Source organism: Tellurirhabdus bombi (assembly GCF_021484805.1).
Taxonomy (GTDB): domain Bacteria; phylum Bacteroidota; class Bacteroidia; order Cytophagales; family Spirosomataceae; genus Tellurirhabdus; species Tellurirhabdus bombi.
The window spans coordinates 883,874-1,114,559 of the sequence record NZ_CP090557.1 but is presented as its reverse complement, the minus strand read 5'-3'; the positions used below and the strand labels follow the sequence as shown (position 1 = coordinate 1,114,559).

192 protein-coding genes, 1 tRNA gene, 1 pseudogene and 1 riboswitch (1 of these 195 only partly in view) are annotated in these 230,686 nt (G+C 49.8%); of the genes and pseudogenes, 99 read left to right on the top strand and 95 right to left on the bottom strand.

The annotated features are described in order from the left end of the window. The first annotated feature begins 197 nt into the window (after positions 1-197). Positions 198-3,560, top strand: coding sequence for a putative type IX secretion system sortase PorU2 (gene porU2, locus L0Y31_RS04750; RefSeq protein ID WP_234735988.1), 3,363 nt, complete (start codon positions 198-200; stop codon positions 3,558-3,560). On the opposite strand, the gene L0Y31_RS04745 is transcribed toward porU2, so the two are convergent. From L0Y31_RS04745 to L0Y31_RS04735, 3 genes are all read right to left on the bottom strand, one after another. Continuing rightward, complete coding sequence (locus tag L0Y31_RS04745) at positions 3,557-4,777, bottom strand: hypothetical protein (RefSeq protein ID WP_234735987.1); 1,221 nt, start codon at positions 4,775-4,777, stop codon at positions 3,557-3,559. The two genes, porU2 and L0Y31_RS04745, sit on opposite strands and share 4 nt — an antisense overlap. Positions 4,778-4,792: 15 nt before the next feature. After that, complete coding sequence (locus L0Y31_RS04740) at positions 4,793-5,455, bottom strand: thiamine diphosphokinase (protein ID WP_234735986.1); 663 nt, start codon at positions 5,453-5,455, stop codon at positions 4,793-4,795. A 96-nt stretch (positions 5,456-5,551) separates the two neighbouring features. Continuing rightward, positions 5,552-6,025, bottom strand: a complete 474-nt coding sequence (locus L0Y31_RS04735) for a nucleoside deaminase (RefSeq protein WP_305067604.1) — start codon at positions 6,023-6,025, stop codon at positions 5,552-5,554. 272 nt (positions 6,026-6,297) lie between these two features. On the opposite strand from L0Y31_RS04735, the gene proB reads away from it, so the two are divergent. The 5 genes from proB (at position 6,298) to L0Y31_RS04710 (ending at position 11,728) form a co-directional block, all read left to right on the top strand. After that, positions 6,298-7,326: a glutamate 5-kinase gene (proB, locus tag L0Y31_RS04730; protein ID WP_234735985.1), complete on the top strand. Its 1,029-nt coding sequence runs from the start codon at positions 6,298-6,300 to the stop codon at positions 7,324-7,326. Further along, a complete protein-coding gene (locus tag L0Y31_RS04725) occupies positions 7,323-8,573 on the top strand; it encodes a glutamate-5-semialdehyde dehydrogenase (RefSeq protein WP_234735984.1) in 1,251 nt (416 codons plus the stop codon). Before proB ends, L0Y31_RS04725 begins: the two co-directional genes overlap by 4 nt. Positions 8,574-8,630: 57 nt before the next feature. Beyond that, positions 8,631-9,512, top strand: a complete 882-nt coding sequence (locus L0Y31_RS04720) for a sterol desaturase family protein (RefSeq protein WP_234735983.1) — start codon at positions 8,631-8,633, stop codon at positions 9,510-9,512. A gap of 89 nt (positions 9,513-9,601) precedes the next feature. Continuing rightward, positions 9,602-10,948, top strand: coding sequence for an argininosuccinate lyase (gene argH / locus L0Y31_RS04715; protein ID WP_234735982.1), 1,347 nt, complete (start codon positions 9,602-9,604; stop codon positions 10,946-10,948). A gap of 156 nt (positions 10,949-11,104) precedes the next feature. After that, a complete protein-coding gene (locus L0Y31_RS04710) occupies positions 11,105-11,728 on the top strand; it encodes an outer membrane beta-barrel protein (protein ID WP_234735981.1) in 624 nt (207 codons plus the stop codon). A 72-nt stretch (positions 11,729-11,800) separates the two neighbouring features. Here the strand turns inward: L0Y31_RS04710 and L0Y31_RS04705 are convergent, their stop codons facing one another. The 6 genes from L0Y31_RS04705 to L0Y31_RS04680 all read right to left on the bottom strand — a co-directional run bounded on the left by L0Y31_RS04705 (position 11,801) and on the right by L0Y31_RS04680 (position 18,402). Next, a complete protein-coding gene (locus L0Y31_RS04705) occupies positions 11,801-13,033 on the bottom strand; it encodes a pyridoxal phosphate-dependent aminotransferase (protein ID WP_234735980.1) in 1,233 nt (410 codons plus the stop codon). 143 nt (positions 13,034-13,176) lie between these two features. Next, positions 13,177-13,986, bottom strand: coding sequence for an amidohydrolase (locus L0Y31_RS04700; protein WP_234735979.1), 810 nt, complete (start codon positions 13,984-13,986; stop codon positions 13,177-13,179). Positions 13,987-14,047: 61 nt separating this feature from the next. Further along, the gene (gene def, locus L0Y31_RS04695; RefSeq protein WP_234735978.1) at positions 14,048-14,623 is read right to left on the bottom strand and encodes a peptide deformylase; all 576 of its coding nucleotides are present in this window, start codon (positions 14,621-14,623) and stop codon (positions 14,048-14,050) included. Between the two features lie 111 nt (positions 14,624-14,734). After that, a complete protein-coding gene (gene uvrB / locus L0Y31_RS04690) occupies positions 14,735-16,765 on the bottom strand; it encodes an excinuclease ABC subunit UvrB (protein WP_234735977.1) in 2,031 nt (676 codons plus the stop codon). 81 nt (positions 16,766-16,846) lie between these two features. Next, positions 16,847-17,884, bottom strand: coding sequence for a thiamine-phosphate kinase (gene thiL, locus L0Y31_RS04685; protein WP_234735976.1), 1,038 nt, complete (start codon positions 17,882-17,884; stop codon positions 16,847-16,849). A 68-nt stretch (positions 17,885-17,952) separates the two neighbouring features. Next, the gene (locus L0Y31_RS04680; protein ID WP_407084063.1) at positions 17,953-18,402 is read right to left on the bottom strand and encodes a hypothetical protein; all 450 of its coding nucleotides are present in this window, start codon (positions 18,400-18,402) and stop codon (positions 17,953-17,955) included. Between the two features lie 144 nt (positions 18,403-18,546). Here L0Y31_RS04680 and L0Y31_RS04675 point away from each other — a divergent pair, with 144 nt between their 5' ends. Together L0Y31_RS04675 and L0Y31_RS04670 are read left to right on the top strand one after the other, a co-directional pair. Continuing rightward, positions 18,547-18,789, top strand: coding sequence for a cytochrome b5 domain-containing protein (locus L0Y31_RS04675; protein WP_234735975.1), 243 nt, complete (start codon positions 18,547-18,549; stop codon positions 18,787-18,789). A 10-nt stretch (positions 18,790-18,799) separates the two neighbouring features. Then, complete coding sequence (locus tag L0Y31_RS04670; protein WP_234735974.1) at positions 18,800-19,639, top strand: N-acetylglucosamine kinase; 840 nt, start codon at positions 18,800-18,802, stop codon at positions 19,637-19,639. Positions 19,640-19,690: 51 nt separating this feature from the next. Here L0Y31_RS04670 and L0Y31_RS04665 read toward each other — a convergent pair whose 3' ends face one another. Continuing rightward, positions 19,691-25,495, bottom strand: coding sequence for a putative Ig domain-containing protein (locus L0Y31_RS04665; RefSeq protein WP_234735973.1), 5,805 nt, complete (start codon positions 25,493-25,495; stop codon positions 19,691-19,693). A 673-nt stretch (positions 25,496-26,168) separates the two neighbouring features. On the opposite strand from L0Y31_RS04665, the gene L0Y31_RS04660 reads away from it, so the two are divergent. After that, the gene (locus L0Y31_RS04660) at positions 26,169-27,239 is read left to right on the top strand and encodes a ferredoxin--NADP reductase (RefSeq protein ID WP_234735972.1); all 1,071 of its coding nucleotides are present in this window, start codon (positions 26,169-26,171) and stop codon (positions 27,237-27,239) included. 1 nt (position 27,240) lies between these two features. Continuing rightward, the gene (locus tag L0Y31_RS04655) at positions 27,241-28,989 is read left to right on the top strand and encodes a M3 family oligoendopeptidase (protein ID WP_234735971.1); all 1,749 of its coding nucleotides are present in this window, start codon (positions 27,241-27,243) and stop codon (positions 28,987-28,989) included. 52 nt (positions 28,990-29,041) lie between these two features. Here the strand turns inward: L0Y31_RS04655 and L0Y31_RS04650 are convergent, their stop codons facing one another. The 5 genes and pseudogenes from L0Y31_RS04650 to L0Y31_RS04635 form a co-directional block, all read right to left on the bottom strand. Beyond that, positions 29,042-30,580: a T9SS type A sorting domain-containing protein gene (locus L0Y31_RS04650; protein WP_234735970.1), complete on the bottom strand. Its 1,539-nt coding sequence runs from the start codon at positions 30,578-30,580 to the stop codon at positions 29,042-29,044. A gap of 18 nt (positions 30,581-30,598) precedes the next feature. Then, positions 30,599-33,250 (bottom strand): annotated as a pseudogene (locus L0Y31_RS21050) (immunoglobulin domain-containing protein); the annotation flags it as partial. Positions 33,251-33,344: 94 nt separating this feature from the next. After that, positions 33,345-36,392, bottom strand: coding sequence for a glycoside hydrolase family 3 N-terminal domain-containing protein (locus L0Y31_RS04645; RefSeq protein WP_234735969.1), 3,048 nt, complete (start codon positions 36,390-36,392; stop codon positions 33,345-33,347). Positions 36,393-36,799: 407 nt separating this feature from the next. Next, the gene (locus tag L0Y31_RS04640) at positions 36,800-37,039 is read right to left on the bottom strand and encodes a hypothetical protein (RefSeq protein ID WP_234735968.1); all 240 of its coding nucleotides are present in this window, start codon (positions 37,037-37,039) and stop codon (positions 36,800-36,802) included. A 321-nt stretch (positions 37,040-37,360) separates the two neighbouring features. After that, a complete protein-coding gene (locus L0Y31_RS04635) occupies positions 37,361-38,200 on the bottom strand; it encodes a T9SS type A sorting domain-containing protein (RefSeq protein ID WP_234735967.1) in 840 nt (279 codons plus the stop codon). Positions 38,201-38,393: 193 nt separating this feature from the next. Here L0Y31_RS04635 and L0Y31_RS04630 point away from each other — a divergent pair, with 193 nt between their 5' ends. Beyond that, positions 38,394-39,347: a beta-1,6-N-acetylglucosaminyltransferase gene (locus tag L0Y31_RS04630; protein ID WP_234735966.1), complete on the top strand. Its 954-nt coding sequence runs from the start codon at positions 38,394-38,396 to the stop codon at positions 39,345-39,347. 108 nt (positions 39,348-39,455) lie between these two features. Here L0Y31_RS04630 and L0Y31_RS04625 read toward each other — a convergent pair whose 3' ends face one another. Then, positions 39,456-40,082, bottom strand: coding sequence for an outer membrane lipoprotein periplasmic chaperone LolA1 (locus L0Y31_RS04625; protein WP_234735965.1), 627 nt, complete (start codon positions 40,080-40,082; stop codon positions 39,456-39,458). 130 nt (positions 40,083-40,212) lie between these two features. Between L0Y31_RS04625 and L0Y31_RS04620 the strand changes: the two genes are divergently transcribed. Further along, positions 40,213-40,830, top strand: coding sequence for a DUF4230 domain-containing protein (locus tag L0Y31_RS04620; RefSeq protein ID WP_234735964.1), 618 nt, complete (start codon positions 40,213-40,215; stop codon positions 40,828-40,830). On the opposite strand, the gene L0Y31_RS04615 is transcribed toward L0Y31_RS04620, so the two are convergent. The 4 genes from L0Y31_RS04615 to L0Y31_RS04600 form a co-directional block, all read right to left on the bottom strand. Further along, complete coding sequence (locus tag L0Y31_RS04615) at positions 40,815-41,336, bottom strand: GNAT family N-acetyltransferase (protein ID WP_234735963.1); 522 nt, start codon at positions 41,334-41,336, stop codon at positions 40,815-40,817. The genes L0Y31_RS04620 and L0Y31_RS04615 overlap by 16 nt on opposite strands. Before the next feature lie 82 nt (positions 41,337-41,418). After that, positions 41,419-41,492 (bottom strand) — tRNA-Pro (locus tag L0Y31_RS04610). A gap of 78 nt (positions 41,493-41,570) precedes the next feature. Then, positions 41,571-43,958 (bottom strand): M1 family metallopeptidase, encoded by a 2,388-nt coding sequence (locus L0Y31_RS04605; protein ID WP_407084062.1) that lies wholly within the window; start codon positions 43,956-43,958, stop codon positions 41,571-41,573. Between the two features lie 97 nt (positions 43,959-44,055). Next, positions 44,056-44,667, bottom strand: coding sequence for a HupE/UreJ family protein (locus L0Y31_RS04600; protein ID WP_234735962.1), 612 nt, complete (start codon positions 44,665-44,667; stop codon positions 44,056-44,058). Positions 44,668-44,969: 302 nt separating this feature from the next. Here L0Y31_RS04600 and L0Y31_RS04595 point away from each other — a divergent pair, with 302 nt between their 5' ends. Next, the gene (locus L0Y31_RS04595; RefSeq protein WP_234735961.1) at positions 44,970-45,665 is read left to right on the top strand and encodes a MotA/TolQ/ExbB proton channel family protein; all 696 of its coding nucleotides are present in this window, start codon (positions 44,970-44,972) and stop codon (positions 45,663-45,665) included. Positions 45,666-45,737: 72 nt separating this feature from the next. Then, a complete protein-coding gene (locus L0Y31_RS04590) occupies positions 45,738-46,130 on the top strand; it encodes an ExbD/TolR family protein (protein ID WP_234735960.1) in 393 nt (130 codons plus the stop codon). Between the two features lie 45 nt (positions 46,131-46,175). On the opposite strand, the gene L0Y31_RS04585 is transcribed toward L0Y31_RS04590, so the two are convergent. The 3 genes from L0Y31_RS04585 to L0Y31_RS04575 are packed head-to-tail and all read right to left on the bottom strand — an operon-like array spanning position 46,176 to position 49,643. Further along, positions 46,176-47,174, bottom strand: coding sequence for an FAD:protein FMN transferase (locus tag L0Y31_RS04585; protein ID WP_234735959.1), 999 nt, complete (start codon positions 47,172-47,174; stop codon positions 46,176-46,178). A 26-nt stretch (positions 47,175-47,200) separates the two neighbouring features. Continuing rightward, on the bottom strand, positions 47,201-48,280 hold the full coding sequence (aroC, locus tag L0Y31_RS04580) for a chorismate synthase (protein WP_234735958.1): 1,080 nt from the start codon (positions 48,278-48,280) through the stop codon (positions 47,201-47,203). A gap of 7 nt (positions 48,281-48,287) precedes the next feature. Beyond that, positions 48,288-49,643: a BatD family protein gene (locus L0Y31_RS04575; RefSeq protein ID WP_234735957.1), complete on the bottom strand. Its 1,356-nt coding sequence runs from the start codon at positions 49,641-49,643 to the stop codon at positions 48,288-48,290. Positions 49,644-49,860: 217 nt separating this feature from the next. Here L0Y31_RS04575 and L0Y31_RS04570 point away from each other — a divergent pair, with 217 nt between their 5' ends. Beyond that, positions 49,861-50,067 carry a hypothetical protein gene (locus L0Y31_RS04570; protein ID WP_234735956.1) on the top strand — a complete coding sequence of 69 codons (207 nt, stop codon included), beginning with the start codon at positions 49,861-49,863 and terminating at the stop codon, positions 50,065-50,067. 49 nt (positions 50,068-50,116) lie between these two features. Here the strand turns inward: L0Y31_RS04570 and L0Y31_RS04565 are convergent, their stop codons facing one another. The 16 genes from L0Y31_RS04565 to crcB all read right to left on the bottom strand — a co-directional run bounded on the left by L0Y31_RS04565 (position 50,117) and on the right by crcB (position 71,758). Further along, the gene (locus L0Y31_RS04565) at positions 50,117-51,454 is read right to left on the bottom strand and encodes a dihydroorotase (protein WP_234735955.1); all 1,338 of its coding nucleotides are present in this window, start codon (positions 51,452-51,454) and stop codon (positions 50,117-50,119) included. Position 51,455: 1 nt separating this feature from the next. After that, positions 51,456-52,424, bottom strand: a complete 969-nt coding sequence (gene hemB, locus L0Y31_RS04560; protein ID WP_234735954.1) for a porphobilinogen synthase — start codon at positions 52,422-52,424, stop codon at positions 51,456-51,458. Between the two features lie 9 nt (positions 52,425-52,433). Continuing rightward, positions 52,434-53,120 carry a response regulator transcription factor gene (locus L0Y31_RS04555; protein ID WP_234735953.1) on the bottom strand — a complete coding sequence of 229 codons (687 nt, stop codon included), beginning with the start codon at positions 53,118-53,120 and terminating at the stop codon, positions 52,434-52,436. Positions 53,121-53,187: 67 nt separating this feature from the next. Continuing rightward, positions 53,188-55,122 carry a sensor histidine kinase gene (locus L0Y31_RS04550; RefSeq protein ID WP_234735952.1) on the bottom strand — a complete coding sequence of 645 codons (1,935 nt, stop codon included), beginning with the start codon at positions 55,120-55,122 and terminating at the stop codon, positions 53,188-53,190. A 151-nt stretch (positions 55,123-55,273) separates the two neighbouring features. Beyond that, positions 55,274-56,191 carry a metallophosphatase gene (locus L0Y31_RS04545; protein ID WP_234735951.1) on the bottom strand — a complete coding sequence of 306 codons (918 nt, stop codon included), beginning with the start codon at positions 56,189-56,191 and terminating at the stop codon, positions 55,274-55,276. Beyond that, the gene (locus L0Y31_RS04540) at positions 56,169-56,939 is read right to left on the bottom strand and encodes a 5'-nucleotidase C-terminal domain-containing protein (protein WP_234735950.1); all 771 of its coding nucleotides are present in this window, start codon (positions 56,937-56,939) and stop codon (positions 56,169-56,171) included. The genes L0Y31_RS04545 and L0Y31_RS04540 overlap by 23 nt, the downstream gene beginning before the upstream one ends. Before the next feature lie 25 nt (positions 56,940-56,964). Then, positions 56,965-58,611 (bottom strand): M1 family metallopeptidase, encoded by a 1,647-nt coding sequence (locus L0Y31_RS04535; protein ID WP_234735949.1) that lies wholly within the window; start codon positions 58,609-58,611, stop codon positions 56,965-56,967. An 84-nt stretch (positions 58,612-58,695) separates the two neighbouring features. Beyond that, complete coding sequence (locus L0Y31_RS04530) at positions 58,696-59,358, bottom strand: hypothetical protein (RefSeq protein ID WP_234735948.1); 663 nt, start codon at positions 59,356-59,358, stop codon at positions 58,696-58,698. 295 nt (positions 59,359-59,653) lie between these two features. Beyond that, positions 59,654-60,970 carry an adenosylhomocysteinase gene (ahcY, locus tag L0Y31_RS04525; RefSeq protein WP_234735947.1) on the bottom strand — a complete coding sequence of 439 codons (1,317 nt, stop codon included), beginning with the start codon at positions 60,968-60,970 and terminating at the stop codon, positions 59,654-59,656. A 148-nt stretch (positions 60,971-61,118) separates the two neighbouring features. Next, on the bottom strand, positions 61,119-61,778 hold the full coding sequence (locus L0Y31_RS04520) for a GDSL-type esterase/lipase family protein (RefSeq protein ID WP_234735946.1): 660 nt from the start codon (positions 61,776-61,778) through the stop codon (positions 61,119-61,121). A 157-nt stretch (positions 61,779-61,935) separates the two neighbouring features. Continuing rightward, positions 61,936-62,517, bottom strand: coding sequence for a hypothetical protein (locus L0Y31_RS04515; protein ID WP_234735945.1), 582 nt, complete (start codon positions 62,515-62,517; stop codon positions 61,936-61,938). Positions 62,518-62,532: 15 nt separating this feature from the next. Further along, entirely contained in the window at positions 62,533-64,173 is a 1,641-nt protein-coding gene (locus tag L0Y31_RS04510) for a SusD/RagB family nutrient-binding outer membrane lipoprotein (protein WP_234735944.1), read from the bottom strand. A 25-nt stretch (positions 64,174-64,198) separates the two neighbouring features. Beyond that, positions 64,199-67,354: a SusC/RagA family TonB-linked outer membrane protein gene (locus L0Y31_RS04505; RefSeq protein ID WP_234735943.1), complete on the bottom strand. Its 3,156-nt coding sequence runs from the start codon at positions 67,352-67,354 to the stop codon at positions 64,199-64,201. Between the two features lie 408 nt (positions 67,355-67,762). Further along, entirely contained in the window at positions 67,763-69,745 is a 1,983-nt protein-coding gene (locus L0Y31_RS04500) for a CHU_0125 family OmpA-like outer membrane integrity protein (protein ID WP_234735942.1), read from the bottom strand. A gap of 127 nt (positions 69,746-69,872) precedes the next feature. Next, complete coding sequence (locus L0Y31_RS04495) at positions 69,873-71,369, bottom strand: M14 family metallopeptidase (protein WP_234735941.1); 1,497 nt, start codon at positions 71,367-71,369, stop codon at positions 69,873-69,875. Then, a complete protein-coding gene (gene crcB / locus L0Y31_RS04490) occupies positions 71,366-71,758 on the bottom strand; it encodes a fluoride efflux transporter CrcB (protein WP_234735940.1) in 393 nt (130 codons plus the stop codon). The genes L0Y31_RS04495 and crcB overlap by 4 nt, the downstream gene beginning before the upstream one ends. A gap of 64 nt (positions 71,759-71,822) precedes the next feature. On the opposite strand from crcB, the gene L0Y31_RS04485 reads away from it, so the two are divergent. From L0Y31_RS04485 to L0Y31_RS04475, 3 genes are all read left to right on the top strand, one after another. Next, on the top strand, positions 71,823-73,148 hold the full coding sequence (locus L0Y31_RS04485; protein WP_234735939.1) for an APC family permease: 1,326 nt from the start codon (positions 71,823-71,825) through the stop codon (positions 73,146-73,148). 92 nt (positions 73,149-73,240) lie between these two features. Next, entirely contained in the window at positions 73,241-74,386 is a 1,146-nt protein-coding gene (locus tag L0Y31_RS04480; protein WP_234735938.1) for a hypothetical protein, read from the top strand. Between the two features lie 76 nt (positions 74,387-74,462). Further along, complete coding sequence (locus L0Y31_RS04475) at positions 74,463-74,981, top strand: acyl-CoA thioesterase (RefSeq protein WP_234735937.1); 519 nt, start codon at positions 74,463-74,465, stop codon at positions 74,979-74,981. Positions 74,982-75,039: 58 nt separating this feature from the next. On the opposite strand, the gene hemA is transcribed toward L0Y31_RS04475, so the two are convergent. Then, positions 75,040-76,362 (bottom strand): glutamyl-tRNA reductase, encoded by a 1,323-nt coding sequence (hemA, locus tag L0Y31_RS04470; protein ID WP_234735936.1) that lies wholly within the window; start codon positions 76,360-76,362, stop codon positions 75,040-75,042. A gap of 320 nt (positions 76,363-76,682) precedes the next feature. Here hemA and L0Y31_RS04465 point away from each other — a divergent pair, with 320 nt between their 5' ends. Further along, on the top strand, positions 76,683-77,954 hold the full coding sequence (locus L0Y31_RS04465; protein ID WP_234735935.1) for a sensor histidine kinase: 1,272 nt from the start codon (positions 76,683-76,685) through the stop codon (positions 77,952-77,954). 22 nt (positions 77,955-77,976) lie between these two features. On the opposite strand, the gene L0Y31_RS04460 is transcribed toward L0Y31_RS04465, so the two are convergent. Beyond that, a complete protein-coding gene (locus L0Y31_RS04460; protein WP_234735934.1) occupies positions 77,977-78,513 on the bottom strand; it encodes a hypothetical protein in 537 nt (178 codons plus the stop codon). Between the two features lie 46 nt (positions 78,514-78,559). On the opposite strand from L0Y31_RS04460, the gene L0Y31_RS04455 reads away from it, so the two are divergent. Continuing rightward, positions 78,560-79,678, top strand: coding sequence for an acyl transferase (locus L0Y31_RS04455; RefSeq protein ID WP_234735933.1), 1,119 nt, complete (start codon positions 78,560-78,562; stop codon positions 79,676-79,678). 16 nt (positions 79,679-79,694) lie between these two features. On the opposite strand, the gene L0Y31_RS04450 is transcribed toward L0Y31_RS04455, so the two are convergent. Then, on the bottom strand, positions 79,695-80,846 hold the full coding sequence (locus tag L0Y31_RS04450; RefSeq protein ID WP_234735932.1) for a sigma-54-dependent transcriptional regulator: 1,152 nt from the start codon (positions 80,844-80,846) through the stop codon (positions 79,695-79,697). Positions 80,847-81,200: 354 nt separating this feature from the next. Here L0Y31_RS04450 and L0Y31_RS04445 point away from each other — a divergent pair, with 354 nt between their 5' ends. The 7 genes from L0Y31_RS04445 to L0Y31_RS04415 all read left to right on the top strand — a co-directional run bounded on the left by L0Y31_RS04445 (position 81,201) and on the right by L0Y31_RS04415 (position 87,178). Further along, positions 81,201-81,791 carry a gluconate 2-dehydrogenase subunit 3 family protein gene (locus L0Y31_RS04445; protein ID WP_234735931.1) on the top strand — a complete coding sequence of 197 codons (591 nt, stop codon included), beginning with the start codon at positions 81,201-81,203 and terminating at the stop codon, positions 81,789-81,791. 91 nt (positions 81,792-81,882) lie between these two features. After that, the gene (locus L0Y31_RS04440; protein ID WP_234735930.1) at positions 81,883-83,601 is read left to right on the top strand and encodes a GMC oxidoreductase; all 1,719 of its coding nucleotides are present in this window, start codon (positions 81,883-81,885) and stop codon (positions 83,599-83,601) included. A gap of 248 nt (positions 83,602-83,849) precedes the next feature. Continuing rightward, positions 83,850-84,431 (top strand): hypothetical protein, encoded by a 582-nt coding sequence (locus L0Y31_RS04435; RefSeq protein WP_234735929.1) that lies wholly within the window; start codon positions 83,850-83,852, stop codon positions 84,429-84,431. A 140-nt stretch (positions 84,432-84,571) separates the two neighbouring features. Continuing rightward, on the top strand, positions 84,572-84,898 hold the full coding sequence (locus L0Y31_RS04430; RefSeq protein WP_234735928.1) for a hypothetical protein: 327 nt from the start codon (positions 84,572-84,574) through the stop codon (positions 84,896-84,898). Between the two features lie 35 nt (positions 84,899-84,933). After that, positions 84,934-85,278 carry a hypothetical protein gene (locus L0Y31_RS04425; RefSeq protein WP_234735927.1) on the top strand — a complete coding sequence of 115 codons (345 nt, stop codon included), beginning with the start codon at positions 84,934-84,936 and terminating at the stop codon, positions 85,276-85,278. 484 nt (positions 85,279-85,762) lie between these two features. Further along, positions 85,763-86,596, top strand: coding sequence for a helix-turn-helix domain-containing protein (locus tag L0Y31_RS04420; RefSeq protein WP_234735926.1), 834 nt, complete (start codon positions 85,763-85,765; stop codon positions 86,594-86,596). Positions 86,597-86,662: 66 nt separating this feature from the next. Next, the gene (locus L0Y31_RS04415) at positions 86,663-87,178 is read left to right on the top strand and encodes a dihydrofolate reductase family protein (RefSeq protein WP_234735925.1); all 516 of its coding nucleotides are present in this window, start codon (positions 86,663-86,665) and stop codon (positions 87,176-87,178) included. Positions 87,179-87,256: 78 nt separating this feature from the next. Here the strand turns inward: L0Y31_RS04415 and L0Y31_RS04410 are convergent, their stop codons facing one another. Then, entirely contained in the window at positions 87,257-88,408 is a 1,152-nt protein-coding gene (locus tag L0Y31_RS04410) for a hypothetical protein (protein ID WP_234735924.1), read from the bottom strand. Between the two features lie 172 nt (positions 88,409-88,580). Here L0Y31_RS04410 and L0Y31_RS04405 point away from each other — a divergent pair, with 172 nt between their 5' ends. After that, positions 88,581-89,822 carry a DUF2264 domain-containing protein gene (locus tag L0Y31_RS04405; RefSeq protein WP_234735923.1) on the top strand — a complete coding sequence of 414 codons (1,242 nt, stop codon included), beginning with the start codon at positions 88,581-88,583 and terminating at the stop codon, positions 89,820-89,822. A 41-nt stretch (positions 89,823-89,863) separates the two neighbouring features. On the opposite strand, the gene L0Y31_RS04400 is transcribed toward L0Y31_RS04405, so the two are convergent. The 3 genes from L0Y31_RS04400 to L0Y31_RS04390 form a co-directional block, all read right to left on the bottom strand. Then, entirely contained in the window at positions 89,864-91,045 is a 1,182-nt protein-coding gene (locus L0Y31_RS04400) for a DUF748 domain-containing protein (RefSeq protein WP_234735922.1), read from the bottom strand. 81 nt (positions 91,046-91,126) lie between these two features. Continuing rightward, a complete protein-coding gene (locus tag L0Y31_RS04395; protein WP_234735921.1) occupies positions 91,127-91,912 on the bottom strand; it encodes a lipoprotein signal peptidase in 786 nt (261 codons plus the stop codon). A 113-nt stretch (positions 91,913-92,025) separates the two neighbouring features. Continuing rightward, on the bottom strand, positions 92,026-93,252 hold the full coding sequence (locus L0Y31_RS04390) for a proline dehydrogenase family protein (protein WP_234735920.1): 1,227 nt from the start codon (positions 93,250-93,252) through the stop codon (positions 92,026-92,028). 307 nt (positions 93,253-93,559) lie between these two features. Here L0Y31_RS04390 and L0Y31_RS04385 point away from each other — a divergent pair, with 307 nt between their 5' ends. Next, positions 93,560-94,663 (top strand): chorismate mutase, encoded by a 1,104-nt coding sequence (locus tag L0Y31_RS04385; RefSeq protein ID WP_234735919.1) that lies wholly within the window; start codon positions 93,560-93,562, stop codon positions 94,661-94,663. A gap of 102 nt (positions 94,664-94,765) precedes the next feature. Here L0Y31_RS04385 and L0Y31_RS04380 read toward each other — a convergent pair whose 3' ends face one another. The 4 genes from L0Y31_RS04380 to L0Y31_RS04365 form a co-directional block, all read right to left on the bottom strand. Further along, positions 94,766-95,656 (bottom strand): DUF4249 domain-containing protein, encoded by an 891-nt coding sequence (locus L0Y31_RS04380; RefSeq protein ID WP_234735918.1) that lies wholly within the window; start codon positions 95,654-95,656, stop codon positions 94,766-94,768. A 2-nt stretch (positions 95,657-95,658) separates the two neighbouring features. Beyond that, a complete protein-coding gene (locus L0Y31_RS04375; protein WP_234735917.1) occupies positions 95,659-98,100 on the bottom strand; it encodes a TonB-dependent receptor in 2,442 nt (813 codons plus the stop codon). Between the two features lie 115 nt (positions 98,101-98,215). After that, positions 98,216-99,133, bottom strand: a complete 918-nt coding sequence (locus L0Y31_RS04370) for a DUF4249 domain-containing protein (RefSeq protein WP_234735916.1) — start codon at positions 99,131-99,133, stop codon at positions 98,216-98,218. A 5-nt stretch (positions 99,134-99,138) separates the two neighbouring features. Continuing rightward, positions 99,139-101,517 (bottom strand): TonB-dependent receptor, encoded by a 2,379-nt coding sequence (locus L0Y31_RS04365; protein WP_234737116.1) that lies wholly within the window; start codon positions 101,515-101,517, stop codon positions 99,139-99,141. 272 nt (positions 101,518-101,789) lie between these two features. Here L0Y31_RS04365 and L0Y31_RS04360 point away from each other — a divergent pair, with 272 nt between their 5' ends. The 10 genes from L0Y31_RS04360 to L0Y31_RS04315 all read left to right on the top strand — a co-directional run bounded on the left by L0Y31_RS04360 (position 101,790) and on the right by L0Y31_RS04315 (position 116,133). Then, complete coding sequence (locus L0Y31_RS04360; protein ID WP_234735915.1) at positions 101,790-103,136, top strand: NAD(P)/FAD-dependent oxidoreductase; 1,347 nt, start codon at positions 101,790-101,792, stop codon at positions 103,134-103,136. Positions 103,137-103,142: 6 nt separating this feature from the next. After that, complete coding sequence (locus L0Y31_RS04355) at positions 103,143-105,245, top strand: S46 family peptidase (RefSeq protein WP_234735914.1); 2,103 nt, start codon at positions 103,143-103,145, stop codon at positions 105,243-105,245. A 6-nt stretch (positions 105,246-105,251) separates the two neighbouring features. Then, positions 105,252-105,923 carry a cytochrome b/b6 domain-containing protein gene (locus L0Y31_RS04350; RefSeq protein ID WP_234735913.1) on the top strand — a complete coding sequence of 224 codons (672 nt, stop codon included), beginning with the start codon at positions 105,252-105,254 and terminating at the stop codon, positions 105,921-105,923. 12 nt (positions 105,924-105,935) lie between these two features. Next, on the top strand, positions 105,936-106,763 hold the full coding sequence (locus L0Y31_RS04345; RefSeq protein WP_234735912.1) for a molybdopterin-dependent oxidoreductase: 828 nt from the start codon (positions 105,936-105,938) through the stop codon (positions 106,761-106,763). A gap of 112 nt (positions 106,764-106,875) precedes the next feature. Then, a complete protein-coding gene (locus L0Y31_RS04340; protein WP_234735911.1) occupies positions 106,876-109,089 on the top strand; it encodes a S9 family peptidase in 2,214 nt (737 codons plus the stop codon). Positions 109,090-109,221: 132 nt separating this feature from the next. Then, positions 109,222-109,998, top strand: a complete 777-nt coding sequence (locus tag L0Y31_RS04335; RefSeq protein ID WP_234735910.1) for a DUF3108 domain-containing protein — start codon at positions 109,222-109,224, stop codon at positions 109,996-109,998. 141 nt (positions 109,999-110,139) lie between these two features. After that, positions 110,140-113,583 (top strand): response regulator, encoded by a 3,444-nt coding sequence (locus tag L0Y31_RS04330; protein ID WP_234735909.1) that lies wholly within the window; start codon positions 110,140-110,142, stop codon positions 113,581-113,583. 3 nt (positions 113,584-113,586) lie between these two features. Continuing rightward, complete coding sequence (locus L0Y31_RS04325; RefSeq protein WP_234735908.1) at positions 113,587-114,414, top strand: CheR family methyltransferase; 828 nt, start codon at positions 113,587-113,589, stop codon at positions 114,412-114,414. A gap of 7 nt (positions 114,415-114,421) precedes the next feature. Beyond that, on the top strand, positions 114,422-114,991 hold the full coding sequence (locus tag L0Y31_RS04320) for a chemotaxis protein CheB (RefSeq protein WP_234735907.1): 570 nt from the start codon (positions 114,422-114,424) through the stop codon (positions 114,989-114,991). Between the two features lie 29 nt (positions 114,992-115,020). Then, on the top strand, positions 115,021-116,133 hold the full coding sequence (locus L0Y31_RS04315; RefSeq protein WP_234735906.1) for a sensor histidine kinase: 1,113 nt from the start codon (positions 115,021-115,023) through the stop codon (positions 116,131-116,133). A 63-nt stretch (positions 116,134-116,196) separates the two neighbouring features. Here the strand turns inward: L0Y31_RS04315 and L0Y31_RS04310 are convergent, their stop codons facing one another. Genes L0Y31_RS04310 through L0Y31_RS04300 form a run of 3 tightly spaced genes read right to left on the bottom strand, consistent with a single transcriptional unit; the run spans position 116,197 to position 121,680 of the window. After that, on the bottom strand, positions 116,197-116,970 hold the full coding sequence (locus L0Y31_RS04310) for a DUF4397 domain-containing protein (RefSeq protein WP_234735905.1): 774 nt from the start codon (positions 116,968-116,970) through the stop codon (positions 116,197-116,199). Between the two features lie 37 nt (positions 116,971-117,007). Continuing rightward, positions 117,008-118,564: a SusD/RagB family nutrient-binding outer membrane lipoprotein gene (locus tag L0Y31_RS04305; protein ID WP_234735904.1), complete on the bottom strand. Its 1,557-nt coding sequence runs from the start codon at positions 118,562-118,564 to the stop codon at positions 117,008-117,010. A 20-nt stretch (positions 118,565-118,584) separates the two neighbouring features. Beyond that, entirely contained in the window at positions 118,585-121,680 is a 3,096-nt protein-coding gene (locus tag L0Y31_RS04300) for a SusC/RagA family TonB-linked outer membrane protein (RefSeq protein WP_234735903.1), read from the bottom strand. 220 nt (positions 121,681-121,900) lie between these two features. Between L0Y31_RS04300 and aroB the strand changes: the two genes are divergently transcribed. Both aroB and L0Y31_RS04290 read left to right on the top strand, forming a co-directional pair. Beyond that, positions 121,901-122,926, top strand: coding sequence for a 3-dehydroquinate synthase (gene aroB / locus L0Y31_RS04295; protein WP_234735902.1), 1,026 nt, complete (start codon positions 121,901-121,903; stop codon positions 122,924-122,926). A gap of 208 nt (positions 122,927-123,134) precedes the next feature. Then, positions 123,135-123,671, top strand: a complete 537-nt coding sequence (locus tag L0Y31_RS04290; protein ID WP_234735901.1) for a DUF4136 domain-containing protein — start codon at positions 123,135-123,137, stop codon at positions 123,669-123,671. A 46-nt stretch (positions 123,672-123,717) separates the two neighbouring features. On the opposite strand, the gene gldA is transcribed toward L0Y31_RS04290, so the two are convergent. Further along, the gene (gene gldA / locus L0Y31_RS04285; protein ID WP_234735900.1) at positions 123,718-124,659 is read right to left on the bottom strand and encodes a gliding motility-associated ABC transporter ATP-binding subunit GldA; all 942 of its coding nucleotides are present in this window, start codon (positions 124,657-124,659) and stop codon (positions 123,718-123,720) included. A 188-nt stretch (positions 124,660-124,847) separates the two neighbouring features. On the opposite strand from gldA, the gene L0Y31_RS04280 reads away from it, so the two are divergent. Then, positions 124,848-126,533 (top strand): amino acid permease, encoded by a 1,686-nt coding sequence (locus L0Y31_RS04280; RefSeq protein ID WP_234735899.1) that lies wholly within the window; start codon positions 124,848-124,850, stop codon positions 126,531-126,533. On the opposite strand, the gene L0Y31_RS04275 is transcribed toward L0Y31_RS04280, so the two are convergent. Beyond that, positions 126,530-127,279, bottom strand: a complete 750-nt coding sequence (locus L0Y31_RS04275; protein WP_234735898.1) for a class I SAM-dependent methyltransferase — start codon at positions 127,277-127,279, stop codon at positions 126,530-126,532. The genes L0Y31_RS04280 and L0Y31_RS04275 overlap by 4 nt on opposite strands. Before the next feature lie 83 nt (positions 127,280-127,362). Between L0Y31_RS04275 and L0Y31_RS04270 the strand changes: the two genes are divergently transcribed. Further along, complete coding sequence (locus L0Y31_RS04270; protein WP_234735897.1) at positions 127,363-127,746, top strand: phage holin family protein; 384 nt, start codon at positions 127,363-127,365, stop codon at positions 127,744-127,746. Positions 127,747-127,808: 62 nt separating this feature from the next. Here L0Y31_RS04270 and L0Y31_RS04265 read toward each other — a convergent pair whose 3' ends face one another. The 5 genes from L0Y31_RS04265 to panC all read right to left on the bottom strand — a co-directional run bounded on the left by L0Y31_RS04265 (position 127,809) and on the right by panC (position 131,574). Further along, positions 127,809-128,495, bottom strand: coding sequence for a zinc metallopeptidase (locus tag L0Y31_RS04265; protein ID WP_234735896.1), 687 nt, complete (start codon positions 128,493-128,495; stop codon positions 127,809-127,811). A gap of 139 nt (positions 128,496-128,634) precedes the next feature. Next, on the bottom strand, positions 128,635-129,120 hold the full coding sequence (gene rfaE2 / locus L0Y31_RS04260) for a D-glycero-beta-D-manno-heptose 1-phosphate adenylyltransferase (RefSeq protein ID WP_234735895.1): 486 nt from the start codon (positions 129,118-129,120) through the stop codon (positions 128,635-128,637). Positions 129,121-129,136: 16 nt separating this feature from the next. Then, a complete protein-coding gene (locus L0Y31_RS04255) occupies positions 129,137-130,177 on the bottom strand; it encodes a lysylphosphatidylglycerol synthase transmembrane domain-containing protein (protein WP_234735894.1) in 1,041 nt (346 codons plus the stop codon). 90 nt (positions 130,178-130,267) lie between these two features. Further along, the gene (panD, locus tag L0Y31_RS04250; RefSeq protein ID WP_234735893.1) at positions 130,268-130,618 is read right to left on the bottom strand and encodes an aspartate 1-decarboxylase; all 351 of its coding nucleotides are present in this window, start codon (positions 130,616-130,618) and stop codon (positions 130,268-130,270) included. A gap of 113 nt (positions 130,619-130,731) precedes the next feature. After that, the gene (gene panC / locus L0Y31_RS04245) at positions 130,732-131,574 is read right to left on the bottom strand and encodes a pantoate--beta-alanine ligase (RefSeq protein ID WP_234735892.1); all 843 of its coding nucleotides are present in this window, start codon (positions 131,572-131,574) and stop codon (positions 130,732-130,734) included. A gap of 226 nt (positions 131,575-131,800) precedes the next feature. Here panC and L0Y31_RS04240 point away from each other — a divergent pair, with 226 nt between their 5' ends. From L0Y31_RS04240 to L0Y31_RS04180, 13 genes are all read left to right on the top strand, one after another. Beyond that, positions 131,801-132,610: a glycogen/starch synthase gene (locus tag L0Y31_RS04240; RefSeq protein WP_234735891.1), complete on the top strand. Its 810-nt coding sequence runs from the start codon at positions 131,801-131,803 to the stop codon at positions 132,608-132,610. After that, on the top strand, positions 132,564-133,997 hold the full coding sequence (locus L0Y31_RS04235) for a DUF4270 family protein (RefSeq protein WP_234735890.1): 1,434 nt from the start codon (positions 132,564-132,566) through the stop codon (positions 133,995-133,997). The genes L0Y31_RS04240 and L0Y31_RS04235 overlap by 47 nt, the downstream gene beginning before the upstream one ends. 101 nt (positions 133,998-134,098) lie before the next feature. After that, positions 134,099-135,937 (top strand): glutamine--fructose-6-phosphate transaminase (isomerizing), encoded by a 1,839-nt coding sequence (gene glmS / locus L0Y31_RS04230; RefSeq protein WP_234735889.1) that lies wholly within the window; start codon positions 134,099-134,101, stop codon positions 135,935-135,937. Between the two features lie 165 nt (positions 135,938-136,102). Continuing rightward, entirely contained in the window at positions 136,103-136,660 is a 558-nt protein-coding gene (locus tag L0Y31_RS04225; protein ID WP_234735888.1) for an RNA polymerase sigma factor, read from the top strand. After that, positions 136,632-137,342, top strand: a complete 711-nt coding sequence (locus L0Y31_RS04220) for a hypothetical protein (protein WP_234735887.1) — start codon at positions 136,632-136,634, stop codon at positions 137,340-137,342. The genes L0Y31_RS04225 and L0Y31_RS04220 overlap by 29 nt, the downstream gene beginning before the upstream one ends. A 3-nt stretch (positions 137,343-137,345) precedes the next feature. Then, entirely contained in the window at positions 137,346-138,404 is a 1,059-nt protein-coding gene (locus L0Y31_RS04215; protein ID WP_234735886.1) for a hypothetical protein, read from the top strand. A gap of 156 nt (positions 138,405-138,560) precedes the next feature. Next, positions 138,561-138,929: a Rid family detoxifying hydrolase gene (locus L0Y31_RS04210; RefSeq protein WP_234735885.1), complete on the top strand. Its 369-nt coding sequence runs from the start codon at positions 138,561-138,563 to the stop codon at positions 138,927-138,929. A 76-nt stretch (positions 138,930-139,005) separates the two neighbouring features. Continuing rightward, positions 139,006-140,553: a glutamate--tRNA ligase gene (gene gltX / locus L0Y31_RS04205; RefSeq protein WP_234735884.1), complete on the top strand. Its 1,548-nt coding sequence runs from the start codon at positions 139,006-139,008 to the stop codon at positions 140,551-140,553. A gap of 116 nt (positions 140,554-140,669) precedes the next feature. Beyond that, positions 140,670-140,897, top strand: a complete 228-nt coding sequence (locus tag L0Y31_RS04200) for a hypothetical protein (protein WP_234735883.1) — start codon at positions 140,670-140,672, stop codon at positions 140,895-140,897. A gap of 20 nt (positions 140,898-140,917) precedes the next feature. After that, on the top strand, positions 140,918-141,697 hold the full coding sequence (locus tag L0Y31_RS04195) for a TIGR00266 family protein (protein ID WP_234735882.1): 780 nt from the start codon (positions 140,918-140,920) through the stop codon (positions 141,695-141,697). 59 nt (positions 141,698-141,756) lie between these two features. Further along, positions 141,757-142,047, top strand: coding sequence for a hypothetical protein (locus tag L0Y31_RS04190; protein WP_234737115.1), 291 nt, complete (start codon positions 141,757-141,759; stop codon positions 142,045-142,047). Between the two features lie 82 nt (positions 142,048-142,129). Continuing rightward, positions 142,130-142,723, top strand: a complete 594-nt coding sequence (gene gldD / locus L0Y31_RS04185) for a gliding motility lipoprotein GldD (RefSeq protein ID WP_234735881.1) — start codon at positions 142,130-142,132, stop codon at positions 142,721-142,723. Positions 142,724-142,882: 159 nt separating this feature from the next. Next, a complete protein-coding gene (locus L0Y31_RS04180; RefSeq protein ID WP_234735880.1) occupies positions 142,883-143,557 on the top strand; it encodes a hypothetical protein in 675 nt (224 codons plus the stop codon). A 74-nt stretch (positions 143,558-143,631) separates the two neighbouring features. On the opposite strand, the gene L0Y31_RS04175 is transcribed toward L0Y31_RS04180, so the two are convergent. Genes L0Y31_RS04175 through L0Y31_RS04160 form a run of 4 tightly spaced genes read right to left on the bottom strand, consistent with a single transcriptional unit; the run spans position 143,632 to position 146,542 of the window. Then, positions 143,632-144,603 (bottom strand): aldo/keto reductase, encoded by a 972-nt coding sequence (locus L0Y31_RS04175; RefSeq protein WP_234735879.1) that lies wholly within the window; start codon positions 144,601-144,603, stop codon positions 143,632-143,634. Between the two features lie 18 nt (positions 144,604-144,621). Beyond that, positions 144,622-145,521, bottom strand: coding sequence for a carbon-nitrogen hydrolase family protein (locus L0Y31_RS04170; RefSeq protein ID WP_234735878.1), 900 nt, complete (start codon positions 145,519-145,521; stop codon positions 144,622-144,624). Positions 145,522-145,533: 12 nt separating this feature from the next. After that, positions 145,534-146,133 (bottom strand): GNAT family N-acetyltransferase, encoded by a 600-nt coding sequence (locus L0Y31_RS04165; protein ID WP_234735877.1) that lies wholly within the window; start codon positions 146,131-146,133, stop codon positions 145,534-145,536. A gap of 7 nt (positions 146,134-146,140) precedes the next feature. Further along, positions 146,141-146,542, bottom strand: coding sequence for a nuclear transport factor 2 family protein (locus L0Y31_RS04160; RefSeq protein ID WP_234735876.1), 402 nt, complete (start codon positions 146,540-146,542; stop codon positions 146,141-146,143). 84 nt (positions 146,543-146,626) lie between these two features. Here L0Y31_RS04160 and L0Y31_RS04155 point away from each other — a divergent pair, with 84 nt between their 5' ends. After that, positions 146,627-146,932 (top strand): putative quinol monooxygenase, encoded by a 306-nt coding sequence (locus tag L0Y31_RS04155; RefSeq protein ID WP_234735875.1) that lies wholly within the window; start codon positions 146,627-146,629, stop codon positions 146,930-146,932. Between the two features lie 206 nt (positions 146,933-147,138). Next, positions 147,139-148,464 (top strand): DEAD/DEAH box helicase, encoded by a 1,326-nt coding sequence (locus tag L0Y31_RS04150; RefSeq protein WP_234735874.1) that lies wholly within the window; start codon positions 147,139-147,141, stop codon positions 148,462-148,464. Between the two features lie 31 nt (positions 148,465-148,495). Here the strand turns inward: L0Y31_RS04150 and L0Y31_RS04145 are convergent, their stop codons facing one another. The 9 genes from L0Y31_RS04145 to L0Y31_RS04105 form a co-directional block, all read right to left on the bottom strand. Further along, positions 148,496-149,071 (bottom strand): DinB family protein, encoded by a 576-nt coding sequence (locus L0Y31_RS04145; protein WP_234735873.1) that lies wholly within the window; start codon positions 149,069-149,071, stop codon positions 148,496-148,498. A gap of 84 nt (positions 149,072-149,155) precedes the next feature. After that, positions 149,156-149,749 carry a Crp/Fnr family transcriptional regulator gene (locus L0Y31_RS04140; RefSeq protein ID WP_234735872.1) on the bottom strand — a complete coding sequence of 198 codons (594 nt, stop codon included), beginning with the start codon at positions 149,747-149,749 and terminating at the stop codon, positions 149,156-149,158. Positions 149,750-149,806: 57 nt separating this feature from the next. Then, on the bottom strand, positions 149,807-150,400 hold the full coding sequence (locus tag L0Y31_RS04135) for a Crp/Fnr family transcriptional regulator (RefSeq protein ID WP_234735871.1): 594 nt from the start codon (positions 150,398-150,400) through the stop codon (positions 149,807-149,809). A gap of 119 nt (positions 150,401-150,519) precedes the next feature. Next, positions 150,520-151,602, bottom strand: coding sequence for an exosortase N (gene xrtN, locus L0Y31_RS04130; RefSeq protein ID WP_234735870.1), 1,083 nt, complete (start codon positions 151,600-151,602; stop codon positions 150,520-150,522). Next, entirely contained in the window at positions 151,589-154,246 is a 2,658-nt protein-coding gene (locus tag L0Y31_RS04125) for an XrtN system VIT domain-containing protein (RefSeq protein ID WP_234735869.1), read from the bottom strand. Before L0Y31_RS04125 ends, xrtN begins: the two co-directional genes overlap by 14 nt. 114 nt (positions 154,247-154,360) lie before the next feature. Further along, entirely contained in the window at positions 154,361-154,660 is a 300-nt protein-coding gene (locus L0Y31_RS04120) for a winged helix-turn-helix domain-containing protein (protein ID WP_234735868.1), read from the bottom strand. Positions 154,661-154,732: 72 nt separating this feature from the next. After that, the gene (locus tag L0Y31_RS04115; RefSeq protein ID WP_234735867.1) at positions 154,733-155,410 is read right to left on the bottom strand and encodes a hypothetical protein; all 678 of its coding nucleotides are present in this window, start codon (positions 155,408-155,410) and stop codon (positions 154,733-154,735) included. A gap of 7 nt (positions 155,411-155,417) precedes the next feature. Continuing rightward, the gene (locus L0Y31_RS04110) at positions 155,418-155,810 is read right to left on the bottom strand and encodes a diacylglycerol kinase family protein (protein WP_234735866.1); all 393 of its coding nucleotides are present in this window, start codon (positions 155,808-155,810) and stop codon (positions 155,418-155,420) included. Next, entirely contained in the window at positions 155,794-156,465 is a 672-nt protein-coding gene (locus tag L0Y31_RS04105) for a DUF1361 domain-containing protein (protein ID WP_234735865.1), read from the bottom strand. The genes L0Y31_RS04110 and L0Y31_RS04105 overlap by 17 nt, the downstream gene beginning before the upstream one ends. A gap of 165 nt (positions 156,466-156,630) precedes the next feature. Here L0Y31_RS04105 and mazG point away from each other — a divergent pair, with 165 nt between their 5' ends. The 5 genes from mazG (at position 156,631) to L0Y31_RS04080 (ending at position 161,669) form a co-directional block, all read left to right on the top strand. Continuing rightward, a complete protein-coding gene (gene mazG, locus L0Y31_RS04100; protein WP_234735864.1) occupies positions 156,631-157,473 on the top strand; it encodes a nucleoside triphosphate pyrophosphohydrolase in 843 nt (280 codons plus the stop codon). Between the two features lie 111 nt (positions 157,474-157,584). Then, positions 157,585-158,700: a hypothetical protein gene (locus tag L0Y31_RS04095; RefSeq protein WP_234735863.1), complete on the top strand. Its 1,116-nt coding sequence runs from the start codon at positions 157,585-157,587 to the stop codon at positions 158,698-158,700. Positions 158,701-158,753: 53 nt separating this feature from the next. Further along, positions 158,754-160,529, top strand: coding sequence for a single-stranded-DNA-specific exonuclease RecJ (gene recJ / locus L0Y31_RS04090; protein WP_234735862.1), 1,776 nt, complete (start codon positions 158,754-158,756; stop codon positions 160,527-160,529). Positions 160,530-160,540: 11 nt separating this feature from the next. Continuing rightward, complete coding sequence (gene lptB, locus L0Y31_RS04085) at positions 160,541-161,272, top strand: LPS export ABC transporter ATP-binding protein (RefSeq protein WP_234735861.1); 732 nt, start codon at positions 160,541-160,543, stop codon at positions 161,270-161,272. A gap of 34 nt (positions 161,273-161,306) precedes the next feature. Continuing rightward, positions 161,307-161,669: a cupin domain-containing protein gene (locus tag L0Y31_RS04080; protein ID WP_234735860.1), complete on the top strand. Its 363-nt coding sequence runs from the start codon at positions 161,307-161,309 to the stop codon at positions 161,667-161,669. Positions 161,670-161,680: 11 nt separating this feature from the next. On the opposite strand, the gene recO is transcribed toward L0Y31_RS04080, so the two are convergent. Continuing rightward, the gene (recO, locus tag L0Y31_RS04075; RefSeq protein ID WP_234735859.1) at positions 161,681-162,373 is read right to left on the bottom strand and encodes a DNA repair protein RecO; all 693 of its coding nucleotides are present in this window, start codon (positions 162,371-162,373) and stop codon (positions 161,681-161,683) included. 104 nt (positions 162,374-162,477) lie between these two features. Here recO and L0Y31_RS04070 point away from each other — a divergent pair, with 104 nt between their 5' ends. From L0Y31_RS04070 to L0Y31_RS04060, 3 genes are all read left to right on the top strand, one after another. Next, positions 162,478-163,338, top strand: coding sequence for a fumarylacetoacetate hydrolase family protein (locus tag L0Y31_RS04070; protein WP_234735858.1), 861 nt, complete (start codon positions 162,478-162,480; stop codon positions 163,336-163,338). Between the two features lie 76 nt (positions 163,339-163,414). Then, a complete protein-coding gene (locus tag L0Y31_RS04065) occupies positions 163,415-164,947 on the top strand; it encodes an aldehyde dehydrogenase (NADP(+)) (RefSeq protein WP_234735857.1) in 1,533 nt (510 codons plus the stop codon). A gap of 351 nt (positions 164,948-165,298) precedes the next feature. After that, positions 165,299-166,132, top strand: coding sequence for an SdiA-regulated domain-containing protein (locus tag L0Y31_RS04060; protein ID WP_234735856.1), 834 nt, complete (start codon positions 165,299-165,301; stop codon positions 166,130-166,132). Between the two features lie 49 nt (positions 166,133-166,181). On the opposite strand, the gene L0Y31_RS04055 is transcribed toward L0Y31_RS04060, so the two are convergent. Both L0Y31_RS04055 and L0Y31_RS04050 read right to left on the bottom strand, forming a co-directional pair. After that, the gene (locus L0Y31_RS04055; RefSeq protein WP_234735855.1) at positions 166,182-166,511 is read right to left on the bottom strand and encodes a hypothetical protein; all 330 of its coding nucleotides are present in this window, start codon (positions 166,509-166,511) and stop codon (positions 166,182-166,184) included. A gap of 69 nt (positions 166,512-166,580) precedes the next feature. Next, the gene (locus L0Y31_RS04050; protein ID WP_234735854.1) at positions 166,581-167,627 is read right to left on the bottom strand and encodes an App1 family protein; all 1,047 of its coding nucleotides are present in this window, start codon (positions 167,625-167,627) and stop codon (positions 166,581-166,583) included. A 76-nt stretch (positions 167,628-167,703) separates the two neighbouring features. On the opposite strand from L0Y31_RS04050, the gene L0Y31_RS04045 reads away from it, so the two are divergent. The 4 genes from L0Y31_RS04045 (at position 167,704) to L0Y31_RS04030 (ending at position 172,789) form a co-directional block, all read left to right on the top strand. Next, entirely contained in the window at positions 167,704-168,591 is an 888-nt protein-coding gene (locus L0Y31_RS04045) for a diacylglycerol/lipid kinase family protein (protein ID WP_234735853.1), read from the top strand. 105 nt (positions 168,592-168,696) lie between these two features. Beyond that, complete coding sequence (locus L0Y31_RS04040) at positions 168,697-169,068, top strand: hypothetical protein (protein WP_234735852.1); 372 nt, start codon at positions 168,697-168,699, stop codon at positions 169,066-169,068. Between the two features lie 135 nt (positions 169,069-169,203). Beyond that, positions 169,204-171,576 (top strand): TonB-dependent receptor, encoded by a 2,373-nt coding sequence (locus tag L0Y31_RS04035; RefSeq protein ID WP_234735851.1) that lies wholly within the window; start codon positions 169,204-169,206, stop codon positions 171,574-171,576. A 37-nt stretch (positions 171,577-171,613) separates the two neighbouring features. Further along, complete coding sequence (locus L0Y31_RS04030) at positions 171,614-172,789, top strand: sialidase family protein (protein WP_234735850.1); 1,176 nt, start codon at positions 171,614-171,616, stop codon at positions 172,787-172,789. A 52-nt stretch (positions 172,790-172,841) separates the two neighbouring features. Here the strand turns inward: L0Y31_RS04030 and L0Y31_RS04025 are convergent, their stop codons facing one another. The 3 genes from L0Y31_RS04025 to L0Y31_RS04015 form a co-directional block, all read right to left on the bottom strand. Continuing rightward, positions 172,842-173,693 carry an SMP-30/gluconolactonase/LRE family protein gene (locus L0Y31_RS04025; protein WP_234735849.1) on the bottom strand — a complete coding sequence of 284 codons (852 nt, stop codon included), beginning with the start codon at positions 173,691-173,693 and terminating at the stop codon, positions 172,842-172,844. Between the two features lie 87 nt (positions 173,694-173,780). Then, positions 173,781-175,028 carry an MFS transporter gene (locus L0Y31_RS04020; RefSeq protein ID WP_234735848.1) on the bottom strand — a complete coding sequence of 416 codons (1,248 nt, stop codon included), beginning with the start codon at positions 175,026-175,028 and terminating at the stop codon, positions 173,781-173,783. Positions 175,029-175,225: 197 nt separating this feature from the next. Beyond that, entirely contained in the window at positions 175,226-175,642 is a 417-nt protein-coding gene (locus L0Y31_RS04015; RefSeq protein WP_234735847.1) for an Hsp20/alpha crystallin family protein, read from the bottom strand. 385 nt (positions 175,643-176,027) lie between these two features. Here L0Y31_RS04015 and L0Y31_RS04010 point away from each other — a divergent pair, with 385 nt between their 5' ends. Next, entirely contained in the window at positions 176,028-177,365 is a 1,338-nt protein-coding gene (locus L0Y31_RS04010; RefSeq protein ID WP_234735846.1) for a tetratricopeptide repeat protein, read from the top strand. A 68-nt stretch (positions 177,366-177,433) separates the two neighbouring features. Here L0Y31_RS04010 and L0Y31_RS04005 read toward each other — a convergent pair whose 3' ends face one another. Next, positions 177,434-178,204: an AMP nucleosidase gene (locus L0Y31_RS04005; RefSeq protein ID WP_234735845.1), complete on the bottom strand. Its 771-nt coding sequence runs from the start codon at positions 178,202-178,204 to the stop codon at positions 177,434-177,436. 128 nt (positions 178,205-178,332) lie between these two features. Here L0Y31_RS04005 and L0Y31_RS04000 point away from each other — a divergent pair, with 128 nt between their 5' ends. After that, on the top strand, positions 178,333-178,776 hold the full coding sequence (locus L0Y31_RS04000; protein ID WP_234735844.1) for a type I restriction enzyme HsdR N-terminal domain-containing protein: 444 nt from the start codon (positions 178,333-178,335) through the stop codon (positions 178,774-178,776). 53 nt (positions 178,777-178,829) lie between these two features. Here L0Y31_RS04000 and L0Y31_RS03995 read toward each other — a convergent pair whose 3' ends face one another. The 4 genes from L0Y31_RS03995 to L0Y31_RS03980 form a co-directional block, all read right to left on the bottom strand. Beyond that, a complete protein-coding gene (locus L0Y31_RS03995; RefSeq protein WP_234735843.1) occupies positions 178,830-179,465 on the bottom strand; it encodes a YceI family protein in 636 nt (211 codons plus the stop codon). 66 nt (positions 179,466-179,531) lie between these two features. Continuing rightward, a complete protein-coding gene (locus L0Y31_RS03990) occupies positions 179,532-179,990 on the bottom strand; it encodes a MarR family winged helix-turn-helix transcriptional regulator (RefSeq protein ID WP_234737113.1) in 459 nt (152 codons plus the stop codon). 129 nt (positions 179,991-180,119) lie between these two features. Then, positions 180,120-182,054, bottom strand: a complete 1,935-nt coding sequence (locus L0Y31_RS03985) for a BamA/TamA family outer membrane protein (RefSeq protein WP_234735842.1) — start codon at positions 182,052-182,054, stop codon at positions 180,120-180,122. Positions 182,055-182,067: 13 nt separating this feature from the next. Next, on the bottom strand, positions 182,068-182,613 hold the full coding sequence (locus tag L0Y31_RS03980) for a GNAT family N-acetyltransferase (protein WP_234735841.1): 546 nt from the start codon (positions 182,611-182,613) through the stop codon (positions 182,068-182,070). A gap of 79 nt (positions 182,614-182,692) precedes the next feature. Here L0Y31_RS03980 and L0Y31_RS03975 point away from each other — a divergent pair, with 79 nt between their 5' ends. The 4 genes from L0Y31_RS03975 (at position 182,693) to L0Y31_RS03960 (ending at position 185,865) form a co-directional block, all read left to right on the top strand. Further along, a complete protein-coding gene (locus L0Y31_RS03975; protein WP_234735840.1) occupies positions 182,693-183,265 on the top strand; it encodes a Maf family nucleotide pyrophosphatase in 573 nt (190 codons plus the stop codon). 56 nt (positions 183,266-183,321) lie between these two features. Further along, positions 183,322-184,128 carry an SDR family oxidoreductase gene (locus L0Y31_RS03970; RefSeq protein ID WP_234735839.1) on the top strand — a complete coding sequence of 269 codons (807 nt, stop codon included), beginning with the start codon at positions 183,322-183,324 and terminating at the stop codon, positions 184,126-184,128. A 139-nt stretch (positions 184,129-184,267) separates the two neighbouring features. Further along, positions 184,268-184,738 (top strand): cyclic pyranopterin monophosphate synthase MoaC, encoded by a 471-nt coding sequence (gene moaC, locus L0Y31_RS03965; protein WP_234735838.1) that lies wholly within the window; start codon positions 184,268-184,270, stop codon positions 184,736-184,738. Next, positions 184,735-185,865 carry an NTP transferase domain-containing protein gene (locus L0Y31_RS03960; RefSeq protein WP_234735837.1) on the top strand — a complete coding sequence of 377 codons (1,131 nt, stop codon included), beginning with the start codon at positions 184,735-184,737 and terminating at the stop codon, positions 185,863-185,865. Before moaC ends, L0Y31_RS03960 begins: the two co-directional genes overlap by 4 nt. 6 nt (positions 185,866-185,871) lie before the next feature. On the opposite strand, the gene aat is transcribed toward L0Y31_RS03960, so the two are convergent. Further along, entirely contained in the window at positions 185,872-186,498 is a 627-nt protein-coding gene (aat, locus tag L0Y31_RS03955; protein ID WP_234735836.1) for a leucyl/phenylalanyl-tRNA--protein transferase, read from the bottom strand. A 357-nt stretch (positions 186,499-186,855) separates the two neighbouring features. Between aat and L0Y31_RS03950 the strand changes: the two genes are divergently transcribed. The 4 genes from L0Y31_RS03950 (at position 186,856) to L0Y31_RS03935 (ending at position 191,848) form a co-directional block, all read left to right on the top strand. Continuing rightward, positions 186,856-187,572: a GNAT family N-acetyltransferase gene (locus tag L0Y31_RS03950; protein WP_234735835.1), complete on the top strand. Its 717-nt coding sequence runs from the start codon at positions 186,856-186,858 to the stop codon at positions 187,570-187,572. 193 nt (positions 187,573-187,765) lie between these two features. Further along, the gene (locus tag L0Y31_RS03945; protein ID WP_234735834.1) at positions 187,766-188,974 is read left to right on the top strand and encodes an argininosuccinate synthase; all 1,209 of its coding nucleotides are present in this window, start codon (positions 187,766-187,768) and stop codon (positions 188,972-188,974) included. Next, positions 188,971-189,957, top strand: a complete 987-nt coding sequence (argC, locus tag L0Y31_RS03940; RefSeq protein WP_234735833.1) for an N-acetyl-gamma-glutamyl-phosphate reductase — start codon at positions 188,971-188,973, stop codon at positions 189,955-189,957. The genes L0Y31_RS03945 and argC overlap by 4 nt, the downstream gene beginning before the upstream one ends. A 184-nt stretch (positions 189,958-190,141) precedes the next feature. Beyond that, entirely contained in the window at positions 190,142-191,848 is a 1,707-nt protein-coding gene (locus tag L0Y31_RS03935) for an AMP-binding protein (RefSeq protein ID WP_234735832.1), read from the top strand. A gap of 76 nt (positions 191,849-191,924) precedes the next feature. Here the strand turns inward: L0Y31_RS03935 and L0Y31_RS03930 are convergent, their stop codons facing one another. After that, complete coding sequence (locus tag L0Y31_RS03930) at positions 191,925-192,344, bottom strand: LytR/AlgR family response regulator transcription factor (RefSeq protein WP_234735831.1); 420 nt, start codon at positions 192,342-192,344, stop codon at positions 191,925-191,927. Between the two features lie 295 nt (positions 192,345-192,639). Here L0Y31_RS03930 and cysM point away from each other — a divergent pair, with 295 nt between their 5' ends. The 6 genes from cysM (at position 192,640) to L0Y31_RS03900 (ending at position 203,717) form a co-directional block, all read left to right on the top strand. After that, on the top strand, positions 192,640-193,512 hold the full coding sequence (gene cysM / locus L0Y31_RS03925) for a cysteine synthase CysM (RefSeq protein WP_234735830.1): 873 nt from the start codon (positions 192,640-192,642) through the stop codon (positions 193,510-193,512). Positions 193,513-193,631: 119 nt separating this feature from the next. Then, a complete protein-coding gene (locus L0Y31_RS03920) occupies positions 193,632-194,678 on the top strand; it encodes a quinone-dependent dihydroorotate dehydrogenase (protein ID WP_234735829.1) in 1,047 nt (348 codons plus the stop codon). A 118-nt stretch (positions 194,679-194,796) separates the two neighbouring features. Beyond that, complete coding sequence (locus L0Y31_RS03915) at positions 194,797-197,331, top strand: FtsK/SpoIIIE family DNA translocase (protein ID WP_234735828.1); 2,535 nt, start codon at positions 194,797-194,799, stop codon at positions 197,329-197,331. A 476-nt stretch (positions 197,332-197,807) separates the two neighbouring features. Beyond that, the gene (locus L0Y31_RS03910) at positions 197,808-200,894 is read left to right on the top strand and encodes a SusC/RagA family TonB-linked outer membrane protein (RefSeq protein ID WP_234735827.1); all 3,087 of its coding nucleotides are present in this window, start codon (positions 197,808-197,810) and stop codon (positions 200,892-200,894) included. 14 nt (positions 200,895-200,908) lie between these two features. Further along, positions 200,909-202,369 (top strand): SusD/RagB family nutrient-binding outer membrane lipoprotein, encoded by a 1,461-nt coding sequence (locus L0Y31_RS03905; protein ID WP_234735826.1) that lies wholly within the window; start codon positions 200,909-200,911, stop codon positions 202,367-202,369. Between the two features lie 79 nt (positions 202,370-202,448). Next, positions 202,449-203,717 (top strand): dipeptidase, encoded by a 1,269-nt coding sequence (locus L0Y31_RS03900; protein ID WP_234735825.1) that lies wholly within the window; start codon positions 202,449-202,451, stop codon positions 203,715-203,717. Positions 203,718-204,215: 498 nt separating this feature from the next. Here the strand turns inward: L0Y31_RS03900 and recG are convergent, their stop codons facing one another. Next, a complete protein-coding gene (gene recG / locus L0Y31_RS03895) occupies positions 204,216-206,324 on the bottom strand; it encodes an ATP-dependent DNA helicase RecG (RefSeq protein WP_234735824.1) in 2,109 nt (702 codons plus the stop codon). A gap of 183 nt (positions 206,325-206,507) precedes the next feature. On the opposite strand from recG, the gene L0Y31_RS03890 reads away from it, so the two are divergent. The 3 genes from L0Y31_RS03890 (at position 206,508) to L0Y31_RS03880 (ending at position 210,075) form a co-directional block, all read left to right on the top strand. Beyond that, entirely contained in the window at positions 206,508-208,439 is a 1,932-nt protein-coding gene (locus L0Y31_RS03890) for a gliding motility-associated C-terminal domain-containing protein (protein WP_234735823.1), read from the top strand. 51 nt (positions 208,440-208,490) lie between these two features. Next, positions 208,491-209,453, top strand: a complete 963-nt coding sequence (locus tag L0Y31_RS03885) for a N(4)-(beta-N-acetylglucosaminyl)-L-asparaginase (RefSeq protein ID WP_234735822.1) — start codon at positions 208,491-208,493, stop codon at positions 209,451-209,453. Positions 209,454-209,601: 148 nt separating this feature from the next. Next, positions 209,602-210,075: a response regulator gene (locus L0Y31_RS03880; RefSeq protein ID WP_234735821.1), complete on the top strand. Its 474-nt coding sequence runs from the start codon at positions 209,602-209,604 to the stop codon at positions 210,073-210,075. On the opposite strand, the gene L0Y31_RS03875 is transcribed toward L0Y31_RS03880, so the two are convergent. The 6 genes from L0Y31_RS03875 to rplU all read right to left on the bottom strand — a co-directional run bounded on the left by L0Y31_RS03875 (position 210,062) and on the right by rplU (position 215,707). Beyond that, positions 210,062-211,447, bottom strand: a complete 1,386-nt coding sequence (locus L0Y31_RS03875; protein WP_234735820.1) for an OmpA family protein — start codon at positions 211,445-211,447, stop codon at positions 210,062-210,064. The two genes, L0Y31_RS03880 and L0Y31_RS03875, sit on opposite strands and share 14 nt — an antisense overlap. Positions 211,448-211,561: 114 nt before the next feature. Continuing rightward, entirely contained in the window at positions 211,562-212,662 is a 1,101-nt protein-coding gene (locus tag L0Y31_RS03870; protein ID WP_234735819.1) for an OmpA family protein, read from the bottom strand. A gap of 46 nt (positions 212,663-212,708) precedes the next feature. After that, on the bottom strand, positions 212,709-214,148 hold the full coding sequence (locus L0Y31_RS03865) for a DUF5723 family protein (protein ID WP_234735818.1): 1,440 nt from the start codon (positions 214,146-214,148) through the stop codon (positions 212,709-212,711). 175 nt (positions 214,149-214,323) lie between these two features. Next, positions 214,324-214,926, bottom strand: a complete 603-nt coding sequence (locus tag L0Y31_RS03860) for a NifU family protein (protein ID WP_234735817.1) — start codon at positions 214,924-214,926, stop codon at positions 214,324-214,326. A gap of 121 nt (positions 214,927-215,047) precedes the next feature. Next, a complete protein-coding gene (gene rpmA / locus L0Y31_RS03855) occupies positions 215,048-215,329 on the bottom strand; it encodes a 50S ribosomal protein L27 (RefSeq protein WP_234735816.1) in 282 nt (93 codons plus the stop codon). Between the two features lie 66 nt (positions 215,330-215,395). After that, positions 215,396-215,707, bottom strand: coding sequence for a 50S ribosomal protein L21 (gene rplU, locus L0Y31_RS03850; protein ID WP_234735815.1), 312 nt, complete (start codon positions 215,705-215,707; stop codon positions 215,396-215,398). A 260-nt stretch (positions 215,708-215,967) separates the two neighbouring features. Here rplU and L0Y31_RS03845 point away from each other — a divergent pair, with 260 nt between their 5' ends. The 4 genes from L0Y31_RS03845 to L0Y31_RS03830 all read left to right on the top strand — a co-directional run bounded on the left by L0Y31_RS03845 (position 215,968) and on the right by L0Y31_RS03830 (position 220,614). Beyond that, positions 215,968-216,597: a thioredoxin family protein gene (locus tag L0Y31_RS03845; RefSeq protein ID WP_234735814.1), complete on the top strand. Its 630-nt coding sequence runs from the start codon at positions 215,968-215,970 to the stop codon at positions 216,595-216,597. A gap of 81 nt (positions 216,598-216,678) precedes the next feature. Continuing rightward, positions 216,679-217,233: a sll1863 family stress response protein gene (locus L0Y31_RS03840; RefSeq protein ID WP_234735813.1), complete on the top strand. Its 555-nt coding sequence runs from the start codon at positions 216,679-216,681 to the stop codon at positions 217,231-217,233. Positions 217,234-217,426: 193 nt separating this feature from the next. After that, positions 217,427-218,524: a formylglycine-generating enzyme family protein gene (locus tag L0Y31_RS03835; RefSeq protein ID WP_234735812.1), complete on the top strand. Its 1,098-nt coding sequence runs from the start codon at positions 217,427-217,429 to the stop codon at positions 218,522-218,524. Positions 218,525-218,625: 101 nt separating this feature from the next. Continuing rightward, positions 218,626-218,728, top strand: a riboswitch (SAM riboswitch). Positions 218,729-218,916: 188 nt separating this feature from the next. Then, entirely contained in the window at positions 218,917-220,614 is a 1,698-nt protein-coding gene (locus L0Y31_RS03830) for a M28 family metallopeptidase (RefSeq protein ID WP_407084061.1), read from the top strand. Between the two features lie 23 nt (positions 220,615-220,637). Here L0Y31_RS03830 and L0Y31_RS03825 read toward each other — a convergent pair whose 3' ends face one another. Then, complete coding sequence (locus L0Y31_RS03825) at positions 220,638-222,206, bottom strand: alpha-amylase family glycosyl hydrolase (RefSeq protein ID WP_234735811.1); 1,569 nt, start codon at positions 222,204-222,206, stop codon at positions 220,638-220,640. Positions 222,207-222,418: 212 nt separating this feature from the next. On the opposite strand from L0Y31_RS03825, the gene L0Y31_RS03820 reads away from it, so the two are divergent. The 6 genes from L0Y31_RS03820 to L0Y31_RS03795 all read left to right on the top strand — a co-directional run bounded on the left by L0Y31_RS03820 (position 222,419) and on the right by L0Y31_RS03795 (position 228,634). Continuing rightward, positions 222,419-223,627, top strand: a complete 1,209-nt coding sequence (locus L0Y31_RS03820; protein WP_234735810.1) for a molybdopterin molybdotransferase MoeA — start codon at positions 222,419-222,421, stop codon at positions 223,625-223,627. A 49-nt stretch (positions 223,628-223,676) separates the two neighbouring features. Continuing rightward, positions 223,677-224,783, top strand: a complete 1,107-nt coding sequence (locus L0Y31_RS03815) for a DUF922 domain-containing protein (RefSeq protein ID WP_234735809.1) — start codon at positions 223,677-223,679, stop codon at positions 224,781-224,783. A 43-nt stretch (positions 224,784-224,826) separates the two neighbouring features. Next, positions 224,827-225,126 carry a thioredoxin gene (trxA, locus tag L0Y31_RS03810; protein WP_234735808.1) on the top strand — a complete coding sequence of 100 codons (300 nt, stop codon included), beginning with the start codon at positions 224,827-224,829 and terminating at the stop codon, positions 225,124-225,126. A gap of 32 nt (positions 225,127-225,158) precedes the next feature. Further along, on the top strand, positions 225,159-226,166 hold the full coding sequence (locus tag L0Y31_RS03805) for a dipeptide epimerase (RefSeq protein WP_234737111.1): 1,008 nt from the start codon (positions 225,159-225,161) through the stop codon (positions 226,164-226,166). Next, entirely contained in the window at positions 226,163-227,227 is a 1,065-nt protein-coding gene (locus L0Y31_RS03800; protein WP_234735807.1) for an aminotransferase class I/II-fold pyridoxal phosphate-dependent enzyme, read from the top strand. The genes L0Y31_RS03805 and L0Y31_RS03800 overlap by 4 nt, the downstream gene beginning before the upstream one ends. 252 nt (positions 227,228-227,479) lie before the next feature. Continuing rightward, positions 227,480-228,634 (top strand): C40 family peptidase, encoded by a 1,155-nt coding sequence (locus L0Y31_RS03795; protein WP_234735806.1) that lies wholly within the window; start codon positions 227,480-227,482, stop codon positions 228,632-228,634. 104 nt (positions 228,635-228,738) lie between these two features. On the opposite strand, the gene L0Y31_RS03790 is transcribed toward L0Y31_RS03795, so the two are convergent. Continuing rightward, positions 228,739-230,686, bottom strand: partial view of a xanthine dehydrogenase family protein molybdopterin-binding subunit gene (locus L0Y31_RS03790; protein ID WP_234735805.1) — the 3' portion only. It continues 290 nt past the right edge of the window; only the last 1,948 of its 2,238 coding nucleotides appear in the window; its start codon lies beyond the right edge, outside the window; it ends in the stop codon at positions 228,739-228,741.

Below are 230,686 nucleotides of genomic sequence, written 5' to 3'. Positions count from 1 at the left end.
CGCTCAGGCATTTCTACCGATTAATGATTCAAAGGTACAAAAAGGTACTATGCAATGCAAGGTACTTTATAATTTTATTTGCCTTGTCGGGATGAGTGGGTTAAGAGCGGAATAAAAGGTATAAAACTTTGATAAATGGAATTAACTTATTTTGTACTTTTATAGACTTTAGCGAGCTACTCTATTACTTTTTAAGGATGAGATATTGTTTACTGTTTCTTTTTCAGTTTGTTATAATTTTTTCCTACGCTCAGGCTTTACGCTACGGCAATGAATGGATCGACTATAATCAGACATACTATCGCATCCCAGTTACCCAACAAGGGCTCTATCGTTTAACGACTGATGATCTGCGCCGGGCGGGCTTGCCTGTTAGTACCATTGACCCAACCACCCTACAGCTTTTTCGACGCGGTATTGAACAAGCCATTCTGGTCAGTGGGGAGTCGGACCGAAAACTAGACGAAGCGGATTACCTACAATTCATCGGCACGGGAAATGACGGTCGGCAGGATTCAATTCTTTACCGGCCAAGCAGTGCCCAGCCTCATGCCCGCTATAGCCTATTTTCCGATACGGCGGCTTATTTTCTGACCTGGCGTACGGATGGAAAGGCGGGTAAGCGCATGGCGGTAATTAATGAAACAAACCAGACCAACCTAACGCCGGAAAGTTACCACCTCGCGGAAAAATTGCTGTTACTGACCGACGAATACAGTTTCAAGGATTCGGAAAGCCTCGTCAGTAGCAAGCAGGTTTATTTTGAGGAAGGCGAGGGCTGGTCAGGAATTTTGCGGCAGAAAGGCGTAGCGGCTGACCATACCCTTCGGCTGGACAATTGGCTGCGAACGGCCCCTGTAAAGCCTGAAATGGAGGTTTTACTAAATGGACGCGATAATTTCCCCCACCTGGTTGATGTATCCGTTGGGGCCAGCGGGGCTTCCAGGCGACTACTCGGCACAGCGACTTTCCAGGCCTTTCAAACACCAAAAATTAAAGGCCAGCTAGAGCCCACCGACCTGTCAGCCGCTAACGACATTACGGTTTCTACCCTTTCGCGCGGAAGCGCTGAATTCGACCGGTATTCAGTTAGTTATATTCAAATACGTTACCCGCAACATTTTAATCTGGCTGGTATAAGCCAGCAAACGTTCAATCTGCTGAAAAACCCGCAGGCGCGTTCGTATCTTGAATTGACCAATGCCCCGGAAAATCTGGCTTTGTTTGACGTTACAGATCCAACAGCGCCCCGGCGTCTGACTTCCGTTCGGACAGGAACAACCGAGAAAGTGGTCGTACCCGGCACAGATGCGGCTCGGCAACTTTGGGGAACGGCCACCGTGCTAAAACCCGTAAAACTGGAGCGTATCGTTTTTCGGAAGCTGGACCCGGCAAAGCCAAATTACCTGATTATTTCGCACGAACAACTCATGAAACCGGCAGGCTCAACTCCCGATGCCGTTCGTGCGTATGCAGGCTACCGTGCTTCGTCGGCGGGTGGTCGCTACGATACACTGGTGGTTACCTTTCGGGAGCTGGTCAACCAGTTTAGCTTTGGCGAACGTACCTCGCTGGCGATCCGCCGTTTTGCCGATTACATGCTGAGCAGCGGCTCAGCGACGGGTGGGCGAGACAAGTTTCTGCTCCTGATGGGCCGGGGAAATATGCATTATCCAACCCGAAAAAATGCGCTTCAGGATCAACTTGATTTGGTTCCGACGGTGAGTTATCCCGGCTCGGATGTATCGCTGACGGAAGGGCTGGGCGGCTCGCCGAATTACATCCCGGCCATGCCCACCGGACGGATTAATACGCTCCGGCCGCAAGAGGTCATTCAGTATCTGAATAAAGTAAAGGAGTTTGAAAGTACACCCGCCAACGCGGCCTGGCGGAAATCGGTTCTGCACCTGAGCGGAGGTCGGTCGGCCTACGAGCTAACCGCTTTTCGAACCATTATGGATGGGGTCAAAAATACCGCGACGGCGCAGTTCCTGGGGGCAGCCGTCACCACGCGGTCTAAAAAAACCGACGAGCCAGTCGAGCGGATCGAGGTGAGTGATGTGGTTAATCGGGGTGTTGGGTTGATCACGGCTTTCGGCCACTCGTCACCCATTGTCATGGATACCGACATTGGTTATGCGTCCAATCCAACGTATGGGTACCAGAATAAAGGCCGTTATCCCATGATGTTTTTTAACGGTTGTGGCATTGCCAACATCTTCTACGGAGCAACCAACAGCCTGAGCACCGACTGGCTGCTAACCCCCGACAAAGGAGCCATTGCCGCGCTGGGGCACGGGTATTCGGGCTACGTGGGCCAGCTGGATAATTTCACGCGTGTCTTTTACGAAACTTTATTGGCCGATAGTGTCTACCTGAGCCAGCCAATTGGGGTGGTGCACCGGGAGGCTTCCCGCCGGACCTTGCAGCGTTTTCCGAGCGATATGGATATTGCCAATATTCAGCAAATGTTGTTGCAGGGCGATCCGGCGTTGCGCATTTTTCCCATGCCGAAAGCGGACTTTCAGCTTACACCGGAGGGAGTTAGTCGAGCGGGCGATCCAGCGGCTAAAGATTCGGTGCGGTTAAAAGTTGAAATTGGCAATGTCGGGCGCTTTAACAGCCGGGAACTGGCCAGCCTGACGGTCCGGCGGCTGTTGCCGGGTGGAAGCTACCAAACGCTTACGCAATTGGCGGGTCGGCCGGTGGCTAATCGGGACACGGTGATTATTGCTTTCCGACCGGCTGCCGAAGCGGGAAAAATCAGCTATGAGCTGGTAGTTGATGCCGAAAAACGCGTTGATGAAATGGACGAGACCAATAATTTGCTCGTTTTCAGTGCCGAATCAACCACCAACGGGTTTGCAGTAACCTTACCGAGTGCAGGTGATCGCTTTCCGCCCGACCGCCTGAACCCACTGCTGGAAGTTACTTTTGACGGCATGCGCATTGCCGATGGAGCCATTGTTTCGGCCAATCCGTTAATCCAGGTAAATTTGCTGGACGAGGATCGGTACCGCATTCGACAGGATACGGTTGGAATCGATGTACTACTCAAACGGCCTTGTCCATCCTGCAATTTTGAGCGTATTTATCTGGGTGGTGATGAGGTTGAGTGGAGGCCAGCCGGGAGCGACAATCGATTTACGCTGAATTACCGCCCCCGTAACCTCAGTGAAGGCGTTTACACCTTGCAAGTCCAGGCTGCCGACGTGGCAGGCAACAAAGCGGGTGCATTGCCTTATCAGATTCGGTTTCGGGTAAAAAATGAAGACAGTCTATCGGTTGCGCAGGCCGCGCCAAATCCGTTTTCAACCAGCACACGCATTCGGTTTGTTTTGTCGGGGAAAGAATCGCCCGGTGACGGCCAAGTCGTGATTCACAGCTTAACTGGGAAAATGGTCTGGAGGTCGGTCCAGCCCGTACGCATTGGTGAAAACCTGTTCGAGTGGAACGGAACCGACCAGGATGGGGCGGCCTTGCCGGCAGGGCTTTACCTGTATCAGCTCCTTTTACCCGACGGCCGGAAGCAGGGCGGTCGCGTTGTGCTTATCCGTTAAAAATTGAACAGACCCGACTTCGGTAGGCTGTGAAAAAGCGAGAGGGCGAATAACCAGATTAGCCAGCCTTTTATCCGGGCAAAGGCGATCTGGTTATTTGTTTGGGATAACCAACCCAGCAATCCGGTGACGAATAACGTTGTAGCCGGGAAATAATACCGGTAATACAAGTGATACATACCGCTCTGCATCAGGTCAAACTGAATCAGGTATAGACTGATAATCAATACATAATAAACAAGTCCAATCATCCAGATGAGCTGAATAAAAGGCGTAGGGCGTTTCAACGGCGGGGATTGGTAAAGAAGCTGAACGATTCGGGCCAGAATCGCGAACTGCAAAACCGTAGTGATGGCAATCGTCCAGAAGCCAGCCGAAAAAAACGCTACTCGTTTACTATCCCAATCCCGAATAAAGAACAAAAGCTCCTGAGCCGTGGTCAAAAGCACTTCCTGTAGGCGTTGCCCAAAACCCGCCCACCGAATGAGCAGAAAAGGTTGGGACGCCGTTACCTGGGGTGCTTCATGCAGGTGTTCATACCACATATAGCCTACACCCGACAGAAAAATGCCACCCGCCGTGACCGTGAGCCAAAGACGCTGCCTGAGCGAAATGGGAAACGTTTTAAAGAAAGGCACCGGACGACCGGCTAACAGCGCAAATAGAGCCAAAATCCCTACTGAAAACAAGCCAATATACCGGAAAAGAAAGAGCCCGTAACCAGTTAGGAATAAGCCCAAAAGCACCCAGCCTGTCGGTTGGGTTAGGTAACGAAACAGAAAGTAGCTAAAGGCAACGCAGGTCGTCAGAAATGCCGTTTCCGACCAGGTGCAACTGGCCATGTGCACAAACGTGCTGCTCAAAATAACCAGTCCCACCCAGGGAGCCGCCCGGCGAAAAATCCGGCTAAAAAGGACCAGTAAGCTAGCTATCGCCAGTAAATTAACCGCCTTAGCTGACAAATCAACAGGGATGGTGGTAAGCCACGAAAAGGCCACAATTAGGGCTGAGTAGGCAATCGGAAAAAAGGTATTGAAAAGCGTTTGCCCTTTATAATCAATGTAATAGCCTTGACCGTTTTTTAAATGCTCCGCCGCATCTACGTAAATCCGGGAGTCAGGCGTGGAAAAAAAGGCCGGATTGTCGGCCACCTTCAGCGCGACTACTCCGACAAGTAGGAAAAATAAAAGAAGTAAGTAAAGACGAGGCGAGATCATGCGGCAAGTAGCTTACTAATCCCAGCATTCCATGAGCAGCAAATCGCCTTTCGCATACCGGATGCGGACAAAACCATCTTCGGCGGCTTCGTTGCTGGAGCCGGTTCGGTAGCCCAGCGTCAGCGATTCATCGTGAAGGTTGTATTTCAGTCCCTCAGTCTGAAGGCCATCAACTTGCCCCACCGGAATCAGCGAAATCGGTGTGCCTTTGGCGTACCATTTTTTAAAAGAGCCATTCAAGGGCGTAATTTTCGAGTAATCATCCAGCATCACAATCTTAATCTGCTCTTTGTAGCGGATGATGTTGGTCATGTTCGTGATGGTATGGTCGGCGCGGCGACCCGTTGCCCAAACGATATTTACTGCCGGGAAGCCCCGTTCAATCAAGAATTCGATGCCCTTGTCCAGGTCGGTTTTGTTTTGGTCGGGTGTATGGACAATCTCAAGGGGATATTGCTGCGCGCGAACCAGCTCAAAATCGGGATTATCATCGAAATCACCCAGCCAGGCGTCTACCTTAAAGCCCAGATCCAGCACCCGCCAGATGGCATTGTCCAGCACGGCCACAAACGGACTCCATTCGAGGAGTTGGCCCAGCAATTCTGGATCGCAGCTTTCGCCGTTGGCAATCAATAAGGCGGGTTCCTGCTTTTCACGAACGATATGGTGGGATGACATAAGTCAATGAGCGAATTAGTGATTGAGTGAATGAGCGAATAAAGCGCAGCCAGCGATTTATGCCCAAAACGATCTAGCTTACTGTTGCTTAACTACTTAATAATGCGTTTTATTTTCTTTTTCGATCCACTCGGCAAACACGTCCCAGGCTTCATCGCGAAGAAGTTGCTGCTGGGGAATCGTGCGCTGCTCGCGGTCTTTTTCCAGTTCCTGGTAGATAAAATGATCGTCGAAACCCGCTTTGGCCGCATCGGAATGAAAACAACCAAAAAAAATCTTTTCTGGACGCGCCCAGTAGATGGCCCCGAGGCACATGGGGCAGGGTTCGCAGGAGGTATAGAGCGTGCAGCCTTCCAACTGAACACTGCCCAGGTTGCGACAGGCATCCCGAATGGCGACCATTTCGGCGTGGGCGGTGGGGTCGTTGGTAGCGATAACCTGATTAAAACCGCGCCCCACAATCTGGCCATCTTTAACGATTACAGCACCAAAAGGCCCCCCTTGCCCGGCCTCCATGCCTTCCCGCGCCAGTTGGATGGCTTCGCGAATGGCCTCTTCGTGTCCTATCATGTCTTTCAAGGTTGGATTTACGTTAAATAAATACGCTGCAAATTAAGAGCTACCCAGCGGCTTACCTAGAATATTTAGTGGATTGCGCCGAGAAACTTAGTACTTTTGCGAACTCTTCAGCCTTCATCAATACGTTTAGAGGGTTTTCTTAAAGACAGGACTGACAAAGTGTAATGCCGAAAAAAGGCGTTCTCTGCATGCTTTGTTGTTAGAAAAAAATCTAAGCAGCTTCTTTATTGATAGTCAATTAATTAGTGTAATCAAGCAGTAAATTGTCGGTTTTAATTATCAAATTCGGTACGGCTTCCATAACGAGCGCCGATGGTTCGTTGAATGAAGCGGCCATTGCTACCATTGCCGGACAGGTGGCCCAATTGCACAAGCGTTACCGCATCGTCCTGGTTTCGTCGGGGGCGGTGGGCGCCGGGCGTGGACTTATTCACGGGTATCGCGGCGAAATCGCGCAACGAAAAGCGGCGGCGGCAGTCGGTAACCTGTTGTTACTGAATACGTATAACCGTTATTTCTCGGAATACAACATTCCCATTGCCCAGACCCTTTGCGAGCGGCACCACTTTGCCAACCGGGAGCAGTTTCTACAGCTGAAAGAAACGGTTCAGGAGCTTTGGAAAAATGGCATTATTCCCATCGCCAATGAAAACGACGTGGTGAGCGACCGGGAGTTGAAGTTTTCGGATAATGACGAGCTGGCCACCCTGATTGCGGTCGGGTTTGGCGCTTCCGATCTGATGCTCTGTACGTCGGTAGGTGGCTTGCTGGATGCAGACGGAAAAATCATTCCAACCATCGAGCAGGTGGATGAGTCTATCTTCAGTCTGGTGCGTAACGAAAAGTCAGCCCTGGGGCTGGGTGGAATGGCCTCCAAGCTGACGTTTGCCAAGCTGGCCACGCGCATGGGCATTCGGACAACCATTTTCGGGCTCAATCAGCCGGATGGCATCCTTCGGGCGCTGGCTGGCGAGACCGGAACGCATTTTCTGCGGCAGGAAGGAACGCAACCGGCCAAACGACGTTGGCTGGGGAGCGGTAGCCTGACGGCGGGTCGGATTCGCATTGATGCGGGCGCTGTTTCGGCCCTGCAACGGCGAAATAGCTTACTGGCCGTAGGGGTACAGGCGGTTGAAGGTGACTTTACGAGGGGTGAGGTTGTGGAAGTATGCGACGAAAAGGGAAATGCCGTGGCGGTTGCCCGCGCCCGTTTATCGTCCGAAATCATTGAAAAAGAACGCGGTATGCCCAACATCGAAGTGGCCAATGCCAATGATATTGTGATTCTATGAGTATACATTCTTTACTTCAGCAAACCCAGCAGGCTTCGGCGGCGGTACGGGCGCTAAGTGATGCCACAAAAACCCACCTGCTGAATCGGCTGGCTGATCTGGTGCAGGACAATGAAGCAGTTATTCTGGCAGAAAATGCGAAAGATCTCGACGCTTTGCCCGATACCGATCCGAAGAAAGACCGGTTATTATTGACCGACAAGCGAATTGCCGATCTGGCCAACAGCCTGCGCGAAGTGGCCCAACTGCCCGATCCGGCGGGGCAGGTGCTGCTTGAGCGAGAAATTGAGCAAGGATTGGTGCTTCGGAAAGTGGCGGTGCCGCTGGGCGTAGTGGGCGTTATTTACGAATCGCGGCCCAACGTGACGCTTGATGTAGCCTCGCTTTGCCTGCGGTCGGGGAATGCCTGCGTCCTGAAAGGCGGGAAAGAAGCCCATCACTCCAATTTGGCGCTGGTGGCCTTGATTCACCGGGCTTTACAGGAGTTTCAGGTGCCCGAAGCTGCCGTTCTGCTGTTGCCGCCGGATCGGGCCGTGGTCAATGACTTACTGACTGCAACGCGTTACGTGGACATCATTATCCCGCGTGGTTCCGAAAGTCTGATTCAATACGTTCGGAAAAACTCGCTGGTACCGACCATTGAAACAGGGGCGGGCGTTTGCCATACCTACGTAGAGGCTAGCGCCGATGTGGAAAAGGCGCGGGATATTGTGGTAAATGCCAAAGTATCAAGGCCCTCCGTTTGTAATTCGCTGGATTGTATTGTGGTTGATGAAGCCATTGCGGCTACGTTTCTGCCTTTGTTGGTGACCGATTTTACCAAATGGAACGTGGAGGTTTTCGCCGATGATGCGGCTTACCGAATCCTGTGCGATGGCGCTCATTACCCAAATCTGAAACACGCCCAGCCGGATGATTTTGGTCGGGAATTTCTGGATTATAAATGCGCGGTTCGGGTGGTGTCGGGGCTGGACGAGGCATTGACGCACATTCAACTGTTTTCGTCGCGTCACTCGGAAGCCATTGTGTCAAAGAACCAGGCGGCCATTGATCGCTTCCTGAATGAAGTGGATGCGGCGGCGGTATACGCCAATGCGTCGACCCGTTTCACCGACGGCGGGGTTTTTGGGCTAGGTGCTGAAATCGGTATCTCGACCCAGAAATTACACGCCCGGGGGCCATTTGCCCTGGAAAAGCTGGTTACCGAAAAATGGATTGTTCGGGGCGATGGCCAGGTGCGCTGGTAACTAGAAATTACCCAGGCTCGTGCAAAAATGCCTATAGATTAATACCGTAACTGTAAAATGATTAGTTTTCGTGAAACCTTGCTGCTGCTTATCTCAACGCCGCTGTACGTTGTGATCATTGGCCTGGAAATGCTGCTGAGTCATTGGCAAAGCAAGCATTTTTACTCCCTGAAGGGGACGTTGCAGAACGTTTACCTGACGGTTTTGAACATGAGCGTCGATGTGTTGTTCCGAAGCATTTACGTCGCTGTTTTGCTCTGGTTTTTCCAGTACCGCCTTGTTGATTTTAAGGAATCCTGGATGTATTGGATTGGGTTGCTGTTGCTGGAAGATTTTGCGTTTTACTGGCTTCATCGCTTCGATCATTACTGCCGACTGTTTTGGGCGGTGCACGTAACGCACCATTCCTCGGAAGAATTTAACCTGACCATCGGCTTTCGGTCGTCTGTTTTTCAGCCGCTCTACCGGTTTTTGTATTTTATTCCGATTGCCTGGTTAGGGTTTCAGGTCGAAGATATTCTGTTCATGTATTCGGCGACGCAGATTTACGGCATCATTATTCACACGCAATACGTGGGCAAACTAGGCCCTCTCGAATGGATTTTTGTAACGCCTTCGCACCACCGCGTTCACCACGCCTCCAATACGCGCTATCTGGACCGGAATATGGGCATGACGCTCATTATCTGGGATCGCTTATTCGGTACTTTCGCCGAGGAAGTGCCCCAGGACCCGGTGCGTTATGGCCTGACAACCAATGTGGCTGACCAGTCGCCGACCAACTTGGTTTTTCACGAATGGAAGAAGCTAAGCAAGGATTTACGGAAACCCGGTCCATTGAAACAAAAACTAAAATACCTGTTTCTGCCGCCGGGCTGGAGCCACGATGGCAGCAGCGTAACCGCCGAAGAAATGCGGCGACAGGAGGGCTTGCTTTAATTTTAATCGATTATTCGGTTCGGGATTAGGGCTAGATAAAAAACAATTAGCTTTATTTTTGCCGTTCACACTCTGATTTCGATAAACTTTTGAAACTCTGGCAAAAAGAAGGCTCCGCCGGTGAATCGATGGATGCCGCAACGATAGAACGCTTTACGGTTGGCCGTGATCGCGAAATGGATCTTTACCTGGCTCCGTTCGACGTAGCCGGAAACCTCGCCCACGCAACCATGCTCGAAACCATCGGCCTTTTGGAAAAAGATGAGTTAAGCGCAATTCGCCAGGAACTGAAAGCCATTTACGAGCAAATCGGTGCCGGTAATTTCACGATTGAGGACGGGGTGGAGGATGTTCACTCGCAGGTAGAACTGATGCTGACGCGCAAGCTCGGCGACGTTGGGAAGAAAATTCATAGCGGACGTTCGCGCAACGACCAGGTGCTGGTTGACCTCAAACTGTTCACCCGCGACCGGCTCTGGAAAGTGGCTGAAGCGACAAATCAGGTATTTGACCGCCTGATTCAGCGTTCGGAGCAGCACAAAAATGACTTACTGCCGGGATATACGCATTTGCAAATTGCCATGCCGTCGTCGTTTGGCCTTTGGTTTGGCGCTTATGCTGAAGCCCTGGCCGACGATATGCTGACGCTACAAACAGCTTTTCGGCTGGCAAACCGGAATCCGCTGGGATCGGGTGCGGGGTATGGCTCGTCGTTTCCACTCAATCGCACCATGACAACGGAGCTACTCGGCTTTGAGGGAATGCACGTTAACGTGGTGTATGCCCAGATGAGTCGGGGCAAGACGGAGCAAACGGCGTTGAATGCCCTGGCGGCGGTGGCGGCTACGCTCTCGCGCATGGCGATGGACATTTGTCTGTATAACAGCCAGAACTTTGGTTTTCTGACTTTGCCCGATGCGTTGACAACCGGCTCAAGCATCATGCCGCATAAAAAAAATCCCGACGTAGCGGAATTACTTCGTGCCAAAACCAACCGCCTGAAAGCGCTGCCCATGGAGGTGACGCTGGTGATGAGCAACCTGCCTTCGGGATATCACCGCGACATGCAAATTCTGAAAGAAGTGCTGATGCCGGCCTTCGACGAAATCCTGGATTGTCTGGAAATTACGGCGTTCATGCTGGAACGTTTACAGGTAAAATCCAATTTGCTGGATGATGCCAAGTACGATCTGCTGTTTAGCGTCGAACGAGTCAATGAGCTGGTCTTGCAGGGCGTGCCTTTCCGAGAGGCGTACCGGATTGTTGGTAAAGAAATCAACGAAGGGGGCTACCAGGCGTCGCGCCAGCTAACGCATACGCACGAAGGCAGTATCGGCAATCTAGGCAATGAGCACATAAAGGCGTACATGGAAGAAACCGTGCAAGGCTTCGGCTACGAGCGGGTAAAGACGGCCTTTCAGCATTTGCTGGATTAAGATTGACTTCTCCCATTCATAAAGCCTCTGCCTTGTCGGGCGGGGGCTTTTGCTTTTAGGCTTGATTGACCTTACAATAAAAGGCAGGTGTTCTTTTTGTCGTTTATCTGGAAATCTTGTAACTATAGTTTTACTCAGATAAATCCCTTTAACCCAATGAAACGCTGTTTGCTAAGTTTACTGATAATGACTTTAGGTTATGTAACGGCAGTAGCCCAAACCAAGCAGGGAAAATGGAGTGCTGGCCTTCAGGTGGATCCTTTTAGCCTTTCTCGAAAGTCATTCCCAAAGGAATTATTTACCCGCACAACACCGACGATCAGCTATTTCCTAGGACGTCATTTTGAGGCAGGCTTAGGTATGCCAATAACGTACGCGAAAGATGAAGTGATGCTGAATAAACAACTAGCTTACCGACGAACACTTTCCAGTATTGGTTTCAGTCCCTTCATGCGCATTTATTTTGGCCCTGGAAAGTTTCAGCCTTATGTGGGTTTTAGCTATGCATATGCCGCATCGAGACATAGGAGCCAATATGGAGAAGTAGATACTCTTCCTCCTGCCAGGAAAGGCCACGCGAATGTGTGGAGAGGCTCGTTGGGATTTAATTACTTTATTAAACCCAACATTGGTATCAATGTCGGAGTAAATCGCAACTGGTCTAAATTTAAAACAGATATGGATCAGTGGCCATTCTATTTTTGGTACCAGGAAAATAAAACAACCTTCACCTTAGGAGTCCAACTGTTGTTTGGCGGGAAGGCGAAGGTAGAAAACTAAGCAGCCCGCAATTTTATTGCAAAAAAAAGCCTAGAGATTGCTCCCTAGGCTTTTTTGTATAATTAGGTCTTATTATTTCAAAGTAGCTACCGCGTCTTTAATGCGCTGAACTGCTTCCGTCAGGGCTTCGTCGGAGGCTGCCGTTGAAATCCGAATGCAGTTTGGTGCTCCAAAACCGGAACCGGCTACTGTCGCTACGTAAGCCGTGTTTAATAACCACAGCGAGAAATCATCAGAATCCTTGATGCTGGTTGTGCCGTCCGATTTGCCGTAATGGGCGCTTACGTCCGGGAACGCGTAGAAAGCGCCTTCCGGTACGTTTACCTTGAAGCCCGGAACTTCTCTCAAGAGTTTCACCACCAGATCGCGGCGGCGTTCGTACGCTTTGGCCATCTCCTGCGTAGTGTCCATCGGTCCGTTTAAGGCGGCCACGGTGGCTTTCTGCGCAATGGAGTTTGTCCCTGATGTTACCTGGCCTTGCAGTTTCTCCACGCCATCGGCAATCCACTTGGCTGCACCGATGTAACCAATCCGCCAGCCCGTCATCGCAAAACCTTTCGCTACGCCGTTAACGGTAATAACGCGGTCTTTGATTTCTGGGATTGAGCCAATGCTGAAATGGCCACTCGACGTAAAATTGATGTGCTCGTAAATTTCGTCAGCCAGCACAAACACGTTTTCGTGCCGCGCAACTACTTCACCAATGGCGCGCAGTTCGGCCTCACTGTATACAGAACCGGTCGGATTGTTCGGCGAAGCATACATCACGATTTTCGTCTTATCCGTGATCGCCGCTTCAACCTGCTCGGCGGTTACTTTAAAATTATTCTCGAATGTCCCATCCAGAACAACGGATTTTCCTTCGGCCAGCTTCACCATTTCGGAATAGCTCACCCAGTAAGGCGCCAGGATAATCACATCATCGCCCGGATTTACCAGCACCTGAATGACATTCGCCAACGAATGCTTGGCGCCCGTCGAAACAACAATATTTTCTGGTTTCCAGTCGATATTGTTTTCCCGTTTAAACTTGTCTGCAATGGCTTTACGGAGATCCGGATAACCGGCTACGGGCGAATAACCATGAAAACCATCGTCGATTGCTTTCTTGGCAGCTTCGCAAATGTGTTGCGGGGTTTTGAAATCAGGCTCACCTACACTGAGGCTGATTACCTTGTGGCCTTGCGCGGCCAGTTCCCGCGCTTTTTTGGTCATAGCCAGGGTCGACGACTCTTCTAAGGCGTTAATGCGGTCGGCCAACAGGCTGGGCGTATCCACTCCGGGAGTCTCCACTAATGCGGACATAATACGATGGAATTGATCGAAAGGTTAAAAACGAATCCTGCATTCTGACCAGAACAGCCAGTGAATCCAGGTTGCGGCTACAAAATTACTATCTATCAAACGAATAGCCTATTATTATTTATCTTTTCGCAAGAAAGATTGTATTATATTGAAGATTCGTCAATTGAAAAAGCGTCGGCATCGTTATAGGCCGGAAACTGGTTGCGGAAATCGCGTAGCTCATCCAGCGATAATGTAGTCTGGTAGACAGTTTCCTGATCCGTCTGGCGAAATAAAACCTCGCCTTTAAAATCAATCACGGCTGAATCGCCTGAATAAAGATGGCCGTTTCCGTCCTGACCAACCCGATTAACACCCACCACATAACTCAGATTTTCGATGGCGCGGGCCTGTAGCAGGGTGTTCCAGGCGTTGCGGCGGGGCGTGGGCCAATTGGCAACATAGAGCAGTAAATCGTAATCCAGCGGAGCGGCTTCGTCAGCCCGTGACTTGGCGGGCCTGTTTCGGCTCCAGACCGGGAAGCGTAGATCGTAGCAGATAAGCGGGCAAATGTTCCAGCCGCGCCAGTGCTTCACCAGCCGCTTCGTGCCGGCGGTAAACACTTTTTCTTCGCCCGCCATGCGGAACAGGTGCCGTTTGTCGTAGGTATCGAACTGGCCGTCCGGTTGCATCCAGATCAGCCGGTTGTAATAATTTCCTCCTTCCTGAACCACATAACTTCCCGTGACGACGGCATTGGTCTGAGCCGCCATCTGACGCAGCCATTTCAGCGTGGTCAGGTTCATGGGCTCGGCCACCCCGGCAGCGTTCATGGTGAAGCCCGTCGTAAACATCTCGGGCAGCACAATCAGGTCCGTCGGTTCGGGCAGCGTAAAAAGCTGTTCCTCCATCATGGCCCGGTTGGCCGTCGGGTTTTCCCAGTAAAGATTCGATTGGAGGAACGTGAGATGCATAGAAAAAGATAAGGTAGTAAACGAGAAGCTTAATGAGTTGCTCAAGTTACTACCTTACCAGTTAGTTTTTTGGAAATTTCATTTTATAATCGGCCTTAACGTTCCCTTTGGTAATATCGGCGAGCCGCTTTTTGATCAGTTGCCGTTTCAGGGGCGAAAGGTAATCCGTGAAGAGTTTGCCTTCGATGTGGTCGTATTCGTGCTGGATGATGCGGGCCGCCATGCCGTCAAATTCCTCCACGTGCTCGTTCCAGTCCGTATCGAAATACCGAATTTTGATTTGTTCAGGACGGTATATTTCGGCGCGGATTTGCGGAATACTCAAACAGCCTTCTTCAAAACCCCACTCTTCGCCTTCTTCTTCCAGGATTTCGGCGTTAATAAACACCTTCTTAAACCCTTCCAGACTTGGATCTTTGTCTTCTTCGGGTTCACCCTCATTAAGCGGCGTACCGTCTACCACAAACATGCGAACGCTTTTGCCAATCTGAGGTGCTGCCAGCCCAATTCCCGATGCTTTATACATCGTGTCAAACATATCTTCGCTTAACTTTTTTACGTCAAGCGCTCCTTTTTCAATATCCTGCGCCCGCTTCCGCAAGACGGGATCGCCATAAGCAACAATAGGGTAAATCATACAACAAAGATAAGCGATTTTACACGGACAACTGCAATAGACGATCGCGTCCAGCGTAGGACTGGGGCCGATAAGCGCCTGATTTTGTCCGCGTAAAACCTCCTGGGCGCACTATTCGCCTTTTTTTGTTTTCAACCGATCTCGCAACTGAAATAGTTCGTCGCGCAGGCGGGCCGCTTCCAAAAAGTTAAGTTCTTTGGCGGCTTTTTCCATTTTGGACTGCGTTTCGGTAATCAATTGCTCCAGATCGCTCTTGCCCATGTACTGCACAACCGGGTCGGCGGCAATCCGAATTTCGTCGGGCTCCACGTAATACTGTTTCGTTGCTGGTTTGGAGTCGGCCACTTTGGTTTGTTCCATAATGGATTCCCGCGATTTCAGTACGGTGGTTGGCGTAATGCCATGCTCTTCGTTGTAAGCCTTCTGAATGGCGCGGCGGCGGTTTGTTTCGTCGATGGCTTTCTGCATCGAACCCGTAATGCGGTCGGCATACATGAGTACTTTGCCGTTGGCGTTTCGGGCTGCCCGTCCAATGGTTTGGATCAGCGAGCGAATATCACGCAGGAAGCCTTCTTTGTCGGCATCCATAATGGCCACGAGCGAGACCTCCGGTAAGTCAAGTCCTTCCCGCAAGAGGTTCACTCCAACCAGTACGTCGAAAACGCCCAGGCGCAGTTCGCGCAGAATCTCCACCCGGTCGAGTGTTTTCACCTCGGAGTGAATATAGCGCGTTTTGATGCCAACCCGATCCAGGTACTTGCTCAACTCCTCGGCCATCCGTTTGGTCAGTGTGGTCACCAGAACGCGTTCGCCCTGTTTAACGCGGGCGTCAATCGCTTCGAGTAAGTCGTCAATCTGGTTCAAGCTGGGCCGGATTTCAATCTCGGGGTCAAGCAAACCCGTTGGCCGAATCAGCTGTTCGACCACAACGCCTTCGCTCTTGCGGAGTTCATAGTCGGCTGGAGTAGCCGACACGAAAATGGCTTGTCCGGCCATGGCCTCAAACTCCATGAACGTCAGCGGGCGGTTGTCCAGCGCCGACGGAAGTCGGAACCCATAATCTACCAGGGCTTCTTTCCGCGAACGGTCGCCGCCCCACATGGCCCGAATCTGCGGCATGGTTACGTGGCTTTCGTCCACCACCAACAGGTAGTCGTCGGGGAAATAATCCAGGAGGCAGAACGGTCGCTGACCGGGCAGGCGGCGGTCGAGGTAGCGCGAGTAGTTTTCGATACCCGAACAATACCCTAATTCCCGCATCATTTCGATGTCAAACTCGGTCCGCTCCCGAATGCGTTCTGCTTCTGAAAACCGAAGATCCTGCTCGAAGTACTTGACCTGGGCCACCAGATCGTTCTGAATTTCGTGAATGGCGCCGTTGAGCGTATCCCGGCCCGTAACAAAAAGGTTAGCCGGGAAAATCGAAATCATCCGTTCCGTCGACAGCTTTTTGCCCGTGTTGGGGTCAATGCGTTGGATGGCTTCGATTTCGTCCCCAAAGAAGATAATGCGGTAGGCAAAATCAGCGTAGGAAACGTAAATATCCACCGTGTCGCCTTTGACGCGAAACGTACCCCGCGAAAACTCAGCTTCTGTCCGGCTGTATAGAATCTCGACTAGCTTGTAGAGAAACTGGTTGCGCGGAATCATTTCTCCAACGCCCAGCCGTACGACACTGCGTCTAAATTCGTCGGGATTCCCCATGCCGTAAATACAGGAGACCGAAGCCACCACGATCACGTCGCGCCGTCCGCTCATCAGGGCTGAGGTCGCCGCCAGCCGCAGCTTGTCGATTTCCTCATTGATGGCCAGATCTTTCTCAATGTACGTATTGGTAGTGGCGATATACGCTTCCGGCTGGTAGTAGTCGTAATACGAGATGAAGTATTCGACGGCATTTTCCGGGAAAAACTGCTTGAATTCGCCGTAGAGCTGGGCCGCCAGCGTTTTGTTGTGGCTCAGGATGAGCGCCGGGCGGTTTAATTCGGCGATAACGTTGGCAACGGTATAGGTTTTTCCGCTTCCCGTAACCCCCAGCAAAACCTGCGCTGGTTCGCCTTCTTTTAGTCCATTTACGAGTTGTGCAATTGCCTTGGGCTGATCGCCCGTGGGTTTAAACTCTGATGTCAGCTTAAATTCCATAACCCACTAATTTACGAAATAAAGGGCGGATAAACAAGCCTCCTGTCAAGATCGAAGAGGCTTGTTAATAGCAACAAGGGATTACTGGAAATGTTGCCAGCCCTGCGCGCGAATGGGCGTATACTGACCGGCTTTCGTGGCCAGAACAACGCTTTTCGGGTCGTCGGTCAGGTAGCCAATGGCCGTAATGCGCGCGTGGTTTTTCAGCTTTTCAAATTCCTGCGGACGCACGGTAAACAAAAGCTCATAATCTTCGCCACCGTTCAGGGCCGACGTAATCGGGCTTAAATTTAATTCGCTGGCAGTCAGATACGATACGTCGTCGATGGGCAGGTTTTCATCGAAAATAACCGCGCCCGTTTTGGATTGCGAACAGATGTACAGCAAGCCATCCGCCAGACCGTCCGACAAGTCAATCATGGCCGTGGGCTGAACGTCCAGGTCACGGAGTTCGTACACCATGTCGGTGCGGGCGTTGGGACGAAGCTGGCGTTCCAGTAGATACGATTTTTCTTCCGGGATTTCGGGCTGCATGTCCGGATTGGCCATAAATACCTGCTTCTCGCGTTCAAGCAATTGCAAGCCCAGGAAAGCGGCACCCAGATCGCCCGTAACGCAGAGAACGTCGTTGGCTTGCCCACCGGAGCGATACGTAACCTTGTCTTTGGCCACCCGGCCCAGCGCCGTCACCGAAATCACCAAACCCGCCCGCGAAGACGTTGTATCGCCGCCGATCAGGTCAACTTTATAATCGTCGCACGCAACGCGAATACCGGCGTATAATTCTTCAATGGCTTCGACCGGAAAACGGTTGCTCAGGCCGAGACTAACGGTGATCTGCGTGGGCGTGCCGTTCATGGCGGCGATGTCGGAAACATTGACAGCCACGGCCTTGTACCCTAGATGCTTCAGCGGGGTATACGAGAGATCAAAATGAATGCCTTCCAGCAGCATATCGGTTGAAACAAGCCCGTAATCCGGCCCATCCATATCAATCACGGCGGCATCGTCGCCAATCCCACGGACCGTTTCCGGGCGGGTTGTGCTCAGAAAAGGTTCGCTCAATCGTTGGATCAGGTTAATCTCGCCCAGCGATCCTAGTTCAGTTCGTGTGTTCATACGGCAAAAATAAGAAAGCCGCTTTCGCGGGGAAAGCGGCTCGGTATAAAGTTCGTTTCGGGTGTCCCTTACGGATTGGACAGTGTGTACGTATTGATTGTACCACCCGTTTTCTGACTGGCTGTCAGGCGGGTTAGTTTTAATTCGCTATCCGTAACCGAGTTGATGGTAAATTCAAGGGTACCATTAGAGCCGGTAGGCTGCGGACTCAGGTTTTTCAAAATCAGTTTGTTATCTCCCTGAAGCTCGTATTGGCCGGAGAATGTGTTGCCATCAAATTCTTTGTACGTAACGGAAGGTGCTGCGGATAAATTCAGCGAGAATTGAGCGTAACCTTGAACCGTATTGGACGTACCGCCTTTTGTATAAACCGTTGTCGTATTGTGATCAACTCGTTGGGCCGTCCAGGCTTTTGCGATCAATTCAGAGACAGGGGTTTTGTCTTTGGGTTTGCAGCCGGTCACCAGCAGGAACATTGTCAGTACAGCCAGTAGGCCAGTGGATACATTTCTTTTCATGGGCTTGATTGGATCGAGGCGTTATAACCAATGCTATAACGACTTAAGATACAAAATTAGTAAAAGTTGTTTGTTTAATTGAGACAATAAAATTACAGTGTTTTCCCGAATCTTGGCATTTTTGCTTTTTGGTTTATTCAGAGGATGGAAACTAATTTACTAAAAGGTTACACCAGGTCGCAATTGGCGCTGCGAAACGGCAACGACCGGGAAGAAATCTGGTGTGCTTATCAGGGGCTTATCTACGATGTGTCGGCGAGTCGGCTCTGGCGAAATGGCAAGCATTATGAACATTGGGCTGGTCAGGACCTAACGGACGAACTGGTTGATGCGCCCCATAATGCGCTTGTTTTTGACCGATTTAAGGTAATCGGAAAGCTACTTTAACAGAAACTATATGATACTTATTGCCGATAGCGGTTCAACAAAAACCGAGTGGCGTACGATAGCTCCGGGTGGCCAGATCGGGCAGGCGAGAACAATTGGATTTAATCCGTTCTATCAGGACAGCGAAACCATTGCGGCTGAACTGCAAAAAAGCCTGCTTCCCACCATCGATGGCGTTGTGAGCAGCATTCATTATTACGGTTCGGGTTGCGCGGGACCGGAATCCTGCGGGGTCGTGGAAAAAGCCTTGCGGACGATTTTCCCGGAAGCGGAGACGGTGCAGGTCGGCAGCGATTTGCTGGGAGCGGCCCGGGCGTTGTGCCACCACGAAGAAGGCATTGCCTGTATTCTGGGCACCGGTTCAAACGCCTGTCTGTACGATGGGCAGGACATTGTGCAGACGAGTGGTTCGCTGGGTTTCTGGTTGGGTGATGAAGGCAGCGGCGGTTATCTTGGAAAAACACTGGTGACCCGCTACCTGCACAATGAACTGCCGGAAGAGCTGAGGGAAAAATTTCAGCGACGCTACAAGGCGGTTGATCGGTTGACGGTTCTGGATCACGCCTACAAGCAGCCTTTTCCGAATCGCTATTTTGCGTCGTTTTCCAAATTTTTGTTTGACAACCGCGCGCATCCGGTGGCCTACCAAATGGTCTACGAAGCGTTTGAGTTATTCATTGACAAGTACATCCGCAAGTTTGATCGGCGGGCCGAATTGCCCATTCACTTTGTAGGCTCCGTCGCTTTTTATTACAGCGACATCCTGCGTCGGGTTGTTAGCGACCGGGGCTTGACGGTCCAGCGCATTCTGGAGACCCCCATTGCAGGATTAACGCTTTATCACAATTAAAAAAAAAGCCCGATCAAGAGGTCGGGCTTTTTTCTGTAAACTAATTCAACGTCACTCTTTCAATACCTTAACGGTCTTCAACATGGTTGCTCCGTCATTTACTTTTAGGTAGTACATGCCCCGCGTGAGTTGCAGCGACCGAATGTCAATGGACGCTTTGCCCTCCTCCACACGCACTGAACTGTGCGGAATCGCCGTTTGCTGACTGCTTTGCGAAATAATCTCGAAAGTTAGATTTTGCGTCGAGGTTTCAATCGGAAGGCTCACATTGATGATATCCTGCACTGGATTCGGCGCGACCACCCAAGGCTGAGCCGTTGCTTGCGGCGCTGTATCGGCGCTCAGGCGTCCCCCAGCATTGGTAAAGCCTACAATCATTGATTGAGTAGCTAGTGATCTGCCCGTTGCGTTCGGTCCGGCAAAAGCCGTTGCTCGTACGAAATAATAACCCGGCTGCGGGCGGAGCCCTGCTTCTGAAAACAGCGTGTAAGGTGCCTGATTATCGATTTGGCTGGCACTTTGCTCACCCAGAACTTCAAGGTAAATACTGCCCACCGGCACCGTAGACGTACAGGCAAAATTAACAAACGTAGGCAGGTTATTGGAACGAAGCATAATACCCGGCTGAAGGGTTTGAATCAGTTGCCCATTCGCACCCGCGCCAATCAGCGACAGGGTCAGCTCCGGAGTAGCAGCCTGGGGGGATACCGTCAGCTGAAAGGAAGTGCTAGCCGTAGCTTGATTGCCATCTACACCCGTTAAAGTCACCGTACTAACACCGACGTTGGTAGGGGTACCGCTGATCGTACGCGTACTGGCGTTGTAACTTAAACCCGCCGGTAATCCGGAAACGGTAACCTGAACCGGTTGCGGATTCGATGAGATAAAGATATTGCTAGGAAGCTGGTGTGAATAAGCAGTCCCCTGATAAATAGTCTGGTTAGGGATTGGATTGACCGTAATTGGCTGCCCTGTTCCGCCCGAATTATTGACCGTGAACGTAAAGGTGGTGGATACAGAAGCACCTTTGTCATCGATAGCTCTTACGGTTACCTGCGACTGTCCAGCGAGGATAGGTGTACCACTAATGGTGCGGTTGCTGGCGTTATAGCCCAAACCGGCTGGTAAGCCACCGAGCACCTGGATACTGGCAATCGAGCCGTCCGGGTCGGAGAACGTGTTTGCCGGAAGTACATAACTGTAAGCTTGTCCAACGGTTGCAGTTTGGGCCGGAATAGCCTGACTAACCACGGGCGATTGATTCGCTGGTGGATTGGTCGTTGGTGAACCCGTGACCGTGAGCTGGAACTGCGTAGTCACCGTTGCACCTTGGTTATCGGTGGCCTGCACGTTGACCGTGGATTGTCCGGCGGTGGTAGGCGTGCCGCTGATGGTGCGATTGCTGACGTTGTAGCTCAAACCCACGGGTAGTCCGCCCGTTACCTGCACGCTAGCAATGGAGCCGTCAGGGTCGGAGAAGGTGTTTTGCGGAATTACATAGCTGTATGCTTGACCCACGGTCGCATTTTGAGCTGGAATGGTCTGGCTAACAATAGGCGACTGGTTGGTTGGCGGAGTTGACGTAACCGGACAGGTATACTGGCTGGATTGGTGGTTGAAAAGCTCCTGATTGGTTCCCGCAAAATTAATACGTATGGTATGCGTACCTCCCGTGCGATAAGCTTGGGGCGGCACGATTTCGAAGCCGTGGCGTCCGTTATCTCCCAGATAAACTCCTAAATCCTGACGCAATACATCGGCTGTTGTGGTTAGGGCCAGAGTACCGTCGATGTACACATCAATACCGATGGCCTGATTCGGACGATTGCGATCAGCAGCCCAACCGCGCACAGAAGTACATTCAATATTATCGACGTGTCCTTCGTAGCGAGGCGTAACAGCCTGACTTGATACGACAAAAGAAAAAGTGGTTGCGACCGTTGCACCCCGGTTGTCGGTGGCCTGTACATTGACCGTAGATTGTCCGGCGGTGGTGGGCGTACCACTGATGGTGCGGTTGCTGGCGTTGTAGCTCAAACCCGCGGGCAGCCCGCCCGTTACCTGAATGCTGGCAATGCTGCCGTCAGGGTCGGAGAAGGTATTTTGCGGAATGGCGTAGCTGTAGGCTTGGCCAACCGTGCCGCTTTGAGCCGGGATGGTTTGGCTAACCACAGGCGATTGATTCGCTGGTGGATTGGTCGTTGGTGAACCCGTGACCGTGAACTGGAACTGCGTAGTCACCGTTGCGCCCCGGTTGTCGGTGGCCTGTACGTTGACCGTAGATTGTCCAGCGGTGGTGGGCGTGCCGCTGATGGTGCGGTTGCTGGCGTTGTAGCTCAAACCCGCGGGTAGGCCCCCCGTTACCTGCACGCTAGCAATGCTGCCATCAGAGTCGGAGAACGTGTTCTGCGGAATGGCGTAGCTGTACGCTTGGCCAACTGTGCCGCTTTGAGCCGGGATGGTTTGGCTAACCACAGGCGATTGATTCGCTGGTGGATTAGTCGTCGGTGAACCCGTGACCGTAAACTGGAACTGCGTAGTCACCGTTGCACCCCGGTTATCGGTGGCCTGCACGTTGACCGTGGATTGTCCGGCGGTGGTGGGCGTACCGCTGATGGTGCGGTTGCTGGCGTTGTAGCTCAAACCCGCGGGTAGCCCCCCCGTTACCTGAATGCTGGCAATGCTGCCGTCAGGATCCGAGAAGGTGTTCTGCGGAATGGCGTAGCTGTAGGCCTGACCCACGGTCGCATTCTGAGCTGGAATAGCCTGGCTAACAATGGGCGACTGGTTGGTGGACGACCCCTGGCAGCTGGTGGTGAAATTATAAGAGACGATCTGACCGCCTTGTCGGGCATTAAGCACCAGCGGCGTGTTCTGCCGCAAGGACTCATCCACCGACTGGATCGGGTTAGGGCTCCAGTCAGTGACACCGATGGCCTGGTATTGAATGGGTAAACCGTTACCCCCTGTGGTGCGAAACTCCAACCGGCCCGTCACGCAGTCGTAGATGGGGGCAATCAGGGTTAACTGGCCCGATCCCGAAGACGCATTGACCGTAAAGGGAAAGCTGGTCGATACGGTGGCGCCTTGGTTGTCGGTAGCCTGCACGTTGACTATGGATTGTCCGGCAGTGGTGGGTGTACCACTAATGGTGCGGTTGCTGGCGTTGTAGCTCAAACCCGCGGGTAGCCCCCCCGTTACCTGAATGCTGGCAATGCTGCCGTCCGGGTCGGAGAAGGTGTTCTGCGGAATGGCGTAGCTGTACACCTGTCCCACGGTCGCATTCTGAGCTGGAATAGCCTGGCTAACAATGGGCGACTGGTTGGTCGGTGTACTGGTATTAACTGCAAACTGGAACTGCGTAGTCACCGTTGCACCCCGGTTATCGGTGGCCTGCACGTTGACTGTGGATTGCCCGGCAGTGGTGGGCGTGCCGCTGATGGTGCGGTTGCTGACGTTGTAGCTCAAGCCCGCGGGCAGCCCACCCGTTACCTGCACGCTAGTAATGCTGCCGTCAGGATCCGAGAAGGTGTTCTGCGGAATGGCGTAGCTGTAGGCCTGACCCACGGTCGCATTTTGAGCTGGAATAGCCTGGCTAACAATGGGCGACTGGTTGGTAGACGACCCCTGGCAACTGGTAGTAAAATTGTAAGAGACGATCTGACCACCTTGTCGGGCATTAAGCACCAGCGGCGTGTTCTGCCGCAAGGACTCATCCACCGACTGGATCGGGTTAGGGCTCCAGTCGGTAACGCCAACGGCTTGATATTGAATGGGTAAACCGTTACCCCCTGTGGTGCGAAACTCCAGCCGACCCGTTACGCAGTCATAGATGGGGGCAATCAGGGTTAACTGGCCCGATCCCGAAGACGCATTGACCGTAAAGGGAAAGCTGGTCGATACGGTAGCTCCCTGGTTGTCGGTGGCCTGCACATTAACCGTAGATTGTCCGGCAGTGGTGGGCGTACCGCTGATGGTGCGGTTGCTGGCGTTGTAGCTCAAACCCGCGGGCAGGCCCCCCGTTACCTGAATGCTGGCAATGGAGCCGTCGGGGTCGGAGAAGGTGTTTTGGGGAATGGCGTAGCTGTAGGCTTGGCCAACCGTGCCGCTTTGGGCCGGAATAGCCTGACTAACCACGGGCGATTGGTTACCGGAAGAGCCACCGGTGATGGTAATCTTAAACTGAGTCGAGGTGAAAGCCCCCAGGTTGTCGGTCGCCTGTACGGTGATTTGAAGCGTTCCAGCGGATGTCGGTGTACCCGAAATGGTCGTTCCATTGGCAGAGAGACCGTTCGCGGGCAAACCCGCCGAGATAAGTACCTGCGTGATAGAACCGTCTGGGTCCGTGAACGTTCCGCTCGGAATGGTGTAATTAAAAGGCTGTCCAACAGAGGCCGTCTGATCGGGAATGGTCTGAGCTACCCGTGGATCCTGGTTGGTATCGTTCAGCAAATCCTCGTCGAGTAAAACTCTTACGGGCTGATTGGTCTGGGTGTAAAGCTGGTTCCAGCGGGGATAAATTGGGTCGTAGGTGAAATCTGAACGCAATACATCGGACAATTTATAACCCATTGTCGCCTGTGGTTGAATGACCGGAACCGGCTGACTGAGCCAACCCTGACCTTTGACAATTTCCAGGATGCGGTTTAGTTTGCCGATCTGCTGCGGGCTGTTAAAATTGGCGTAAATAATGAGTTTTGCACCGTGCGTGAAACTGGTTTGGACCTGTTCAACGTGTTCTTCCGCCGAGGCCCAGTCAATCATTCCATCAACTTCATTGCTGGCATAACCGCCCTCGCGGATGTTGCTGCGAACAACATCCATCGACCAGCGGTGGTTGTATTCCGGACCGTCGTTTAGTTTTACGCCGTCGGCATTTTGAGCCAGGTTTTTGAAGCCTAACGTGCCCCGGCGACCAGACAACTGATCCCAGGCCGAGCCGTGCTGGTTAATGATTTTGATGGCTCCGTTTACGTTCTTAATGGCTTGTATGGTTTGGTCGATGTAGCGTTTTAGCATCCGGTGACGAAATACGTACCAGTCTTCGCCGCGTTTGCCGGCAAAAGCGCCCCAGGGCGTTGCCGAACCGAAGCCGGAAGGCTGAACGGCTTCCCAGGAAACGTAATCGCTGCCCCAGCGCTGGTTGAGTGTAGCCAGGGAAAAGCGACTTTGCAACCATTGCCGGAAGCCCGTCCGCATGTAATCGCTGTAGTCAAATGTGGTTCCGTACAGCACCCCCGACGGGCGGCTAGTATTGCTGGGCGCGTATTCGCACTCAAGGGCGCCCGAGCCCGCCACCGACATAAAAAGCAGGTGATTTTGCTGCTGAAGGTATTGAAAATGCTCTGTTACCTGACGCACAAAATCTTTGGCTAGATCCAGGGAAGGCTGGTGGGCAAAGCTGAAGTGGACCCCAGTAACGCTATTAAGCCGTTGTAAATCAGAGCCCATCATGGTTTCCTGCTCCGACCAGAACCCATTTAGCAGATTGACATCGCGGGCGGTTGTAATCCGGATTCCTACTTTCAGATTGAGTTGGAGCGCTTTCTGAACCTGTAAGTCCAGGTTAGTCCAGTTCGCTGGGCCATTGCGAGTAGGAAATACCTTATCCCAGTGAACGCAAATTTCGACCATGTTACAACCATTCCGGGCCGAGTTTTCTATCCGATCCAGGCCAAAACCAGGGGTGTCTTCAAAATTGTAAAGGACAATACCCATGTAGCGCTGTCGATCGGGAGGGACGTCTGTTTGAAGGTGATTTGGTTTGGCCGACGTAGAAGGTAAATCATAGGCTAGACCGATGGGGCGTGCCAAACTCAATAGGCAGAATAAACTAACCAGTAAATTTTTCAACATACTATTAAAGAGAGACTATGATAAATGGTGTATATGAAAAAAGTATAATATAAAAGAGGCATACGCTGTTAGAGCGATCACGGTGAATCGCGTGGCATTAGACACGTGTTACTGGTTACTAAAATGTAGTTGCAATCGGCTAATCATTAAAGGAGGCTAATGATTAATGACAAGTGCCGAGAAGAATGGCTTTATAAATTACTAAGTGCGTATTCTTACAGTCCGAAGACCGAAGAAGTAAATCTAGTTTGGGATGAGACAAAAATCATTCCAAGCGTATTTTGGTGTCTGATAAAAATTATTGCGAATTTTTCGATCAGATTTTAACTAACTGTTCACAAAGCGAAAATTGACGAATAAATGATATTATTTATACAATTAAGTGCTTGAGTACCGGTTAGTGGAGTAAATTTCTGCACAAAATCTCGGCTAAGCAAAAGGAAGACGCCATATTTTATGGACATTAAAGAAAATTAATGGGAGCGTATTTGTCTAATAAAGTCGCTGGGTCAGGTGGCTTTAAACTCCCTGACCCGACAAATTGTTGTTAAGCTGTTAAACAATTCGGCCTTATATTGCGTCCGGGCTTAGTACCAGCTCAGTGAGTGGGTGCAGGGTGAATTGTAAGATTACTAGCGCGTAATGGGCTGAACCATTGCGACACAGCAAGAATATGGCTAATCGTTATTTTTTGAAAGTAAAGGAGGTTACCCAGCAAACAGCGGAGGCCGTAACCATCCATTTTTGGCATCCACTAAATGAAGTGGTTCGTTATCAACCAGGCCAATTTTTAACCTTCATACTCAATGTGAATGGGCAGAAGGTTCGCCGGTCCTATTCCATGTCTAGTTCGCCGCATACGGATGCTTCCCCCGCCGTAACCATCAAGCGAATTCCGGGCGGCGTCGTTTCTAACTACCTGTGTGAGAATGTAAAAGCCGGCGATGTAATCGAAACGCTGGAGCCGATGGGTAAATTCGTGGCATCAACCGATCCGCAGAACGGCCGTCAACTGATTATGATTGGCGCAGGCAGTGGCATCACGCCGCTGATGTCGATGATGAAATCAGTTTTGCATGTCGAGTCGAAAAGCCAGATCTGGCTTTTATACGGTAACCGAACGACCTCATCGATTCTGTTTCGTGATGAAATCAGCCGCCTGGAAAGTCAATACCGCGATCGGTTTCGCGTGTCATACGTGCTGAGCCAGCCCGAAACCAGTTGGGATGGCATGCAGGGTCGGCTAAACCAGTCGAATGTGCTAAAGCTGCTGGAAGTGATGCCGGTAAATGAGCTTCGGCAGGCGGATTATTTTCTGTGCGGGCCGGATGGCATGATGGAAGAGACGCGTAAAGCCCTGCAATTATTGAACGTTCCAGAAAGACAGATATATACCGAAAGTTTCAATACAACGCCCCCCGAAGCACACGGCGAGGTAATCGAAGAGGAAAATATGGAGGATAATTCAGCCGGACAGGAGGTAACCATACTTTATGAAGGCAGCGAGTACAAAGTGGCCGTTGAACCGCACCAGACCATTCTGGAAGCGGCGCTCGAACTGGACATTGACCTACCTTACTCGTGCCAGGCGGGAATGTGTACGGCTTGCATGGGCCGTTGTACCTCGGGCAAAGTAATGCTGGATGAGGAAGACGGTTTGTCAGAAGCGGAGATTGCGGCGGGTTACGTACTAACCTGTGTGGCTCACCCCTTAACTAAGGATGTAGTGATCGAAATTGACTAACATGGATACGAATACGCTACTAATTCCCACTCGTCCGGCGCGACGTTTTATTGGTGATGAGCTTGAGGTAAGTGCCTGGGCCATCATCCAACCTCTGTACGAAAGTTTATTGAACCGGCCCATCAACAGCGCCGAAGAGCTGCGGCAATGGTTTCAGGATCGGAGCGAGCTGGAGTCTTACTTATCGGAAGATTTTGCCTGGCGCTACATCCGCATGACCTGCGATACGAGCAACGAAGAACTGATCAACCGCCTGAATTTTTTTATTGCTGAAATACAGCCGCAGCTTTCCGCCTACGGCAATGAGCTGGACAAAAAAGCAGTGGAAAGTCCGTACCTGGGCCAATTGATGGAGCCTGGTTTTGAGGTAACCGTGCGCGGGATTCGGAAGGCAATCGAAATTTTCCGGGAAGAAAACATTCCGCTGCAAACCGAGATGCAGACCGAAGAACGGAAATACGGAGCCATTGCCGGAGCCATGACCGTGACAATTCCGAATCAGGATGGTGTTCTGGAAGAAGTGACTTTACAACGTGCCGCTGACTTGCTGCAATCGACAGATCGCGCGGTGCGGGAGGAAGCCTGGAAAAAAATTCAGGAACGGCGGTATCAGGATAAAGATACCCTGGACAACCTCTACAATCGGTTGCGTGGCCTTCGGCACCAGATTGCCGTTAATGCCGGTTTTGCCAATTTTCGGGATTACATGTTCGCTGCGTTGGGACGGTTTGATTACCTGCCCGAAGATTGTTTCCATTTTCACGAATCGGTAGCAAAGGCAGTTGTTCCGATGCTGAACGAGCTGGCCGAAAGTCGGAAAAACAAGCTGGCGGTTGATGTCCTGCGCCCCTGGGATAGCAAAGTAGATGTCGATGGACAGCCGCCGCTCGTACCGTTTAAAACGGGGGAAGATTTGCTGGATAAGACCATTACGTGTTTTACGCGCCTGGACCCTTATTTAGGCGACTGCCTGCGGATCATGAAAGCCATGGGCCATCTGGACCTGGAATCGCGGAAAGGCAAAGCACCGGGCGGCTACAACTATCCGTTGGAAGAGATTGGCGTGCCGTTTATTTTCATGAATGCGACGTCTAGCCTGCGCGATCTGGTAACGATGGTGCACGAAGGCGGCCACGCGGTGCATTCGTTTCTGACGCGTGACCTGCCGCTAAAGCCCTTCCGGAACCCACCGATGGAAGTGGCCGAACTGGCTTCGATGTCGATGGAGCTGCTGTCGATGGATTACTGGGATGTCTTTTTCGAGAATCCGGCTGAGCTAAAGCGTGCCAAGCTGCAACACCTGGAATCCATTGTTGAAACCTTACCCTGGGTGGCTACAATCGATAAGTTCCAGCATTGGGTGTACGAGAACCCGACGCATACGGTGGAGGAGCGCCGAGAAAACTGGGTGCGAATTTTTGATCAGTTTTCGGAATCCATCACCGATTGGAGTGGGTTAGAGCAATACAAAGCGTATTTCTGGCAAAAACAGTTGCACTTGTACGAAGTACCTTTTTATTACATTGAATACGGAATTGCGCAGTTGGGTGCGATTGGCGTCTGGATGAATTTCCGCCAGGACCGTCAGAAGGGACTGGAAGGGTATAAAAACGCCCTGAAGCTCGGCTATACGGCCACCATCGGCGAGATTTATCAGGCGGCGGGCATTCCCTTCGATTTTTCGGAAGAGCATATTGGGCGGCTCCTGCGTTTTGTGTGGGACGAAATCGAGCGTCTTAAAGCAGAATAAAAAAAGAGGCCAGTAACAACTGGCCTCTTTTTTGCTATTATTCGCGCTTCTGTTAGCGCTTCAAAATCTTCCGCACGGTTTTATGATTTCCTACCTGAACGTGCAGCAAATACAATCCGGCTTCTTGCTGGGTTAAGTCCAGAAGCGTTTTCTGTTGGTGCGTAGTGGTTTGTAATCTCGCTTTTCCATTGGCGTCCATAAGCTGAATTTTAGCTGCTTCTTGCTGCAAAGGCATAGCGATGTCCACCGTCAGCGTTGTTTCTACGGGAACAGGGTACGCATTTAGGGCTTGTACCAGCGGATTCGGTTCTACGCCAAGTACAGGCAGCACGTTGATGATCGCGGTGCCACTTACCGTGCCTGTACCACAATTGTTGGATACCGAAGTAATTGTGTACGTTGTTCGTCGGGCTGGCGTCACTGTCACCTCATACGGATTGGCCGTCGTTTGGATGGGGTAGCTCCGCACGCTGTCTGCATAGACAAAATCCCAGGGGCCGTCGCCCGTAAACCGGATATTCAGCTTGGCACTTTCTCCTTCGTAGATGTCGCGTGTACCGGTTAGCGTGGCCGTTGGCAGCGCGCGTATGTTCAGCACCGTAGTGCTCACCTTGCCGGGAACCGGTATCGACGGGTTAGATGCTGTTACCCGGACAAAATAAAGCCCCTGCGGCGTATTGGCCGGAACCGTTACCACAATGGGACTCTGTTGCCCCCCCTGCGCCAGTTTGATGTAGTTTTTAGAAGTCGTGTCGGCCAATTCTACCTGAAAGACGTTTCCAGCGTTGAAGTCGCCCGTAGTTGTGAACGGCACGGAGATGGATGTTCCGGCGCAGACGGTGCTTGCCGTCAGGTTGCCCGTTGTAATGGTCGGGATGCGCACCACAATGTTTGCAATTCCTGCCGGTAGCCCAACGCCACACACGTTTGACACGTTGGTGACCTGATAGGTGGTCGATTCTTTCGGCAGCACGTCGATTGTTTTGGTCATGGCGTCGGAAGTGCCACTTGTGCCGTCTGACAGTGTAAAGCTGAATGGCGGAACGCTGGTGAACGTAAGGGTTAGCTTGGCGCTCTGCCCCAGGTTTACGGATGAGCTACCGCTTAGGGCTGCCGTTGGTGTTGCGTTAACAATGAATTTGATTTCGGCTTTTGGACTTTTACAGCCATTCGCTCCGGTTTGCGTTACAAAATACGAAACGCCGTCCGTTACATTGAGCGTTGGCGGGACGGGAGCGGTAGGAGTTACGTTGCCGTATGGGTCGGTCCACTCGAAGGAAACGCCAGTGCCGGTTGCCGACAACGGTTTCGATTCCTGGCCACGGCAATACACCACCGAACTGGCGACCGTTGGAACGGGTGTCGTCTGAACCGTTACGTTAATGGTTGCTTTGGTACTTTCGCAACCTTCTACCGTTTGAGTTACCTGAAAGGCATAGTTGCCTCCCCGATCAGTAGAAGGGGTGGGCGCGGAGCCAAACGCGTTACCGTCCGTATTGAACCAACGCAGGTTTTGTCCATTGGCCGTAATGGGTTGAGCCGCATCGAATTGGCATAGTTTTAAATCCGTAACGCTGGGAGCGCTAGGCAACTGTTTAACGCGAACAGGTATGCTTGCTCGTGGACCTTCGCAGCCGTTTACAGTCTGAGCAACGTAGTAAGTGGTAGTGCCAGGATTGTTTGTTTGTGGAGTTGGCGCATTACCAGAAGGTGACCCTCCGTTTGCATCAGTACCATACCAGTTAATTGTACCATTACCATTAGCTGTTAAAGCTACCGCAGATTGATTCTGACAATATTCGACTGGACTAACTGCTGGCGCTAAAGGTTTTGGTTTTACAGTAACAATTATTGTAGCACGTTCGCTCTGGCAGCCATTTGCACCCGTTTGGCTAACATAATAGGTTGTATTACCAGCTGTTTCCGTAGATGGTATTGGAGCCTCACCTAATACGGTGCCACCTGTATTATACCATTTCAGTGTGGCATTATTGCTGGCTGTTGCCGTTAAAGGTGTAGCAGTAGATTCTCGACAGTATTCTACTGGTGTACTAACTCCAGGCCGTGCTGGTTGCGGTTTAATAGTAACCTGAATAGGTGTTCTTGGGCTCTCGCATCCTAAAGCTGTTCTTTGAGAGACATAATATGTAAATGTTCCTTCCGCCGTTGCTACTGGTGTAGGCGCATTACCATCTCCTGTGCCGCCTGTTGCGTTAGTGCCATACCATCTCAATGCATTGTCAGAACCTGCTACTGCTGAAAGTGAAGCAATACCCTGTTCATTTTGACAATAGGATAAAGCCGATGGAGCAGTAGGCGCTGTTGGACGAGGATTTACGGTTGCAGAGATTGTTGCTCTGGGGCTCTCACAGCCATTCACTGTCTGACTAACCAGATATGTAAAAGAACCAGGCGTAGTTGCTGAAATTAAAGGAGCCGATGATAAAGCGCTACCATTGGCATTGAACCATTTCAAATTCTGTCCGTTTGCACTAAGTTGGCGGCTGCTATCGCCTTGACATAAAGAAAGGTTTGCAACGCCAGGAGCAGCGGGGGTTGCTGTTACCACTACCTGAATGCTAGCTCGTGGACTTTCACAACCTCCTTGGTTGCTACGCTGGGCGACGTAATACGTAAAAGTACCAGGCGTGTTTACGGGAGGTACAGGGGCGACGGTAGAAGCTGAACCTCCGGTGGCGCTGGTACCATACCAGAAAAGCGTGTTTCCAGAGCTAGCCGTGGCTGATAGAGACGTCACACCGGTTACATTTTGGCAGTAGCTGGCCCCTACCTGAACGGCTGGAGCAGCTGGGCGTGCTGATACGGTTACTGTGATAGCGGTCCGTGGGCTTTCGCAACTGCCAACAGCTTGGCTTACATAGAAAGTAGTCGTTCCAGCGGATGCAGTAGAAGGTGTTGGTGCATTGCCTAGAGCAGTTACTCCGTTTGCACTATCATACCATTTTAAGGTAGCCCCTGTACTAGCGGTAGCCGTAAGTGCGCTAGCTGGTACTCCTTCACAATAACTTACGGCTGTTTGAGCGGTTGGCGCCGAAGGGATAGATATTACTTCAATTGTTAATTGAGTATCTGTTTGTAAAGGATTTCTACATCCTTCATTAGAATCAATTGGTTCTAACCCAATTCGATATGTTGTAACAGAGGGAGTTTTTGTATCAGGAATTGGAGTAGGTATATAAGTACCTGTTCCTTCTAAATAATAGACTGCTTTAAAGCCAGTAGGAGCAGCAACATGATGCTCGCTAATTGGAACAGAAGTTGCTCCTTGGCAATAAGTAACTCTACTATTATTAACCAATCTAGGCCCACCAGCTGGCCTAGGCTTGATGATTACATCTACTTTAACACGTTCACTTTGGCATCCATTAACTTCTTGGAGAATAAAATAAGTTTGTGTACCAACTGCACTGTTAGCGTACATTGGCGACTGAAAAAGAGCAGATGTTGCTCCGGCTTGTGTAGGGGATTTGGTAAAAGGAATTTCTGTCCCCGAGCTATTATAAAATTTTACATTGCTATTAAAAATTAACCCGGAAACATTTATTGAGAAAGTAGCGCTAGATGTCGATGTTGGCTGTTGAAACTGACATCCATACTGCGGAGATTGAACTACAGGCGCACTCGGTTTTGCTGTCACCGTCACAGCAAGTGCTGCTCTTGAACTTTCACAAGTGCCGATAGCTTGACTAACGTAATAGGTAGTGGTTCCGATTGTAGAAGTAGAGGGCGTTGGCGCACCTGCCAAGGCGGTGCCACCCGTTGCTCTGTCGTACCACTTTAGGGTAGCACCCGTGCTAGCGGTGGCTGTTAACGGAGTAGGTGTAGCATTTTGGCAATAAGTAACGGGTTGAACCGTAGGAGCCGTTGGCGTATCGATAATAGTTAAAGAAGTAGTACTAGCACTACCATTAATAACTGCCGTTGAACTGGTTGGAACGCTAACAACGCGAATGCGATAACCCGAACCTGGATTAGCCGTAACAACAGCCGAAATGGGACTGGCTGTAGCAGTTGCTCCCGTAATATCAGCAAACGAGCCAGTAGCAGAAGCAATTTGAGCTTTAAACGTAGTGCCCGTGGCGAGAGTACCTGAAGTAGTGAATGGAACTGCTATTGTCCCACCTTCGCAAATGCTAGATGGCGTAACAGCACCCGTTGTAATCGTCTGGGCCTGCACACCTTTACCCAAACTGATACACAGAATTAGTAAAGTCCAAAACAGACGTAAAATTGCTTTCATAGAAAGTTGTCGGATAATAAACACAAAAAAGTACTCAAAATAACAAAGTTATTCTGAGAAATAATACGAATGATTTGTGAGCGGTTCCCGGTGGCTACAGCGACTGATAAATAGCCTCGTGAATTTGACGTCGAATCTTGTGGGTAGTGATCAGCGTATTGGCTGCACTAGGGTGAATGCGGTTCGAGAGAAATATAAAAACTAAATCGTAATCGGGGTCAACCCAGACCACATTTCCCGAAAAACCAGTGTGGCCAAACGAGCGAATCGATGCGTGGGGAGACACGTAGGAGCTATTTCCGTCAGGATCAGGTTTGTCCCAGCCCAGACCCCGGTGGCTGCGGTCGGTGGCATTGCGGCTATACAGCGGAGCCGTTCCCGGAAGTAGAAAACGCCGACCGCCATACTGGCCCTTTTGAAGGTTCATTTGTAGGATTTTGACAATATCCTGCGACGTTGCAAATAAACCAGCGTGACCCGAGATACCGCCTTGCAGAGCTGCCAGTTGATCGTGCACCGTTCCCTGCAACATTGAATTACGGAACCAGGTATCATTCTCGGTTGGGGCTACCCGAAACGTGGAGCGCTTCTGCAAAGGATTGAAAACCATTGTTCCGATACCCAGGGGCTTGTACAGGTTCTCATCCAGAAATACCTCAATTGGCTGGCTGGTGACCCGTTCAACAATTTTTTGCAGCGTAACGAAGCTTAGATCGCTGTACAGGTAATTAAAACGGCCACTTTCGTCTACTTTAGCCGTTAGCGGAGTGCCTACAATCCAGCTCCAAACCGAATCTCTAATGGAAGGAGGAGCAAAGAGAGTCGGGCCAATTTGCAAAGAACGCAGGCTATCGCGAACTGTCGAATAGAAACCTGAACGCAAGCCACTTTGCACCTTAGCTCGTTCAACAGCCCGGGGAAGACCCGCCGGGAAGCCCGCCTGATGAAGCAGTAAATCACTCACCGTCATGTTCCGTTTGGCACTGTTCTGGAACTCGGGGAGGTAATGCGCCACTTTCTGATTCAAATCAATAGCGCCCCGCTCATTCAGAAGCATGACAGCCTGTAAAGTGCCAAGAACTTTTGTCAGCGATGCTAGGTCGTATAACGTCTCACCCGTTACGCGGTCATAGGCGTTGTTATACGTCAATGTGCCGTAGCTCTTATCAAAAACAACTTTGCCTTTGCGCGCCACTAAAACCTGACAGCCTGGGAAAGCACGGTCGCGCAGGGCTTTCTGAACGATATCGTCAATACGTTGCAACTGTCCGGAGCGCATTCCCACGCTTTCGGGCAAGCTATAGGCCAGTCGCCCGCTGGGTGCCGTAAACAAGCCGTAGCCAATGCGCCAATCGCCTACCGTGACGGGCATGGCACCTTTGGCCGGAATGGCACCGAAAAGTACCTGAGGCACCACGCGCTGCATTTCCTCGCCATCTTCGTACGTACAGATTAGCGCGTCCGCCTGGGTACCAATGAATGGCCGCAGGGCGTAAGCCGGGCCAAAGGCGCACACCACCACCCGAAGACCGCGCTGTTTGAGGCGGGTGATCAGATCAAGGGAAGGCTTTGTAACCCCGTAGTTCCATTTTGCCGTAGGACTCAGGCGGTGGAAACTTAAGATTACGGTATTGGCATCACCAAGTTGACGGATAATTTCGTCTAAATCGGCTTCCGTAGTCGGTTTTTCACCAACCGTTATGTGCTTGACGGGCGCGTAACCGCTTAAAGTTTTCTGAAAAGGATTTCCGTAATCGGCAGCAATGGATATCGCCGCAACCCGCACCGTGTCCAGCGCACCAAATGGAAGTAAGTTGTTGTTATTTTTAACGATGGTTACAGCCTGTTCACAAAGTTCCTGCTTAAGTAGCTTCGCTTCAGGCGAATTCAGGTCGCGATCAAGATTTTCGAGGGCAATGGGAGCTGTTTTATTCAAACCGGCCCAGTATTTGGCCCGCAGTATTTTTTTGACTTTTTCGTCGATCAGTTCCTGCGAGATTTCCCCCTTCTGAATCGCCAGCGCAATGCGATGAACCGCGTCAGGAACATTTTCGGGATACAAAAGAATGTCGTTACCGGCAACCAGCGCTTTTAGATTGATTTCTTCGGACGGCAGCCGACCTACGCCACCCATATTCAGCGCGTCGGTGAACACCAGTCCCCGGAAGCCAAGCTCTTTTTTCAGCAGTTCCGTAACTACTTTTTCCGATAAGGTCGCGGCCAGTCTAGGCGTATTATCAACCACGGGCACGTGCAGGTGGCCCGTTACAACGCCCATCAGGCTGTCGGCGATAAGCTTCCGAAAAGGAAAAAGATCCACGTCGCGGAGCTGTTCAACGGAGCGGTGCACGATTGGCAAGGAAACGTGCGAGTCAACGTTAACATCACCGTGACCGGGGAAGTGCTTTGCTGTGGCGATGATGCGGGTATGTTGCAGCCCTTTCATGTAAGCAGACGCCTTGATTGCTACGTTCTCTTTCGATTCGCCGAAGGAGCGATTGCCGATGACCGGGTTTGAAGGGTTGCTATTGATGTCTGAAACCGGCGCAAAATTGATATGGATACCCAGGCGGCGGCATTGGCGACCAATCTCGCTGCCCATTCGGTAAACAATGGCTTCATCGCGAATGGCACCCAGGGACATTTGCTTGGGAAAAGCCATCGTACTATCTAGCCGCATGCCTAAACCCCACTCGCCATCAATGCCAACTAGCAAAGGTACTTTAGCGGCGGACTGGTAGCGGTTTGTCAGCACGGCCTGGCGGTAAGGCCCGCCCTGGAAGAAGATAAGCCCGCCAATGTGGTAATGGCGAACGAGCGTTTCGATGTATTGGTAGTGAGCTTCGTCCTGATTGGAGAACGTGGCGACCATGAAGAATTGCCCGATTTTCTGCTCCTGCGTTAACGTCGAAAAAACGCTATCGACCCAACCCAGCTCTTTCGGAGCAAGGGCCAGCACTTCTACGGGACGCATCCGGATGGGGTTCGCCTTTTTTTTGCCTTTTTCTGGTAATTTCGCCTTAATGCTAGTCGTAAGCTTGGTCAGAAGGTTTGTTCGCAAAACGCCACTCGACCAACCAAAAGCCGTCACCAAGCCGGAAAACAGCAGTGCCGACACCAGGAAGACAACTTTATTACGCATCTCTTTCAATTAAGCCGTTACGATTCAGGTTGAATGTATTTACACCAATTAGGGGATAAAGCTATCCAAAATTGGCTTAAAACCCTAATTAAAGTTGGGTTAATGGCCAATGAGACAGGCGGAAAACGGTTAATTCAGGAATTTATCAGACAGCTAAAGTAAGTCGTAATTAAGTAGCTTATTTGGCGGATTTGAGAAGAGAAATGATGGCAATCTGGGAGGGAAAAGCGGCTAAAAACAAGGCCCGAAAGGGGCAGCGTGGTAGATGGTAAAGCACAACATAGCTAGTCAACAAAGGGCGAAAATCCTTTTTGACTGGTAATAACTAAACGGTTTTTGCGGGGTAGAAGTATTCCATAGAGAGCACAGTAATGCAGTGTAAGCAGCGATTAACGGAGCCAACTGAATTAAAGTACTCCTTTCTTAATAATCTCCCAGCCAAACGTAAAGACACTTGGCGCTGCTGCCTTGGCATAAGACGTAAAGACACGCTTTAGTGGTGTCGAAGACGTTGCACGACCAATTGTTGCTTTTGCTACGCCATGTTTAGCTTTTTGGTGCGCTGCGAAAAGATTATGTGGGTGGCCAATGGCCGAAGCGGAAAAGCTAATTCCGATTGTCAAGATGAAGGCCAGAACAGTTTTCATAGTGTGTCGCGGATAGTCCGTCTTTAAGTTGATACAAAGATATATGTTTTAGAGTGTACCTTGCAATACATAGTACTATAATTTTTGTTAAATAGTGTTAAACGGTACTATTTATTGACGAATGGTATTGCCAAAAGTAACACTCTACTAAATAATCTTAGACCAGAAAAAATTAGAGTGTAAGAACAGTGTAAAAGTAATCGATTAAAAGAGGTTAGGGCAACAGAATTCAGGTGAATGGTCTAAATACCTGTATAAACTGGCTAAAATAAGCGATAAAACCTACCCTAACATTTAGGGTAGGTTTTATCGCTATCAGGGTTATTCGTTGATAACAACGCGTTTAACCGCGCCGTCCTCTTTTTGGGTAACACTGACGAAATAAGTGCCTTTAGCCTTTTTGCCCAGATCGATCTGGCCCGAATAACTGCCGGAAAAATCTTTAACCTCTTTGTGGGCTACTTCTTTCCCGTCGGGAGTTGTCACCCGAATCTTGATATCTCCTTTGGCCGGAGCAGTAAAGCGAACATTCAGTTCCTGCTTTTCGGGGTTGTTGGGGTAAACCTGTAAGCTACGGATGGTTGATGAAGACTCGCCGCTCATGGATAAGTTGTTCCAGTTGCGGAAAGAGTCGTCCATGCGTTGGGTCCAGTTGTTCGGGAAGTTGAACTCGAAGCGTTTCAGGCGATCGGCCAGGGAATCTGGGTTCAGGCGATACTGGCGTTGCAGTTTTCCGTCTTTGTAATAGCGAAACTGAAGCGGATCGTTGGGGCGTTTGGCGTACAGGTCTTTGTTGCGCTGTCTGTTGCCTTGGCGCATTTCGACGCGGTTACCGTTGCCATCGCGTTGGATGATGTGGCTACCGTGATCGCCGTCCTCAACGATAATGGTGATCTGGCCTTTCTCGCCGTGCTTGGCCCGCAAAGAGTCCACAAGTTTGGTGACCATGGCGTCCCGTTCATCGTCCTTTAGGCCGTTAAGCCGGTAGGAGCGACTTTCTTCGCGTAACTCGCCTTTTTCATCGCGCTCGATGATTTTGACATTCACCTGACCATCAGACTTGGATTCTTTTTCTTTCTGAGCCAAAGCCGGAAGTGCAAACCCACTTACGAGCAAGGCTGCTACCATAATCCGGACGCGGAGAGTTGATGATTTTTTCATGCTATGATGTTTTAAAAGATTAAGCAACGCTGGTCTATCTCATTTTTCAAAAGATGTAAGAAAAGAAGCCAGAGTTGCACCTGTCTGGAGATTTTTTGGAAACAAGACCAAAATCTTTCTCGCTTGCGAAGCAGAAAGTTTATCGAGACAAAGCCACTTTGCGTTTCTTTACAAGAATTACTGCCTGATGATCATGCCATCAAAAACCGTTGCCTACCTGATTTTGGCTCACAACCAGCCCGGCCTTTTGTTCCAGTTGGTTACGTTACTCGACCACCCGGAAGTGCGTATTTACATTCATCTGGACCGCTCGGCGGATCTGGATTTATTTACGGATCATTATCCCTGGCCTGAGTCCGTGAATTTTATCGAAGAGCGGGTAAAAGTCTGGTATGGCGGCTACAGCATGGTTGAGGCAGAGTTGGCTTTGATACGAGCAGCATTGACCGATTCCTATTCGTTTCGGTATTTGCGGCTGCTGTCGGGCGTTGATTTTCCGCTGAAACCGGCGCATGAGCTGGTTCATTTCTACCAAAACAGTACTGTCGAGTACCTCAGTTATTTCAAAGTGGCAGATCGTCCAGACTGGCACCACAAAGTTCGTTATCCTTACTTCCACGAATGGCCGCTGCTGAACAAGCGGAACGGGCGCTGGGGAATGCGGCGTTTTCAGCTCTACAACCGCATTTTGAAATACGTATTGCCGCGTCGTCGCTTTTGTTCCAGCCTTGACTTGTATGGGGGTGCACAGTGGTGGGCGCTAACGGCGGCCTGTGCGCAATATGTGTTGACGTATCTGAACCAACATCCTGAAATTAAGCAATTTTTCCGGTTGGGCGACCATCCCGATGAGCAAGTTTTTCAAACGGTTATTCTGAATTCGCCTTTTGCCTCACAGGTAATTCATTACGGGAAGCGTTGGCCAAAGGGCATGGAGTGGCAAAATTATCCTGTTGGCTATCTCCTGGAAAGCAATTACGTGCACACATACGTGGACTGGAATCCAGCGCGGGAACAACCGGCGTTATTGAGAGAGGGAGATCTAAATGAACTGATCTCATCCGGCTGTTATTTTTGTAGAAAACTAGACGCCCGTCAGTCGGCTGGTCTGATTGAAAAACTGCTGGCGCACATCCGCAAGAATTAAGGACTTTAATTGTCTAATTTCGTGCTTTTATCAGGTAGCAAAACTATAGGGCTATACAAAAGAGAAAGCCACGAGTATTAGTCGTGGCTTTCTCTTTTTATGGATGAATTACCGCAAATCAACCACTTCGACACCCGGATATTTCGACTTATCGAAGTTAAAATAGTTGTCGGCCAATTTTGGATTAGGCGTGAATTGCGTAATGGTATAGCTAGTTACCTTGCCCGCTTTGTCCGTAATTTTCCAGCTCTTGACGGATTTATCTTTCTTGTTAACCGCTATTTGAACTTTGGCTACCTGCGTATTTTTTTTCTCGGGCGTCAATTCAACGACCTCAACTGCCTGACCCGCTTGTTTTTGCTCGCCAACATATTTGTAGTTGTAGCCGTTCTTATAAATGGTGTAAATCTTGGCCGGATTGATGTCGCCAGTAGTGCCTTCAAAATCCTGAACGTTTACTTCGTTAGTTTCCTTGACGTAAGTGGATACCGTTTTACCGTCATTAAAAACCTCCTGGCCCGCTAGTTTCAGGCGGAATTTAGTGCCTTTTACGGTTACATCTCCTTTGTAAGAATCGCCCGCCGCAGCGTAGGTGAAAGCAGCATTGTAAGCATCCAAAGCCTGAAATTTCTTGCCCATTGCGTCAAGAAGATCGCCTGCTTTTTTGTCTTTTTGTGCGAACGAAGGAAATGCCAGCCCTGCCACCAAGCTAACCAGCAACGCAAATTTTCTCATGTTTATCGTTTAATTGATTTCTTTTAGTCTTTTCAGAAACAGCCCGCAAAATTCGGGTTAGTTTGTTAGTAAGACAATATTGTTTGTGTAAAAGTTTAAGTGAGCCCAAATATCATTGCTCTGATTTTTTATGACTCGATTCATTAATGCATTCTTGCGCTTGTTTCTTGTGGTTCTGCTAATCGTTGGGTTGATTTCTCTCTGGGAGCAGGTTCGGTCGGGAGGTCTGTTTCAGCGGTTTACGAAGAGTGAAGAAGTCAATCATACGGTGGTTTTGCAGGAAATCACGGAATTGGGAAAGCTGGAACTGGTTCGTTATCGCTTCAAAGACGTGATTGAACACGAGCAAATCCGGCAGTGGTTCCCCAACCCAAAAGCGGTGTTGATTGTTGAGGGCGAGGCCGTTGGCTGCATTGACTTGACTAAAATTACCGAGCAAGATCTGGCCTCCGATGGCGACAGCCTGATTGTGTATCTTCCTGAGCCGGAAATCTGCTCCTATAAAATCAATCACGAAAATTCGAAAGTTTACAATACCGAAAACGCATTCTTTGAAGAGGCAGGTCTTGTCAACGAGGCTTATCGCCAGGCCGAAGCCCAGATCAGAAAGTCTGCCCTGCAAAGCGGAATTCTAGAAGAAACGCGTCAGAATGCCGATAAAATCCTGCGGCCCGTGCTGGAGAAAGTCTCGGGCAAAAAGGTCTTTTTAACGACGCGAATGAAAGCTACGTTTCAGCCGTTACGGTGAGCGGTACCGGCGGTCCCGAATAACTTTAGACTTTCTCCGTTCGTTTCAACCCATTTTTCAAAGTGCAGGCCAAGTCGTTCGAGCAGTCGGACAGAACGCTGGTTATCGGGTAGCGTAATGGCAACAATGCGTTGTAAGTTCAGGGTATTACGGGCGTGGTTCATCACGGCCGAAGCCGCCTCGTAGCCATAGCCCTGGCCTTCGTAGGCCGGAAGAAAAGCAAAGCCCAGGTCAACATCCTCCAACGAATCACGCTTGATCAAACCACAAAGGCCAATCGGCGTTTTCGTGTCTTTTAGGGCTACCAGATAAAGCCCAAAGCCCAGACGTTCGTAACTGGCTAGAGGTCCGTTTTGTAGGTAATTACGCGCATCGTCGAGGTTCTTAACGCCCCGGTCGCCAATGAACTGGAGCCAGGAAGGCGTGTTCAGCAATTCAAGAATAAAGGCATCTTCTTGCAAACTTATTTGGGAGAGTGTCAAACGGTCTGTTTCGGCAATCAGCATGGCTTTCAATGAGAAACGGAAGAATAATACAAAAGCGCAAAAATAGAAAAGCCACTTGTAATTACTACAAGTGGCTTTGAAGTCGGGATGGCGAGATTCGAACTCACGACCCCTTGCACCCCATGCAAGTACACTACCTGGCTGTGCTACATCCCGAATCGGGTACAAAAGTAATAAATAAAGTAAAATGAACAAGGACGTAATAACGACAATCCTTGTTCATTCTGCATTTGCTTAGCGGTTTCGGCTTCCTCCCTGCGTACCCGGCGCTTGCTGCGGCTGGCGGTCCTGCTGCATTGGATTGCGTGGACGCGTCACTTGCTGCTGCTTAAATAGCTGGAACCGATTCGGTTGTGACCGACGGGGGAATGCGTTGTTATCCGTATCAATGTCGGCAATCTCCTGGAAAGGGTCCAGCGTCCACTGCACAACTTTTTTATCCGTGGCAATCACTTTACGAATATCAGCATCGTTGAACCGCCAGATTTCGGCCGGGAAACGGGCTACCGAGTCTGTGCCGTCTTCAAACTCCATCCGAACGATGACGGGCATTGGCAAGCCACCCTTATTTTTTAGGCTCAGCGTGTAGAAATTGGTATTCGACTCCGCTAGCTTCCGTTCTTCCGGGCTTAAGGTTGCCAGATAATCCTGATACCTTTTCTTATCAGCTTCCGTTACTTTATACGGGTCGTAGCTGTTGTAGAAGTCCCGCATACTGGTATCTTGTGATACCACCGTTTCTTTCTGCGTAGCTGCATCGCGTTGCTTGCTGATTGTATTGTTGCGGCGTTGGGCTTCGGCGCGGGCTTCGGCTTTGACGATTTCCGGATTTTGCGAATTAACCTGGAACCAGTCAACCTCTACCAAATCCTGATCCACGGGGTCGGTACCGTAGAACCAGCCTTTCCAAAACCAGTCCAGATCGACGCCGGAAGCATCTTCCATCGTGCGGAAAAAGTCGGCTGGCGTTGGGCTTTTGAAGCGCCAGCGGTTGGCGTACTCTTTAAAGGCGTAGTCGAACAGCTCACGTCCCATTACTGTTTCGCGCAGGATGTTCAGCGCCGTGGCCGGCTTCGCGTAGGCGTTTGGTCCGAGAAGAATCACATTTTCACCCGAAGTCATGACAGGCGATAACATGGACTTATCCGACTTCATATAGTCCACAATGTCTCTGGGTTCACCGCGACGGGCCGGGAAGTTATAATCCCATTCTTTTTCCGCTAAGTATTGGCAGAACGTGTTCAAGCCTTCGTCCATCCAGGTCCACTGGCGTTCGTCGGAGTTGACAATCATGGGGAAGAAGTTATGCCCTACCTCGTGAATAATTACCCCAATCATACCGGCTTTTACTTGCTCGGAGTACGTTCCATCCTCTTCGGGACGGCCACCGTTGAAGCTGATCATGGGATATTCCATACCGCCGCCCGCTACGCCGTGGCAGGAAATCGCTACCGGATACGGGTATTTGAAGGTACGTTTACCGTAGGATTTCAGCGTATGCTCAACCGCGCGCGTTGAATACTGCTCCCACAGTGGATTGCCTTCTTTCGGGTAGTAAGACATGCTCCAGATTTTCTTACCATCGCCATATACGTCGGTTTGCATGGCATCCCAGATGAATTTGCGGGAAGACGCAAAAGCGAAGTCGCGAACGTTATCCGCTTTGTAAATCCAGGTTTTCTTACCCGTTGGCTTGGCTTTCTCGGCAGCTACTGCTTCATTTTGATTAACAATGATAACGGGTGTTTTAGACGTAGAGGCCTTTTGCAACCGCTGGAACTGCGTTCCGGTAAGCACTTGCTTGTAGTTCTGGCATTCGCCGGAAGCCGCTACAATGTGGTCGTTGGGCACCGTAATGGCCACTTTATAATTCCCAAAAATGAGCGTAAACTCCGAACCACCCAGGAATTGCTTGTTCTGCCAGCCGTTCACATCGTCGTATTTTGCCAGTCGGGGGAACCAGTGCGCAATGAAGTAATTGTAGTTACCGTCTTTCGGGAAATACTCGTACCCGCTGCGTCCGTAATATTCCGTTACATTAAAATTCCAGTCAAGACCAAACGTGAAGTTCTGACCCGGTTTGAGCGGCGTCGGCAGTTCAATCCGCATCATGGTCTGGTTAATGGTGTATTTCAGCGCTTTACCAGCTTTATCCCGGACATTACTGATTTTATACCCATATTCTTTTTCCGCATCTTTGCCAATGCCACGCGGCGTTCCCATTGTTTGGATGGCCCGCGTGCTCATGCCCTTCGCGTCAATGGAACCTGTTTGCGAAAGGCTGCTGATTGAGCCTTCCTGAAACAAGTTCTGGTCTAGTTGCAGCCAGAGGTATTTCAGCTCGTCGGGGGAGTTGTTAAAATAAGTAACGGTTTCGGAGCCCGTGATTTTTTGCTTGGCATCATCCAGCTCAACCTTGATGTCATAATCAGCGCGGTTTTCGAAATAATCCCGGCCTGGACTTCCAGAGGCCGTCCGAAAGGTGTTGGGTGTGGGCAAGGCTGGTCCGAGTTGTTCAAAACGGTCGTTCGCTTTGAACTGCGGATTACTTGGCATTTGCGCCCGAACACCCAGCGTTAGCGTAGTCAACCCGGCCAGAAGAACAAACGTTCTTAAATTCATAGGGTAGTTGATGATTTAAGTAAGGTGTAATTAGATGAATTGTGTCGGTAAAGTTAACGAAAATTGGCTTTGGGTAGAAACAAATAACCGATAGCACTTACTTCATTAATTCGGCCAAATACTCATTGTTCAGAATTAATGAAAAGGCCATTCCTACCACAATGCCCGAGATAATGAGATTCCAGTCGTGTTTGCGCACCCGAAGTATTTCTATCGCCGCAAAAGCAATGCTAAGGAAAATGGCCACAATCAGAAGCTGGCCTAACTCAAGACCCAGGTTAAACGCCAGCAGGGGCTTGACAATGCTGGTTTCTGTTCCCAACAAACTCCGTAGATAATTGGAAAACCCCATTCCGTGAATGAGTCCAAAGGCCAACGCCAGCCCATAACGTACGCTGGATTTTTTTTCATCGACGGCAAAACGGTTGACCGGAAATTTATGGGAGAAATTCGTAAAAGCAGTGATCAGAATGGTAATGGGGATTAGCAATTCAATCAAATCGGTGCTGTAGTTGATCAGGCGCAACGTAGCCAGAGCCAGCGTGATCGAATGGCCAATGGTAAAGGCGGTTACTAAAATTAATACCTGTTTCCATTGGTTAAGCGTATAGATGGTGCACAAAGCGATGACAAACAGAATATGATCGTATCCGCCGGGATCGGTGATGTGGGAGAAGCCAAGTTGAAGATAAACCCAGAATTCACTCATGCGTAAAATTAAAGTTAGGTTGGGAGATAGCGCTAAATTAACAAAGATTGTACCGCTTCTTGTCCGAAAAGTGATCTTAACCGGAATTTAAAGCAGGAAGCAAAGAAGACAATTAGCAAAAAAAATCGTTTTACGGTAGATGATTAGCAAATAGTGCTTTTCTGTCGTCGGGTTTCTTTATTATTGCAACCGAATTAATTGCAATAATTTGCAAATTGGTAGCGTTTCAAACCCAAACGCTCTAAATCAGTAAATTGCAGTTATCTGGTATATCCATAAATCTGTTTAATCCCCATTTATAAATGATTCTGCTACAAGCATCGCCAGCGATTGATACAACAGCAACTGCGGCACAGGCTCAAACCCAAAGCATTCAACTGTTCGATTTGGTGGCAAAAGGGGGATGGGTTATGATTCCCATTAGTATTTTGTTTTTCCTTACGCTGTACCTGATTATTGAACGCTGGCTGTTCATCCGGAGCAACACGAAGGTAGACGACAACTTCATCGACAATGTAAAGGACATGGTCATGCAGGGGAATATCAAGTCGGCCGAGTCGTTTTGCAAAAACCAGCGGAATTCCATTGGCCGTATTTTTGAAAAAGCCGTGGGTCGCCTGGGTTCACCCATCAAGGACATTGAAGGAACGCTGGAAACCGTCGGCCAGATCGAAATTTCCCGGCTGGAGCGCAATCTGGGTTATCTGGGAATTATTGCCGGTATCGCGCCGATGCTCGGTTTTATCGGTACGATCTCGGGGATCATCCGGATTTTCTATGACATTTCGCTATCCGATAACATCAGCGTGGGGATTATTGCCGGTGGTCTTTACGAAAAAATGATCACGTCGGGTGCGGGTCTGGTGGTCGGTGTAATTGCCTACACGGGCTATCACCTTCTGAACATGCTGATCGAAAAATTCACGCTAAAGCTGGAAATCAACGCCTTCGAGTTTATGGAAGTGTTGCAGAAACCAACCGAAGCACGGGTACGATAAGCCATTTTAAAGTGTACGGTTTAACGGCTGCTGGTTCAGCATTGACCAATAACCATCAAACGTTTTCTAACCTTGAAATTCCGTCGGAAAAATAAATTTGCTGCTGAGGTAGCTACCTCCTCGCTGAACGACATCATGTTCTTTCTGCTGTTGTTCTTTTTGATTATTTCGACCGTTGCCAATCCGAACGTCATCAAGCTTTTATTGCCAAAAGCGTCGTCGGCGCAGCAGGTTGCGAAAAAACAGGTTACGTTGTCGGTCGATGGCGAAAAAAACTACTTCATCGACAAACGCCCCATCGACAAAGCGAACCTGGAAACAGAAATGCAAACCATTATGACGGGTATTGCCGAGCCAACCATTGTGGTTCGGTTTGACAAGTCGCTAACGGTACAGGATCTGGTCGATGTGCTGCAAACAGGGGCCAAATTGAACATCAAAATGGTCATGGCTACCGCCAAATAGACTATAGAATGCCTAAGACAAAAAAGCCGACGTGAGTCGGCTTTTTTATTGGTAGGTGTCGAAACCAGTGGATTTCCAGCTAGTTGGTTTGTTCTTGCGCTGCTCGACCTGCCAGACGGAAACGCCCGGAAAACGCTTCAGCAGTTTCTTGCTTTTCCGAATACGAGCCACGCTGAAAACTTTAGTCAGCGCATCGGCCCGCACGCCGTCGGGGGCAATAACTGTTGTCCAGGCATGTTGGCGCAGCCCAATGCCCGTTCGCGGGTCAAGCAGGTGGGAGTAGCGTTTCCCCTCGTGTTCCAGGTAACGATGATCGGCGCCGGAGGTGGTAATGGCAATATTTTTCAAATAGAGCTTCAGCGTATCGGCACCTATTCCGGTCTGAATGCGCCAGCCGCGCTCACCGGGCGGCGGATCACTCACCAGAATATCACCGCCAATATCCAGCAAAGCAGATCGAATGCCGTGGGTCCGTAAAACGGCCATGCCTTCGTCAATGGCGTATCCTTGCCCAATACCACCAACATCCAGCCGCATGCCAGCCCGCTTTAGCTTGACTGCTTGCTTAAGGGAATCCAGTTCGATAAGCCGGTAATCAACCAAACGATGCGCTTTGCGAATATCGGCCTTACTGGGAAAAACTTTCCGGCGAACCGCTCGCCGCCATAATTGCGCCAGTGGGCCAACCGTAGGATCAAACAGGCCATCCGAAGCCTTGGCGATACTAACAGCTTTTTGCAAAACCGCAAACAGGGACGGCGAGACCGGAACCCACTGGTTGGTGCCCGCCGTCGCCGACAAGCGATTGATTTCGCTCCCGTCCAGGTAATCGCTCATGACGCCGTTTAGGGAATCCATGCGGGCGTAAACGGCGTTTTTGGCCGTAGTAGCCAGACTGTCGTTGGGCGCGTACAGAATCAGGCCGAAATGCGTCCCAAACAGTCCCCGGTTGTACGCATACCGATTGAGCGGCTGACTTTGCGCCGTTAGACTAATCCACCAGCTCAGCCAGCCAACAATCCAAAAAAGGCGATGGTAACGCAAATTCCTAGTCTTTTCAGATGCGAAAATCAGCGTTGCGTTGCTTTGTTGCGCAGGTAAAAATCAGCCAGTACCAGGGCGGCCATGGCTTCCACGATAGGCACGGCGCGGGGAACTACGCAGGGATCGTGACGGCCTTTGCCCGAGACCGTAACCGAATTACCATCGGCATCGACGCTCTCCTGGTCCTGCATAATGGTGGCTACGGGCTTGAAGGCAACACGGAAATAAATATCTTCTCCGTTCGAAATGCCGCCCTGAATACCCCCCGAATGGTTTGATTTTGTGTGAACTTTGCCGGTTTCGTCTTTATAAAACTCGTCGTTGTGTTCTGAACCAAAAAGCTCCACGCCAGCAAATCCGCTGCCGTATTCGAAGCCTTTCACGGCGTTGATGCTGAGCATGGCTTTACCCAGTTCTGCGTGTAACTTATCGAATACTGGCTCGCCCCAGCCCACGGGTGCCCCCTGAATAACGCAGGAAACGACCCCGCCAATTGAATCACCTTTTTTGCGCGTTTCGTCGATGTAGTCAAACATCTCTTGTGCCATTACCGGATCAGGGCAACGCACGGCGTTTTCTTCGGCCCGGGCAAGGTCTAGCTGCTGGTAAGGCGTTTCCAGCTTTAATTTACCTACTTGCGACACATACGCCTGAATCGAGACGCCCTGCTGTTGCAGCAGCAACTTGGCAATGGCACCCGCCGCTACCCGAGCCGCCGTTTCGCGTGCGGAGCTGCGTCCGCCGCCCCGGTAATCGCGAATGCCGTATTTTTGCTGGTAGGTATAATCCGCGTGCGAAGGGCGGAACTGCTGGGCAATGTGCGAATAATCTTTACTGCGCTGGTCTTCGTTCCAGATCACCAGGCTGATGGGAGTACCGGTTGTTTTGCCTTCGAATAAACCGGATAAAACCTGAAATTCGTCTTTCTCGCGCCGCTGCGTCGTGATGCGCGATTGGCCGGGCTTGCGACGATCCAGCTCGGACTGAATAAAATTGGTATCAAAATCAATACCGGCAGGACAGCCATCGATGACTACACCGATTGCCGCGCCGTGCGATTCGCCGTAAGTAGAAATTTTGAAAAGGGTTCCGTAGGTACTGCTCATGAAATCGTTATTTCTTCCAAAGTAAATAGATCGTTCCCAGAATCATGACCATAATCAGCACATTGGCTACAATTCGTATCAATTCCTGGGGGTTCAGGGGCTGATTGGTGCTGCTTATTTTCTCGATACCAGTATAGATGGAGCCGGGTAAACTAACCTGAACGGTGTCTTCCGCCGTTGTGCTGATGCCGCCGACCTGTATTCGCTGCGTGGCATACAGTGTATCGTATCGATTCCGCTGAGGATCGAAATAGATGAACTGGAACAGCTTTTTCAGGGGGAAAACGCCGTTTTGCCGGGGTACTAGCAGGTACCGAAATCGCTTATATCCCCTGACCGTCCCACCACTCCGGTTGATAGACGTGCTCTCTTCGGGTGGAAAAATGTCAAGTCCGGCGTGTTGTGGCAGGTTTGGAGCGGGTAGCGAAGCGATATTGCCTTCGCCGTCAATGCGCAAATCGTACTGTACACTTTGCCCAACCGCCGGATTGCGGCGGGAAACGTAATCAAAAAGCCGGTACTGGCCCACCGGAACGCGGTCGTTGAGTGGGTGCGGCGGCAAGGCTCTTACGGCAATACTTAAAGGTTTTGAGGCAAACGGGACAATCTCTTTTATGCGCTTGCCTCCGGGCGTGGCCGCTGGTTTGAAGCGCACCATTTGCAAGGCCGCCGTCGGAAATTGAATGGGCTGTTTGTTGAGTGGAAAAAACGTAGCCTGGTAGATGCGATACTCTGTAAATCGCTTGCCGTTGAGCGTAACCGGCTGGCTTTGGACTTCGGCAATTCCGGCATTTTCCTCCCAACAATTCGTGGGGCGAAGCTTTTTTAACAGTTGTTGTAGCTGCTGTTCGAGTTCATAGAAACTTAACTCAAACGGATAGGTTTCGGCCACAAATAGTGCCAATTTTACCGTGAATCCTTCGCCCACGTAAACTGCATTTTTTGACGTAGAAAGCGAAAGGAAAGCAGGGCCGGGAACACTGATTGACTGCGACTGCGGAGCGGTAGAGCTGCTTTGGGCGGTAGCTGAGCCGGGAGGAGTGGTAGCCGCTCTAACGGTGATGGTTGCCCCTTCGGAGCGGATGCTGGTTTCGTCGATTGTAAGCGTGAAAGCAGGTAATTCGTACTGGCCTGTCTTATTAGCCAGGTAATTTTGCGTAATTATTTGAGAAACGATAGACTTTCCGTTCAGTAAATTGGTTGTAACGCTGGTTTCTCGTCCGCGTTTAGTAAAGCCTTTAATATCTGGAAATGTTATGGTGGGGCGGGTTTCGCTGTTTTTTAAAATGACAGAAATGGTGAAAGGCCGTTCAATCGAAATATTCGTCTCACCCAACTCAATGGATATAGGGTTTTCTTGCATTAAGCCACTATGACTGAATGCAACATTGGGCAGGTAATAAATAAATAATACAAAAAAATAATAGAATTTTAAAAGTTTCATTGCTAAATTTGGGGCAACAAAATTCCAAACAAGGCGTTACAGAGATTGGAGTTAAACGCAATTGGATAATTCTGATTGAAACAGTAACGCTCCTAAACCTTCCTACATTCACAAACATAAAAACGTAGCATGCAGTATGGCAACAATGTTAGAGTATATCAAAACTATTCTGCAAAAAGTTAGCTTTGATAAGACTTTGTTTGAAAAAGAACTCAAAAAAGCCATTCGGGACTTAGTGCCTGATGAAGTGAAAGAGTTAAAATCTTGGTGTTATGAAAAATTTAGTAACCTTTACTTGTCTATCTTGAACCGCTGTTTTAGGCGGGTCCGACTATTAAGTTAGTATATAGAAAAACACGACTGAAGCCCGTTTTGCGACGGGCTTCTTTATTTTATCGGTTAAATACTAAACGCTTTCCTGTTATCAAATTGTTAAACTGCCCATTCGCGTAGGCCACATGCCCGGAAACAATCGTGTGTGTAACGGACGAGCTAAAGGTACTTCCCTCCAGCGGCGACCAGCCACATTGGTATTGTATGTTCTCTTTCGAAATAGTGGTCGGCTTCTTCGAATCAACCAGAACTAAATCGGCCCAGTAACCTTCCCGCACATACCCACGCCGGTCGATCTGAAAGCACTCCGCCGGGGCGTGGCTCATCTTCTCTACCACGCGTTCAAGCGTAATTTTACCTTCCTGAACCGCTTGCAGCATCATGGTCAGTGCGTGCTGAACCAGCGGCAGACCAGATGGGGCTTTCCAGTACGTTTGCTGTTTTTCGGGCCAGGTGTGCGGAGCATGGTCGGTGGCAATGATGTCGAGCCGGTCGTCTAGCAAGCCTTCCCAGAGTGCGGTCCGGTTGTGGGGCGCTTTAATGGCCGGGTTACACTTGATTTGGTTACCCAATTGCTCGTAATCATCCGCCGAAAACCAGAGATGATGCACACAGACCTCCGCCGTAATGCGCTTTTGGCTGAGCGGAATGTCGTTGGTAAACAAGCTCAGCTCATCCGCCGTTGAGATGTGCAAAATGTGCAGTCGGGTATTGTATTTCTTCGCCAGACTCACCGCCAGCGACGAAGATTTCAAACAAGCCTGCTCATCGCGAACCAACGGGTGAATGCGGGCGGGGGCGTCTTCACCGTATTGCTGCCGATAGTGTTCGGTGGCCGCCCGGATGGTTGCTTCGTCTTCGCAGTGGGTGGCAATGAGCATCGGACTTTGGCTAAACACCGTTTCCAGCACCTGTACATTATCCACCAGCATGTTGCCCGTCGACGAACCCATGAAGAGTTTAATGCCGCAAACGTTGCGCGCGTCTGTCCGTAATACCTCGTCGATGTTATCGTTTGAGCCACCCATAAAAAACGAGTAGTTCGCCAGCGAAGTCCGTTCGGCGATGGCGTATTTGTCGGCCAGTAAGGTCTGCGTCAGCGCATTTGGAACCGTATTGGGCATTTCCATGAAGGAAGTGGTCCCACCGGCTACGGCGGCCCGCGCTTCCGAAGCAATGGTTGCCTTGTGGGTGAGGCCCGGCTCCCGGAAATGCACCTGGTCGTCGATAACGCCCGGGAGCAGGTATTGCCCCTGCGCGTCAATCACCGTGTCGGCGGTGCGTCCGCTCAGGCCCGTTCCAATCTGTTCGATGAAACCATCTTTTATGTATACGTCAGCATCCCGAATCTGGCCTTCGTTTACCAGCCGGGCGTTGAGAATCAGCAGCGTGGGCATTTTATTGATTTAAGAGGGCGAATTCCTTGGCAAAGTACGTCAGGATGATTTTGGCTCCGGCGCGTTTCATGGCCATCAGCGACTCAAGCATGGCGCGTTCGCCGTCCAGCCAGCCGTTGCGGGCCGCCGCCTTAATCATGGCGTATTCGCCGCTAACGTTGTATGCCGCAATCGGAATGTTGAAGTTATCGTTCAGCAGTTTAATGATGTCCAGATAAGCCAGCGCGGGTTTAACCATCAGAATATCTGCTCCTTCCGCAAAATCCAGTTCGGCTTCGATCAGCGCCTCCCGACTATTGGCCGGATTCATCTGGTAGGTTTTTTTATCGCCAAACTTGGGAGCCGAATTCAGGGCATCCCGGAATGGACCGTAGAACGCACTAGCGTATTTTGCCGTGTAAGACATAATGGAAACATGCTGAAAACCAGCTTCGTCCAGCGCCTTCCGCAGGTAGCCCACCCGGCCATCCATCATGTCGGAAGGTCCGATGATGTCGGCTCCGGCTTCGGCCTGAGCAAGCGTCATTTTACCCAGTACTTCCAGCGTCGGATCGTTCAGGATTTTGCCATTCTCCACAATGCCATCGTGGCCGTCGGAGCTGTAAGGGTCCATCGCCACGTCGGTCATCACCACTAGATCGGGGAAACGGTCTTTGATCGCCCGGACTGACCGGATAAACAAACCGTCGGGATTGTAGCTTTCAGTAGCGTATTTATCTTTCTTAGAATCAGACAGGTTAGGAAATAAGTCGATGGCTGAAATGCCTAAATCGACACATTCCTGTATTTCGTCCAGCAGCAAGTCCAGTGAATACCGGTAAATGCCGGGCATGGAGGCCACTTCGGTCCGAACGCGTTCGCCTTCCGTGATAAACATCGGAAAAATGAAGTCGTTGACGGATAAATTGGTTTCCTGCACCAGATCGCGCATGGCGGCCGATTGGCGGTTTCTACGAGGTCTTCGAATCATGGTGTAAAGTTAAGCCATTAGTTTAAACCCTTCGCCATGCAGGTTGACAATCTGCACCGATTCGTCTTCTTTCAAATACTTCCGAAGTTTGGTGATATAAACGTCCATGCTCCGGGCGTTGAAATACGAATCGTCACCCCAGATGAGTTTCAGGGCAAAGCTGCGACTAAGTGGCTGATTTTTATTTTGAGCAAATAATTTAAGTAACTCTGATTCCTTACTGGTTAGTTTCTGGGTCTGTTCGTTACCGTTCCGCGACAATAGCTGGTGATCATAATCGAAGGAATACGTACCAATCTGGTAGATAGACGATTGTGCTGGTGTGTCTTCTTTCCGGTAGCGGCGCAAAATAGCCTGAATCCGCAGCAAAAGCTCTTCCATGCTGAACGGTTTGGTCATATAGTCGTCGGCTCCCACGCGGAATCCATGAATCGTGTCTTCTTTCATGGACTTGGCTGTCAGGAAAATAATGGGAATGTCCCGGCCCGACATTCGAACCTCCTTAGCCAGCGAAAAACCGTCTTTCTTGGGCAGCATCACATCGAAAATGCACAGATCGTAGGTGTTGGCGATGAACTCCTGCCAGCCCTTGTTTCCGTCCGTTGCCAGGTCCGTATCGTAGCCTTTAGCAGATAAATACTCCTGCAACAATTGACCCAGGTTCGGATCATCTTCTACCAGTAAGAGTTTCGGCATGATCTTGTTCTACATGACGCAGGAGCAGACTGGAAAAGCCACTGCCCACTCCTGCGTCATCAGTTAGTTAACTCGTTTGTTTGTATGGAATAACTACTTCAAATTCGCTTCCTTTGCCGGGCTGGCTTCTGACCCGGATGCTGCCGTGGTGTTCGTCAATCATCTTTTTGACGTAACTAAGGCCTAAGCCAAATCCTTTGACATCGTGCAGGTTACCCGTTGGCACCCGGTAAAATTTCTCGAAAATTCGGTTGATTTGCTCTTTCGACATGCCAATGCCGTTATCAGCAATGGTAACGCTCACGCCGTTTTCCAGGCTACGCGTCCGCAGCGTGATGTTCGGACTTTCGGGTGAATATTTGATGGCGTTGTCCAAAAGGTTGTAAATAATATTACTAAGGTGCACTTCGTCGGCTTCAATCAGTTCGTTTTCCGCCTCAAAATCCATCGTTACCTGCCCTTGTTTCTGCTCAATCTGAAGGCCAATCGTATTCAAAACCCGGACTAGGGTATCGTGAATATTAACTTCTGACAGCTTTAGCTTGACTTCGCCACGATCAAGCAGTGCCATTTGCAACACTTTCTCAACGTGCGTGCCGAGTCTTTTCGTCTCTTCCTTGATAATTCCCATGTAGCGCGTCAGCCGGGACGGTTCTGTGGGGCCGCCTGTCAACTGGTCCTGCGCCATTTCTACCGCCAGTGAGATTGTGGAAATAGGCGTTTTAAACTCATGGGTCATGTTGTTGATGAAGTCATTCTTAATATCCGCCAGTTTTTTCTGCCGGACAATGGTGCTAATGGCAATGTAAAAGCAAGCCATAATGACCAGAACAATTACCGCCGAACTCGCCAGCGTGGCCATCATCTGCCGGAGAATAAACTCTTCCTGATTCGGAAAATAAACGTACAGCATGTTGCCACTTTCGTAGAGATTATTCGGAAAAAGTACTGCCTTGTAGATTTTTCGATCCTCTAAACTGGCTTCAGCTTGATCTTGAGTCCTTTTGTGCGAAGCGAAAAGTAACGCTGGTTTGGCCGATGCAGTGCCCTGCCGCGTCCGAACGCCGTATTCAAACGGAATGGTAATACCCCGCTCCTGAACCGCCCGCTTCAGCAACGTATCAACAATGTAGCGATTCACGCGGCTTTCGATGGGCCGATTCGCAAACAGTAAATCCTGAATAACCTCTTTTACCATTTCCGATTGGCGGGTTGCTTTCGTCAACCGGTCGCTAATCACGGACGAAACGGGCGAGGAGACCGACCCAACGGGAGCGGCATTCCTTTTGCGCGACAATACCTTCCGAACGATCTCTTTCTTAGCCACGGTCACGGGCTTCACCAGCGAAACAGTATCAGGTTGCTCCTGACCAACCATCAGTTTCAATTGACGCTGAAAAACCCGATCGACCAACTGGTTTAAATGCTGTTGCTGGCGCAGTTGCAGGTTCCACAATTCTTCCGGCCCCAGAGCATCCTGCTGACGAATGATGTCTTCCAGAAAGCGTTGTTGTACTTCGGATAGTTTCTGAAAATCAGCGTGCAGCACATCCGAGGGGGAAACCTGGGGGTGGGGCCGTAGCCGCACTGCCCGGTCGCCGGTCAGGCGAAGCGAAGCGTTGGAATTCGACAGCGCGTTCGGGTAGGTAGACTCCCCGACCAGTAGGGATTCACTCGACGGAGCTGAAGAAGGCTCCGTTGTAGGCTGCTGGCGCTGTATTTTTTTGGCAACTGGTTTCCGTTCTTCTACCTTGGCGGGGCGTGCAATGGCCATTAGGCGTTGCTGCTTCTCTTGCTGGCTCAGGCGCTGGCGGGTCAGGTACTGAATTTCCTGCCGTTCGAGCGTCCGAATCACCTCTTGCAGGGCATCCGTTACTTTATAATCGAATTGTTCTTTTTGAAGCGATAGCGCGTTGTTGATCCAGAAAAGTTGCAGAGAAATCAACCCCAACAACCCTACCGTCATCAACACGGCAATCCATCGTATTCGCTGCTTTGTCATTCTTTTATCCCTTGTTCAAGCTCTCAATCAGTTGGATATAAAAATACAACGTCATGGGCCGATGAACAGATACACCGGTATTATTTTAACAAAGTTTATGAATTTGATGGTTCGGATTTAGGAATAATTAACGGTTTATTGAGCTCGAAAACTACCGAACAGGTACCGCCTGTCCGTCCTGAACGGTTGCCTTGCCTGCTTCAAAAACCAAATCAAATCGGCCCAGATAAATACCGGCCCAACCCACCTGATTGATCAAAACCGGCTTTCCGTCGGCGTTCATCACGCTAGCGGGCGTTTCCAGAAACGTGTGCGTATGGCCACCGATAATCAGATCCAGATTACGGCTTTGGGCCGCCAGCCTGCGGTCGGAAATGGTGTTTTCTTTGTAATCGTAACCCAGGTGCGACAGGCAAATGACGTAATTGCATTTCTTGTCGTTGCGCAGCATAGCTGCCGTATTATTCGCCGTTTCGACCGGATCGAGGTACCGGGTTTCTTTGTACAGGTTGGCGGGAATGAGTCCTTTGGGTTCAATGCCCAAGCCAAAAACGCCAATCCGGATGCCCCCCTTGTTGAAGATTTTGTAAGGCTCCGTCCGGCCTTCCATGACGGTATTTCGGAAGTCGTAGTTGGCAATCAGAAACGGAAATTTAGCCTTTGCGAATTGATCCCGCATGTTCTCGATCCCGCCGTCGAAATCGTGGTTTCCGATGGTGGCGGCGTCGTACTGCATCCGGTTCATGGCCAGAATTTCCGGCTCGCCATTGTAGAAGTTAAAGTAAGGCGTTCCCTGAAACAAATCACCGGCATCAAACACCAACACGGCTTCCTGCTCCCGACGAATCTGGTCGATCAGAGCCGCCCGGCGGGCAACGCCACCTTTACCCGCGTTGCGGCTGCCATCCATCGGGAAGGGGTCGAGGCGACTGTGCACGTCGTTGGTATGCAGAATGGTTATTTTCGTGGTTTTGGCTCCTGCCAAGGCTTCGGGCGCCACGCTACCGATAACGGCGGCCGTGCCGAGTAACTTTAGAAAATCGCGTCTAGTTGCGTGTAATGCGTCCATCAATGGTCGGGTTAATGGGTTGGCCGGACTTTCCAAGTTGCCGGAAATAATCAATAAAAGCTTCGCGGATCAGAAAACCGGTATCTTCCCGTTTCTGGGCATTTTTCAGGAAAAAAGCATCGTCGCCTCCTTCGGCAATGTAATCGCTAAGAGCCACCTTGAAAGTTTGGGCGGGTTGCAGGGCGCTGGCCTGGAAGGTGCGGCCATCCGAAAAAGCAATCGATTCAATTCCCGAAGCGTTGGCAACCACGCGGGCACCACCGATGATCAATACGCGTTCGCCCGCTTCCCGACTTATAAAGTGATTCAGGAATTGCAGCAACCCCGGTCCATTTAGGGTGAGGATGGTAATTTTGTTGTCGAAAGGCATCACCTCAAAAATATGACTGACACGAATCGGCCCCTGGGGAAGCGAATTGCGAATACCGCCATAATTCAAGTGCGAAAGATCAATAGCCTGGCCCGTGCGCTGGCGAGCCTGAATCAGTAATGCATCGGCCAGCAGGTTGTTCAGTGCAGATTCCGGCTTGGCTTTATCCAATCGTACCGCCGACTGAACCAGCACTTCATTCATCGTCTGATCAAGTCTCTGACGGTAAGGCTGTAGCATCTGGGAGAGGCTGCTATCGGTAGCAACCGTCTGGTTCACCTCAAGGCGCTGGGCAGTTTGTCCCGTCAGGTGATAGTTTGTCCGGCATCCCGACAGTAGGAGGCAGGCAAGAATTAGTTTACCAAATAGATTTCGCATAGGTCAGGTGAAGACACCTAATAAATCATAAAGAAAGTGGTCGGATGCCGATCAGATATAAATTTGATGCTACGTGAAACCAGCCATTTTGCTTTTTCAAAACGGTAGTCTGCCATTCGCGGGTCGGATAGATGGTGTGTTTGGGATTAAATCCAAAACCAACTTTGGTCGGCATCGTAAAACCTTCACCCTCCGCATCCCAGCGATGCTGAATTTCCAGCGTTTCGCCTTTATCGGTTACTTTGTATTCGAACACGGGCAATTTTGCGTAGTTAAGATACTGATTAAAAATAGGTTTTACATCTCTTTTTAGTTCCCGACTCATCAACTCAATTACTCTTGGGGTCGAAACAACCGAGTGCTTCATGTCCGTGTACACTTGCCGCAGTGCCCGGAACCAAAGATCATCGTCATCCACAACGTGACGCAGGGTGTTCAGCAGCCAGGCGCCCTTGTAATAAATGTCGTTGTCCTGGGCTTCGTAATTAACGCCCAGCGGTCCCAGCATTGGAAACTGATTTTTAACCAGCTTCTTCTGGGTAGCAATGTATTTCTGCGATTGTTCATAGCCCTGGGTACACTCCACATAAATCGACTCCATGTAGGTGGTAAAGGCCTCGTGAATCCACATTTCGGCGTGATCGGCGCAGCTAACGCTATTGCCAAAATATTCGTGGCCGCTTTCGTGAATAATGATAAAATCAAAACCAAACGGATTGTTTTGGTAATTGTTGCCGTAAGCAATGGCGCTTTGGTGTTCCATGCCCCAGTAAGGCGTTTCAACCAGCGCGAAACCATCCCGCCAGAACGGATAATGCCCAAAATGCCACTCGTAGCAATCCAGCATTCCTTTCACCTGCTCGAAGTGGGGCTTCGCTTTTTTAGTGTTGTATTTGAGAACGTAGTAATTCAGTTTGAGGTATTTATGGTCGCGACTCCGGTAGGTATCGGAAAAGTGAACGTAATCGCCCAGATTAAAGGTCACGTTATAACTGTTGATGGGGTAACTAACTGCCCAGACAAACTCCGTCTGGGCTGCACCGACCTCGCGGCGACTCCGAAGCACCCCGTTGGAGACAGCGGTGAGGCCACGTGGCACCCGGAATGTCATCCGCATCGAGTCTGGCTCGTCGGAAAGATGGTCTTTGCAGGGCCACCAGGAACTAGCGCCCAACCCTTCGCAGGAAACACCAACCCAGTCTTTTCCCGTGCTGTCTTTTTTCCACGAGAATCCGCCATCCCAGGGGGCCTTGATGGCTTCGCGGGGCTTGCCGCTGTAGGTTACTTTAATCTCCTGAATTTTTCCAGCGGTTTGCGGCGTGTCCATGGTAATCCAGATAGCGGCGCCTTCCCGCTCGAACTTCAATGCTTGGCCCGCCTGCGTGATGCTCTCAACGGCCAGGTTTTCGAACAAGTCAACCTGCATGCGCGAGAACGGCGTTTTAACCCGGTAGCGTATGATGTTGTGACCAGCAATGGCTTTGGTAGACGGGTTAACAGTCAGATTAAGGTCATAAAAGGTAACGTCGTAGCAAGTGCGTTCGGGGCGTAGCGAGCCACGAAGCGTATCTTGGCGGGTGAATTTCTTAGGTTCAGGAGGTAAGTCAGACGTTTGTGCCTGAAGAATAATCGGACAAAAAAGAAAGACAATGAGTCGTAAATAATGTTTCATGAACCGGCGTACAAGTTGTAGTCAAAGATACAAAATAATCGGGTACGGATCGGGAGCGGCAGGAGAAAGAGGCATTTTTCAGCCTTATTTGACACGCCGTGGATGAAGGGGCTTAAGGGGCTCTTTTTTAGTGATAAAGCGCCAGGCATCAATCCAGAAAGTCGGGTAAATGGTAGCACCAAAACTATAATAGGTTCCGTTATAATGTTGGTTGATAGACGTTTGAAAGACCGAATAGCGGTAGCCAATCTGCGCACTCAGCCCGACCCAGCGTGTGGCTTTCCACTGCGTATAAAGGCCGATCTGAGCTGGTACAAAGAAAGCGCGCTTCGTGCGGTCAAGCTGCACATCCGTCCGGAGGTCGTGGGGCATGGTGGTGGCCACTCCACCGCCGAGTTCAATGGGAATGGTCAGCATCCACCGGTCGTTGTTGATCACATTGCACCAGTATAAGGTGCTGACAAACCACATGTCTGATTCGGTGTAATAATCCAGGTTGATGCGTCGGGCCGCATCTTTGCGCCAATTGATGAGCCTTAGATAGGTGTTATACGAAACCCAATAATAGCCAAGAGTAAGCTGGTGGCGCTTTTTGCCAAAGACAATGCCCGAGTTGATTCCCCAGATATTGACGCGCCGCCGGAGCAGAAAGGAGGTTCGGAAATCGAGGTTAAAGGCAAACGTAATGCGGGGTTTGATACGCCCGGCAGAATCCGGCGCAGGCGTAAGCAGGGTATCCGTAAGCAAGGTGTCCGATCGCCAACCAGGCCTGGTAAAGCGACTATCGGATGCGGAAAACCCGTGTGCCAATCCACTAACGAAAAGAAATCCCAGACAGCCAAAAAAGCCTGACCAACTTTTGATTCGATACATATTTGCTAAACCAAGAGCCATTTGGTTTTGCGGTTAACTTTTCCGGATTGACCGGTTTTAATCAAACGAACCAGAAACCGACTACGTACATAATTTTATAGAAAGAACTAAAAAAGCGCAACTCCGTTTCTGAAGTCGCGCTTTTTTATGAAAAATAGCTGTTTATGGCTTAGTAGCGGTACATCTCCGACTTGAATGGACCTTCCACCTGAACGCCAATATAGTCGGCCTGCTCCTTATCGAGCGTATCCAGCTTGGCACCAACGTGAGCCAGGTGCAAGGCGGCTACTTTCTCATCCAGGTGCTTCGGCAGCACGTATACTTTTTTCTCGTATTTATCCGCGTTGTTCCACAATTCCAGCTGCGCCAGCGTCTGGTTGGAGAACGAGCACGACATCACGAAAGACGGGTGACCCATCGCGCAACCCAGGTTTACCAGGCGGCCTTCGGCCAGCACGATGATTTCTTTGCCATCGATTTCGTACATGTCCACCTGCGGCTTAATGGCCGACTTGGTGTTGCCGTAGGTTTGGTTCAACCAGGCCATGTCGATTTCGTTGTCGAAGTGACCGATGTTACACACAACGGCTTTGTCACGCATCTTTCTGAAATGACGTTCGCGAATGATGTTCACGTTACCGGTTGCCGTCACGAAGATGTTGGCGCGCTCGGCTGCTTCGTCCATCGTGATTACTTCGTAACCATCCATCGCCGCTTGCAGGGCGCAGATTGGGTCGATTTCGGTAACCAATACGCGGCAGCCTACGCCCCGCAGGGATTCGGCGGAGCCTTTACCCACGTCACCATAACCGGCAACAACGGCTACTTTTCCAGCCATCATCAAATCCGTAGCGCGGCGAATGGCGTCTACCAGTGACTCCCGGCAGCCGTATTTGTTATCGAATTTAGACTTCGTTACCGAGTCGTTCACGTTGATGGAAGGCAGGTGCAGCGTTCCATTTTTCATGCGCTCATACAGGCGGTGTACACCCGTAGTGGTTTCTTCCGACAAGCCTTTGATGCCTGCAATCAGTTCTGGATACTGATCGAATACCATGTTGGTTAAGTCACCACCATCATCCAGAATCATGTTCAACGGCTGGCGTTCTTCGCCGAAAAACAACGTCTGTTCGATACACCAGTTAAACTCTTCTTCGGTCAGGCCTTTCCAGGCATACACCGAAATACCCGCTGCGGCAATGGCGGCGGCGGCGTGATCTTGCGTTGAGAAAATATTGCAGGAAGACCAGGTTACTTCGGCACCCAGTTCAACCAGAGTTTCAATCAGAACGGCGGTCTGGATTGTCATGTGCAGACAGCCAGCAACGCGGGCTCCCGCCAGCGGCTTCGACGGTCCGAATTCCTGACGCAGGGCCATCAGACCCGGCATTTCAGCTTCAGCCAGCCGAATTTCCTTGCGGCCCCACTCGGCCAGTGCAATGTCCTTAACCTTATAGGGGACGTAAGTGGACGTTTGTGTTGACATAATACAGTCTACTAAATTTGATGTATAATTGGAGATGCAGATTTTCTCTGGTTGTTAATCACTTACGAAGCTGCTTCCAAATAAAGTACAAAATTAAAAAGCCGTCGGGAGAAAGACTAATTTTGGTCGCAGGGATTTATTATCTGCGCTACCGCAGGACGGGCCGCAGTTTCTCCGCCCAGATTTGGTAGCCTTTTTCGTTCATGTGCAGGCTGTCCGATTTAAATAATTCACCCCGAATCGGTGCATCCGGGCCAGTTCCGTTCAGCATGGGGGTGTACACATCGACAAAAGTAGTTTTCTTGTGTTTAGCCAGATACGCTCGAATCAGGTCGTTGGCTTCCCGCACTGCCGCCTGATGCTTCCGCCGCGAAGGGCTGGGTTTGAGCGAAATAAATACGAAGGGCGTTTTGGGCAGTTTTGTACGAACATGGGTAAACAGGGTCACGAAGCGGTTGTAAACTTCCTGAGCGCTGACGTTGAGGGCAATGTCATTTTCACCCGCATAAACCACAACCTGCTTCGGCTTGTACTTAATAATCACCCGGTCGGCATACCGAATGACATCCGAAAGCTGCGAGCCGCCAAAACCCCGCTGAAGAATAACTTTACCGGGAAAATAACGTTCCATTTCTGGCCAAAGCCGGATGGACGAGCTACCGGTAAAAAGAATGGCATTTTTAGGCGGTTTACTGGAGTTGTCTTTCGCTTCAAAATCCAGAATTTCCTTTTCGAAAGGTGGCTGGGTCTGGGCAAACGTAAACGTGTAAGTCAGTAGAAAAACAAAACCGAAAATAATTGACTTCATGGAGCAAAGGCGTTCAGTGAAAGAAAGCGTAAAAATAAAAAAAGCCCCGTAGACGGCAGACGCTTCTACGGGACTTGTCTTCTGTGAAAAGAAAGAAATAGACGGTAACTACTTTCAACGCAACCTTTTTGTGGTGCTCAATTGATTCAGAGGTTGTTCAGTTCGCCAGCGTAATTCGGTAGAAGAACGGCGATTTAAAATAGGCACCCCCCTTGATCTCGCTTCCTGAATTGGCGTCGGTAAAGCTCCGACCATCGGTTAACCGCATGATCGCGTGAACTTCAAAGGAGTCGTTGGCGGCTACGTCCGTCGCTTTCAGACCGAGCTTTGTCATCAGTTCGGCAGCCGTCAAAACCAACTGCGTCCGTGGATACATCGATACCGAAGCGTCTTTGGTAAAGCTAGCGGCAGGAATCGAGCGCAGATCAACGTACGCTTTAGCGCTGTTGCCGTTCGCGGGTGTATTATCCACAAAACGCACTTGCAGATCATACGAAGCAAGCATAGCTCCCTGCTGCGGGTCAACGGCCTCGATGGTCATGGCAACCTGGGCAGCGGGCAGCGTCGCGATCTTATACGTGATGCCATTGGCGGCGGTAAGGGGCCAGGGAGCCACGGTACGCATGTAGGCACCCGTTTCCAGCTTGAACACATCAATTTTGTCAATCATTTGTGTTTCGCAGGACGCAAAAGCCAGCAGCACACTAAAGGCCAGAAATTTTTTTATGAATCGTTTCATCGTTAAATACAGAGCTTAGTTGGTGAGTGTGGCCGGATTCGTATCCCAAAATACAGGAACCGTGACGTTGCTTTTCTGCGGAACAGACGAGTTCCGGTTCACCAGCGACGACGGATAATAGAGCGAGCGAACAAAGCTGCCCGGATTGGCTTCCAGGGCGGGTTGCATCTTGGTCGGTTTACCCGTGCGGCGGTACATGTTGTAGGATTCGTTGCCGTTGCCATACAAAGCCAGCCAGTATTCCCGGGCAATCACATCCATTTTGGCGTCATCGGTGGCCGCCGCGTCGTAAAGCGCCAGCACCTTCGCGACGTATTTATCGACTTCCGTTGCCCAGACGTAGTTTGTTCGGGATTCAAAGGCAACGATCGCGCCACTCTGCGACGAAGCCAGCGCGAAAGCACGTACATCCGCCATTGACTTCCGCACGCCAGCTTCCAGCAGGGTCCGAGGCGTACCCGTTGTTTTAAGAATCAGCGCCGATTCGGCCAGCATAAAATCAACAAACGAAGACATCATAATCGGGTGAATTCCGGCACCACCGGCCCCCGCCCCCTGCGAAACCGGAAGGCCCGCGTCATTGTCGTAAAGGCCACCCGCCGGGTAAAGTCCCCAGGCCGTCCGGCGCAAGCCATCTGGTGGAATCCCCTCGTTGCTGAGGTGATCGCGACCCCAGTAACCAACGGGCGTCGGTACGCAGAAAACCATATCTGTGGCGTAATGCGCTGGTTTCTGGTTGTTGATGCAGCTCAGTTCATTGGTGCTTGATGTATTGGTAACCGTCTGGCGGTACATGTACAGCCGCAGGCGTGGGTCCGGCGCTCCTTTGCCCGCATACAGCTGCGCGATGTAGAAATTCGCCTGGTAGTCACCACCGCCCGTTGGCGAGTACTGACCACCGTAACGCGGGTGACGGCTGTCGGGGTTGGTTAGGTTTGTACCAAATTTGAACGTGAAGTTTTGCGCCGTTGTCTGAATGAGCAGGTTCTCGGCAATCAGGGCATTGATGGCGGCAGCGGCTCCCGGATCGGCCAGACGGCGCGTCAGCAGCAGCTTCAACTTGATTGTTTTAGCCGCTCTGATCCAGTTGTCTTTATTGCCCCGATAGAAGAAATCAGCAGGAACTGCCGAAGACGTTTTGTTAAAATCGGCGATGGCGTCGTCCAGATCTTTTAGGGCTACTTCGTAAATGGTTTTCCCCTCATCTAGACCCGGATTGAAGTTTTCGGCGCTCAGAGCCTGCGACCAGGGAATATTGCCGTAATAATCAACCAGCGTGGCCAAAACATACCCTCGGAAAACGCGGGAAATTCCGGCGTGGAAAAACAGGTTTGAGCTTTCGGCGCGGGGAATCAGCGTTTTAATATCAATCAGCAAGCTGGAATAAGACGTTCCCCAAAGCCCGTCCGTGCCTGATGGCGCATAGGCATTGTCATACAGCGCTGATCCCTGGTTGAGCATCCGCGTCAGGCGCATGCCGATGTTAGACGTCTGGTTGAAAAAGCTGGAATAATCGAGCTGAATGCGGTTGAGCAAAAAGTTAACGTTGGTGTTGCTAACCGTCACGGCATTCGGGTTATCGAGCAAATTCAGTTCGCAGGAGCTGGCAAATAATCCGCAGCCTGCTAATAAGAGTATTTTTATCTTTCTTATCATGATGTTATCCCAAATAAATTTGTGACTAGAATGTCAGTTTTAAGGTTCCTCCCAGGCGTCTTGCACTCGGACCGGTTAGGAACTCAAAGCCCATGCCATTGCCAACTCCTAAGCCCAGGTTGTCGGTGTCGAAATTGAGATATTTTGGAAAATGAAGGGCCTTGTACCACAGGTTGTTAGCCGTAAACGAAAGCGAAATGCCCTTGAACGGCGTTTTACTGATCAAATTTTTAGGAATGGAATAAGAAAGCGAAGCCTCGCGAAGACGTACCGTAGAACCGTCGAAAATCCGACCTTCATCCACGAAGAAATAATAGTTGTCGAAGAAGACGTTAGGCGCAGTAATCTGAATCGAATTGGCCTCACCATTCTGCTGTACTCCGGGGAAAATATAGCCTTGTGCCCGGTCGAAATCCGTGTCTTTCGTCAAACCGCGACCCAACAGCGCACCTGCCGTCGTCGAATACAACACGCCTCCGTGGCGGTAATCCACCATAAACGAAAGGCTGAAACCCTTGTAATTGAACGTGTTGATCAGACCCGTTGTAAAAGCTGGATTCGGGTCGCCCAGTTCCTTGATGGTGGCATCGGCCAGCAGGTAGCCGTTGCTACCCACAATCGGGTTGCCTTGTTCGTCGCGACGAACGGCAGTTCCTTTGATGATGTTGAACGGCTTACCCGGAATTGCGAAGTTACCCAGGTTCGTAAATCCGGCAACCACAACTTCCTGAAGGCCACCGCCCAATTCCAGCACGGTTGGAATGTTGCGGGTAAAGTTGAAATTAACATCCCAGGAAAAAGACGAACGAGAAATGGGCGTACCCGTAATGGCCAGTTCAATTCCATCATTGCGCAGTTTCCCAATGTTGATAGTCGTGGCCGTGTAACCCGTTGACGGATCCAATGGCGTTGAGGTAATCAGGTCGCGGGTGTCGCGGCGGTAGAAGGTCAGGTCAACGCCGACTTTATTCTGGAAAAACTTGGCTTCCGCACCAAATTCGTACTCCGTAATTAATTCCGGCTTCAGGTTCGGGTTGCCGAGAAAATCGCTGACGGAGTGCGTGGTCGAAACATTTCCGGCATTGTCCACAAACGCCCGCGCTACTTGGTTCAGGACGTTCCGGGTGCTGTAAGGATTGGGAAAACCGGCAGATGTGCCAAGGCCCGCTCTGATTTTCAGCGTATTCATGAAAGGCGATTCCAGACCGGGAAAGGCTGTTGTCGGAATAAACGAAACGCTGGCCGATGGGTAGAAAATCGTCCGGTTCGGTATCTCAACAGTTGAGGTCCAGTCATGGCGGCCCGCGACGTTTAAGAACAGGTAATTATTGATATCGGCCGTTAACTCCCCGTAAATCCCCATCCGGGTTTGCTCCGATGTGGAGTTGTTCGCCGCTGTGTTGATGAAGTTGGAATGGCGCATCAAGCCGAACGCCAGCTGGTTTTCACTGGTTGTTACCACCGACGCAAAGCGGTCATTCCGCATGTTGGCTCCCAGCTTCCCCGAGAAAGCCAGCTTGTCGTTGACCGGTTTGTTGTACGATAAAATAATGTCGTGGTTCCAGATGGTGTTCGTAACATCAGCTGTGCTGTACCAGCCATTTACGAAATCAACCCCGCCTTTGTTGTACTTGTATTCCTGGGCTTCGGTGTAGGTGTCCAAACCAACGCGGTAGAGGAGGGTCAGGTCTTTTGCCAGATCGGCCCGTACGGAAGTGGAGCTGAAAAGCCGGTTTACTTTACCCGTGTTGCTGTAGTATTTCAGCATCCAGCGCGGGTTTGGAATGTCGTTTCCACTGCGGAAATAAACACTGCGGTTATCCACCGGACTCTCAAAAGGAAGGCCCCACAAATCCACGCTAACTGGCGTATACATCACATTAGCCAGAATCGACGGAAAGCCACCGAGCGTGTTATTGCCCTGACCAGCGTTCAAAGGTGGTGATACTTGGTCGGTGTTGGCGTAATTAAATGACGAAATAACGCTGACTTTCTTGCTGACCTGCGCGTTGATTCCCAAGCCTAGGTTTAGCTTTTTCAGGCTATTACCGGGCAGATAACCTTGTTCGCCATTGTAACCCACTGACGCATTATAGCTAACTTTTTCGCCGCCACCCGACACGTTTAGTGACGTATTGGAAATGATCCCAGTGCGGAAGAATTTTGATACGTTGTCGGTATAAGGCCGAAAATTATAGGGCGTATTCACTAACTCTGGAAAAGCGTTTTTCAATGAAGCATCCGTCAGGTACGTAAACGGATGAAGCTGCGAACCCGCTGGCACTTCGCTAAACAAAGGCCCCCAGTTGCTGAAGAAGAAACCAACCGCCTGGTTGTAGCCTCCCGCGTATTTGTCCGTGTAGGTAGGAAGGTGCGCCTTGTTGGTAAACACCGATTGGGTGAGGGTGATTTCTGTGGGGCGGTTTTTCTGGTTGCCGTTTTTGGTTGTTACCAGAATTACCCCGTTGCGGCCCTGGTCGCCGTACAACACGGTTGCGGCCAAACCCTTAAGGACGCTGATGTTTTCAACGTTATTGGGGTCGAGGTCCAGAAAACGGCTGGATGCCGACTGGCCACCGCCCGTAAAGCCACCGCGTGAGTTCGTACCCGAGTTGAAAGGCACGCCATCGACCACAAAAAGTGGTTGGTTTGAGCCAGTGATGGACGAATAACCCCGGATAATGATATTGGTGCCGGTTCCTGAGACACCCGATGTCGCGGTGATGTTCACGCCGGGGACTTTGCCTTGCAACGCGCGGCCCAGGTCGGTTTGGGGACGGTCTTCGATTAGTTTTTTGTCGATGTTCGACACCGCATAGCCAATCGCTTTCTTTTCGCGGGCAATTCCCTGGGCCGTGACAACGACTTCCTGGAGGTTTTTGGTGTCCGAAACCAGGCTAATGTCAAGGGTAGAACGGGTGCCGACAGCGACTTCCTGCGTAATGCTGCCGACAAAGCTAAAAACCAACGTAGCCGAGTTGCCGGGGACATTTAAGGAGTAAGTGCCGTCGGAATCGGTGTTTGTTCCGACGGAAGATCCCTTGATGACAACGGTCACGCCGGGTAGGGCGCCTCCGTCTTCGGAGGAAGTCACCTTACCGGTAATTCTCCTATCCTGAGCAAAGGCAATAAGCCAACTCGAGCAGACCAGGAGGGCGCTCAATAATAGAATTTTCTTCATTAGAACGATTTAGTTTAGGTTGAGAAGTGATGATCATCGGCACAAATCTAATTATTGGATTATACAATGCAAATATTTTATAAATATTGATGTAAGTAAAATATTAATCTGCGAGATAGTTAAAATGGCATATATAATTCTAAATTAGTATAATTGTTAGATGCTTTATCATTTTAGTTATTTAGTAGGATAATGAAGCAGGAATCGTTCTATAAAATATTTTAATAATCAGTAAGCGTCCATGAATCAATTAGTTACAAATAAAAAAGCCGTCCCAGAAGCAAAAGCTCCAGAACGGCTCTAGTATTAGAAGATAGTAGTTACTTTCTGATTGATTTACTACGCTTTATTACTCATTTAGAAGCCAAGTCAAAAACTAAGTAGTTGAGCAGCTTTGAGTATTTTTCGTTAGTAACCCAAAATCTTGAATTCGGTTCGACGGTTACGCTGGTGCTCTTCTTCCGTCTTGGCATTTTTAACCACAAGCTGGCGTTCACCGTAGCCCTTCGCGACCATTCGATCAGCTTCGATTCCTTTGGAAACGATGTAATCAACAGCCGACTGAGCCCGGTTTTGCGAAAGACGGTCGTTATAAGCGTCCGAAGAGCGCACGTCCGTGTGGGAGCTAAGCTCGATCTTCAGGGTCGGGTTGTCCTTCAGAATCGTTACCAGCTTATCGAGTTCCTCGGCAGCATCAGGACGGATGTTGAATTTGTCAAGGTCGTAATAAATGTTTTCGAGTACGAACGTCTTATTCAGCTCCACTTTATCCAGCAGGATGATGGCGTTGTAAGTGGTATCCGTTTCGGCCTTGGTCAGGAAAATCTGCGGGATGCTTCGACCCTGCATCGTAAACGGCTCGCGCTTGGTCAGGTAACCGGGGCGCTCAACCAGAATGGTGTATTCTTTTCCTTCCTGCAACGGGTACTTCCCGAAGGTTCCAGGCTTCTGGGTAACGCCTGAACCAATTGGCTGGCTCGTTGACTCGTCAATAATGCTCACTTTGGCTGAATCCAGCGGTGCCTGATCGGCATTTTTATCGCCTACAAAACCAGCCAGGAAGTACCGGACAATTTTCGGCGCTCCTGCCGGTGGATTCTCTGCAATCGGCGTGTCGGTTGGTGTTGTCGCATCGAAGGCATAAATATCGTCATCACCTTTGCCGCCCTCCCGGTTGGAGGCAAAATAACCTTTGCCTTCTTCGGTCATAAATAAACCGAAATCATCCATTGGGGAATTATAAGGCTGGCCCATGTTTTCGACCGTAATCACACCCTGTGAACGAGTTGCCACGAACAAATCCAGCTTGCCGAGACCCGGGTGGCCATCCGATGCAAAATAAAGCCGCGAGTCGGGACCTACGTACGGGAACATATCGTCGCCCGGCGTATTGATGTCACGACCCATATTCACCGGACGGCTAAAACGCCCAGAAGCATCCATGTTGGTGCGGTAAATATCGATACCACCCACACCGCCCGCGCGGTTGGAAGCGAAATAAAGCGTCCGTCCGTCGGCAGAAAAAGCAGGGCAGCCATCCCAGGCCGTTGAGTCACTGATGCCAATTCGCCGGGCTTCCGACCAGCCACCTTCACCAAAACGGCTGATAAAGAGATCGACATCCTGTCCTCCTTTGCGCTTACCGTTGTTCCCGCGCGCAAAGATCATGGTTTTACCATCTTTAGAGAAAGCCGCTGTTCCCTCGTTGGCATCTGCTGCAAAAACATTTGAACTTAGTAGCTGCGCATTATTCCCGGTCTCATCAGGCGTCTGGCCAATTTTGGATTTATAAAGGCCCGTCATGGGCAGGCCGTTGTTTTTATAAATTTTTTCTTTTCGGGAAGCCGTAAAGATCAGTTCATCGCCCCGTACGACAGGAGCATATTCTGACCCCGGTGAGTTTAGAGCCGCCACATTCTTGATCTGAATGGTATTTTGCTTTTTCGATAGAATGTCGATAGCTCGCAGGGTGTTTAGCTCGCGCTGGGCTTTCTCGGCGTTGACTTTGTTCGTTGGCTTACTCTGAACATACTGATTGAGCTGGTCCAGCGATTCGGCGTAGCGGCCACCGGCTTTGAGCGCGTAGGCATAATACATGCGTCCCTCGGCATCGATGGTGCCGGCATCAAGGGCTTTCTGGTAAAAAGGAGCCGCTTGCTGAAAACGATTGGAAAGGCGGTAGGACTCGGCCATGTAATAATTCAACCGTCCCTGGTCGGTAACGCCTTTGCCGTCGGCTGCCTTCTGAAAACTTTTAAGAGCCAGGTCATATTCGCCCTGTTCATATTGACGAACGCCTGTTTTGTAGGCCTGCATGGCAGAATTGCAACCGGCCAATCCAACGGCAAGACTCAATGCCGTTAGCAGCCAATAATTCGTACTGATTCTCATATGGTTTGGAGAAGGAAATGCATACACTCCCCGCCAAGTTACTAAAATCCGGCTGGGGTCTATATTTTAACGATAATAAGTTTATTTTATTGAAGAATGTTTCGCAAACCTGGAGTACGCACCTTTTTCATTCAATAACGCCGTTTGTTAACTGATTATCGCCTTTTTCCACATCATACCAGAAGCCATTGACAAAGGTGTAAAGCAGCTTATTACCCCGCCGAAGCAGGAACGAACCCGTCTGGCCTGTCTGAATCCATTTGGCCGGTGAACTGTTGGGCTGTAGCAAATGAACCGGCGCCTGAACGGAAGAAACCCGCGTTGGTTTAGCCAGCCGAAAGGTCGTTACGCCCTGCTGCAAGAGCGAGTCCAGATTGAGTTTTTTCAGGTCCGAAACCGAAGCCAGCTTGTCGGAATAAACGTGGCCGGGAACAAGCGTAAGCCCTTCGGCATCAATTTCTTTAATGCCAAAAAAGGTGGATAAATCACCAAGGTCTTCAATGCTGCTGCGGTAAGCGAAAGACCTTGCACCGTTGGTATTGATTTCGTTGTGATTGATCCCAATATCCATTTTATACGTTTTGCCGTTGCGGACAATTTGCGCGTTGCGAATCAGCACGTCGAACAAATACCGCTCATTCTCGGGAATCGTATTGTAATCCAAGCGGGATTCGGTCTGGTAGGCGTCTGTCGCAATGGTTTGCAGAGCCGTTATAATGGACACGTAATTCAGCTTGCGGATAAATTGCTTTTCCGGGTCGTTGGGATAACCTCCCGATTCGATCAAAACCAGCGTTGTGCCCCATTTCTGAATATTATCGCCGAAAGCTCTCGGTTCAAATTCATCGGAAAAACGCCCGACGCCGCCCGGAATGAACTCCTGCAACACCCGGTTCATGCTCACAATCAACTGCATCGACCGCTCGCGAACAGGGTTGATGTTACGCGCTTCGTCGTAAGCCGTTGCCAGAAAGGAAATGGTCGCCTGCTTGGACGTAGGGCCTGCGCTGTAGCGGGTGTTCTGGTCGTGGAGGTTAAAGCCAAAATAGGGCTTGAGCGTTTGCTGTAAATTTTTCAGGATGCGCGATTCGGGCGATTGCAGCCGCAGGGCGTCGCGGTTCAAATCGATGTCCAACGCATTGCGCCGCTTGTAACGCTCGGTGCCGTCGGGGTTGAGCATGGGCACAAAATAGAGCGTCGTTTCGGCCAGGATTTGCTGCCGCAGGCTATCAAACTCGTCACTTTTTCGGAGCCAGTTGAACAGATCAAAAAGCGCCATCGTGGCTGTAGGTTCATCGCCGTGCATCTGCGACCAGAGCAGCACCTTGCGCGGCCCATTGCCCACTTTGATTAACTGAATAGGCCGTTTTTCCACCGATTCGCCCACCTGGGTAACCTCAAAACGACTGTCCGTCTTCAGGTTTTCAATCAGAGGCAGAATGTCCTTCTGCTTGAATCGGCGATGGTGCAAACTGTCTTCCCGATACGTTTCGTGCGTTGCGAATAGTTGCTGAGCTATAGTTTGGGCAAAAGCGGGCGTCATGGGCAAGGTAAAATTAACCGCAAAAAATGCAAAGATGAATACAAAGCCGGATTGGCGGCGCAATGGTGGCAAAAAAATCATAACAGGTCTTTTAGGCGATTCAGACCCAGGTAAAACCCAACCCAGGACGCAGTGAGGCAGAAGCTAACATTAATCAGAATATTCCCCAGCGCTGTTCCTAAACGCCCCTGCTGAAGCAGCAACAGCGTATCGGCGCTGAACGTGGAAAATGTACTCAGACCCCCGCAAAAGCCCACGCCGATGAGAAGCCGGTAGGAATCGCGTTCTGCATAACGAACAGCCAGCCAACCCATCAGCAGGCCTAGAACTAGGCTGGCAACTACGTTGACAATCAACGTTCCCGCCGGAAATGAGGCAGGGTAAAGCGGTTGAAGATAACGCCCAACACCGTAGCGGGCTACGCTGCCTAAACCACCGCCTATAAATACCAGCCAGAACGGGTTGTTCATACTTTTACACCGAATCAGGTCGTAAAATTAACCGATTTTTGACGAAAAAAGGTACTTTCGTTCCATGACACCTACCGAATCGAAGCGTTCTGCCGATCTTTTGCGCCTGCTAGGCGTTGGCTTTGGTATTGCCGTTACCATTGGCGGCACCATTGGCACCGGGATTCTCCGCCGTCCCGGCAGCATTGCGCAGGAACTGGGCGATCCCTGGCTGATTCTGCTTGTTTGGGTTGTGGTTGGGATTTATGCCTTGCTGGGGTCGCTTTCGGTCATTGAATTAGGCACCATGATTCCCAAGGCGGGAGCCTGGTATGTGTTTTCGCGACGGGCTTTCGGCGATTTTGCGGGCTTTCTGATTGGCATCGCCAGTTGGTTCGGCAGCATTTCGGCGATGGCGTTTGGGGCTTCTGTCATGGGCGAATACTGTGCGTTACTGGTTCCTGCCTGGACGCCCTATATCCAGTTGATTGCTATTTTGATTCTGGTGGCTTTTGTCGCGTTTCACTGGGTAGGTGTTCGGCTGGCGAGCAAAGCCCAGGAGGTAATGAGTTTCGTCAAAGCGGTGGGCTTACTGGCTTTTGTCGCCGTTTGTTATGCCTATACACCCAATGAGCCGCTCGATTTCTCCACAACGAATAAATTGCCCGTTCAGGGCACCTTGATCGTAGCGTTGCTGGGCGCTTTGCAGTCGGTGTTTTATACCTATGACGGCTGGCATACGGCGGCGTATTTCACGGAAGAAGACGTTAATCCAAGCCGAAACCTACCTCGTTCCATGATGGGTGGCGTTTTACTAATTGTAACCATCTATTTATTGGTGAATCTAGCACTTTTCCACGTGCTGCCCATGAACGAGCTGGCGGCGTCCAAACTACCGGCTGCTGACGCCATTCAGCGCATTTACGGACCCGCCAGCGCCAAGGCGGTAACATTTCTGCTTATGATTTCCATTATGGGGATCATCAATGCGCAGATTATGTTCAATCCGCGCGTCCTTTTTGCCATGAGCCGGGACGGGTTATTTCATAAAGCTTTTGCTACGGTCAACAAAGGAGGGACGCCTGGAGCCGCTATGTTATTGACAGCCAGTATATGTGCTATAATGATTCTGACCGGCACGTACGGCAAGTTATCTGATATTGCTTCGTTCTTTTTTGTGCTTTGCTACGCATCAGGTTTTGCCTCGCTCATCCGTTTGCGACACACAGAACCAGCGTTACCGCGTCCTTTCCGGGCTTGGGGGTATCCCTATATTACCTGGGCCATGCTGGTTGCTTCGCTGGCTTTTCTGGTGGGCGTGATCATTGGCGACCCGTTTAGTAGTTCCTACGCCGTTGGCTTTTTAATCCTGAGTTATCCAGCCTATCTTTTGGTTAAAAAACTGAATTAGAGCGAATTCCCCCGATTGCCGCTTAAGAAAAACTAGTGCCATAAAATAGATGGTTATTTATATTTTCGCGGGAATTTTGCGACTGAAACCAAATGAAACCCGTTAACCTTCTGTCTTCTCTTTTTCTTTACTGGTTACTGTCTTTGACGTTGGGTACGTCCAGAAGCGAAGCCCAGAAAGTAGATCTTGACCGCTTTTACTTTGATGTTAGTTACCTTGCGTTGCCCAAAGAATACGTAGAACCAAGCTACCGCACGTTTGGAGTTCACGTGAATGCGGCGCCGTCGATCAGGGCTGCTTTTTCGGAAAGTGCAATCTATGACCGAATAAATGTTTTTGGTTTTCAACGCGTTGAGTCGGCGCCAACGGTTGGCGTTCAGATCAATCTCGGCGAATTACGTTTTGAAAAAAGCGAGCCCAGAACCCGCGTCGAAGAGAAAAAACAGAAGAATGGGCAGGTAAGCAAGACTACGTATTATTCAATTCTGGTGCGCTACAGCATCAGCGGCGGTTACAAAATCTACGGTCCCAAAACAGGCGAAGCCATTACTCAGAAAACCGCCGAAAAGAAGGAAGCTAAACCCAACCGCTTTCTGCAAAACGTCATTGCTGCTAACGAGGCGCCTTTTAGCCAGAATCTGATGGCCAGCTATACCTTCCCGTATGAGCTAACGTATACCACCCGCGAGTACACAAATCCCGCTGACGCGAGCCGGTACCTGGATCAGAACCAGCAATCCATCCGGGCAGAGTTGATTACCAAATACGTTAACGATGGCCTTCAAACGGTAAACAACAGCGTCAATACTTATTATGGGTATGTGCCGGTGCAATCTCGGGATTTTTTGTGGATTCTGGACTCGAAAACCCATCCTGAATACGAGGTGCAGCAGGAAGCCATTAAAGCCGTGAAAGAGCTGATGCGCAGCATGCAAGCCACACAGTCGTTAGAGGTGTTAACTCAAAATCTCCAGCCGCTCCTGGCATATTTTCAAGAGCTAAAAACAAAATATACGGGCAGTGACAAGCGAGAGGCCAAAATGCGTTATTCAGCCTATTACAACCTCGCTGTGCTTTACCTCTACCTCGACCAGCCCGGGAAAGCTGCGGAGGCTGCCGATGGATTAATTAAAAATGATTACGATGCTTCAGATGGGAAAAGCTTCCTGAAACAAGCGACCGAACTAAAGGCCACTCTGGAAAAACATCACCTGGATTCCCGCCACATGGCGATTTAGGCAGTTACTCTATAAAAGTCATTTTGTAGTGCAGGCACTTTATCTTTGCCACACTCATTCAACCAACAAACGAAGCATGCCACAACCCAAATATGCCCGGGAGTCGCTAACGACAATGACAGAAATGGTACTCCCGAATGATACCAATACACTCAACAACCTGATGGGAGGGCGGTTGCTGCACTGGATGGATATTGCCGCCGCTATCTGTGCTCAGAAGCATTCTAATCGCATTGTTGTAACCGCATCGGTCGATAACGTTTCCTTTTCGGAACCGATTAAGTTGGGCAATATCGTAACAATGCAGGCCAAAGTAACCCGCGCGTTCAACTCGTCAATGGAAGTGAAAATCGATGTGTGGGCGGAAGACATTCCCGCCGGAACCCGCGTCAGTACCAACCAGGCTTTTTATACGTTTGTAGCAGTTGATCAGAACGGTCGGCCCATTGAAGTTCCCGCGCTGACTGCCGAAACAGAAGAAGAAAAGGAATTGTATACGAGCGCCTTGCGCCGTCGGCAGCTTCGTCTGGTCCTGGCTGGGCGCATGAAGCCTCAGGACGCTACAGAACTGCGAAAGCTGTTCGCGATGGAATAGACGTATGTCCAAAGTGGCAGGGTAAGCTTTGGGTTACTTTGCCACTTTTCTTAACAAATTAATAGGAGTGATGCGACGACGATTCGTTGGGTTGTTTTTCCAGATCGAACAAATCCGTCAGCGTATCGATCAGCGTATCGGCTTCCCCACGCTTACAGGCTGCTTTCAGCTGCAAAACAGGGAATTTGATGATCTTCTGCATGATACTCCGCGTGATTTTGTCAATCTTCTCCGATTCTTCTTCGGTCAGATGCTTTAAATGACGGGAGATTTCTTCCTTCCGGATCTGCTCCAGCGCGTTTTTGAATTTGTTGATTGTCGGAGAAACAATCATTTCCCGCGACCAGTCGTTAAACTCAACAATTGACTGGCTGATAACCGCTTCGACATGAGGGATAGCCGCCAGACGACGATTCAGCGCTTCATCAGCGCGGTTGCGGATGTGATCGATGTTGTAAAGCAACACGCCCGGAATCTGTTCTACGGATGCATCAACGCTGCGCGGTACCGAAAGATCGATAAAGTATTTGTAGGTCAGTGACGTCAGTCCGGTTAACCGTTCGGGCGTAAACAGCGGCTCGTTCATGGTTACCGAGGAGATAATCACATCGGCCTGGCGAACTTCTTCGGCCAGGTTGTCGAAATCAACCACTCGGAACCCATTTTCCTGGGCTAAAGCGTCTGCTTTTGTACGGGTTCTGTTGCAGAGTGTAATGTTTTTAAAGTTGCGGTTGTCACCAGCCCGGGAAGCCAGGTTTTTAACCACATCTGTCCCGATCTCTCCCAAACCAACCACGAGGATGGCGGGAGCAGGGGCGGCCTGGCGGGGACACGCATTCTCGCCCAGTAATTCTTCAATGAGTTCAACGGCAGCGTATGAAACCGAAGCGGCCCCGTCGCGGAAGTTTGTCTCTTGAGCAACGCGTTTGTTCGTAAAGAAAATCGTGTGCATCAAGCGGTGTAAAAACGGCCCGGCCATGTCGAGGTCTGCCGACCACTGGTAGGCGTGTTTCACCTGGTTGGGAATCTGCATGTCGCCAACTACCTGCGAGTGCAAACCCGTACAAACTTCGAACAAATGGCGAACCGCGCCATCCGCCGAATCGAAAAACTGGAAGTAAGGAAGGTATTCGTCAGTAGCAGTAAGTCCCTTTTCAATCAGCAACAAGCGTGCAATCTCCGCATTGAGGCTTTGAGCGGACGTGTAGTAAACTTCCGTGCGGTTACAGGTAGAAATAACAAGCAACTCCGATACGCTGAAAACATCGCGGAGCTTGATCATAAACTGTTTGGCCTCGTCTTCGTTTAATGCAATTAGCTCCCGAACAGCCAGCGGAGCTGTTTTATGCGATAAACTAATTGATTGAAAGGAATCGTACATATCTGCTACTAAAAACTATCCACAAAATTAATGTAGAAACTTCAATGAATAAACACCAACTACGAAGAATCAGTTTATTTAGAATTAATATAAACTGAACTGCTTATTTCCTGATTCTGTACAATTTATTGCTCAAATTTGTTCCCTAATTTGACGGGATGCATTAAATTAAAAAATAGTGCGTTATCAGGGAAAACGTTGTAAATATAAGTCGCTGAACGGGCTGTTTACATGACCGTTGTCAGTTGGTAAAATGATAAATTTCAATTGCAGAAAAGCCGGTAAAGCGGCGCGGTGACATAACCGGTTACTAAAAACCCATGCTCAAGTCATTTGATATTTATGGACAGCGGAACACGCTGAAAATTATTGTGGCCCTGAACTTATTGCTGGTCGGGACGGCCTCCCTGCTTTATACGAACCGATTGATCAAAAAGCTGGAAGATCGGGAAGAAAGCTACGTCAGGCTGTATGCCAAAGCGATGACCTATGTTCAGAAAACAGATTATAATGAGGACATTAATTTCGTGGCGCAGGAAATCATTTTTGTGAATGCGAACAGCGAGATTTCAGCGATTTACGTAGATGAAAATGGAGAGCCGGCTTATCCGGTGAATATCAACTTCCCGGCGGATGCTACCCCGGAAGAGAAACAGGAGATTTTGCAGGAAAAGCTGGCCGAAATGAAGGAAGAGCATCCGCCCGTTGAGGTCGAAATCGGGAAGGATGAAACGGGCTTTATCTATTACAGTAACTCGTTGTTATTAACCCAATTACGGTTCTTTCCCTATGTAATGCTAACGGTTATGGTGGTGCTGGGTTTTCTGGCTTACCTGGCGTTTAGTTCTGCGCGGCGGGCGGAGCAAAACCGTGTCTGGGTGGGATTGGCCAAAGAAACGGCGCACCAGTTGGGAACCCCACTGTCGTCGCTGATGGCCTGGGTGGAATATTTCCGCTCCGATCCCGCCGTTGATGAGTCGATAGCGGATGAGATTGAAAAGGATGTAAAACGCCTGGAAACCATTGCGGCCCGCTTCTCCAGCATCGGCTCTATTCCGACGTTGCGGGACGAGGATGTGCACGAAACCGTGGCAAACTTCATCAGTTACCTTCAGCCCCGGATCTCCACCAAAGTGAAAATGAGCATTGATAACCAGCTTCCTCCGGGGAAACAAGTACACATTAACAAGCTTCTTTTTGAGTGGGTAATTGAAAATGTCAGCAAAAATGCGGTCGATGCCATGGGTGGGATCGGTAGCCTGACCATTAAGCTACATCCAGTGGTACGGCGTAATATGCCCGGCGAAAAAACCAGTCGTGCCCGCCGCGAAATTGCCATCGACATCACGGACACGGGAAAAGGAATCAGTAAGGCTAATCTGCAAAAAGTTTTTACGCCCGGTTACAGTACAAAAAAGCGCGGCTGGGGTCTTGGACTAACCTTGGCGAAGCGAATTATCGAAGAATACCACGATGGTCGACTCTTCGTTAAAAGCTCTGAAATAGGCAAAGGAACCACTTTCCGGATTGTGCTTCAGGAAAGCGAAATGATCCGCCAACAGCCGCAGGAAAGCCTGGAGCAGCAGGCATAAATAGCTTATTTGAGAAAGTTTATCAGAAGGGCTTAGGAAGATTTATCGTAAGCGTATCTGTCTCCACAGCGTTACTGACACGCAAGGCACGGTCGCGAATACGGATACGAAATTTTACGACAGCTTTTTCAAAGAAACCTGTGGCGAAAAAGGCTTGCGAGAAGTCAAGCGTTCCTTCAAGCGGTCCAGCTTTGTTGTCACTTTTCAATGGGAAGAAAAAAAGCCGTTGGTTGATCAGCGATGGTACTTCCTGAAATTGCCCATTGGGCATGCGGCGAAGCATAGTGAGCTGGTAATTGCCCCATTCTTTGTATTTTTCAACGGTATCTGCTCGTTCATTCGCTGCCACACCTAAATCGCCATCTCCGTCACGGAAGCGAATCGACAAGACAACCGAGTCAACATTTGGGTTGCCCAGGAGATCCACTGTTTGATAGGAGTTAACAGTAGGATTGGAAATCTCAGGCGTGAAATCGAAATCAGGAGCGTCGATGCAGCTACCGACCACGAATGATAGTGCGAAAAAAAGAAGTCCGAGAGGAATAAATCGCTTCGACATGGTGTTAGTAAACTATTGTCAGTAATCTTTTTTCTTTTTTGGCTTAATGAGTAAGCCCGTTTCTATACTAAAATCCCTGCGTATTCTTCGGCAATCGCTGCGGCAACGCATCCTGGCGGTCAACGCAGCAGAGTTTGAGCCTCTGGCACTGGATATTTTCCGGTATCAGGCTGTCTGGAATCCGGTATACCGGGCCTATCTGGGTCACCTCGGTGTGCAACCAGAGCAAATAAACGCGCTCGACCGCATTCCCTTTATGCCAATTGGCTTTTTCAAGCAGCATACTGTAGTGACCCGTTTTAGCGACGAACCGTTGCCTGAGCCGCTTATTTTTGCAAGCAGTGGAACAACGGGTAGAACGACGGCCCGGGCGCAGGCAACCGAAGCTACCTCGGATCAAGTACCGACCAGTCACCACTTAGTGCCTGATCCTGATCTTTACAATGAAATCAGTCAACGCATTTTTGAGGCACAGTATGGCCCCCTCGATCGCTTTCACATCCTGGCCTTACTGCCCTCCTACCTTGAACGAAATAACTCGTCATTGGTGTATATGGTTCAGCGGTTTATTGAAAAGTCCGATTCTCAAAAATCCGGGTTTTTCTTACAAAATACGGATGAACTAACTGCTGTATTACAAAATTTGGCGGAACAGCCCGATGGTCGACCCATTTTGTTAATCGGCGTTACGTTTGCCTTGCTCGATTGGGCCGAATCAGCGACCGATTTTACGTTTCTACAAAAGTTGCCAGACCTGATTGTTATGGAAACTGGCGGAATGAAAGGCCGTCGCCGTGAGTTGCTCCGTGAGGAAGTACACCACATTCTGACCCAGCGATTGGGCATATCGGCTATCCATTCCGAATATGGCATGACGGAATTACTTTCGCAAGCTTATTCGAGCGGAGGGGGCATTTTTCAGGCTTCACCGACGCTTCGGGTGCTGCTTCGGGATGTGAATGATCCTTTTTACAGCCTACCCCGGCAAGCCGACGGACGGCAAACGGGAGGCATCAATGTCATTGACCTGGCTAACCTGGATTCGTGCAGTTTTATTGAAACGCAGGACTTAGGGCAGTATGAAAACGAAACGGCCGATGCCTTTCGGGTCATTGGCCGCTTCGATAATTCTGATATTCGGGGTTGTAATTTAATGGCGCTATAACAGATCTGGCTTGGCGTCAGGCATACAGGTCGACATCCTGGTGGGTGATTTTATCGCCGCACATAATCACCAGACGCTCAATCATGTTGCGCAGCTCACGCACGTTGCCCGTCCAGGGCAGGGATTGCAGGAGCTGCATGGCGTCGGGTAAAATTTCCTTTGGGGGAGCGCTGTAGTCTTCGGCAATATCCTGCAAAAACTTGTCGGCCAACAGGGGAATGTCTTCGCGGCGTTCGGCCAGCGCGGGTACGTGAATCCGAATGACGCTCAAACGGTGGTACAAATCTTCCCGAAACATGCCTTCCTGAATTTCTTTCCGCAAATCTTTATTCGTAGCGGCAATGACCCGGACGTTGATTTTTATTTCTTTGTCGCCGCCCACCCGCGTGATTTTGTTTTCCTGCAATGCGCGCAACACTTTGGCCTGGGCCGATAGACTCATATCGCCAATTTCGTCCAGAAAAAGCGTGCCGCCGTCGGCTTGCTCAAACTTACCGATGCGCCGGGCAGAAGCGCCGGTGAAGGCGCCTCGTTCGTGACCAAAGAGTTCGCTTTCAATTAGTTCGCTGGGAATGGCCGCGCAGTTGACTTCGACCAGAGGGCGGTTGGCCCGCGTTCCCCGTTCGTGAATTTGTTTGGCTACCATTTCCTTTCCCGAGCCGTTGGCACCCGTAATGAGTACGCGGGCTTCGGTGGGAGCCACGCGGTCGATGGTACTTTTAACGCGCTGGATGGATTCAGACTCGCCAACAATCTCGTTAAATTTATAAATACGCCGCTTTAGCGTTTTCGTCTCCTGGACCAGAATAGACCGATCAATGGCGTTGCGAACGGTCACAAGCAGACGGTTTAGATCAGGTGGTTTAGTGATAAAGTCAAAAGCGCCCCGTTTCGTGGCTTCGACGGCATTTTCAACATTTCCGAAGGCCGAAATCATGATGAACTGCGTACTCTTATCCGCTTCACTTGCCTTTAGGAGGACTTCAAGTCCATCCATTTTAGGCATTTTAATGTCGCATAAAGCTACGTCATAATCATTATTCAGAATCATGTTCAAGCCTTCTTCGCCATCTTTGGCCTCGTTGACTTCATAGCCTTCATACTCAAGTATATCACGTAGTGCAGCGCGGATGCTTATTTCATCATCGACGATGATTAGTTTGGCCATACAAAATCAGGAGATGAGCTTCGAACCGGAAAACTTCCGATTGTTCATGGTTGCCGAATTACAAAATCAGGGGGAAGTTAATAGGAAGAATCGCCATGTTGCAACTTCAAACTTACTTTTTTCAAAAATACTTATGTGTCAAAATAACAGAAAACCGTTTAGAGTAAAAGGAAGATACCAGAAACAGACGGTAGAAAAAGCGCATCCAGTGGGACGAGGCAAATAAGCGTACTATAAGTTAGTTTTTACGCATATCTACTTACTTATTCCTATAAAATACCAATCGTATTTCATATATTTGTTATGGATAATTCCGCTAGATAATAGAACCGTTTTTACTTTCTCCCCTTCCAGATGAACAGAAGAGATGCTTTGATGCGGGTAGCTGCCATGATGGGTACCGCGATCGCGCTGCCTGCCCTGACCAACAGGCTTGAAGCGGCGGCGGTAGCCCGTGAGGCTTCCGGTGCCCCCGTGTTTTTTACCGCCGACCAGGACGTTCAGGTTGCTGAGATGGCCGAGGTAATTATCCCAACTACAAACACGCCAGGTGCCAAAGCGGCCAAAGTGAATGAAATAATGGATGTTATTCTGAGAGAATGCTACAAGCAACCCGATCAGAAAAGATTCCTGGATGGTCTGGCCCATTCCAATGAGCTGAGCCAGAGCGCATACGGAAAAACATTTGTTGCGCTGGATGAGAAACAGCGGATTGATATTATGACCAAGCTGCAAACCGAAGCCGCCGAACAGCGGAAGCAGATGGCCACCGCCGCAGCCGGTCAACGTTATACTCCGTTCTTCAACATGCTGAAAGACCTGACGTTGCTGGGTTATTTTTCGTCCGAGATTGGCTGTACGCAAGCCCTCGAATACGTCGCCGTTCCGGGTCGCTACGACGGTTGTACAACCCTGACGCCTGGCCAAAAAGCCTGGGCGATTTAATTATACCTAAACTAAGTCAATTGAATAAAGACTGCCTTATAAAAAGGACGAGTCATTATTCACGATAAATTATTCGTTTATAATTTGACCTATGAACTTAAATATTGATGCCATAAAAGAAATGACCTACGACGCCATTGTGGTTGGGTCGGGCATTTCGGGGGGCTGGGCAGCCAAAGAATTAACGGAAAAGGGCCTGAAAGTGCTGATGCTGGAGCGGGGTCGCGATATCAAGCATATTGAAGGCTACAAAACCGCTACCCTAAATCCATGGGAGTTTCCGCACCGGGGCCGGAATACGGTCCAGGCCGCCGAGGAATACTGGGCTGGCATGCGTACGGGTTACACCGTAAACGAAGAGTGGCGGCACCACTTTGAAAACGATAAGGAAAATCCCTACCTCGAAACCCGTCCCTTCGACTGGATTCGGGGCTACCATGTTGGCGGTCGGTCGCTAATGTGGGGTCGGCAGAGCTACCGACTGAACGAAGAAGACTTTCTGGCCAATGCCAAAGAAGGAATTGGTGTAGATTGGCCTATTCGCTACAAAGACCTGGCGCCCTGGTATGACCATGTGGAGAAATTTGCCGGGATCTCTGGGTCTAAAGATGGTTTGAGTGTATTGCCAGATGGTCAGTTTTTGCCCGCTATGCAGTTCAACTGCGTGGAGAAGGAGGTAAAAGCGCGGATGGAAAAACAGTTTGGTGGTCGTAAGATGATTATGGGCCGGGTTGCTCACCTGACCGCACCGAAAGATTTTCACTATGCGTTGGGACGGGCTGCCTGCCAGTATCGGAACCAGTGTATGCGAGGATGTCCGTACGGTGCCTATTTCAGCACCCAGTCGGCTACGCTGCCTGCGGCCATGAAAACAGGCCGGTTGACGTTACGCCCGGATTCGATTGTTTCGGAAGTATTGTTCGATAACAAAACACAGAAGGCCACAGGCGTACGCGTCATTGATCAGAATACGAAAGAAGTACGCGAATATTTCGCTAAAATCATCTTCATGAATGCTTCGGCATTGGCTAGTGCGTCTATTTTGATGAACTCAAAATCGGCGCGCTTCCCGAACGGTATGGGAAATGACAGCGATCAACTGGGGCGTAACATCATGGACCACCACCTGGCTGTTGGCGCGTCGGGCCGTTGGGAAGGCATGGAAGATAAATACTACTACGGTCGTCGGGCAAACGGGGTTTACGTTCCTCGCTACCGGAACTGGGCTGGTGACAAGCGTGATTACCTGCGTGGCTTTGGCTACCAAGGTGGCGCGGGCCGGGGCGGTTGGGGCCGGGGTAACGGCATCGAAGGCTTCGGAGCGGCGTTCAAAGAAGAACTAACAAAACCGGGCGAGTGGACGATGGGATTGGGTGGATTTGGTGAAGTATTACCGAACTCAAACAACCGAATGACCCTGCACCCAACTGAAAAGGATAAGTGGGGACTACCCGTTATTGTATTTGATGCGGCTTACGGCGAAAATGAGCGTAAAATGCGGATTGATATGATGAACGATGCCGCTGAGATGCTCGAAGCTGCCGGTGTAAAAGATGTTCACGCGTATAACGATGAGTCGAAGCACCTCGGTATTGGTATCCACGAAATGGGTACTGCCCGGATGGGCCGCGATCCGAAAACATCTGTTCTGAATGCTAACAACCAGCTACATGCTGTAAAAAATGTATTCGTGACGGATGGCGCTGCAATGACCTCTGCTTCTTGCGTTAATCCATCGCTTACTTACATGGCTTTAACGGCTCGGGCAGCTGATTTTGCGGTGAAAGAATTAAAGAAAAAGACGCTGTAATTAGCTGAATTTTAGATAATTAATAAAGATGACCAAGTGCTTTCCAGCCACGGAATCACTTGGTCATTTTGCTTTACTGCCACCATTAGAGAAGGGCAATATTGTACTTTCGTATTTTGCGATATGATAATACATTGATCCCGTTCGCTCAATAATAATGAACCATGTTTGTCTGGGGATCGTTAGATTATCTGACAGGTGATTAAATAACCAAATGTTTAATAACAACCTTCAAAATAAACTCAACGATGAAAAAGGTAATAATGCTTGGAGCGATGTTAGTGGGGATTGCTACTTTAGAATCGCAAGCGCAAACAACACCGACAGGAACCAGCACTGGTTCGACAACAGGGACGAATAGTGGATCATCGTCATATCAGCAATCCAATACACAGTCAACGACTGATCCACGTACGCAACAGCCACAAACCCAGGGAACAACCCAGCAGGGTGTAACGGGCAGTACAAATACGAACTCGACTACATATCCGCAGTCAAATACGAATCTAGGAACTCAGACAAGCACTGGTTCAACAACGTACCCACAAACACAAACCGGTACAACTAACCAGTCGGGTACGATGCAAAATCAGCAGGGCCGTGAAAACCGGGCTACTGATCGGACTACCATCCAGACGCCGCAGACTACGGGTACAGGAAGCACTATGGGTACAGGTACAACCACGGGTACAGGAAGTACTATGGGTACAACAGGTACAACTGGAACCATGGATAGAAACCAGAAAATGAACAAGAAGGATCGCAAAAACCGTCAGAATCGGAATAACACGACTGGCTCGATGAGTAGCGATACAACGCGGAATAACTAAGAGAAATAGCTAGATCCTGATTTTGTAAGCATAAATCATAGTCTAGACGATTGCCTTACTTATTTTGTAGAGAAGCAGACGCTACGCAGTGTCTGCTTCTTTTTTTCATAGGCTTCTCCAATAAATAAAAATCTGGTGCGATGAAATTATACAAATATATAGGTATCCTGGCTGTGGGACTTGGCGTTAGTTTATCGGCAACTGCGCAGAATCAGCAGCCAACCATGAATCAATCGACCTCAACCACAGAAACGCGGGGGAGTGCGCAGGACAAAAAAGCGATTCAGGACAAAAAGATGCTGAAAGACCCCGGTTTGAAGCAACGCCAACGTCGTGAGCAGATTAATGACGGTCGGCCCGCAAATGAACCCATTGACGACCGGCGGCCTGCCAACGAGCAGCGGCGTCTCCGTCCCGACTCCCTGCGCAGAGGTGGTGCAACGAGCGTTGATACATTACGTAGATAGAAGCAAACAGTAAAGAATAGTCGCAAGAAAACGTTATGAAAAAAGCATGGATAATGACGATGATACTGGCAGCCGGTATCACGCTGGAAACAATAGCACAAACAACGGCCCAACAGCCGGCCAATCAAACAAAAAAATCGGATAGCGACGATAAGTCAGTTCCGGTTAAAACATACCGGAAAGACCATCCATCTCCTGCCTACAGCTCCGGTTCTAGCCAGGAAGGCAAAGGAAGCGGCAAAATGAAGTCGGGTCACAGTCGGGCCGGAAACAGTAACCTGCAAACGGGAACAACCAAAACAGGACAAACCGGAAGCGGACAAGATACTAAGGGAAGCACCAGTAGCCGCGCCCCACAGCCTAAGAAAACCGGAAACTAAGTTGAGACATAGAATTTTGGTAGAGGAGCCATGGCTAAGCCGTGGCTTTTTTTATTTGCGTCCACCAGGTTAGCATGGATATTTAGCGTTTTTCCATACTGTTTATCGAATATTTAGGAAAAATTTGAAAGTATGCGGTTTTATTAGTTGCTTAAAAGAATATATGACGATAGCCGTCGGTTTGTTGGTGATTATAAATCTATCCTGGATTAGCGTACATAACTTATAACCAATAGCCCAATGATGAAACTTCTCCTCTCTAAAATGACGCTTTATCGAGTTTTGCTCCTGGTAATGGCCGCTCTTCTGGCCGGAATGATGACACAATTTTAACAATTTTGTAAGCCTATTCAGCGAATAAATCTGTCTTATTCGCTGAATAGCTAGTCCTTAATTGTCTGTAAAATAAGAGCTTATTCAAAATATAGACCCAAAAACCTTTCGTGATGGAACGTTGTTGGCCAGATAAGCGTCTTCAACTACCATGGAATTAATTTTTCGCAATCCTCCCGCAATTCTACGCCCGTTTATTGACCAGCTGTGGCACGTTTCAGGTGATGAATTCAATCAGCAGGATCTGGGTTTGCCTGTGATGCGGCATGAATTAATGTTTAATTTTTCGGAGCAGTTTGCCGTCACCGACGTTCATGACCAGACGCTTATAATAAATAAAGAAAGTTGGCTGAACGGTATCTATACGCGTCCGCAACGCTCTACTACCCAGGGCAGGCACGAAACATTTGGCGTTTTTTTGAAACCATGGGCGCTGTATTCTCTGACTAACATACCCGCTTCGGAGCTAACGAACCAGGTTGTGGATGGCCCTACTATCTTTCGGCAATCCATTGCGGAAACAACCGATTTTGTGCGTGATTTAGTGAGTGCAGATGACAAACTAGCTGGCGTAGAGCAGTTTCTGATAAAGCACTTAGCCAGTAAAGACGTGCCCGCTTATATTCCCTACGCTGTTGCTTACCTGCAAAACCGACCGTGGCACGATGGAATCATTCGGGAGCTGGCAGCTAAGTTGCGACGGACACCTAAATCGCTGACCGTTGCCTTCAAAAAATACATTGGCATCTCGCCAGGGCGGTTTTTGCACCTTCGGCTACTCAACGAAGTTGCTACCGATCTGGCCCGGAATCCGCAGCAGTCACTTACGGAACTAGCTTATCATCACCGCTTCTTTGATCAGGCGCACCTCAACCATCTCTTCAAATCGCTGACTAATCTAACGCCTGGAACGTATCGAAATCGTGTCTTGGCGGGCGATGTAGACCAGACCGATCCTTGTTTTATTCGGGAAAACACAGCCTGATGAAGGTAACTTTTATACAATTTTCCGATCTGAGGCAGCCGTATGTTTGTCCCAAAATCTGCAATTATGAGAAAGGTAAAATTGTTTATTGCTACAAGTCTGGATAACTACATTGCTGGTCCAAATGGTGAAATCGATTGGCTGTTTACGGAGGGAGACTTCGGCTACGATGCTTTCCTTAAAACCATTGATACCACCTTGATGGGAAACGAAACCTACAAGTTAAGTCAGGGTTTCGGGGAGTTTCCGTACAAAGGATTGAAAAACTACGTTTTTACGCGTCAGACAAACCACCCGGAAAAACCCGAAGTTGACTTTGTGTCGGGTGACATTGTGGCGTTTGTTCAAGCGTTGAAGCAACAGGAAGGTAAGGATATTTTCTTGGTTGGCGGCGGGCAAATCAATGCCACCTTGCTGGAAGCGGGCTTGATTGATGAGCTACAGGTGTTTGTCCACCCGATCTTATTAGGCAATGGAATTCCGCTGTTTCAGCCGACTCACAATCGGCACTACTGGCAATTTGTCGAATGCAAATCGTATGAACCGGGTTTGGTAGAATTGCATTACGTAGCGGAATCTTAGGGAGCATTGCTAGATTGATTCGTAATTATATTTATTGGCCAAATGGCATAACCTTTTGGCCAATAAATGCTTAGCGTATCAAAATTGTAAACCGACGTTTAGTCCGGGCCACATCCGGACGCGGGTATTGCCAAAGGTCTGGTCGTACACATCGTATTTCACCCAGGAAGTACCAATGCCTTCGCCAGTTTTCAGCGTGGTTACCTGAACATTAAAGGTGGGTGTTACCGTAAGCGCAAACCGGTTTACAAGCGGGAAGATAAAACTAACTCGCGCCTGGTTTAGCATATTCAGGTAATCCCACGAAGTGCCCTGTTCGTGAATCTGGTACGCAATGGCTTCGATGCTAATCTGGTTGCGCTTACCCAGCGGCTGATTTGTTCCAAGACCATAGCCATAACCCCAACGATTTTTGTTATCGGTTGGCCAGGTAGCCCCCACGGTGAAGATGTTGTAGAACTTCTTGTTACCACCCATTTTAAAACCGACATTTCCGTGTAGCACGTCGCTGCCCCAGATTTCAAATCGTTTGTATCCATCCTGCGAAAGACTGAGCAGGCCAATTTGGGTACCGTCTACCTTTTTCGCAATATTGATTAAACCAATCTGAACGCCTTTCACGCGCTCGGCAACGTTAAGAATTCCAGCGATTTGGGCACCATCAACCGATTCGGCAATATTGGTAATCCCGGCAATCTGAACGCCTTTGGTGTTCTTTTCGACGACGTTTGCAATGCCAGCTACCTGGGCACCTGTTGTGTTTTCGCCCGCTACGTTGGTAATCCCGGCAAATTGTGGCCCAATAACTGTTTTGCCTACTACATTGGCAACCCCCGCGAACTGAGGGCCAAACACGGGCCCGCCCACCACATTGGCAATCCCGGCGAACTGGGCACCGTCGACTTCCGCGCCGACTGCGTTGAGGATACCGGCAAACTGAACGCCATGGACGTAATCTTTCTCCAGATTAACCAGTCCACCAAACTCGGCTCCGTCCAGCGCCGCCGAATAACCACCGAGTAAATTGAACGATAAGTTGTTGCTTACTTTGTTGTTTTCCAGGCCGTTCGTGCTCAATGGATAGATGAACCCTACCTGTACAAATCGTTTTGGGTAGCGATCCTGGCGGGCTGCGTTCAGCTCCTGCTTCGTTTCGGGCGACGTAGATTGGGCCAGGCTTGTTACGCTGTAAAGAAAGCTAATGCCAAGGATGTATAAAATGCGTTTCATTGGTTCGTTATTTTAAGATAAAAGATCAGTCTGACTATCGCGATTCGTCTTTAAGACTACCGAGTTCTGGTTTCCCCCTATGCCTTCCCTAAATTTTTAAAGTAGAATTTTGCCGGAGTCGGATTTAGTCATTGTAAATTGCTGACTTGCCAGACCTGTTTTTGACCCACTTATGAACCGTCGTTACTTTACTGGACTTTTATCAACTTTCCCTTTTTTTTCGACGCTATCTGGTATCGCCGCGCCGCCGACCACGCCGGCGCCCGCTGCCGATGACCGGGCTTACTGGTTGCGTATGCTACTAAAAGTCGCCGACCCTGTGGTAGTTGCCTTATCGGAAGGTCGTTTGAAAACAACCATGCCCGTTGAGTCCGTTAAAGGGCAGGAGGAAGGGCGCAAAAAAGTATCTCATCTAGAGGCAATAGGCCGGACGGTAGCGGGTTTAGCGCCCTGGCTGGAACTTGCACCGGATGAAACTGAAGAAGGAAAACTCCGAAAAAAATATTTATTGCTGACGCAGAAGGCCATTGCCAATGCCGTTAATCCACAGTCGCCGGACTACCTGAATTTTTCGCAAGGGGGCCAACCGCTGGTAGATGCAGCCTTCCTGGCGCATGGTCTACTGCGTTCGCCAAAGCAGCTTTGGGGAGGACTCGATAAAACGGCTCAAACCAACGTAATTCGCGCTTTAGAAGCAACCCGAGTGATCAAGCCTGGTTATAGCAACTGGTTGTTATTCAGCGCCATGGTTGAAGCGGCTCTTTTGAGATTTACGGGATATGGCGACGAAATGCGCATGGATTATGCCATCAAACAACACCTTGCCTGGTATAAAGGAGATGGAATTTACGGGGATGGGCCTGACTTTCACTGGGATAATTACAACAGCTACGTCATTCAGCCGATGCTGCTGGATGTAGTAAAAACCCTGGTAGAAGCTAATAAATCTGATAAAGCCCTGTACGAAACCATATTGCGCCGTGCGCGCCGCTATGCCGAGGTGCAGGAGCGTTTGATCGGAACGGATGGATCGTTTGCGGCTTTTGGCCGGTCGCTGGCTTACCGTTGCGGCGCATTTCAGCTCTTGGCGCAGGCAGGTTTGCAGCAGTTTCTCCCTGCCGAACTTCCCGCCGGTCAGGTGCGTAGCGCCTTGACGGCTGTCATCCGTCGGACGATGGAGGCACCCGGAACGTTCGACAAACAGGGGTGGCTCCAGATTGGCCTTTGCGGGCACCAACCTTCGATTGGCGAAACCTATATTTCAACGGGTAGCCTTTATCTGTGTTCGGTGGCTTTTCTGCCGCTGGGACTTCCGGCTACAGATACATTCTGGTCAGGCCCAGCTACCGACTGGACAGCCAAAAAAATATGGTCCGGGCAAGATATTAAAGTTGATCATGCCATTAGAGGATAAATTACGGCTCATCAGCCAGTTGGACAAACCTAACTGGCTGATCACTTATCTTTTTTCCGCTCTTCCCGCTTGCGTTGCCGCTCTTTTTTGCGTTCGGCGCGTTTCTCTTTTCGTTCCGCTTTCCGCTCCTGGCGTTTGGCCTTGAAGTCGCTTTTAATGGTTTTCAATGCGTCTTTAACGGTCACCGAGTTATCAAATTCCTCGTTGAACGCTTTGACATAAGCATTGCGTAAGACCCCAAAAAGAATTGGCCAAAAATTGGTTTTAACGTTGTTAACATGGCCTTCCAGCGGAATGCGGGTAGCCACCTGATCGCGCTTTTGATTTTCCAGGACTTCAGCGCCCCCCTCGGCCAGTAGCTCGGTAAAGAATCGGCCAACGCTTCGCTTCTCGCCTTCTTCTTTCAGCTTAAAGATCTTCATCCCCTTCGTGAGGGGTTTGAGGTATCCCACCAATTTCCCATCCAACATAACCATCTCGCTATAAACACTTATGGTTCCTGCCTCAAAGTCTATATTGCCGTATTCGCGCGCTAACGAATTTAGTTTGGTGAGCTGAAGTTTATCAAAACTCAGGTTATAATTGAAATCCGGTAACTGTTTCAGGATATTCATGTCGGCGTTGAGCTTCATGATGCCGCCCCAGCCGGGTACGTCGCCCGAAGCAACCACAGGCGAGGGAAGTTTGGATTGCTTGTCGTCTACATTTCGGATGTTCTTGATCTCCGCCTCAAAGTTTTGCAGGGATAAATTCGTGTCAGAGACCTGAAACAGATTGAGTAAATCCAGTTTCCCGTTGTAAACCGCTAAACGGTTGATTTTGATGGGCATGATGTCTTTTACCAATTCCGTCCAATCAACTTCTTTACCCGTTTGGCTGGTTTCCTCGTCATTACTAAAGGCAAAATTCAACTCAGGCCGGTAAAATTCTACTTCGCCAACTAGAGCGCCTTTTAGTAGAGCGGGCCATTCTACCGAGAGCTCGGTAGTAGGAATATAAATGAAAGGTTCTTTAATTTTTCCGTTGATTTTCCGGATGCGAAGGTCTTTGATCTGATAGGCACCACGAATCAACGCAATGTTAACATCTTCAATTCGACCCGTATAAGCGCCCATGTCAGCGAGCATCTTATTCACATACTGCTTCACAAAATAGGGCAGTAGTAGACGAGCGATGATCAGCAGGACAGCAAAAGCCAGAATAATTTTTACAGAACGTTTCAAGGCAAACACAAGTGTTTAGTGCTGCCTACTAAACGCGAAAAGCGCAGAAGGGTTATTTTTTACGAGCTAAAGAGTTAGAATTCAGCTAAGGGGCGTTGCATCCGATGAGCCTGGACGAGGTGCCCGCTTCTCCTCGGAATCGGTATGAGCAACCGTGTGAGGATCCGTACTGCTTGTGTTGTTGGACTGCCCTGCTTCAGGAAATTCGTTATCCATGTCAGACGTCGGTAAAACAGCCGCTTCGCCCTGTGAGGGGTCTTCCGGTAGCAGCCCTTCTTCTTCCGACTGATCATGGAAGAATCTGCGTTGGAAAAACAGAATAATACAAACACCCACGAAAATGCAGGAGTCGGCGATATTGAAAATCGGGGTTGAGTAATACTGACCACCCCATACTGGTACCCATTCTGGGATAAAGCCTTCCCAAATATCGACAAAGACCATGTCGATAACTTGGCCATGGAACCAAGGAGTAGGCGCGCCAAAAGGCGCATTATCAAGAAAAACGCCATAAAAAGTGCTGTCGATGACATTACCAACGGCACCGGCCAAAATCATAGACATGGCCCACAAAAGTCCGTCGGGAGCGCCGCGCCGCGCCAGATGAACAAGGTACCAGCCGATACCGCCCATGGCCAGCAGCCGAAAGACACTCAGCATTAATTTGCCGTATTCATGACCTAGCTGCATGCCAAAGGCCATTCCAGGATTCAGAACGTAATGCAGTTTTAACCAATCGCCCACTAACCGAATTTGACCCGGAAAGCCTAATTCCATATTAAAATGCACTAACAACTTCACAGCCTGGTCCAGCGCAATTAATGCAATGCACAACAGTAAATATTTTAATGGGCTTTTCTTGATCATAATTCGCAAAAATAAAAAAAATCATCGAACCATTGGACTATCTAATCGGTCAGTTATCCCAGACCAATTAAACGGCCCAACAATTCGATGGAATACACAAGAATTATCCGCTGTCAAGCCTGATTCGCTGGCGCGAGGCAGCACCCTTTCCGGCGGAGTAATTCGTCTTTTATCAACAAATATTCGCGACTGCTTTGACCGGCAATCGATTTGTTTTCCTCAGCCCGGCGGAACAGATACGGCATAACCGACTCAACCGGCCCGTAAGGAACATATTTCGCTACGTTATAACCCGCACTCGCCAGATTGAACGAAATATTGTCGCTCATGCCCAGCAACTGGGCAAACCAAATGTGCGAGTCGCCGGGAGCAATTCCCAATTCCTCCATCCGCTGCACGCAGTACTGACAGCTGTATTCATTGTGCGTACCCAAACAGATCGAGACAATAGTGCGGTTTTCCAGGCAGAAATCAATGGCCAGATTGAAATCACGGTCCGTGTCTTCCTTAGTCAGGTGAATTGGATCCTGGTATTCTTCTTCGTGAGCCCGCAGGCGCTCTTTCTCAATATAAGCCCCCCGCACCAGTTTAGCTCCCAGCAAATAGCCTTTTTTCCGGGCAACCTCGGTTTCTTTTTTCAAGTGATCGAGACTTTCCCAGCGATACAACTGAAAGGTATTGTAAACAATGCATCGGTCATGGTTGTAGCGATCCATCATTTCGTAGGATAACTGGTCGATGGTATCCTGAATCCAGCTTTCTTCGGCGTCGAAGAAAATGCGGACGTTGCGTTCGTAAGCCCGGCGGCAAAGCTGGTCAACGCGCTGGCGCAGACGCTCGTAAGCGGTTTGTTCCTGATCGGTTAATGAAGCCCCATTCTGCACCTTTTCCAGTAAATCCGTCGTAGCCAGACCCGTTACCTTGAAAACAGAGAACGGTATATCGGTTGATTCGCTGGCGCGCTCAATAGTCCGCAGAATTTCCTGTACTGTATCGTCGAAGCTTTTTTCGTTTTCCTCACCTTCAACCGAATAATCCAGGATGGTTCCGATGTGGGCAGTATGCAGGGTCTGAATTGTCTTCTCGCAATCCCGAATCGTTTCGCCCCCACAAAATTGCTCGAAAATAGTACCTTTAATGAGCTTTTTTATAGGGAGTTGAAGTCGTAGAGCTATTTTGATAAAAAAAGTCCCTACCTTTACAAGCCATCCTTTATTCATCAACGCAAAAAGCCAGAATGTTTTACGAAGTTTCCTGTCGGATTGGGAAGCAAAGGCAATAGACGTGTCCTCAAAAGAAATGGGCTTTACACCAGAGGCCCGTTGAGTGGACGTAAGCATAGAAGATGTGCTTCGGTTTGACATAGTTACTGTCTTTTGTACCGATTTCTGTATTCCAAAAGCTGTCAGACTTACCGGTAATCCGGCGTTTCAGCCTGGCAGTCGAAAGTTATCAATACTTTTTGGAATACCGAACAGACGATACATAAACTTGTTTTTTGAGTCGTTTGTTATAAGTGCAATTCGGGGAGGCAAATTTAGCTGATAAACAGTGACTTTCCTCTTTTTTATACCAAAAAAATAGGCACAAAAGTTCCCGATAGTATTAATAGAGTAAATGTTAGAATAATTCTGAATCTAGTAGTCTATGAAGCCCACTTTAGAGGTCCTGCCACTGAATAGCTGGATCGAAACGAATGGCAAACCCCTGATTATTTCTGGCCCCTGTAGCGCCGAAACAGAGGAGCAAGTGGTTGAAACCGCCCGCCAATTGGCGAGCCTGAATGCCGTACATGTCCTACGGGCAGGTGTATGGAAGCCTCGTACCCGGCCAGGTAGTTTTGAAGGCCAGGGCGAAAAGGCGCTTCCGTGGCTTCAGCGGGCAAAAGCAGAAACTGGCTTGCCGGTAGCTGTTGAGGTTGCAACACCTGAGCATATTGAACTGGCGCTGAAGTACGGTGTGGATATCTTGTGGATAGGTGCCCGGACAACTGTTAACCCGTTTAACGTGCAGGAAATTGCGGATGCGCTGCGTGGAGTTGACGTTCCTGTGCTGATCAAAAATCCTGTTAACCCGGATTTAGCACTTTGGGTTGGAGCTTTCGAGCGAATTGCCGGAGCCGGTATCACGAAACTGGCCGCTATTCACCGGGGCTTTTCGACGGGAGAAACCAGCAAATACCGCAACATTCCCTTGTGGCAGCTAGCCATTGAACTGAAAGATATGTTCCCGAATTTGCCGGTTATTGGCGATCCAAGCCACATGGCAGGTAAGCGGGCTTACCTACAGGAACTGTCTCAAATGTCGATGGATTTGAACTACGACGGTTTGATCGTTGAGTCGCATATTGACCCGGACAATGCGTGGAGTGATGCTGCCCAGCAGCTAACGCCCGTGCATTTCGGAGAGATGTTGGATCAATTGCAAATCCGGAAAGTTGAATCGTCCAACGTGGAGTTCAAAGGTGCACTGGAGCAAATCCGCGCGACCATCGACAACGTTGACCGGCAACTGGTTGAAATGCTGGCCGCTCGGATGGCGTTGGTTGAAAAACTGGCCGAATACAAGCGCGAAAACAACGTAACGATCTTCCAGCCTGATCGTTGGAAAGAACTGCACGAAAGCCGTTCTAAGCAGGCTAAGAAAATGGGCTTATACCCTGAATTAGTCGAAGAAATCTTCAAGATTATTCACATGGAGTCGATCCGGAAACAGACCGAACTCATGAATAGCAATACGCAGAACGCTTAACCAAAGGCGTAAGGCAATCAATCGAATATTGACCAAGGTGATGGGTATAAACCTCCTGCCTGGTCAATATTCGATTTTTTTATGCCTGAAAAAAGGCGCAGGTTAAGGCCTGACCGTCAACGTAGCCGTCGAACGGTTGTAAGCACCGAAGCAGCCCAGCCCACCTTTGATGTTAGTGGGAATCAAAACGGGTTCGGCAAAAGGGTTATTGTCGGCCTGGCGCTGCTGGTCGAGGGCGACATGGTAGCGGTAAAAATTCTCATCAACGTGCAGGAGAGAACCCCGTATAAGAGCTGATTGGTAATTCGTGCCGAGCAGCGTTGCCTCCTCGGGTACGGCTGGCCCTAGGTAACCAGGAGCGGATTCAAAGTTCGACTTGCTGCCATCCTGATCCGTGTAAAAAAGACGGCTTGCAGAAAAATAGACCGGGTAGGTTGTTGGCTGACAAGTCGGGCATTGAGGTGAAAAGACGCCCTCCGGTTGGTAGTAATTAGGTTGCCCGGCTACATCCTGCCAGTAATAGCGCACAAAAAAACGCTTCTTGGCCACACCGTCCTCGGTCATTTTAACCGAATCCAAAGCAAGTCGTTGCAGGGCTACAGGCTGCGGCACCGTGCAGCTTGCTTCTGCTTTTTGTCCATCTTTTGTCTCAATCGTTAACGTGTAGCTTTGTCCTGCCAAAATGGGTAACTGTTGAGGACTGATTCGGTAATAACCGCGTCGGCCATCATACGGTAAGGTGACTGTTTTGGCACTGCTGGTTAACTTTACCGTTGCATCCGTTATATCCAGCGAACTCAACGATTCATCATCAAAAACAGAACGGGTTCGAACTACTTTGGCCGCAATGACGCTGTCCTGTGGGGAAATAAAACAGGCGACGGCTAAACGGGGCGTCTGGTCTGAAAAGCCGTCTAGATTTACCTCCTGCTTGAGATCCTCGCAGGAAACCAGAAATAGGGCTAGAATAAAAAATAACCTGCTTACATTCATAATCAGAACTTTATGCTGTAACTAACGGAAGGCACAATCGGGAACACAGAATAACGATACAGGACCGATCTGGAATGCCGATCCTGCCTGTCGAGTTTACCTTCTACGGAGTAATAAAATGCATTTCTGCGGTTATAAGCGTTGTATGCGCTGATTTCCCAGGTGCGTTCGTGGCGGCGTTTGCGCTTGTAGAACCGTAGGCTTACGTCCATCCGGTGGTAAGGTTCGGCCCGAAATGTATTGCGTTCGCTGTAGACCTTGGCGTTAGTGCCCGGGCCAAAAAGTATTTCCAGCGGGGAGGGATTTTCACGAACGACTGGTGGCCGACTTTCGTAACCTGAAAACCGTGAGATCGGTAAAATGAGTGCGTTGCCCGTACCGTATACCCAGGTAGCTGAAAGCGTGATTCTGGGTCTGAGTTTATAAATACCAACCACCGAAATATCGTGTCGACGGTCGTAGCGCGGATAAAAAGGACGGCCTCCGTTTAGCTCCGGAAATTGCCAGATAGTCCACGAGAGTGTATAACCGATCCAGCCCGATAAGCGTCCATTTTCTTTCTGTAACAGAGCTTCACCGCCGTAAGAACGACCCCGCCCCGCCGTGCTGATGGCCTCCCATTGCCTGGATGAATTAGGAACGGTTTCGTCGGGAGAGAGAAAGCTGGCTCCTTCGGCATAACTCAGGATGTTTTTCATCTCTTTGTAGTATCCTTCCAGCGTTAGCGTAGTACCCGACAAAATACCCGCCTGATTTAAATCTTTGGCCAAGCCAAACACAAATTGTTGTGACTGCTGCGGCTTGATGTAGCTTGTAGACGGTAGCCAGAGGTCAACGGGCAGGCCTACTCCCGTATTGGAAAGCAGGTGAACGTATTGATTCATCAGCGCATACGAAGCCTTGAGCGCCCAACTTTTGGGAAGCCAGTAGGTGGTCGAGAAACGAGGCTCTGGCCGAAGATACTGGGTCGATTGACTGTTTTTGGCATCGTCCTCGTTGAGAACCAAATAATGACTAAGCCTTAGACCGCCATTTAGCTGCCAACGCGCCACGGGCTGCCAGGTTTCCTCAAAATATACCCCCGACTCAATGGCTTCAATCGACGATGAAGGCAAAACAGAACCCTGGAGGTTACCCTGTTCCACAACGGCGCTTGGTGTAAAACGGTGGTGCGTACTCTGAAAGCCAAAACGGGATTGCAGCTTTTCGTTATGAACTAGATTCAGAGCGTATTTCAGCGAAAAATCGCGGATGCCAGACTGGTAGCGGAGCTGAAAAGGAGGCTCGTTGGCGTTGTTGTCCAGAATTTCTTCGTTGGATACATCCAGTTTGTACTGACTAAACAACAGCGACAAGTTGGACGAGAAACGTTCCGAAAAGCGGTGTTCCCAACGCAGCGAACTCGTCGCATTGCTCCAGGCGATAGAGGCATCCAATTCGGTGTCGTTCGATTCGCGCTGGTTATAGAACCGATCCTGGCCAAAAAAGCCGCTCCAGGTTAATTTATTGTTGGCGTTGAGGTGAAAGCTCAGCTTGGCATTCAGGTCGTAAAAATAGGAGCGGGCTGGACTTTCGCCAGTTTCGGGGGATTTCAGAAAAGGGCGGGAAACAACGTCAAAGTAAGTCCGTCGGCCCGATACCAGAAAAGAAGAGGCTGGAACATCAGATTTAGGACGCCAGAGCGGCCCTTCCAGCGTTAGCCGCGAGGAAATCAGTCCAATTCCGGCTTCGCCGTGTAAACTGTCGCGGCTTCCTTCTTTCATCTGCGCTTCGATCACCGACGAAAGCCGACCGCCAAAACGAGCGGGAAAGCCCCCTTTGGTGAGCGATACTTTTTCGAGAGCATCGCCATTAAAGGCCGAAAAGAAGCCTAATAAGTGACTTGGATTATAAACAACAGCGTCGTCGAGGAGAATTAAGTTCTGGTCGGGGCCGCCGCCACGGACGTAAATGCCAGCATTGCCTTCGGAACCTTTCTGAACGCCGGGGAGCAATTGAAGCACCTTCAGCACATCTTTCTCGCCCAGAAGCGCCGGGATCTGCCTTACTTTCGTAATGGGAACTTCAATACGGCTCATTTGCTGAAGGCTGGTGTTGTTTTTGGAAGAGCCATGCACCACCACTTCCCGAAGCAACTGGCCAACGGGCAAATAAACCGTAAGTGTCACGGATTTCTTCAAAGAAACCAACTGGGTTACTGTCTGGTAACCAACAGCCGAAAACGTTAAAAGCAGGCTATCTTGTGCCGGATGAGATAAAGAAAAATACCCATCGGCATTCGTCGTAGTTCCTACCCGTTTTTCTGCTGCATATACATTGATGTCGCTTAGTGCTTCCCGACTTCCCTGCTTATAAACATACCCACTAATTTTATGGGTATTTTGTGCTAGAGTATTAAAGAAGAGTAAGGATAAAAATAAACTTATTGTAACCGCCAGCTTCATACCGGAAAGAAAGAGACTTTCCCGGTTAAATCCTAATTGGCAACGTCATAACTTATTAAGGGTTAGTGTTTGTGCATTGAAGTATACTAATTTGTTGTTGGGTAGAAAAGGCCTATCACGGGATAAGAACCGTTTTTTGTGACCTATTATAAGCCCCGAAACAACCTAGTCCCCCGTCAATGTTGGACGGAATCAGAACAGGCTCGGCAAACGGGTTGCCACTGGTATCCTCCCGGCGTTCAATCGCTAAATGATAATTGTAATAATTGGCATCCGTGTGCAGCAGGCTGGCCATTATTTGCAGGGGACGAATTGGAAAGCGTCCGCCAGCAGTTTGTATGGCAAAATCACCTTTTGGCGAAGTGAGAAGCTGTCCATCCTGTTTCAGATCAGTGATAAATGCTTCGCTACGGTTAAACTGTATGGGGCCGTTGAGCAGGGTTTCTTCTAAGCGGCTGGGTGTGATGGATTCCAGAATTTTGTAAGCATAGGTTCCAGCCGTGCGGTAAAAATTGCGCGTTCCGGCGGGGTCCTGCCAATCCATCCTGATTTGATACTGCCACCGCTTCGAATTAGGCCCTACCAACTGCTCTACCGAATCGACCCGGACAGCCGAAAGCGGAACTTGGGCCGGAACGGTACAGGAGGACGTAACTTGCTGGTTATTTAGATTGACTTGTAACCGGTAATTTTTGCCCGTCTGGATCGGAAACGATTTTGCTAGCGCACTGTAACGCTGGGCTTGCTCGTCGAAGGACAGGACAACGGAGCGCTCGCCATCGGTTAACGTCACCAGAGCGCCCGGAACAACCGGCTTGGTGCCGTACGAATACGGAGGATCAGCGCCTAAAACCGGACGTGAGAGCGAAACCAGGGCAATCAACAGGCTATCTTGCGGCGAAATATAACAGTGAACAACTACTTTCTCGCCGATTTGGGGTACTAGATCGGAATCTACCTCCTGAACCAGGTTATCGCAGGAAGTAAAAAAGCCGATGCTAAGAATAAAGAGAAAAAACGATTGGAAACGCATACGACTTAAAATTTAAAATTGTAACTCACCGACGGAACAACGGGAAAGACTGAATACCGCTTAAGCACGGTTATTCTCGAATTGCTGCCGCTATCTCTCGGCCCCAGATTGTAATAGAAAGGATTACGACGGTTGTAGAGGTTGTAAACGCTGAATTCCCAGGTGCGCTCGTGGCGCTTTTTCTTCTTGTGAAACTGAAGGGACAGGTCCATGCGGTGGTAGGATTCAGCCCGGAAACTATTCTTCCCCCCGTATTCATACGCTTTTCGACCGTACTCAAAAAATTGACTTGGATTGCCAATATTGATGGACGGAACCAAACGATTCGGCTCGTGGGGATGCGCCACGTAGGTGGCCAGCGGAATCGTAAGCGCCTGGCCCGTTCCATAGACCCAGGTTCCTGACAACGTAATGCGCGGACTTAATTCATAAATACCAACCAGTGAAATATCGTGTCGGCGGTCGTAGCGCGGATAAAATTTCCGGCCAAAGTTCAGGTCCGCAAATTGCCATTGTGTCCAGGACAAAGTGTAGCCCGCCCAGCCCGAAAAACGGCCTACTTTTTTCTGTAACAAAAATTCGGCTCCGTACGACCAGCCTTTCCCGCTGGTAACGTTGTCTTCCCACCGCACCTGATTGGCCGACGTAGGGTCGTCGAAGAACAAAAAGCTGGCTCCTTCGCGGTAATTGATGATGTTGTCCATCGTTTTGTAATACCCTTCGATGGTGAGCGTTAGGCCTTTTTTGCTGAAGTCCTTAGCGAATCCGGCGGCTACCTGCTGCGATTGCTGGGGCTTAATGCGGTCGGTGGTGGGCACCCAAAGGTCGGTTGGTAGGCCAATTCCCGTGTTCGATAGCAGGTGGACATACTGATTCATCAGCGCGTAAGACGCCTTGAACGAAAAGTCCGGTTTGAGGATGAAGGCGCCCGAAAGGCGGGGCTCCGGACGTATGTAGTTAACCTCTTTGTGCACGAAGTGGCTCAGGCGAAAACCGCCGTTGAAGCGTAGTCGGCTGGTCGGTTTCCAGGTGTCTTCGATATAAATACCCGATTCCAGAACGTCAATGGCTTCGACATCACGCGTAAATCGCCCAATATCCGAATCCCGGACCACAATGGCGCTGGGCGTAAACCGGTGCTGGATGGTTTGTAGCCCGAAGCGCAACGAATGGCGGGGGGACGGGTAATAATCAAAGTCCGTTTTGAGCGAAAAATCCCGAATGCCCGAGTTGTATTTGAGTGAGTAAGTCTGGTCTCCGCCCTGGCTAGTTTCGCCCCGTTCTTCGCTGGAAATTCCAAAGCGATAATTGCTGAAAATCAGGGAAGTATTTGAGAATAGTTTCTGGGAAAACAGGTGGTTCCAACGGAGTGTAGCCGTGGCGTTTCCCCAGTCGAGGCTGGTATCAAAGGCTTCGTTGCCTTCGTCTTCCCTGTTGTAAAACTTGTCTTGCCCGAAGTAGCCGCTTAAATACAATTGATCCCGTTTTCCGAGGCTGTAATTCATTTTGGCGTTCAGGTCATAAAAGTAATAGCCAGCTACAGTATTACCGTCAGTCTGGGCTTTAATGAGCGGTCGGCTCACCAGATCCAGGTAGGTGCGGCGGGCCGAGATCAAAAACGAGGATTTTTCTTTCTGAATGGGTCCTTCGAGCGTCAGTCGGGAGGCAATGAGTCCAATGCCGCCTTCGCCGTGCAGCTTTTCTTTGCTTCCTTCCTTCATGTTCATTTCAATAACCGACGACAAACGGCCTCCGTACCGCGCCGGAAAGCCGCCTTTGGTTAGCTCGACGCTCTTAAGGGCATCGCCGTTAAAAACCGAAAAAAAGCCGAAAAGGTGATTGGCATTATACACAATGGCATCATCCAGAATAATTAGATTCTGGTCGGGGCCACCGCCGCGCACGTAAATACCCGTGTTGCCTTCCGACCCTTTCTGAATGCCCGGCATCAATTGCAGCACTTTGAGTACATCTTTTTCGCCTAGAAAAGCCGGTATTTTTTTGATCTGGCTCACCGGAATATCTATTTTACTCATCTGCGGACTTTCGCTAACCTTATCCTCGGTAGCAGTACCCGTGACAATGACTTCCTTCAGCGTCTGGCCCGGTTTGATCAGAATGTTTAATTCAGTGTCTTTTTGCAGATTGATCGTTCGGTATTCTGTTTCGTAGCCCACAAACGAGAAAGCCAGCCGTAGACTGTCCTGAAGCGGCAAGGTGAGCGAAAAAAAGCCGTAGGTATTGGTGTTCGTCCCCAGGGTAGTATTTGGCTGGTAGACTGAAACGCCAATCAATGCTTCGCGGCTGCCTTGCTCCCGCACGTAGCCGCTCACTGTGGCTACGGAGCCTTTGCTACGTAAACCACCCGCCCGCGTTTTCTGCATACTATCAGGTACATTTTGCGCCATCAGAGAGCCTGAAAGTAGAAGAAGGGTGGCGAAGAAAAATTTGTTCATGAGGTGGGTGCTGTAAAATGCGGGCTAAATTACTGATAAAAGATGCCTGAATAATCCAAACCGTTGGAATTTGTAAAGGAATAAAGCTACAACTATTCGCGTTTAGGAGCCATTAGCCTATAATTAATAAACAAAATGAGCGAAATCAGGTAACTACTCAATACTAGGGTTAACGTATTCTAGTAAAAGAACTGACGGTCATGCTAAAATTTGATAAACTTTCCCTAAATGTGCCGGAGACAACCAAGCCCCGCGTGGTCATTATCGGTGGTGGATTTGGTGGCATCAATCTGGCGAAAAAACTGAGTGGTAAAGATTTTCAGGTAGTTATGTTTGATAAGCAAAATTACCACGGATTTTGGCCACTGCTTTATCAGGTTGCAACGGCGGGCCTGGAGCCTGACGCCATTGCCGAGCCGCTACGGAAACTCTTCGATGAAGATTACGAAGATTTTCATTTTCGGCTTGTTCGGGTCACGGGCGTAAATCCAGCCGCCAAAACCGTTCAGACGCTGATTGGTGATCTTCAGTACGATCATCTGATTATAGCAACGGGTACAAAACCCAATTATTTCGGGAATCAGCAGATTCAAAAATACGCTTTCCCGCTGAAGACCATTCCTGAGGCGCTGAACCTGCGGAGCCAGTTTTTGCAGTCATTCGAGCAGGCCAGCATCACGAAAGATCCGGCCACACGGCAAAGTTTGCTGAATTTCGTCATTGTCGGCGCTGGTCCAACGGGTGTAGAATTGGCGGGTTCACTGGCCGAAATGCGCAAACACGTACTGCCGGGCGATTATCCGGGTCTGGATTTTAGCCAGATGAATATTTATCTGGTCGAAGGGCTGGACCGAGTGCTGCCGCCTATGTCGCCGGAAGCCAGCGAAAAAACCCACCAATATTTGGCGGACATGGGCGTTAACATCAAGCTGAAAACGCTGGTGGAGTCCTACGACGGTGAAATCGTTACCTTTAAGGGCGGCGAGCAAATTCCTTCGCAAACACTGGTGTGGGCGGCTGGCGTAACCGGTTCGCTGATTGAGGGCTTGCCCCCCGAAATTGTTGCCCGGGGTGGACGCTTGCCCGTCAATGAATTTAATCAGGTACAGGGATACAGTGATATCTACGCCATTGGTGACATTGCCTTCATGAAAACCGAAAAGTACCCGAACGGTCATCCAGGCGTTGCCCAACCCGCCATTCAGCAGGGCCAGCATTTAGCGAAAAACCTGCGTCGGCAGTTCAGAGGCGAAAAAATGGAGCCGTTTGAATACTTCGATAAAGGTTCATTAGCGATTATTGGCCGTAGCCGGGCCGTGGCCGATTTACCGGGAAAAATGCACCTAAGCGGTTTCTTTGCCTGGGTAATCTGGCTTTTCGTACACATCTATTACCTGATCGGTTTCCGGAGCAAACTCATTGTGTTGAGTAACTGGATTTACCGACTTTTCACGTACGAACGAGGCACGCGCCTGATTATTCGACCGTTTGTGCGAAAAGAGGATAAGGCTGCTCAAGAATTTGTAGAAAAGAATGAAATGTCCTGACCGTTGATGCTAAAACCCTTTCTGTCTTCTCTCTTTCTGGCTGTATGGCTAACCCTAACCGGTTACGCCCAGTCGGGAACGTTGTCTTTTAATGCCGATACGGTTAAGGCTGGCCCGTTTGATATGGGCAAGATGTGGACGTTCGACAATCCACCGAAAGATTATTTCCAGAAAACCTATGGCTTCGCGCCCGACGATAAGTGGTTCGAGGAAACCCGCCTGGCCGCGTTGCGTTTTGCCAGCTACTGCTCAGCTTCTTTTGTGTCGGCCGATGGGCTGGTGATGACCAATCACCATTGCGCGCGCGAGTCGGGGAGAAATGCGCAGCGCAAAGGAGAAGATTTAAGCGCAACGGGATTTTACGCCAAAACGCTGGCCGAGGAACGCAAGGTGCCGGATCTTTACGTAGATCAGTTGGTAAAGATGGAAGACATTACTGAGCGCGTCGTTTTGGGAATGGGCAGTGGTGCTGAGGAAGAGCAGTTGCAGCGACGGGAACAACTGTTTGAAACCATCAAGCAGGAGTACGGCCAGAAAGAAGGCTGGAAAGGCTTGGAACTCCAAACGATCACGTTTTACAACGGGGGCCGCTACTCCCTGTACGGTTTTAAGCGCTATAATGATGTTCGGCTGGTGTTTATGCCGGAGCAGCAGTTAGGCTATTTTGGGGGCGATTACGATAACTTCACGTATCCGCGTTACAACCTGGACTGTTCGTTTTTTCGAGTATACGAGAACGGCAAGCCGCTGAAAACGACGCATTTCTTCAAGTTCAACATAAAAGGTGTCCGTGAGGGCGATCCTATTTTCGTCATTGGGAATCCGGGAAGCACCGAGCGTCTGAAAACCGTCCCTGAGCTGGAATTTGACCGTGACTTGAACCATCCTTTCCAGATCGAAATCTTTCGGAACCGCGCCAACGCTCTGACTGCCTACAACGCAAGGGCCAAAAACGACAGCCTTAAAAACCAGATTCTTAGCCTGGAAAATTCGCTTAAAGCCATTGGTGGACAACTCACCGGCTTGCGCGATCCGTATCTATTGGCTCGCAAAGCGGCTTTCGACCGCCAGTTTCAGGCCGATGTACGCGCTAAAAACCTAACCGACCAGCTGAAAATCTGGGAATCTATTGCGGCAAACGTGGCCGAAGAACGCAAGTATTTCAAAGAAGCGTCTTACTTCAATCCATCGGGATTGATTCGGGGCGAGTTATTGAGTTTTGCGCAGATTATGCAGATTTATGCCCAGGCGGCGGCGCTCAATCCGGCCAGGGCGGAGCAGATAAAAGGCTTGCTGGAAATTCCGAACGTTAAATTCCGTGCCCTGGAAGAGGCCTTTTTGGCCGCACACTTAGCGGAGGTGCAGACAGGTTTAGGGAATGACGATCCATACGTTAAAGCGGCCCTGAGCGATGCCAGTGGCAAGCTGCGTACACCCCGAGAAGCCGCCGCGTACCTGATCCAGAATACGCAGTTGATGAACCTCGGTTTTGCGCAGGATTTGATTACCAAAGGCGCTACGGCCATTGCGGGCAGCAATGACCCTTTGCTGGCGCTAGGCCGTTTGGCGGCACCCCGTTTCCAGCAGGCGGCGGGACAGCTGCAAAACAGTGAGCAACAACTGGAGCTGCTGCGCGCTTCGCTAGGCCGTTTGCTGTATCAGGTCTACGGTGCTAGTATTCCGCCCGACGCGACGTTTTCGCTTCGTATCAACGATGGAACGGTGCGGAGCTATTTGTACAACGGCACGATGGCGCCCATCCAGACTACATATGCAGGCATGTATGATCGGTATTACGCCTTTAACGGCAAATTCCCCTGGGATTTGCCCGCCCGCTGGAAAACACCACCCGCTGCCTTGCTGCGCGAACCGATGAACTTTATTACAACCAATGACATTATCGGTGGCAATTCGGGCAGTCCAATGATCAACCGCAACCGCGAAGCTGTCGGGCTGGCGTTTGATGGAAATATGGAGAGTTTGCCGGGAAGTTTTATCTTCGTACCCGACCGCAACCGAACCGTTTCGGTGCATACCAGCGCGATGATTGCCGCCATGAAGCATATTTACAAAGCGGATCGGTTAATCAACGAGTTAGTGGGTAAATAATCGATTATGAAACGTCTCGTCGAAAAGCATACGCTCGCCATCCGGTGGTTTCACTGGATTAATTTTCCGGTTCTGTTCGTCATGATCTGGAGCGGATTGCTCATCTATTGGGCGTATGATCCTTACAAAATTCAGATTGGCAACACAGTACTGGTGCAGTTTTTTCCAGATTCTTTCTATGACTTTCTGGGTGTAAAACGTCGGCTGGCCGAAGGCATGAGCTGGCATTTTATGTTCATGTGGCTGTTTTTGCTGAATGGCGTTCTTTACGTCGCTTATACCTTTTTTTCTGGTGAGTGGCGGCTATTGATTCCAAATCGGCAGTCGTTCCGGGAGGCGTGGTCGGTAATTTTGCACGATCTGGGCATACGCAAAGCAGTGCCGTTTCAGCGTAAATACAACGGTGCCCAGCGGATTGCGTACACGGCGGTCATTTTGATGGGGCTGGGGTCGTTATTGACCGGACTGGCCATTTACAAACCCATTCAGGTTGCGTGGCTCACAAACCTATTGGGCGGCTACCAGGCAGCGCGCATGGAACACTTTATTCTGACCATCGGATACGTTTTGTTTTTTCTGCTTCATGTGATTCAGGTCATTCGGGCGGGGTGGAATAATTTTCGGGGTATGGTTGCCGGTTTTGAAGTCGTGGATGAACAACCGGGCCGTAACGCCTAAACGAATTACTACATGGAAAATAAAATCCCCGAAAACAATCCCCGAAAAGAAACGGACCAGGATTTAACCCCGGATCAGCAAATTCGGCGCAGAACCCTGAAAGCATTTGCCTGGTTTGGACTGGCCAGTCTGGTACCCGTGGGCGTTTGGAAGTGGATTAAGAGCCGCCCCCGTGAAGCCGGTTTGCCGAAGCCTTTTCGGCGCTTTTTCACTTTTAACGAACAACTGGACAAAGCGTATTTTAGTCCGCAGCATTTAGCGCCAACTTTCCCCAAATCGATGGCGGCCAAAAAAGTACGAGTCAACGGCTACGACGGTCTGAAAAAACCAATCGATCTGGAAACCTGGCGGTTACAGGTTGAGCAGCCCACACCAAATGGGCCGCAAAAGCTAGCCCTAACGCTGGCTGATCTGCAAACCTTACCCAAACAGGAAATCATCTTTGAGTTTAAATGCATCGAAGGCTGGAGCCAGATTCAACATTGGGGCGGGGTACGGCTAATCGATTTTATGACCAAATACAAATTAGGAACCCGCAACGGAACCGCCCCCGACCTCAATCAACCGGATGCCCTGTATTCGTACGTGGGCATGAAAACGCCGGATAATGGGTATTATGTGGGCATCGATATGGCCAGTGCCCTGCATCCCCAAACACTTCTGGCCTACGAAATGAACGGCGAGCCACTGACCAACCCGCACGGAGCCCCGCTACGGCTGCTTATTCCCGTTAAATACGGCGTTAAAAATCTCAAACGCATCGGTGAAATCTGGTTTTCAGACAGTCCGCCCCGCGATTTCTGGGCGGAACGCGGCTATGATTATCACATTGGCTTGTAAGCCTAACAAATTATAATTCTGGTTCAGGAAGTCTTGTCTTAACGTGGATTTGGGTAAGTTGATAATCCACCAGCCGCTTTTTAGTATCTTCGGGTTTCAACCTGAAAACTAAATGAAACGACTTACACTTGTACTTCTCTTCGGGACAAGCTTGGCGTTTGCCCAGACAAAACAAAAGATTGTAGTTTCCGATCTGACTCGCATCAAACAACTTGGTGGAATCAACATCGCGCCGGACGGCAAACGGGCGGCCTACACAGTTACGAGTGTTGAAGCCAGCGACGAAGAGAAAAAAGAAGGCAGCCCCGAGGATTATACGTATCGAACGCACATCTATTTGAGTGATCTGCAAGCGGGTGGCCAGCCCAAATCCCTCACGCGCGGCTCCGAAAGCGCCCGGCAGCCCGCCTGGTCGCCGGACGGTAAATCGTTAGCGTTTGCCCGTACTATAAAAGGCAAATCCCAGATTTTTATTTTGCCCTTCGACGGGGGCGAAGCCTGGCAATTAACCAACGGTAAGAACGGTGCTTCAAGCCCCCAGTGGTCGCCGGATGGCAAGCAGATTCTGTTTTCGGTAAGCCTTTCGATGAGCGAAGTCCTGAAAGATTCGCTCTTAAATCCTGGAAAAAGAACGCCGGCCTGGTCGCTCGAGAAACCAGGTTTTACTACGAACGATTTTATAAAGCCAGAGAAGTCGGTTAAACCAAATCCAGACGGAACGCTGGCCGAAATTCGGGCGTATCTGGCCAAAGACGTGGAGGACAAAAAGGCCAAAGTGATCAACCGCCTGAACCTGCAAGGCGAAGCATCCACCGAGCCAGAATTGAATTTCAATCACTTATACATTACTGATGTCCGCGAAGGCGCAACCGCAAAGCCACTAACGCGCGGTTTCTATTCATTTGCGGCTCCGGTCTGGCTACCCGATGGTAAAGGGATTCTGGCGGTTACGGCGCGGGACACCACCAACCACCCGGACCGCGAACGGGATAATTCAACCATCTGGCTGGCGGCGGACGGTTCCGGCAAGCGGATTACGTTGCTGGCCGAAGCGGGTAAAGGCTTCTTTGCGCCTACGGTTTCGCCGGATGGAAAACAATTAGCTCTGTTGACGGGTGAGTCCCAGGGAGTTGGTTTTGGGAAATTGGCCATTGCCACGCTCAACGGTACTACTGTTTCGGGACTGGAAATCATCTCGTTTGATCGGGCGGCAGGAAGCATGAAATGGGTAAGTGCAGCGGGAGCGAAAGGGAAAAAAGCGGCCAACTGGCTTTATTTCACCGCTTCGTCAAATGGCGGCGTGCCTCTCTACCGGCTCGATCTGGCGACTAAACAGGTGACGCAGTTGACCGACTATGACAACGGAATTAACGATTTTGATATTACCGGTAATAAAGTGGTTTTTGCCCGGACCGAAATAGCTAACCCGTCGGAGTTGTATTCGGCAACAATTGGCACCGATTTGCTGAAATCGGCGGTAAAATTAAGCAACCACAACGACTGGGTAGCCAGTAAAATGCTCAGTTTTCCGGAAAAACGAACCTACAAAAATTCCAAAGGACAAACGGTTGAATACTGGATCATGAAACCAGCATCGATCGTGGCCGGGCAAAAATATCCGCTCCTGCTGAACATGCACGGCGGACCAACGGCCATGTGGGGTCCGGGCGAGTTTTCGATGTGGCACGAGCACCAGTTTTTCTGTTCGCAGGGCTATGGCGTTGTATACGCCAATCCGCGCGGATCAGGTGGTTATGGGCTGACTTTCCAGCAGGCCAATTATCAGGACTGGGGAACTGGTCCCACCGAAGACGTGCTGGCGGCGGCCACCGAGGCGGCCAAAGAAGCCTGGGTTGATACAAGTCGGCAGGTGATTACGGGCGGCTCGTATGCAGGTTATCTAACGGCCTGGATTGTAGGCCACGACAATCGATTTAAAGCAGCATTTGCGCAGCGGGGCGTATACGATCTGACGACGTTTTTGGGCGAAGGGAATGCCTGGCGGCTGGTTCCCAACTACTTTGGCGGCTATCCCTGGCAGAAAAACATTCAGGAAGTGATGGATGCCAACTCACCCTTTACCTTTGTCGAAAACATTCGGACGCCGCTGCTAATCAAACACGGTGAAAACGACTTGCGGACAGGCGTTATCCAGAGCGAAATGATGTACAAAAGCCTGAAAATTCTGGGTCGGGATGTGGAATACGTACGGATGCCCGGCGGCACGCATGAACTGAGCCGCACCGGTAATCCACGCCAGCGCATTGACCGGATGCTGCGGATTTATGAGTTTTTTGAGCGGTATATTGGCGCTAAAACAAAGTGATTTTCAGTGTACTTGCAAGCTGACTTTATCGGGATAAAGCCACTAACCGGATAAGGTCAACCGCTCATCATATTGCGCCTGTTTGCCAGAAAAGCAGGCTGTAGCTTTCGGATAAACTATAATTCTTGTTTTATGTGGAGATACAGCCTACTTTTTTTTTCGGTTCTGCTGGCAGCGGGTGCGAAGGCCCAGCGCATTGATACGCTGCATCTTAACCGACAGCAATTTCTAGTGGCAGCCTTAAAGCCGGGTACGGACCAGTATCTGGTTTACATGAAAAATCCCAAAACCGGTCAACGGAAAGGCTTGAGTTTGTGGACGCGGGAAACGTCGTATTCTGTTTTAGGTGGTAAACCCGTTATTGTTATCAACCAGCGTTGGGAAAGTTCGGACTCGCTGGCCAACCGCAAGGTGTATTCCATCAATGATCAGAAAACTTTTCGCCCGATTTTTCACTGGGCGCAACACCCAAAAGCTGGCATTGAAGCCTATAATTTTTACGAAGACAAAATAGCGGGTGCCGACACAGTAGCCAACAACAACCGCAAAGACTTTTTGATCAGGCAGGCTGAACCTTCGCTGAACTGGGAGCTGGATATCGAAACGTTTCGGATGTTGCCTTACGCTGCCAACAAGCAGTTTGCCATCAACTTCTACCACCCTGGAAGCAAAGCAGCTCCTCAATTCTACGTCTACAAAGTGATAGGGAGCGAAACCGTAAAAGCGACCGACAAACACGCCATTGACTGCTGGCTGCTGCGGATTGACTACCAGGAAAATTCGTTCGCCACGTTCTGGATTAGTAAAGCAACCAAAGAAATGATTCGCATGGAAGAAGTATACAACGGACTGAAACGATACAAGATAAAACTCTCTGCCGGGGAGCCCGAAATGACGGCTTTAAAATAAAAAGTCAGATTTACCAGACACAAAAGCCGAGGCATTGCCTCGGCTTTTGTGTTATTTAGCAGAACTGAACGTTAAGTTTGTTTATTTTGTCAACAGGCATAAAAATTGCCCAATTTTGCCTGGTTATAGCCTGCTCACCGTATGAAAATGTCGCTGACACGAAAAATTACCTTTGGCGTTGGAACTGCTTTGTTGTTAATCATTGGTAGCGCAGGATTGTCCTACTATATGTTTCGGCAGCAGGCCGTCATTGAATACTGGGTTCGGCACACATATGAAGTGCTAAACCAGGCTGAAACCATTCAAAAAATGCTGGTCGATATGGAAACCGGTCGGCGTGGCTTCCGAAGTACCAACGAAAAGCGATTTCTCCAGCCTTACTACGAAGGAATCGAAAAAATACATCCCGCCATTGAGGGATTGAAGAAGCTGACGCAGGACAATGTCAGACAGACGCAGAAAGCAGAATTTATCGAAAAAAACATCAATGACCTGCTTATTTACTGGCGTTCGCTCGGTGAAGATGCCAGCAAATATTCCAAAGCGGACATCGTTCGGGTGATGGACGAAGAAAAAAGGCGAATGGATATTATTCGCAATAGCTTGGACGCATTCGTGCAAGTGGAGCGGATTGCTCTGGAGGATCGTCAAAAAGAGAATGAACGAGCCATCCAGCGCGCTATGTTTGTTCTGGCATTAACCATCATTCTGGTTCTGTTGCTGGCCTTTGTGCTAACGCGAATCATTTTTGGGGAACTCAATAACCGGAACCGGGCCGAAGACTTACTTAAAGAAAACCTGGATGAGCTAGACCAGATTAACCGAAGTGCCAACGAAAAAAATTGGCTGCTAACGGGAATTTCGAGCATCAATGATGCCATTCAGGGAGTTGATGAGCTGGCCGTTCTTTCCAGAACAACGCTGGAGGCCATTCTTCAGTATACGGGCTTGCCCGCTGGCTTGTTGTACTGCTACGATGAAGAGGGGCATCTTTTGAAAAAACAAGCCTCGATTGGCGCGTCGGACCTGGCCCCTGAAACCTTTCGAATCGATGAAGGGCTGGTAGGACGGGCCGCAGCGGGCCGTACGCTTCTCGCCATTAAAAATATTCCGTCTGATTACTGGACCATTCAGTCGGGAGCAGGAAAATCCGTTCCCAAAGAAGTGATTCTGGTGCCTCTATGGCATAATAAGACGTTGAAGGGCGTGATTGAATTGGCATCCTTCGAGGTCGATGGTACGGCCATACAAGATCTTGACCTTTTAAAAAATGTAGCCAATAATATCGCCGTCGCAATTAATTCGGTAGAATCCCACGAGCGGGTGATGCGCTTGCTGGTCCAAGTGCAAGACCAGCGGGAAACCCTTGAAAATCAGCAGGAAGAATTACGACAGAGCAACGACGAACTCACGCGCCAAGCCGAAATATTACAGGCTTCGGAGGAAGAATTAAAGGTGCAGGAAGAAGAATTGCGTCAAATCAACGCCGAATTAGAGGAAAAAAATGAGGCGGTTGAAATGGCTCGGCAAGAACTCGATCTGAAAGCGCAGGAACTGGAAGTGACGAGTAAATACAAGTCGGAATTTCTGGCTAATATGTCGCATGAATTGCGCACGCCGCTCAACAGTGTGCTGATTCTGGCTAAACTATTGTCTGAAAACAAAGCCGCTAACCTGACGGCCAAGCAGGTCGAATACGCTACCATCATTCATAAATCAGGCTCCAATCTGCTGGAACTCATCAACGACATTCTGGATTTGTCGAAGATTGAGGCGGGTAAAATCGATTTTACGTTTGAGAATATTCCGGTGAATGCGGTGGCTAATAATATGGAGCAACTGTTCCGGGTACTGGCCGAAGAAAAAAGCGTTCAGTTCGTAACGAACATGAACAGCATGGGGGCGGTCGAACTGCATACGGATCGTCTTCGCCTGGAGCAGATTATCCGCAACTTGCTGTCGAATGCGTTTAAGTTCACGCCGAAAGGGGGGACCGTAACACTGGATTTCCAGGCGGTTCCGAAAAACCTGCCGTTTACGAGTAACCAATTGCTAAACGCGGAGAACGTACTGGCTATTTCGGTGAAAGATACCGGAATTGGCATTTCCCCCGATAAGCAACGGCTCATTTTTGAAGCCTTTCAGCAGGCCGACGGTTCGGTAAGCCGGAAATACGGTGGTACCGGATTAGGCCTTTCGATTAGTAAAGAGCTGGCCAAGAAGCTGAACGGGGAATTACAGGTGCAGAGCGAAGAAGGGGAAGGAAGCACCTTTACGCTATACGTACCGATTCATTCGACCATGGTGGACGTGCCCAGGGTGGTTGAAACGCCGGTCATAACGCAGACCTTGAGTCAGCCCGTTGTTGAGCAGACTACCCTCGCCGACGATCGCCAAAATCTGCAAAAAGGTGACAAAACGCTCCTGATTATTGAAGATGATCCTCTTTTTGCGGGTATTGTGCGCGACTTTGCCCGTACGAAAGGGTACAAGACAATTCTCGCTATTCAGGGTGACGAAGGACTTTATTGTGCCCGAAAGTACCAGCCCTCGGCCATCATCCTGGACATGCAGTTGCCGGTTATTGATGGGTGGAATCTGCTGAAAATCCTGAAAAGTGATCCCGATCTAAAGAATATTCCGGTGCATATCATGTCCGCCGACGAGCCACAGGGCGCACTGGGCGGGGCGTTGGCGTTTGTCCGTAAGCCACTGGCGGTTGAAGATCTTGAAAAAGCCTTTTCTTTACTGGGCGGGCATTTGCAGACCAACGTCAAACGAGTGCTGGTGCTGTCGGGCGTTTACCTGAAAAACCAGACGTTGCAGCGGTTTATCGACGAGCGTAAATTTGACATGCAGTGCGATTACGTTGCTTCGGCAGCGGAGGCTGTCAGCAAGTTGCAACAGGAAAAGTATGACTGCATCATAGCCGATATTGGGGCAGACCTAACCGCCGGAACGCAGGATTTGCAGAAGGTAAAAGAGGCGACTAAGGCAGCCGAAGTTCCTATTATTATTTACCTGGATAAAAACCTGTCGACAACGGATGAGCTGCAACTGAAAAAGATTTCCGACGTCATTATCCGCGAATCGTCGCTTTCGAAAGACCGGTTGATGGATGAATTGGAATTGTTTTTGTATAAAGTACAGGAAGTGCAGCAGCAGCCTTTTTCGAAACCGGTTTTGAGCAGTCTGACAAACGACAAAAACCTCAAAGGCAAAAAAATCCTGCTGGTTGACGATGACATGCGCAATGTTTTTGCCCTTAGTACGCTGCTGGAAGAACACGAAATTACGGTTATTACGGCGGGTGATGGCAAAGAAGCGCTGGAACAACTGGACGAACAGACGGGTATTGATCTGGTATTGATGGACATTATGATGCCGGAAATGGATGGCTACGAAGCCACCCGGCGCATCCGGGCAAACTCGCGGTTTCATAGTCTGCCCGTCATTGCACTTACCGCCAAAGCCATGACCGGCGACCGGGAAAAATGCATCGAAGCCGGTGCATCTGATTACATTACGAAGCCCATCGACAGCAGTCGCCTGTTATCGTTGTTGCGTGTTTGGCTGTCAAAATAAACTATGGGAGAGCGCGAAGATATCACGAATGAAGAGTTGGATGAGGTGTTGGACGTAATTCGCTTGACGTATGGCTATGATTTTAGTAATTATGCCCGCACCTCAATCAAGCGGCGTGTTATGCGCTGCATGGATGTAGCCAAGGTCAAATCGGTCTATGACCTGAAGTACCTTTTAATGAACGAAAAGGAATTTTTTGAATGGTTTCTGCAAACATTGACCGTCAACGTGACGGAGATGTTTCGGGATCCGCAGTTTTACCGGGCATTGAGCGAAAAAGTATTACCCAAACTGGCTTCGTACCCCATCATTAAAATCTGGCATGCGGGCTGCTCCACGGGCGAAGAAGTGTTTTCGATGGCCATTCTGCTGCACGAAGCAGGCCTGCTGGAACGAACCCGAATTTACGCCACTGACATAAATCCGGCCAATCTGGAAAAGGCCAGAACCGGGATTATATCGGTGCAGAACATGCGGGATTATACGTCGAACTACATTCAATCGGGGGGGAAACAGGATTTTTCAGATTATTATACTGCCCGTTACGATAACGCACTTATTAATAAAGAGTTACGTAAGAATATTGTGTTTTCGCAGCATAATTTGGTCACGGACCAGGTATTCAATGAATTTCAGTTGGTTTGTTGCCGCAACGTGCTGATTTACTTTAACCGGGTTTTACAGAACGAGGTATTTAAGCTTTTCTACGACAGCTTATCGCCCCTGGGCTATCTGGCCATCGGCATGAAAGAGTCGCTGCTTTTTACGGATGTGCGCAACGAATTGGATGTGATTAGTTCAACCGCCAAAATTTACCGGCGTAAACGATAGCCTTCTCATGGAAAAACCCGGAGTTATTATCATAGGCGGGTCGGCGGGGAGTTTGTCGCCGTTAACCACCATCCTGAAAGCCTTTCCAGATCATTACTGCTTTTCCATCATTATCGTGCTGCATCGCATGAAAAATGTGGTCAGCGAGATGGATCGGATTTTATCCATGAGCCGTAAAGGCATGAAAATAAGCGAACCCGATGATAAATCGCCCATCAGGGAAGGGTGCGTCTACCTGGCTCCGCAGAATTACCATTTGCTGATTGAAGAAGACCGGACCTTTAGTCTGGATTATTCCGAACTCATTAATTACAGCCGGCCTTCAATTGACCTGACGTTTGAATGCGTTGCTAACGTATACGGGAAAAATGCCGTAGCGATCCTGCTGAGTGGGGCCAATAATGACGGCACCGCCGGGATGAAGCACATTATTGATAAAGGCGGCACCGCCCTTGTGCAGCACCCCGATTCGGCGGAGTATGCGACCATGCCCCGGGCCGCTATGGAGAAGAACGCCGCGGCCAAGGTTTTAAGGCCGGAAGAAATCGTCGATTTTTTGAAAACCATACCTCACTAATAACGACTCAATTGCCTAGTTAATCCGTTATGAATACAGCCACAACATTGAAAGAGTTTACTATTTTACTGGTTGACGACCGCGAAGAAAATCTGATTTCGCTGGAGGAGATTCTGGAAACAGACAACCGAACGTTTCTCAAAGCTTCGTCGGGCAATGAAGCGCTGCGCTACGCCCTGAAAAATGACAAGATTGGCCTGATTATGCTTGACGTTCAGATGCCCGAAATGGACGGATTCGAAGTGGCCAGGCTCTTGAAATCAAACCCGAAAACAAAAGACATTTCGATCATTTTTGTAACAGCCATCAGCAAAGAAGAGCAGTACGTCATTAAAGGGTTTGAAGAAGGCGCGGTCGATTATTTGCAAAAACCGCTGGATATTAACGTAACCAAAGCCAAGGTCGCCGTTTTTGAGCGCTTGTATTTTTCCCAGCAGGAACTCAAAAAAACAGCCGCCGAATTAGACAGCATCAACAAGCAGCTCGAACGCTTTGTCTACATGGTGGCGCATGATCTGAAATCGCCCCTAACGGGTATTATTGCCTTGCTGTCGCTCTTGAAAATGAATGTCGAAGACCGCGTTGTGGAGCAGGAAGAGGTGAAGGATTACGTCGATCAGTTGTCGGCGGCTTCGTTTCACCTGTCCGATATGATTACGGCCATTTTGGATTATTCGCGGAAAAGCATCGAGCAGCAAAAAGTAGAAGAAGTGGACGTATACGACCTGCTGCAACAGACAACGCAGCTGATGTTTCCGCCGAAACACATCCACATCCGCATCAACAAGCCGATGCCTGTGCTGGAAACCAAGAAGCTGAAACTGCAACAGGTGTTTCAGAACCTCATCAGCAACGCCATCAAGTACAACGACAAGCCAACGGGCGAAATTGAACTTGGCTGCGACGACAAAGGCACTCACTACGAGTTTTACGTGCGGGATAACGGCCCCGGCATTGCCGAAGAAGACCAGCAGCACATTTTTGGCCTTTTTCAGGTGGCTGACCACACGACCAAGGCCGATAGCAGCACGGGTGTCGGGTTGAACATCCTGAAAATTCTGGTGGAAGAGCAGGGCGGCAAAATTCGGGTAGAATCGACGCCGGGTGTGGGCAGTACGTTCTTTTTCGATTGGAAAAAATAATCCCCCTCGTAGCGAGCTAGGAGGGGGACTGAGTGGTGATGGCCCCGATAAATTTAAATGGTCTTACCGGTTAGCGTAAATGCTGATGCCTGGTGCAGCCGCGCCCGTGCGCCCCGCTACGCCTCGCGTGTATACCGTAATAACGCGTCCAACTATATTACTGGTAAAAGAAACTGCTGGTCCCAGATTTGTTGCCGATCCTGGTTGTCGGAGAACGAATGAGGGACTGGTGGCGGCATCTACAGGAATAAAGTTAGTCGCGCCTTTGTAAGCTATATTAGGGGCCAGTACGGTTGCCGTCGTGCTGCTGGTGACTAACGCAACGTCGTAATTGACTCCGGGCGTCAGGTTGACAAACCGAACATAGTATTTGGTTGGATCGGTAGCCATACTAAAATCATCATTTAGTACAAAAACTTCCGGTTTAGCCCCGGGGCCAGCCACGAATACGGAATAATACTTGTTATCCTCGAGTGTATAATCCAGCGAGCCAATAGCGGTTGCGCTAGTCGCAGTGGTCGTAGCAGGTGCCGTGATGCTTAGCGAGGTCGCGCCTGGTGTAGCAATGGCATAACCACTGACACTACCCGGAAAGGTATTCGTATAAGGTAGGCCCGTCGGCGTACCACTCGATGTGGTGGATGCTCCCGTTGGTGTAAAGGCGCTAAACTTATTGGTACCAATGTATAGATCGATACCCGGTGTATCGGGCGCCGCGTGAATCAACTTAACTCTGGCTCCCCCCGCAATGGGATCAACCGGAAGTTTCAGCGCATTTTTCTCGCAGGAGAAAAAAAGAATCGATACCAGGAGACTATATAAAAAAGGTTTGAACATCGTCTTGAAACGTTTCAGGCTTTAGTGATAACAGGCATTACGGTTGTGTAAACCAAACAGGTTTGGTATGATAGTCTAGCTCCAGGCCACCCAGTGGACGCAGTGCTTCCTGATTCCAGACGTATTCGGAATTATAGCGTGGACGTAGCCGCTGAACGGGTTTGCCATTGTTCGCGGCTGGATAGGCTGTCGGTAGCTGAAAACTAGTGAATACATCTGGGCTATAGTTGTATCGGCGTAAGTCTGCCCACTGTTCCAGAAAACCCCAACCCCACTGAGCGATGTACTTTTGTAGCATAATCTGATTTAGCGTCAAATCGGAAGCAACCGGAGGCACAATCAGCGGGTTGTTCAAATAAGCTGCCCGATCGGCTGCTGAAACACTCACGTACGAAGCCGATAAATGAGCTTCAATTCCCTTCCGGTAAGCGGCAAGAGCGGTTGCTTTATCGCCTTTGATGAAAGCGGCTTCTGCTTTGATGAACTGCAATTGTGCATACGTCATCAGGGGGAAAGGTCCTTTGTCCGTAAAGAAATATTTACCTGTTGTACCCGCTGGTGGAAGAACAGCTAGTTGGCCACCCCATAAGTTATTAACTCGTGAGGCAACCGGAACACTGGCCGCGGTCGATTGGCCAACGCCCGGTATAAGACCCCGGTATGTGTTATCTCCGCTAGCCGAAAGCAGAACTGGTTGGCGAGGATCCTTAACGCCTCCGAATACTGTACCATCCAGTAGGCGAAGTATAAAGGCCGATTGACCATAAACATGCAGGTTCTGGCGCAGCGGTCCGAAAAAGCTGCCGTCCGCCGTACTCAAGCCATTGAATGTAAACATTGCGTCATCGGCGTTGCTGGCAAAGGCGCTATCCACGTAGGCAATAACCTGATCCGGCTTGTAAAGGCTTTTCTTGTTGGATAAATGGTGGGCGTTGATCGCCAGCAGGCCGTATGCAAATTTTTTCCATTTGAGCCGATCACCCGAATAAATCCGGTCACCACGCCCCAGCGATGCCGTCGACACCCGACCATCCGAACGGCTTAGGTTTTTGACGCCTTCCTGCAATAGCCGAACTACCTCTGCATAGACTTCCTCCTGCGTATCGTAGTTGAACGTATTTTTATTGGGGTCCTGATCAAATGCTTCTTTTAAAATGATCTCACCGTGAATATCAGTCAGCATCTGCCAGCCCCAGGCTTGCATTACCTGACCAACGCCCAGATAATCCCAGCGCTCGTTAGCTTGTGCATCAGCCATCAGATTGATGGTATTACGGCCACCCCGCCAGTAAACGTTACGCCAGATTTCGCCACCGGCGTCGCTGTTGACGGCGTAACTATGCAAATCCCAAGTGAATCCGTTGGCAGGTACCGTTGAACTGGTTGCCTGCCAATTCTGTACATATTGGCCAATAAAACGGGCGTCGAACTGAATGCCCAGTACGTACTGGTTCTGAATGGGAGCCAGCAAAAGAGCCGCTTCAACCTGATCCGGGTTGTTGGGATTTTGGTTGATATCCAAATAATCGTCGCAACTGCTAAGCGATACGGACAGCGCCGTAAGCAGTAACGCGGAAAGTTTTTTGATAGTCATGATTGATTAATGCGTTAAAGTTACAGCCCAATGTTGATCCCTACGTTGAACACGCGCGGTAGCGGTAGGTTACCAAAGTCAATGCCCTGGCCACCTGACCCACCAGTTGCCGTATTGGCTCCGTTTACGCCCGGATCACCCCCGGTATAATTGGTCAACATGAGTAAATCGGTTCCGGTCACGAACACGTTGGCTGATTTAAAGAGTTTTGTCTGGCCCAGTATGTTGGTTGGCAAACTGTACCGCAGTGTGATTTCTTTCACGCGCAGCCAGTTTACGTCGCGTTCGATGAAATTTTCGTCCGATAGCGCCCCATAATACCCATTTGAGTAGTAAGGAATAACCTGAACGGTATTCGGCGTTGGTGTGGCCGTGTTTTCCAACCCATCTTTCAAGACCCCTTTGAACGTATAAGGCGTTTCCCGATCCAGGGTCTTCAGGCTGAGGCCGTTCCGGAATAGGTAGGATTCAGTGGCATTGTACACGTCGCCTCCTTTCCGAATATCAAGCACGAAGCTCAAACCAAAGTTTTTGTAGGTCATGTTGTTGACAAAACCAATCACAAAATCAGGGTTTCGATCGCCAACAACGCCCCAGGGAGTAGTCAGTTCCGTGAAAGGTAATCCTGAAATTGGGCTAATCAGGATGTCGCCGTTGAGGTTACGCTGGTAGGCATTCCCCGTCAACGTTGTCAACGGACCGCCAAGCCGCATCCCATTCCGAACGTTCCCGTAAATCCAGGTATCAGAGTTGTAGAACTCGGTTTGGCCAGCTGGCAACTCGGCTAGCTTGCTGTTGGTTTTGGTAAAGTTAACCACGGTATTCCAGGAAAAATTGGCAGCCCGGATTGGCTCAGCATTGATCGACAACTCGACACCGTTGTTCCAGAGACGACCCCCATTAATTGTTTTCAGGACAAACCCAGTTCCGTAGCTGATGCGCAGATCACGAATAATCTGGTTAACGCTGGTCGTTTTGTAGTAAGCCAGATCAAAGCCCAGGCGGTTGTTGAAGAACTTCATTTCCGTCCCGATTTCAAACGAGGTTACTTTTTCTGGAACGAGGAATGGGTTAGGAGCGGTGGTACCGTAGTTAAACCCGCCACCCGTAGTAGTCTGGCTGTCGTACGCCTGCGAGGTAGCATACTCTGGAGCTTCTTTTCCAACCTGAGCCGCTGAGATCCGGAATTTACCGAAGCTTAGCACCTTGCGGAAGTTGCCCGACGGAATCAGGTCAGTGTAGACCAGGCTAAAGGAAGCCGAGGGGTAAAAGAAGGAACGGCTGGCTTTAGGAAACGTACTCGACCAGTCATTCCGGCCGGTGATGGTTAGAAAAGCAAGGTCGTTGTATCCGATGGTTACGTCTCCAAAGACACCAATCAGACGGCGTTGGCGCAGAAACTCTCTTGATTTCTGGGTTAACGGATCTGTATTGTTGATTGAAACGAAGTTAGGGTCCAGAAATTTCTCGCCTCGGGAAGCCAACGAGTTATAATTGAAGTCGTAGATTGCCTGGCCAACCCGAACGGAGGTACTTAGTTTACCGAAGTCTTTCTTGGCTGTTGCAAAGTATTGTGCCGTAAAAGTCCGGTTGTTGTCGGTTGCCTGGTCCAGTGAACCGCCGATGATGCCACCCGCCCGGTTTGACTCGGGATGGTACATAAACAGATACTGGGTAGAATACACGTCTAAGCCTATACGGCCCGTAAATGTCAGCCATTCTGTAGGCGTATAATTTAACCCAATATTGGTGATGGCCCGATTTCCCCGGTCGCGAAGTCTGTTTTTATTGACGTCAAAATAAGGGTTCTCGATTTCAGACGTACCGGTCGTTACTTTCTTCCGTGACCCGTCCGGGTTCAGGTATTCAGCCATGTTATCGTTGGCTGGCCAGGATAACAGACCCAGCAGAAACGAGTTAGCGCCCTTCGACACTTTCCGGTTGTCGGTATTGATGTATTGAAGCGTTGATTCAACCGACAATTTTTGGCTGATTTTGGCCGTACCACCCAAGCTGACGTTCAATCGTTTGTAATCAGTATTTGGAATAACTCCCTGGCTATGAAAATAACCGGCAGACAGGCGATAAGTTACCCGATCAGAACCTCCATCGAACGATATGTTGTGACGCTGACCAGTTCCTGTACGTAAAAAGCCTTCCGCATTGTTATAAAAAGTAGTGTTTTCACCGTAACGGGGACCAAAGGAGTTGAAGTTTGTATTTTGCGATACGCCGTTGTTTCCCTGGCTATAAATTCGCTGCGTCTCGGGCAATGGTCCTACCTTTTGGCTGGTAAAGGTAGCTGAGTACGTCACCCGGCCCTGACCAGCTTTTCCTTTCTTGGTTGTAATCAGAATGGCTCCGTTGGCCGCTTCCACACCGTACAGGGCGGCGGCTTCGGGTCCTTTCAGGATCGTTACGCTTTCAATGTCGTTGGGGTTAATATCCTGCGCTCGGTTGGAGAAGTCAATGTTTCGGTTCTCAAAGGACTGACCCGAAATACCGCCCGCCACGAACTGGTTGTTTTGTGCCGTCCGGTTATCGATAGGCATACCGTCAATGACATACAAGGGCTGGTTGTTACCGCTAATCGAGTTGACACCGCGAATAGTTACTCCTGACGAAGCGCCCGGCATCCCGCTTGATGTGCCAACTTGCAAACCGGCCACCCGTCCCTGAAGGCCATTGATAAAATTGTCGCGCTGCGAATTAGCTAGATCCGCGCCAGAAATTTCTGTTGTGGTATAGCCCAGCTGCCGTTTCTCGCGCTGGATACCGAGGGCGGTTACGACAACTTCGTTAAGGTTAGAGGCGTCCTGTTTTAGCGCTACATTGATGATGTCGGAGTTCCCAATGGCTACTTCCCGACTCAACGAACCAATAAAGCTAAAACGAAGCGTCTGGCCTGCATTGACGGCGATCCGGTAGTTTCCCTTCGTATCGGTTGTGGTTCCGCGTGTTGTTCCTTTCACGACAACACTGGCCCCCGGAACAGGCGAGTTATCTTCTGCACTGGTTACCTGCCCGGTAATTGTACGCTCTTGCGCCCAGCTATAAGCAACAGATAAGCAGCCCAGAAATACTAACAAGAGCCATTTCTGTAGAATTTTATTCATGTTTGGATTAAGAAAGATAGTGAAATGTTCTTTCAAAGCTCTTTATTTTTTTGCTCAAAATCAATGCTGGGTAAACAATTTATATAGTTTATAACTGAGTTTATTAAACAATTTAATGACTGCACGCTGATGCTGCGCTACCGAGTTGACAATCACGAAATTGTTTCGATTCAAGCAGGCAGCTACGTACCTTTGCATTTTGCACCAATCCTGATTTCCTATGTCTGTCGTACTGGCCCCTGTCTCCGAAAGTTTGCCCCATTTTTTAAATAGCCATTCCTATACCGCTGTTGCCGTTCTGGTAGACACGAACACGAAAAAATTTTGTTACCCTTTGGTAAAAAAATTGCTGCCCAAGCACGTGCTGATCACCATTCCGGCGGGCGAAGGACACAAGCACCTGGCTACCTGCGAAATCATTTGGCAAGCTCTGACAAAAGCGCAATTTGACCGCCATGCGCTGGTTATTGACCTGGGAGGCGGGGTGATTGGCGATATGGGCGGTTTTTGCGCGGCTACCTATAAGCGTGGAATCGATTTTATCCAGCTGCCAACTACGCTGCTCTCGCAGGTAGATGCCAGCGTGGGCGGAAAGTTAGGTATTGACTTTCACGGATTTAAAAACCATATTGGTGTGTTCAAACTGCCGGAAACTGTTCTGATCGATCCGGCTTTTCTGCAAAGCCTTTCTGAACGGGAACTGCGTTCGGGCTTTGCCGAGGTGATCAAGCACTGTTTGATTGCGGACAGTGACAAATGGAACGAGATCCGCCGCCGCGATCTGCACGAACAGAACTGGGAAGATCTGGTTGCGCATTCGGTGGAGGTAAAGAAAAAAATCGTTGAGCAAGATCCAACCGAGAAGAATATTCGTAAGATTCTAAACTTCGGTCACACCATTGGTCATGCCATCGAGACGTATTTTCTGGCTGACCCAAAGAAACGGTTGTTGCACGGAGAGGCCATTGCCGCCGGAATGTTGGCAGAAGCCTTTATCGCTTACCAGAAAAAAATGCTGGACGAGCGCCTGCTTGCCCAAATTGAAGAGTACTTATTTTCTATGTATGGCCGGGTGAAACTGGCCGATGCCGACATCGAGCCTATTCTGGCGCTGACTCGCCATGACAAGAAGAATCGGAGCGGTGAAATAAGAATGGCGCTGCTCAATGGCGCTGGAACGTGTGCCTATGATATTACGGTTTCGGCCGGGGACATGCGCCGGGCGTTGGAGTATTACCGGGCTTAGTACCTTTTTGAATCAAAAGTGCAATTTCTACAATTAAACTGCTGAAAAGTCTGGTGATTGTAAAATAAAAGTATTGCTTGAATATCACTTTGCCGTTTAGTATTTGCTATATTCGGTTATTGCCCAGTTTAAGGAAATTTTATTGAACAATAGGTAAAAAAAACCAGTTTCGTCTTAAATGTCAGAGTTTTACGGTTAAGAAAATTGTATGAAGAATTCTATTGGACTTTTGATTGTTGTGGCCCTGGTTGGGTTAGTAGGTTGCATGCCTGGTAAGTTATTCGTGGAGCACGATTACAGTTATGAAGGGCATTTCAAAAATTACGAGTCGTTCAATTTTCTGGAGTGTGAGTATGTTGATTCAACGCTGCTTTGTTCAGATATTCAGGATGCGATTCGTCACCAGATGGAGGCTCGTGGATACCAGGTTGCCAATCGGGGTCCGCACTTGTTGATTTCTTACAATATTTTCCGGAATGACCTGCGTTTTCGCGGCTATCAGCAGCCGGTCATCAAAGACTGGGTGGTGAGCGAAGACGGTGATGCTACTTACAAACGCATTGATTACAACCTGGACGAAGGCACCCTGATGATTTCGCTGATCGACGCAGAAACTTATCAGGTAATCTGGAAAGGATACGCTTCACGGGTAACCAAACATCCAAACTTCAAGAACAATTACTTTAAAGGCATCGTCCGATCTATTTTTGATCAATATCCTTTGCTCGCCTCCGCGCGGAAATAGCCCATATACGAAGATCGAGTCAGGAAGGGTGCCACCAGTCGGGTGGTTATCCTTCCTGATTCGTTGTTAGTTGCTTGAATATTCCTTCCAGACTGCTTTCCTGCTGTTTTAGACCAACCAGCGTCAGGTTTTTGTCGGCAGCGAGCCGGAAAATCGCCGCCCGCAAATCGGATTGGCGGTCGGCAGTAAGCTGGTAGCGCCCCTGTCCCAGCGTTTCGAGGTGTTGCACGCCGGGAAGCAGAGCCAGCATAGTTGAATCAGCTAATTCCTGCTCAAATTCGGCAATAACGGTTATCGTGTCGGCGGTTGCACTCTGCAGGCTGTCGAGGCTGCCTTCTGCCACGATTTTCCCCCGATTAATGATGACAACCCGGTGGCAAAGCGCTTCTACTTCCTGCATGATGTGGGTAGAAAAAAGAACCGTTTTTTCGCGTCCGGCGTCGCGAATAACCTGCCTGATCTCTGAAAGCTGATTCGGGTCTAGTCCCGTGGTGGGTTCGTCGAGAATCAGCACCGGCGGGTTATGAATTAACGCCTGCGCCAGCCCCACGCGCTGGCGATACCCTTTTGACAACTGGCCAAGTTGCTTGTGTTGCTCACGCCCCAGACCCACCAGCTCAATCATGTCGGCAATCCGGTTCGATAAGGCCTGACCGCTCAGTCCGTGCAAAGATCCCGCAAAGCGCAGATACTCCTTCACGTACATGTCCAGATACAACGGATTGTGCTCCGGTAAGTAGCCAATGCTTCGGCGCACCTCCATCGACTGCGTACGCACATCGAAACCATTCACGAGAACGGTTCCCTCGGTAGGGGGCAGGTAGCCCGTAGCGATTTTCATCGTGGTGGATTTTCCGGCTCCGTTAGGGCCCAGAAAGCCAACGACTTCGCCCGGCTGCACCGAAAATGAGATAGAATCAACGGCTCGTTGGTTGGTGCTACCAGCTCGGCTGTATAATTTTGTTAGGTTTTGGATCTGGATGGACATGATTTTATAGAAACGCTTCAAATTTGAAAAGTATTTCTATTTTTAGCATTGAAAATTTTGCAGGCAGGCTTTTTTTAAGGCCAAGATTGCCAATTAATGATTTTTTAGAACTTAATACAACTTACTTTTAATCGGCCGTTAGCGGTATTTCAGCCAACTAACGCCAATCTATAACTGCCTAGACGCGTATGAGCGAATCCATTTTCCGTAAAAAATCAGTGACGCAGATCATGAGCGATACTGGAAAGAGTCCCACTGGTGAACATTCGGCCAATTTGCTCAAGACACTGGGGGTTCGTGACCTTACCTCGTTTGGGATTGCCGCCATCATTGGAGCCGGTATTTTCAGTACAATTGGTCGGGCCAGTGTGGAAGGCGGCCCCGCCGTTTCGCTGTTGTTTGTGTTTACCGCCATTGCCTGCGTGTTTACGGCGCTTAGTTACGCTCAGTTTGCTTCTACGGTGCCCGTTAGTGGGAGCGCTTATACCTATGCTTACGTTTCGTTCGGTGAAATCTTTGCCTGGATTATTGGCTGGGCGTTGATTCTGGAATATGCTGTGAGTAACATGGTGGTAGCCATTTCCTGGTCCGAATACTTCACGTCCATGCTGGCGGGATTTGGGGTAAAATTCCCGGCCTATCTGTCAACTGACTACGGCTCGGCCCTGGCAGCTTACAACAAAGTGCAGACGGGTGGCGGGATTGCCTCAGAAATTACTTCCAATGAGCGGTTGCTTGCCGAAGCGTTCGTACAGGCTCCGCACTGGGGCGACCTGCGAATGATCATGGATTTGCCCGCTGGCCTGATTACTGTTCTGATTACGTACCTTGTTTACCGGGGAATCAAAGAATCCCGTACGGCCAGCAACATTCTGGTTGTCTTGAAATTAGCGGTTATTCTGCTGGTTATTGTAGCCGGTGCTTTTTTTATCAAGCCCGAAAATTGGTCGCCTTTTGCCCCTAATGGCGTAACGGGCGTTTTGGGCGGCGTCGCGTCCGTGTTTTTTGCCTTCATTGGTTTCGACTCTATTTCTACTACCGCCGAAGAGTGCAAAAACCCGCAGCGTGACCTACCACGTGCCATGATTTACTGCTTGATCATCTGCACCGTTCTGTACGTTTTGATTACGTTGGTATTGACTGGAATGGTCAATTACAAGGAATTGGGAGTTGATGATCCGCTGTCGTACGTATTCCAGAAAGTGAACATGGATTTCGTAGCCGGCGTTATCTCCGTGAGCGCCGTTGTGGCCATTACGAGTGCTTTACTGGTCTATCAATTGGGCCAGCCCCGTATCTGGATGGCGATGAGCCGCGATGGACTGTTGTGGCAGAAGTTTTCGGAGATTCACCCGCGTTACCGGACGCCTTCGTTCGCCACCATTATGACGGGTTTTCTGGTAGCCATACCGTCTTTGTTTCTGGACATGCAGTTCTTTATCGACCTAACCAGCGTCGGAACGTTTTTTGCGTTTATTCTGGTCTGCGGTGGCATTCTATACCTCGATGCGAAAGGGCTGTCGAAATATTCAAAATTCCGCGTTCCTTACGTCAACGGCAAGTTCATTGTTGGCGTCGGTTTGCTGGTGGCGCTCGTGTTAGTGGTGCAATCGGGTCATTTCATGAGCAGTCTGAGCGAGAAGCCACTGCTGGGCGTCTTCTGGTTGGTGTGGCTAGGGCTATCGGTAGGAAGCTTTATGTTTAATTTTTCGCTGCTCCCCGTGCTGGGTATCCTGACCAACCTGTATTTAATGACCGAGTTGGGTATTAGCAACTGGGCCATTTTCATTATTTGGCTAATTATTGGCTTGGTAATCTACTTCACCTATGGCTACCGGAAGAGCAAATTAGGGGATAAAAATATTCTGGTTTAATTCCCGGGAGCGCGTTTGGAAAAAACAAGAACGTGCTGCTGCGGTAAGTTTTTATAGACTGCATCGAACTGCAAGCCAACGGCTTGCAGTTCTTTTTTTGCCTGAGCAACACTCATTTTGTGGAGTGTTTTGATTGGTACGCTGGGGTCCTCGGCGCGGTATTCGACCAAGACAACGCGGCCATTTGGCTTGAGCGCTGTAGCAATGTTTCGCATCATTTCGTAAGGGTGCGAAAACTCATGGTAGGCATCCACCATCAAGGCCATGTCAATGCTATTGGGTGGAAGTTTCGGGTCGGAAATAGTGCCTAAAACTGCTTCTACATTGGTAGCTTTGTTCTTTTGCTTGGCCTGGTTCAAGAGGTCAATCATTTCTTGCTGAATATCAACGGCCAGAACCTTTCCCTGCCGTAGCTCAGGGGCCAGCCGGAAAGAAAAATACCCCGTTCCGGCGCCAATGTCGGCTACCACATCCGTCGGTTTGAGGCGAAGCAATTTCAGGAGCAAATCCGTACGCTCTTCCTGCTCCCGTTCGGGTCGTTCCAGCCACTCGGCCCCTAAATGACCCATGACCTGTGCAATCTCGCGACCCATATAAACTTTGCCAATGCCGTCCTGCGCTGCGTCGCGGTATTGATAAACAGAGTCTGATGTTTGCGTTAAAGTCGGCTTGGACGTGGAGTTCTGGCCACAGGAAACCGTAGCAAGGAACCAAATCAGGAATACTGGTAACGAAATGGATTTCATTTATTTGTCGTTTTCACTAACGTATGAACAACTCCAGGAAGATTGTGTTTAAGATGACGTAGATCAACCAATCTCTTCCTACTATGAATTTTATCCTCCATTTACTGATTGACGCAACGGTTATTTTTGGTTTGGCATACCTCATGCCTCAGGTTGACGTGAAAAATTTCACAACAGCGCTGCTAGTGGCTTTTTTGCTGGCTATACTGAACTTCCTCATTGGCTGGCTGATTCGCTTTCCGTTAAATCTGGTGACCTTATTTCTATTAACTGGGCTTGTTCGTCTGATAGTGACGGCTCTCATTTTGAAACTAATTGATAAGCTGATGGCCAGCTTTTACATACGGGGATTCTGGCCAGCCTTGCTGATTGCTGTAGTGATTACGGCTGTTGGTTATCTAATTGATTCTCAAATGGCGCCAACTCCTGCCGTGGAAGAAATGCGCTACCAGGCCATGCTTTTTTAATATACTGAATAAACAAAAAAAGCCCGTCACAGTGACGGGCTTTTTGCTTTAAAGAGCATTTATCAATCGCTTCGACGGCCACCCATCAGAATGCTGACGTAGTAGAGCAAAGTAGCCAGTGAACCAATAGCGGCCACCACGTAGGTCATCGCGGCCCAGCGAAGGGCGTCTTTTGCAAAACCATACTCCCGTTGGTTAACCACTCCCCGATTCTGAATCCAGGCCAAAGCACGCTTGCTGGCGTCAAACTCGACGGGCAGGGTCACAAAGCTAAAGATGGTGGTCACCGCAAAGAGAGCAACCCCAATGGCCAAGGGCAGAATAGTAGTGTTAATTAGTAAAATACCACCCAGAATAACCCATTGCATGTACTGCGACGAAATGGTCAGAAAAGGCACCATCGCCGAGCGGAACTTCAGCGGTCCGTAGGCTGTAGCGTGTTGCACGGCATGACCACATTCGTGGGAGGCAACCGCCGCCGCCGCTACAGATCGCCCATAATAAACATCGGCACTCAGGTTAACGGTTTTATCCTGCGGATTATAGTGGTCCGTCAGCATTCCTTCAACCGAGAGAACGCGAACGTCGTAAATATTATTCTCATTCAGCATCTTCTGGGCGATTTCTGCCCCGCTCAGGCCATTGGCCAGCGCAATCTGCGAATACTCATTAAACTTGCTTTTCAGCCGCCAGCTTACATAGAAGCTAACGAGCATAACAATTATACCAATTATATAAACACCGGCCATAGGGCAATTAAACGTTTAAAAGTTCAGAGTTTAAGTACAGTTTGTCGTACTAACTTCATTACTATAACAACAGAAAACAAGCGTCTAGTTCGGTTTTTATCCATTTGTAGGACCATTCGCCAATCTGATCAGCCATTGATCACTGCGCGTAGGCCGCCCGAATCTTCTCAATCAGCGCCGTCGTCGAATAGCCAGCCACCAGAGGTACTGTTTCGACACTCCCTCCATGTTGAATAACGAAATCGGAACCAACGATGTTTTCGATGGTGTAGTCATCGCCCTTTACCAAAACATCAGGACGAACCACCTGGATCAGCTCCAAAGGCGTTGGCTCGTCAAAAAGCGTAATCAGATCCACAAAAGCCAGAGAAGCCATGAGGCGGGCGCGGGCGTATTCATTGACAACTGGACGAAGCGGTCCTTTCAGGCGACTCACCGAAGCATCTGTATTGAGTCCCAGAATGAGCTTATCGCCCAAAGCACGGGCTTTTTCCAGGTAATCAATGTGACCCAGGTGAACAATATCGAAACAACCGTTGGTAAAAACGATGCGTTGGCCTTCCGCACGCCATTGGTCGGCTTGCCGGGCGGCGTCTTCGCGAGCGAGGATTTTAGATTCAGTCATGGCACAAATATAAGGCTCATCGGCCCACATTGAGCGCAGTCGGCTCCGCTACATCTTCGGTAGCGCCGCGCTTGCTGCGGAACAAAACGATCAGAAAACTAATCGCGCCCAGCAAAAGTGTAACAATAGTCTGCACAGCGTGCATGAAAGTGGCCAGTACAATGCCGTCCTGCTGCGTTAATCCGTACAGAACCAGCGCATTTCCAACCAGTAAGTGAAACGGACCAATCCCACCCTGAACGGGTGCTGCCATGCCTATACCTCCCATGATCAAAATAGTCAAGCCCGCGAGCATGCTAAGGCCAGAGGTTTGGGGCAGCGAGAAAAACAGAACGTACGACATAAAATAGTACGTCGTCCAGATTAGTATAGTATGGAAAAGAAACGCTCCGGGATTTTTCAGTTTCCGAACGCTGAGGACACCTTCTACCAAACCACCCGTAAAGGCCGTAATTTTCTGGTAAAGCGGTTTTTGTTGCAGGATTTCTTTGTAGCGACCGTAGAGAACCCAAGCCAGCAGAGCCATTCCCAGCAGCACACCAACCAAGACAAGGAGGGGCCAGGGATTGTTTTGCAGACCGGAGACGTTGACCTTGGAGGAAAAGAAATCCAGGAAAAACGTACTTAAGCGATCAAATTCCAGGAGAAACGTAGCGGCGATCAAAAAGAGAAGCGCCAGGGCATCAAAGACGCGCTCGGCAACGACCGTTCCGAAGCTGATGTTGACCGGAACCCCTTCGAGACGGTTCAGCGTTCCGCAGCGTGTCACTTCACCCATGCGGGGAATGATCAGGTTGGCAAAATAACCCGTCAGGACGGCTACCGTTGTATCGAATGCCGCCGGGCGACGGCCAACAACTGGTTCCATCAGCAAACTCCAGCGATAAGCGCGGCTCCAGTGCGCCAGAATGGTTAACAATCCAGAGACAATAATCCAGCGGTAATCGGCTTTCTGGAAGGCCTCAAACATAGCGCCGAGGTCGATGTCTTTAAAGACATACCACAACAAACTCCCGGCAATGGCTAACGAAACAGTGTACTTGATGATGTTTTTCATACGTATCCCGGTCGGTTCCGGGCTTAGTAATAGCTTAGTAAGCCCGGAACCGCTTCGCGGCGGCAATCCGGGAGATGCGAAATGGCAAAGTTACAGAACCAAGCGGTTGTTATCGTCGGGAAAGACGACCGTCGGTTTAAAGGTTTTGGATTCCTCCTGGCTCATCATGCCATACGCAATAATGATGATGATGTCGCCAACCTGCGCACGGCGGGCTGCTGCTCCGTTGAGGCAGATGATTCCCGAGCCACGTTCCCCTTTGATGACGTACGTAATCAGGCGCTCGCCGTTGTTGTTGTTAACAATGTGAACTTGCTCGTTTTCCACCATTCCGGCGGCATCCATCAGGTCTTCGTCGATGGTAATGCTGCCGACATAATTTAGTTCAGCCTGCGTCACCCGAACCCGGTGGATCTTTGACTTCATTACGGTAATGAACATGGGCATTAAAAGCTATCTGGTTTCGATAGGGCGGTAAAGTTAATAGAATCCGCTGTTTAGAACCAGTTACCGCAAAAACATAACAGTGAGACGGTTTAGTTCAGGAAATTGTGCTAGAAAACCAGGTTGTCGATCAGGCGGACTTTGCCTAACTGGGCTGCGATGCAGAGCGCTGTCATGCCCGGAGCCTGTAGCTGCTCGGCGGGTTGAAGCGTATCGGCGTTGGCAATCTCGAAATACTCCAACTGAAATTGAGGCTTCTGGGCAAAGTGATTCGCGACGGCATCTTTAGCCCTGGCCAAATCTCCATCTTCCTGAAGCAGCGACTGGGCAAGGGTGAGCGCGTTGTATAATTCAGTAGCCTGTTGCCGTTCGTCGGGGGTGAGGTTGCGGTTGCGGGAAGACATGGCCAGTCCGTCTGGTTCGCGCAGGATGGGGCAGCGCACAATGTCAACCGGAAAGCTCAAATCCCGCACCAGACGTTTAACAACGGCCACCTGTTGCAGGTCTTTTTGCCCAAAATAGGCGTAATGCGGCTGTACAATGTTGAACAATTTGCCCACCACAATCCCAACGCCGTTGAAATGGCCCGGGCGGAAGGCGCCTTCCATCACAGTTTCCAGATCACCGAAAGACAGCGTTAACAGCGGCTGGGAAATGTACATTTCCTGCACCGAGGGCGCAAAAACAACATCGCAGCCGGCTTCTTCAAGGAGTTTCAGGTCGGCGTCGAGCGTGCGGGGGTAGCGCGCCAGATCATCCGGATTATTAAACTGGGTTGGGTTGACAAAGATGCTGCACACCCGAATGTCGGACTGTTCCTGCGCGGCTTGCAGGAGCGAAAGGTGTCCTTCGTGCAGGGCGCCCATGGTGGGCACGAAGCCGATGCGTTGGTCACCCTTTCGGTGCTGATCCAGATGCTGCTTTAAGGCAATAATGGTTTCAAAAACGTACATGACAAGGCTTGAAGAAGTGAAGGCGGAGGGCATGGAGCATAAGGCTAAAAAGTGTTCATTAAGCCTTCCTTCTCCAATCCCTGGTCGCAAAAACCGGCAAGTATACAAAAAGTGCAAATTTATAGCGCAAAACCTATTGAAATCTGGGTTTTTTTTGTTTAATTTTGCAAGTTTTTTGAAATCCCCTAATACGGGATATATACACTCTATAGCCCCCGATCGTGTTATGAGCAAACTTCGGATTCTCTACGTTGCCAGCGAGATTAATCCTTTCCTTCAAACGTCAGAAGTGGCCAATTTCGTGCGGAAATTGCCCCAAGAGATGCAGGAGCGTGGTATGGAAATACGCATCCTTGTACCTCGTTTTGGCTTAATCAATGAGCGGAAAAACCGGCTTCATGAAGTTGTTCGCTTGTCGGGTATCAACATTACCGTTGGTGATGAGGAAAAGCCCCTAATTATTAAAGTGGCGTCAATTCCCAATGCCAAACTTCAGGTGTATTTTATCGACAATGAAGACTATTTCCAGCGGAAACACGTTTTCTTTGACAAAGAGAATCGCTTTTATGAGGACAACGACGAACGCGCCATTTTCTTTTGCAAAGGAGTACTGGAAACCGTGAAAAAATTAGGCTGGTCACCGGACATCGTTCACTGTAATGACTGGATGACAGCACTGATTCCGCTGTACCTGAAAACGACTTATAAAAACGACCCGATGTTCAAAGACTCTAAATCAGTCTTTTCGGTGTATAATAATTCATTCTCTTATCGTTTTCCAGAAGATTTGGTTGAAAAAGCCAAAGCGATGGACGTGGACGAAGCAATGCTATCGCACCTGCGTTCCGGCGATTTTGAAGGTTTTATCCGTATGGGTTGTGCCTACGCCGACGTTGTTGTGAAAGCTGATGAAGACTTCAGCGAGAGCTTAACTGGTATTTTGAATGATTTGTCTGAAAAGAAAATTGAACTTACAGAAGAAGACGAGAATGTCGCGGAACGCTATTATACCCTCTACACAGGGCTGGTTGGCTAATTTTAGTAAAGGATTAAGTCTCCTGATTGGTGTAGTAGCTCTGTTGACGGCCTGCGAAGAACCCAAAGAAATCGGTTTAACCCCGACTACCCCCGTCGGGGTTCTTTATACGGATACGCTAACCGTTACCAGGTCAACCATCCTGCTGGATTCAGTGCAAACGGGCCGAAATAACCGTCTGCTCATCGGGAATTACAGCGATCCTACCTTTGGTAAGGTTACAGCAAAGGCATTTGCTCAGTTTGATTTTGGGTATAACAACACAACCATCATCAACTCCGTAACCGTAGATAACACGGCGATATACGACTCCATTAGGTACGTTAGTGGCTACGTAAATGCATATGGTGACACGACTGGAACGCAGGAAATTTTCCTCCACCGACTAACGGAAGACCTTGATACAACAAAGCGGTATACGATCAACAACACAGCGGCTTATGACCCAACGCCTTTGACTAAAATTAGTCTTACGTCTGGACCCAACAGCTATACGAGTCTCGTTGTGACGAAATTGCCGGATGCGTTTGGGCAAGAAATACTTAATATTTTCAAAGGGAAAACGGTTACACGACTGGATTTTCGGAAGGCGTTCAAAGGCTTTGCTTTTGTACCCGGAAGCGGAAATAAATCGGTTGTATCGTTGCCAACTGGATTCAGTATCAATTATGTGGCTATTTACTACCACAAAGCGAATGAGACAACCGCTTCCAGCCTTGGTTTTTCCATTGACCCCAGCATTTACAGAGCGGCGGCCTTTACGCAGGTTACAGCGAACCGGGCCGGAACAAAGTTAGCGGGTTTGACAACGACCAATCCGTTGCCTGCTTCCGCAACGGGGGGCCAGCTATTCGTCCAGAACGGAACGGGTGTGACCACCAAACTTGCCTTTCCGACGTTTGAGAACCTGAAAAAACAGGGACGCATTGCCATCAATCGCGCCGAATTGACCATTACGCCAAAATCAAGCGCTTCGGGAACATTTTTGCCGTTTTACATGGCTTTGGCCGAGACAAGCGCGAATAATAGGATTTCTTATACCGATCGGAATAACACGCGTGTGCTGCACCTGTTGCAAACCAACACGGGTACTTTTCAGCAGATTAGCCAGTGGTTCTATCCAGAGGTAGCAACTTACGGCGCTCGTACGCGCAACGCTTATTCGTACGACGTGACGGGCTATTTTCAGGCGCTGTTGACCAATTTTAGGCCGAATACGGGTTTGGTGCTGGTGCCGACAGCCGGTAATGCTAGCACACTGATACCTACTACACAATTGGGTACTTCCTATCAGGTAGAAACTTATTTGAACACCCAGTTGACGGCTGCCGTCCTGGATGCACCGGAAAGCGTTAAACTGGTTGTTTTCTATACACTGGCCGAGTAACCGGAAAGTTCACTTAATTAGGTAAAAACCAGTCGTAAATGACTGGTTTTTGCGTTTATACCAATAATACCTTTATTTAGCTGCTAACTAATCTCGCCAATATGTGTGGAATTGTAGCTTATGTGGGACACCGTGAGGCGTGTCCGCTGATCCTGAAAGGTTTAAAGCGCCTGGAATACCGGGGATATGATAGCTCAGGACTTGCTCTGCTGAACGGAGATGGCCTGAAAGTATACAAGAAAAAAGGGAAAGTTTCCGATCTGGAAGCCGAGCTGGCTACGAAAGAACTGCACGCCCGGATTGGCATCGGCCACACGCGCTGGGCGACGCACGGAGAGCCTAACGACGTCAATGCGCACCCTCACTACTCGCACGACAAAAAACTGGCCCTGATTCATAATGGAATCATTGAAAACTACGCATCGATCAAGCAAAACCTGATTCGGAAAGGCCACGAATTTCGGTCGGATACGGATTCGGAGGTGCTGATGCAGTTCATCGAGGACATTAAAAAAGAAACGGGTTGTTCGCTAGAAGAAGCGGTCCGGCAGGCGTTGCTGGAAGTGGTTGGCGCGTATGCCATCGTGGTAATTGCCGAAGATGAACCTACTCAGCTGATTGCCGCGCGCAAAGGAAGCCCACTGGTGATTGGAGTGGGTGAGAACGAGTTTTTCTTTGCTTCGGATGCCACGCCAATCATCGAATATACCAAAGATGTTGTTTACCTGAACGATTACGAAATCGCAACGGTGCGGGACGGGGAGCTAAAAATTGTTAACCTCGATAATACCAAAACGACGCCTTACATTCAGAAAGTAGAGCTGGAGCTGGAAGCCATCGAAAAAGGCGGCTTTGACCACTTCATGCTGAAAGAAATTTTTGAACAGCCTCGATCCATTGCCGATAGCATGCGCGGTCGGGTTAAGGCCGACGAAGGGCATCTACAACTCGGTGGTTTGCGCGATTACCTGGACAAGCTGGCCGCTTCGAAGCGAATCATTATTGTTGGTTGCGGAACCTCGTGGCACGCCGGTCTGGTGGCCGAATATATTTTTGAAGAACTGGCCCGGATTCCGGTTGAGGTTGAATACGCCTCAGAATTCCGCTACCGGAACCCAATCATTGCCGAAGGCGATATTGTGATTGCCATTTCCCAATCGGGGGAGACGGCGGATACCTTGGCGGCTATCGAACTAGCCAAGTCAAAAGGAGCGACGATTTTTGGGGTTTGTAACGCAGTGGGTTCGTCCATTCCGCGCACCTCACATGCCGGGGCTTATACGCACGCGGGTCCCGAAATCGGGGTGGCGTCGACCAAAGCGTTTACGGCGCAGGTTACCGTTCTGACGCTGATGGCCCTTTCCGCCGCCAAGCGCAAAGGCACCATTTCGGATAGCCTATTCCGGCAGCTTCTGGCTGAGATGGAGGCAATTCCGGCCAAGGTGGAGAAGCTGCTTCAGAACGCCGAGAAGGTCAAAGAGATTGCATACATTTTCACCTACGCCCGTAATTTTATCTATCTGGGTCGCGGATTAAACTTCCCGGTTGCGCTGGAAGGGGCGTTAAAGCTGAAAGAAATTTCGTACATCCACGCCGAGGGCTACCCCGCCGCCGAGATGAAGCACGGCCCTATTGCCCTGATCGACGAAGATATGCCGGTGGTGTTTATTGCCGCTAAAGACAGTTCGTACGAAAAAGTGGTATCCAATATTCAGGAGGTGAAAGCGCGCAAAGGCCGCGTGATTGCCATCGCTACGGAAGGCGATACGCTGCTGCCGGGCATGGTGGATTTTGTGATTGAAATTCCCAAAGTGCACGAAATGCTCATGCCGTTGATTTCCGTTATTCCGCTGCAATTGCTTTCGTACTATGTGGCTGTCATGCGCGGTCGTAACGTAGACCAGCCCCGGAATTTGGCGAAATCAGTAACTGTTGAATAAGCGCTGAATAAGTAGAATTTAAAGACCTGTTAGTTGTCGAAACTGGCAGGTCTTTTTTTGCTACCTGATTTAAAATGAGCCATACCAAATAAAAAGACAAAAAACTTAACGGCTCAGGCAACCCCAGCAAACTAATCCGCATTTCTGTCAATAGAAACGCACAGTATGGATCAACCGCTCATCGAACAATGTCAACGAGGTAATGCATTCGCCCAGAAACGATTGTTCGAACGGTATGCCAATCGGATGTACCGCGTGTGCTTGCGCTACGTGCGCAACGAGCAGGAAGCCGAAGAGGTGTTGATGACTGGATTTCTGAAAGTATTTCGGTCACTCAGTAGTTTTCAGGATCGTCACGAAAACAGTTTTGAAGCCTGGCTTCGGCGAATTATGGTGAACGAAGCGTTGCAGCATTTGCGGGCGATGCGCAGTTTGCCGACGCTTTATACCGATGAGGCGATGAGCTTGCAACCTGACCCGAAGCCACTGCCCGACAGCGGTTTAGATGCCGACCTGATCACGGCCTTGATTGCCCGACTGCCCACCGGCTACCGAACCGTTTTCAACCTGTATGTCGTGGAAGGATACAGCCATCGGGAAATTGGCGAGCAGTTACAGATTAGCGAAAATACCTCGAAGTCTCAGTTGAGCAAAGCGCGGACCATGTTGCAGGAACTTTTAATCAAACAGGGCTATGAAACCAACATCCGACGAACCCATTGATCGACTCGTTCGGCAGGCCCTGGAGAAAGGGGCCGATGCCCCCGTGCCTTCCTTTGATGCAGCGCGGGTCTGGGGCAACCTTAGTCAGGAATTGAAGCAACCAGAGAAGCAGCGGCTGGCGTGGGGGCGATGGGCCGTGGCAGCCTGCGTAATAGGAGCCCTTACTTTTTTTTGGTTAATGCAGCCTGAGCGCGAAAAACCAACCGCAGCCATCACTCAGCCATCGCGCCTCCAAGCCGTGCGCAGTAAACAAGTGGTGCCAAAACAGGAGTCAATAGCCGTTAGGGAGCCGATTGCTGTCAGAACGAAACAAAGTCCTAATGCGCTAGCTACTAATTCTAGCGAAAAAATACCAGCCAGAAACGCAGAAGTTGTTGTTGCCCCCGCTTATCAGCCCATCGCTTCAGCCGCCGAAATGGCGGTACCGGAAACCTTGAGCACCGAGCAACCAGCGCAGGAAGCCATCGCTGCCGTGGCATCTCCACGGAAATCGGCGGCCCGAAAGCGTTTTCGGGTGATGCACGTCAATGAATGGCAGGTAGAAGAAGAAACAAAGCCTAAGTTATACCGCACGCAGGGTCTGGTACGTCTTGGAACCATCAACGACCCGGCAGAATCCGGCAACGCGACTAAGAACCTAGCGCCGCCCCTCATTCTTTTTAAACACACAAAATCAAATTAGTCCATGAAAGGTATTGGTTTAATTCCCTGGCTTCTAATAGGCCTGGTTGGGGCGACGTATGCTCAAAATTCAGGGTCAATTCTGAGCAAAAAAGAAAATCGGGAAGCCTTTCAGGGGCAAAGCCACATCGAAATCGATCTGGGTCAGCGCAACACGCTTCTGCTGGGTTTTGACAATTTTGCCCACGTTCGAGCCCATCAAAATCTGGATTCGGCATTGCGCCTCTTCCTGACCGACTACCAAAAAGTGGCCGACACCACGCGGGAGCTTACCGAGGCGGTTCATGCGCATTTTCGCATTGGAGAAACGGACCGTGCCCTGGATTTGCGAACGTATCCGCAGCGCACCGCTTCGTTCCTGTTCAAGGAAAGTGAGGAGCCCATTCAGTTAAAGACCAAACAGGATACCCTGCATATTTCCTGGCGCGAAGCTGATTCGTTTCAGGCGTATTTTCTGGTAAATAACTTGGCTGATTTGAATCGTATCGTACAGCAAGGTGGGGTAAATGCCAGGGTGCAAAAAGCAATACAGGCGGCAGAAAGCTATAATAAACAGACGTATTCGCTGACCAGGCCTGGCATAGCCTTTGACCTTATTCAACGCGAGGGAAAAGAGCCTGAGGTGATCAATCCTGGTCTGGCGAAACGGCCTGTGCTGGTCATTTCGCCCAATATTGGGGTTGGTTTGATTAAAACGCAGTGGACGCCTTCGCTGGCCATTGATTTTGCCTTTGTGCCAAATCAGTACCGCCGGATCGGCTATTCGGTGGGGTATCTGTCCAATTTTGCGTTCAATGGAGCAGGCCGAATGGATTTTGTCAATGTTGGTTTAACGTTCTACGAGCCTCAAAGCAATAAACAAATTAATTCCTACAACCGGGTGCTGGCGGGCATTTACCTGGGCGCTTCCGTTTATTCGAGCCAGCGCTTTGGAGGGCCATCTACCTTTCGCCTGAGCGGTACAGTGTATCACAAAGGCCTGTTCAAAGTACATCCCGAACTGTACGTCAAAGGAGCTTTCAAAAGTGTTTATCCCGGTTTGCGGCTCAGCGTCGGTTTATAAGTGATTATCTGCCTCATGAATTAATCCGGCTCGACTCCCCAAATCGAGCCGGATTTTTTTATCTGCTACAGAAAAGCGGCTGCCGATTTGGTGTCTGCCGGAAACCTTCCGACTTTTGCAGTCTAACCGAATCAAGAAGTTAGCTACGTTTACATCATGGATAAAAAAGTAATCTACTCGGCCGACGCACCCGCTCCAATCGGTCCTTATAGCCAAGCTATTCTGGTAAATAATACACTCTATGTTTCTGGTCAGATCGCGTTTGAGGTTTCTCAATCGGGCGATATCAAAGCAGAAACCCAAAAGGTCATGGAAAATATCGGAGCCATCCTGCAAGCGGCTGGACTGTCTTACGAAAACATTGTTAAAAGCAGCATTTTCGTGAAAGACCTGAACAACTTTGTGGCCATCAACGAAGTGTACGGCAGCTTCTTTAGCGACAATCCACCCGCTCGTGAAACCGTTGAGGTGGCCCGTTTGCCCAAAGATGTAAATGTTGAGATCTCGGTTATTGCTGTTCAGTAACTTTAGAAAATAGCCAGGCGGCTAGCGTTCAGAGTCATGTTTATTCTGTTCGTCTAGCCGTATTTCGCTCTTAATTATGACCACAAATTCAAAAGAAGTCCGGGTCCGGTTTGCACCGAGTCCAACGGGACCGCTGCACATTGGCGGGGTTCGGACGGCCTTATACAATTACCTGTTCGCTCGTAAAAACGGCGGCAAAATGCTGCTCCGCATTGAAGATACCGACCAGAATCGCTTAGTGCCCGGCGCCGAAGAGTACATTCTGGAATCGCTGAAATGGGTTGGCATTGAAATTGACGAAGGGCACGGCAAAGGCGGCCCGCAAGCCCCCTATCGCCAGTCTGAGCGGAAAGAAATTTACCACGAACACGCCGAGCGCCTCGTAAAAGAAGGAAAAGCGTACTACGCGTTCGATACCGCCGACGAACTGGAAGCCATGCGGAAACGGATGGAAGAAGCCAACGCCCCGGCAGCGCAGTACAATTCCATCACGCGGCTGCAAATGAAGAACTCGCTGACGCTCTCTGCCGATGAGGTAAAAACGCGGCTGGAGTCGGGCGATCCATATGTAATCCGTCTGAAAGTGCCCCGCAAAGAAGACATTCGCCTCAATGACCTGATTCGGGGTTGGGTCGTGGTGCATTCGTCGCAGATTGACGACAAGGTTCTCATGAAGTCGGACGGGATGCCGACCTACCACCTGGCCAATATTGTTGACGACCATTTGATGGGCATTACGCACGTCATTCGGGGGGAAGAGTGGCTGCCCTCTGCGCCTTTGCACGTGTTGCTGTACCGCTATTTGGGTTGGGAATCAACCATGCCGCAGTTTGCGCACTTGCCGTTGCTGCTAAAACCTGACGGAAACGGTAAACTCAGCAAGCGCGACGCCGATCTGGGTGGCTTCCCGATTTTCCCGCTTCAGTGGACCGATCCAGCCAGTGGGCAGGTGGCGCGGGGTTTCCGGGAAGATGGCTACTTGTCGGAGGCGCTGGTCAACTTTCTGGCGTTTCTCGGCTGGAATCCGGGCACTGAGCAAGAGTTATTTACGCTGGATGAACTGATTCAGGCGTTTAGTCTGGAAAATATTCACAAAGCGGGCGCGCGGTTCGATATTCAGAAGGCCAAGTGGTTCAATCACGAATACCTGCGCAATACACCCAATGCAGAACTGGCGGGTACGCTGGTGGAGCAAGCGGCGCAGGATGGCATTAACTGCTCCGTAGAAAAAGCGGAAAAAATTGTTAGTTTGTTGAAAGAGCGCGTTTCGTTTGCCCACGAAATTTACCAGCAATCGGACGTATTCTTTCAGGCACCGGCCAGCTATGACGCTGCCGTGGTGACGGCCAAGTGGAACGAAGACGCCATTCGGGCGGTGACGGCCATCAAGGACGCCTTTCAGGCAGGAAACGAAGCCTTTACGGCCGAAAGTGCTAAAACGGTTATTGCTGAAACGTTGACAGCAGCCGGGATCAAGCAAGGGAAAGTAATGCAGGCGTTGCGACTGGCATTGACGGGCGTTGGCGCTGGTCCTGATTTAATGATCACGCTCGAAATTATCGGGAAGGAAGATGCCATCCAGCGGCTGGAAAAGGCCTTACGCGAACTGGCGACCGGTAATTAGTTCTTCGATCAGGACGTTTTGCTTTATTAAGAGTTAAGAAGTACGGGTAAAAGGTTACAAGCAATTGGATTCTTCACCCATACTTCTTAACTTTTCATTCCACACTCTTTCTTGTTATGGCAAAGAAAACCAATAAATCAGACGATTCATCAGAGGATAAGCCCCGAGTACACAAAGAGTTAGAAGGGTTTGATATTAAAATCAATACCTTTGGTGAAATCACAAATAGTTATGACATTGACCGCATCAATGCGTTCCTGAACAAAACGGTTGATGACAAAAAGTTACGCCACCGCAAAGACCTCAAAAATAAGAATGAGGAGGGGGGCGAAGAAGAAGAATAAACCGTAATTACTAAACACGTATGCGCTCCCACGAGATTGATTACAAAATCATTGGTGAAGACATCCAAATTGTTGAAATCGAATTAGATCCGAACGAAACGGTCATTGCTGAAGCCGGCGCCATGCTGTATATGGAAGACGGCATTCAGTTTGAGACCAAAATGGGCGATGGCTCGTCGCCGTCGGGTGGGTTCATGGGTAAAGTTTTTCAGGCCGGTTCGCGCCTTTTAACGGGCGAATCGCTCTTTATGACTCACTTTACCAATCGCGGGTACGGCAAGCGGAAAGTAGCTTTTGCGGCTCCTTATCCAGGAACGGTTATGCCAATCAATCTGTCCAGCATTTACGGAAACCAGCTTATTGTGCAGAAAGATTCCTTCCTGTGCGCTGCCCTGGGAACATCGCTGGCCATTCATTTCAACCAACGCATCGGCGCGGGTCTTTTTGGAGGCGAAGGATTCATTCTGCAACGGGTTCAGGGCGATGGCATGGCGTTTATTCACGCGGGTGGCGTTGTGATCGAACGCCAGTTAAATAACGAAACCCTGCGCGTTGATACGGGCTGCGTTGTTGGTTTTGAGCCGTCGATTAGCTTTGATATTCAGCGCTCGGGTGGATTGAAGTCGATGATTTTTGGGGGTGAAGGCCTTTTCCTGGCCACATTGCGAGGAACGGGTAAAGTCTGGATTCAGTCAATGCCGATCTCCAAACTCGTTGATCGTCTGGCTGCTGGTGGCTCACAGTCCAAAAAGGAAGGTGGCTCGGTGCTGGGTGGGCTAGGTAATTTGTTTGAGGATTAAGTCGTGAACTAAAAAGCGGTAACTCATCGTTATAAACGGGTTACAATTTGGATCAAATCATGGAAGTTATCTGCATCAACGACCTATTTTTACCCCAGGTGCTGGCATTCTACGCGGAATTTGGCATCAAAACGCCCTCGAAAGATAAAATGTATACCGTTCGGCAGGCCAAACGCCACACCACTGGCGAAACAGGCTTGTTATTAGGCGAAATTCAAAACCCGGATGTGCCGGTTAAGCATCCTGTGCTGGGTGAAGTCTGGGTCGAGCCCACGTTCAATATCAACCGTTTTCGGACGCTACTGGGCGAGCCGGTTCGGGAGGAAGAACTGGAATTAGCTAACTCGTAAGCTCTATTTTTGCGTATAAAAGTCATTGAGAAAGAAGCGCAAAGCCCGGCACCAAAAACCGGGCTTTGCGCGTTATGGCAATATGAAATTAGTTCACTATGTGATGCCGGTTCTGATTGTGTTGGTTTTGGCGGCCTGCGGTGGCTCAGGGGCCGATAATTATATCCCAAAACCAAAAGGATACAACCGGCTAGACATGCCCGCCCATGCGTACCAGCCCTTGGCCGAAACTCATCCTTTCCGCTTCGAGTATTCCAAGCACGCCCGCATTTTGCCGGACACGTTTCGGGGGGCTCAGCCGCACTGGCTGTTTATTTATTATCCCGAATTTAAGGCAAACGTCCAGCTTACATACCATCCCGTTATGGGTAAGCCCGAACGGGTAGCCAAGATGGTTGAGGACGCCTATAAATTAGCAGCCAAGCACAACGAAAAAGCCTACGCCTTTAAAGAGCAAACGCTAAGATTACCTTCGGGGCAGGGGGCCAATCTAATTACGATCAGTGGCGAGGTGCCGAGTCAGCTGCAATTCTACACCACCGATACGACCAATCATTTTCTGCGTGGTGCGTTGTATTTCAACACGGCTACCGAAAACGATTCGCTCGCACCCGTTATCGAATACATTCGAAAAGACGTCATGCACCTGTTGAATACCCTGCGCTGGAAGAAGTAAAAAGAGCTAAAATGAAACCCCTTTTTTAGCCTTTAAGTAGTTTGATTATCAGTTGAATTAGTGATAAAAAAGTTGTATCTTTATTTCCATTTTACGTAAAGTAACAACAAGACTAAAAACCACTTCGCTGACCCGTTCAGGCGTGGAAACTAATACAATATGAAACGAGCTAAATTCAACGCGAATCAACTGCAAATTGATTTTTTGGCGTCTTATCGCCAGCTCCTCGTTAGTTTAGGTACGGCCCAAAACCTGCCGGTTAACGAAGCCGTATTTGTTAAATTGACCGATCATTGGGACAATAGCCGCCAGATGCCTTCTGATTTATTGTTTCAGAAAAGCCCGGTAGAGGCTGTTGTTTATCGGCTAGCTAAAGGAGACAGTCGTTTGCAGTTTCCAACCGAAATAGTTGCGGGCGAACTACGCGGTATTCCGGGCCTGACGGGCTTCACGGCTCGCTTCCGGGAGCAAGGCTGGATTATTCTTCCCTACGAATTGGCGGGCTCTTACAAGCAAGTCTTTTTACACATTCTGACGGCGGCCATTGGGCTGGAAAAGCTGTACCCTAATCGGGATGAACTTCTGGCCGAAGCGGAGCGCGTAGCGCTGGCTTCCCTCATGCCTGAGGCCGAAATTCGGAGCTTCTTTGGGGTGCGCTTGTCGCGCTTTCCGGATAGTTTCCGTATGGATGTTTCCAATTACTTCAATTTACCGTTTGAGTTCGTTCTGAAACGCGCCCACCAGCTAGGCGTGATCAGCGACGAGGTGCTCGAAAGCGCGCGCAACGGCACAATCCGATCAACGCGTCGTCCGCAGGCCAGCCGCGCGGCTTAATTCTGCGTTTTTCGTTAAAAGCCATAAAAAAAGGCAGTCGATCGACTGCCTTTTTCGTTTCGTATCAGAAATATCTATTGGCTCCATTCGGTGGGCGTGCGGTCCCAGCGGTGGCCTTTCAACTCGGCAAGTAATTCTGCCGGAAGGTTCTTTCCGTCGCTGCTGGCCATGTTGGCTTCCACGTTCCGAAGCTTACGCATCCCCGGAATCGTCGTCGAAACATCGTCATTTTGTAGAATAAAACGCAGGGCCATTTCGGGCAAAGTCATTCCTTCGGGGACAAGCGGCTTCAGGGCATCGGCACGGTCAACGCTGGCATTTAGATTTTGCGGAACAAAATACGTCGAGCGCCAGTCATCAGCCGGGAAGGTGGTTTCTTTCGTGAGCGTACCGGTCAGGGTGCCTTCGTCAAAAGGAACGCGGGCAATGACGCCTAGATTCAGTTCGCGGCAAAGCGGAAACAGGTTGTCTTCCGGCGCTTGATCGAAAATGTTGTAAATAACTTGCACCGCATCAATCAGGCCCGTACGCAGCGTTTGCAGCGCATTATTGGGCTCCCAGCGGTTAATGCTGATTCCCCACGCCTGCACTTTGCCTTCCTTGGTGAGCTTCTGAATGGCTTCTTTCCACTCATCCTGCTCCGACCAGCTATCTTCCCAAACGTGAAACTGCTGCAAATCGATGGTTTCAGTACCCAGGTTTTTCAGGCTCTTTTCGGTGTATTCCACGATGTAGTCAGCCGGGAAAACGTCTTTAAGCGCATAGTCGGGCTTGGAAGGCCACTTCCGGTTTTTAGGTGGAATTTTGGTAGCTACGTACAGGCGCTTGTCGCTGTAGCGTTTCAGCAAACCAGCCAGAATTTGTTCGCTGAGGCCTTCGGCATAGGCCCAGGCCGTATCGTAGAAATTACAACCCAGTTCGACCGAGCGGTCGAGGGCCTGATCAACTTCCTGCCGTTCAGAACCGGTCCAGCCAGCCAGGCCCCACATGCCGTAGCCAATTTCACTTACTTGCCAGCCTGTGCGGCCAAAGGTGCGGTATTGCATAATTAGTTAAGGGTATTGTTAAAGAGTTATTTTCGTTATATCAACCTGATCGGTCAAAAAAGCCGTCTGCAACCGCTGATGATCCTTGAAATTAAACACCTGGCCATCGGCCCGAACGGCCTCAATCAGTGCAAAATCAAGGCTTTCGAAGAGCCACCCGGGCTGCTGCGGATGCATGGTTTTAAGAATTCCTTCTTCTGGTAGTCCTTTATCCGGTGTGCTGTAAAAAGCCGCAAATCCGTAGTTAACATCAACCGCTGGCGACCAGAGAGCGTTCCCAACCGTTTGAGAAACAACCGAAAAAGCCTGATTTTCCAGCGCCCGGGCCCGAGCGCCGACGTGAACACGCGTGGCACCCCGAATGGTTTCCGTGCAGCTTGGCGCCAGAATGAGCGAAGCCCCCGCCGCACTCAGCAACTGCGAACCCAGACCAAATTCCACATCGTAACAGATCTGGATGCCAAAAGCGCCCCACGAAGCCTCAAAAAGGCTCAGTTTTTTGGGCGCGCTGTGGATGCCCCACTCTTCGTCCTCAAAGCGCGTCATGAAGAATTTATCCTGGTAGCCGACCAGGCCTTTGGGCGAAAAAACGTAAGCGCGGTTATGAACCTGCCCTTTTTCGACAACGGGCAGGCTAGGCGCTACAATCACCACCTGATGCTGTTGGGCAAGGTCAGAAAAAACAGTGCAAAAATCGGCCCGCACGTTTTCCAGCTCAATGACCTGTTGGCGAATATTCTCCCTGATTTCCTTCGGAAAAATACTAACCAGCTCCATCGCTCCGTATTCCGGGAAAAGCAAAAGCTGGGCGTTTTGCTGGGCTGCTTCGGCTACCCACCGTTCCGTATGACGGCGCCAGGAATCGAAGCTGCTGTGCTCCGTAATGGGGTATTGGGCGGCGGCTATCGTTACATTCATGAAATCAACTATTTATAAATTCCGCATCCAGTAAATCATGGTCTTTGGCGTAGAAACCGCCTCGCCAAGATCCGGCCAGTGCATTGAACTCGTCAGCGAAGGCTGTTTCTGATAACCTCGCTTCGTCCAGAAAACGTCGTTTGGCCGGTAGTCTGCTGGCTTGGCCAGATGATTTTCAGGTCGGTCTACAGAGCAAAAACAAGCCTTTTGGTAGGTCTGAAAGCTGCGTGCGTGGGCTTCCCGTTCGTCGAAAAAGCGATGTCCCAGACCCAGACCCCGAAAAGGCGGCAATAAAATACTTTCGCCAAAATAGAAAATGGTATCCAGATCAAAATCGGCCTCCACAAACGGCTGACGTACCTCGGCTGTTTCGTCGCTGAGCGGAATGCAGGTCGTTGCACCAACCATCTTTTCACCTGCGTAAACAGCAAATAAAAAAGAACGATCGGCGGCGGTGTACGTTTTCAGGTAGTCTTTTTCGTAGTCCAGACTTCCTTCGTAGAGGTAGGGATAATCGCGAAAGACCGCCATGCGCAACGCCGCCAGCTCGTCGAAAACCGTTTCAATTTCCGGGCCGCGCCTGGTTACAAAAGAAAGTTGTTCTGAAGCCATGAAGTGCTTATTCCGAAACGAGTTTAATCCAGAGCGGCAGGTTGTAATAAGTAGTTACCCGGCTGATTTTTCCTTCTTTTACTTCCAGAAGAGCGGCTGCCGGCAGCACGTAGGTTTGGTTGTGGGCGGGCGGTAGACCTTCTTCGGCTTTTTTGTAAATGCCGTTCACCACAAATTCGGCGGCAATTCGCGTATCCGTTGGCTCGCTAAGCAACACCATGTCCGTCAGCGTTTCTTCGTACGATTCGTCCATGTGCTGCAAAAATTCGGTAAACTTTTCGATGCCGATGCGTACGTCGCCCTGGTTCGCTTCGTGGCGTACGTCAGGATGCAACAGCGATAACATGCCGTTCCAATCTTTTTGATTAAAATAGTTGTAATACTGCTGTACCGTTTCTAATGCCGTCATTTGTAAAAAGGATTATCAATTTGTGGTAAAAGTAAGACAGAACGCGTTCCTGCTTTGCCCCTTAGCCTCTAACTCCAGAAAATTATGTTGGTTCGAATTGTCCGAATGAGTTTTCAGGAAGACCAGATAACGGCTTTCCTGGCTATTTTTAACGCATCCAAACCTAAGATTCGTTCCTTTCCCGGCTGTCGTCACCTGGAGCTTCTCCGCGATCTTGACCAGCCCCATTGTTTTGTAACCTATAGCCATTGGGAAACGCCCGAGGCGCTGGACGCTTACCGGCAATCCGACTTGTTTAGAACAACGTGGGCGGCCACAAAAAAGCTGTTTTCGGCGCGGGCAACGGCCTTTTCGGTGGAAAAATTGGAAGAGGTCATTATCGAAAATTGAGCGTTCGTTTTGATTTTAAGTGCATTATAATTAGTTGAAATTGGTTTTTACAGAGAATGAATTGTCTGGGGGCGGACAAAGAGCAAAAAGTGAACGAGTCTGAACAGAAAGGTGTTCTACCCCCAGCAAGCCCATACACAGCGGGCTTTTTTACTACGAAACGACTGACTAAACCAAAGCTCAGGCGTTTCTGAAACGCCAATTGAATGTTATTTGAAGATTTGAATCTTATTGAGCCGATCTTAAAGGCTCTGGAAACAGAAGGATACACGAAGCCTACCCCCATTCAGGAAAAGTCCATTCCCCTTGTTTTAGATCGTAAAGACTTATTAGGATGCGCCCAGACGGGTACCGGTAAAACCGCCGCCTTTGCCATCCCCATTATCCAACTTTTGCACGACGAAAACCGGAACCCGAAAGCGTTTCGGCATGTCAAGTGCTTGATTCTGACGCCAACGCGTGAATTAGCCATTCAGATTGGCGAAAGCTTCGCGGCGTACGGGCGTAATACAACCCTTCGGCACGCCGTTATTTTTGGTGGGGTATCGCAACACAGCCAGGTCGCTGCTCTGAAAAGTGGCGTTGATATTCTGATTGCTACGCCGGGCCGGTTGCTGGACTTAATGAACCAGCGCTACGTGGACCTTCGTCAGTTGACGATGTTTGTTCTTGATGAAGCCGACCGGATGCTTGACATGGGCTTTATCAACGACGTGCGGAAAGTTATTGCCGTGTTGCCGCCTAAACGCCAGACGCTGTTTTTCTCGGCAACCATGCCCGCAGAAGTCGCCAAACTGGCCGATACCATTCTGCGGAATCCGGCGAAAGTGGAAGTAACCCCGGTTTCATCGACTGCCCAGACGGTGCAGCAGGGCGTTTACTACGTGGATCGTCCCGACAAGAAAAATTTGCTGATTCACATTCTGAAAGATGAAAGTATCGAATCAGCGCTGGTTTTCACCCGAACCAAGCACGGTGCCGATAACGTGGTTAAGATTTTGACCAAAGCAAACGTTAAAGCCGAAGCCATTCACGGGAATAAGTCGCAAAATGCACGGCAACGCGCGTTGACGAACTTTAAAACTCGCCAGACACGTGTACTCGTTGCGACTGACATTGCGGCGCGTGGAATCGATGTCGAAGAACTAACGCACGTAATCAACTACGAACTTCCCAACATTCCCGAAACGTACGTGCACCGCATTGGTCGGACGGGTCGGGCCGGGGCGAGTGGCATTGCGCTGTCGTTCTGCGATGCGGAAGAAAAAGAATTTTTGCGGGATATTAACAAACTCATCGCGAAGGCAATTCCGGTGGTAACGGATCATCCTTATCCATTAATTGGAGCTGGAACACCGCCAGAACCACGTCGGGACCGTCGCCAGCAAGGCCAGCGGCAAGAGGGTCGTCAGCCGAGAAACGCGGCGGGTGGACCCCCCAAAGACCGGCGGCAGGGTGGCGGTGGCGCTAACGCGAACAACCGCCGCCGTCCATCGGTAGCGAGTTCGCGCGAGGGACGCAACGAGCGGTAAGAAAATTCCTGATGAATAAAGAAGCGGTTGGTTATGCCTTGACTAGGGTTTGGCCAACCGCTTTTTGTGCTTGTAAGAGGTGCCGCTGTTCGTGGGCGACCAGAAAACGCAGGGCATCTCCCAATTTGATCGTAATAAAGCGCGCAATCGAAATAGGTATTTTGGGCTGACTTAGGCTGACGTGTTCGGCCCGGCGCAATAGGCTCAGCAGTTGGCGTTGCTGCGCTAGAAATTCGGTTAGCACCCGCTTGGCGGATAAGTTGGGCGAAGGAATGTGGATTTTAGCGGCCTTGGCTTTATTTCCGATAGAGCCGTCGGACTTCGGGCGCATCATGTTGACAAAGTAGTTTCCCAGCCAGCCGCTTCGGAAAACAGGCGTTGGGGCCAGGGATTGCTTTTCGGCCCGCTCGATGTGTTGTTCGAACAAAGGCAGGTAATAGCGACCGTAAGTATTCAAATGCTCCAGACACTCCACCACGCTCCATTGGCCGGGGGCGTTCGACTGCACCAACTGAGCTTCACTAAGGTGAAAAAATTCTTGTTCTACCGCCTGGATAATGGTACGGGTTTCATCGGCTAGTTGATGAAGCAGGATAAGGCTATTCATGTGTGGCATGGGTATTTTCTTTCGTTTCTACAAACCTACAACGGCACCTCCGCAACAATCTTGGTCTACACCAACATTTTCAGTCTATAACTTCACGGAAGACAGAAGTTTACTAAACGTCGTGGGGTCTAGACCTAAGTATGAAGCAAGGTATTTATGCGGAATTAATTGCAAAACGTGCGGACTCCGGTTGAGCAACACCCGAAATTTTTCTTCGGCGCTGTAGGTCAGCAGTTCAATGTACCGTTCCATGAGGCCCGAAAGACCATAAGCAGTGGCAATGCGTCCCCAGCGTTCCAGATCAGGATATTGGGCGGTCAAACGCGAAAAATCGGTATAGGACAGTCGAAGCAACCGGCTGGCGGTCAGGGTTTCGAGGTAATACCGCGAAGGGCGCTGTAACTGAAACGAATCGGCAATACCCGAAAAAGAGCCCGCATACGAAAAAATCAAGGTAGCCTCCCGCTGGCCTTGATGCAAAGCATAGGCGCGTTGTACCCCATCAAGCACAAAATAAACATACCGCTCTACCTCACCCGCTGCCGTCAGAATTTCTTTCCGTTTGTAAGCAACGGGCTGCCAGCACTCCGAAAAATCATTCCACGCCTGCTCCGGGAGTGGCTGCCAGTTGAAAATGACTTGTCGGAGCTTTTCTTTATCGGCCAGAAGCGAGTTCATAACAGAAAGTGCGCGGGTGAAAATGAAACGAGAGCGACATTCTGTCAAATTTACTGACTAGACCCGAACCGTGGCTAATAGCTTACTAAAAGTTGTGGGATAAAGGCCAATATACGACGCTAAATACTTGTGCGGGACCTGATGCAACACGTGCGGATTGCGCGTGAGCAGCACCCGAAATTTGTCCTCGGCACTGCGCGTCATCAGTTCCATATGCCATTCCATGAGTCCGGAAAGCGTTCGGGCGGTGGCAATGCGCCCCCAACGTTCGAGCGACGGGTGCAGGGCACTCAGACGGGCAAAGTCGGAGTAAGCCAGGCGAAGCAGACGGCTGGGCGTTACGGTTTCAAGGTAATAGCGGGAAGGTTGTTGCAACTGAAACGAATCGGCAATACCCGAAAAAGAACCCTCAGACGTAAAAAGGAGCGTCGTTTCGCGCTGGCCCTCGTTGAGCGAATAGGCACGCTGCACGCCATCAAGCACAAAATACAGGTATCGCTCCGTTTCACCGGCTTCTGTCAGAATGGCTTTTCGTTTGTAGGTCACGGGTTGCCAGCAGGTAAAAAAATCATTCCAGACCTCTTCCGATAGAAGTTGCCAGCCAAATATGGCTTTTTTTAGTGCTTCTTTTTCTGTGTGTAATGTTTTCATAATGTTAGTGAATGTGTGAATGAGAGATTGAGTGAATGAGCGAATAACTAGTCAGTTCTCAGCATATTGAGCCTACGGATAGTTTAATTTAATTTTTCGCAACTACTTAGATTTGTGAGCTAAGGCTGTGGCCTGAACGTGCGCCACTCGTCGAGGACTTCCGGCATAACCGACGGATTTTCGACGGTTACGTTAATCAAAACGGAAGGTCGATTATCGCGGATCATTTGCCAGCGGGTTTCTAACTGGCTGGTTGTTAGTGTCAATCCATCGGTAAACCACCAGGCTGTATGCATTCGATTTTTTCCGTGCCGCAGGGTTCCGGCGTAAATCGAATGACTGGCCAGCTGTCGTTCCTGAACAAAAGCAAATTCATACCCACTGCCCCGCCAGCAATTGTACGGGCTGTGTTCAAGGGTCCACGGGGTAGCGATAGGCTTGGCGTAAACGAGCACACCGGGTTTGCTGTATTGGACAAAACCATTTTGAAGGTATTTCTGGGTATAGCCCCGCATGGATGGCAAAAGCCCTGCTTCCATAGCTTCTTTCTTGGGGCTTAGTGCAAATCCGGCCAGACATAAACCACATAACGCAATCGGAGCCATGAGCCATTTTTTTGTGGCAGGCCGCTCGGCAATAGGTCGGGAAAAGCACCGATACAGCACCGCAATACTCCAATTCAGCGGCAAAGCCACGTAAAGGAGCCAGCAGCTCAATCCAACTACATCGTGCAGTGGATTATCAGGCAAGACGTGAAACAGCACCAAGGCTAAAATCCGGACGAGGTTAGCAGCGATGGTAAACGTAACCAAACCCAGAAAAGCCAGCAGCAAGCCCGGCGCTGTCAGGCGGCGTTTTGTCTGATTTTCGGTATGAATAATCAGAAACAGGCCAGCCAGTAAAGACAAGCCGGTCATCTGCACGCCCATGCAGGCCGGATCTACGGAAAAATCGGTCCCGTTAAACCGAATGATATTTCCGTAAACCTGGGCGTTGGCTCCGCCCAGGCACAGAATATGGCCAGCCCACCGACTCAGTTCCAGCCGAATGGGAAAGCTAAACAGGGCTGCCGCCCAGCGTAGCATTGGCGAAGTGACCACCAGGGCAGCCAGCATCCCGACCCAGCGCTGCCGGGCCGGTGTAAGCAGGACGTAAGCGGCCAGGGCCAAACCCAGCCAGAAGGTTAGATCAGTTGCTGGCATGGGTGCGGCGGGCGGCTTTTTGTCGGATGGTGTAAAGAACCCAAAGTGCGGCCACCACCAGCAGGGCCCATTCGTGCGGTTCGGGCACGGCACCTTCGTTTTTCAGGGTTGCGTTGCCCAGCCCGTCCGGCTGGCGTTTGATGCCAAAGCGGTCGTAGTCTTTCTGGGTTTCCAACACCACTAAACTGGACAGCGGCGAGACTACGTTGGCTTGCTGCGCTTCTGCAATCAGGGGAGGCGTGAGAAAAGAGCGGTTAAAGTACTGGCGACCAATCTGGTGCAAAAGATGATTGTAGGCAAACAGCCGAAGCAAATGATCGGGGGCAACGGAAGCCTGTTGGGAAGATGCAGCAGAAGCAGTTTTTCGGCGAATCAAAACGCCTGATTTTTCCAGATAGATTGTGTTATCCGTATTTCTGTTCGGGCTGAAACGCTTAATTTTCAATTGGTCAACCAACTGATTGACGGAGCCGTATTCGGTTCGCAATACGTGCAATTCGCTTAAGGTTTTGACCAGTGCAGATGGCTCTGCCGACAGGCAAAAGGTACGGAGCGGGGCGCGGTCAGCGGCGGATTTACCCAACTGATCGGCAAATGAACTGGTGGCTAAATCGTCTAACTGAGGTCCTGGCTGACTGGCTTTCGTGAGGAGCACGCTTTCTTCGGGAGCCGGTATCTGGTAGACAGGAAATAAACTGAACCGTTGTTTACGCAATTGCTCAATAAGCGCCTCCTGGTTCTCAGCGGTCAGAAGTCGCAAACCTTCGTCATATACCCAAACGGGTCGGTTGTTCGCACCTTGGAGAACTTTTTTGATTTCGTCAGCCGTCCACGATTCGTTTATGTCCAGGTAGAGCGCTTTGGGATCAAAAGCTTCGTTTTGGTACTGAATTGGCTCAATCTGGTAGGTGCTGTTGGCAAACGTAAAACCAGCCGTCTTAAGCGGAGGGGCCGCCATGCTGATTTCCCAGTACGGCTGGTAATCCGTGTGTTTGGTATACTGATTAGTACGAGGCTGATCGTCAAATAGGCTTGGTTGAAGAAACTTAGGAAGTAGTAAATCAGTAGGTTGCTGCGTAAAATCGAGGCGCACGGTTTCAGTAGCATCGGTTCCGTTTGGCCCATCAAACAAGGGGTTTTCGTAGATAAGCCGATCACTCTGGTACGTCAGCGGACTGGTAATGCCAATCTTAAACTGGCGCATTCCACGCGGCGGGCAAGGGAACACGCGCACGGTAATGCGGTTGCCTTCCTGCCAGCGCACCAGCGATGGGTCGCGGACTACCTGTCTTGACTCTACGCCAACAATCGTGTGATATGCCGTGTCGGCTTTGGCCTGCGTAGTCAGCGCGCCCCTTTCTTCCCGGCCATTTACCCACAGGGATAAAGACGTTACAACCGATCCGGCGGGCAAATAAAACGTATAGATCGCCTCCTGCGGGGAGCGCCACTGGGACTGTTCATTATTCTGGATTTGGATGGTTTTTTCGGTATAAGCCAGTCGGTATTCCGGGTAAATTCGCACCTGAGACAGGACATTGCTGGTTTGCAGGGTTTGCCCCGACCACAGCCGCTCTTCCAGTTGGTGGCGGGCATCGTAGAGAATATTAAGCAGCTTAGTGGTTTCCGTACCTGATAAGGTGGTGGGCGGAATAAAGCGGGAAGCGATAATAACAAATGGATCGTGCTGCTTTACCTCAAGACCTCTACTGAATACGTCCCAGCTCAGGCGTGGATTTGCCTGATCGTAGAAACTGCCCGTTTTAAGCAGGCGTTCGGTCACCCAATCGGGCTGAAGTTGCTGACCCAGTAAGGCCCAGGCGGGCAATTCATCATCGCGGCGGGCCTGTATCTCATTGAGCGTAAACTTGATTTTTGTATTGACCTGATGCCAGCGCACGAGAAAATAACCTGTTAGAAGCAGCGGTAACAAAGAACCCAGCAGGAGGGCGGGGCGGTAGTGCTCGTTCTCCCGCCAGCCCTTGCGCAAGAAGGAAAAAAGATCGATCGTAATGAAAAGCGGAATGTAGGCATGAATTGAAACGCCCAGGAGCAGCGAACCCAGAATACCCACCATATAAGTTGTGGTCAAATAAATGGCTTGGTAAGCAAAAAGCCACCAGGCGGCGGCAAGGCCAAAGAGAACCACTTGCTGACCCCGGACCGAGAAATAATCGATCCAGGTGGAAGCAATAAAAAGGGCTGAAGCGAGAACCAACGCTATAGAAAACCAGGTAACCGCCTCCTGAAAAATGTGCATCTCCCGATTCAGAGCAAAGCAGCTCATTAGAAAAAGCACCCATAACAACAGGCGCAGGGGGCGGCCTTCCTGCCTGCGTTTACCAACCAGATACCCTTTGGACAACAGTGACAAGCCATAGAAAGCAGCGGCCGCATAGTGAAGAAAAAAGATCTCCATGTGTAAAGAGGACGCCGTTTGGAGGGCGTAATACGTATAGGCGCCATGGATAAGGGCCATGATTACGACCAGGAAAAAACCAGTGCGAAACAGGGGCTCTTTAAAAGGCCGCAGCCAGCTCGGTGTCTGGTCGGTTAACTGAAACAAGCCTGCTGCGGGCGGAACAGAGCCCTTAGGGCTGGTAGATGCCGAACTGGATGTAAGGTTAGTTAGAAAATTATCCATATTGAAAGTACTTTGTTTTTCAAAGTAAATAAGCAAAATAAAACAGACAGGTATAGTTCTGGGCAAAGAGCACCGGTAAAGGCCGGTAGGCATAGCCATAAACAAATCAGTTAACTAGATCGACCCTTTCAGAAAATCCTCCAGTGCATTCAGGTGGTCGGTGAATGCTTTTTTTCCTTCGTCCGTAGCCGAGTATGTAGTATTCGGCTTACGGCCAACAAATTGCTTCTGAACATTAAGGTATTTTTGCTCTTCCAGCGCGCGTAGGTGCGTAGCCAGGTTGCCATCAGTGAGGGTAAGTAATTCTTTGAGCGTATTAAAACTCAGGGAATCGTTTACCATCAGCACCGACATAATACCTAGCCGAGCCTTGCTTTCAAAAGCCTTATTAAATCCTATCAAAAACTCCCGCATAGATCATTGCTCACGCGCAACTGACTTACCAGCAGCTACTTGCTGCGGTGTGTGCCGCAAATGCGCCGTGATTTAGAGCGATTTATCGTATTTGTAATACATGACTGTTCCGTAAACGATGTGCAAAAGGCCAAAGCCAATTGCCCACGTCAGGAGCGTATACCCAGACAGAAATAAAGCCAGCAGGCCCAGCGCAATTTCGGATAAGCCCAGGTATTCTACGTCACGAACCGTGTATTTGCTGCCATTGAACAGGGCCAGCCCGTAGAAAATCAGGGTTGACGGAAAGACCAGCCAAATCAGGTTGTAGTGAATCAGCGATAAGCAGAGAATGCCGCCCGCCACCAGCGGCACTGCCATTGCCCAGAGCAACCGCCGTGACGTTGGATTCCAGACGCTCATGCCTTGCCGCCGGGCCTTTCGGACCGTGAAAAAAATACCCGCTGCTAAAGCCGCTATTAACACCAGCACACCATCCAGGACAACAAACTGTACGGCTTCGTACCGTTCTGCACCGGTCATGGTGCCTACATGCTGGTAGAGGTCATCGCTGCTCAGAACAGAGGGCTGATTATAAGCCGCTAGCAAATCATCTTTTTGAAAGCGAACGTAAGCGGCCCCCGCCCCAATTAGCGCAATAATCCCTGCCGAAACGCCCGATAAACCACTCAACGAAAAAAATTTCGAGGAGCGTTCCATCAGGCTCCGAATTTCGGTTAACGTCTCTAAATGTTCGCGCGACATGAACAAGCGTAAATTAATGAATAAGCAAATGAGTGATTAAGAACCAAAGTTTTTCTCCCAGAATCAGGAGGCCGACCACAACCGCAACCAGAACGACGAGCAGCACGGCCCCCGCCGAAATATCTTTTACTGCTTTAATCTGCGGGTGGTAGTCCGGCGATGCCACATCGGCCAGCTTTTCCACCGCCGTATTGAACGCTTCTGCCATCCAGACCAACCCGATCTGGGTGAGAATAATTGCCCATTCTGCCCGGGTTAAATCCAGCCAAAAGCTGATAAACACCACGGCAAAAGCCGCCAATAAATGAATTTTAGCGTTGTTTTCGTAGCGAAAGAGCGCGTGTATACCCGCAAAGGCGAACCGAAAACTGCGCAGATTTTTTCGAATATCAATCCAGGGATTCATGCGTATGGCGTTGAACATACTCTACGAAACCAACATAAAGTACCACCAACGCAAAGGTATACGAAAGGGTCAACTTCAGGGCAACAGGATCTCGAAAACTAGTTATAATGGCCGTCGTTAGCGCGAGCGGATCAGTCACTAAATCCCAGCTGTTCCACCGGCCATAACGCCCTAGATAAATCCCGAAACTTGTCAGCACCAGACAAGCCAGCATGGCCAGCCAGGTCAGGCGGCGTCCGAAGCGTTCGTTCAGCAAGCGATGGACGAGTAATTGGGAGTATAAACCAGCCAGCAAGCCTGTCAGCGCGAAAAGAAAAATCATCATGGTGTCAAACCACAGCGTTTGCTCGCTCACAGACCGGACGTGAAAAAGATCCGTGATGATGTACGGCGCGTTGGGCAAAAACAGCAGCCAACCCGCAAGCCCCGCCCAAAGTGCGCCCGCCGGGAGCCAGCCTCGCTCGGATGCCTGCCGCATGGCCAAAACTAACATAAGAGGAATCCAGGCTAGGAACAGATTCCAGCTTAGTAATTTAAAATAGAAATCCTGGGTGAGCAAGCAGCGGGCGACTAACATCGTCATACTCATGCCCGAAAGCAGCAGGAGGAACCGCAAGCCTTCGCCGGAGCGTTTGGAAGCTACAAGTGTATTCATGATAAAGTACTTTGTATTGCAAAGTAAACAGAAAATAAATGGCCTTGTCAAGCGATCGTTAAATTTTAGTCAAAAAATTTAGGTAACTAACATAATCACAACTTCTGGTCTCCGAAGAAGCAAAGGCTTCCTGCCTCTTCGTAACTTTGTAGAAAATCACTTTGGATGGATACGACCCTGAAACAACAGATAGAGCAGATGCCCGCGCGGCGGCAGGAACAACTGCTGGCTTTTGATCGCCTGCTGACCATTATGGATGAATTGCGTGAGCAATGCCCCTGGGATCGGAAACAGACGATGGATAGTCTGCGCCATTTAACCATTGAAGAAACCTACGAGCTTTCGGACGCCATTCTGGAAGGCAACCTGACCGAAGTTCGGAAAGAACTGGGTGATATTTTGCTCCATCTGGTTTTCTACGCCCGGATCGGCTCCGAGCCTGCTACTGATCCAGCGGTGCGGTTTGATATTGCCGACGTTCTGAACGGCATTTGTGAGAAGCTGATTCGCCGACACCCGCATATCTACGCCGATACCAAGGCAGAGACGGAAGAACAGGTGAAACAAAACTGGGAGCAGCTCAAACTAAAAGAAGGCAACAAGTCGGTTTTAGGTGGGGTGCCGGGTTCGCTGCCCGCTCTGGTGAAAGCGATGCGCATTCAGGAGAAGGCGCGTGGAGCCGGTTTCGACTGGGAGGAGAAGGAACAGGTATGGGAAAAGGTTGAGGAGGAGATGCAGGAATTTAAGCAGGAATTCAACGTCGATACGGGCGAGGCAATCGACCAGAACCGGGCGGAAAAAGAATTTGGCGATGTGCTGTTTTCACTGGTTAACTACGCCCGATTTATTGATATCAACCCAGAAACCGCTTTGGAGCGCACCAATAAAAAATTCATCAAGCGTTTTCAGTACCTGGAAGAGCAGGCGCGGCAGGCCGGTAAGCAATTGAAAGACATGACGCTGGAAGAGATGGAGGTGTATTGGCAGGAAGCGAAGCAGTTTACTTAAACGACTAAATTTTGGGAGGCTAGTAACCTATGAAAAAAAGATAAGCGGTACTGTTGACTTTCAGAAAGCGTAAACGTCATAGCTGTTAAATATTCTCATAATTAACGGCTTATGCGATTTCTTCTATCTAGTCTTCTGTTTCTGATATTGGCCGTTACGCAACGGCTGGTTGCTCAAACGCCTTTTTCGGTGCGTTGGTCTTTCGAAGGAAGCCTATCCGGCGCTTCTTCCGTACCAGAGGTAACGCCCGGTAATCCGAGTTTCGTGGGCGTAAATGTTCCATCTCCGCTGGCTATTCCACCACCCGCCGGCCCAAGCGGATTGGGAATTAACTTGCAGCATTGGTCGACATCGCCAACCTGCAACAATACCAATGAGTTTGCTGAATTTACGATTAACGCCAGTGATAAAGTAACGCTTCAGCAATTCTCCTTTTTCTTTTCCAAGTCGTCAAGTGGCCCCACGCAGCTCAGCGTTCGCTCGAGCGTGGATGGCTTTAACGCGGTGGTTTTCCAGCAGGCGGTTACTGATGGCTACCAACAGGCCGTTATTCCCCTGAGTGGCGCAAGCTACACGGAGGTGACGGGACCCATTACGTTTCGGATTTCGGCTTGTTTACCCGCTTCTACCGGCGGTGTATTGCGCCTGGACGAAGTCGCTTTTACAGGCGTTGTCGCGGCGGTTTTGCCGGTTCGACTGACCTACATTCGTGCTAAAAGTACAGATAATGCGATTGATCTAAATTGGGAAACGGCCTGGGAACAAAACACTGATTACTTCGCGGTAGAACGGAGTATGGATGGAGAGGTATTCCATAAAATCGGTACGGTTGCAGCGGCTGGCACCACCGACCAGCGTCAAACCTACTCGTTCCGCGACTCGGCACCTGCTTTAAGCATTAATTATTACCGACTTCAGCAGGTGGACAAAGACGGTCGTACGGAGTTGTCAAAGATGGTAGCAGCGCAGATTGCGAACGACGTGCCGTCTCTGGAAATAATGCAAAATCCGGTTGAAGGGCCAATAATTCGGTTACGGTTAAGAAATTTACCGGCGGAATCGCTAACGCTAACGACCATGACCGGATTGCCGGTTAGTATTGAAACTTACTCGGAGGCAAATGATGTTGTCAGGCTGACCGTAAAGCAACCGCTCCGTGCGGGCTTGTATGTGTTACAGGCCAAAAAAGGACTTATGCAACTTGGCCGTAAAGTGATGGTAAGGTGAGTTTTATTGCGCTCCCTTTCTGTCATTTTTCAGTTTTTCGTTTATTTTGCAGTATGACTGAGAAGCGCTGGATTCACCGACCATTACCGACGACGATTGAGGAGCTAGGGGCTGTTGAAGACCTGACGCGTCAGCTAAATATTAACCCTTTTCTGGCCACCTTACTGGTCCAGCGGGGCGTTTATAATTTCGACGAAGCAAAGACTTTTTTTCGGCCCGAACTGGCCCATCTGCACGATCCATTCCTGATGCAGGATATGGAAAAAGCCGTTGAACGCTTGCAAATGGCCATTGTCCGGAACGAAAAAATTCTGGTTTACGGCGACTATGATGTAGACGGAACCACATCGGTTACCCTGTTTTACGGCTTCCTGAAAACGATCTACAAGAATCTGGATTATTACATTCCCGATCGTTATAAAGAAGGCTATGGCATTTCCTCTCAAGGAATTGAATGGGCCGCTGAAAATGGTTTCTCGCTGATTGTCAGCCTTGACTGTGGGATTAAATCAGTAGACAAGGTAGACGAAGCGTGGGCCAAAGGAATTGATTTCATTATTTGCGATCACCACCGCCCCGGTGCAGAACTGCCCAAAGCCTGCGCTGTTCTGGATCCTAAACGGGAAGATTGCCAATACCCTTACAAAGAGTTAACGGGTTGCGGCGTTGGCTTTAAGCTCCTGCAAGCCTATTGCCTGTTCAAAAGTATTCCGCTGGAGCGGCTTTTTGCGTATCTGGATTTAGTAGTGGTTAGCATTGCATCCGATATTGTGCCAATAACCGGCGAAAACCGCGTGCTGGCTTATTACGGCCTGAAGCGGCTTAACGCATCGCCTTGCGCTGGTCTGCGGGCTTTGGTTCAGATCGCGGGTATTAAAGACGAACTGGAAATTATGAATGTCGTGTTTGGAATTGGTCCGCGCATCAACGCTGCCGGACGCATCAAGCACGCAAAAGCCGCTGTCCAGTTGCTGCTAGCCGAAACAGACGAACAGGCCACCGATTTTGCTTTTGAAATAAACGAGCACAACAATAGCCGCCGTCAGTACGATTCCAACATCACGGAAGAAGCACTGGCGATGATCCAGGCTAATGAGCTGCTGGCGAATGCAAAGAGCACGGTATTATTCAATAAGACCTGGCACAAAGGGGTCATTGGCATTGTGGCTTCGCGTTGCATTGAGCGCTTTCACCGGCCCACCATCATCTTGACGGAGTCACACAACAAGGCTTCCGGTTCGGCGCGGTCGGTGCCTGGTTTCGATGTTTACGAAGCCATTGAAGAGTGCGCTGATCTGCTGGAACAATTTGGGGGCCATACGTTTGCGGCGGGCCTAACGCTGAAGATTGAAAACGTGCCTTTGTTTCAACAGCGATTTGAAGAAGTTGTGAGCCGACGCATTCGGGAAGAGCAACTGATTCCAATGGTCGAAATTGACTTGCCGCTGGATTTCAGCGCGATCGACCTGAAATTCTACAAAATCCTGAAGCAGATGGCTCCTTTCGGGCCAAACAATCTAACGCCGGTATTCTCAACGGATGAGGTTTATCTGGTCGGTAGTCCGTACATTATGAAGGAGAAACACCTGAAACTGAATGTGCGCCACCATTCTTCGTCCCAGACTTTTACGGCTATTGGATTTAATATGGCCCATCACGCGTTGTTCCTTAATCGGGATCAGCCGTTTTCAATTTGTTACCAGATTGAGCTAAACAATTACAACGGACAGACATCGTTACAACTGTACCTGAAAGATCTTAAAACAGCGATTAGTGACCCGAAGCCAGTAGCTGACTACCAGCAAAAGGCTGGCCTTCCTGTTCATTGATACCGCTTCTTATGATACTACGAACTGAAAATTTAATCAAAAAATATGGCTCCCGGCTGGTAAATGACAACGTGTCGTATCAGGTTGAACAGGGGGAAATTGTAGGTTTGCTAGGTCCGAACGGAGCTGGTAAAACCACATCGTTTTACATGGCGGTAGGGCTGATAAAGCCGAACAGCGGCAAGGTTTACATCGACACGACGGACGTAACCGATCTGCCCATGTACAAGCGTGCGCGCCTTGGTGTGGGTTATCTGGCGCAGGAGGCGTCGGTTTTTCGGGATTTGTCGGTAGAGGAGAACGTACTTGCCGTGCTGGAAATGACCGATTTGTCGCGGCAGCATCGGAAAGAAAAAATGGAAGAACTCCTCGAAGAATTTAGCCTGACTCACGTTCGGAAGAACTTGGGCAAGGTTTTGTCTGGGGGGGAGCGGCGACGGACGGAAATTGCCCGGGCGTTGGCCGTTGATCCAAAATTTATTCTGCTTGATGAGCCTTTTGCCGGGGTAGATCCCATTGCGGTGGAAGATATCCAAAGCATTGTGGCGAAGCTGAAGCATAAAAATATCGGAATCTTGATTACCGACCACAACGTAAACGAAACGCTTTCCATCACTGACCGGGCGTACCTGTTGTTTGAAGGTAAAATTCTAAAGCAAGGCTCTGCCGAAGATCTGGCCAATGACGAACAGGTTCGGCGGGTTTACCTCGGTCAGAATTTTGAACTGAAGCGTAAAATCTGAAAGTCTCGTCTCCCGCGGGGTTATTTATATCGATATGCCTACCTTAATTGAGCAACCATCTGTTATTGAAGCGGCGGGCAATAAGCCTAAACGCATTGAAGAATACGCAGGTCGCGTAAATAGCCAGCATTCAGCGGTTAGCGTGGCCCGCATGGTGTCGCCGGAAGGGTGGGAGGAACCCGGCCAGCGTCCGGAGTTTGAAGAAATAACCGTTGTGCTAAAAGGGCTGGTGCGGGTGGAATACGAAGGAGGAATAATGGACGTGCGTGCTGGACAGGCCGTTGTAACTCATCCTGGCGAATGGGTGCGCTACAGTAGCCCTGAAGCAGGCGGTGCCGAATACATGGCCATTTGCCTGCCCGCTTTTTCGCCGGGAACCGTACACCGCGATAGCTAGGTTTGTCCCCATTACCCCAAAACCTCCCGCAGCACCGAAAGCGATTTAATTTCGCCGATCCCATCAATATGGATGCCGTAAAAAGCCACTATAGCATCCAGTAATTCATTCCGAATCGCCCGGGTAATTTTAACCGGACTCCCAATGGGCTGCCGCAGAAAGGCGTTCAAAGCCGTTTCGGTATCCTGATCGGGCAGAAAAGGATAGTTGTTTTCTCGTAATTGGTCTTCAAACTCTTTGGCATTCGACGGAACAAAGCCGAGGTAAGCGGCCAGTTTGAGCAGAAAAACAATATGGAAATTCTCATAATCCGTCTGGGCCTGTTCTAGGAAAAGAATGGTTGTTTCCAGAAAGTGGAACAAGGCCGGATTGCTGGCTTCTTCTTTTAATGTCTTGGTTAGCATCTCGCTGACAAAGAGCGCCATGCTGGATTTTGCTACCTCAAACGGAATGTGCTGGAATGGATAGTTGGTCTTCACTTCCGAGAGCCGATGCAAATCGCGATCTGGTTTGTAGTAAACCACCATATCTAGCAGCGTCAGGGGCTGAAACAGGGCAATCCGGTTCGATTTACTCTTCGACGACCGGACACTATTGACCAGATAACTTTGTAAGCCAAATTCTTCAGTATACACGCGGACAATGATGGACGTTTCGCGGTAACGGATATAGCTCAAAACAATACCTCGGGTTTTATGCAGCATTTTAGTAAGAAGCAAAGCAGTCAGATAGCAAAGTAACAAAGTGCGCAATAGAAATAATCATTTTGTTACTTTGCTGCCAAATTGAACCTTTCCACCTCTAGTTCATGAAACTCTACCGAACCCGAAAAGGCATTATTGTTGAGCACGATCCCGGACAAAATTCCGGATCGGAGCGCTATTACCGAGCTCCCAGCGACGATTGGGATTATTTGGTCAACCAGGATGGGTTGTACGAATTTCTGCAACGCGAAGTGCTGTCGACGCGGGCGGCTGACGAATATGCCGAGTGGATTCAGACCGATTTGCTGGCTCCGATTGGTCAACAGGAAATCTGGGCGTCGGGTGTAACCTACCTGCGCAGCCGGGAAGCCCGAATTGAGGAGTCCAAGGATGCGGGGGGAGGCGACTTTTACGCCAGGGTGTATGATGCGGATCGACCGGAGCTTTTTTTTAAATCGACTGCCGCCCGGGCCGTTGGGTCGGGTGGTGCCGTTCGGATTCGCAAAGATTCACAATGGAACGTACCTGAGCCTGAATTGACGCTTTTTATTACCTCAAGCGGCAAAATTGTTGGGTATACGGTTGGGAATGACATGAGTTCTCGGGATATTGAAGGCGAAAATCCGTTGTACTTACCCCAGGCAAAAACCTACGACGGAAGTGCTGCCATTGGGCCTTGCCTTTATGTACCAGAGAAGCCGCTGTCGCCGGAAACTAAGATTCGGATCGAGATTCAACGGGTTGAAAAACAGGTTTTTGGTGATGAGATAGCCATCAACCGCATGAAGCGGAAGCACGATGAATTAGCTTCTTTTCTGTACCGTGAGTGCACCTTTCCGTACGGTTGTTACCTGATGACCGGAACCGGAATTGTGCCGCCGGATGACTTTACGTTAGCCGTGGGCGACGAAGTTTCGATAACTATTGAGGGAATCGGAACGTTGATTAATCGAGTTGAACGTTAAAAATAAAAGACATAAGTAGGGCACCTCAAACGGGCTTGCCCCTGGCACTTCGCTTGTGTCGTTGTCTGTGAACATTATGCAAAATACCTTCCAAGCAATTAATCCCGCCACCGGCGAAACGTTAGTCGGGGATTTCTACGAGTCTAGTACAGAAGAAGTTAATCAGGCCTGTGTCCAGGCGGCTAAAGCCTTCAAGACCTATCGCAAACTATCGGGTGCCGACAAAGCGGCCTTTCTGGAACGCATTGCCGACGAAATTGTAGCCTTGGGCGACGAACTTTTGGAGCGTGCACACCTCGAAACGGGCCTGCCTTTGCCGCGCCTGACGGGTGAGCGGGGCCGGACCGTTGGGCAATTGCGGCTTTTTGCGGAGTATGTCCGTGAAGGATCGTGGGTAGATGCCCGCATTGATCCGGCTCTTCCCGAACGCCAGCCGCTGCCTCGGGTGGATCTGCGTCAGATGCTGATTCCATTGGGACCCGTGGGTATATTCGGAGCGAGTAATTTTCCGTTGGCGTTTTCGGTTGCTGGTGGAGATACGGCGTCGGCCTTGGCCTCGGGCTGTACGGTGGTTGTCAAGGCACACCCTGCTCACCCAGGCACGTCTGATTTGGTCGGGAAAGCGATTCGCAAAGCGGTCGAAGCCAGCGGTTTGCCCGAAGGCGTTTTTCAATTGGTAGGTGGTCGTGGCATCGACGTAGGCATGGCCATTGTGCAGCATCCAGCCATCAAAGCCATTGGTTTTACCGGCTCTTTCCGGGGCGGGAAAGCCATCTATGACGCGGCTGTTCGGCGAATTGAGCCTATTCCTGTTTATGCAGAAATGGGCAGCACGAACCCGGTTTTCTTTTTGCCGCAAATACTGAAAGAAAAAGGGCTGAGTCTGGCGCAGTCGTACGTGGATTCAGTGACGCTGGGAGCCGGTCAATTCTGCACCAACCCCGGTATTGCCGTAATTAAGCAATCCGACGGTGGCGATGCGTTTATCAGCCAGGCGCGTCTGGCCATAAAAAACACGAAACCGGTTCCGATGCTGACGCAGGGCATTTTCCAGGCGTACAGCAGCGGTGTTGAGAAATTGAACGGCGTTTCGCGAGTGATTGTCGCAGGAACTTCAGAGACGTTGGTTGATGGCTTTTCGCACGGAACGCCTACGCTTTTATCCACTACGGCTGATGTCTTCATCGAAAGCCCGGATCTGGAGGATGAAGTGTTCGGGCCGAGTAGCCTGATGGTCGTTGCCGATACGCGGGACGAAATGCTTAAAGTAGCTACGAATCTGGAAGGTCACCTGACCGCTACGGTTTACGGAACGCCGGAAGAACTGGAAGAATACGCCGATTTGCTGGAAATTCTGGAGCAGAAAGTAGGGCGGTTGATTATCAATGGTTTCCCAACGGGCGTGGAAGTGAGCCATGCCATGACCCACGGGGGGCCTTTCCCGGCCACGACCGATTCGCGAAGCACGTCGGTAGGAACCAACGCGATCCGGCGGTTTGCCCGGCCCGTGTGTTACCAGAACTTTCCAGAAGCGCTTCTGCCCGATGAACTCAAGGCGGGTAATCCGCTGGGAATCTGGCGTCTATGGGATGGCAAAATGGCGCAATAAAATCAAAAGGGCCATCACGAGTAGTGATGGCCCTTTTGATTTTATTGCGATAAACGGAAAATCGAAGCTGATAACGAGCTGAAAAACAAAACCCTAACCAGAGGCTAGGGCTGTCATATTTACTCAACGTTATGAAAAACTTAACACAAAAATAAATGAAATAACTTTTCCTTCACAATACTTGCCGCTAAATGGCTGTCATTTATAGGTTGTCAACCTTTTGAAAGTGAATAACTTTCGGACTAATGTTTTGTCTGAATAGAGCAAAAGTGGCCCATTTTGACGTATATACGTTGCTGAGCATGATTCTTGCAAAATATTCTATCTATTTTACGGCACTAAATAAATTATATGAATAAATGGATTTTTGCCTTAGCCTGTCTTTGGTTAACGAGCTGCAATACGAAAAAAGCGGATCAGGTCGCTGAGAATAACCCACCTGTCGTGCTAGAAAAAGTGCCCTATTCACTAGACGCGCCTACAGAAACCTATACGCTACCCAAAGAACTGGCCGAGATCTCGGGCTTATCCTGGTACAAAAAAAATAAGCTGCTTTGTATTCAGGATGAAGAGGCCGAAGCGTTTGTGTTCGATTTGGCCAAAAAGAAAGTGACAGAGTCGTATGGTTTTGGTGGGTACGGCGACTACGAGGGAATTGAGTACGTTGATGGCCAAATCTATGCCTTGAAAAGCAATGGCGACTTATTTCGCTTCAAGCCTGGCAGTAAAGAAATTGGACGTACACCCACTGATTTGCCCGGAAAAATAGAATTTGAGGGCTTGGGCTATGAGCCTAAGTCTGGCCGTTTGTTGCTGGCCGTGAAGGAGAGTGAGCGCAAAAACGAGAAGGTTGTTTACTCGTTTCACATCAAAGACCAATACATGCTAAAGGAAATAGTGCTGAAAAATGAGCAATTGGAAGAAGCGGGCATTACACCAAAATCATTCAAACCGTCGGGAATTGCGGTGCACCCGCAATCAGGGGATGTTTACTGGCTAACCTCAACGGGAAAACGCGTGCTGATTACGGATCGGAAAGGCCGCATCAAAGCTTCTGCGCCACTGGACGAGAAATTGCTGCCCCAGCCGGAAGGAATCTGTTTTTCGCCCGAAGGCGATTTGTACATTGCGACCGAAGCGGGGAGTAAAAAAGAGAAAGGAAAAATACTGAAATTCGCGCGCTGAAAAACGCCAAAAAGCCTGGTTGCGCGTCAACCAGGCTGAAAGTAAGGATTTATAAAAATACGTTACCGGCAATGACTAACAGGTGAACAAGGAAGCTGATGTAAAAGCCACCGAAAATATACTTTACTTTTTGCGCTGACAGAATCGGAATAAGCACCAACAAAAAGCAGAACATGGAAGCTAGGAATTGCCAGTCGCCACCACCCATGTAAGCCATAGTGAGCAGAAGTATGGGTGATAGAATACAGCCTTGCATCATGAGCGCCGACACTGACCAACCTACGCGGTTAAATTCAGCATCTTCTACAAATTGGTTATATCGGGCGAGCCAGTTGGTAGGCTCACTGTATAAAGTCGTTGAATGCGAAAGGGTTGCCATTGTGTATCAATTGTTTGTCTTATCTGATACAAAGGTAGCTTCCCTACTTGGCTGTGCTCATGATGGCCGTCAGCTGCCAAACTGATTATTCGCATCCTCAGTCGGTAACAAGCCAATTTCTTTGGTATGCCGGATCGCCTCGGCGCTGTCCCGGAAATAGCAGCATGGAACGCCCGCATCCTGGATTTTCTGGACAGTGAATCTTGTTTTTTCCTGTTTTCTAGGTTCTACCTGCCGGAGATAAACACAGACAATCTGCTGCGGAAAATGCGATACAACCGAAGCGTAAATATCTGGATCTTCCTGTGTATCATCACCTAAAAGAATAAAACGAAGCTTTGGATAAGCATCCAGAACACGAACGATTCGCATGAATTTTGTCATGTGTTTGCCCTGTCCGGTCTTAAAAACTTCCGGTAGCCGCTTGATTTGGCTCAGTAAATAAACCCCCATCGGCAAGCCATTGGTATTCGAAAATTCAATCAGGTAATCATACAAATTCCATTCGCTGCTGGATACGTAAAAGAACGGATTGGGTGCGTGCGGAATGGTTCCGGCGTGCGTAAGCAGCCGGTAATGGTCGACTACATCGGCAAAGGCGTCACGGGTGCGGGCGTTTTCGGTTAGTAAGAGGCGCAACCGCTTCCGCAAATTTGAAGAATGAGAAATCAAAAAAGTATCGTCGATGTCGGAAATGCAGCCATATTGCGTTGGGTGCGGCACAAACAACTGGCCTTCACCCCAAACGGGAGGTTCATTGTCCATGCTCAATTCTACGCGGATGGGATGCCAACCCGGTGCTAAAGGTTGTTCAGGGGTCCATTCCAACTTAAAAAAACCATCCGTTTCTGTGGTCGTGTGAACCGCCGGATTATTGGCCAGGCGAACTTTAGCGCCCACATAAGGACGGACAAAAAACATGCGCAGCAGGCCAAGCGTATTGGCCGCCACTGAATCGCGGTACTTTTGGCGTGGTAACGGGCTATGATGCAACACGTGGCCATAAATGATCGCCTGATTAGCGTGGCCGTAACCCCGGTAGACTTTCACAACGGGTTGATTGGTTACCCGCAGCCATGTCAGAAACTTCTGCCCCAAAGATGTATTGTTACTCATTCTTTGCTGATTTCCTGGAACAAACACAGGAGGACTTGGTTTGGTAAGTGTACTCCTCTCTATATGTTCATTAACTATGCAATCTGAGAATAAGTTAAACTTTTTGTTTGTCATCAATCCCGTATCAGGTGGCAAAACAAAAGATGATTGGAACAACAATATTCAAGCTTATTTTCAGGAGACGCCGCATCAGATTGATTTTCTAACTCTGAACGGTGAGAATGACGAAGAGAAAATTCAGGAATGCATTCGTAAGAATCAGCCAGACCGCATTGTTGCCGTGGGCGGAGACGGAACCATTAAACTGGTTGCTGAGCAGATTCTGGAAAAAGAAATTCCGCTGGGAATCTTGCCAGCGGGCTCGGCCAACGGCATGGCTCGCGAACTTGGTTTGTCGGAAGAGCCGGAAGCCGCCCTGGATGTGCTGTTGCACGGGATGCCTCAACCCATTGACGTGATTCAAATCAACGGCAAGGATATTTGCCTGCACCTGAGCGATATCGGGCTGAATGCCCAATTGGTTAAATATTATCAGGTCAATAAATGGCGGGGTAAATTAGGCTACGCGCGCGGCGTTTTGCGGGTTCTGCTGCGGAGACGCCTGTTGCACGTACGCATTAAAACCGAAAATAAAGTCATTAACCGGGCTGCCTTTATGATTGTGCTGGCTAACGCCCGGATGTACGGAACAGGTGCCATTATCAACCCCGACGGAAATCCGCAGGATGGCTTGTTTGAAGTAGTCGTCATGCGGCAGATTGCGTTCTGGGAGTTCCTGAAGATGTTCTGGCGATTCCGGCCTTTCGATAATAAAAAGATTGAAATCATTCCCGCTACATCCATCCACATCGAAACCAAGAAAAAGGCTTATTTTCAGATCGATGGCGAATACCGGGGCCGTATCAAGGAAGTGGAAGCGGTCATTTTGCCCGGAAAATTGAAGGTTTTGTTGCCCGTACAGTAACAGAAAATAGCCGTATTGTTAACAAAAATGCCCGCAGATAAATACCCAAATAGTAGCTTCTCTAAAATTGCTGGTCTACTTTTGCGCTGATATAATCAATCGCGCATGAAAAAGGTCATGGTTTACTTTCTGCTCGCCTTGCTGCTGTTTCAGAACAGCGGGCGACTGGTAGTACTGGCCTGGTTCAAGCTTTACCAACCGGAAATTGCCCGCACGCTCTGCGTTAACCGCAGTCGTCCCCAATTGCACTGCGACGGGAAATGCGTGTTAGCCAAGAAAATGGCTGCCGCCGAGAAGCAGCAGGAAACGGCTGGCTGGGAACGATTGGTGGAAATAGCTGTTTTCACTGCCCCCACCGTTTTTCGGGTTTCCTTTCCACTTCCGGTTGAGATTCGGGTTGAGCCAGTCCGCTTTGCTTACCAGCAACGGCCCTACATTTCACCCTCCATTGACTTTTTCCGCCCCCCACGCGTTTAAGCACTTCCTGAGTTTCTCTTTCTTCTTTTCTGCTGCTTAGCAACGAGCTAAGGTTGTCGCTCTATGACTATGCGTCAAAGAGGCTCCTTGCTGTTGCGCAGCTTTTCCTTTCCGAAAACTCACTTTCAAAGTGTTATGCAACGCATTTTATTTTTAGTACTTATCCTGGTGGTAGGTTCAACGCCGTCGCTCCGGGCGCAACATATTGTTTATCAGGGGAAATTATTTGACGCTTTAACGAAAGAACCCATACCGGGAGTTACTGTCCTGGCCGTAGGAACAACAGCGGCAACGATGACCGACGAGCAGGGGGCATTCCGCCTGAACTGCCCACAGCCTTGTGAATCCTTGAAAATAAGCCACATTGGCTACAAAGAGCAAGTTTTGAGGGCGGAGGCGAAGCCCGTGCTTGTTGCCCTGCAACCCAAAGTAGAAGACCTGCAAACGGTGGTCGTTACGGCCAGTCGGGAGGCGCAGGCACGTACGGAAGCGCCCGTGGCCATTTCCAGACTTTCCCCGGTTCTGATTCAGGAGACCAAACCCACGAACTTGTATGAGCTGATTAACAAAACGCCGGGCGTGGTCATGGCAAACCTCAACAACGAGCAACATACAATGGGCATTCGGCAGCCTTTTAATACAAACGCCTACTTTCTGTACCTGGAAGACGGAGTTCCGGTAAGACCGATGGGGGTTTTCAATCACAATGCGCTGATCGAGATGAACGTACTGGCCGTGAGTTCGGTCGAGGTGGTGAAAGGGCCCGCCTCTTCCCTATACGGCCCGGAAGCGGTAGGAGGCGCGATCAATTTTATTACGCACAAACCAACTGTTGTTCCCGTCGTGCGGGTCGGTATTTTGGGCGATCAATGGGGCTACCAGCGCGTTCAGTATGGCTTAGGCGGTATGCTCAACAAACGGCTTGGGGTTTATGTGGGTGGCTTCGTGGCGCGGCAGCGAGACGGTTGGCAAACGAGAAGCGATTTTGATAAAATTTCGTTTAATGGCCGCGCTGACTACAAATTCAGCGACAAAACCCGTTTGATTGGCACGTTTGCGTACAACAATTATGATTCGCAGACGGGCGGCAGCGTCGATAGCATTGCGTTTTACAAGCGCCAGTATACCAGTACTACCGATTTTACGTACCGGAAAGTCTACGCGCTGCGCTCCCGCCTTACCCTGGAACACACGTGGTCAGGCAAATCGGAGAGTTTTATTACGGCCTTTTACCGGGATAACAGCATCAAACAAAACCCCAATTACAGCATCCGCTGGCAATCAGGCGCGACGACTGCTACCGGCGAAATCAACGATAATGCGTTTCGGAGCTACGGACTGATTGCCCAGCACAGCCAGCGTTTTAGCTTTCTGAATAGCCGACTGCTGGTAGGCGGTATGTTTGATTATTCGCCGACGGATTATTATGCCTACCAAACCCGCTTACAGGCCCTTTTGCGACCCGATAAAAAATCGGTTGAAAAGTATACCCTCCTGGAGGAGCTTCCAAATCAGTTCCTGAGCCGTTATCAGGCGAATATTCACAATTCGGCCGTGTATGCCCAATTTGATGCGGAGCCAGTGGCCCGTTTGCGGGTGTCACTAGGGGCGCGGTATGACCGGATGGCTTTTGATTATGAGAATTATCTGGATGAGTCGAACGGTACTAAGTCCTACGGGCAGCTAACTCCTAAACTCGGCTTAACCTACGATCTGGGCCATAGCCGGGGGCTATACGCGAACGTCAGCCGGGGTTTTTCGCCGCCGGGTTTGACGGCGATTTTCCGGAAGCGGCCCGTTGCGCTTCCAAATGGCGATGCGTTCTACTACAACCTTCAGCCCGCGCAGTTTAACAACTATGAAGTGGGAGGATGGGCGTCATTTTTATCGCGCAAAATATACGTGGATTGGGCGGTTTACCAGATGGATGGCCGCAACGAACTGCTCAGTATTCGGCAGCCCGATAATTCGACGGATTACCAAAGCGTTGGCCAGACGCGGCACCGGGGCGTGGAATATAGCCTGACCTACAAGCCAACGGCGGCCTGGTTTTTTCGGTTTGGGGGCACCAACGCGACGCATCAATTCGTTGATTTCGCCCTCAGCAACCGCCAGAACGATGTACTTCGTAACGTGAACGGCTATGACATGCCGCAGGCGCCCCGCTGGATTGCCAATACAGAAGTGACCTATAAACCACGCTGGGCCAAAGGCTTGCGGACCTCCATCGAATGGCAACGGATTAGTCCCTGGTTTCAAGATCAGATCAATACCGTGCGCTACGCCGACCGGGGTGCGTTCGGAGCGCGTGGGGTTAGCGTTCTCAATTTTAGAGCCGGTTACGAATGGAAAGGCTTCGAGCTATTTACCAACATCCTGAATCTGAGTAATGAACTGTATGCAAATGGAGCAACGCGTGGCAATAACGCCACCGACCGAACAACGTTCACCCCGGCGGCTCCGCGCACGTTTACCGTGGGCTTACAGTATGAATGGAGCAAAAAATAATTCTATATCCGTTTAAATGAACTATTTTCTTAACCGTATGAAAACACTGCTAAATCTGCTAATCGTGCTTTTAGGCACTTACCAAGCCATTGCCGCCGATGGTCAACCGGTTAAAATAGGAGCCAATTCGTCGTTGCCCCGTTTTACTACGGATCATAAAGGCAATCCAGTATTAAGCTGGGTAGAGAAAAAAGGCGACGAGATTGCGCTCTACTACAGCGTTTCAACCGATGCCGGGAAGACGTTCGGGCAAAAGAATCGGGTGCTGGTTCCGGCAAATACGGCGACTCACGCCGAAGGAATGCCGAAAATAGCTTTTAAAGCCGATGGGACCGTGTTCGCCTTGATTGAGGTGCGCCGACCTACCGAAGATGCGCCCCGTGCCGGTGACGTTCTGTTCACCACATCGAGCGATAACGGAAAAACCTGGTCGGCCACCAAGCCCGTTCACCGTGACGCCAGTCCCGGAAAAGGGCACTCATTTGCGGATATAGCGCAGCTGCCCAACGGCGAGATCGGAATTATCTGGCTGGATGACAAACTCGCTTCTTTCGACGGGCGTCCGGTAAAATTTGTCCAAACGCTGCCCGGCGGTGGTTTCAGCCCGGAAATGGTCGTGGATTCTAATGCCTGCCAATGCTGCCGCACCAGCATAACGGCCGATCAGGAAGGCCGAATTCACCTTGCCTGGCGGGATTTGCTGGCAGACGGTGCGCGGGATATGAGCTATGCCGTTTCGGCGGATGGGGGAAAATCGTTCACCGCACCCAGGACGATTTTGCGGGATAACTGGAAGATCAATGCCTGTCCGCACAGCGGTATTCAGTTGGTGCCGTCAAAAAAGGCGCTACTGGCCACCTGGTACAGCGGCGTTGACAAAAAAGCCGGGATTCGCCTGATGAATCTTACGGAGAACAAGCTGATCGAAAACCTGTCCGTAGCAGCCATGAAGCACCCGCAGCTGAGCGTTCTACCTAACAACAAATTGGCGTTGATTTGGGATGAGTTTGTAGGGGAAGGGCCGGAAGCGTACCAAAAGATTGGACTTCGGGTTTATGATGGGAGCGGGAACGCTAAAACAAGTTACTTAACGCCAAATGGCAAAACGGCTACTTTGCCTGCCATTCTGACAACTAATCAAGGGCTTGTAGTAGCTTATGAGCAACACGATGACACCAATTCGCAGGTGGTAGTTACTACCGTAGGCTTATAAGGCTTTTTCATTTTTATAGCCGGGAAACAAAGTGTTTCCCGGCTATAAAAAGTTACTCAACCCGGTAGGCAACTACCTGATTTTTAAAGAAAGTAGGGACGATCAGCAGTTTGCGATTGGCTATATAATCAATATCGGCGGTATTTGTTTTCTGCTCCCGCGAATCGAGCATTTGCTGCTTCTGGCCCTCCGCCGTGATGTAGAAAAGCTGGCCGTTCCAATCCGAAACAAAGTAATTTTTCTTGCCATCCGTAACGATGCCGTCGGTATTACCCATGCCATCTGCAATTTTCATGATGGTCTTGGTCTCAATGTCCAACGCCTGGAGTGCACCAATTTTTGTGCTACCAACCATCAGTTTTTTACCCACAACCAACAGGCCATTCGGATTGTCGAGCTGGCCGCCTTCCATCCACACGCCCCACTGCTTGTCTTTTAGGCGGTAAATCTTGTTGTTGCGGTTATCGGAAACGTAAACCGTTCCGTCTTTAGCGATGCTAACATCGTTCAGGAAGGGTTTTTCGTCTGTGGCATCCCACGTATTTTCTGCCTGTCCGTTGGTTAAGTTGATGGCTACCAACCGATGTAAGTCAGTAACATAAAGTCTATTGTTGTAAATGCCCATACCCTTGGGAGCGTTTAGGCCAACAACCCATTTTAGCTTCTCGATTTTTCCGTCGATGGTTAGACGCGAAATAAATCCATTTCCATCCAGGCCATCGGGTTTGCCGTCAATATTCGACACATAGATAAATCCGTCTTTAGGGTTATACAAAACGGATTCTGGAACGCGCAGGGTGGTGTCGGTTTCCCAGACTTTTACCAATTTTTTCTCTTTTTTGGGAGCATCAAAGCCCAGCAGGGCCAGCGTCAAGCAAATAAGCGGAAGTAATAAACGACTCATAATAAGACGAAAGAATTAAATACAAGCCAAAGAAAGCCCAATAACGCGTACAGAGCAAACTTACAGGCCGGTTCTTATTTTGAGCAGCTAGCTCAGCTTAACCGCAAACAATTCTTTCGATTTTACATATACGTACGCCACAACAACCAGCGTGACAATGCCTCCTAACATGACCGAGGGGGCCGTCCCGACCAGACGGGCCAATACCCCTGACTCAAAGGCGCCAAGCTCATTGGACGAACTGACAAAAATTCCGTTTACCGAGGCAACCCGCCCTCGCATGTGGTCCGGCGGGAAGATTTGCAGGATCGTCTGGCGAATTATCACGCTGATGCTGTCGAAAGCTCCCGTCATGAATAAAGCAAAAATCGACAGGAGAAAATTGGTCGAAAGCGCAAACACAATAGTAAACACCCCAAAACCAAGCGCGGCAATGAGCATGTTGCGCCAGGCATTGTGCGTGGGTGGAAAACGCGTGAGCGCAAACATCGTGATGAGCGCCCCCGCCGAAGGAGCTGCCCGCAACAGGCCCAGCCCCCGTTCGCCAACGTGCAGAATGTCCGCCGCAAACACGGGCAATATCGCCACAACGCCGCCAAACAGGACCGAAAAAAGGTCAAGGGAGATGGAATAGAGGATAATTTTGGTCTTAAAAACAAACCGAATGCCTTCTTTCAGACTTCTTAAAAGACTGTCCTGCGGATCGGCAGTAACCGGAATTGGATGGCGCTTGATGAATGACAGCAGCAGAAGACAAATACTGAATAAGCCAATAATCACCAGCAACGTGCTGTCAAAACCAAGCCAGTAATACAGAAATCCGGCAATACCCGGACCTAAAATGGCCCCTGCCTGCCAGAATGAACTGCTCCAGGTAGATGAATTCAGATAAAGCTCACGCGGAACCAGGAAAGGTTTCAAGGATGAACTGGCTGGTGAGTAGAATCCTTTGGCTGCACCAATCAAGGCCAGAACGCTGTAAATGACCGATAAGCGCGCTGTTTGGGTCAAGAAGCTGGCAAACGCAGGCTGGAAAATAAGATATAAAATTACGGAGCCCAGCAGAATAACCAGCAGGCTGCGTTGAAGAATCGCGCGTTTCTCACGCCGGTCGGCCAGGTGGCCACCAAATAGGGAAATACTAATGAACGGAATTGCTTCCGCCAGTCCAACCAGCCCCAGAGCCAGCGGGTCGTGAGTCATCTTGTAAAGTTCGTAGCCTAGAATAACCTCCTGAATCAGCAAAGTGGCGGTCATCAGAAAACTATTGGCAACAAAAAAGCGAAATTCAGGGTAGCGTAAGGCAGCGTAGGAATCAGTAGGAGCAGTAACCATTCTAAAAAACAGCAAATCAGACAATATCGTAACGGCTATGTTTTATAAATGAGTTCAATACCCGGCCATTTTCTCAGAAAATCTCCATTCAAGCTGGCGTTTTCCTGAAATTATCCTACTGGCTGCTAGATTAGAGTCAAAAAAGAAGCCCAACCTTTCAGAAAGGTTGGGCTTCTTTACGCTAACACTATTTATAATTAAGCAATCGCAATTTGCTTTGGCTCAGGTTGTTTTACTTCAACTTTTGGTAAGTCGAGTTTCAAAATACCGTCTGTATAAGCGGCCTGAATTTGCTCAACATCTACGTTCTTCGGTAGTTGGAAGCTTCTTTCAAAAGCAGTATATCCAAATTCCCGGCGCGTAAATTTCTCGGTTTTTTCTTCGTCTTTCTGTTCCTGTTTGGCAGAAATCGTCAGACGATTGTTGAGCAGGTTAATGGCAAAATCTTCCTTCTTAAATCCTGGAACCGCCACTTCAATGTGGAAGGCGGTTTCGTCTTCTTTCACATTAACGGCTGGTTGCGCTGTTGTAACCCGTGGCGCTACATCAGAAACACCAAAGAAAGGATTGAATTGACGATTAAATAAAGACGGATATCTTACTACAGTTGTCATGGTTTTTATCGGTTGAATGTTAGAATCAATTACTTACGCTAGTCCTATATTCAACTTATGTACCAATTTATTTTTGCAGACAAAATGTCTTGTTTTGGTCTTTTTTGGCAAAATGTATATGACAATATGTCTTATTTACATTTGTGATAAAAAAGTTAGCAGACAAATTTTATCTCTTAAGTAGTTACTTATCAAGCTTTCTGTGATCATTTAAATACACTGACATGGTATTTCGGTCATATTATGTTAAAGCCAGAAAATGAGCCACTTATGAGATTAATAAAAAATCATATGAGAAAAATTAATACTCTATTTGTTGGAAGAATCTTATTGAATGGGCTAATTTTGGCTGCCTAAATGATTGAAAATCCTACCGTTATCTTTTATGAGGAAATATTTTACTACTGTTTCTCTTCTCTCTGCTCTTCTGGCTGGCCCGTGTGTGCTGGCGCAACAAACTGCCGCCGATTTTTTTGAGTCGGGCATCAGCAAAAGCAAAACCGGTGATTTTCCGGGTGCACTTCAGGCTTTTAGCATGGCAATCACGTTAAATCCAGAAAATGCCGTAAGCTATTACAACCGGGGACTAGCGAAAGCAAACCTGAAAGACCATCGTGGCGCCATTCTCGACTACGACCGGGCGGTTGAGCTGAATCCAAAAGATGCGTTTGCTTACCTCAGCCGGGGTGTGAGCAAAAGCAAGCAGGATGATCATCGGGCGGCTTTGCTTGATTTTGGGCGGGCTATTGAACTGGCTCCCGAAGATGCCCAAGGCTATTACCACCGGGGGGTGAGCCGAAGCCGTCTGGATCAGCATCGGGGCGCTTTGCAGGACTTCAACAAAACCATTGAGTTGGATGCCAACAACGTAGCCGCTTTGTATGCGCGTGGGGTTACGAAGCAGAAGCTGAGTGATTATGCCGGAAGTTTGGCTGATTTTGGTAAAGTAGTCGATTTGAGTCCCAAGCGGGCGCAGGCCTTTGCGGGCCGGGGGGCGTCGCTAGTGCAGTTGGCCGATTATAAAAACGCCATCGTTGATCTGACAAAAGCCATTGAATTGAATGCCGAAGACGGCGAATCGTTCTATAATCGCGGTTTTTCCAAAAGTAAACTGGAAGATTATAAAGCAGCCTTGCCTGATTATGACCGCGCTATCGCTCTGGACGCCAGCAACTACCGCGCTTATTACGGGCGGGGCTTCTGCAAAAGCAAACTCGGCGACCAAAAAGGATCGATTCTGGATTTGAGCCAGGCCATTGAAACGAATAACGCCAATGTAGAAACCAAGATCGTTTACTCAGGGCGCATCAACCGGCAGGTGCTGGACCAACTGAGAGATGTGGTACAGGAAAAAAATAAAATAATTTCCTTGTCAACGGATCGCTCGGAAGCGTATTTCAGCCGGGCGGTGAGCCGTAGCAAGTCCGGCGATGTTAAAGCGGCCTTGGCTGACCTGAACAAATCGATTGAGCTAAACCCAACGTATTCAGAGGCTTATTTTACCCGTGGTTTGATTCGCTCGCAGCAGGGCGACCAGAAAAATGCCGTTCTGGATTTCAACAGCGCCATTCAGCTAAATCCGCGTTACGCCGAAGCCTACTACGTGCGGGGAATCATTCACCACAGCCTTGGCGAAGAAAACAACGGTTGCCTTGACCTTAGCAAAGCAGGCGAGCTAGGTTATACGCCTGCCTACAAGGTCATTAGCGATTATTGCAACTAGGCGAAACAAGTGTCAAAGTGGTGTTGGCAACGGCTAGTTTGTTGCTACTCCACTTTGAACCGCTAGCCTTACTCAAACCGCAAGTGCTTCACCGATTCGCCGGATGTGGCCAGCTCCAGCAGGGAGTCGATGCCGATTTGCAGGTGCCGCTCCACGAATTGAGAGGTAACCCGTTTGTCGCTTTCTTCCGTTTTTACGCCTTCCGGTACCAGCGGATTATCCGAAACCAGCAGCAACGCTCCGTGAGGAATCGAATTGGCAAAACCAACGATGAAAATGGTCGCTGTTTCCATATCGATGGCTAAAGCCCGAATTTCGCGCAGATAATCCTTAAATTTTTCGTCGTGTTCCCACAGGCGGCGGTTGGTGGTGTAAACGGTGCCGGTCCAGTAATCCAGTTCGTGTTTTTTGATCATGGACGAAACGGCGCGTTGCAGCCGGAACGACGGAAGAGCCGGAATTTCGGGGCGCATGTAATCATCGCTTGTCCCATCTCCCCGAATGGCCGCAATTGGCAGCACCAGATCCCCCAGTTGGGTCTTCTTCAGGCCACCGCATTTCCCCAAAAAAAGAACTGCTTTAGGCTGAATGGCAGTCAGCAGATCCATGATCGTAGCGGCCATCGGGCTACCCATGCCAAAATTGATGATGGTAATATTGCCGGAAGTTGCCGTTTGCATGGCCCGGCCTAAGCCGTGCATTTCAACGTTAAATTTCTGCGCGAACATCTCAACGTAGTTGACAAAATTCGTCAGCAAAATATATTCTCCGAATTGCTCGATAGGGGTTCCCGTGTAGCGGGGAAGCCAGTTTTGTACAATATCTTCTTTGGTTTTCATGGTCTGGTTTTTAGTGAAAGAATGAAAGCGCTAAAGAACGAAACAGATTGCTTGCCAACTGGTTCGATTTGCTAAATTATTCCCTTGCTCTTTCGCTCTTTATGACTTTCGCGCTTTATTTTTGACAGATGGAGACGTTGAACCTGCCAGAATTTGATCACAAAATTAAGCAGATTGAGGGGAAAGCCTATATCTTCGATGTGCTGCGGAAGAAGTACGTGCGAATCACGCCCGAAGAATGGGTGCGGCAGCACGTGATTCATCTGCTGATTAACCAGTACCGTTATCCCAAAGCGTTGATTCGAACCGAAGGCGGGCTAGTGCTGAATCAGATGCAAAAACGAACCGATCTTTTGGTGTACAATCGCTCGGGCGAGCCGTTTTTGCTGGTCGAATGCAAGGCACCGCACATTCCGCTCAAGCAGCAGGTATTTGACCAGATTTCGCGGTACAACCAGGTTCATAAAGCTCCTTACCTGGTCGTGACAAACGGGTTAACTCATTTCTGCTGCTGCATTGATGCCCAGTCTGCCCAATTTACCTTTATGGCTGATTTGCCCGCCTACCCCTAAAAAAATACCCCGACCAATTGGCCGGGGCAGTCGTTGATTGAAGTGGCAATTATTTATTTTTTAGCAACAACTTTCAGATCCAACGTAAATTCGTCGTTGATGGCTTTGTCGCCCAGGTTGTCGAAGAAAGATTTAGAACCGTAACGGATGTCGTATTTTGACCGGTCAACCGTTGCTTTTCCAGCAGCTTCCAGCGTGTTGCCTTTCACGTTTACTGTAACCGGGAATGTAACCGGATTGGTTTTTCCTTTGATGCTTAAGTCACCCGTAACGTCGTATTGGTTTCCTGATTTTGGCGTTACTTTCGTGATTTTGAAAGTCGCCGTTGGGTATTTGTCCACGCCGAAGAAATCGTCTGACTTCAGGTGATTGATCAGTTTGTCGTGGTATTCTTTGTTGTCTTTCAGGTCGGTGCTGGTCATGGTGCGCAGGTCAATGTCAACCGTGCCGCCAGTCAGTTTAGAGCCATCCACTAAAAGAGAGCCTTTGCTGATTTTGATCGTGCCAAAGTGCTCACCCGTTACTTTTTTACCATTCCAGTTCACCGTGCTCTCATTGGCATCGATGGTGTAGGTGCTTGCTTTCGCAACTGCTTTTTTAGGATTTTTATCAGAATTAGCGGCCAGAACAGGTGTTGAAGCCAGCAGAGTTACGGCCAGTAGGCCAGCGAATAATTGAGTTGCTTTCATTACTTGGTTGTACAGTTAATTAATCAGATTATTTTGGAAATTTCTTAATATAAACGGAGTCTTTACCTATTCGGAGCTACGGAGCTTATCGAGTAGCTGGCTAACCAGATTGACTTCCTCAACGGTTAAAGTATGCAGGCTCTTTTGCCAGTCACCTTGTACTTTTTCCAGCTTCTTCAAAAGGTCAAGTCCTTTTTCCGTAATCACGACATCGACCGCCCGGCGATCATTCGGGCATTCGGTGCGCTGGACAAACTCTTTGGCTAACAGCTTGTCTACCAAGCGGGAGGCATTCGACATTTTGTCGAGCATGCGTTCCGTAATGTCTGCCACTTTCACCGGATTAGGATGTTGCCCCCGTAAAATCCGCAGCACATTATACTGTTGGAGCGTTATGCCAAATGGTTTGAGCGCCTGCATTTGCTGGTCGCACAGCCAATTGTTGGTAAACATCAGATTGACAGCAAGACGCTCGTATGGGCTCTTGAATACTGATTTTTGCTTAATATCGGTTTCTATTGACATCGCTGTTGAGGCTTGAATGGCATCCTGGTTTTCTGTGTGTATTTCGACGAATTTAGCCATTAATTTTTCAACGATACAAATATAGTGTCATTACATTAAATGTAACAACACTTTAATCAAAAAAAGTTCTTAGCGATATGGAATTATTTCGGGAGCTGCCACATCGAAGTCCCGGAAGCGAAGGGCCGGGATGCCGTTGAAGGCAAAGCGGAGCGCTTGTGGATTGTTGGGCAAATTCGGATACCAGGCCAGTCGTATCTGGAAGCTGTTGAAGGTCAGGTTTTCGTTCCGAAACCGAAAACCGATGCCGTAGCTTTGATACAGCGGCCCTTTCCACAACGACTGTCGGTCCGTGTAGCTAATCAAGCCCAAATTGACCGACGGAATGACCGCCACCCGGAAGCCCAATATATCGAGCTTGGAAAACAAAATTGTTTCGACATTGCCCAGTAAGAAGCGAGTACCCCGCAAGGCGTCGTTATTAGGCCCGAAGCGCTCGCGGCCACTGATGCTAATAAACTCGTTGTTGAAGCGATTGTAGCCCGTGGCGTATTGCAGGTTAATAAAATGCCGCCAGTTCCCCCAGGTGCCCGTCCGGAGCGGACTGAAATAGTTGACTTCCGAAGTCAAGACCCCCTGTTCGATTCCCCGGCCCGTTTTGACATACCCACCCAGGTTGAACAAGCCATAAATGTAGCCCACCTTACGAATGTATTGCGCCTTCGAATATTTAATACCCAAATACATCCTGGGTCCTAATTCGGCGTAATCGATACCCGTGACAATGGACGATTGACTCCCGTAAGGCACGTCTTCCGTGCGTCCGAAGCCATAGATCAGTACGTCACGCGTGTAGCGCCGCTTGGATAAGCCGATGCTCAGCAAAAACGTCCGGGTATTCTGGTAAAGCTGGTTGGTGTCGGGATTAATGACTTCGGGACGGCGAACGAAATCGTAATTCGTGATTCGGCCAGCGACAATGACGCGTGTACGGTCTTCGGGGTCCATAAAGCCCAGGATAGGCCGGAAGGCATACCCAATCCACATATCACTGAAATTATAGGCCAGCGGAAAAAGCTGGATGCTGTCGTTAGGCAGGTAAATGCGGTTTCGGGGTAGCTGGGTATGGCTGATTTCGAGGGAACCCGCCACGCGCGTATCGGGGGTAAGAAATGGCCGGAAGATTCGAGCGCCGAATTGCCGCAAATCCCGCTCATAAATCACGTCAGCCTGTCCGGTTAAAAAGGTTTTGCCGATATACGGGATGAGATACCGGCCCCGGTAAGCGGCTTTCTGGATGGTATCGTTCCGGCGGTAGGAAACATAGTTAAAGAGCGTATGGCCAAATCCCCGGAAATTCCGCTGATTCATGCCGAGGGCAAATCGGTTGAAACCGCCAAAACTACCAGCAGGCTCCAGCGACCAGACATCCTGCGTAATAACGTATATATCAACGAATTCGTCGCTTTCCTTGCGGGGCACAACAATGATACGGGCATCGTGGAAAATGTTGGTATTCCGTAATAGACGTTCGTTGTCGCGCAATTGGTTGGCATCCACGCGCTGGCCTTTCTCGAACAATAAAAACGACCGGCGAATGGTCCCTTCGCGGGTGTCACGGTGCAGGCGGTTACCGGTTTTGGCTACCCAGTTGGCTGCTTTCCGGGTCGTATCATAAACCGACTGCCCAAATACTTCGAGTCGCCGGATGTAAATATCGCCAATGACTTTGCCTTCGTATTTCTGAAAAGGATTGGATTCCAGTTCGCTCACCTCGCCACTTTGGACGCGGCTGTTATACACATCACGGAACAGCAAGCGGTACAATTGCTTGGTAAGCCGACGCTTGTGCATCCGGGTCTTAAGCTGGGAATAAAAAACGCTGTCGCGATCAATCAGAATGCTGTCGGCAATGGCGTCGGAGGTGGAGTCGGCGCGAACGGGTTTTGGTTTAGGCTTAGGTTGAGGTTTATTTTGAGCTAAAACAGAGGTCGCCAGCAGGGTATATAGCAGCATTATTCCGATCACCGGCAAGACCAACCGGTTCTGAAAAATAACTGCCACGCCTATTCGCAATTTACTCACCCTGCTGCCGTAAAGTTTTGCTCATCCAATAATCCCGCTGACGATCTTGTCCAAATTGAAAATAATGCCACCCGATACATTGAAAACCCATTCGCTCATAAAACCGGATCGCACGCTGATTGTGCTCCCAGACGCCCAGCCAGACCGCGGTATAGCCTTCTTCTTGCGCAATATCCTGACACGCTTCCAGCAGTTTTCGGCCCAGTCCCGAGCCGATCTGGTCGTTTGCTACATATAAACGCTGAATTTCAATAGCATGTTGTCCGCGTAACTGGCGAGGAGGTCGCTGGCGGCGTATTTTTGCGTAACCAATTGCCTTTCCATCCGACCCTGGCACCAGCAGAAAGGTTGCTTTCGGGTCCGTGAGTTCTTCGCGGGTTTTATCTACCGTAAACGTTTCCTGCACGTAAGCCTCTACGTCTTCGGCCCGGTTGTGAGGTGGACCAAAGGCTTCCCACATGGTCTGGATAGCAAGCGCGCAGATGCTGGAAGCGTCGTCAGGGGTGGCCCGGCGGATGATCGGCGCAAAAGTGGTCATAAAGGCTGCTTTGTCGTAGTTTTGTTAAATTTTTGCTTCTTGGTAACCATAAGTATACAAAAAATCTGGCCAAATAACTATGCAATTATCCCGTCCTTTCGTACTGGCATCCGGTTCGCCGCGGCGTCAGCAACTGTTGCGCGATGCTGATTTTGATTTCCGGGTTGAAGTCCGTCCAACCGATGAGACTTTTCCCGCCGATATGCCCGTCACCGAAATACCCGCTTATTTGGCCACGCAGAAAGCCGAACAGTTTCGGGCCGATCTTGGTAATCAACTGGTTTTGTGCGCCGATACCATTGTGGTGGTCGATAACGATGTATTGAATAAGCCGAAAGATGCCGCCGAGGCAGCGCTGATGCTCAAGCGTTTATCGGGCCGAACGCACCAGGTTATGACCGGTATTTGCCTCTTGTCGCAGGAAGAAACCGTGGCGCTGACGGACATTGCTACCGTATTTTTCAGACCGTTGGAAGACGAGGAAATCCAGTTTTACGTACAGAAATACCAACCTCTCGACAAAGCAGGTGCCTATGGAACCCAGGAGTGGATTGGCATGACGGGCATCGAGCGGATCGAAGGCTCGTTTTACACCATCATGGGATTGCCCGTGCACCGGGTTTATGAGTTACTGAAAAAATACAGAGCGTAATTAAGGTATCTATTGCTGACAGAGTTGCTTATCTTCGTTATTCTATTCGCGAACGCATGTCAAAAGTTATACTAATTACGGGTGCTTCTTCCGGCATTGGCCGCTCAACGGCGGAGTATCTGGCCAGCCGGGGTCACCGGGTTTACGGCACATTCCGGAAGTTGCCGACTGAAGCGATTTCGTTTTCGGCCCTGCAAATGGACGTTACCGATCCCGTTTCTATCCGGCGGGCGGTTGATGAGGTGTTGCAAAAAGAAGGCAACCGCATCGATGTCCTGATCAACAACGCGGGTCTGGGCATCATGGCGGCGCTGGAAGAAGTATCGCTGGAAATGGTACAACAGCTTTTTTCGACCAACGTGTACGGCGTCTTGCAGGTGACGCAGGCGGTGCTACCTACCATGCGGGTGCAGAAAAGCGGACATATTATCAACATCAGTTCCATTGCCGGAACAATGGGTTTACCGTTTCGGGGGATGTACAGCGCGAGCAAGGCAGCCGTGGAAATGATGACTGAGGCCTTGAGCCTGGAAATGCGTCCATTTGGCGTGAAGGTTTGTAGTTTGCTGCCCGGAGACGTCCGAACGAACATCAGCCAGAACCGGTTAACGAACCTGAGCTCAGATACCTCGCCTTATCACGCCATTATTAGTGAAATGAATCAAAAGGTGAACGAAGACGTAGGCAAATCGCTGGATCCGCTGGAAATTTCCCGGAAAATCGAGCAGATCATGGCCAGCGATTCGCCTAAAATGCATTACGTGGTGGCCGAGCCTCTACAGCGTTTGTCCATCTGGCTCAAGCGATTGATGCCCGACCGCTCGTACGAGAAAATACTAGCCAACCATTACGGACTGAAATAAAGAGTGAAATGTTTCAAAGAGTGAAAGAGATAGAGGTCGAAAGAGCGGTGCTGCTTCGGATCACTCTTTCACTCATTCATTCTTTCGCTCTTTATTACTTCGCTCTTTCACTCTTTACATCTTTCGCTCTTTAAAACTTATGAGTGATTTTTCGCACCTCGACGCCCAGGGAAATCCCGCGATGGTGGATGTCGGCAAAAAAGCCATTACGCGCCGGACCGCCCGCGCCCAAAGTATTGTTGTTTTGACTGACGAAATCATGCAGCAGCTTACCGGCGGCGACATCCAGACCAAGAAAGGCCCGGTTTTCCAAACAGCCATCATTGCCGGGACTATGGCGGCCAAGCGCACGTCTGACTTAATTCCGCTTTGTCACCCGTTGGGTTTGGACAGCTGCAAGTTTTCGGTTAAAACGGAAGGAAATGAGGTGATTATCGAATGCACGACTAGTCTGGAAGCTAAAACGGGCGTCGAAATGGAAGCGCTGGTTGGCGCTTCGGTAGCTGCCCTGACGGTTTACGACATGTGCAAAGCCTTTTCGCACGATCTGATTATCAAGGAAACACGGTTGTTGGAAAAAACAGGCGGAAAACAGGATTTTCAGCGATGAAACACGAAAAACACGCAAAAATGACCCGTCCCCAGCTCGGAACCTTTGGGCGCACGGAGCTGGCTATTCTGGGAACTCCCTGCGGAAACATCAAAAAGCTGGCTTATTCGCTGACGGCTGCCCTGCACGACAGCTACCGAATTGCGTACGTCGATGCCGACCACAAAGGCGAGGAAACACCCGAGCACGTCCCCGCGCTGGCTGCCGGAGCGACTTTAGTGTTTACGGACAAAATCTCGTTCCAACGTTTCGATTCGGTTTTGCCGCTGAATGACTTCCAGCAAAAGCGTTTTTTTAATGATTATGACCTGATTTTAGTAAACGGCAATCATTTTGGGGCAAAAACTCAGATTGTAGTTGTCGATCCGGCAAAATCACTGGAGAAAAAACTGGATCGCCTGACGAACATTGGCCTGGTGATTCTGAAAGATACGGACGCCATACCCGATTATCTGCAAAATCAGATCTTGGCCAGCGTGCCTGTATTGCAGTATGAAGACACCGAAAAAATAATCGACTGGGTCCGGCAATACGGGCAGGCGCAAATTCCACCGCTGTATGGACTCGTGCTGACCGGTGGTAAAAGTACCCGCATGGGCAGAGACAAAAGCCAGTTGGACTACCATGGCAAGCCGCAGCGGGAGCACGTTTATGAGCTGTTGACCCCTTTTTGTGAAGAAATTTATTTATCGGTAAATGCCGCCCAGGCGCTCGAATTGGGGGGAAGCTCGTTCCAGCTTGTGGAAGATTCGTTTCTGGGATTGGGGCCGTTGGGGGGCATTTTGTCGGCGTTTCGGCAGCAGCCCGATGCGGCTTGGCTGGTGGTGGCCTGCGATTTGCCGCTATTGACCGAAAAATCGCTAAAAACGCTGGTAGAAGGGCGTAATCCATCCAAAACAGCCACGGCTTTCTACGATGGTGACCACCGTTTTCCGGAGCCTTTGGTGAGTATTTGGGAGCCTCGTGCTTACCCGACCATGCTTCAATTTTTGGCGATGGGCTATTCCTGCCCGCGAAAAGTGCTGATCAACTCAGAAATTGAATTGCTCGAATCGCCGGATACGCGGGAGTTTATGAATGTGAATGATCCGGTGGCAAAAGCAGCCCTGGAAAATCAGCCAAAGTGAAAAAGCTTAAGCTGGATTATTCCGAAGTAGGTGCGTTGGAATATCGTTTTTAAAGCGTGCCTTTTTTTGAATAACCTGCTTCAACATTTTCATGTATTCCGCCCGGGGAATTTCAACGGCTCCGAAGCGGCGAACGTTGTCGTTAATAAATTGCGTATCAAGCAGTTCGAACCCTTGGTTACGCAGTATCTGAATTAAATAGTGAAAAGCTACCTTCGACGCATCCGGTACGTGGTAGAACATCGATTCGCCGAAAAAAGCCGCACCAAGGGATACGCCATAGAGTCCACCAACTAAACGGTTATCTATATACGCTTCTACGCTATGAGCCAACCCCAACTGGTGTAATTCGACGTAGGCTTCCACAATTTCATCTGAAATCCAGGTGCTGTCGCCGTCATAACGCGGTGAGGCACAATAGCGCATTACCTGCTCAAAATCAGTATCTATACGGACTTCAAAGGTGTTTTTGTTAAGAACGGGTCGGAGCGATTTGGCGGGCTTGTACGTGTCTAAGGGAATGATGGCGCGGGGCTCCGGGGAATACCAATAAAGCGAGTTGTCAGCATCGGCCATCGGGAAGATGCCGTTGATATAACCATAGATCAGATCGTCGGCGGACAGACGTTGCATAAAACAAAGATTGTTGAGACAAGTAAATAGTTGTTAAAGCAAAGGTATAAATGTTTTATCCAGTCTATGAACCATTCGTAAAAAAAACCGTTATACTCATTGCAGAACATCGACAATTTATCTAACATTGTCTGCTTTTTAAAACGAAGATGGGTAAGCCAAACTACATATTATCTTTCTACCACATCACACCTTTTTGTCCCAGGGCCGAAAGGTCCCGATGTTAATGGCTTGCCTATGCGGTGAGCTTCTTCCCGCAATTTCTTTTCATTAATCCCGTTTACATAAATTACCAGCTCTATCGGATTCGTCTTGCCTGTCTGGCAAACCAATTCGGAAAGAGACAGTTCTTTATTAATGACGATGAACTCAGTAGACAAAAACGATATTTATATAGTTCAGGTTGCCAATGAAGACCATCTAACACTGGCCGACACTATTTGTAAGGAGATGGAAAACAGCGCTAAAGCTCGTGGAACGGGTATTGCTAAGCGCTCTCCGCTCTATTTGATGGAAAAAATGCTGGAAGGGAAAGCCATTATTGCTAAGACAAAAATGGGCGAATGGGTTGGTTTTTGCTACATCGAAACGTGGGAGCACGGTAAGTTTGTAGCTAATTCTGGACTCATTGTTCATCCGGATCACCGCAAAAGTGGCATTGCTACCCGGATTAAGCACGAAGCGTTCAAGCTTTCCCGGAAAAAATACCCCGATGCAAAAATCATTGGCCTGACAACCAGTCTGGCTGTGATGAAAATCAACTCGGATCTGGGGTATATTCCTGTGCCGTTGACGGAACTACCCGGCGATGACGCGTTCTGGAAAGGCTGCTCAAGCTGCGTAAATTACGATATTTTAAATAGGACAAATCGCAAGCATTGTTTGTGTACAGGCATGCAGTTTGATCCCGAAGAACATAAAGGACAAAAGGAAACGAAGCCCGAAAAGTGGAATTTCCTGAAAGAGTCGCGGCTTTATGAGCGCTGGATGCGTCTGAAGAATCGGATTCTGTTGCGTTTCCAGGATCGCCAGAAAAGCAAAAAAGCCGAACGGGAGCTCGAAGCAGTTCATTAAAAATACTTGTTTTGGTAGTTTCCTGATCCCTTCTGGCGCTTATGCTGGGAGGGATTTTTATTTTTTGTTCACTTCGTCTTTGAATTAACGGTACTTTTGCAGCGCGAGAGCAGTCGGCGTTTGCCATACACCATCTTGAAATCCAATCTTTTGTCTAACCGGCCCGCTGGTGCGGGCTTATTGTCTAAGTCTGATGTCTAAAAAAGTAGTACTCGCTTTCAGCGGCGGTCTTGATACCTCGTTTTGTGTGAAGTATTTGTCGGAAGATCAAGGATACGAAGTGCATTCGGTCTTGGTTGATACCGGTGGTTTCTCGGATGCTGAACTGAAAGCAATCGAAAACAGGGCGTATTCGCTGGGAGTTAAGTCGCACGCAACAGTCTCGAAAACAGACGATTATTATGAGCAATGTCTGAAATACCTGATTTTCGGAAACGTGCTCAAAAACAATACATATCCGCTTTGCGTCAGTGCTGAGCGTATTTTCCAGGCCATTGCCGTGGCTGAATACGCCAAAAGCATTGGAGCCAACGCCATTGCGCACGGAAGCACGGGCGCTGGAAATGACCAGGTGCGGTTTGACATGGCGTTCCGGATCATTATTCCCGAAGCCGAAATTATCACGCCGATTCGCGATCTGAAACTATCCCGCGAGGCGGAAATTGATTTCCTGAAAGCCAAAGGCGTGGAGCAGGAGTGGCACAAAGCGGCTTATTCCATCAACAAAGGTTTGTGGGGTACGTCGGTGGGCGGTCGCGAAACGCTGACTTCGCACGGATTCCTGCCCGAAGAAGCCTGGCCAACGCAGGTAACCAAAACAGAACCAACGCAAATTACGCTACGGTTTGAAGGCGGTGAAATCAAAGAAGTAGCTGGCGAGTCGTTTGACAATCCGGCAAACGCCATCCAGAAACTGACTGAACTGGCGGGTCCTTACGGCATCGGCCGCGATATTCACGTAGGCGACACCATCATTGGCATCAAAGGCCGCGTTGGTTTCGAAGCCCCGGCTCCCCTGATCCTGCTGAAAGCGCACCATACGCTCGAAAAACACGTGCTGACAAAGTGGCAATTATACTGGAAAGACCAACTGGCCAACTGGTATGGTTCCATGCTGCACGAAGGCCAGTTCCTCGATCCGGTGATGCGGAATATTGAAACGTTCCTGGCCGATACGCAGGGCCACGTTAGCGGGAAAGTGCATGTGCAACTGGCTCCGTATCGCTTCCAGGTGTTGGGTATTGAATCGGATTATGATTTGATGTCGGCGAAATTTGGTAGCTACGGCGAAATGAACAATGCCTGGACGGGCGACGATGTGCGCGGCTTCTCGAAAGTTGCCTCTAATCAGGTTATGATTTACGAGCGAGTAAAAGAATCAGCGGAAGGAAAAGGCGAATGAATCAGAAACTAAACGTTGGCATCATCGGCGGCGCGGGCTACACGGGAGGCGAGTTGCTACGCATTCTCATCAACCACCCCGCCGTTGAGTTAGCCTTTGTGCATAGCAAAAGCCAGGCTGGAAAGCCGGTTTATAGCACCCATACCGATTTATTGGGCGATACCGAGCAGGTTTTTTCGGGGGAAGATACCGCTGAATTAGTGAAGAGTGACGGGTTGTCGGTAATTTTCCTGTGCTCTGGCCACGGCGAGTCCGCCAAGTTCTTAGCCGAAAATAACGTACCCGAAACCGTTAAAATCATTGACCTAAGCACCGATTTTCGGGACGAGTCGAATGGTTTTGTTTACGGGTTGCCGGAACTTCAGCGCGAGCGCATCCAGAACGCGACGAAAATTGCCAATCCGGGTTGCTTTGCCACTAGCATCGAACTAGCCCTGTTGCCCCTGGCGAAAGCGGGTTTGCTAAACCAGGATGTTCACGTGAGCGCCGTCACGGGCTCGACGGGAGCCGGGCAGGCATTGAGTCCGACGACGCATTTTTCGTGGCGGAACAACAACATGTCCATCTACAAGGCATTCACGCACCAGCACCTGAAAGAAATCCGCCAGAGTATCACCACGTTGCAGGCAGGTTTCGATCAAGCAGTGCATTTTGTTCCTTACCGGGGCGACTTCACACGCGGTATCATGGCGAATGTTTACACGACGTTCGAGGGTTCGCGCGAGGAAGCTAAGGCTTTGTATGCGGATTATTACGCATCGCATCCGTTTACGCACCTGAGCGAGGCGCCGATTGATGTAAAACAGGTGGTGAATACCAATAAAGGATTAATCCATTTGGAAAAACACGGCGATCAGCTTCTGATTACCAGCATTATCGACAATTTGACGAAGGGCGCTTCCGGTCAGGCCGTACAAAATATGAATCTCATCTTCGGCTTGCCGGAGGACATGGGGTTGCGGTTGAAGCCAGTTGCGTTCTAGATAAATACCTTTGATTCAGGGGCGAGTTAGCGTAGTGGGGTCAGGTTTGTATGCTTGGCAAAACTACTCTGGCTCGCCCCTTGTTTTTAAAGAAGCTACCACAAGAAAATAGGGGTAGAAAAGCGTTTATAAGATTGAGGTTCTGTTTTTTGTCTTATTTTTACAAAAAAACGCCATAATTTGTATGGAAACTAGATCAGCAACCAAATATCCCTGGCTGAAATACTATCCCAAAGGAGTGCCTTACGAAATCAATCCAGACGCTTATCCTTCGCTGGTAGAGCTGATGGAAGAAGGCTTCCGCAACTATGCCGACAAAGCAGCCTACGCCTGTATGGGTAAGAAATTAACCTACGGGGAAATCGACCAGCTTTCGCGTCAATTTGCGGCGTTTTTGCAAAATGACTTAAAGCTTCAGAAGGGTGATCGCCTTGTTATTCAGATGCCTAACCTGCTGCAATACCCGGTGGTGATGTTCGGCGCTTTGCGGGCCGGTCTGATCGTTGTCAATACCAATCCGCTCTATACGCCCCGCGAAATGCGGCACCAGTTCAAAGACTCGGGGGCGAAAGCCATCGTGATTCTGGCCAATTTTGCGAATAATCTGGAAAAAATCCTGCCTGAAACGGACATCCAGCATGTAATTGTCACGCAGATTGGTGATTTGCTGGGTTTCCCGAAAAAGCAGATTGTCAATGCGGTGGTGAAATACGTCAAGAAAATGGTTCCGGCCTACCAGTTGCCCAGCGCGATTTCGTTCAGCGAGGCGCTGAGCCGGGGCAGCCGGACTACGTACAAGCGTCCAACAATGACCAGCAAAGATCTGGCCTTTATTCAATACACGGGTGGCACAACCGGCGTTTCGAAAGGCGCGATGCTAACGCACCGGAACATGATTGCCAACGTAGAAGGCCAGAACGAATGGATGAAGCCCGGACTGAAGAAAAACGGTCCGTCGGAGCAGGAAATTATTGTTGCTGCTTTGCCATTATACCACGTTTATGCGTTGACTTGCAATGCATTATCGGCGCTTAAGATTGGTGCATTAAACTTGCTGATCACGAATCCCCGCGACATGAACGCCTTTATCGATGATTTGAAAAAGTACAAAATCACGATGTTTACGGGGCTAAATACGCTTTATAATGGCTTGCTGAACCATCCGAGAATCAACGAAGTCGACTTTAGTGAACTAACCATTACGTCGGCGGGCGGGATGGCGTTGCAGTCGTCGGTGACGGAGCGGTGGCAGAAAATGACGGGCAACCTTCCGGCGGAAGGCTATGGCCTATCGGAAACCTCGCCGGTTCTTTCGTCGAATGCGGTGGATGGCACGGCCCGCATCGGGACAATCGGAACGCCCTGGCCCAGCACCGAAATGAAACCGATGAAAGAGGATGGAACCGAAGCCGCCATTGGCGAACCCGGTGAACTCTGGGCGCGGGGACCGCAGGTCTTCGCTGGTTACTACAACCGCCCCGATGAAACGGCCAAGGTGATGGAAGGCGACTGGTTTAAAACCGGCGATATCGGTACGATGGACGAAGATGGTTTTTTCCGGATTGTGGATCGTAAGAAAGACATGGTGCTCGTTTCGGGTTTTAACGTTTATCCAAACGAGATCGAAGATGTGGTAGCTGCCTGTCCGGGCGTGCTGGAAGTGGCCTGCATTGGCGTACCCGATAACAAATCGACCGAAGCGGTAAAGGTATTCATTGTTAAAAAAGACGAGAGCCTGACCGAAGAAGCGATAAAAGCGTACTGCCGCGAGAACCTGACGGGTTACAAACGCCCCCGATACATTGAGTTTAGAACGGAACTGCCCAAAACGAACGTTGGTAAAATCCTCCGCCGCAGCCTGCGGGAAGAAGAGTTAGCCAAATCAAAATAGCGGAATTGTCAGGAAGCCTGGTAAATAGCCATTGATAAAAAACGGCTTTATCAGGCTTCTTTCTGTTAGGACGTTTTTATTGGGTAAGAACCAGCATGTCGGTTTTGAACTTTTCGACCTGTTGCAGAAAAAGGGCGCCTCTCCGCCGGGATACTTCGATCTCGGTTCCGTTGGTCAATTTTGCCAGTACAATTTTGTCCGTGTAAACTTCCTTTAAATAAAGCAGGTTAATAATGTTTTTTTTGTGTGGCCTAACAAAAATTTCTGGCGGTAGGCGAGTCTCCATCTTCTTTAGGGTAAGCGAGATCATCAGGTGCGTACCGTCGTTGAAATGCAGCAGGGTATAATTACCTTCTCCTTCCAGCCAGATGATGCAATGGGCCGGTACACGCTTTCTTCCACCCCAGAAAGGCAGTGTTAACTCGGGCAATGCCAGCTCTCTATCTAGTATTCGTATCTGATCTTCGGTATACGTAGGGCCGGATGATGAATACATAATAGGTTTCATTAGCAGACTTTCATAATCTGTGATGACTGGAATAGTTCAGAATGAGAATAAGCACGCATTACCGGGTAAACATATTCATCTTTGCGAAGAGATCCTAGTTAAAAATGTAATTTTTTTTTGAGGTTATTGCCTTTGTTTTAGGCATTTCTTGTCTGATTATTGGGTGAAATTTCTGGGTGAGGCATTATAACGAGTATACCCGCTTTTTAAATCGTGCAACTTGATTCGCTAAATGTATGTTTACGCAAAGAATCACTGGTCTTCACCCTGAAATACGTGTTGCATGAGTACACTGCTGGACTTCGTTGGAAATACCCCGCTCGTTGAATTAAATCGAATCAATACCAAAAAAACGGTTAAACTGCTGGCCAAGCTGGAAGGCCAAAATCCCGGCGGAAGCGTCAAGGATCGGGCAGCGTTTAGCATGATCAAAGGGGCGCTCGACCGGGGCGAACTCAAACCCGGTATGAAGCTGATCGAAGCGACCAGCGGAAACACGGGCATCGCGCTGGCCATGATTGCCCGGCTATACGATGTGGAGATTGAGCTGGTCTTGCCCCAAAATTCAACCCGGGAACGCATTGTCACGATGGAGGCTTTCGGCGCGAAAGTTATCCTCAACGAGACCATGGAAGGAGCCCGCGATTATGCAGAAGCCAAAGTGTCTGAAGGAGGTTACCTGATGCTAAACCAGTTTGCCAACCCGGACAATTACCGCTCCCACTACCGGACAACCGGCCCCGAAATCTGGCGGGATACTGATGGCCAGGTAACGCACTTTGTGTCGGCCATGGGCACAACCGGCACCATCATGGGCACGTCCCGCTTTCTGAAAGAACAGAACGAGGCCATTCAGATCATTGGCTGCCAGCCTACCGATGGATCGCAAATTCCAGGCATCAGAAAATGGCCTCAGGAATATCTACCCAAGATTTTTGAACCCCAGCGCGTTGATCAGATCATTGACGTGTCGCAGGAGGAAGCAACGCAAATGACGCGCCAACTAGCCCAAATAGAAGGCGTTTTTGCCGGTATGAGCAGTGGCGGTGCCGTTGCCGCAGCCCTGAAACTCATTGAAAGTCTGGACGAAGGCGTGGTGGTTTGCATTATCTGTGACCGGGGCGACCGCTACCTGTCGTCGGATTTATTTGGTTGATACAATTGTCTGACTGCCCTGCTTTGTCAGCACGATGGCTGACAAAGCTTCGCTAAATTATGCACACGGAATTGGTTCAATGGCTTGCGCAGTAGGGCTGATGTGCCGTACTTTGTGCTATGTATAAGCGCGTGCTCTTGCCCATCCTTTTTCGGTTCGACGCCGAGAAAATTCATCATTTTGCAACGTCTGTTCTAAAAGTTGCCTTAGCCATCCCCGGAATCCCTTATCTAACCCGCCAATTATTTACCTACGAACATCCGGCCTTGGAGCGGGAACTGTTTGGTTTGCGGTTCAAAAATCCCGTGGGTCTGGCGGCGGGCTTTGACAAAAATGCCGACTTTGTGGATGAGCTGGCCTGCCTGGGTTTTGGCTTTATCGAAATCGGGACGGTAACCCCGCGCCCGCAGGACGGCAACGACAAACCCCGGCTGTTTCGCCTGAAAGCCGACCGCGGTTTAATCAACCGGATGGGCTTCAACAACGAGGGAGCCAGCGCGGCAGCGATGCGCCTGAAAAAACGCCAGACCAAAAAGACCGCTGGATCAGTTATTATTGGGGGAAATATTGGTAAAAATAAAACCACGCCCAACGAAAATGCCCTCGACGACTACCTGGCCTGCTTTCATGAACTATACGAGGTAGTTGATTATTTTGTTGTCAATGTCAGCTCACCCAATACGCCGGGACTGCGGGCGTTACAGGAAAAAGAACCCCTGATGGCGTTGTTGCAGGAGCTGGAGCGCGTCAACAAACAAAAGACCATCCCTAAACCAATTCTTCTGAAGATTGCTCCGGATTTGACCGATAGCCAACTCGACGACATCATCGATATTGTTCGGGTGACGGGCATTGCAGGCGTGATTGCTACCAACACAACCATTAGCAGAGACGGTTTGCAAACGGACGCAAAAGCCGTGGAGGCAATGGGTGCGGGCGGCGTTAGCGGACAACCTGTTCGGGAGCGCTCCACGGACGTAATCCGGTATCTCTGCGAGCAGTCAGGGCGGGCGTTTCCCGTGATTGGGGTTGGGGGTATTAACTCGCCGGAGGATGCGCAGGAAAAATTAGCCGCTGGGGCAAGCCTGGTTCAGCTATATACTGGATTTATTTATGAAGGACCGGCGCTGGCAAGCCGAATTTGCAAAAGATTAATCGAACGGTAAGGTAGGCCACGTATTTATTCAACCAATAATTAGTAACTTTCTCATTGGTTAAGTAACCGAATCGTGATGATTTTCAATTTAAGGCCATCGTAGCGTACTGTTTTCGATATTAATAAACATGGCACAACCCATTACCCGACAAAACACGATCCGGAAAGAACGCGGCAAGGCCACAGAAACACCCGGACGAACCCTGAATTTTGAAGCGTGGCGTACAGACCGGCGAGCACAATTGTCGTTAGGGGGCTTCCTGTTTTTGCTGTCCCTGGGCTTACTGGCTGCTTTTGGGTCTTACCTGCTAACCGGCACGGCAGACCAAAGTACGTTAGATGCCGCCTCTACAACGGCTTTGCGGGAAACCGGAGAAGACACGCGAAACTGGTTGGGTATCTTGGGCGTATTTATCGCGCATGTATTTATTTTCCGCTGGTTTGGTGTAGCAGCTTTAGGCATTCCGCTCATTCTCTTTCTGGCTTCCTGGCGTCTGATCTTCGGGCGTGACTTAGTGCCGTTAGGGCGCGTAACCAAGGAAATTCTGTTTTACATGGCCTGGTTCAGTATGCTGGCCGGTTATGTGGTGCTTTTGAAAGACGAGGTGCAACAAGGCAGCGTCTGGTGCGGCGGAATTGGGTACGAAATAAACGTGCTCTTACACGCGCTCATTGGTTGGGGCGGTATTGCTATTATCCTGTTTGCCCTATTTTTATTTGTTATCTTCTTTTACGGAATAACCTCAATATCAGTTCCTTCGCTGCCGTCCATGCCCCGCAGAACGCCAACCGAAAAAGAACAGCATACCGACGAGCCAACTGGGGAAGAAGAAGAGTATGAGGAAGATGATTTAGAGGATTTTATCGATGTTCCTAAAGCGAGGCCCGCTACCAATGGAGCCGTAAAGCCCAACCCCGTTCCGGTGCCGCCGCCCGTGGAAGCTTCCATACCGGAGGAAGTAGTAGAGGAAGAGTTGCCAAAACCAGTAGAGAAAACACCGGTCTTGAATGGCTCTTCGAACGGAAAGCTCACGCTAACCATCGAAGATACGTCAGTCAGACCTATCGAAGAGGCTGCGCCTGCGGCTCCAGTGCCCGAAGCCTACGCTGGCCCGACGGATGAAGTTAACGAGGACCTCCTGAAGACAAACGGTCTGTATGACCCGACCCTTGAGCTGCCTAGATACCTTTTCCCAACGGTTGACTTGCTGGCCGATTATCCCGAAAATCAGCAGACCAAAGTAACCAACGAAGAACTGGAAGCCAACAAGGACCGGATCGTGGAGACGCTCCAGAACTACGGCATCACCATCGACAACATCAAAGCGACCATTGGGCCAACCGTTACGCTTTACGAAATTGTTCCGGCTGCCGGGGTGCGGATTTCCAAAATTAAAAGCCTGGAAGACGATATTGCCCTGAATCTGGCCGCTTTAGGCATCCGGATCATTGCACCCATGCCTGGGAAAGGCACTATTGGGATTGAAGTGCCGAACAAAAACCGGGAAATGGTGTCGATGCGCTCGATGATTACGAGCGAGAAGTTTGCCAAGAGTTCGTTTGAGCTGCCGGTGGTCATGGGTAAAACCATCTCCAATGAAATTTTAGTGGCGGATCTGGCCAAGATGCCGCACTTGCTCATGGCGGGGGCTACCGGACAGGGTAAGTCGGTGGGATTGAATGTGTTGCTGACTTCACTGGTTTATAAAAAGCACCCATCCCAACTCAAGCTAGTACTCGTTGACCCGAAAAAGGTGGAATTAACGCTCTATAATAAGCTGGAGCGTCACTTCCTGGCGAAGCTCCCTGATTCGGACGAAGCGATCATTACGGATACCAAGAAGGTAGTTAACACGCTCAATTCGCTTTGTATTGAGATGGATAACCGCTACAACCTGCTAAAAGACGCGGGTTGCCGGAACCTGAAAGAATACAACGCTAAGTTTGTTCAGCGGCGACTGAGTCCTGAGAAAGGCCACCGTTTTCTGCCGTATATCGTACTGGTAATTGACGAGTTAGCCGACTTGATGATGACCGCCGGGAAGGAAGTGGAACAGCCAATTGCGCGGTTGGCCCAGTTGGCCCGGGCGATTGGAATTCACCTGGTGGTGGCTACGCAGCGGCCTTCGGTGAACGTCATTACTGGTTTGATCAAGGCCAATTTCCCGGCGCGGCTTTCGTTTAAGGTAACGTCTAAAATTGACTCACGGACCATTCTCGACGCGGGGGGAGCCGAGCAATTGGTAGGCATGGGCGATATGCTTTTCTCGTCCAATTCCGACATCATCCGCTTGCAGTGTCCGTTTGTGGATACGGGCGAAATCGAGGAAATCTGTGATTTTGTTGCGAATCAGCGGGGCTATGATGCGGCTTATGGGCTACCCGAATTTGAAGGCGACGAGAGTGGGCAGAGTGAGGAGAAAGACGTTGATTTGTCAAATCGGGACCCAATGTTTGACGAAGCGGCCCGGCTCGTAGTAATTCACCAACAGGGAAGCACCTCGCTCATTCAGCGCCGGTTGAAACTAGGCTACAACCGAGCCGGGCGTTTGATTGACCAGTTGGAAGCGGCCGGTATTGTAGGTCCATTTGAGGGCAGCAAAGCCCGTGAGGTACTGATTCAGGACCCGCAAGCATTAGAAGATCGCCTAAAAGCGATATAGTTAAAATACCTTACAAAACGGAGACCGGGCATGGAGTATATCCATGTCCGGTCTTTTTGCTTTTATGCATGAGTAGATGAGATGTTCAAAATAGCTATTAGCTGCTATGGTAGAAAAATTATAAAAAAATAGTCTTTAATAATTGTATAGACAGTATAATTAAATTTTATTTTATAAAGACATAAATGAACAAAATATAATTCGATGAAAATAAGGTGAGGTAAATTTTTATATGGATATAATGAATATATAGGTTATAGAAATTCTAATATAAGCTTATGTTTAAAACAGAGTAATAAATGATAAAAAATGATCAATGAAGGGATATATAACTTATTTAACAACTAATATTCTGAAAAAAGAAAGAATTAACAATTAATTAGCTTTTAATTTACACTAACAATTTTTTGTGTTAAATAGCACTGATTATTTAAAAAGTTATAAATAGATCGCTGGCTTTCTTAACACTAAAATCAATGAGGAATATCTTTACAGTAAGTTGTTTGCTGCTTGCTATGCTGTTTAGTGTAGCCAGTTCTGCACAAGATCGTCTGCTGAAAGGGCGCATTACCTCCCAATCAGACGGAGGGGGTTTGCCCGGCGCTAATGTTGTCATTAAAGGCACCGATCGAGGAAGTACAACCAATTCTAATGGTGAGTTTTCGTTGAATGCGCCCGCCAACGCCACGCTTGTGGTGTCCTTTATCGGACACTTACCCAAAGAAATTGCCGTGGGTGACAAAACCACCTTCGATATCAAACTGGAAGAGGATGCTGCGATTCTGGGAGAAGTCGTCGTAACGGCACTAGGAATCACGCGGGAAAAGAAAGCCCTTGGTTATTCAGTGCAGGAAGTGGGGGGAAAGCAGTTGACCCAAGCGCGCGAGACCAACCTCGTCAACGCCTTGTCGGGGCGGATTGCCGGGGTTCAGGTAACGAACTCCAACGGGGCACCTGGAGCGTCTTCGCGGATGCTGATTCGGGGGGCCAGTTCCATTGGGAGTAACAACCAACCTCTTTTCGTGGTAGACGGTGTGCCCATCGACAACGGCAACTATGGTTCGGGTACAGGCGTAGACTACGGAAACGGGGCCGCTTCGCTGAATCCAGATGATATTGAGTCGGTGAGCGTCCTGAAAGGCCCCAGCGCAGCGGCCCTCTATGGCTCGCGGGGTGCCAACGGCGTAGTTTTGATTACGCTGAAAAGTGGGAAAGGCTCGAAAGGGATTGGCGTATCCGTCAATTCAAATACCACGTTTGAGAAACCTTTCCGGCTGCCCGAATGGCAAAACGAATACGGTCAGGGCGGCAAAGGCCTGTTCTCGTACGTCGATGGCCGGGGTGCCGGTGTGAATGATGGCGTCGATGAAAGCTGGGGGCCTAAATTAGATGGTCGCCTGCTGCCACAATTTGATTCGCCTGTAGTGGATGGCGTTCGTCAGGCAACGCCCTGGGTAGCTCATCCTGATAACGTCAATCAGTTCTTCGAAACTGGAAAAACGCTGACCAACAACATTTCGGTGACGGGCGCCAGCGACAAAGGGGACTTCCGTCTTTCGTTTACGGATCTGAATCAAACGGGTATCTTACCGAATACTGACTACAAACGCCGGACCATTTCCCTGAACGCGGGATGGAACCTGACCAAGAAGCTGAGCATTCGGGCAACGGGGAATTACGTAAAAGACGGGAGCGACAACCGCACCAACTGGGGCTTGTATTTCATCTGGTTCGGTCGGCAGGTGGACATGGAGCAGCTGAAAAATTACCGGGCTCCCGGCAGCATCTACCAAAACAACTGGAACCACAACTACTGGACAAATCCTTACTATCAGTTGAACGAAAGCGCGCGGGAAAACGAGCGGGATCGCTTGTTTGGAAACCTCGCCGTGACGTACAAGTTTACGGATTGGCTGACGCTGACGGCTCGTTCAGGCACGGATTTCTACGAAGATCGGCGCAAAACAAAGAATGCCGCCCGGACGTCTAACCTCTTCGACAGCTACAACGAAGAGCAGATTTACGTTCAGGAATCCAACTCCGATTTCCTGCTAAACGGAACCAAAAAGTTCGGTGAATTCGATATTACGGCCAATGTTGGTGGCAACCACCGCCGTAACTTCTACCAGCGTAACTACATGAGTGCGGCCGAATTAGCCATCCCCCGCGTGTGGAACATGGGTAACTCGCGGCTTCGTCCGGTAACCGAAAACTCGTACAACGAACGGGTGATCAATAGCCTTTATGCGTCGGCTAACATTGGTTTTCGCAACTACCTCTTCGTGGATCTGACGGCCCGGAATGACTGGTCAAGTACTTTACCGGCCGACAACCGCTCTTACTTCTACCCATCGGCTGCCGTTAGCGCCATCCTGACCGATATCTTCAATGTCAACTCGTCGGTGCTTTCGCTAGCCAAAATCCGGGGTGGTATTGCGCGGGTAGGGAACGATACCGATCCTTACAACCTGATGCAAACTTACGCCTATGCCAACGCCTGGGGAAGCACCCCTTCGCTGGCCGAAAGCAACGCCATGCTGAACGCCGCGCTAAAACCAGAGTTAACCAACTCGTATGAAATTGGCGCAGAAATCAAGCTGTGGCGTAATCGGGTTGGGCTGGACATAACCTATTATGACAAACAGTCTTTCAACCAGATTCTGAAGGTTGACATCTCGAACGCAACCGGTTTCTCTTCAAAACTGCTCAACGCGGGACGGCTGCAAAACCGGGGCGTTGAAATCCAGTTGACAGGCTCGCCCATTAAAACAAACGCATTTCAGTGGGATATCTCGCTAAACTGGGCGCAGAACCGTAATAAAGTTATTGAACTGGCCGAGGGCTTGACGACTTATACGCTGGGAACGGTTCGGGGTATGGGTATCGAAGCGCGGGTTGGCCAGCCTTACGGAACGTTCTTCGGCCAGGGCTTCCTGCGCGATCCGTCGGGTAACATCGTATACGACAACAGCGGCTATCCGCAAGTTGATCCGGTACGCCGTGTCTTGGGGAACTTCACACCGAAGTGGATTGGTGGCCTTCAGAACACGTTTACCTACAAAAACTTTACGCTCAGCACCCTGATCGACATGAAACAAGGGGGCGATATTTTCTCGCAAACCATCAACATTGGTCGGTATACGGGTGTCTTGAAAGAAACCACGTTTGGTCGCGAAGAAGGCATTGTGGGCGAAGGCGTCGTGAACACCGGAACGGCTGACAATCCGAATTATGTGCCTAATACCAAACGAATTACGTCGGAAGAATGGCACCACAAATACTACCTGCTGACGAACAACGAAGGAACGATCTTCGACGGTAGCTATGTCAAACTGCGCGAAGTACGCTTCTCGTACATGTTGCCGGGCAAAGTGTTCAAAAGACTACCGTTCCGGGACATCATGATCTCGGCAGTTGGCCGGAACCTGGCGTTGCTGCACAGCAACATTCCGCACATTGATCCAGAAACCAGCTTTTATAACGACGGTAACCTGCAAGGTATCGAAAACGGACAGATTCCGACCACCCGTTCAGTTGGCTTCAACATCAGCTTCAATTTGTAAAACTAGTTTGACGCATGAAACGCATTTTCTATTCTTTCCGATATAAAGCCGCGATGGCAGCCCTGCTGTTAGGGATGTCTGCCTGCACAGGTGAATTTGATGAACTCAATACCAACCCAAATAACCCGACAACGGCTGGCGCTGATTTGTTCATGCCGCACGGTATTCAGAGCGCCGTTGATGTGTACTGGGGAGGATCGATTGGGCAGGACATTGGCAACCTGATTCCGCAGCATTGGGCCCGGATTCAGTATACCGACGTTGATCAGTACACGACGTCCAACGATGTAGTAAATACGGGCTGGAGCAATTTTTACATCGAGGCGATAGCTGATTATCAGCGCATTTATAAAATTGGAGCCGAAACAGGCAACCCGAATTACCAGGCTGTAGCCATCATTTTACGGTCGTGGGTATTTTCTCTGCTGACGGATATTTATGGCGATATTCCCTACTCGGATGCCGTAAAGGGGCTGGAAGGAACGCTTCAACCCAAATACGACGCGCAGAAAGATGTCTATGCCGGAATTATTGCTGAGTTGAAAACCGCCAACGACATGATTAACGTGACGGATAAAAGCAAAGCCATTGCCGGAGATATTCTGCTGAGCGGCGATCTGACGAAATGGAAAAAGTTTGCCAACACGCTTAGCCTGCGTATTCTGAACCGGATGCTGGGCAAAGCCGATGCGCCTATTGATGTAAAAACAGAAATTGAGCGCATTCTGAAAGATCCGGCGAAATACCCGGTGCTGGCGGCTAACGCTGACAATGTGCAGCTCAATTACCTGGCGGCGGCTCCCAACAACAATCCCATTAACGAAAATCGCAAAACACGGGATGACCACCGCGTAAGCGCGACGCTGGTGAATAAGCTAAAGGCCATGAATGACACGCGCCTGACGGTTTACGCCAATGCACCGGCCGATGGGGGCGATTACAAAGGCGTTCCAAACGGCCTGGCCGCTTCGGACGCCAACGCATTGGGACTGTCAAAAACCTCAAAAGTTGGTAATCTCTTCGTGGCGGCAACGGCTCCCGGCGTCATCATTACGTACGCGGAATTGCTGCTCATCAAAGCGGAATTTGCCTATAAAGGCATTGCGTCAGCGGGCGATGTAGCGGCTAATTATACCGATGCCATCAAAGCGTCGCACAGCCAGTACGGCCTGACCGTAGCGCCCGCCTACCTAACGGCCAACGCCCTGAAAACCGGGGCAGAAGGCTATACGCAGATTATGGAGCAAAAGTGGATCGCTTTATATGGTCAAGGCGTGGAAGCGTGGACCGAGTACCGTCGCACGGGGATTCCGGTGCTGTCGCCGCCCGCGCTTAACACCAACGGCGGGGTAATCCCAACCCGGCTGCCTTATCCCGGCTCCGAAGAATCGTTGAACAACGTAAACTTCAAAGAGGCGCTGAAGCGGCAGGGAGGCCAGAACGACAAAAAAATGAAACTGTGGTTCGCTAAATAATCAACAAACTAATAAATCAGTGGGGTACGTGTTAACGCGTACCCTTTTTATCATTTTTCGAATACCTTAAAAAATACCGATGAAAAACTGGCTATACCCAACACTTTGTGCCTGTCTGGCAACGGGCTTCCTTCCGGCTGCGGCCCAGGATGAGGCGCTGCTCAAAAAAGCGCACAAAATCCACGAAAAGGCATTTACGGTGGATACCCACGCCGACACGCCCATGCTGCTGTCTCGGGGAGGATTTGATGTTACCAAAGAGAACGATCCACGCACTACCAACAGCAAGGTTGATTATCCGCGCATGAGAAAAGGCGGTCTGGATGCGATTTTCTGGGCGGTTTATCTGGGACAGGGACCACGGACGCCCGAGGGCCACGAAACAGCAAAGCAGAAGGCACTGAGCATCTTTGAGGCAGTAAATACAACGCTGAAAAACACGGCTTCGGAAGCAGAGTTGGCGACCACGCCGGAAGAGGCCTACCGGATTGGCAAAACGGGCAAGCGGGTGATTTTCATCGGCGTTGAAAACGGTTATCCGATGGGCCACGACATTTCGATGCTGAAGAAATTTTACGACATGGGTTCGCGCTACATGACGCTTTGCCATTCGAGCAACAACGATATTTGCGATTCATCAACCGACCCGAAAGGAGCCGAATACCAGGGTTTGAGTCCATTGGGTGAGCAGGTGGTGACAGAAATGAACCGGCTAGGCATGATGATTGACGTGTCGCACGTGTCGGATTCTACATTTTACGACGTGGTTCGGCTGTCGAAAGTGCCCATTATTGCCTCCCATTCGGGCGCGAAAGCCATTTGCGACCATCCCCGAAACCTGACCGACGACATGCTGAAGGCATTGGCAAAGAACGGTGGCGTAGTGCAACTAAACCTGTTGAGCGATTACGTTAAAACCATTCCGCCCAGCCCGGAGCGCGAAGCCGCGATGAAAACCATGCTGGAAAAATGGGGCGTAAAAGACCGCCGCGCCTTGATGGGAGCCATGAGCAAATTGTCGGAAGAGGATCAGAAAAAAGCGCGGGCCGAATTTATGGAGTTAAATCAAAAATACCCGATTCAACTGGCCACCGTAAAAGATGCCGTCGATCACATTGATCACATCGTCAAACTAATCGGAATCGATCACGTAGGCATGGGAGCGGACTTCGACGGTGGTGGTGCCCTGGCTGACTGTTTTGATGTGAGTCAGTATGAGAATTTTACGGTTGAATTTCTGCGTCGGGGTTACTCGAAAAAAGACATTGAAAAAATCTGGAGCGGCAACTTTTTCCGGGTTATGAAAGCAGTGGAAAAAGGCAAGGCAATGGAAGTTGCCAGTAAATAACCGGCAAAGTCATGGCTTGAAACCTGCTTGAAAATAGCGTGTTAGCTATCTTTCAGGTAACCGTTTTTAGGCAGGTTTCAGGTCTTTTTTGAATATGTTGTAAAAACACAACCCGAATAAGTAACCGATGACTAGGTAGGCGATAGCAGAGGTATAAACTTGTGATTTTTCTAGTTCAAGGGAAAATATAATGGCGTGCAGAACATACGCTAGAAATGCGATAATACTGCCTAAAAGGATGAACGCCATTTTCTTGTTTGGCAACAGAAATGAAAATACAATGAATACTTTAATGGCGACTAAGTACATCCAACCTACATGAAAGATGAATGCGAAAACATAAAATAGAGTGTTCCATATAAGTGTACCCAGAGAGGTGACGTGATTAATCTGAGGTATCACTCGAACACCGCAGTCAAGGAGAATCACCAAAAGTATAGTGCCGAATAGTTTGGCCAGCTTTCTCATGTTTTCTGCTTGAAACGATAACCCTTGTCGTTAGCTAATCCGCGACCAGTTTGTTTCGCCCTGCCGCTGCGATTCGATTTGGGTCAGAATAGGAGCGTGTTGTGGTAAAATCAGGTGCGGATCTTCGTCTAAAACGGCCTGTGCCGATTCGCGGGCGGCGGTCAGAATGGCGCCATCTTTGGCCAGATCGGCCAACTGAAGATCGGCAATACCACTTTGTTGCGTGCCCGACAGGTCGCCGGGGCCGCGCAATTGCAAATCTACGTCCGCAATTTCGAAGCCGTTGTTGGTCTTCACCATCGTTTCAATCCGGGTGCGGGTTTCTTTGCTCAGTTTGTAACCGGTCATCAAGATACAGTAAGACTGATCGGCACCCCGGCCAACGCGTCCGCGCAACTGGTGCAACTGAGCCAGTCCAAAGCGTTCGGCACTTTCCACCACCATAACGCTCGCGTTCGGCACGTTTACACCGACTTCAATTACCGTAGTTGCCACCATGATCTGCGTTTCGCCCCGCTGAAACCGCATCATTTCATCGTCTTTCTCGTAGGCGAGCATCTTCCCGTGCAGGATGCTAATCTGGTATTTTGGTTTTTCAAAAGCCCGGGAAATGCTCTCGTAACCGTCCATCAGGTCTTTGAAATCCAGCTTTTCCGATTCCTCAATCAGCGGGTAAACAACGTACACCTGTCGGCCTAACTCGATCTGTTGCCGCATAAATCCGAACACTTCCGAGCGGTGGGTGTCGTAGCGGTGAACCGTTTTGATGGGCTTACGTCCCGCCGGCAGTTCGTCGATAACGGATAAATCGAGGTTACCGTACAGTGTCATGGCCAGCGTGCGCGGAATGGGCGTGGCGGTCATAACGAGGATGTGCGGCGGAATTTCCGTGTTTTTGGCCCACATCTTGGCCCGTTGCGCCACGCCGAAGCGGTGTTGTTCATCGATGATGCACAGGCCCAAATTTTTAAACTGTACTACGTCTTCGAGCAACGCGTGTGTACCAACGATGATGTTCATCTTGCCGTTTTGCAATTCCTCGTGGATGACGCGGCGGCGTTTGGTGTTGGTCGAACCCGTAAGAATGCCGATGTGCAAACCCATCGCATCGACAAAAACTTTCAAGCCTTCGTAATGCTGATCGGCCAGGATTTCGGTTGGGGCCATGATGCAAGCCTGGGCACCGTTGTTGATAGCCATGAGCATGGTAATGAAAGCAACGATGGTTTTACCGCTACCCACATCGCCCTGCAACAGGCGGTTCATGTGCTTGCCGCTGATCAGGTCGGCATAAATTTCTTTAATAACCTTCTTTTGCGCATTGGTCAGGTCAAAAGGCAGGTGATCCTTATAAAACTGATTTAGGATGGTCGTATCGCGAAAAATCTGTCCGGGGTATTCAGTTTTATGAATGAGTTTGTTTTTAATCAGACGCAACTGGTTGAAAAACAGCTCCTCAAATTTCAGCCGACGAAGCGCCTGGTTCAGCCAGGCCTGATTGTAAGGCAAATGAATATGCTCCATTGCCTCTGCTTTCGGGAGCAAACGGAATTTATGGAGCAGGCTTTCGGGCAGGGTCTCGTGAATGTGAGGCTTGGCTATATCGAGAAGCTGGCGCATTAGTTTAGCAATGGCCTTGCTCTCAAAATGCGTGCGCCGCATCTTCTCCGTCAGGTTATAAACCGGCTGAAAAGCACCGTCCTGCTCGGTATCCGGTGAAGGCATTTCCAACTCCGGGTGCGTGATGCTGTACGTGCTACCGAAGTAAAGCGGTTTTCCGTAAGCAATGTATTCGCCGCCCGCGCGGAGAGACTTTTCGTAATAACTAATGCCGTGAAACCAAACGAGGTCCATGGTGCCGGTATGGTCGGTGAAAGAGGCAACAAGGCGTCTTTTTGAGCCCTCGCCCATGATGCTCCAGTCGCGAATGCGGCCCCTTACCTGCGCACCGGGCAGCAGGTCCGATAATTCGGCAATGGTATGAAATTTAGTACGGTCTTCATAACGAAATGGGTAATACTGAATCAGGTCACCAAAGGTGAAGATATTCAGCTCTTTGTTCAACGTGGCCGCTCGCTGGGGGCCAACGCCCTTGAGAAATTCAATTTTGGTATCGAAAAACGTGGCACGGTCAGTCATACCGAATGCAATAGTGAGTAAATCAAAGCTACAAAAAATTGTTGCACGGAACAGCATTCTGTGAATTGAACGGGCAGTTTCTGCTGAATGAGTTGTCTATGGAGTAGGGTAAAATTGAGTTTGGCCGTCGAGGATCGTCTTTTGGAATTATATTTGTAGGAGTATTGCCAGACAACGATGGCTATGACTCGACGTTTCACCGTAACCTTTATACTACTCTATCTGTTGGCCTGGAGCGCTCCCTGTTGGGCGTCGCACATTGTTGGTGGAAATGTGCGTCTGGTAGCCACCGGCAAAACAAACCGCTATGTGCTGGGCATTCATCTGTTCATGGACGATCTGAACAGCAACGTCGGCGATGTCAAATCAGAGGTGGTAGTGACCATCTACGGTCGGCGGAATAACATTAAAATGGGGGATTATAAATTACCCTTAACCGATAAAAAAGTTATCTCGACTACCAACAATGCCTGCGTTAACCTACGGCCACTAAAACTTTCTGAAGTGCGCTACGCGGCGGAGTTAACCCTTGATCCTGACCGCTTTGACGATGCCCGGGGTTATTATGTCGTATACGGAACCTGCTGCCGAAATCCTACCATCAATAACATTGTTCAGCCCAACGATGCGGGCATGGTGTTTCACCTGGAGTTTCCTTCGTTGAAAGAGCGGGTGAACTCGTCGCCTGTTTTTAGTAACCCTGTTACGCTATATGCCTGCATCAACAAACCGCTGACCTTTAGCTTTAAAGCAACCGACGCTGATAATGACGTACTTCGCTATTCACTCGTAACCCCTTACAAGGGTTTCACGAGCCAGAGCAACGGCGCGTCGAATGAGCCAAGCCAGAATTATCCGACAGTGCAGTGGCAAAATGGTTTTGATGCGGGAAATGCTGTGCCGGGAAGCCCTACCTTGCAGATCGATATGAATACGGGTTTGCTCAGTGTCACGCCGAACCAGATCGGCCTGTTTGTCTTTACCGTTTTGTGTGAAGAACTTCGAGTTGAGCCGGGAAATGCCTTACAACGAATTGGTTCGGTGCGCCGCGATTTCCAGATTGCAGTGGTTGAGTGCCCACCGATAACGCCTCCCGAGCCGGTTATTTCTCTGAAAACATCCCCTCCTTCGGCAGTAACAGCGACCAAAAATGGTTTCCTGACGGGCGTTGCCGTTTGTGAGGGCCAGACGGTGACACTTCGAACCGATTCGCTGCCCGAATGGGGTTACCAGTGGCAGCGGGACGGCGTGGCGCTGGAAGGCGATACACTGGCCAGTTTAGTCGCTCAACAGCCGGGAACCTACACCATCGTCAAGCGGTTTACCAACACCTGTGGTCAAACAAGTACCTCACCCGTCAGCGTAAAGCTAGACTATGGGACCGCAGAAGCGGTGAAAATAGCCGCCGACGGACCTACGGATTTTTGTCCGGGAAATGGCGTGAATTTGCTTGCTTCCAACGGTAACTACACCTATCGCTGGTACAAAAACAAGACTCCGATCAATGGGGAAGCCACCTCAGCCATACGGGTCACAGAGGCCGGCAATTACAAAGTCCAGACAACGAGCAAGGCAACCGGGTGCGTGTCGTCCGATAGTCTCGCAGTGCTGGTGCATACAAATCCGGTGGTGAAACTGGAAAATGCAATACTAGCGCGGGGAAGTGCGCTAACCTTGAATCCGTTCGGGAGCGATACGTTGCAGTATCAGTGGAGCCCACCCGCCAGCCTGGACAATCCAGGAATGGCTCGACCAAAAGCCAGTCCAGCCACGACAACTACGTATCAAGTGGCGGTTACTAGTCCGCAGGGCTGTACCACAACGGCCCAGATGACGGTGACGGTTTTTGTGCGTTTGCTGGTCCCTGACGCCTTTTCGCCCAATGGAGACGGGGTGAATGATACCTGGGATATTCGGGGCATAGAGGAATATCCGGATTGTACGGTTGATATTTACAATCGCTGGGGAAGCCTTGTTTACCACTCCAAAGGCTACGCCCAGGCTTGGGATGGGAAATACAATGGCGAAAACCTGCCCACGGGAATGTACCAGTACGTCATTCGTTCGCGGGATTTACCGGAGGACCGGCGGGGGGCAGTGTTGGTAGTTCGGTAAAACGTAGCTTTATTTACTGTAAAATTACCTCAAACGTTCATCGAACAAACCATGATTTCCCGTCGTAAACTGCTAGCCAGCGCAGCGGCCACTGCTGTACTAAGTCGTTTAAATATTACCAAATCTTTTGCTGCTCAACCCAAACCACAGGTCCCGTTGATTATTTCTACCTGGAACAATCGGGGCGCAAACGAGGCTGGATGGGCCATTCTAAATAAAAAAGGGCGTGCGCTGGATGCGGTCGAAGCGGCGGCCCGGGTGCCGGAAGCCGACCCCAAAGATACGTCCGTTGGCTACGGGGGTTTGCCTGACCGCGACGGCCATGTTACGCTGGATGCCTGCATCATGGACGAAAAAGGCCGGGCTGGTTCGGTTACTTTTATGGAAAACATCATGCACGCGATTTCCGTGGCGCGGGCCGTGATGGAGAAAACGCCGCACGTCATGCTGGCTGGGGAAGGGGCCTATCAATTTGCTTTGGCAAATGGCTTTAAAAAAGAAAATCTCCTGACGGAAAACGCTAAAAAAGCGTGGGAAGACTGGAAAAAAGAATCGAAATACAAACCCGTAATCAATATTGAGCGGCACGATACGATTGGGGTATTGGCTATTGATGCGAAAAATGATCTTTCGGGCGCTTGTACCACGAGTGGATTGGCGTTCAAAATGCGCGGTCGCGTGGGAGATTCTCCTATTCTGGGCGCTGGTTTATACATTGACAATGAGATTGGCGGGGCGTGTGCTACGGGTTTGGGCGAAACCGTGATGCGGGCGGTGAGTTCGTTTCTGGTCGTTGAACTGATGCGGCAGGGAAAAACACCCCAGCAAGCCTGTGAAGAAGCGATCCGTCGATTGGTGAAAAAAACGCCCGAATACAAAGATTTGCAGGTGGGCATACTAGCTGTCAATCGCGCTGGCGAACACGGAGCCTACAGCATTCACAAGGGCTTCAATTATACGCTTTCGCTGGGTAACGAAACCAAGGTACACGAAGCAGATCACTTTATTAAATAGAGGTCTAAATCCATTCTGTTAGCTTACTTGAAAGTAAGTTTAGTTGATTCTGTAGTAGTTAAGTTTATTTAATGGTCTAGTATATTGACTAAAAAAGCAGAAATTTGCTCCTTCAAACAAGTACGTTGCAAGGACCAAATCGATGCATATGGAGCCAACCACTACTTCAAGTAAGCCGACCATTGTATTGGTTGATGATGATGAGGAGGATCGAATGCTCATGCGAATGGCCTTGGAGTCAATCGGTTTGGAGAGTTCCGTCGTTGAACTGGAGAGCGGCGAACACTTACTTCGTTATCTCACAGAAAGCCTGGGCGCTGCCCCGTCGCCCGTAGCGATTCCCTGGATTGTTGTACTGGATAAGTTCATGCCCGGGTTAAGTGGGTTTGATACGCTCCGGCAGCTGAAAAGCCACGAGGTGTTTCAACACATTCCGGTGGTTTTGTTTGTCAACACCCAGAATAAAAACGAGATCGACCTGTGCGTTGATCTGGGGGCTATGACCTGCACCAGCAAACCCTTAAGCTTCGACGACATGAAAGAGCTGATGAAAACCGTGTATGACCACTGGCAAGAGCGGTTTGGGTTCTCAAAGCAGCCATCGAGCGTTAACCTTCAATAATACGCACTTCTACGCGCCGATTTTTCTGGCGGTTTTCTTCCGTGTCGCTAGGCGCAATGGATTTTCCGAAACCATACCCTTTATGGCGGAGCCGTTGTTTAGGAATTCCTTTTTTGACCAGATACTCATAAACGGATTTTGCCCGGTTTTCGGACAGAAAAAGGTTCATGCGCGGATCGCCGAGGCGGTCGGTATGGCCAGCAACCTCGATTTGCATGGTAGGGCGGCTCTTCAGGGCTTCAATTAATTCATCAAGTTGCGGATACGATTCCGGCAAGACAACATAACTGCCCTGCTTAAAATAAACGTTGTTAAGCGTAATGGTTTTGCCCACCAGATCTGGCTCTTCGGAGCGGCCTAGTTTCTCGGCTAGCCGAGTGAATATATTGTCCTGTTTAGACGCAGGGCGGGCGGCCTCTTCCGTTGGTTTGGCTTCTTCGACGGGCGTTTTGACTGTTTCTTCCACCTGGGCGATCTTGGGCACATCCGGGTACATCACAATCAGAATTAAGGACTGCGGCGGACGGGTTAGTGGGCCACGGTGGGGCATAAAACCGGCTGCTTTTACTTCAACGCTGTAGCTCTGTGATTCTTCCAAATGCACCCGCCAGTCGCCGGTATAGCTATCGAAATTAATTTTTACAGGCCGTTTCTGCTCATCCCAGACGTTGATTTCGCAGCGGGGAAGCACATAACGATAATCCCCGTCCATTACCCGAATATCATAGGGCCGAACAACGGCTTCGGTCTGACGCCGCAGCTTGATAATAACGTCTTTAGGCTGGCGAGTATCGGCTATTTCGTGTTCGTGCGGGAAGTAGCCCCGGGCGCGAATGAGAAAGCGAAATGGTTGTCTGGAGTCAGCCTGAAGCGTAACCGAAGGCTCCGTCACAATCTTGCTATCCGCAGGCTTATCGTCAGACTCAGCACTTAACTGAACCTGAAAGCCTTCTTTAAGTGGCTGCCCGTTTTCTGAATCCAGAACCACAATGGTCATTGGCGTGGTCTTGCCCAGCGGAGCCATTTCCAGAATGACCGTTTGCTCGTCTTTCGGTATATCCTCAACGCGTTCGATACGGATGGTTTTGCGGGCTACAGCATACCCGGCCTGCGAAGCCTCAAAATAGTAGGTATCACCCGAGAGAAGCGTATACGTGTGCGAACCTGTTTTCAGTACGCGCTTCCGGGGTGTTTTGTTTTTATCAGACGTGAGGGTTACCGTTGCCGGGATCAGCTGTCCTGATTTATCCTGTACTTCAACCTTAACTTTATACTCATACGCAGCTACCAACCGGCTATTAACCAGTGGCCGGGCTAACACCGAAAAGCTGGAAAATGACAGTAGGAGAAGAAAAAGTAGACCACGCACCATAAGTTAGCAAGCTCGGATTATAAGTTACAAATTAACGCAATTATGGTGGATTACAAATGAATTGGCTAACAGGTTATGCTTGTCTAAAGGCAAAAATTACCGAACAAACCAGCCTTATTCCGAAAGAACCTGAACGACTACGCGGCGATTTTTCTTTTTATTTTCTTCAGTATCGCTCGGAGCTACGGGCTGGCTGGAGCCGTAACCTCGGTACTGCACCCTTTTTTCGTCAACGCCTCTATTTACCAGATAATTGCGAATAACCCGCGCCCGGTTCTGCGACAAAGCCTGATTGAGGCGGTTGTCACCGACGTTGTCGGTATGGCCAGCAATTTCGATGCGGAGGGTTGGTCGGCTTTTAAGCTGGCTAACCAGTTGATCAAGCTGCGTATACGAATCGGATCGAAGCAGGTAGCTACTTTGATCGAAATAAACGTTGTCAAGTGTGATTGCACTGCCTCTTTCCAGGGTGGGTAATTCGGTTTTAGCGGGCGCAATGGGTGGTGCCTTGACGGCTACGGGCTGGGGCGCCGGTTTGGTTACCGTCTCAGTAGGCGTTGCCGGGGCTTGAGCGACCGCCGCCGGTGCCGCTGTACTGGCTGACCTTTTGAGAGGAATCATAATGTCATTTTTCATGCGCGCTTCGCTTTCGTAGCGGTACGTTTCGTAGCCTTTGGCTTTAACCACAAACCGAAATTGCTGAAGCGGCTCAATCTGAAACGTAATGCTGCCGTTATCCGCATCGATGGGGGCCAGCGCCTGATTGCGGGTCAGATTTTCCATGCGTATGTCAAATCCTTCGGCCAGCGGGCGGCCCGTCACCTGATCAATAACCCGAATAACAATGGTTGAAGCTGCCGCTTTGACCGGCTGCCGGGGCGTCATTTCCAACACCACGTTAAGCTGTGGCTGCGCATTGGCCACGGGGTCAAGCTTAATCTTTTTGCGCACCGTGCGGTAGGCTTCGTGGTTTGCTTCAATTTCGTAAGAGCTTCCTGTCTTCAAGGCCACCGTATAGGCACCATTTTTCAAGCTCCCTTTTTGCGAAAGACCCGTTTTCTCCGAAGTAATCGTTAACGTGGCCGGAACCGGAGTACCCGCCCCGTCTTTGGCCTCAATCTGAACCGTATACTCGTTCGCAATTGGTTGCTGGCCGAAAGCCCTGAAAGAAAGGAAAAAGACAAAAAGTAATAGATAGCTGATGCGTAACTTCATCCAGGAAAACGAACAGGACTGCTAAATCTTTTGAGTGAAGCTAAAATTACGGATTCCGGCGCAGCCCTGCAAAAGAAAATCCAGCGTAAATGTCCGCTCCGCGCGGTCTAAGATTGTTGCTAGTACTGCCAATTAATCCGATCAGGTTGTCAGAACCAATAAAAACAGGTCCTAACCGCATGGAAACACCCGCCATAAATGCCTGATTTAGATAAAGTAAAGGGATAGAAATGCCTAGCGTCGGTGTTTCAAGGCGGGGCGTGATAGCCAGCAATGTAGGCTGATACATGGCGATTGCATCTTTAGACCGCAGGTTGCTCAGCAACGTTCCCGACAGGTAAAGTCCCTCGCTCATCCGTACATCCGCATTGATGGATAAGGTGGTTGGTAAGCCCGATGTAAACTGGCGCTGGTTGTCTGCGTCGGTCAATTCCAGTTTATTGCGGATCACCTGGGCGGCGTCTTCACTGCCATTTACCTCGTCAAAATCCTGTTGCGAAAAGCGACGATTCGTTTGATTGATGCTATAGCGTTGCACATACTGCTGGCTCTTATACTGAATATTTCCCAGATCGTTGAGGGCAACGCCCAGGCGCAGCATGTGTTTGGAGGGATTGTCATCGGCCATGAGCTGATACGAAAGGCCCAGATCGGCTCCCCAGCCCTGTCCCGGATTGTTGGCATCAAACAATTGCCGGAGTGTTACCGAGCGGCCTTTTTCCTGCAAATAGGTCGTATAGCCCAATTCAGCATTCAAGGATTCTGCTTGTAGATAAACGGAATTAGGATTTACTTCATCAATCCGCAGCCGGTAACTCAGTCCGTTGTTGATTAAAAAGCCGGATGTAAGCCCTTTCAGTCGCTTGACAGTAGCGCCAATGCTCAGTTGCTGATAATCATCCTGGAGAATGGGAATGGCCAGCGTCAGGCCAATTTCGGCGTAGGTGTTGGTGGTTGCGCTAAATTGATTGTCCCGGCTGGGTATGTTGTAAAGCGTTTCATCTTCCAACCCCGCCCGAACCAGCGACAGCAGCTGTTCCGACGCATTCCGAAACTGCGCCGCCGACCGCAACCGGGTTGTTAACCCCACGGCAGCACCCTGCCCGAACTTGATCAGCGCAGAAGGGCCACGTACTTCAACCCAGGCCGTACCGGATTTCAATTGGTCGTTTAAAATTTCGCCCGTGTAGTCCGTCTTGAATTGCACGGAGCCGTCTGGGCGCTGGTATTCGCGTGGGACACGCCCCAGGGCAAGCTGCCACAGGGAGAAAGGGGCCTGATAGCGAACATAATTGTTGCTGACGTGGGCATTAACCGCCGCAACATTTAAGTAAAAGGAATGTGGTGAGGTAGCCGCAAAGGCCGGATTAATGTACAAACTATGAGTGCCGCCATAAGGACTGGTAGAAACTCCCAGCATATTCTGGGCTACTACGGGCAAACTAAAAAGAAAGACTAGGCAGATGGATGCCGCTTGACGTATCATAAATGCAAAAAATGACGACTTAAAAGCAATGGTTATTGACAAAACTGCTTCGCAGCCGGAAAGTCACAACCAAAACGAAATTATGACCCAAAGTTGAGTAAATGGGAGCCATAAAAAAACCTGCCCACGGGCAGGTTTTAATAAAACTGACTTTTATTAGAATGAAAGCGCACGTTTAAACGCCTTCTGCTTCTACCTGCTTTACGTCCGGTACAAGCCGGGTCAGTAGGTTTTCGATGCCTGCTTTCAATGTTAGGGTTGAGGAAGGGCAGCCGCTACAGGAACCCTGCAACAACACTTTTACCAGACCTGTTTCCTGATCGAAAGAATAAAAATTAATGGCTCCTCCGTCTGATTCAACGGCGGGGCGAATGTATTGATCCAGCACCGCTTTGATTTTCTGAACGGTGGGCGAATCGGCTTCTACTTTCGTAGAGTTGTTGTCAATGGTGCGCTGGGTAAAAACAGGTTTCTGCTCTTCCAGGTATTGTTTAATAAACTGTTTTGTCTCAAACAGAACGTCTTCCCACTCGGTTGCATCATCTTTCGTGATGGTGATGAAATTGCTGGCGATAAAAAGGCGCTTAACAAAGTCGAAGCCGAAGAGAGCTACTGCCAGCGGCGACGATTTGCTGTCGAGCAATGCCTCCGATGGGTCGCTGAAATCGAACGAAAGCCCGTCGGGCACCAACTCAAAGTTCACCACGAATTTCATGGAGTTTGGGTTAGGGCTCATTTCAGTATATAACATGACGGGGGGACGAAGCAAGGTATTCATAGCGAATCGAATGTCAAAAGTTGTCTTGGGCAAAACAGCAGCTTTTCTGAATTAGTTGCAGCGCATAAAAAAACCTGCCCGAAAAGTCGGACAGGTCTTCCAAAAAGAATACGTTACTGGCTTAAGCCTCTGCGGTTTGTGCTTCGGCTGCAACCGGAAGGATGCTCACGAATGAGCGGCCATCCTTGCCCTTACGGAAGTTAACCGTACCATCAACGAGAGCGAACAGCGTATGGTCTTTGCCGATGCCTACGTTTTTGTCAGGGTTATGTTTTGTGCCACGCTGCCGAACGATGATGTTACCGGCAATGGCTTTCTGGCCGCCAAACAGCTTAACGCCAAGGCGTTTGCTCATCGAATCGCGGCCGTTTTTGGAACTACCTACACCTTTCTTGTGTGCCATTTTTTTGTTAGTTTCTCGTTCTAAGATCTATTCGTTTCAGGGACTGAAACGGGTTCAACTCAAAACTTATAGAGTAATATCTTCGATCAGGACTTTCGTCAGGTACTGACGGTGACCGTTTTTCTTCCGGTAGCCTTTCCGGCGTTTTTTCTTGAAGACGATTACTTTTTCGCCTTTCAGGTGTTCCAGAATTTTACCGGATACAGAAGCGCCTTCGACGGTCGGAGCGCCAACCGAAATCGTACCGTCATTATCGACAAGTAATACCTTGTCGAACACAAGTGCAGCGTCCGCATCGCCTTCCAACCGGTGGGTGTAGACGTAACGGCCCTTTTCTACCTTAAATTGCTGACCTGCTATCTCAACTATTGCGTACATGGTTGATACAGAAAACTATGTTCTTGGAAATGAGGTGCAAATATAGCGGTTTTTTGTTTAAATGAAAAATATATATAAAAGGTTAATCTAATCGCCCTTTCACTAATCTAATGAATAACTTGCGTGGCAGGATTATACGCTCTACTAAGCGAACGGGCATAGGGGTTTTTAGGAATTGCGGGTCTTAATAGCATGGATTTTGCTTTACCAACTTATGCCAAATAATGCGTATATTACATTTAGATCAGCATATTCTATACATGAAAACAAAATGGGTTTTCAGCCTTCTTGCCGTGTTGTTGATGTCAGCAACGCAGGTTGAGACGCCAGTGTTAGGCCGGACTGCCGCCTACACCATTGGCGAGGTAGTTGCTGATTTTCGGTTGAAAAATACCAACGGACAGCAAGTTGCCCTCTCTGATTACCGAACCAGTAAAGGGGTCATTGTAATTTTTACGTCGAATCATTGCCCCTTTGCCAAAGCATACGAAGATCGCATCATCGCTCTGGACCGGAAATATGCGCCGCAGGGCGTTCCTGTAGTGGCTATTCAGCCCAACGATCCGGCGGCCTACGAAGACGATTCATTCGAAAACATGAAAGCGCGCGCTGCCGACAAAGGTTATTCGTTTCCGTATTTGCTCGATGAGACGCAGGAAGTGGCCAAAGCATTCGGCGCGACCAGAACGCCACACGCCTACCTGCTGAAACGGACCGGCGACCGATTTGTCGTGGAATACATAGGAACACTGGATGACAGTCCACAGGATGCAGGAAGTGTGAAAAGACGGTACATGGAAGAGGCGCTGAATAGTTTGCTGACAGGCCGCCCCGTTGTAACTACCATCACGAAAGCGGTTGGCTGCGCGATCAAATGGAAAGGGTTGTAAGAAAGAGCTGGGATTTGCTAAAAATGGTTCGGCACGGCATTTGCTAACAGCCTTTGTAATTAACTAACTGTTTTTAGCGCTATGAAAAAAGTACAGCTTATATTCCGACAACTACGCTCTTACACGGGTGCCGTGCTGGTGATCGCTTCGTTATCACTAACTGCCTGCGATAATGGAAAAAATGATGCCCGTACAGACGATGCTTTAGAAAAAACCGGTGAAGCCATTGAAGCGGATGCGAAAGACGCTACCGCCAATGCCCGCGAGGAAGCCCGCGAAGCTGGTGATAAAATGGAAGCAGCCGGCGATGAAGCTGCCGCTGATTTCAAGCGGGAACGTGACGAAGCAGTAGCCAAAATGAAGGTCCAGAAAGAGAAGCTGGATACCCGTATTGACGAAATGCAGGCTAAAATCAAGCGCGAAGGCCGCGAAGCAAAAGCGGAAAGTAAAGAGCAGCTTGCTAAACTGGAAGACGAGCGAAAAGAGCTTGGCAACGATATCGATAAAGCCCAAAATGCGACGGCTGCGGCTTGGCAAGACATCAAAAGTGGCTTTAAGAAAGCCGGTAGAAACATTGGAAATGCATTCGATAAAGCCGAGGATAAAGTAGATCCAGACGGTAAAGACGATAACTAAGCATACGTTTTTCTTCTAAAAGTCCTGTTGTTCAAAAGACGGCAGGACTTTTTTTGTGGCAATTTTTCCACAAACTTCCCCAAGTATGTAGCTTCCTTCCTGAGTATTTGATTCCGCCAGAAAGCTTATAACTTCGTAATTCAGGTTACACGAATATAGGTAATTGTACAAAATTTTGAGTTGGCTTTTGGGTATGAAATGCAACTACATAGTGGCTATATGGCTTAGTGGAACGGTCCTTTTTGGCCTCGCGGGATGCCATTCCGAAAACCAAAAAGGGGAGGAGACTGCGCAGGTAAGCAAGGCAGACAGCGTAGCGTTCTGTGCAGCCAATGGAATGCCATCGCGGGCAAGCGCCATTCAGCAGGCCGCTTCGGTAAGTGAGTCGGGCCAGCAGAACACGGAGGGTATGGTCTGGATTCCGGGTGGCGCTTTTCAGATGGGCGCTGACGAATTTCCGGATGCGCGGCCTTTGCATACGGTAACTGTCGATGGCTTCTGGATGGATAAACACGAGGTCACCAATGCCGAATTTGCCCGGTTTGTGGCCGCTACCCGCTATGTGACGGTAGCCGAGCGGCCCTTAAATCCGGCGGATTTCCCCGGTGTTCCCGCCGAGCAACTGGTGCCGGGGTCGGCGGTGTTCACGCCTCCCAGTCAACGCGTGTCTTTAGAGAATCCGCTTTTGTGGTGGAAGTACGTTGCCGGAGCCAGTTGGCAGCATCCCGAAGGACCGAAAAGCAGCCTTGAAGGGCGCGAAAACCTGCCTGTGGTACACGTCTGCTACGAAGACGCCGCCGCCTATGCCAAGTGGGCGGGTAAGCGCCTGCCTACCGAAGCAGAATGGGAGTTTGCCGCCCAGGGCAACAAAGGGAACCAAACTTATTATTGGGGAACTAATCTGAAGCCCGCCGGAAAATGGGTGGCTAATATTTACCAGGGCAATTTTCCCGATCAGAATACCAAAGAAGATGGGTTTGCGGGGGTAGCGCCCGTCAAGTCGTTCCCAGCCAATCCGTACGGTTTGTATGACCTGGATGGAAATGTGTGGGAATGGTGTCAGGATTTGTACCGCCCGGACTATTACCAGAATAGCCCCGCGAAAAATCCCAAAGGCCCCACCAATAGCTATGACCCGGATGAACCAGGGGCGGTAAAGTACGTACAGAAGGGAGGATCTTTTTTATGTTCCGATCAATATTGCACCCGCTATAAAGCAGGAAGCCGTGGAAAAGGCGAGGCCAGTAGCGGTAGTAATAACCTGGGTTTCAGATGTGTTAAAAATAAATAAACTATTTAGCCTATAAAATTTATAGAATTAGTTGGTAATTAAAAATAGACGTCCTATATTTGTAGCGTCTTACAATTACTAGCTACCAGTAAGTAGTTGTGGATTTATATCGAAAGGGGGAGAGACAGGCTCGATGAACCCTTAGCAACTTTCCCAAGGAATCAGTGCTAACCTGCCTAACTAATTTAATAGGAACTATAAATTTACAACCAGCATGAAAACGCGTTCAACGAACCAACGCTGCGATCCAGACCAAGACTGGCATCTCTCCCCTTTAAGCCGCTGTAAAGTTCACCGGCCTTAATAACCCGTTTTAATTTGATTATTGCCCGTTGAAAGGTAGTTGACTATCAGCGGGCAATAGCCTATTTTAGGGAAAAAGTTACTCCGTAGTGAATAGAATTAGCCTTTTCAGTAGCTCTCTTGCACTCTTTTTTCTTGGTCAGTCAGTTGCCATTGCTCAGACCAGTAATTCCTCTACAATTCCTGCCGAAGCGCGGGAGGCTGTAGCCAATGTCCGACCCGAAGCTATTCGGGCGCACATGCGTTTTCTAGCCGACGACGCGATGGAAGGACGTAAACCGGGAACGCGCGGATATACGCTCGCGGCCAACTACGTAATCGCTCAGTTTGAAGCGCTTGGTCTGCAACCCGCCGGCGAAGGAAAAACGTATTTACAGAAGGTGCCGTTGCGGCGCTGGCAGGTGCAGGAAGAAAAGAGTTCGTTTGCTTTTGTTGGTAAAAACGGAGACACACCCCTGATTTACGGTAAGAACTACACCCTCAGCCCGGTTTACGGAAATCAGACCAGCGAAGTAACGGCACCGGTCGTTTTTGTTGGTTATGGAATTACAGCACCCGAACTGGGCTACGACGACTACCAGAAAATTGACGTTAAAGGCAAAATTGTCGCTTATTTCAACGGCGCGCCAACTACGTTTCCGTCCAACCAGCGTGCGTATTACACCTCTTCCAAGCCGGAAAATGCCGTTGCGCACGGAGCTGTTGGGGTAATTTCCTTTAGCCTACCGAGTGATCTTCGGATGCGTGTGGAAGCTTCCGCTAACCGGGGACGTCAGGGCATTTACCGGTGGGTCGATCAGGAAGGCAAACCCCAGCGTGTTTTCCCGGAATTAAAAGGCATTGCGGCTCTGGGCGATTCCACGGCTCGTTCCCTGTTTTCAGGCACAAAATATCCTTTTCTCGAAGTAATCGCCAAGGCGCAAAGAGGCACTCCGCAAGCTTTTCCGCTCAATATTTCGGCCCGCATGCGGACGCAAACTAATTCAGGAGACGACATTGTGGGTTATAATGTGGTTGGTCTGCTACCCGGAACGGATCCGGTCTTGAAAGACGAATACATCGTCTATGTGTCGCACCTGGATCACCTGGGCATTGGTCGGCCCGTCAAGGGCGATTCTATTTACAACGGAGCGCACGACAACGCGTCGGGTGTGGCCATCAATCTGGAGGCGGCCCGCTTGTATGCCTCACTGCCTAAAGCGCCCAAACGGTCAATTTTGTTTGTGGGCGTAACGGGCGAAGAAATGGGGCTTTTAGGCTCCGATTATTTTGCCAGTAACCCGACTGTTCCTAAAGAAAAGATTGTGGCTAATTTATGCCTGGATATGCCTTTCTTTTTCCATCCGTTGCTGGATATTGTGCCTTACGGGGCCGAACATTCCAGTTTGGGGAAGGAAGTGGCCGCTGCGGCGGCTCATCTGGGCGTTCAGGTGGCTAAGGACCCCATTCCTGAACAGACGGTTTTTATGCGCAGTGACCATTTTAGCTTCGTTCGGCAGGGAATTCCGGCCATTTATGTGAAAAGCGGCTCCCAAACCGGAAATCCCCAACTTGATGGTCTGCGCATTAACCTTGACTGGCGAAGCACCATTTATCATTCGCCGCAAGACGATATGGATCAGCCCTTTGACTGGACAGCGGCGGCCAAACACGCCCAGCTTCAGTTCTTGATTGGCTATTTAACCGCCCAGGCTCCCTCCCGACCAAGCTGGAATGCAGGCGATTTTTTTGGTACCAAGTTTGGCCATCAAGTCCCCGCCAAAGCATCCGGTAGCAACGGAAAATAAACGAAAAGACAGGCTTAATTAGGCTATAAAATATCCTCCAACACAACGCAACTGTAGGCCGAAAGGCACAATTTCCCGCTTTCGAGAAGCTCGGCGTCACCGACAGTATCGAAGCGAATGCGCTTGCTAACGGCCGTTGAATCAGGGTATAGAAGGACTTCGCTGCGTTCACCCGTCAAATTATGGATGACCAGCACCGACTGATCCCCGGAGCGTCGAACAAAAGCCAAAATACCCGGCTGCTTAATATCGCTGGCTTCCAGCACACTCAGGTTATCGTTCAGAACAGGGTGGACATTGCGGAAATGAATCAGCCTTTTGTAGTGGTTGTAAAGCGAAGCCGGATCTGGTTGCTGCAACGCCAGAGGCGTAACGCGCTTGTCGGTGGAGTACTTAGCTTTGGTCCAGCGGCTACGGTTTTTGTCTTTTCGTTTGGTATCCCACAAAAACGGCTCGCGAATGTATTCGTCGGGTTTCTTGCCCTGCATGCCGATTTCTTCGCCGTAATACAGGTAAGGATTGCCCGGAAGGGTCAGCAGGAGCGAGGCCGCCACTTTCAAGTGATTCAGATTGCCTTTCAAAATGCTGCCAATACGGATTTGGTCGTGGTTGGATAGCATGATGGCGTCAATAAATTGCGGGTTGACTTGTCCAAAAGCCGCCCGCACTTCCAGTAGAAAATCAATAACGTTCTGTGTATCGTCTTCGCAGGCAATAACGTCGTACAAAGCAAGGCACAAATCAAAATTGAAGTTGGCTTTCAGTCCCCGGAAATACGGCGCAATGCGCTCAGGACGCGTCCAAACCTCGCCCACCGTATAGGCACCGGGTTTAACGGCTTCCATCTCGCGGCCAAATTCTTCCCAGAACTGATGGTTCTTAGGTTCTTCCCATTCGGGATAAATGTGGCGGGCGGCGTCCAGCCGAAAACCATCCACCCCTACCTCTGTCAGCCAGAATTTTCCGGCTTTGTAAATCTCCTCCCGAACGGCGGGGTTATCGTAGTTCAGATCGGGCATGCCTTTCCAGAAGAGGGCGTAGTATTTTTCCTTAAAAGGCGCTCCCGCCACGGCGTGCCACGGGTTTTTCTCCTGCGAATCGGCGGTAATTTCCCGCGTTGCAACGTTGGTAGCATCAATTTCTTGCTGACTCATCCAGACATACCAATCGTGATACGGATTCTCGCGGCTCTGGCAGGCTTGCCGGAACCACGGATGCTCAGAACTCGTGTGATTAATGACAAAATCAACGATCACCTTCATGTCCCGGCGGTGTGCTTCGGCAATCAGGCGTTTGAAATCATCCATTGTGCCATATTCCGGATCGATGCTATAGTAATCAACGACGTCGTATTTATGGTAAGAAGGCGAAAGCGTGATGGGCATAAGCCAGATTGCTGAAATACCCAATTCCTTCAAATAATCCAGTTTTGACGTTACTCCATTCAGGTCGCCGATGCCGTCTCCGTTGGAGTCGCAGAAGGCCCGAACAAAAATTTCGTAGTGTACGCCCGTCCAGCCAGTTTGCGTTGCTGAAAGCGTTGATTCATGAACTGTATCAGAAGATGTCGAAGCGGAAGAACCGGCAATCATAAAACTTAAAAAAGGTACAGATTAGAAAACGGCTTCTGGTTGTAATGAGTTTATAGACAGTGCTTTTTCTGGTAATATGAAAAATAAATCTTAAAAAGTAACTGTAAAAAAGCTATTCCTGTACATATGGGCGACGGTCTCGTTTCAGAAAACTTGGTAAAACGGTGTTCGCGCATAAGCTACTTTTCATTCCTTTGCAAGAAAAACGGGCTATGCAAACAGTTGATTCTGCTTCTTCCACCATTCAAAAGTATCTGCTAACGCTTTCGGCGGAGGAAGTTCCACTGGAACAGGCCGCCGGGCGTATGCTGCGTGAGCCGCTTTCTGCCGACCGCGACATGCCCCCCTTTGACCGCGTAACGATGGACGGAATTGCCATCCAATATGCACACTACGCCGCCGGAAACCGGACGTTTCGAATAGCGGGAATTCAGTACGCAGGCCAGCCACGGCAGCAACTGACGGACCCCACCGCCTGCCTGGAAGTGATGACTGGTGCGGTCCTTCCCGAAGGAACTGACACCGTCATTCGCTACGAGGATTTGCGAATTGCCGACGAACTGGCGGAAATCCGTACGGAGGCCGTCTTGGAAGGCCAGAGCGTCCACCGGCAGGGTTCCGACCGACTCGCGGGCACTTTATTGGTGAAAAGCGGAACACGCCTAAGTTCGGCTGAAATCGCGGTGGCCGCGTCGGTGGGTAAAAGCAAGCTGCTGGTAACCCGACCTCCGCAGGTTATTGTCGTTTCGACTGGGGATGAGTTGGTCGATGTGCAGGAAACCCCTTTACCACACCAGATCCGATTGTCAAACGCCTACATGCTGAAAGCGGCGCTGGAAGCAGCGGGTGCTTCGGTCACGCTGGCTCACGTGCAGGACGATGCATCCCGCATGGAGCAAACGTTACGTGAGTTGCTTGCGGCGGGGGATGCCCTGGTTTTGAGCGGCGGCGTATCGGCAGGGAAAGCGGATTTTGTGCCGGACGTATTGAAAAAAATAGGCGTGCAAGAGATGTTTCACCAGATTGCCCAGCGACCGGGAAAGCCGTTGTGGTTTGGCGTGGCGACCGAAGCAGAAGCGATAAAACCGGTGTTTGGCCTGCCTGGAAACCCCGTGTCAACCTTTCTTTGTACCTATCGTTACCTGCTTCCGTGGCTAAAAGCGTCCCTGGGTTTGCCAATGGCCCAACAACCTCTGGCCCGACTCAGCCAGCCCGTTGTGTTTAAACCGACGCTGACCTATTTCTTGCCCGTTCGCCTGGTGCAGGCCGCCGACGGCACCCGGGAGGCAACCCCGTTTCCGGGCGGTGGCTCCGGCGATTATGCCAATTTGCTCGATTGTGATGGTTTTATGGAACTGCCCGCCGACCAGACTCATTTTGAGGTAGGCGACGCTTTTCCGATATGGCCTTTTCGCGCATAAATTGTGTATTTTTCTGGGATATTTTTAAGCGGGTTTGCGTTCTATAAATGTGAACTTACTCCTGATCATGCACTTACTGATTGCGTTTCTGATTCCTGGCCGGACTCAGGAATCGATCACTATTTCTTTTCCGGCGGAGCCCGTTCGGATCGTAAAACCTTCCTTCTCCGTCATGCGGGTTGAAGATGTGCGCTCCGACAAAAGTACGTTGGGGAATTTGTGGGCCGATGCCGGGCAAACGAAGCCAGCCCGCTTTGCCAGCAGCCTTGAGCGTACGCTAATGGATGTATTAAGGCCTAATTTCCAGGCTGATACGGCGCGTTTGCCCGTTGTTGTTCAGGTGAAGGCTTTTCGATTTACGGAAACGATGCGGGCGGACGGAAAAATTGAAGGTTCCTTCAAAATTTCCATGACGTTTAAAACCCCGCGTGATCAGCAACTGGGGCAGCTAACGGGCTATACCACCGAAACGCGTTACGTTCGTTCGCTGAACCAAACGGCTCCTCTGGGCGGTGTGGCCCGGCGAGCGGTTGAAAATGCCATGATCTACCTGTCCGACTGGGTGCCCGCCAACCGCCAAACCAGTCTGTCGATGCTGAAAGGAATCCGGTTTTTTTTCAAGGATTACACGACGCAGGATACCAAAAGCGATACCGTTTTTTATAGCTCAAAACATCCGTTAAGCTGGTCTGATTTTCAGGCAACACCGCGCACGGGTCGTCTGGGAGCTGCCGTTTTTTCCTCGTTTTCCTACGAAGGTAAACCGCGCTGGGTGAATGGCTTTTTACACGTTGAGCTGACCTTTAAAACATACATGCAGAAGAGCATGTCGTGGGTTTCGCCGAGTGTGGCCGCCGCCGATAAAGGCTATAGTCTGTTGCACGAACAACGTCATTTTGATATTGTTAAGCTGGTGGTGGAACGCTTCAAGCAGCGAATTCTGGTAGACGACGAGATGGACGTGGAGGATTACAACAGTCGGATTCAGTATTTGTACCTGGAAGCTTACCGCGACATGAACCGACGGCAGACGCAATACGACGATGAAACACAGCACGGACTCAATACAATGGCACAGGAGTCTTGGAATCGGCGAATTATAGACGAACTTCGCCGGGCCGAAGAACAGACAGAAGGCTTGCTGACCAAAAAGTGAAGTTTAAGTTAGCAGGGATTTAACAGTAAAACAAAGTAAAATTATGGCTTCTTTTCTTGAATTAATAAAAGGCGATCAGCCCGTTCTGGTTGATTTCTACGCCACCTGGTGCGGCCCCTGTAAAGCAATGGCACCGATCCTTCAGGAGTTTGCCCGCCGCAACGAAGGCAAGGTAAAAGTCCTGAAAGTTGATATTGATAAAAGCCGGAAGGCAGCGATGCAATACCGGATTCAAGGCGTTCCAACCCTGATTCTTTTTGATAAAGGACAGATCAAATGGCGGCAATCGGGCACACTGCCGCTGGTTCAGTTGGAAAAAGCGGTGCAGAAGATATTGGGTTAATAGCGAATTTAGTAAGTTGCAGGTGTATGTCCATTTCTTTGCATTTCCACCGTTTCGATCTCCGTCTGAAACATACGTTTACCATTGCCCACGACTCCCGCGATGTCCAGCCAACGCTCATTGTTGAGTTGCGCGATGGCGAAGTTCGGGGCTACGGTGAAGCGACTTCCAATAAGTATTACGGCATCACAATTGACCGGATGATTGAGGATTTAGAGAGCCTTCGGTCGCTAGTTGAGTTAAATGAATGGCAATCGGCGGAAGAACTCTGGGCCTTGGTGAATCCGCACCTGCGTCAAAACCCGTTTGCGCAGTGTGCCCTGGATGAAGCAGCGCATGACCTGGTTGCCAAACGGGCCAGAAAGCCCTTGTATCAATTCTGGAATCTCGATCCAACGCATATTCCCCTGACAAACTACACCATTGGCATCGATTCGGTGGAGAAAATGGTGGAAAAAATGCAGGAATTGCCCTGGCCGCTTTATAAAATCAAACTCGGGACAGACGATGATCTGGCCATTATCCGCGCGTTAAGAAAACATACCGACGCCACGTTTCGCGTGGATGCCAACTGTGCCTGGACCGCCGACCAGACGATTGCCTACGCGCCAGAGCTAAAAGCCTTGGGCGTTGAATTTATCGAACAGCCGCTCAAAGCTGCCGATTGGGAAGGCATGAAGCGCGTTTATGCCGAAAGTGTATTGCCCATTATTGCCGACGAAAGCTGCATTGTGGAAAGCGATGTGGATACGTGCGCGGGCTATTTCCACGGCATCAACATCAAGCTGACCAAATGCGGTGGTCTGACCCCCGCCCGACGCATGATCGATGCCGCCCGCCGGCACCAGATGAAGGTAATGGTCGGTTGCATGAACGAAACCAGCGTTGGTATTTCGGCCATTGCTCAATTGCTGCCTTTGCTTGATTACGTGGATATGGACGGCACGCTGCTCATCGCCAACGACCCGGCCACCGGCGTGACATTCGATTATGGGCGAGTACTTTACGCTACCGAAAATGGGACCGGGGCACGCTTATGAATGATTTTTACACCATTGATCACCTGCCCGGCCGAACGATACGACTGGATGGCGAAGAATACCTTTTTTTCAGCGGAACGTCTTACTTGGGTCTTGCGCAAAACAAAGATTTTCAGCAGTTATTGGCGGAAGGCTTGGGGCGTTATGGCACCGTTTTTGGCTCATCGCGAAACGGGAATCTGCGGCTAGGCATCTACGAGGAAGCCGAAGCAAAACTGGCGGCTTTCGCTGGGGCCGAGGCGGCGTTAACGCTTTCGTCGGGCATGATGGCGGGGCAAATGGTCATGGCCTGGCTAAAAAGCGAGGGCTACCATTTTGTTTATGGGCCGTCGGCTCACCCGGCCATTTGGCATGAGCCGTCGGTTGCGCTGCCGTCGCTGCCGTTTGAAACTTGGGCGGCACAACTCCCCGACCGGCTGCGGACCGTGACAAGTAACCGAATTGCCATTGTTGTTAATTCATTGGACGCTGTTCAGTCGGTTAGGTATTCGTTTGATTGGGTAGCTGACTTGCCTGGCGACCTACCCATTACGCTCTTGATCGATGATTCGCACGGACTGGGTGTTATCGGGGAGGGGGGACGCGGTATTTTAGGGCAGGTTCCGCGTCGGCCAAACATACGAACCATCGTGACGGCATCTCTGGCGAAGGCGATGGGATTGCCCGGGGGCGTTCTTTTCGCGGAGTCAACGATTCTGAGTGCCATCCGGCGAATGGCTTTTTTCGGCGCCTGCTCTCCGACGCCACCCGCTTATCTGTATGCCTATAGCCGGGCGGAAGCTATTTACCAGACATCTTTTCAGCAACTACAACAAAATATCAGCCATATTGAAGAGCTATTAACGGGCTCTCCTCTGTTTCAGCATAGCAAGGGTTATCCGGTTTTTTATACGCCCTACGACGGCATCTACGCGCAATTAGTCCAGAATAAGGTGTTGATTTATAGCTTTGCCTATCCTTCACCAACGGACAAGCCCAATACGCGAATTGTGATCAACGCGCTGCACACAGCTGACGATTTAGAACGGTTAGCTACGTTGCTTGTAAGCGGGAAAAAGTAATAAAAAGATACCGGATAAGGACTATAGTTGACTAAAGTGCCGTAGAATAAACATTATATCAGAAATAATGTGCCTCCTTGCTGACAATGTTTCTAATTAATGCTATTTTTCGGGACTTTTTCTCCTGTCCACTTGTCAATCTTCCTGCAGAGGGACTTCGGTTAACCATCAAAGCCCTCTGCTTTTTGCGCTTCTGCCCAATTGTAATTTAAACAGCCCAGGTCTATCTTCGCCTGACTGACAGCATCAACAATGAAAAAAGCTTGTGTTTTAGGGTTTATGGCGGTCTGGCTACCCGCCCTGGTATTTGCTCAGACTGATAGCCAACTGACTGCCAAACAGGACATTATTTCGCAGGTTCGGCAACAGGCCGCTCCGGATAAACGGGTGGCTATTTTTCAGGTCGAAGCTGATTCGACGGGGCGTTTAACGGGAAAAACAAACCTACCCGATGCCAAGCAAACGCTGTTAAATCAGTTAACCCAGAAAGGGCTTTCCTTCCGCGACGAAATTCAGGTGCTGCCCGCGTCGGTGCTGGGAGAGGAGTCGTATGCCATTGTCAATATTTCGGTGGCTAACCTGCGTTCCAATCCACGGGAAGCGGCCGAGCTGGCCACCCAGGCGCTGCTGGGAATGCCATTGCGGGTTTGGGACAAAGACCGGGGCTGGTACCTCGTGCAAACGCCCGATCAGTACATTGCCTGGGTCGATTTTGGGGGTTTACAGCGCATGAAAAAAGCGGATTTCGACCGCTGGGAAAGTGCCGAGAAAATCATTTATACGCATCCATTTGGCTTTTGCTATAGCGAACCAAACACAAAATCGCAGACCGTTTCAGATCTGGTGGCTGGAGATAGGTTGATTCTGGAAAAAGAAGAGAAGAAATACTTTCGCGCCCGCTTTCCCGACGGACGCATTGCCTACGTTTCTAAAACCGAGGCGCAACGCTACGCCGACTGGGCAAAAACAGCCAAACCAACCGAAGAGTCCCTGGTGAACACGGCTAAACACATGATGGGTATTCCGTATTTGTGGGGCGGAACTTCGTACAAAGGGATGGATTGCAGCGGTTTTACCAAAACGGTTTATTTCCTGAATGGACAGACGCTGCCGCGTGACGCCTCGCAGCAGGTACACGTAGGCGAATTGATTGCTACACCCGACAAAAATTTTGCGAACTTAAAACCGGGCGATCTGCTGTTTTTTGGGGAGCCCGCAACGGCTGATAAAGGCGAACGGGTTGTGCACGTAGGGATGTGGATCGGAAACAACGAGTTTATTCACGCTTCGGGAAAAATTCGCATTAGTAGCATGAACCCAACCGCGCCGAATTTCGACGAACACGAACTGAAGCGGTTTCTGCGCGCCAAACGCATGATAAAGGACAATGAACTAGGACTACGCTAAAGCGTTTTTCCGAAAACGCTTCCAGAGTTCTAGAAAAAAAGAGCTTCCGCAAAACAGCCCAGAAAGAACGGGGCCGCTTTGCGGAAGCTCTGTGCATTTAGTGCTTACAGCAACTTATCCGGTGTAATCGGTGTGTCGTTGATTCGCTTACCCGTTGCGTGGAAAACGGCGTTCGATATGGCAGCGGGTACGGCCACAATTCCGATTTCGCCCAGTCCTTTCGCGCCCAGCGGATTCACAATCATATCGTGTTCTTCCACAAAAATAACATCGATGTCCCGAATGTCATTATTGACTGCAACATGATACTCAGACAGGTTGTGGTTCATAAAGCGTCCGAGGCGGTGATCCATAATGGATTCTTCTTCCAGCGCTTTGCTAATGCCCCAGACCGTTGCGCCAACAATCTGACTTCGGGCGGTTTTTGCATTCAGGATGCGCCCACCGGCAATGGCGTTAACAACACGTGTTACGTAGACCGTACCTAAATCGGCATCGACCTTAACCTCCACAAAAACCGCCGAATGCGTTGCCCGGGTGTATTTTCGCTGCTTAAGTACATCGGGTAAAGCCGTTGTTTTGGCATTGACGTTTACAACGTGTCCATTACGCATGACGTCTATGATGGAAGCAGACACCGTGGGATTACTTTTCAGGTACATTTTTCCATCGGCAAAGGCAACATCGGCTGCTTTAGCTTTTGCAAATGGTGAGCCCGGTAATTTTTGAGCCAGCTTGAAAAGCTTTTCACCAATGATATTGCAAACTTCCTGTACTGCCGAGCCTACCGAAGCTGCCGTCCAGGAACCACCCGAAATTGGTGCCGTTGGCAGGTCCGTATCTCCTAGCTTGAAGGTCACATCTTCCAGGGCCAGTCCGAGGGTTTCGGCGGCAATCTGGGTCATGATGGTGTAAGTTCCCGTTCCAATATCAACCGTGGCGCTGTTAACAATGAGCTTGCCTTCTGTGGACAAAACGGCACTCGCCTGGGCGAACATCTGGTTTGCATCCCAGGTGCCGGTAGCAACGCCCCAACCAACCAGGTAGTTGCCCTCCCGGGTGGAACGCGGTTCGGGGTTGCGCTTGCTCCAGCCAAATTTCTCAGCGCCCTGCCGGTAGCATTCGCGGAGTTCTTTGCTGGAAAAAGGCCGTTTCTCGTTCTGGTCCTCTTCGGCGTAGTTGATCAGGCGAAATTCGAGCGGATCGATTCCGGCTTTGTAAGCTAAATCATCAATGGCACACTCAAAAACAGGAATACCCGTCACGGCGCCCGGTGCCCGCATGTCGAGGGGCGTGTAAACATCCAGCGGAACCAGCTTATAATCAAGTTTGACATTTTCGCACTGATAAAGCAAGCCCGACCAATTGACCACCACTTCAGTATAATCTTCGAACTGCGACGTTTCGGCAACCGCTTCGTGCATGACTGCCTGGAGCTTTCCATCGGCCGAGGCGCCTAGCTTCAGTCTTTGAATCGTAGCGGGCCGGTGGCCAAAGGTAAACATCTGCTGGCGTGTCAGCGAAACCCGAACGGAGCGTTTGAGGCCAATGGACGCCATGACGGCCAGAAAGAGCTGGTACTGAGGTCGAAGCCCGGAGCCGAAGCCGCCGCCCATGTAGGGTGTCAGCACGCGCACATCCTCGTCTGATAAGCTAAAAACGTTTTTAATGTACCGTTGGCTGTTAGGCGCTCCCTGGGTTTTGTCATAAACCATCAGCTTCCCGTCGCCCTGCCAGATCACCGTCGAAGCAAACATCTCCATCGGATTGTGGTGTTCCGCGTGGTGAACATACTCCGCTTCTATCTGAAAAGGTGAGGCCGCGAATGCCTTTTCGGCATCACCGCGCGGTTTCGGCGGTGGTGGTTTCAGAAGGCTGGCAAGACCTGTTTTTGGTTTGCGGGCCTTTTCCTGATGCTCCTCCAGATTGGTAACGTGCGCTTCTTCTTCAAACTCGTATTTAACCAACGTAGAGGCATAGCGAGCTACTTCAAAGGTTTCGGCCACAACCAAACCAATGGGCTGACCACTGTACTTTATTTTGTTGTCGTAA

What these genes read in the sequence shown, in the direction of transcription:
- porU2 (WP_234735988.1), top strand. Translation starts at nt 198, where the DNA reads ATGAGATATTGTTTACTGTTTCTTTTTCAGTTTGTTATAATTTTTTCC.
- L0Y31_RS04745 (WP_234735987.1), bottom strand. Translation starts at nt 4,777, where the DNA reads ATGATCTCGCCTCGTCTTTACTTACTTCTTTTATTTTTCCTACTTGTC.
- L0Y31_RS04740 (WP_234735986.1), bottom strand. Translation starts at nt 5,455, where the DNA reads ATGTCATCCCACCATATCGTTCGTGAAAAGCAGGAACCCGCCTTATTG.
- L0Y31_RS04735 (WP_305067604.1), bottom strand. Translation starts at nt 6,025, where the DNA reads ATGATAGGACACGAAGAGGCCATTCGCGAAGCCATCCAACTGGCGCGG.
- L0Y31_RS04725 (WP_234735984.1), top strand. Translation starts at nt 7,323, where the DNA reads ATGAGTATACATTCTTTACTTCAGCAAACCCAGCAGGCTTCGGCGGCG.
- L0Y31_RS04720 (WP_234735983.1), top strand. Translation starts at nt 8,631, where the DNA reads ATGATTAGTTTTCGTGAAACCTTGCTGCTGCTTATCTCAACGCCGCTG.
- L0Y31_RS04710 (WP_234735981.1), top strand. Translation starts at nt 11,105, where the DNA reads ATGAAACGCTGTTTGCTAAGTTTACTGATAATGACTTTAGGTTATGTA.
- L0Y31_RS04705 (WP_234735980.1), bottom strand. Translation starts at nt 13,033, where the DNA reads ATGTCCGCATTAGTGGAGACTCCCGGAGTGGATACGCCCAGCCTGTTG.
- L0Y31_RS04700 (WP_234735979.1), bottom strand. Translation starts at nt 13,986, where the DNA reads ATGCATCTCACGTTCCTCCAATCGAATCTTTACTGGGAAAACCCGACG.
- def (WP_234735978.1), bottom strand. Translation starts at nt 14,623, where the DNA reads ATGATTTACCCTATTGTTGCTTATGGCGATCCCGTCTTGCGGAAGCGG.
- uvrB (WP_234735977.1), bottom strand. Translation starts at nt 16,765, where the DNA reads ATGGAATTTAAGCTGACATCAGAGTTTAAACCCACGGGCGATCAGCCC.
- thiL (WP_234735976.1), bottom strand. Translation starts at nt 17,884, where the DNA reads ATGAACACACGAACTGAACTAGGATCGCTGGGCGAGATTAACCTGATC.
- L0Y31_RS04680 (WP_407084063.1), bottom strand. Translation starts at nt 18,402, where the DNA reads ATGAAAAGAAATGTATCCACTGGCCTACTGGCTGTACTGACAATGTTC.
- L0Y31_RS04675 (WP_234735975.1), top strand. Translation starts at nt 18,547, where the DNA reads ATGGAAACTAATTTACTAAAAGGTTACACCAGGTCGCAATTGGCGCTG.
- L0Y31_RS04670 (WP_234735974.1), top strand. Translation starts at nt 18,800, where the DNA reads ATGATACTTATTGCCGATAGCGGTTCAACAAAAACCGAGTGGCGTACG.
- L0Y31_RS04665 (WP_234735973.1), bottom strand. Translation starts at nt 25,495, where the DNA reads ATGTTGAAAAATTTACTGGTTAGTTTATTCTGCCTATTGAGTTTGGCA.
- L0Y31_RS04660 (WP_234735972.1), top strand. Translation starts at nt 26,169, where the DNA reads ATGGCTAATCGTTATTTTTTGAAAGTAAAGGAGGTTACCCAGCAAACA.
- L0Y31_RS04655 (WP_234735971.1), top strand. Translation starts at nt 27,241, where the DNA reads ATGGATACGAATACGCTACTAATTCCCACTCGTCCGGCGCGACGTTTT.
- L0Y31_RS04645 (WP_234735969.1), bottom strand. Translation starts at nt 36,392, where the DNA reads ATGCGTAATAAAGTTGTCTTCCTGGTGTCGGCACTGCTGTTTTCCGGC.
- L0Y31_RS04640 (WP_234735968.1), bottom strand. Translation starts at nt 37,039, where the DNA reads ATGAAAACTGTTCTGGCCTTCATCTTGACAATCGGAATTAGCTTTTCC.
- L0Y31_RS04635 (WP_234735967.1), bottom strand. Translation starts at nt 38,200, where the DNA reads ATGAAAAAATCATCAACTCTCCGCGTCCGGATTATGGTAGCAGCCTTG.
- L0Y31_RS04630 (WP_234735966.1), top strand. Translation starts at nt 38,394, where the DNA reads ATGCCATCAAAAACCGTTGCCTACCTGATTTTGGCTCACAACCAGCCC.
- L0Y31_RS04625 (WP_234735965.1), bottom strand. Translation starts at nt 40,082, where the DNA reads ATGAGAAAATTTGCGTTGCTGGTTAGCTTGGTGGCAGGGCTGGCATTT.
- L0Y31_RS04620 (WP_234735964.1), top strand. Translation starts at nt 40,213, where the DNA reads ATGACTCGATTCATTAATGCATTCTTGCGCTTGTTTCTTGTGGTTCTG.
- L0Y31_RS04615 (WP_234735963.1), bottom strand. Translation starts at nt 41,336, where the DNA reads ATGCTGATTGCCGAAACAGACCGTTTGACACTCTCCCAAATAAGTTTG.
- L0Y31_RS04605 (WP_407084062.1), bottom strand. Translation starts at nt 43,958, where the DNA reads ATGAATTTAAGAACGTTTGTTCTTCTGGCCGGGTTGACTACGCTAACG.
- L0Y31_RS04600 (WP_234735962.1), bottom strand. Translation starts at nt 44,667, where the DNA reads ATGAGTGAATTCTGGGTTTATCTTCAACTTGGCTTCTCCCACATCACC.
- L0Y31_RS04595 (WP_234735961.1), top strand. Translation starts at nt 44,970, where the DNA reads ATGATTCTGCTACAAGCATCGCCAGCGATTGATACAACAGCAACTGCG.
- aroC (WP_234735958.1), bottom strand. Translation starts at nt 48,280, where the DNA reads ATGAGCAGTACCTACGGAACCCTTTTCAAAATTTCTACTTACGGCGAA.
- L0Y31_RS04575 (WP_234735957.1), bottom strand. Translation starts at nt 49,643, where the DNA reads ATGCAAGAAAACCCTATATCCATTGAGTTGGGTGAGACGAATATTTCG.
- L0Y31_RS04570 (WP_234735956.1), top strand. Translation starts at nt 49,861, where the DNA reads ATGGCAACAATGTTAGAGTATATCAAAACTATTCTGCAAAAAGTTAGC.
- L0Y31_RS04565 (WP_234735955.1), bottom strand. Translation starts at nt 51,454, where the DNA reads ATGCCCACGCTGCTGATTCTCAACGCCCGGCTGGTAAACGAAGGCCAG.
- hemB (WP_234735954.1), bottom strand. Translation starts at nt 52,424, where the DNA reads ATGATTCGAAGACCTCGTAGAAACCGCCAATCGGCCGCCATGCGCGAT.
- L0Y31_RS04555 (WP_234735953.1), bottom strand. Translation starts at nt 53,120, where the DNA reads ATGCCGAAACTCTTACTGGTAGAAGATGATCCGAACCTGGGTCAATTG.
- L0Y31_RS04550 (WP_234735952.1), bottom strand. Translation starts at nt 55,122, where the DNA reads ATGACAAAGCAGCGAATACGATGGATTGCCGTGTTGATGACGGTAGGG.
- L0Y31_RS04545 (WP_234735951.1), bottom strand. Translation starts at nt 56,191, where the DNA reads ATGGACGCATTACACGCAACTAGACGCGATTTTCTAAAGTTACTCGGC.
- L0Y31_RS04540 (WP_234735950.1), bottom strand. Translation starts at nt 56,939, where the DNA reads ATGCGAAATCTATTTGGTAAACTAATTCTTGCCTGCCTCCTACTGTCG.
- L0Y31_RS04535 (WP_234735949.1), bottom strand. Translation starts at nt 58,611, where the DNA reads ATGAAACATTATTTACGACTCATTGTCTTTCTTTTTTGTCCGATTATT.
- ahcY (WP_234735947.1), bottom strand. Translation starts at nt 60,970, where the DNA reads ATGTCAACACAAACGTCCACTTACGTCCCCTATAAGGTTAAGGACATT.
- L0Y31_RS04520 (WP_234735946.1), bottom strand. Translation starts at nt 61,778, where the DNA reads ATGAAGTCAATTATTTTCGGTTTTGTTTTTCTACTGACTTACACGTTT.
- L0Y31_RS04515 (WP_234735945.1), bottom strand. Translation starts at nt 62,517, where the DNA reads ATGAAACGATTCATAAAAAAATTTCTGGCCTTTAGTGTGCTGCTGGCT.
- L0Y31_RS04510 (WP_234735944.1), bottom strand. Translation starts at nt 64,173, where the DNA reads ATGATAAGAAAGATAAAAATACTCTTATTAGCAGGCTGCGGATTATTT.
- L0Y31_RS04505 (WP_234735943.1), bottom strand. Translation starts at nt 67,354, where the DNA reads ATGAAGAAAATTCTATTATTGAGCGCCCTCCTGGTCTGCTCGAGTTGG.
- L0Y31_RS04500 (WP_234735942.1), bottom strand. Translation starts at nt 69,745, where the DNA reads ATGAGAATCAGTACGAATTATTGGCTGCTAACGGCATTGAGTCTTGCC.
- L0Y31_RS04495 (WP_234735941.1), bottom strand. Translation starts at nt 71,369, where the DNA reads ATGATTTTTTTGCCACCATTGCGCCGCCAATCCGGCTTTGTATTCATC.
- crcB (WP_234735940.1), bottom strand. Translation starts at nt 71,758, where the DNA reads ATGAACAACCCGTTCTGGCTGGTATTTATAGGCGGTGGTTTAGGCAGC.
- L0Y31_RS04485 (WP_234735939.1), top strand. Translation starts at nt 71,823, where the DNA reads ATGACACCTACCGAATCGAAGCGTTCTGCCGATCTTTTGCGCCTGCTA.
- L0Y31_RS04480 (WP_234735938.1), top strand. Translation starts at nt 73,241, where the DNA reads ATGAAACCCGTTAACCTTCTGTCTTCTCTTTTTCTTTACTGGTTACTG.
- L0Y31_RS04475 (WP_234735937.1), top strand. Translation starts at nt 74,463, where the DNA reads ATGCCACAACCCAAATATGCCCGGGAGTCGCTAACGACAATGACAGAA.
- hemA (WP_234735936.1), bottom strand. Translation starts at nt 76,362, where the DNA reads ATGTACGATTCCTTTCAATCAATTAGTTTATCGCATAAAACAGCTCCG.
- L0Y31_RS04465 (WP_234735935.1), top strand. Translation starts at nt 76,683, where the DNA reads ATGCTCAAGTCATTTGATATTTATGGACAGCGGAACACGCTGAAAATT.
- L0Y31_RS04460 (WP_234735934.1), bottom strand. Translation starts at nt 78,513, where the DNA reads ATGTCGAAGCGATTTATTCCTCTCGGACTTCTTTTTTTCGCACTATCA.
- L0Y31_RS04455 (WP_234735933.1), top strand. Translation starts at nt 78,560, where the DNA reads ATGAGTAAGCCCGTTTCTATACTAAAATCCCTGCGTATTCTTCGGCAA.
- L0Y31_RS04450 (WP_234735932.1), bottom strand. Translation starts at nt 80,846, where the DNA reads ATGGCCAAACTAATCATCGTCGATGATGAAATAAGCATCCGCGCTGCA.
- L0Y31_RS04445 (WP_234735931.1), top strand. Translation starts at nt 81,201, where the DNA reads ATGAACAGAAGAGATGCTTTGATGCGGGTAGCTGCCATGATGGGTACC.
- L0Y31_RS04440 (WP_234735930.1), top strand. Translation starts at nt 81,883, where the DNA reads ATGAACTTAAATATTGATGCCATAAAAGAAATGACCTACGACGCCATT.
- L0Y31_RS04435 (WP_234735929.1), top strand. Translation starts at nt 83,850, where the DNA reads ATGAAAAAGGTAATAATGCTTGGAGCGATGTTAGTGGGGATTGCTACT.
- L0Y31_RS04430 (WP_234735928.1), top strand. Translation starts at nt 84,572, where the DNA reads ATGAAATTATACAAATATATAGGTATCCTGGCTGTGGGACTTGGCGTT.
- L0Y31_RS04425 (WP_234735927.1), top strand. Translation starts at nt 84,934, where the DNA reads ATGAAAAAAGCATGGATAATGACGATGATACTGGCAGCCGGTATCACG.
- L0Y31_RS04420 (WP_234735926.1), top strand. Translation starts at nt 85,763, where the DNA reads ATGGAATTAATTTTTCGCAATCCTCCCGCAATTCTACGCCCGTTTATT.
- L0Y31_RS04415 (WP_234735925.1), top strand. Translation starts at nt 86,663, where the DNA reads ATGAGAAAGGTAAAATTGTTTATTGCTACAAGTCTGGATAACTACATT.
- L0Y31_RS04410 (WP_234735924.1), bottom strand. Translation starts at nt 88,408, where the DNA reads ATGAAACGCATTTTATACATCCTTGGCATTAGCTTTCTTTACAGCGTA.
- L0Y31_RS04405 (WP_234735923.1), top strand. Translation starts at nt 88,581, where the DNA reads ATGAACCGTCGTTACTTTACTGGACTTTTATCAACTTTCCCTTTTTTT.
- L0Y31_RS04395 (WP_234735921.1), bottom strand. Translation starts at nt 91,912, where the DNA reads ATGATCAAGAAAAGCCCATTAAAATATTTACTGTTGTGCATTGCATTA.
- L0Y31_RS04390 (WP_234735920.1), bottom strand. Translation starts at nt 93,252, where the DNA reads ATGCTTACGTCCACTCAACGGGCCTCTGGTGTAAAGCCCATTTCTTTT.
- L0Y31_RS04385 (WP_234735919.1), top strand. Translation starts at nt 93,560, where the DNA reads ATGAAGCCCACTTTAGAGGTCCTGCCACTGAATAGCTGGATCGAAACG.
- L0Y31_RS04380 (WP_234735918.1), bottom strand. Translation starts at nt 95,656, where the DNA reads ATGAATGTAAGCAGGTTATTTTTTATTCTAGCCCTATTTCTGGTTTCC.
- L0Y31_RS04375 (WP_234735917.1), bottom strand. Translation starts at nt 98,100, where the DNA reads ATGAAGCTGGCGGTTACAATAAGTTTATTTTTATCCTTACTCTTCTTT.
- L0Y31_RS04370 (WP_234735916.1), bottom strand. Translation starts at nt 99,133, where the DNA reads ATGCGTTTCCAATCGTTTTTTCTCTTTATTCTTAGCATCGGCTTTTTT.
- L0Y31_RS04365 (WP_234737116.1), bottom strand. Translation starts at nt 101,517, where the DNA reads ATGCAGAAAACGCGGGCGGGTGGTTTACGTAGCAAAGGCTCCGTAGCC.
- L0Y31_RS04360 (WP_234735915.1), top strand. Translation starts at nt 101,790, where the DNA reads ATGCTAAAATTTGATAAACTTTCCCTAAATGTGCCGGAGACAACCAAG.
- L0Y31_RS04355 (WP_234735914.1), top strand. Translation starts at nt 103,143, where the DNA reads ATGCTAAAACCCTTTCTGTCTTCTCTCTTTCTGGCTGTATGGCTAACC.
- L0Y31_RS04350 (WP_234735913.1), top strand. Translation starts at nt 105,252, where the DNA reads ATGAAACGTCTCGTCGAAAAGCATACGCTCGCCATCCGGTGGTTTCAC.
- L0Y31_RS04345 (WP_234735912.1), top strand. Translation starts at nt 105,936, where the DNA reads ATGGAAAATAAAATCCCCGAAAACAATCCCCGAAAAGAAACGGACCAG.
- L0Y31_RS04340 (WP_234735911.1), top strand. Translation starts at nt 106,876, where the DNA reads ATGAAACGACTTACACTTGTACTTCTCTTCGGGACAAGCTTGGCGTTT.
- L0Y31_RS04335 (WP_234735910.1), top strand. Translation starts at nt 109,222, where the DNA reads ATGTGGAGATACAGCCTACTTTTTTTTTCGGTTCTGCTGGCAGCGGGT.
- L0Y31_RS04330 (WP_234735909.1), top strand. Translation starts at nt 110,140, where the DNA reads ATGAAAATGTCGCTGACACGAAAAATTACCTTTGGCGTTGGAACTGCT.
- L0Y31_RS04325 (WP_234735908.1), top strand. Translation starts at nt 113,587, where the DNA reads ATGGGAGAGCGCGAAGATATCACGAATGAAGAGTTGGATGAGGTGTTG.
- L0Y31_RS04320 (WP_234735907.1), top strand. Translation starts at nt 114,422, where the DNA reads ATGGAAAAACCCGGAGTTATTATCATAGGCGGGTCGGCGGGGAGTTTG.
- L0Y31_RS04315 (WP_234735906.1), top strand. Translation starts at nt 115,021, where the DNA reads ATGAATACAGCCACAACATTGAAAGAGTTTACTATTTTACTGGTTGAC.
- L0Y31_RS04310 (WP_234735905.1), bottom strand. Translation starts at nt 116,970, where the DNA reads ATGTTCAAACCTTTTTTATATAGTCTCCTGGTATCGATTCTTTTTTTC.
- L0Y31_RS04305 (WP_234735904.1), bottom strand. Translation starts at nt 118,564, where the DNA reads ATGACTATCAAAAAACTTTCCGCGTTACTGCTTACGGCGCTGTCCGTA.
- L0Y31_RS04300 (WP_234735903.1), bottom strand. Translation starts at nt 121,680, where the DNA reads ATGAATAAAATTCTACAGAAATGGCTCTTGTTAGTATTTCTGGGCTGC.
- aroB (WP_234735902.1), top strand. Translation starts at nt 121,901, where the DNA reads ATGTCTGTCGTACTGGCCCCTGTCTCCGAAAGTTTGCCCCATTTTTTA.
- L0Y31_RS04290 (WP_234735901.1), top strand. Translation starts at nt 123,135, where the DNA reads ATGAAGAATTCTATTGGACTTTTGATTGTTGTGGCCCTGGTTGGGTTA.
- gldA (WP_234735900.1), bottom strand. Translation starts at nt 124,659, where the DNA reads ATGTCCATCCAGATCCAAAACCTAACAAAATTATACAGCCGAGCTGGT.
- L0Y31_RS04280 (WP_234735899.1), top strand. Translation starts at nt 124,848, where the DNA reads ATGAGCGAATCCATTTTCCGTAAAAAATCAGTGACGCAGATCATGAGC.
- L0Y31_RS04275 (WP_234735898.1), bottom strand. Translation starts at nt 127,279, where the DNA reads ATGAAATCCATTTCGTTACCAGTATTCCTGATTTGGTTCCTTGCTACG.
- L0Y31_RS04270 (WP_234735897.1), top strand. Translation starts at nt 127,363, where the DNA reads ATGAATTTTATCCTCCATTTACTGATTGACGCAACGGTTATTTTTGGT.
- L0Y31_RS04265 (WP_234735896.1), bottom strand. Translation starts at nt 128,495, where the DNA reads ATGGCCGGTGTTTATATAATTGGTATAATTGTTATGCTCGTTAGCTTC.
- rfaE2 (WP_234735895.1), bottom strand. Translation starts at nt 129,120, where the DNA reads ATGACTGAATCTAAAATCCTCGCTCGCGAAGACGCCGCCCGGCAAGCC.
- L0Y31_RS04255 (WP_234735894.1), bottom strand. Translation starts at nt 130,177, where the DNA reads ATGAAAAACATCATCAAGTACACTGTTTCGTTAGCCATTGCCGGGAGT.
- panD (WP_234735893.1), bottom strand. Translation starts at nt 130,618, where the DNA reads ATGTTCATTACCGTAATGAAGTCAAAGATCCACCGGGTTCGGGTGACG.
- panC (WP_234735892.1), bottom strand. Translation starts at nt 131,574, where the DNA reads ATGTACGTTTTTGAAACCATTATTGCCTTAAAGCAGCATCTGGATCAG.
- L0Y31_RS04240 (WP_234735891.1), top strand. Translation starts at nt 131,801, where the DNA reads ATGAGCAAACTTCGGATTCTCTACGTTGCCAGCGAGATTAATCCTTTC.
- L0Y31_RS04235 (WP_234735890.1), top strand. Translation starts at nt 132,564, where the DNA reads ATGTCGCGGAACGCTATTATACCCTCTACACAGGGCTGGTTGGCTAAT.
- glmS (WP_234735889.1), top strand. Translation starts at nt 134,099, where the DNA reads ATGTGTGGAATTGTAGCTTATGTGGGACACCGTGAGGCGTGTCCGCTG.
- L0Y31_RS04225 (WP_234735888.1), top strand. Translation starts at nt 136,103, where the DNA reads ATGGATCAACCGCTCATCGAACAATGTCAACGAGGTAATGCATTCGCC.
- L0Y31_RS04220 (WP_234735887.1), top strand. Translation starts at nt 136,632, where the DNA reads ATGAAACCAACATCCGACGAACCCATTGATCGACTCGTTCGGCAGGCC.
- L0Y31_RS04215 (WP_234735886.1), top strand. Translation starts at nt 137,346, where the DNA reads ATGAAAGGTATTGGTTTAATTCCCTGGCTTCTAATAGGCCTGGTTGGG.
- L0Y31_RS04210 (WP_234735885.1), top strand. Translation starts at nt 138,561, where the DNA reads ATGGATAAAAAAGTAATCTACTCGGCCGACGCACCCGCTCCAATCGGT.
- gltX (WP_234735884.1), top strand. Translation starts at nt 139,006, where the DNA reads ATGACCACAAATTCAAAAGAAGTCCGGGTCCGGTTTGCACCGAGTCCA.
- L0Y31_RS04200 (WP_234735883.1), top strand. Translation starts at nt 140,670, where the DNA reads ATGGCAAAGAAAACCAATAAATCAGACGATTCATCAGAGGATAAGCCC.
- L0Y31_RS04195 (WP_234735882.1), top strand. Translation starts at nt 140,918, where the DNA reads ATGCGCTCCCACGAGATTGATTACAAAATCATTGGTGAAGACATCCAA.
- L0Y31_RS04190 (WP_234737115.1), top strand. Translation starts at nt 141,757, where the DNA reads ATGGAAGTTATCTGCATCAACGACCTATTTTTACCCCAGGTGCTGGCA.
- gldD (WP_234735881.1), top strand. Translation starts at nt 142,130, where the DNA reads ATGAAATTAGTTCACTATGTGATGCCGGTTCTGATTGTGTTGGTTTTG.
- L0Y31_RS04180 (WP_234735880.1), top strand. Translation starts at nt 142,883, where the DNA reads ATGAAACGAGCTAAATTCAACGCGAATCAACTGCAAATTGATTTTTTG.
- L0Y31_RS04175 (WP_234735879.1), bottom strand. Translation starts at nt 144,603, where the DNA reads ATGCAATACCGCACCTTTGGCCGCACAGGCTGGCAAGTAAGTGAAATT.
- L0Y31_RS04170 (WP_234735878.1), bottom strand. Translation starts at nt 145,521, where the DNA reads ATGAATGTAACGATAGCCGCCGCCCAATACCCCATTACGGAGCACAGC.
- L0Y31_RS04165 (WP_234735877.1), bottom strand. Translation starts at nt 146,133, where the DNA reads ATGGCTTCAGAACAACTTTCTTTTGTAACCAGGCGCGGCCCGGAAATT.
- L0Y31_RS04160 (WP_234735876.1), bottom strand. Translation starts at nt 146,542, where the DNA reads ATGACGGCATTAGAAACGGTACAGCAGTATTACAACTATTTTAATCAA.
- L0Y31_RS04155 (WP_234735875.1), top strand. Translation starts at nt 146,627, where the DNA reads ATGTTGGTTCGAATTGTCCGAATGAGTTTTCAGGAAGACCAGATAACG.
- L0Y31_RS04150 (WP_234735874.1), top strand. Translation starts at nt 147,139, where the DNA reads ATGTTATTTGAAGATTTGAATCTTATTGAGCCGATCTTAAAGGCTCTG.
- L0Y31_RS04145 (WP_234735873.1), bottom strand. Translation starts at nt 149,071, where the DNA reads ATGAATAGCCTTATCCTGCTTCATCAACTAGCCGATGAAACCCGTACC.
- L0Y31_RS04140 (WP_234735872.1), bottom strand. Translation starts at nt 149,749, where the DNA reads ATGAACTCGCTTCTGGCCGATAAAGAAAAGCTCCGACAAGTCATTTTC.
- L0Y31_RS04135 (WP_234735871.1), bottom strand. Translation starts at nt 150,400, where the DNA reads ATGAAAACATTACACACAGAAAAAGAAGCACTAAAAAAAGCCATATTT.
- xrtN (WP_234735870.1), bottom strand. Translation starts at nt 151,602, where the DNA reads ATGCCAGCAACTGATCTAACCTTCTGGCTGGGTTTGGCCCTGGCCGCT.
- L0Y31_RS04125 (WP_234735869.1), bottom strand. Translation starts at nt 154,246, where the DNA reads ATGGATAATTTTCTAACTAACCTTACATCCAGTTCGGCATCTACCAGC.
- L0Y31_RS04120 (WP_234735868.1), bottom strand. Translation starts at nt 154,660, where the DNA reads ATGCGGGAGTTTTTGATAGGATTTAATAAGGCTTTTGAAAGCAAGGCT.
- L0Y31_RS04110 (WP_234735866.1), bottom strand. Translation starts at nt 155,810, where the DNA reads ATGAATCCCTGGATTGATATTCGAAAAAATCTGCGCAGTTTTCGGTTC.
- L0Y31_RS04105 (WP_234735865.1), bottom strand. Translation starts at nt 156,465, where the DNA reads ATGAATACACTTGTAGCTTCCAAACGCTCCGGCGAAGGCTTGCGGTTC.
- mazG (WP_234735864.1), top strand. Translation starts at nt 156,631, where the DNA reads ATGGATACGACCCTGAAACAACAGATAGAGCAGATGCCCGCGCGGCGG.
- L0Y31_RS04095 (WP_234735863.1), top strand. Translation starts at nt 157,585, where the DNA reads ATGCGATTTCTTCTATCTAGTCTTCTGTTTCTGATATTGGCCGTTACG.
- recJ (WP_234735862.1), top strand. Translation starts at nt 158,754, where the DNA reads ATGACTGAGAAGCGCTGGATTCACCGACCATTACCGACGACGATTGAG.
- lptB (WP_234735861.1), top strand. Translation starts at nt 160,541, where the DNA reads ATGATACTACGAACTGAAAATTTAATCAAAAAATATGGCTCCCGGCTG.
- L0Y31_RS04080 (WP_234735860.1), top strand. Translation starts at nt 161,307, where the DNA reads ATGCCTACCTTAATTGAGCAACCATCTGTTATTGAAGCGGCGGGCAAT.
- recO (WP_234735859.1), bottom strand. Translation starts at nt 162,373, where the DNA reads ATGCTGCATAAAACCCGAGGTATTGTTTTGAGCTATATCCGTTACCGC.
- L0Y31_RS04070 (WP_234735858.1), top strand. Translation starts at nt 162,478, where the DNA reads ATGAAACTCTACCGAACCCGAAAAGGCATTATTGTTGAGCACGATCCC.
- L0Y31_RS04065 (WP_234735857.1), top strand. Translation starts at nt 163,415, where the DNA reads ATGCAAAATACCTTCCAAGCAATTAATCCCGCCACCGGCGAAACGTTA.
- L0Y31_RS04060 (WP_234735856.1), top strand. Translation starts at nt 165,299, where the DNA reads ATGAATAAATGGATTTTTGCCTTAGCCTGTCTTTGGTTAACGAGCTGC.
- L0Y31_RS04055 (WP_234735855.1), bottom strand. Translation starts at nt 166,511, where the DNA reads ATGGCAACCCTTTCGCATTCAACGACTTTATACAGTGAGCCTACCAAC.
- L0Y31_RS04050 (WP_234735854.1), bottom strand. Translation starts at nt 167,627, where the DNA reads ATGAGTAACAATACATCTTTGGGGCAGAAGTTTCTGACATGGCTGCGG.
- L0Y31_RS04045 (WP_234735853.1), top strand. Translation starts at nt 167,704, where the DNA reads ATGCAATCTGAGAATAAGTTAAACTTTTTGTTTGTCATCAATCCCGTA.
- L0Y31_RS04040 (WP_234735852.1), top strand. Translation starts at nt 168,697, where the DNA reads ATGAAAAAGGTCATGGTTTACTTTCTGCTCGCCTTGCTGCTGTTTCAG.
- L0Y31_RS04035 (WP_234735851.1), top strand. Translation starts at nt 169,204, where the DNA reads ATGCAACGCATTTTATTTTTAGTACTTATCCTGGTGGTAGGTTCAACG.
- L0Y31_RS04030 (WP_234735850.1), top strand. Translation starts at nt 171,614, where the DNA reads ATGAAAACACTGCTAAATCTGCTAATCGTGCTTTTAGGCACTTACCAA.
- L0Y31_RS04025 (WP_234735849.1), bottom strand. Translation starts at nt 173,693, where the DNA reads ATGAGTCGTTTATTACTTCCGCTTATTTGCTTGACGCTGGCCCTGCTG.
- L0Y31_RS04020 (WP_234735848.1), bottom strand. Translation starts at nt 175,028, where the DNA reads ATGGTTACTGCTCCTACTGATTCCTACGCTGCCTTACGCTACCCTGAA.
- L0Y31_RS04015 (WP_234735847.1), bottom strand. Translation starts at nt 175,642, where the DNA reads ATGACAACTGTAGTAAGATATCCGTCTTTATTTAATCGTCAATTCAAT.
- L0Y31_RS04010 (WP_234735846.1), top strand. Translation starts at nt 176,028, where the DNA reads ATGAGGAAATATTTTACTACTGTTTCTCTTCTCTCTGCTCTTCTGGCT.
- L0Y31_RS04005 (WP_234735845.1), bottom strand. Translation starts at nt 178,204, where the DNA reads ATGAAAACCAAAGAAGATATTGTACAAAACTGGCTTCCCCGCTACACG.
- L0Y31_RS04000 (WP_234735844.1), top strand. Translation starts at nt 178,333, where the DNA reads ATGGAGACGTTGAACCTGCCAGAATTTGATCACAAAATTAAGCAGATT.
- L0Y31_RS03995 (WP_234735843.1), bottom strand. Translation starts at nt 179,465, where the DNA reads ATGAAAGCAACTCAATTATTCGCTGGCCTACTGGCCGTAACTCTGCTG.
- L0Y31_RS03990 (WP_234737113.1), bottom strand. Translation starts at nt 179,990, where the DNA reads ATGTCAATAGAAACCGATATTAAGCAAAAATCAGTATTCAAGAGCCCA.
- L0Y31_RS03980 (WP_234735841.1), bottom strand. Translation starts at nt 182,613, where the DNA reads ATGACCACTTTTGCGCCGATCATCCGCCGGGCCACCCCTGACGACGCT.
- L0Y31_RS03975 (WP_234735840.1), top strand. Translation starts at nt 182,693, where the DNA reads ATGCAATTATCCCGTCCTTTCGTACTGGCATCCGGTTCGCCGCGGCGT.
- L0Y31_RS03970 (WP_234735839.1), top strand. Translation starts at nt 183,322, where the DNA reads ATGTCAAAAGTTATACTAATTACGGGTGCTTCTTCCGGCATTGGCCGC.
- moaC (WP_234735838.1), top strand. Translation starts at nt 184,268, where the DNA reads ATGAGTGATTTTTCGCACCTCGACGCCCAGGGAAATCCCGCGATGGTG.
- L0Y31_RS03960 (WP_234735837.1), top strand. Translation starts at nt 184,735, where the DNA reads ATGAAACACGAAAAACACGCAAAAATGACCCGTCCCCAGCTCGGAACC.
- aat (WP_234735836.1), bottom strand. Translation starts at nt 186,498, where the DNA reads ATGCAACGTCTGTCCGCCGACGATCTGATCTATGGTTATATCAACGGC.
- L0Y31_RS03950 (WP_234735835.1), top strand. Translation starts at nt 186,856, where the DNA reads ATGACGATGAACTCAGTAGACAAAAACGATATTTATATAGTTCAGGTT.
- L0Y31_RS03945 (WP_234735834.1), top strand. Translation starts at nt 187,766, where the DNA reads ATGTCTAAAAAAGTAGTACTCGCTTTCAGCGGCGGTCTTGATACCTCG.
- argC (WP_234735833.1), top strand. Translation starts at nt 188,971, where the DNA reads ATGAATCAGAAACTAAACGTTGGCATCATCGGCGGCGCGGGCTACACG.
- L0Y31_RS03935 (WP_234735832.1), top strand. Translation starts at nt 190,142, where the DNA reads ATGGAAACTAGATCAGCAACCAAATATCCCTGGCTGAAATACTATCCC.
- L0Y31_RS03930 (WP_234735831.1), bottom strand. Translation starts at nt 192,344, where the DNA reads ATGTATTCATCATCCGGCCCTACGTATACCGAAGATCAGATACGAATA.
- cysM (WP_234735830.1), top strand. Translation starts at nt 192,640, where the DNA reads ATGAGTACACTGCTGGACTTCGTTGGAAATACCCCGCTCGTTGAATTA.
- L0Y31_RS03920 (WP_234735829.1), top strand. Translation starts at nt 193,632, where the DNA reads ATGTATAAGCGCGTGCTCTTGCCCATCCTTTTTCGGTTCGACGCCGAG.
- L0Y31_RS03915 (WP_234735828.1), top strand. Translation starts at nt 194,797, where the DNA reads ATGGCACAACCCATTACCCGACAAAACACGATCCGGAAAGAACGCGGC.
- L0Y31_RS03910 (WP_234735827.1), top strand. Translation starts at nt 197,808, where the DNA reads ATGAGGAATATCTTTACAGTAAGTTGTTTGCTGCTTGCTATGCTGTTT.
- L0Y31_RS03905 (WP_234735826.1), top strand. Translation starts at nt 200,909, where the DNA reads ATGAAACGCATTTTCTATTCTTTCCGATATAAAGCCGCGATGGCAGCC.
- L0Y31_RS03900 (WP_234735825.1), top strand. Translation starts at nt 202,449, where the DNA reads ATGAAAAACTGGCTATACCCAACACTTTGTGCCTGTCTGGCAACGGGC.
- recG (WP_234735824.1), bottom strand. Translation starts at nt 206,324, where the DNA reads ATGACTGACCGTGCCACGTTTTTCGATACCAAAATTGAATTTCTCAAG.
- L0Y31_RS03890 (WP_234735823.1), top strand. Translation starts at nt 206,508, where the DNA reads ATGACTCGACGTTTCACCGTAACCTTTATACTACTCTATCTGTTGGCC.
- L0Y31_RS03885 (WP_234735822.1), top strand. Translation starts at nt 208,491, where the DNA reads ATGATTTCCCGTCGTAAACTGCTAGCCAGCGCAGCGGCCACTGCTGTA.
- L0Y31_RS03880 (WP_234735821.1), top strand. Translation starts at nt 209,602, where the DNA reads ATGGAGCCAACCACTACTTCAAGTAAGCCGACCATTGTATTGGTTGAT.
- L0Y31_RS03875 (WP_234735820.1), bottom strand. Translation starts at nt 211,447, where the DNA reads ATGGTGCGTGGTCTACTTTTTCTTCTCCTACTGTCATTTTCCAGCTTT.
- L0Y31_RS03870 (WP_234735819.1), bottom strand. Translation starts at nt 212,662, where the DNA reads ATGAAGTTACGCATCAGCTATCTATTACTTTTTGTCTTTTTCCTTTCT.
- L0Y31_RS03865 (WP_234735818.1), bottom strand. Translation starts at nt 214,148, where the DNA reads ATGATACGTCAAGCGGCATCCATCTGCCTAGTCTTTCTTTTTAGTTTG.
- L0Y31_RS03860 (WP_234735817.1), bottom strand. Translation starts at nt 214,926, where the DNA reads ATGAATACCTTGCTTCGTCCCCCCGTCATGTTATATACTGAAATGAGC.
- rpmA (WP_234735816.1), bottom strand. Translation starts at nt 215,329, where the DNA reads ATGGCACACAAGAAAGGTGTAGGTAGTTCCAAAAACGGCCGCGATTCG.
- rplU (WP_234735815.1), bottom strand. Translation starts at nt 215,707, where the DNA reads ATGTACGCAATAGTTGAGATAGCAGGTCAGCAATTTAAGGTAGAAAAG.
- L0Y31_RS03845 (WP_234735814.1), top strand. Translation starts at nt 215,968, where the DNA reads ATGAAAACAAAATGGGTTTTCAGCCTTCTTGCCGTGTTGTTGATGTCA.
- L0Y31_RS03840 (WP_234735813.1), top strand. Translation starts at nt 216,679, where the DNA reads ATGAAAAAAGTACAGCTTATATTCCGACAACTACGCTCTTACACGGGT.
- L0Y31_RS03835 (WP_234735812.1), top strand. Translation starts at nt 217,427, where the DNA reads ATGAAATGCAACTACATAGTGGCTATATGGCTTAGTGGAACGGTCCTT.
- L0Y31_RS03825 (WP_234735811.1), bottom strand. Translation starts at nt 222,206, where the DNA reads ATGATTGCCGGTTCTTCCGCTTCGACATCTTCTGATACAGTTCATGAA.
- L0Y31_RS03820 (WP_234735810.1), top strand. Translation starts at nt 222,419, where the DNA reads ATGCAAACAGTTGATTCTGCTTCTTCCACCATTCAAAAGTATCTGCTA.
- trxA (WP_234735808.1), top strand. Translation starts at nt 224,827, where the DNA reads ATGGCTTCTTTTCTTGAATTAATAAAAGGCGATCAGCCCGTTCTGGTT.
- L0Y31_RS03800 (WP_234735807.1), top strand. Translation starts at nt 226,163, where the DNA reads ATGAATGATTTTTACACCATTGATCACCTGCCCGGCCGAACGATACGA.
- L0Y31_RS03795 (WP_234735806.1), top strand. Translation starts at nt 227,480, where the DNA reads ATGAAAAAAGCTTGTGTTTTAGGGTTTATGGCGGTCTGGCTACCCGCC.